Annotated in this window: 192 protein-coding genes and 1 pseudogene (2 of these 193 running past the window's edge); 110 read left to right on the top strand and 83 right to left on the bottom strand. The window is 42.7% G+C overall.

All coding sequences use genetic code 11. The features are described from left to right. Positions 1 to 611, bottom strand: partial view of a PDZ domain-containing protein gene (locus tag HOP08_04480; protein NOT74163.1) — the beginning only. 820 nt of this gene lie to the left of the window's left edge; 611 of the gene's 1,431 nt are visible here — the first part of the coding sequence; it begins with the start codon at positions 609 to 611; its stop codon lies beyond the left edge, outside the window. 100 nt (positions 612 to 711) lie between these two features. On the opposite strand from HOP08_04480, the gene HOP08_04475 reads away from it, so the two are divergent. Genes HOP08_04475 through rseP form a run of 3 tightly spaced genes read left to right on the top strand, consistent with a single transcriptional unit; the run spans position 712 to position 4,866 of the window. Continuing rightward, positions 712 to 2,208 carry a GH3 auxin-responsive promoter family protein gene (locus HOP08_04475; protein NOT74162.1) on the top strand — a complete coding sequence of 499 codons (1,497 nt, stop codon included), beginning with the start codon at positions 712 to 714 and terminating at the stop codon, positions 2,206 to 2,208. 32 nt (positions 2,209 to 2,240) lie between these two features. Further along, positions 2,241 to 3,404 (top strand): 1-deoxy-D-xylulose-5-phosphate reductoisomerase, encoded by a 1,164-nt coding sequence (locus tag HOP08_04470; protein ID NOT74161.1) that lies wholly within the window; start codon positions 2,241 to 2,243, stop codon positions 3,402 to 3,404. 31 nt (positions 3,405 to 3,435) lie between these two features. After that, positions 3,436 to 4,866 (top strand): RIP metalloprotease RseP, encoded by a 1,431-nt coding sequence (gene rseP / locus HOP08_04465; protein ID NOT74160.1) that lies wholly within the window; start codon positions 3,436 to 3,438, stop codon positions 4,864 to 4,866. A gap of 85 nt (positions 4,867 to 4,951) precedes the next feature. Here the strand turns inward: rseP and HOP08_04460 are convergent, their stop codons facing one another. Next, on the bottom strand, positions 4,952 to 6,925 hold the full coding sequence (locus tag HOP08_04460; protein ID NOT74159.1) for an OmpA family protein: 1,974 nt from the start codon (positions 6,923 to 6,925) through the stop codon (positions 4,952 to 4,954). A gap of 139 nt (positions 6,926 to 7,064) precedes the next feature. Here HOP08_04460 and lon point away from each other — a divergent pair, with 139 nt between their 5' ends. The 5 genes from lon to HOP08_04435 all read left to right on the top strand — a co-directional run bounded on the left by lon (position 7,065) and on the right by HOP08_04435 (position 14,067). Next, positions 7,065 to 9,524 (top strand): endopeptidase La, encoded by a 2,460-nt coding sequence (lon, locus tag HOP08_04455; protein NOT74158.1) that lies wholly within the window; start codon positions 7,065 to 7,067, stop codon positions 9,522 to 9,524. A 34-nt stretch (positions 9,525 to 9,558) separates the two neighbouring features. Beyond that, on the top strand, positions 9,559 to 10,956 hold the full coding sequence (hslU, locus tag HOP08_04450) for an ATP-dependent protease ATPase subunit HslU (protein ID NOT74157.1): 1,398 nt from the start codon (positions 9,559 to 9,561) through the stop codon (positions 10,954 to 10,956). Then, complete coding sequence (locus tag HOP08_04445) at positions 10,956 to 11,984, top strand: DUF4421 family protein (GenBank protein NOT74156.1); 1,029 nt, start codon at positions 10,956 to 10,958, stop codon at positions 11,982 to 11,984. Before hslU ends, HOP08_04445 begins: the two co-directional genes overlap by 1 nt. A 47-nt stretch (positions 11,985 to 12,031) precedes the next feature. Next, positions 12,032 to 12,952, top strand: coding sequence for a lysophospholipid acyltransferase family protein (locus tag HOP08_04440; protein NOT74155.1), 921 nt, complete (start codon positions 12,032 to 12,034; stop codon positions 12,950 to 12,952). A gap of 71 nt (positions 12,953 to 13,023) precedes the next feature. Beyond that, positions 13,024 to 14,067: an NAD(P)-dependent alcohol dehydrogenase gene (locus HOP08_04435; protein NOT74154.1), complete on the top strand. Its 1,044-nt coding sequence runs from the start codon at positions 13,024 to 13,026 to the stop codon at positions 14,065 to 14,067. Positions 14,068 to 14,491: 424 nt separating this feature from the next. On the opposite strand, the gene HOP08_04430 is transcribed toward HOP08_04435, so the two are convergent. Then, entirely contained in the window at positions 14,492 to 14,860 is a 369-nt protein-coding gene (locus HOP08_04430) for a DMT family protein (protein ID NOT74153.1), read from the bottom strand. A 12-nt stretch (positions 14,861 to 14,872) separates the two neighbouring features. Next, the gene (ettA, locus tag HOP08_04425) at positions 14,873 to 16,555 is read right to left on the bottom strand and encodes an energy-dependent translational throttle protein EttA (protein ID NOT74152.1); all 1,683 of its coding nucleotides are present in this window, start codon (positions 16,553 to 16,555) and stop codon (positions 14,873 to 14,875) included. A gap of 165 nt (positions 16,556 to 16,720) precedes the next feature. On the opposite strand from ettA, the gene HOP08_04420 reads away from it, so the two are divergent. Then, complete coding sequence (locus HOP08_04420) at positions 16,721 to 16,942, top strand: DUF2795 domain-containing protein (GenBank protein NOT74151.1); 222 nt, start codon at positions 16,721 to 16,723, stop codon at positions 16,940 to 16,942. 44 nt (positions 16,943 to 16,986) lie between these two features. On the opposite strand, the gene HOP08_04415 is transcribed toward HOP08_04420, so the two are convergent. Both HOP08_04415 and queA read right to left on the bottom strand, forming a co-directional pair. Beyond that, positions 16,987 to 17,664, bottom strand: a complete 678-nt coding sequence (locus HOP08_04415; protein NOT74150.1) for a 2-C-methyl-D-erythritol 4-phosphate cytidylyltransferase — start codon at positions 17,662 to 17,664, stop codon at positions 16,987 to 16,989. Positions 17,665 to 17,744: 80 nt separating this feature from the next. Further along, positions 17,745 to 18,791 (bottom strand): tRNA preQ1(34) S-adenosylmethionine ribosyltransferase-isomerase QueA, encoded by a 1,047-nt coding sequence (queA, locus tag HOP08_04410; protein ID NOT74149.1) that lies wholly within the window; start codon positions 18,789 to 18,791, stop codon positions 17,745 to 17,747. Between the two features lie 238 nt (positions 18,792 to 19,029). Between queA and HOP08_04405 the strand changes: the two genes are divergently transcribed. Further along, the gene (locus HOP08_04405; GenBank protein NOT74148.1) at positions 19,030 to 20,292 is read left to right on the top strand and encodes an ABC transporter permease; all 1,263 of its coding nucleotides are present in this window, start codon (positions 19,030 to 19,032) and stop codon (positions 20,290 to 20,292) included. Positions 20,293 to 20,493: 201 nt separating this feature from the next. Here HOP08_04405 and recA read toward each other — a convergent pair whose 3' ends face one another. Next, a complete protein-coding gene (recA, locus tag HOP08_04400; protein ID NOT74147.1) occupies positions 20,494 to 21,555 on the bottom strand; it encodes a recombinase RecA in 1,062 nt (353 codons plus the stop codon). A gap of 168 nt (positions 21,556 to 21,723) precedes the next feature. Between recA and HOP08_04395 the strand changes: the two genes are divergently transcribed. The 11 genes from HOP08_04395 to HOP08_04345 all read left to right on the top strand — a co-directional run bounded on the left by HOP08_04395 (position 21,724) and on the right by HOP08_04345 (position 31,687). After that, a complete protein-coding gene (locus HOP08_04395) occupies positions 21,724 to 22,842 on the top strand; it encodes a hypothetical protein (protein ID NOT74146.1) in 1,119 nt (372 codons plus the stop codon). After that, positions 22,839 to 23,867, top strand: coding sequence for an aminopeptidase (locus tag HOP08_04390; protein NOT74145.1), 1,029 nt, complete (start codon positions 22,839 to 22,841; stop codon positions 23,865 to 23,867). The genes HOP08_04395 and HOP08_04390 overlap by 4 nt, the downstream gene beginning before the upstream one ends. Before the next feature lie 135 nt (positions 23,868 to 24,002). Further along, positions 24,003 to 24,692, top strand: coding sequence for a response regulator transcription factor (locus tag HOP08_04385; GenBank protein NOT74144.1), 690 nt, complete (start codon positions 24,003 to 24,005; stop codon positions 24,690 to 24,692). A gap of 3 nt (positions 24,693 to 24,695) precedes the next feature. Continuing rightward, on the top strand, positions 24,696 to 25,745 hold the full coding sequence (locus tag HOP08_04380; GenBank protein NOT74143.1) for a two-component sensor histidine kinase: 1,050 nt from the start codon (positions 24,696 to 24,698) through the stop codon (positions 25,743 to 25,745). A gap of 39 nt (positions 25,746 to 25,784) precedes the next feature. Continuing rightward, complete coding sequence (locus HOP08_04375; GenBank protein NOT74142.1) at positions 25,785 to 26,522, top strand: hypothetical protein; 738 nt, start codon at positions 25,785 to 25,787, stop codon at positions 26,520 to 26,522. Between the two features lie 8 nt (positions 26,523 to 26,530). Continuing rightward, on the top strand, positions 26,531 to 27,250 hold the full coding sequence (locus HOP08_04370; GenBank protein NOT74141.1) for an RluA family pseudouridine synthase: 720 nt from the start codon (positions 26,531 to 26,533) through the stop codon (positions 27,248 to 27,250). A gap of 98 nt (positions 27,251 to 27,348) precedes the next feature. Then, positions 27,349 to 27,810 (top strand): 50S ribosomal protein L13, encoded by a 462-nt coding sequence (gene rplM, locus HOP08_04365; protein ID NOT74140.1) that lies wholly within the window; start codon positions 27,349 to 27,351, stop codon positions 27,808 to 27,810. A 22-nt stretch (positions 27,811 to 27,832) separates the two neighbouring features. Next, entirely contained in the window at positions 27,833 to 28,219 is a 387-nt protein-coding gene (gene rpsI / locus HOP08_04360) for a 30S ribosomal protein S9 (GenBank protein ID NOT74139.1), read from the top strand. 19 nt (positions 28,220 to 28,238) lie between these two features. Beyond that, on the top strand, positions 28,239 to 29,006 hold the full coding sequence (rpsB, locus tag HOP08_04355; GenBank protein ID NOT74138.1) for a 30S ribosomal protein S2: 768 nt from the start codon (positions 28,239 to 28,241) through the stop codon (positions 29,004 to 29,006). Between the two features lie 122 nt (positions 29,007 to 29,128). Continuing rightward, the gene (locus tag HOP08_04350) at positions 29,129 to 29,962 is read left to right on the top strand and encodes an elongation factor Ts (protein NOT74137.1); all 834 of its coding nucleotides are present in this window, start codon (positions 29,129 to 29,131) and stop codon (positions 29,960 to 29,962) included. A 318-nt stretch (positions 29,963 to 30,280) separates the two neighbouring features. Beyond that, positions 30,281 to 31,687, top strand: coding sequence for an MATE family efflux transporter (locus HOP08_04345; protein ID NOT74136.1), 1,407 nt, complete (start codon positions 30,281 to 30,283; stop codon positions 31,685 to 31,687). 61 nt (positions 31,688 to 31,748) lie between these two features. Here the strand turns inward: HOP08_04345 and HOP08_04340 are convergent, their stop codons facing one another. Continuing rightward, the gene (locus tag HOP08_04340; GenBank protein NOT74135.1) at positions 31,749 to 32,015 is read right to left on the bottom strand and encodes a hypothetical protein; all 267 of its coding nucleotides are present in this window, start codon (positions 32,013 to 32,015) and stop codon (positions 31,749 to 31,751) included. 53 nt (positions 32,016 to 32,068) lie between these two features. Here HOP08_04340 and HOP08_04335 point away from each other — a divergent pair, with 53 nt between their 5' ends. From HOP08_04335 to HOP08_04290, 10 genes are all read left to right on the top strand, one after another. Then, the gene (locus HOP08_04335) at positions 32,069 to 32,764 is read left to right on the top strand and encodes a hypothetical protein (GenBank protein NOT74134.1); all 696 of its coding nucleotides are present in this window, start codon (positions 32,069 to 32,071) and stop codon (positions 32,762 to 32,764) included. A gap of 240 nt (positions 32,765 to 33,004) precedes the next feature. Then, on the top strand, positions 33,005 to 33,691 hold the full coding sequence (locus HOP08_04330; protein NOT74133.1) for a (d)CMP kinase: 687 nt from the start codon (positions 33,005 to 33,007) through the stop codon (positions 33,689 to 33,691). A 180-nt stretch (positions 33,692 to 33,871) separates the two neighbouring features. Then, positions 33,872 to 35,236 carry a Na(+)-translocating NADH-quinone reductase subunit A gene (locus HOP08_04325; GenBank protein ID NOT74132.1) on the top strand — a complete coding sequence of 455 codons (1,365 nt, stop codon included), beginning with the start codon at positions 33,872 to 33,874 and terminating at the stop codon, positions 35,234 to 35,236. Between the two features lie 7 nt (positions 35,237 to 35,243). Next, positions 35,244 to 36,437 carry an NADH:ubiquinone reductase (Na(+)-transporting) subunit B gene (locus HOP08_04320; GenBank protein NOT74131.1) on the top strand — a complete coding sequence of 398 codons (1,194 nt, stop codon included), beginning with the start codon at positions 35,244 to 35,246 and terminating at the stop codon, positions 36,435 to 36,437. Continuing rightward, positions 36,424 to 37,149, top strand: a complete 726-nt coding sequence (gene nqrC / locus HOP08_04315; GenBank protein ID NOT74130.1) for an NADH:ubiquinone reductase (Na(+)-transporting) subunit C — start codon at positions 36,424 to 36,426, stop codon at positions 37,147 to 37,149. Before HOP08_04320 ends, nqrC begins: the two co-directional genes overlap by 14 nt. After that, on the top strand, positions 37,146 to 37,814 hold the full coding sequence (locus HOP08_04310; GenBank protein ID NOT74129.1) for an NADH:ubiquinone reductase (Na(+)-transporting) subunit D: 669 nt from the start codon (positions 37,146 to 37,148) through the stop codon (positions 37,812 to 37,814). Before nqrC ends, HOP08_04310 begins: the two co-directional genes overlap by 4 nt. 10 nt (positions 37,815 to 37,824) lie before the next feature. Further along, positions 37,825 to 38,439: an NADH:ubiquinone reductase (Na(+)-transporting) subunit E gene (nqrE, locus tag HOP08_04305; GenBank protein NOT74128.1), complete on the top strand. Its 615-nt coding sequence runs from the start codon at positions 37,825 to 37,827 to the stop codon at positions 38,437 to 38,439. A 68-nt stretch (positions 38,440 to 38,507) separates the two neighbouring features. Beyond that, positions 38,508 to 39,071, top strand: a complete 564-nt coding sequence (locus tag HOP08_04300) for a DUF502 domain-containing protein (protein NOT74127.1) — start codon at positions 38,508 to 38,510, stop codon at positions 39,069 to 39,071. Between the two features lie 113 nt (positions 39,072 to 39,184). Further along, positions 39,185 to 41,593 carry an FtsX-like permease family protein gene (locus HOP08_04295; GenBank protein NOT74126.1) on the top strand — a complete coding sequence of 803 codons (2,409 nt, stop codon included), beginning with the start codon at positions 39,185 to 39,187 and terminating at the stop codon, positions 41,591 to 41,593. A 61-nt stretch (positions 41,594 to 41,654) separates the two neighbouring features. Next, positions 41,655 to 42,029, top strand: a complete 375-nt coding sequence (locus tag HOP08_04290) for a fibronectin type III domain-containing protein (protein ID NOT74125.1) — start codon at positions 41,655 to 41,657, stop codon at positions 42,027 to 42,029. A 4-nt stretch (positions 42,030 to 42,033) separates the two neighbouring features. Here the strand turns inward: HOP08_04290 and HOP08_04285 are convergent, their stop codons facing one another. Further along, complete coding sequence (locus HOP08_04285; GenBank protein NOT74124.1) at positions 42,034 to 42,411, bottom strand: DUF4345 domain-containing protein; 378 nt, start codon at positions 42,409 to 42,411, stop codon at positions 42,034 to 42,036. 55 nt (positions 42,412 to 42,466) lie between these two features. On the opposite strand from HOP08_04285, the gene HOP08_04280 reads away from it, so the two are divergent. From HOP08_04280 to HOP08_04270, 3 genes are read left to right on the top strand one after another with little or no spacing between them, the layout of a single operon-like run. After that, complete coding sequence (locus HOP08_04280) at positions 42,467 to 43,522, top strand: helix-turn-helix domain-containing protein (protein NOT74123.1); 1,056 nt, start codon at positions 42,467 to 42,469, stop codon at positions 43,520 to 43,522. Next, complete coding sequence (locus tag HOP08_04275) at positions 43,519 to 44,367, top strand: hypothetical protein (protein NOT74122.1); 849 nt, start codon at positions 43,519 to 43,521, stop codon at positions 44,365 to 44,367. The genes HOP08_04280 and HOP08_04275 overlap by 4 nt, the downstream gene beginning before the upstream one ends. Then, positions 44,333 to 44,848 carry a DUF350 domain-containing protein gene (locus tag HOP08_04270; protein NOT74121.1) on the top strand — a complete coding sequence of 172 codons (516 nt, stop codon included), beginning with the start codon at positions 44,333 to 44,335 and terminating at the stop codon, positions 44,846 to 44,848. The genes HOP08_04275 and HOP08_04270 overlap by 35 nt, the downstream gene beginning before the upstream one ends. A 4-nt stretch (positions 44,849 to 44,852) precedes the next feature. Here HOP08_04270 and mnmA read toward each other — a convergent pair whose 3' ends face one another. Beyond that, entirely contained in the window at positions 44,853 to 46,073 is a 1,221-nt protein-coding gene (gene mnmA / locus HOP08_04265; GenBank protein NOT74120.1) for a tRNA 2-thiouridine(34) synthase MnmA, read from the bottom strand. After that, complete coding sequence (locus tag HOP08_04260) at positions 46,074 to 47,300, bottom strand: TlpA family protein disulfide reductase (GenBank protein ID NOT74119.1); 1,227 nt, start codon at positions 47,298 to 47,300, stop codon at positions 46,074 to 46,076. 119 nt (positions 47,301 to 47,419) lie between these two features. On the opposite strand from HOP08_04260, the gene HOP08_04255 reads away from it, so the two are divergent. From HOP08_04255 to HOP08_04240, 4 genes are all read left to right on the top strand, one after another. Next, positions 47,420 to 48,538, top strand: coding sequence for a CoA transferase (locus HOP08_04255; GenBank protein NOT74118.1), 1,119 nt, complete (start codon positions 47,420 to 47,422; stop codon positions 48,536 to 48,538). 179 nt (positions 48,539 to 48,717) lie between these two features. Then, the gene (locus HOP08_04250) at positions 48,718 to 49,086 is read left to right on the top strand and encodes a hypothetical protein (GenBank protein ID NOT74117.1); all 369 of its coding nucleotides are present in this window, start codon (positions 48,718 to 48,720) and stop codon (positions 49,084 to 49,086) included. A 129-nt stretch (positions 49,087 to 49,215) separates the two neighbouring features. Continuing rightward, a complete protein-coding gene (locus tag HOP08_04245; GenBank protein NOT74116.1) occupies positions 49,216 to 50,565 on the top strand; it encodes a paraquat-inducible protein A in 1,350 nt (449 codons plus the stop codon). 53 nt (positions 50,566 to 50,618) lie between these two features. After that, positions 50,619 to 51,179, top strand: coding sequence for a hypothetical protein (locus HOP08_04240; GenBank protein ID NOT74115.1), 561 nt, complete (start codon positions 50,619 to 50,621; stop codon positions 51,177 to 51,179). A gap of 47 nt (positions 51,180 to 51,226) precedes the next feature. Here the strand turns inward: HOP08_04240 and HOP08_04235 are convergent, their stop codons facing one another. From HOP08_04235 to HOP08_04220, 4 genes are all read right to left on the bottom strand, one after another. Beyond that, a complete protein-coding gene (locus HOP08_04235; protein ID NOT74114.1) occupies positions 51,227 to 52,624 on the bottom strand; it encodes an amidohydrolase family protein in 1,398 nt (465 codons plus the stop codon). Between the two features lie 108 nt (positions 52,625 to 52,732). Next, positions 52,733 to 54,145 (bottom strand): HAMP domain-containing histidine kinase, encoded by a 1,413-nt coding sequence (locus tag HOP08_04230; GenBank protein NOT74113.1) that lies wholly within the window; start codon positions 54,143 to 54,145, stop codon positions 52,733 to 52,735. Positions 54,146 to 54,399: 254 nt separating this feature from the next. Then, entirely contained in the window at positions 54,400 to 55,134 is a 735-nt protein-coding gene (locus HOP08_04225) for a hypothetical protein (protein ID NOT74112.1), read from the bottom strand. 47 nt (positions 55,135 to 55,181) lie between these two features. Next, positions 55,182 to 55,856, bottom strand: a complete 675-nt coding sequence (locus tag HOP08_04220) for a DUF1080 domain-containing protein (GenBank protein NOT74111.1) — start codon at positions 55,854 to 55,856, stop codon at positions 55,182 to 55,184. A 251-nt stretch (positions 55,857 to 56,107) separates the two neighbouring features. Between HOP08_04220 and HOP08_04215 the strand changes: the two genes are divergently transcribed. The 3 genes from HOP08_04215 to HOP08_04205 all read left to right on the top strand — a co-directional run bounded on the left by HOP08_04215 (position 56,108) and on the right by HOP08_04205 (position 60,171). Next, a complete protein-coding gene (locus HOP08_04215; protein NOT74110.1) occupies positions 56,108 to 57,016 on the top strand; it encodes a hypothetical protein in 909 nt (302 codons plus the stop codon). Positions 57,017 to 57,107: 91 nt separating this feature from the next. Beyond that, on the top strand, positions 57,108 to 58,013 hold the full coding sequence (locus tag HOP08_04210; protein NOT74109.1) for an MBL fold metallo-hydrolase: 906 nt from the start codon (positions 57,108 to 57,110) through the stop codon (positions 58,011 to 58,013). Positions 58,014 to 58,038: 25 nt separating this feature from the next. Then, the gene (locus HOP08_04205; GenBank protein ID NOT74108.1) at positions 58,039 to 60,171 is read left to right on the top strand and encodes a hypothetical protein; all 2,133 of its coding nucleotides are present in this window, start codon (positions 58,039 to 58,041) and stop codon (positions 60,169 to 60,171) included. Positions 60,172 to 60,536: 365 nt separating this feature from the next. On the opposite strand, the gene HOP08_04200 is transcribed toward HOP08_04205, so the two are convergent. The 3 genes from HOP08_04200 to HOP08_04190 all read right to left on the bottom strand — a co-directional run bounded on the left by HOP08_04200 (position 60,537) and on the right by HOP08_04190 (position 68,951). Continuing rightward, on the bottom strand, positions 60,537 to 61,781 hold the full coding sequence (locus tag HOP08_04200; GenBank protein NOT74107.1) for a response regulator: 1,245 nt from the start codon (positions 61,779 to 61,781) through the stop codon (positions 60,537 to 60,539). An 11-nt stretch (positions 61,782 to 61,792) separates the two neighbouring features. Beyond that, on the bottom strand, positions 61,793 to 68,215 hold the full coding sequence (locus tag HOP08_04195) for a HAMP domain-containing protein (GenBank protein NOT74106.1): 6,423 nt from the start codon (positions 68,213 to 68,215) through the stop codon (positions 61,793 to 61,795). 271 nt (positions 68,216 to 68,486) lie between these two features. Then, positions 68,487 to 68,951: a MaoC family dehydratase gene (locus HOP08_04190; protein ID NOT74105.1), complete on the bottom strand. Its 465-nt coding sequence runs from the start codon at positions 68,949 to 68,951 to the stop codon at positions 68,487 to 68,489. 216 nt (positions 68,952 to 69,167) lie between these two features. On the opposite strand from HOP08_04190, the gene HOP08_04185 reads away from it, so the two are divergent. Next, entirely contained in the window at positions 69,168 to 70,040 is an 873-nt protein-coding gene (locus tag HOP08_04185; protein NOT74104.1) for a sulfurtransferase, read from the top strand. 236 nt (positions 70,041 to 70,276) lie between these two features. Here the strand turns inward: HOP08_04185 and HOP08_04180 are convergent, their stop codons facing one another. Beyond that, on the bottom strand, positions 70,277 to 72,646 hold the full coding sequence (locus tag HOP08_04180; GenBank protein ID NOT74103.1) for an FtsX-like permease family protein: 2,370 nt from the start codon (positions 72,644 to 72,646) through the stop codon (positions 70,277 to 70,279). A gap of 389 nt (positions 72,647 to 73,035) precedes the next feature. Here HOP08_04180 and mraZ point away from each other — a divergent pair, with 389 nt between their 5' ends. The 15 genes from mraZ (at position 73,036) to HOP08_04105 (ending at position 90,219) form a co-directional block, all read left to right on the top strand. Further along, on the top strand, positions 73,036 to 73,479 hold the full coding sequence (mraZ, locus tag HOP08_04175; GenBank protein NOT74102.1) for a division/cell wall cluster transcriptional repressor MraZ: 444 nt from the start codon (positions 73,036 to 73,038) through the stop codon (positions 73,477 to 73,479). Between the two features lie 6 nt (positions 73,480 to 73,485). Continuing rightward, positions 73,486 to 74,394, top strand: coding sequence for a 16S rRNA (cytosine(1402)-N(4))-methyltransferase RsmH (gene rsmH, locus HOP08_04170; GenBank protein NOT74101.1), 909 nt, complete (start codon positions 73,486 to 73,488; stop codon positions 74,392 to 74,394). Between the two features lie 99 nt (positions 74,395 to 74,493). Then, positions 74,494 to 74,817, top strand: coding sequence for a hypothetical protein (locus HOP08_04165; protein NOT74100.1), 324 nt, complete (start codon positions 74,494 to 74,496; stop codon positions 74,815 to 74,817). After that, positions 74,807 to 76,897 carry a transpeptidase family protein gene (locus HOP08_04160; protein NOT74099.1) on the top strand — a complete coding sequence of 697 codons (2,091 nt, stop codon included), beginning with the start codon at positions 74,807 to 74,809 and terminating at the stop codon, positions 76,895 to 76,897. The genes HOP08_04165 and HOP08_04160 overlap by 11 nt, the downstream gene beginning before the upstream one ends. Next, the gene (locus HOP08_04155) at positions 76,897 to 78,360 is read left to right on the top strand and encodes a UDP-N-acetylmuramoyl-L-alanyl-D-glutamate--2,6-diaminopimelate ligase (protein NOT74098.1); all 1,464 of its coding nucleotides are present in this window, start codon (positions 76,897 to 76,899) and stop codon (positions 78,358 to 78,360) included. Before HOP08_04160 ends, HOP08_04155 begins: the two co-directional genes overlap by 1 nt. Next, the gene (locus HOP08_04150; GenBank protein ID NOT74097.1) at positions 78,360 to 79,577 is read left to right on the top strand and encodes a phospho-N-acetylmuramoyl-pentapeptide-transferase; all 1,218 of its coding nucleotides are present in this window, start codon (positions 78,360 to 78,362) and stop codon (positions 79,575 to 79,577) included. The genes HOP08_04155 and HOP08_04150 overlap by 1 nt, the downstream gene beginning before the upstream one ends. An 11-nt stretch (positions 79,578 to 79,588) precedes the next feature. Beyond that, positions 79,589 to 80,953: a UDP-N-acetylmuramoyl-L-alanine--D-glutamate ligase gene (gene murD / locus HOP08_04145; GenBank protein ID NOT74096.1), complete on the top strand. Its 1,365-nt coding sequence runs from the start codon at positions 79,589 to 79,591 to the stop codon at positions 80,951 to 80,953. 17 nt (positions 80,954 to 80,970) lie between these two features. Then, positions 80,971 to 82,149, top strand: coding sequence for an FtsW/RodA/SpoVE family cell cycle protein (locus HOP08_04140; protein NOT74095.1), 1,179 nt, complete (start codon positions 80,971 to 80,973; stop codon positions 82,147 to 82,149). Next, positions 82,146 to 83,255 (top strand): undecaprenyldiphospho-muramoylpentapeptide beta-N-acetylglucosaminyltransferase, encoded by a 1,110-nt coding sequence (gene murG / locus HOP08_04135; GenBank protein ID NOT74094.1) that lies wholly within the window; start codon positions 82,146 to 82,148, stop codon positions 83,253 to 83,255. The genes HOP08_04140 and murG overlap by 4 nt, the downstream gene beginning before the upstream one ends. Further along, positions 83,252 to 84,640, top strand: a complete 1,389-nt coding sequence (locus tag HOP08_04130; protein ID NOT74093.1) for a UDP-N-acetylmuramate--L-alanine ligase — start codon at positions 83,252 to 83,254, stop codon at positions 84,638 to 84,640. The genes murG and HOP08_04130 overlap by 4 nt, the downstream gene beginning before the upstream one ends. Beyond that, entirely contained in the window at positions 84,630 to 85,394 is a 765-nt protein-coding gene (locus tag HOP08_04125; GenBank protein ID NOT74092.1) for a cell division protein FtsQ, read from the top strand. The genes HOP08_04130 and HOP08_04125 overlap by 11 nt, the downstream gene beginning before the upstream one ends. Positions 85,395 to 85,463: 69 nt before the next feature. Next, positions 85,464 to 86,774, top strand: coding sequence for a cell division protein FtsA (gene ftsA, locus HOP08_04120; GenBank protein ID NOT74091.1), 1,311 nt, complete (start codon positions 85,464 to 85,466; stop codon positions 86,772 to 86,774). A 57-nt stretch (positions 86,775 to 86,831) separates the two neighbouring features. Further along, positions 86,832 to 88,529, top strand: coding sequence for a cell division protein FtsZ (gene ftsZ, locus HOP08_04115; protein NOT74090.1), 1,698 nt, complete (start codon positions 86,832 to 86,834; stop codon positions 88,527 to 88,529). 346 nt (positions 88,530 to 88,875) lie between these two features. Next, the gene (locus tag HOP08_04110; protein NOT74089.1) at positions 88,876 to 89,892 is read left to right on the top strand and encodes an alpha/beta hydrolase; all 1,017 of its coding nucleotides are present in this window, start codon (positions 88,876 to 88,878) and stop codon (positions 89,890 to 89,892) included. Further along, on the top strand, positions 89,893 to 90,219 hold the full coding sequence (locus tag HOP08_04105) for a hypothetical protein (protein NOT74088.1): 327 nt from the start codon (positions 89,893 to 89,895) through the stop codon (positions 90,217 to 90,219). A 7-nt stretch (positions 90,220 to 90,226) separates the two neighbouring features. Here the strand turns inward: HOP08_04105 and kdsB are convergent, their stop codons facing one another. Then, complete coding sequence (gene kdsB / locus HOP08_04100; GenBank protein NOT74087.1) at positions 90,227 to 90,988, bottom strand: 3-deoxy-manno-octulosonate cytidylyltransferase; 762 nt, start codon at positions 90,986 to 90,988, stop codon at positions 90,227 to 90,229. Positions 90,989 to 91,007: 19 nt separating this feature from the next. Next, a complete protein-coding gene (locus HOP08_04095) occupies positions 91,008 to 92,330 on the bottom strand; it encodes a nodulation protein NfeD (protein ID NOT74086.1) in 1,323 nt (440 codons plus the stop codon). Between the two features lie 94 nt (positions 92,331 to 92,424). Here HOP08_04095 and HOP08_04090 point away from each other — a divergent pair, with 94 nt between their 5' ends. The 3 genes from HOP08_04090 to HOP08_04080 are packed head-to-tail and all read left to right on the top strand — an operon-like array spanning position 92,425 to position 95,314. Further along, positions 92,425 to 93,405, top strand: coding sequence for a LysM peptidoglycan-binding domain-containing protein (locus tag HOP08_04090; protein NOT74085.1), 981 nt, complete (start codon positions 92,425 to 92,427; stop codon positions 93,403 to 93,405). Positions 93,406 to 93,410: 5 nt separating this feature from the next. Beyond that, the gene (locus HOP08_04085) at positions 93,411 to 94,517 is read left to right on the top strand and encodes an OmpA family protein (protein ID NOT74084.1); all 1,107 of its coding nucleotides are present in this window, start codon (positions 93,411 to 93,413) and stop codon (positions 94,515 to 94,517) included. 14 nt (positions 94,518 to 94,531) lie between these two features. Beyond that, positions 94,532 to 95,314: a TIGR02757 family protein gene (locus HOP08_04080; protein ID NOT74083.1), complete on the top strand. Its 783-nt coding sequence runs from the start codon at positions 94,532 to 94,534 to the stop codon at positions 95,312 to 95,314. Position 95,315: 1 nt separating this feature from the next. On the opposite strand, the gene HOP08_04075 is transcribed toward HOP08_04080, so the two are convergent. From HOP08_04075 to HOP08_04060, 4 genes are all read right to left on the bottom strand, one after another. Continuing rightward, positions 95,316 to 96,272, bottom strand: coding sequence for a threonylcarbamoyl-AMP synthase (locus tag HOP08_04075; protein NOT74082.1), 957 nt, complete (start codon positions 96,270 to 96,272; stop codon positions 95,316 to 95,318). 15 nt (positions 96,273 to 96,287) lie between these two features. Continuing rightward, entirely contained in the window at positions 96,288 to 96,824 is a 537-nt protein-coding gene (locus HOP08_04070; GenBank protein ID NOT74081.1) for an NUDIX hydrolase, read from the bottom strand. A gap of 17 nt (positions 96,825 to 96,841) precedes the next feature. After that, positions 96,842 to 97,189, bottom strand: coding sequence for a carboxypeptidase regulatory-like domain-containing protein (locus tag HOP08_04065; protein NOT74080.1), 348 nt, complete (start codon positions 97,187 to 97,189; stop codon positions 96,842 to 96,844). Between the two features lie 80 nt (positions 97,190 to 97,269). Then, on the bottom strand, positions 97,270 to 102,450 hold the full coding sequence (locus HOP08_04060) for a PKD domain-containing protein (protein ID NOT74079.1): 5,181 nt from the start codon (positions 102,448 to 102,450) through the stop codon (positions 97,270 to 97,272). 171 nt (positions 102,451 to 102,621) lie between these two features. Here HOP08_04060 and HOP08_04055 point away from each other — a divergent pair, with 171 nt between their 5' ends. After that, positions 102,622 to 103,695, top strand: a complete 1,074-nt coding sequence (locus tag HOP08_04055; protein NOT74078.1) for a type IX secretion system membrane protein PorP/SprF — start codon at positions 102,622 to 102,624, stop codon at positions 103,693 to 103,695. Positions 103,696 to 104,645: 950 nt separating this feature from the next. Here HOP08_04055 and HOP08_04050 read toward each other — a convergent pair. The 4 genes from HOP08_04050 to HOP08_04035 are packed head-to-tail and all read right to left on the bottom strand — an operon-like array spanning position 104,646 to position 107,410. Beyond that, the gene (locus HOP08_04050) at positions 104,646 to 105,626 is read right to left on the bottom strand and encodes a succinylglutamate desuccinylase (protein ID NOT74077.1); all 981 of its coding nucleotides are present in this window, start codon (positions 105,624 to 105,626) and stop codon (positions 104,646 to 104,648) included. After that, positions 105,623 to 106,060, bottom strand: coding sequence for a hypothetical protein (locus HOP08_04045; GenBank protein ID NOT74076.1), 438 nt, complete (start codon positions 106,058 to 106,060; stop codon positions 105,623 to 105,625). The genes HOP08_04050 and HOP08_04045 overlap by 4 nt, the downstream gene beginning before the upstream one ends. Then, on the bottom strand, positions 106,053 to 106,961 hold the full coding sequence (rimK, locus tag HOP08_04040; protein NOT74075.1) for a 30S ribosomal protein S6--L-glutamate ligase: 909 nt from the start codon (positions 106,959 to 106,961) through the stop codon (positions 106,053 to 106,055). Before rimK ends, HOP08_04045 begins: the two co-directional genes overlap by 8 nt. Continuing rightward, complete coding sequence (locus HOP08_04035) at positions 106,958 to 107,410, bottom strand: peptidase (GenBank protein ID NOT74074.1); 453 nt, start codon at positions 107,408 to 107,410, stop codon at positions 106,958 to 106,960. Before HOP08_04035 ends, rimK begins: the two co-directional genes overlap by 4 nt. Before the next feature lie 255 nt (positions 107,411 to 107,665). Here HOP08_04035 and HOP08_04030 point away from each other — a divergent pair, with 255 nt between their 5' ends. Continuing rightward, the gene (locus tag HOP08_04030) at positions 107,666 to 110,902 is read left to right on the top strand and encodes a SusC/RagA family TonB-linked outer membrane protein (protein ID NOT74073.1); all 3,237 of its coding nucleotides are present in this window, start codon (positions 107,666 to 107,668) and stop codon (positions 110,900 to 110,902) included. A 24-nt stretch (positions 110,903 to 110,926) separates the two neighbouring features. Beyond that, on the top strand, positions 110,927 to 112,657 hold the full coding sequence (locus HOP08_04025; GenBank protein NOT74072.1) for a RagB/SusD family nutrient uptake outer membrane protein: 1,731 nt from the start codon (positions 110,927 to 110,929) through the stop codon (positions 112,655 to 112,657). A 91-nt stretch (positions 112,658 to 112,748) separates the two neighbouring features. Here HOP08_04025 and HOP08_04020 read toward each other — a convergent pair whose 3' ends face one another. From HOP08_04020 to HOP08_04005, 4 genes are all read right to left on the bottom strand, one after another. Then, the gene (locus tag HOP08_04020; protein ID NOT74071.1) at positions 112,749 to 113,249 is read right to left on the bottom strand and encodes a DUF2911 domain-containing protein; all 501 of its coding nucleotides are present in this window, start codon (positions 113,247 to 113,249) and stop codon (positions 112,749 to 112,751) included. 153 nt (positions 113,250 to 113,402) lie between these two features. Continuing rightward, entirely contained in the window at positions 113,403 to 114,734 is a 1,332-nt protein-coding gene (gene ffh, locus HOP08_04015) for a signal recognition particle protein (protein ID NOT74070.1), read from the bottom strand. 120 nt (positions 114,735 to 114,854) lie between these two features. Further along, positions 114,855 to 115,976, bottom strand: a complete 1,122-nt coding sequence (locus HOP08_04010; protein NOT74069.1) for a glycerate kinase — start codon at positions 115,974 to 115,976, stop codon at positions 114,855 to 114,857. Positions 115,977 to 115,981: 5 nt separating this feature from the next. Next, complete coding sequence (locus HOP08_04005) at positions 115,982 to 117,169, bottom strand: molybdopterin molybdotransferase MoeA (GenBank protein ID NOT74068.1); 1,188 nt, start codon at positions 117,167 to 117,169, stop codon at positions 115,982 to 115,984. A 33-nt stretch (positions 117,170 to 117,202) separates the two neighbouring features. Here HOP08_04005 and moaC point away from each other — a divergent pair, with 33 nt between their 5' ends. After that, the gene (moaC, locus tag HOP08_04000; GenBank protein ID NOT74067.1) at positions 117,203 to 117,682 is read left to right on the top strand and encodes a cyclic pyranopterin monophosphate synthase MoaC; all 480 of its coding nucleotides are present in this window, start codon (positions 117,203 to 117,205) and stop codon (positions 117,680 to 117,682) included. Positions 117,683 to 118,093: 411 nt separating this feature from the next. On the opposite strand, the gene HOP08_03995 is transcribed toward moaC, so the two are convergent. Further along, positions 118,094 to 118,504, bottom strand: a complete 411-nt coding sequence (locus tag HOP08_03995; GenBank protein ID NOT74066.1) for a molybdenum cofactor biosynthesis protein MoaE — start codon at positions 118,502 to 118,504, stop codon at positions 118,094 to 118,096. Positions 118,505 to 118,595: 91 nt separating this feature from the next. Here HOP08_03995 and moeB point away from each other — a divergent pair, with 91 nt between their 5' ends. After that, complete coding sequence (gene moeB, locus HOP08_03990; GenBank protein ID NOT74065.1) at positions 118,596 to 119,732, top strand: molybdopterin-synthase adenylyltransferase MoeB; 1,137 nt, start codon at positions 118,596 to 118,598, stop codon at positions 119,730 to 119,732. A gap of 6 nt (positions 119,733 to 119,738) precedes the next feature. On the opposite strand, the gene HOP08_03985 is transcribed toward moeB, so the two are convergent. Continuing rightward, entirely contained in the window at positions 119,739 to 120,818 is a 1,080-nt protein-coding gene (locus HOP08_03985) for an exo-alpha-sialidase (protein NOT74064.1), read from the bottom strand. Between the two features lie 5 nt (positions 120,819 to 120,823). Continuing rightward, positions 120,824 to 121,096 (bottom strand): molybdenum cofactor biosynthesis protein MoaD, encoded by a 273-nt coding sequence (locus HOP08_03980; GenBank protein ID NOT74063.1) that lies wholly within the window; start codon positions 121,094 to 121,096, stop codon positions 120,824 to 120,826. A 62-nt stretch (positions 121,097 to 121,158) separates the two neighbouring features. Here HOP08_03980 and HOP08_03975 point away from each other — a divergent pair, with 62 nt between their 5' ends. Continuing rightward, entirely contained in the window at positions 121,159 to 122,178 is a 1,020-nt protein-coding gene (locus tag HOP08_03975; protein NOT74062.1) for an XdhC family protein, read from the top strand. A gap of 3 nt (positions 122,179 to 122,181) precedes the next feature. Here HOP08_03975 and HOP08_03970 read toward each other — a convergent pair. From HOP08_03970 to HOP08_03955, 4 genes and pseudogenes are all read right to left on the bottom strand, one after another. Next, positions 122,182 to 123,179, bottom strand: a pseudogene (locus HOP08_03970) (D-glycerate dehydrogenase). Positions 123,180 to 123,189: 10 nt separating this feature from the next. After that, on the bottom strand, positions 123,190 to 123,432 hold the full coding sequence (locus tag HOP08_03965) for a MoaD/ThiS family protein (protein NOT74061.1): 243 nt from the start codon (positions 123,430 to 123,432) through the stop codon (positions 123,190 to 123,192). Then, positions 123,429 to 123,863: an SUF system NifU family Fe-S cluster assembly protein gene (locus tag HOP08_03960; GenBank protein NOT74060.1), complete on the bottom strand. Its 435-nt coding sequence runs from the start codon at positions 123,861 to 123,863 to the stop codon at positions 123,429 to 123,431. The genes HOP08_03965 and HOP08_03960 overlap by 4 nt, the downstream gene beginning before the upstream one ends. Then, positions 123,860 to 125,065: a cysteine desulfurase gene (locus tag HOP08_03955; protein ID NOT74059.1), complete on the bottom strand. Its 1,206-nt coding sequence runs from the start codon at positions 125,063 to 125,065 to the stop codon at positions 123,860 to 123,862. The genes HOP08_03960 and HOP08_03955 overlap by 4 nt, the downstream gene beginning before the upstream one ends. A 128-nt stretch (positions 125,066 to 125,193) precedes the next feature. On the opposite strand from HOP08_03955, the gene moaA reads away from it, so the two are divergent. Genes moaA through HOP08_03930 form a run of 5 tightly spaced genes read left to right on the top strand, consistent with a single transcriptional unit; the run spans position 125,194 to position 128,426 of the window. Continuing rightward, positions 125,194 to 126,192 carry a GTP 3',8-cyclase MoaA gene (moaA, locus tag HOP08_03950; protein ID NOT74058.1) on the top strand — a complete coding sequence of 333 codons (999 nt, stop codon included), beginning with the start codon at positions 125,194 to 125,196 and terminating at the stop codon, positions 126,190 to 126,192. 9 nt (positions 126,193 to 126,201) lie between these two features. Next, positions 126,202 to 126,714, top strand: coding sequence for a molybdopterin-binding protein (locus HOP08_03945; protein ID NOT74057.1), 513 nt, complete (start codon positions 126,202 to 126,204; stop codon positions 126,712 to 126,714). Between the two features lie 7 nt (positions 126,715 to 126,721). After that, entirely contained in the window at positions 126,722 to 127,477 is a 756-nt protein-coding gene (locus tag HOP08_03940) for a sulfite exporter TauE/SafE family protein (protein ID NOT74056.1), read from the top strand. 15 nt (positions 127,478 to 127,492) lie between these two features. Then, positions 127,493 to 128,023, top strand: a complete 531-nt coding sequence (locus HOP08_03935; GenBank protein ID NOT74055.1) for a DsrE family protein — start codon at positions 127,493 to 127,495, stop codon at positions 128,021 to 128,023. Between the two features lie 10 nt (positions 128,024 to 128,033). Then, on the top strand, positions 128,034 to 128,426 hold the full coding sequence (locus HOP08_03930; GenBank protein ID NOT74054.1) for a VOC family protein: 393 nt from the start codon (positions 128,034 to 128,036) through the stop codon (positions 128,424 to 128,426). A 14-nt stretch (positions 128,427 to 128,440) separates the two neighbouring features. On the opposite strand, the gene HOP08_03925 is transcribed toward HOP08_03930, so the two are convergent. The 7 genes from HOP08_03925 to HOP08_03895 form a co-directional block, all read right to left on the bottom strand. Beyond that, the gene (locus tag HOP08_03925) at positions 128,441 to 129,220 is read right to left on the bottom strand and encodes a response regulator transcription factor (GenBank protein NOT74053.1); all 780 of its coding nucleotides are present in this window, start codon (positions 129,218 to 129,220) and stop codon (positions 128,441 to 128,443) included. An 8-nt stretch (positions 129,221 to 129,228) separates the two neighbouring features. Next, positions 129,229 to 130,275: a histidine kinase gene (locus HOP08_03920; protein ID NOT74052.1), complete on the bottom strand. Its 1,047-nt coding sequence runs from the start codon at positions 130,273 to 130,275 to the stop codon at positions 129,229 to 129,231. Beyond that, on the bottom strand, positions 130,272 to 131,279 hold the full coding sequence (locus HOP08_03915) for a histidine kinase (GenBank protein ID NOT74051.1): 1,008 nt from the start codon (positions 131,277 to 131,279) through the stop codon (positions 130,272 to 130,274). Before HOP08_03915 ends, HOP08_03920 begins: the two co-directional genes overlap by 4 nt. 97 nt (positions 131,280 to 131,376) lie before the next feature. After that, on the bottom strand, positions 131,377 to 132,801 hold the full coding sequence (locus HOP08_03910) for a hypothetical protein (GenBank protein ID NOT74050.1): 1,425 nt from the start codon (positions 132,799 to 132,801) through the stop codon (positions 131,377 to 131,379). Positions 132,802 to 132,972: 171 nt separating this feature from the next. Beyond that, the gene (locus HOP08_03905; GenBank protein NOT74049.1) at positions 132,973 to 133,350 is read right to left on the bottom strand and encodes a hypothetical protein; all 378 of its coding nucleotides are present in this window, start codon (positions 133,348 to 133,350) and stop codon (positions 132,973 to 132,975) included. A gap of 30 nt (positions 133,351 to 133,380) precedes the next feature. Further along, the gene (locus tag HOP08_03900) at positions 133,381 to 133,851 is read right to left on the bottom strand and encodes a hypothetical protein (protein NOT74048.1); all 471 of its coding nucleotides are present in this window, start codon (positions 133,849 to 133,851) and stop codon (positions 133,381 to 133,383) included. A gap of 185 nt (positions 133,852 to 134,036) precedes the next feature. Further along, on the bottom strand, positions 134,037 to 134,654 hold the full coding sequence (locus HOP08_03895; protein NOT74047.1) for a BON domain-containing protein: 618 nt from the start codon (positions 134,652 to 134,654) through the stop codon (positions 134,037 to 134,039). A gap of 241 nt (positions 134,655 to 134,895) precedes the next feature. On the opposite strand from HOP08_03895, the gene HOP08_03890 reads away from it, so the two are divergent. Genes HOP08_03890 through HOP08_03880 form a run of 3 tightly spaced genes read left to right on the top strand, consistent with a single transcriptional unit; the run spans position 134,896 to position 140,617 of the window. Continuing rightward, on the top strand, positions 134,896 to 138,138 hold the full coding sequence (locus tag HOP08_03890; GenBank protein ID NOT74046.1) for an efflux RND transporter permease subunit: 3,243 nt from the start codon (positions 134,896 to 134,898) through the stop codon (positions 138,136 to 138,138). Between the two features lie 12 nt (positions 138,139 to 138,150). After that, on the top strand, positions 138,151 to 139,260 hold the full coding sequence (locus HOP08_03885) for an efflux RND transporter periplasmic adaptor subunit (GenBank protein ID NOT74045.1): 1,110 nt from the start codon (positions 138,151 to 138,153) through the stop codon (positions 139,258 to 139,260). A 4-nt stretch (positions 139,261 to 139,264) separates the two neighbouring features. After that, complete coding sequence (locus HOP08_03880; GenBank protein NOT74044.1) at positions 139,265 to 140,617, top strand: TolC family protein; 1,353 nt, start codon at positions 139,265 to 139,267, stop codon at positions 140,615 to 140,617. On the opposite strand, the gene HOP08_03875 is transcribed toward HOP08_03880, so the two are convergent. After that, positions 140,618 to 141,889 (bottom strand): aminotransferase class V-fold PLP-dependent enzyme, encoded by a 1,272-nt coding sequence (locus HOP08_03875; protein NOT74043.1) that lies wholly within the window; start codon positions 141,887 to 141,889, stop codon positions 140,618 to 140,620. A gap of 5 nt (positions 141,890 to 141,894) precedes the next feature. Beyond that, positions 141,895 to 143,124: a cysteine desulfurase-like protein gene (locus tag HOP08_03870; GenBank protein ID NOT74042.1), complete on the bottom strand. Its 1,230-nt coding sequence runs from the start codon at positions 143,122 to 143,124 to the stop codon at positions 141,895 to 141,897. A gap of 137 nt (positions 143,125 to 143,261) precedes the next feature. On the opposite strand from HOP08_03870, the gene HOP08_03865 reads away from it, so the two are divergent. Genes HOP08_03865 through HOP08_03855 form a run of 3 tightly spaced genes read left to right on the top strand, consistent with a single transcriptional unit; the run spans position 143,262 to position 147,703 of the window. Next, a complete protein-coding gene (locus HOP08_03865; GenBank protein ID NOT74041.1) occupies positions 143,262 to 144,980 on the top strand; it encodes an amidohydrolase family protein in 1,719 nt (572 codons plus the stop codon). Positions 144,981 to 145,004: 24 nt separating this feature from the next. Continuing rightward, complete coding sequence (locus HOP08_03860) at positions 145,005 to 146,378, top strand: amidohydrolase family protein (GenBank protein NOT74040.1); 1,374 nt, start codon at positions 145,005 to 145,007, stop codon at positions 146,376 to 146,378. A gap of 11 nt (positions 146,379 to 146,389) precedes the next feature. Then, a complete protein-coding gene (locus HOP08_03855) occupies positions 146,390 to 147,703 on the top strand; it encodes an amidohydrolase family protein (protein ID NOT74039.1) in 1,314 nt (437 codons plus the stop codon). A 48-nt stretch (positions 147,704 to 147,751) separates the two neighbouring features. Here HOP08_03855 and HOP08_03850 read toward each other — a convergent pair whose 3' ends face one another. After that, entirely contained in the window at positions 147,752 to 148,546 is a 795-nt protein-coding gene (locus HOP08_03850; protein ID NOT74038.1) for an RNA methyltransferase, read from the bottom strand. A gap of 134 nt (positions 148,547 to 148,680) precedes the next feature. On the opposite strand from HOP08_03850, the gene HOP08_03845 reads away from it, so the two are divergent. Beyond that, the gene (locus HOP08_03845; protein NOT74037.1) at positions 148,681 to 149,577 is read left to right on the top strand and encodes a methyltransferase; all 897 of its coding nucleotides are present in this window, start codon (positions 148,681 to 148,683) and stop codon (positions 149,575 to 149,577) included. On the opposite strand, the gene HOP08_03840 is transcribed toward HOP08_03845, so the two are convergent. Further along, positions 149,574 to 150,284 (bottom strand): DUF2071 domain-containing protein, encoded by a 711-nt coding sequence (locus HOP08_03840; protein ID NOT74036.1) that lies wholly within the window; start codon positions 150,282 to 150,284, stop codon positions 149,574 to 149,576. The genes HOP08_03845 and HOP08_03840 overlap by 4 nt on opposite strands. Before the next feature lie 571 nt (positions 150,285 to 150,855). Between HOP08_03840 and HOP08_03835 the strand changes: the two genes are divergently transcribed. Both HOP08_03835 and HOP08_03830 read left to right on the top strand, forming a co-directional pair. Next, on the top strand, positions 150,856 to 151,740 hold the full coding sequence (locus tag HOP08_03835; GenBank protein NOT74035.1) for a serine hydrolase: 885 nt from the start codon (positions 150,856 to 150,858) through the stop codon (positions 151,738 to 151,740). Between the two features lie 11 nt (positions 151,741 to 151,751). Further along, positions 151,752 to 152,600, top strand: a complete 849-nt coding sequence (locus tag HOP08_03830) for a ThuA domain-containing protein (protein ID NOT74034.1) — start codon at positions 151,752 to 151,754, stop codon at positions 152,598 to 152,600. Between the two features lie 16 nt (positions 152,601 to 152,616). Here HOP08_03830 and HOP08_03825 read toward each other — a convergent pair whose 3' ends face one another. Then, a complete protein-coding gene (locus tag HOP08_03825) occupies positions 152,617 to 153,252 on the bottom strand; it encodes a fatty acid hydroxylase (protein NOT74033.1) in 636 nt (211 codons plus the stop codon). A 268-nt stretch (positions 153,253 to 153,520) separates the two neighbouring features. Here HOP08_03825 and typA point away from each other — a divergent pair, with 268 nt between their 5' ends. The 7 genes from typA to HOP08_03790 all read left to right on the top strand — a co-directional run bounded on the left by typA (position 153,521) and on the right by HOP08_03790 (position 165,539). Continuing rightward, positions 153,521 to 155,344, top strand: coding sequence for a translational GTPase TypA (gene typA / locus HOP08_03820; protein ID NOT74032.1), 1,824 nt, complete (start codon positions 153,521 to 153,523; stop codon positions 155,342 to 155,344). 23 nt (positions 155,345 to 155,367) lie between these two features. Continuing rightward, a complete protein-coding gene (locus tag HOP08_03815; GenBank protein ID NOT74031.1) occupies positions 155,368 to 156,219 on the top strand; it encodes a hypothetical protein in 852 nt (283 codons plus the stop codon). A 139-nt stretch (positions 156,220 to 156,358) separates the two neighbouring features. Further along, positions 156,359 to 157,258 carry an ABC transporter ATP-binding protein gene (locus HOP08_03810; GenBank protein NOT74030.1) on the top strand — a complete coding sequence of 300 codons (900 nt, stop codon included), beginning with the start codon at positions 156,359 to 156,361 and terminating at the stop codon, positions 157,256 to 157,258. Between the two features lie 10 nt (positions 157,259 to 157,268). After that, the gene (locus HOP08_03805) at positions 157,269 to 160,889 is read left to right on the top strand and encodes an aminopeptidase (GenBank protein NOT74029.1); all 3,621 of its coding nucleotides are present in this window, start codon (positions 157,269 to 157,271) and stop codon (positions 160,887 to 160,889) included. Between the two features lie 114 nt (positions 160,890 to 161,003). Continuing rightward, positions 161,004 to 162,530 (top strand): glutamine-hydrolyzing GMP synthase, encoded by a 1,527-nt coding sequence (guaA, locus tag HOP08_03800; protein NOT74028.1) that lies wholly within the window; start codon positions 161,004 to 161,006, stop codon positions 162,528 to 162,530. 34 nt (positions 162,531 to 162,564) lie between these two features. Next, a complete protein-coding gene (locus HOP08_03795; protein ID NOT74027.1) occupies positions 162,565 to 164,292 on the top strand; it encodes an amino acid ABC transporter substrate-binding protein in 1,728 nt (575 codons plus the stop codon). A 5-nt stretch (positions 164,293 to 164,297) separates the two neighbouring features. Next, positions 164,298 to 165,539, top strand: a complete 1,242-nt coding sequence (locus tag HOP08_03790) for an imidazolonepropionase (GenBank protein ID NOT74026.1) — start codon at positions 164,298 to 164,300, stop codon at positions 165,537 to 165,539. Positions 165,540 to 165,545: 6 nt separating this feature from the next. Here HOP08_03790 and HOP08_03785 read toward each other — a convergent pair whose 3' ends face one another. Genes HOP08_03785 through HOP08_03775 form a run of 3 tightly spaced genes read right to left on the bottom strand, consistent with a single transcriptional unit; the run spans position 165,546 to position 167,682 of the window. Further along, positions 165,546 to 166,667: a hypothetical protein gene (locus HOP08_03785; protein NOT74025.1), complete on the bottom strand. Its 1,122-nt coding sequence runs from the start codon at positions 166,665 to 166,667 to the stop codon at positions 165,546 to 165,548. Continuing rightward, positions 166,664 to 167,293 (bottom strand): ABC transporter ATP-binding protein, encoded by a 630-nt coding sequence (locus HOP08_03780; GenBank protein ID NOT74024.1) that lies wholly within the window; start codon positions 167,291 to 167,293, stop codon positions 166,664 to 166,666. The genes HOP08_03785 and HOP08_03780 overlap by 4 nt, the downstream gene beginning before the upstream one ends. Then, positions 167,293 to 167,682, bottom strand: a complete 390-nt coding sequence (locus HOP08_03775) for an OsmC family peroxiredoxin (protein NOT74023.1) — start codon at positions 167,680 to 167,682, stop codon at positions 167,293 to 167,295. The genes HOP08_03780 and HOP08_03775 overlap by 1 nt, the downstream gene beginning before the upstream one ends. A gap of 72 nt (positions 167,683 to 167,754) precedes the next feature. On the opposite strand from HOP08_03775, the gene HOP08_03770 reads away from it, so the two are divergent. From HOP08_03770 to HOP08_03755, 4 genes are all read left to right on the top strand, one after another. Beyond that, the gene (locus HOP08_03770) at positions 167,755 to 168,288 is read left to right on the top strand and encodes an adenine phosphoribosyltransferase (protein NOT74022.1); all 534 of its coding nucleotides are present in this window, start codon (positions 167,755 to 167,757) and stop codon (positions 168,286 to 168,288) included. 37 nt (positions 168,289 to 168,325) lie between these two features. Next, positions 168,326 to 168,913: a hypothetical protein gene (locus HOP08_03765; protein ID NOT74021.1), complete on the top strand. Its 588-nt coding sequence runs from the start codon at positions 168,326 to 168,328 to the stop codon at positions 168,911 to 168,913. A 181-nt stretch (positions 168,914 to 169,094) separates the two neighbouring features. Continuing rightward, positions 169,095 to 169,670 carry a hypothetical protein gene (locus HOP08_03760; GenBank protein ID NOT74020.1) on the top strand — a complete coding sequence of 192 codons (576 nt, stop codon included), beginning with the start codon at positions 169,095 to 169,097 and terminating at the stop codon, positions 169,668 to 169,670. Between the two features lie 330 nt (positions 169,671 to 170,000). Beyond that, entirely contained in the window at positions 170,001 to 170,564 is a 564-nt protein-coding gene (locus HOP08_03755; protein NOT74019.1) for a hypothetical protein, read from the top strand. A 112-nt stretch (positions 170,565 to 170,676) separates the two neighbouring features. On the opposite strand, the gene HOP08_03750 is transcribed toward HOP08_03755, so the two are convergent. Further along, positions 170,677 to 174,117 (bottom strand): methylmalonyl-CoA mutase family protein, encoded by a 3,441-nt coding sequence (locus HOP08_03750; protein ID NOT74018.1) that lies wholly within the window; start codon positions 174,115 to 174,117, stop codon positions 170,677 to 170,679. A gap of 139 nt (positions 174,118 to 174,256) precedes the next feature. Beyond that, the gene (locus tag HOP08_03745) at positions 174,257 to 174,691 is read right to left on the bottom strand and encodes an SET domain-containing protein (protein NOT74017.1); all 435 of its coding nucleotides are present in this window, start codon (positions 174,689 to 174,691) and stop codon (positions 174,257 to 174,259) included. 60 nt (positions 174,692 to 174,751) lie between these two features. Between HOP08_03745 and HOP08_03740 the strand changes: the two genes are divergently transcribed. The 7 genes from HOP08_03740 to hrpB all read left to right on the top strand — a co-directional run bounded on the left by HOP08_03740 (position 174,752) and on the right by hrpB (position 185,884). Beyond that, entirely contained in the window at positions 174,752 to 176,035 is a 1,284-nt protein-coding gene (locus tag HOP08_03740; GenBank protein NOT74016.1) for an aminotransferase class V-fold PLP-dependent enzyme, read from the top strand. A 68-nt stretch (positions 176,036 to 176,103) separates the two neighbouring features. Further along, positions 176,104 to 176,460, top strand: a complete 357-nt coding sequence (locus HOP08_03735) for a hypothetical protein (protein NOT74015.1) — start codon at positions 176,104 to 176,106, stop codon at positions 176,458 to 176,460. A 20-nt stretch (positions 176,461 to 176,480) separates the two neighbouring features. Then, positions 176,481 to 177,383, top strand: a complete 903-nt coding sequence (locus HOP08_03730; GenBank protein ID NOT74014.1) for an alpha/beta hydrolase — start codon at positions 176,481 to 176,483, stop codon at positions 177,381 to 177,383. Positions 177,384 to 177,385: 2 nt separating this feature from the next. Further along, positions 177,386 to 178,918: a phospholipase D family protein gene (locus HOP08_03725; protein NOT74013.1), complete on the top strand. Its 1,533-nt coding sequence runs from the start codon at positions 177,386 to 177,388 to the stop codon at positions 178,916 to 178,918. A gap of 115 nt (positions 178,919 to 179,033) precedes the next feature. Continuing rightward, entirely contained in the window at positions 179,034 to 180,773 is a 1,740-nt protein-coding gene (locus tag HOP08_03720; GenBank protein NOT74012.1) for an ABC transporter ATP-binding protein, read from the top strand. Positions 180,774 to 180,886: 113 nt separating this feature from the next. After that, positions 180,887 to 183,298, top strand: coding sequence for an FtsX-like permease family protein (locus HOP08_03715; protein NOT74011.1), 2,412 nt, complete (start codon positions 180,887 to 180,889; stop codon positions 183,296 to 183,298). A gap of 114 nt (positions 183,299 to 183,412) precedes the next feature. Further along, positions 183,413 to 185,884: an ATP-dependent helicase HrpB gene (gene hrpB / locus HOP08_03710; protein NOT74010.1), complete on the top strand. Its 2,472-nt coding sequence runs from the start codon at positions 183,413 to 183,415 to the stop codon at positions 185,882 to 185,884. Between the two features lie 9 nt (positions 185,885 to 185,893). Here hrpB and HOP08_03705 read toward each other — a convergent pair whose 3' ends face one another. The 4 genes from HOP08_03705 to HOP08_03690 all read right to left on the bottom strand — a co-directional run bounded on the left by HOP08_03705 (position 185,894) and on the right by HOP08_03690 (position 190,215). Beyond that, positions 185,894 to 186,556, bottom strand: a complete 663-nt coding sequence (locus tag HOP08_03705; GenBank protein ID NOT74009.1) for a DUF4918 family protein — start codon at positions 186,554 to 186,556, stop codon at positions 185,894 to 185,896. Beyond that, a complete protein-coding gene (locus HOP08_03700; GenBank protein ID NOT74008.1) occupies positions 186,553 to 188,472 on the bottom strand; it encodes an AAA family ATPase in 1,920 nt (639 codons plus the stop codon). Before HOP08_03700 ends, HOP08_03705 begins: the two co-directional genes overlap by 4 nt. Before the next feature lie 48 nt (positions 188,473 to 188,520). Beyond that, positions 188,521 to 189,780 carry a sigma-70 family RNA polymerase sigma factor gene (locus HOP08_03695; protein ID NOT74007.1) on the bottom strand — a complete coding sequence of 420 codons (1,260 nt, stop codon included), beginning with the start codon at positions 189,778 to 189,780 and terminating at the stop codon, positions 188,521 to 188,523. Between the two features lie 72 nt (positions 189,781 to 189,852). Beyond that, complete coding sequence (locus HOP08_03690; GenBank protein ID NOT74006.1) at positions 189,853 to 190,215, bottom strand: hypothetical protein; 363 nt, start codon at positions 190,213 to 190,215, stop codon at positions 189,853 to 189,855. A gap of 208 nt (positions 190,216 to 190,423) precedes the next feature. On the opposite strand from HOP08_03690, the gene HOP08_03685 reads away from it, so the two are divergent. From HOP08_03685 to HOP08_03675, 3 genes are all read left to right on the top strand, one after another. Next, positions 190,424 to 191,278: a universal stress protein gene (locus tag HOP08_03685; GenBank protein ID NOT74005.1), complete on the top strand. Its 855-nt coding sequence runs from the start codon at positions 190,424 to 190,426 to the stop codon at positions 191,276 to 191,278. 61 nt (positions 191,279 to 191,339) lie between these two features. Continuing rightward, positions 191,340 to 192,149 (top strand): J domain-containing protein, encoded by an 810-nt coding sequence (locus HOP08_03680; protein NOT74004.1) that lies wholly within the window; start codon positions 191,340 to 191,342, stop codon positions 192,147 to 192,149. Then, positions 192,146 to 192,493, top strand: coding sequence for a translation initiation factor (locus HOP08_03675; GenBank protein ID NOT74003.1), 348 nt, complete (start codon positions 192,146 to 192,148; stop codon positions 192,491 to 192,493). Before HOP08_03680 ends, HOP08_03675 begins: the two co-directional genes overlap by 4 nt. Before the next feature lie 27 nt (positions 192,494 to 192,520). Here the strand turns inward: HOP08_03675 and HOP08_03670 are convergent, their stop codons facing one another. The 3 genes from HOP08_03670 to HOP08_03660 all read right to left on the bottom strand — a co-directional run bounded on the left by HOP08_03670 (position 192,521) and on the right by HOP08_03660 (position 195,278). Next, the gene (locus HOP08_03670) at positions 192,521 to 192,982 is read right to left on the bottom strand and encodes a hypothetical protein (GenBank protein ID NOT74002.1); all 462 of its coding nucleotides are present in this window, start codon (positions 192,980 to 192,982) and stop codon (positions 192,521 to 192,523) included. Between the two features lie 181 nt (positions 192,983 to 193,163). After that, the gene (locus HOP08_03665; GenBank protein ID NOT74001.1) at positions 193,164 to 194,285 is read right to left on the bottom strand and encodes a DUF2911 domain-containing protein; all 1,122 of its coding nucleotides are present in this window, start codon (positions 194,283 to 194,285) and stop codon (positions 193,164 to 193,166) included. A 93-nt stretch (positions 194,286 to 194,378) separates the two neighbouring features. After that, positions 194,379 to 195,278, bottom strand: a complete 900-nt coding sequence (locus HOP08_03660; protein NOT74000.1) for a diacylglycerol kinase family lipid kinase — start codon at positions 195,276 to 195,278, stop codon at positions 194,379 to 194,381. 175 nt (positions 195,279 to 195,453) lie between these two features. Here HOP08_03660 and HOP08_03655 point away from each other — a divergent pair, with 175 nt between their 5' ends. Beyond that, a complete protein-coding gene (locus HOP08_03655; GenBank protein ID NOT73999.1) occupies positions 195,454 to 195,816 on the top strand; it encodes a hypothetical protein in 363 nt (120 codons plus the stop codon). Positions 195,817 to 195,841: 25 nt separating this feature from the next. Here the strand turns inward: HOP08_03655 and HOP08_03650 are convergent, their stop codons facing one another. The 5 genes from HOP08_03650 to HOP08_03630 form a co-directional block, all read right to left on the bottom strand. Beyond that, complete coding sequence (locus HOP08_03650; GenBank protein NOT73998.1) at positions 195,842 to 196,081, bottom strand: acyl carrier protein; 240 nt, start codon at positions 196,079 to 196,081, stop codon at positions 195,842 to 195,844. A gap of 50 nt (positions 196,082 to 196,131) precedes the next feature. Further along, positions 196,132 to 197,469, bottom strand: a complete 1,338-nt coding sequence (locus HOP08_03645; GenBank protein NOT73997.1) for a GHKL domain-containing protein — start codon at positions 197,467 to 197,469, stop codon at positions 196,132 to 196,134. 52 nt (positions 197,470 to 197,521) lie between these two features. Next, a complete protein-coding gene (locus HOP08_03640; protein ID NOT73996.1) occupies positions 197,522 to 198,865 on the bottom strand; it encodes a sigma-54-dependent Fis family transcriptional regulator in 1,344 nt (447 codons plus the stop codon). Between the two features lie 481 nt (positions 198,866 to 199,346). After that, positions 199,347 to 200,069 (bottom strand): hypothetical protein, encoded by a 723-nt coding sequence (locus HOP08_03635; GenBank protein ID NOT73995.1) that lies wholly within the window; start codon positions 200,067 to 200,069, stop codon positions 199,347 to 199,349. 336 nt (positions 200,070 to 200,405) lie between these two features. Further along, positions 200,406 to 201,074 carry a hypothetical protein gene (locus tag HOP08_03630; GenBank protein NOT73994.1) on the bottom strand — a complete coding sequence of 223 codons (669 nt, stop codon included), beginning with the start codon at positions 201,072 to 201,074 and terminating at the stop codon, positions 200,406 to 200,408. 329 nt (positions 201,075 to 201,403) lie between these two features. Here HOP08_03630 and HOP08_03625 point away from each other — a divergent pair, with 329 nt between their 5' ends. The 4 genes from HOP08_03625 (at position 201,404) to HOP08_03610 (ending at position 207,453) form a co-directional block, all read left to right on the top strand. Then, the gene (locus HOP08_03625) at positions 201,404 to 201,646 is read left to right on the top strand and encodes a hypothetical protein (GenBank protein NOT73993.1); all 243 of its coding nucleotides are present in this window, start codon (positions 201,404 to 201,406) and stop codon (positions 201,644 to 201,646) included. Positions 201,647 to 201,657: 11 nt separating this feature from the next. After that, entirely contained in the window at positions 201,658 to 206,025 is a 4,368-nt protein-coding gene (locus HOP08_03620) for an ATP-binding protein (GenBank protein NOT73992.1), read from the top strand. A gap of 174 nt (positions 206,026 to 206,199) precedes the next feature. After that, complete coding sequence (locus HOP08_03615; GenBank protein ID NOT73991.1) at positions 206,200 to 207,156, top strand: hypothetical protein; 957 nt, start codon at positions 206,200 to 206,202, stop codon at positions 207,154 to 207,156. A gap of 9 nt (positions 207,157 to 207,165) precedes the next feature. Then, entirely contained in the window at positions 207,166 to 207,453 is a 288-nt protein-coding gene (locus HOP08_03610) for a hypothetical protein (protein ID NOT73990.1), read from the top strand. Between the two features lie 424 nt (positions 207,454 to 207,877). Here HOP08_03610 and HOP08_03605 read toward each other — a convergent pair whose 3' ends face one another. Beyond that, positions 207,878 to 208,369 carry a VOC family protein gene (locus tag HOP08_03605; GenBank protein NOT73989.1) on the bottom strand — a complete coding sequence of 164 codons (492 nt, stop codon included), beginning with the start codon at positions 208,367 to 208,369 and terminating at the stop codon, positions 207,878 to 207,880. A 606-nt stretch (positions 208,370 to 208,975) separates the two neighbouring features. Between HOP08_03605 and HOP08_03600 the strand changes: the two genes are divergently transcribed. Further along, the gene (locus HOP08_03600; protein NOT73988.1) at positions 208,976 to 211,441 is read left to right on the top strand and encodes an FtsX-like permease family protein; all 2,466 of its coding nucleotides are present in this window, start codon (positions 208,976 to 208,978) and stop codon (positions 211,439 to 211,441) included. Between the two features lie 1,276 nt (positions 211,442 to 212,717). On the opposite strand, the gene HOP08_03595 is transcribed toward HOP08_03600, so the two are convergent. From HOP08_03595 to HOP08_03535, 13 genes are all read right to left on the bottom strand, one after another. Continuing rightward, positions 212,718 to 213,218, bottom strand: a complete 501-nt coding sequence (locus HOP08_03595) for a metallophosphoesterase family protein (GenBank protein ID NOT73987.1) — start codon at positions 213,216 to 213,218, stop codon at positions 212,718 to 212,720. Between the two features lie 112 nt (positions 213,219 to 213,330). Further along, on the bottom strand, positions 213,331 to 215,166 hold the full coding sequence (locus HOP08_03590; protein ID NOT73986.1) for an ankyrin repeat domain-containing protein: 1,836 nt from the start codon (positions 215,164 to 215,166) through the stop codon (positions 213,331 to 213,333). A 179-nt stretch (positions 215,167 to 215,345) separates the two neighbouring features. Further along, entirely contained in the window at positions 215,346 to 215,804 is a 459-nt protein-coding gene (locus tag HOP08_03585; protein ID NOT73985.1) for a hypothetical protein, read from the bottom strand. A gap of 102 nt (positions 215,805 to 215,906) precedes the next feature. After that, positions 215,907 to 217,325, bottom strand: coding sequence for a hypothetical protein (locus HOP08_03580; GenBank protein ID NOT73984.1), 1,419 nt, complete (start codon positions 217,323 to 217,325; stop codon positions 215,907 to 215,909). A 5-nt stretch (positions 217,326 to 217,330) separates the two neighbouring features. Continuing rightward, positions 217,331 to 218,461, bottom strand: coding sequence for a BamA/TamA family outer membrane protein (locus HOP08_03575; protein ID NOT73983.1), 1,131 nt, complete (start codon positions 218,459 to 218,461; stop codon positions 217,331 to 217,333). A gap of 78 nt (positions 218,462 to 218,539) precedes the next feature. Beyond that, positions 218,540 to 219,109 carry a universal stress protein gene (locus HOP08_03570; GenBank protein ID NOT73982.1) on the bottom strand — a complete coding sequence of 190 codons (570 nt, stop codon included), beginning with the start codon at positions 219,107 to 219,109 and terminating at the stop codon, positions 218,540 to 218,542. A gap of 39 nt (positions 219,110 to 219,148) precedes the next feature. Continuing rightward, positions 219,149 to 219,769, bottom strand: coding sequence for an RNA polymerase sigma factor (locus tag HOP08_03565; protein ID NOT73981.1), 621 nt, complete (start codon positions 219,767 to 219,769; stop codon positions 219,149 to 219,151). Positions 219,770 to 219,904: 135 nt separating this feature from the next. Beyond that, positions 219,905 to 220,561: a response regulator transcription factor gene (locus HOP08_03560; GenBank protein ID NOT73980.1), complete on the bottom strand. Its 657-nt coding sequence runs from the start codon at positions 220,559 to 220,561 to the stop codon at positions 219,905 to 219,907. Positions 220,562 to 220,567: 6 nt separating this feature from the next. Next, positions 220,568 to 223,705, bottom strand: coding sequence for an efflux RND transporter permease subunit (locus HOP08_03555; GenBank protein ID NOT73979.1), 3,138 nt, complete (start codon positions 223,703 to 223,705; stop codon positions 220,568 to 220,570). A 1-nt stretch (position 223,706) separates the two neighbouring features. Continuing rightward, positions 223,707 to 224,009, bottom strand: coding sequence for a DUF190 domain-containing protein (locus HOP08_03550; GenBank protein ID NOT73978.1), 303 nt, complete (start codon positions 224,007 to 224,009; stop codon positions 223,707 to 223,709). Positions 224,010 to 224,020: 11 nt separating this feature from the next. Then, a complete protein-coding gene (locus HOP08_03545; GenBank protein NOT73977.1) occupies positions 224,021 to 225,022 on the bottom strand; it encodes an HlyD family efflux transporter periplasmic adaptor subunit in 1,002 nt (333 codons plus the stop codon). 2 nt (positions 225,023 to 225,024) lie between these two features. Next, a complete protein-coding gene (locus tag HOP08_03540; GenBank protein NOT73976.1) occupies positions 225,025 to 226,314 on the bottom strand; it encodes a TolC family protein in 1,290 nt (429 codons plus the stop codon). A gap of 241 nt (positions 226,315 to 226,555) precedes the next feature. Then, the gene (locus HOP08_03535; GenBank protein NOT73975.1) at positions 226,556 to 227,062 is read right to left on the bottom strand and encodes a GNAT family N-acetyltransferase; all 507 of its coding nucleotides are present in this window, start codon (positions 227,060 to 227,062) and stop codon (positions 226,556 to 226,558) included. Positions 227,063 to 227,263: 201 nt separating this feature from the next. Between HOP08_03535 and HOP08_03530 the strand changes: the two genes are divergently transcribed. The 3 genes from HOP08_03530 to HOP08_03520 all read left to right on the top strand — a co-directional run. Then, complete coding sequence (locus tag HOP08_03530; GenBank protein NOT73974.1) at positions 227,264 to 228,709, top strand: circularly permuted type 2 ATP-grasp protein; 1,446 nt, start codon at positions 227,264 to 227,266, stop codon at positions 228,707 to 228,709. Positions 228,710 to 228,820: 111 nt separating this feature from the next. Further along, the gene (locus HOP08_03525; protein NOT73973.1) at positions 228,821 to 229,756 is read left to right on the top strand and encodes an alpha-E domain-containing protein; all 936 of its coding nucleotides are present in this window, start codon (positions 228,821 to 228,823) and stop codon (positions 229,754 to 229,756) included. Positions 229,757 to 229,807: 51 nt separating this feature from the next. Then, a protein-coding gene (locus tag HOP08_03520; protein ID NOT73972.1) for a transglutaminase family protein crosses the window boundary here: on the top strand, positions 229,808 to 230,686 show its 5' portion. Its footprint extends 72 nt past the window's final position; 879 of the gene's 951 nt are visible here — the first part of the coding sequence; the start codon lies at positions 229,808 to 229,810; its stop codon lies off the right edge, out of view.

Genomic DNA, 230,686 nt, shown 5'->3' with positions numbered 1-230,686 from the left:
TTAGCGCTTACAATTCCTGCTGTAACTGTTGAAGAAAGTGAGAAGGGATTTCCTACAGCAACAACCCATTCACCTACCGCAAGGGTTTTTGAATTGCCTAATGTTATCGCCGGCAGATTAGTCTCTTTTATTTTTAAAACTCCCAGATCAGTGGAGGGATCTGTTCCAATCAGTTCTGCATCATAAACTTTCTTGTTATAAATGACCTGGATCTTTTCCGCTGCTTCTACTACGTGATTGTTTGTTACGATGTACCCATCGGAAGTAAAGATTACTCCGGAGCCGCTGCTCACCTGAGTTTGCTGACCACCACCATTGAAGAGCATATCCCAGTAAGAATAAGAGGGACCGCTTTGAGAAATGCTATTAATATAAACGACACTTGGAATTGCCTTAGCTGCTGCTACACTGAAATCAACATTTTCAGCGGGCATGGCAGGAGAGGGAATTGACACCGCTGGACTGAAAGTATCAGAACTTTTGAAGTCAGCTGCCTGAAACTGAGGCTCAGATACCTTTTGAACATTCTGAGGTTGAAGCTTATAGAATACGAAAGCCCCGGAAAGCCCTGCCAAAAATCCTATCACGATGGTTCTGAGTGTGTTTGCCATAGTCTTAATAACTGTCAAAATTGATATACAAATATAAAACGATCACGATTTTATTAAGTTGGGATTGGTACACACCTTTGTACCCTTAATCTATTAAATAATGGGATTTCGGTCGGTATTAGCTAAGCCATTTGCAGCCTACATAGCAGGGAAGACCAAAGAGTGGTCCTCCAGACCCGACTTTTATCAGGAGCAAGTGCTTCAGGACCTGATTAATGGAGGCAGGGAGACGCTGTTTGGCAAGGATCATGGCTTCTCTGATATCAAATCACATGCTGATTTTAAAAAGCAGGTTCCGATTCGCGATTATGAAGCGCTCAGACCTTACCTGGAAAAAGTTCTGGAAGGAAAGTCTGACGTTCTTTGGAAAGGCAAACCTATTTATTTTGCAAAGACGTCCGGAACAACATCCGGAACGAAATACATCCCTATCACGAAGGAATCGATATCAAATCATATTGATGGCGCTCGCAATGCCTTGTTAAGTTATATTCATGAGACTGGTAAGGCATCTTTTGTTGATGGGAATCTGATTTTTCTTTCCGGAAGTCCTGAGTTGCATGAAACAGCGGGTATAAAGACAGGTAGGTTATCAGGCATCGCGAATCATCATGTGCCGGCCTATTTAAGAAGCAATCAGAAACCGAGTTATGCGACAAATATTATAGAAGACTGGGAGGAGAAGCTTGAGAGGATCATCGATGAGACTATTACTTCAGACATGACGCTGATCTCTGGTATACCACCGTGGGTACAAATGTATTTTGATCGCATTCAGGCTCGGACGGGAAAGAAGATCAAAGATGTTTTTCCTAATTTTTCAATGTTTGTTTATGGGGGCGTCAACTTTGGGCCGTATAAAGCGAAGTTGATCGAATCTATCGGAAAGGAAATTGATTCAATAGAATTATTTCCGGCATCAGAAGGCTTTATGGCATATCAGGATTCGCAGAAGCATGAAGGAATGTTGCTGTTGCTAAACTGCGGGATCTTCTACGAGTTTATTCCAACCGAAGAATATTTTTCAGAGAATCCAACACGGTTATCAATTGGGGAGGTGGAACTCGGAAAAAACTATGCGATCATTATAAATAACAATGCTGGTCTTTGGGGATATTCCATTGGAGACACTGTGAAATTTGTTTCTAAAGATCCTTATCGTGTGGTGGTGTCGGGTCGTATCAAGCATTTTATCTCCGCATTTGGCGAGCATGTGATTGGCGAGGAAGTGGAGAAGGCTATGAAGTTTGCCATGCAGAAATTTCCGGAAGTTGAATTAGTAGAGTTTACTGTTGCGCCACAGGTAACGCCTTCAGAAGGATTGCCACATCATGAGTGGCTGATAGAGTTTGCGAAGACTCCGAATAACATGAATGCTTTTGTTCAGGAGTTGGATAACAAACTGAGGGAGTTGAATGTTTATTATGACGACCTGATTCGGGGCAGTATTTTGAGTGTCTTAAAGATCAACTCATTGAAGAAAAATGCATTCATTGACTATATGAAATCACAGGGCAAGCTTGGCGGTCAGAATAAAGTGCCTAGATTGGCAAATGACAGGAAGATTGCGGATGAGTTAGGAAGAATGAAGGCCTGAAAGAATTACCCAACCTTAGAATCTGAATCTTGATCCCTGAACCAATAAAAAAGCGCATTGCCATCCTCGGCTCCACCGGCTCAATCGGTAAACAAACTCTTGAAGTAATTGAGTCGCATCCTGATTTTTTTGAGGTGGAGGTGTTGACGGCGCAGAATAATGCCGGACTTCTCATTGAACAAGCAAAGAAATTCAAGCCGAACGCTGTTGTCATCGTTAATGAAGATCATTACGAAACAGTGAAGCAGGCGCTGAAGAGCGAGGACATAAAAGTTTATGCTGGAGAAAGTGCTCTCTCATCTGTTGTTGAAATGAGTTCTATTGATGTTGTCCTTACCGCCCTGGTAGGATACTCGGGATTAAAGCCCACTATCAAAGCTATTGAAGCGGGAAAGACCCTTGCACTTGCAAATAAAGAAACACTTGTGGTTGCCGGAGAACTTGTTACCAGAATGGCCCGTGAAAAAGGTGTCAATATTCTTCCGGTTGATTCAGAACACTCTGCAATCTTTCAGTGTATCGTGGGAGAGTTTCATAATCGCATTGAAAAAATTATTCTCACAGCATCCGGTGGACCGTTTCGTGGAAAGAAAAAGAATGATCTATCAAAAGTCACACTGGCTCAGGCATTAAAGCATCCTAATTGGACGATGGGTTCCAAAGTGACAATTGATTCAGCTTCGCTGATGAACAAAGGTCTGGAGGTGATTGAAGCAAAATGGCTTTTTGGACTTAAGCCGGAACAGGTGGAGGTGGTGGTTCACCCTCAATCCATTGTACATTCTCTTGTGCAATTCGAAGACAGCTCTATCAAGGCACAACTCGGTTTGCCGGATATGCGTTTACCGATTCAGTTTGCTTTATCTTATCCTTTGAGGTTGAAATCTGATTTTCCAAGGTTCGATTTTGCGAATTATTCATCCCTTACCTTTGAAAAGCCTGATACAGAAACTTTTCGTAATCTTGCGCTCGCGTTTAAGGCCCTGGAACGTGGTGGAAACATGCCTTGCGTGCTGAATGCAGCAAATGAGGTGGCAGTGGCAGAATTTCTAAAAGAACGAATTGGATTTTTAGAAATGTCGGATTTAGTGGAACAATGTTTGATAAAATCAGATTATATCCCTGATCCGCGCCTGGAAGATTACATGGAAACGGATAAATTGACCAGGATCAGGGCGAATGAATTTATAAAGTAAAGTGCAACGTTTAAAAATCAATAGCTAAAGCATGGAGGGAATGATCATGACGGCCCAACTTCTGTTGAGCCTCTCAATATTAATTGTTGTTCACGAATGGGGGCATTTTATCACGGCCCGGACTTTTGGAATCAAAGTTGAAAAGTTTTATCTCTTCTTCGACTTTTTATTCCCCATGGCTAACGTCATGAACTTCTCACTCTTCAAGCTTAAGAAAGGTGATACTGAATATGGTATCGGGTGGTTCCCGCTTGGTGGTTATGTCAAGATTGCTGGGATGGTTGATGAGAGCATGGATAAAGAGGCCATGAAAGCCGCGCCTCAGGATTGGGAGTTCCGTGCAAAGAAACCATGGCAACGATTGATTGTCATGTTGGGTGGTATCATTGTCAATGTAATTGTTGGTGTCGCTATTTTTATCGGACTTACCTATGCCCTTGGTGACACTTATATCCCGAAGGATTACATCAACAACCACGGAGGGATTCAGGCTCTTGAATTAGGCGAACAGATTGGCTTAAAGACAGGTGATAAGATCGTTAAGATCAATGGCAAAGACTACAAGGATTTTCAGGACATCATTAAGCCTGATGTGTTATTAACAGAATCATCCTATTTCACAGTCGATCGTGATGGACAGGAAGTCAGAATTGATATTCCCGGAAACTTTATCGAAAACTTTAACAGCAAGGCTGCGGCAGCAACATTTATTGCACCCCGTATTCCAGCAGTCGTTGGAACGGTAGCGGCGGAGGTTGAAATTGAAGAGTTGGAGTTGAAAATGAAAGGTGACAAGATCGATACGATCAAGCACAAATTTATGGTTCCCAGTGTTGCCAAAAAGACTGGCTTGCAAGCGGGTGATCAATTTATTGAAGTTCAGGGTCAGCCTGTAGTCTACAAGGATCAGATTGATAAGTTTGTCAGAAGCGGAAAGCTTGATACTCTTTCATTTAAGATCAAGCGGGGAGAAGAGATACTCGCTTTCAGCGAGCCATTCAAGAATCAACCAATGATTGGGTTCTCGGCAAAAGTTCTTGATAAAAATGATCTTGCTTATATTAAATACAGCTTTGGAGAATCGATTGTATTGGGAACTCAACGTGCATTTGGTATCATCTTTACACAGTTAAAGGCATTTAAGAAGATCGGTACTGGAGAACTTTCATTTAGTAAATCACTTTCTGGTCCGATTGGAATGGCCCAGGCTTTTGGTTCTGAATGGGATTGGGAACGCTTCTGGAGAATGACGGGTATTCTTTCTATGGTTTTGGCATTTATGAATCTATTGCCAATTCCGGGATTAGACGGTGGATATGTTGTATTCCTTCTCTATGAAATGATCAGTGGCCGTGAGCCAAGTGAAAAAGTTTTTGAAACTGCCCTGAAGATCGGTATGGCAATGCTTCTGGTGCTCATGGTGTTTGTGTTCTATAACGACATTGCCAAATTCTTCCAATAATCTAAACGCTTATAAAACAGAAAGACCTTTTGCTCTACATCATTCAGAGCAAAAGGTCTTTTTCTTTTGGAACTTATCTTTCTTCTTAATTAAAGATCTCAAATTCAACCCTTCGATTCAGCTGCTTGTGATCGCTTGTGATTTCCTGCGTAATAGGTTTTGCACTTCCATACCCAATCGCTACAATTCTTACTCCATCGATTTTAAATTCATCGACCAGGTATTTTTTTATTGCATCGGCTCTTGCCTGCGAGAGTTTCAAGTTCGAATCTTCCTTCCCGTCTGAATCCGTATGGCCTGAAATGCTTAATCTCAATTTCGGATGATCGATCAGGAAATTGGCGATCTTATTGAGATCAGAATGCATCGCCTCAAGAATATTTGCTTTGCCATTTTCAAATTCCAATGACTCAAAAGCAATTTTGCTCTCAATTGGCTCCGCGACTTTATTAATTTCCATATCGCCATTCAGAAAAAATATTTCTTCAATCCTGAAGAATTCGTCCCCCTGAATGATCAGCAGATAATTTCTTTTATTGATAAGACTGAAATCAAAGGATCCATCTTCACGGAGAAATTTGGGGGAAACCTCAACATTATTATCCAGGTCAATGACAGACACAATTCCCTTCATGGGTTTGCCTTCATTGCTTTTTAAAGTTCCCTTCAATTGTGTGACGGCTTCCGGCTGTGCTTCCATGGGAACAGAAAACGAAAAAAGATCAAGGTTCTTTTTGTCTTCCTCTTCTGATCGTGCGTAGTAAAGATCTTTTGATTTTGAATCAATGGTGAAGTAATATTCACTACCGGCACCATTCACAAGTGGTCCAATGTTCTTAGGCTCGCTCCATACATTCTTATGACGCGTCGTTTTATAAATATCAAAGTCTCCGAAGTTGAGGGGATGTCCATTCGAACTGAAGTAAAGAACATTGAATGTGTGGTGAAAGAAAGGACTTACCTCACTGTTGACCGTATTAATGACCGGTCCGGCATTCTGTGCCTTGCCCCAGATTCCTTTTTTGTCTTTCACAGAAAAATAGATGTCCGAAAGTCCAAAGCTCCCAACGCGATTTGAGGCGAAGTAAAGTGTATCACCCTGATGTGTTAAGGAAGGATGGGAATCCCATCCGCTGCTGTTAATATCAGGCCCCATGTTTTTGATATTGGTCCAGACAGAATCATTCTTGACTTCCGCGCTGTATAAATCACAGTTGCCGGATGACTCAGGCGTATTGCAACGTGAGAATACCATGTACTTGCCATCATGACTCAGGCAGGCTGAACCCTCATTATAACTTGTGTTGATCAGTTTAAATTCTTTCGCCGGACCCCAATAGCCATCCATGCGTGTGCTGAAAAATAAATCCTCATCGTAACTCCTTTCTCCCTGCTGATGTTTGTTCCTTTTCGAAGTGAAAAGTATGAGGTTGTCAACATTGCCGATAGTAGGACCGTAGTCTTCTTTTTTTGAATTGAGATCATCACCCATGTTCACAAGAACAGAATGAGGAGGATGAAGTGTATCAATTTCTTTTCGGTAATCAACCAACTGATAGTAGTATTCAAGTGGCACATAATATTTTTTCTTATCACGTTCAAGAGAATCATACTCGCGATACACATCCTGAATATTAAGTCCCTGGCGATGGTGTTTCAAAATCAACTTATAAAGCAGAATGGATTCTCCAGGTTGACCGAATTGTTTTGAAAGTTTTGCCAGCTCCCAAAGCATGGCGGTATTTTCATGGAAGTTTTGCATTCCAAAATTCCTGACGTAGCTTTTTAAGTTGTCGTAGTATTTCTGAGTAGGTCCTTCTGCCTTCAGCTCCTGAAGCTTTTTAATTTTTGCCCCATCATAGTAGAAGGAAACCTTGTTTACGTTCTGAAATGCGAATATGTCAGACTGACTGAAAGAGGTAACGGAGTCGTTTAGTTGTATTGTGGCTCCCTGTTTGAATTTTTTCTTTTGCTTTTGTGCATGGGTATTCTGCGCAAAAACTGTTGAAAGAAGGGTAATTAGTATGAAAAAATGGGCTTTCACAGGTTGGAAAAAAATTGAATTCACCACCGTATTACCGAAAGTTGAAATAATTTTGACTGATAAACAACGCTTTGGCACTTGTATTGACCATATTGAGAGCAATTGATTTATAACGAACGGCACAGTTTTTCTGTGTCATATTGGCATTTATAACATGTTTAAATCCCTCGAAATTACCCCAAACGTGCAGGAAGACTCAGAAGAACTGGTGCAGTTGATTAATCCTGAACAGGAGTCTGACCTAAAGCCCGAAGACCTTCCAGAAGAACTGCCTATCCTCCCAATAAAAAACACCGTCCTTTTTCCCGGCGTTGTTATACCAATCACTGTCACGCGTCAGAAATCTATACGGCTAATCAAAAAAGCTTATCAGGGCAATCGTATTGTTGGAGTCATTGCTCAGAAAAATAAGCAGATGGAAGAGCCTGCTATTGAAGATATTTATCGCTTCGGAACGGTAGCAAGGATTATTAAGATGATTGTGTTGCCCGATGGCAATACAACTATCATTATTCAAGGTAAGAACCGTTTCTCTGTTAAAGAGTTTGTTCAGGAAGATCCTCATATCACAGCACACGTTGATCTGTTGATCGAGCCAAAATTAAATCTCGATAGCAAAGAGGTAAAGGCGCTTGTTCAATCATTGAAAGATGCAGCATCAAAAGTCCTTCGCCTCAACCCTGAGATTCCTCAGGAGGCTCAGGTAGCGCTAGATAATATACAGAGCACATCTTTTCTGATTCACTTTCTCTCCTCTAATCTCAATGTAGAGGTTACTGAAAAGCAAAAGATACTTGAGACTGCAAACATCATCGATCGTGGGACGCTGTTGCTGCAGTTTATGTTGAAAGAGATCCAGATGCTGGAGATCAAGAACGAGATTCATAAGAAAGTTCATACAGATATCGATCAGCAACAAAGAGATTATTTCCTTCGCCAGCAGATCAAAGTGCTTCAGGACGAATTGGGATATGATGGTCCTGATAAAGAAATTGAAAAGCTTCGTAAGCGCGGTGCAACTAAAAAATGGCCCAAGGCAGCACTGGATCATTTTACAAAAGAACTGGATAAGCTTACCAGAATGAATCCTCAGGCTGCGGAGTTTCCGGTGTCGATGAATTATGTTGAGCTCATGCTCGACCTGCCCTGGGACGAATACACCACGGATGATTTTGATTTGAAGCGTGCTTCAAAAATTCTGGACAAAGATCATTTTGGTCTTGAAAAAGTAAAGGGACGTATTCTTGAGTATCTCGCCGTATTGAAATTGAAGCAGGATATGAAGGGCCCGATACTTTGTCTGTACGGACCTCCCGGAGTTGGTAAAACATCTCTTGGAAAATCAATCGCCAAATCATTGCAACGAAATTACATACGCGTATCTCTTGGTGGAGTTCATGATGAAGCGGAAGTTCGGGGACATCGCAAGACTTACATCGGTGCTATGCCTGGAAAAATCATTCAAAACATTAAAAAGGCCAAGTCATCAAATCCTGTCTTTGTTCTGGACGAGATCGATAAAATACGTACCGACTTCAGAGGTGATCCATCGTCAGCATTACTGGAAGTCCTGGATCCGGAGCAAAACAATTCATTCAACGACAATTACCTGGAAGTAGAATACGATCTTTCAAAAGTCCTTTTTATTGCCACAGCAAATTCATTGGATACCATCCAGCCTGCTTTGCGCGATCGAATGGAGATCATTGAGATAACAGGATATACGGTAGAGGAGAAGCTTCAAATTGCAATAAAGCATCTTGTTCCAAAGCAATTGAAAGAACACGGACTGAAAACCACAGATGTTAAATTCAGTAAGGAAGCGTTGTTAAAAATAATTAGTCATTACACGAGAGAGTCTGGTGTACGAAATCTTGAAAGGAAGATAGGGTCTGTAGTTCGAAGCGTTGCCAAAGCGGTAGCGATGGAAGAGAAAGCTGAGAAAGAGATCAAGGAAACATATGTTGTGAAGATCCTTGGGCCGGAAGTTTTTGACGAAGAGTTGTATCAGGACAATGAAACTGCAGGTGTTGTAACCGGACTGGCCTGGACACAGGTAGGCGGGGATATTCTCTTTATTGAATCCAGCCTGAGTCGTGGAAAAGGACAGCTTACGCTATCGGGGCAGCTTGGAGATGTGATGAAGGAATCAGCGATCGCAGCACTTTCCTACCTGAAATCAAACGCTGAATCCCTGGATATTGATCACCGGGTATTTCAGCAATACGATCTTCATGTGCATGTTCCGGCAGGAGCGGTTCCTAAAGACGGACCGTCGGCAGGAATTACTATGCTCACATCACTTGCTTCAATATTTACCCAGCGGAAGGTGAAAGCCAAATTAGCGATGACGGGAGAGATAACATTGCGTGGAAAAGTGCTTCCGGTGGGAGGTATCAAGGAAAAGATCCTTGCTGCGAAGCGTAGTGGTATCAAGGATATTGTGATGAGTGCCAAGAACCGAAAGGACATTGAAGAGATTGAAAGCCATTATCTTAAAGGATTGACTTTTCATTATGTCAATACTGTGGAAGAGGTCCTGAAAATTGCTTTGCTTAAGGAAAAAGTTAAGCGTCCGATTATCTTTAATCTCTTTGAAGAACGTAAGAACTGATTTATTTCCCCTAGTTATATTTCAATTTTAGCAGATGATGAATTCCAGTGCGTTGACTCCCCGGCAAATTGTTGCTGAACTTGATAAGTATATTGTTGGACAGAACGATGCCAAGCGTAACGTAGCGATAGCATTGCGAAATAGATGGAGAAGAATGAATGTTGATTCTGACATTCAGGAGGATATAATTCCAAACAACATTCTGATGATTGGTGCCACGGGTGTTGGTAAAACTGAAATTGCAAGGCGTTTAGCAAAAATTGCGGATGCACCCTTTGTAAAAGTAGAAGCCTCGAAGTTTACAGAAGTCGGTTATGTTGGCCGTGACGTGGAGAGCATGGTGCGTGATCTTGTTGAGCAATCTGTCAATATGGTCAAGGCACGTAAGAAAGAAGAAGTTAAAGAGAAAGCGGCTCTTGTAGTCGAGGAGATTATCCTGGATGCGCTAATTCCAGCGATGAAGTCAAATACTCCGAAAGCCGGATTTTCTACTGGCTCAAACGATTCTGACGAAGTTCCTTCAAGTGATGTCGAGCTCAACGAACGAACCAGAAATCTTTTCAGGGATAAAATAAAGAATGGCGAGCTGGAGGATAGGAAAATTGATATTGACATTAAGCAAAGTGGAAATAGCAATGTTGGAATGATCGGTGCGGGAATGATGGACGAAGTGTCTATGATGAACCTGCAGGAGATGATTGGCGGAATGATGCCCAAGAAGGCAAAGAAGCGAAAGGTGACGGTGGCGGAAGCCAGAAGAATCTTATTAGAAGAAGAAGCCTCGCGCCTTATTGACATGGATGAAGTCAAGGAAGAAGCTCTTCGCAAAGCTGAGAACGCTGGAATTATTTTCATTGATGAGATTGATAAGATTGCTTCCGGAAATGGTAAAGGTGGTGGACCTGATGTAAGTCGCGAAGGTGTTCAGCGTGATCTTCTTCCGATTGTGGAAGGAAGCACCGTGAACACCAAATATGGAGTTATTAAGACAGACCACGTTTTGTTTATAGCTGCCGGAGCTTTTCATATTTCAAAACCGTCTGATCTTATACCCGAACTGCAGGGACGCTTTCCAATTCGTGTAGAACTCAATGCTCTTACAAAAGAGGATTTTGTAAGAATCCTCAAGGAACCCAAGAATGCTCTTACAAAACAATATATTGCTCTTCTTGAAGCGGAAGGTGTCGGCATCTCATTCACAGATGAAGCGATTGATGAAATTGCCCAGACAGCATTCTCAATAAATGCAGAGATTGAGAACATTGGAGCCAGGAGATTACAAACGGTGATGAGCAGAATATTGAATGATTTTCTGTTCAATATTCCTGATGATATAAAAGCCGGAACACAACTTTCCATCACTCAGGAGATGGTGAAAGACAAAATGAATGGATTGCTGAAGAATAAAAACCTCAGTGAATATATTCTGTAGTGAGAATTACTTCTTTACTTTTTTTACTCTTATTCATTTCAATCTCTTCCTACGGACAGAGAAATGACTCTCTTCGTAACATCTATGTTGAGCGATTCCCTGACCATTTTTTTATCTGGCCCGTTCTTAAGCAACGATCAACTTCTTTTGAAGTAGAACAAAAACATAATAGGAGCAATAACCTGATCTTTAAACCTAATAATTCTTATGGAGCAGGGTTCGGATTGTACTTATTTGAAATAGGAGCAGAAGTAACTTTCTCAGTTCCAATTCAGGAGTATAAGAATGAATTGTATGGAGAAACAAAAGCCACTGATTTTCAATTGAATCTATTAAGCAAGCATTGGGGTGCTGATGTTTTTTATCAAAGATATAGCGGCTTTTATGTCTCAGATCCCAACAGAAGCATACCCCGCAACACGCCATTTCCTCAACGTCCCGATATGGTAACCGACAATGTGGGAGTCAATGGTATCTATATGTTTAACAGGAATAAATTCTCTCTTAGGTCTGCTTATAATTTTGCGGAACGTCAAAAGAAGAGTGCTGGATCTTTTTTATTGACTGGGACCTTTAATTCCTTTCACCTGAAGGCGGATTCTGCAATTTATGGTAAGGATTATGAAGCTGAATTTGGTAGTGATGCTGCCGTCTCTGACTTCCAGTCACTCACTTTTAGTATCGCGCCAGGTTATACCTATACGGTAGTCATAAAGAAATTCTTTATCAATGCGTCTTTTTCTGTCGGGCCGGCGGTTCGCACACTGGACTACATTGTAAAAGATGAAAGACAGGTTTCCACAGGTGTGGATGGATTTACTGATTACAGAGGTTCTATTGGTTATAATGGTGATAGATTTTTCGGTGGAATAAGTTTTATTTCACAGAAACGGGGAGTGACTTTTGACGAAGCAAAGCTAACTTCGGTAAGCAGTACCTTTAAATTTCTGATCGGTTATCGCTTTCGCGAATTTGGAATTTTAAAAGCCCGTGCGGTGGATATAATTCCATTCGTCAAAAAGAAGTAGCGTCAGGATTTTTGTGAACAGCATGTATCTTTGTCTTTTTAGAATGTATGGCCGGTAGACCGTTAAGAAAAGAAATCAAGTACACCTCATTATACTGGTTTATCCGGTTTCTGATTTTCCTCTCCTGGATAATTCCACGAACCTCGTGGCTTGCGTTTTGTGGTTTCCTCGGCTGGTTGGGATATCTATTTTCTCCAAAGCCCAGAGCACTGACGTTCAAGCATCTTACCATGGCGTTTGGAAAAGAAAAATCTGTCGATGAGATCCGAAAGATGACAAGGCAAACATTTGTCATGATCGGCAAAAACGTAGGAGAGATTATCCGCGCATCCCGTGTTAAGAATTTACAGGATCTGGAAAAATTCATTAAAGTTCATAACGTAGAGCATGGTGAGAACGCACTAAAAAAAGGTAAGGGTGTTCTTTTTATCCCCATCCACCTTGGTGCTTTTGAACTAATGGTAACCTTTACTGCAATGAAAGGGTGGCAACCGATGGTGATAGGCACTCCATTAAAGGATGAACGCCTTAATTCACTAATGGTCAATTATCGTAATGCGCATGGCGCGATCCCTGTCGAAAGAGGAAAGGAAACGATCGGTTTGTTCAAAGGATTGAAACGGGGAGGTGTCACTGCTATTTTAATCGATCAGGATACTAAGGTTAAAAGCAGGTTTGTAGATTTTTTCGGGATGCCTGCATCAACTCCGATTGGAGGAACAATTCTGGCAATGAAAACCGGAGCAACAGTAGTGCCTGCATATATATATCTCGGTGAAGATAATTTTCAGCACATTCAATTCCTTCCGGAGATTCCTTGGGTAAGCTCAGGTGATGAGGAAACAGATCTGGTTGTCAATACTCAGAACTATACCCGATACATTGAAAAAGCCATCAGAGATCATCCTACCCAATGGGTTTGGATGCATGAACGATGGAAGACTCAGCCTGGAGAAGAAATAAGATAATTGTCTTTTGACCAGAACATCATTACCGGGATCAGTGTTATTTATTAATATTATTACTTAAATCAATCGATATGATTCCTGTCAGATCCTACGCCGCTGCGAATGCCACAACCCCACTATCACCATTTGGATTTGACCGACGTGAAGTAGGTCCTAAAGATGTTTTGATTGATATTCTGTATTGTGGCGTGTGTCATTCAGACATTCATCAGGTTAGAAATGAATGGGGCGACTCTATATTTCCCATGGTGCCTGGACACGAAATTGTAGGTCGCATCAGCAAAGTTGGAAAGGATGTGAAACAGTTCAGCGTTGGAGACCTTGCTGGTGTCGGATGCTTTGTTGACTCATGTCGTACATGTGAAAGTTGCCAACAAGGACTGGAACAATATTGTGACAGAGGTTCGATTGGAACCTATAACAGTTTTGAAAAAGACGGCAAGACACCAACGTACGGTGGATACTCTTCCCAGATTGTTGTGGATGAACAATACACATTGCATGTTTCACCGAATCTGGAACTGGATAGAGTAGGACCTTTACTTTGTGCAGGCATTACTACCTATTCACCCATCATGCACTGGAAGATCGGAAATGGTCATAAGGTTGGAGTTTTGGGATTGGGTGGTTTAGGTCACATGGCGGTTAAGTTTGCTGCATCTCTTGGATCAGAAGTTACGGTGTTAAGTACTTCTGCAAATAAAGAGGCAGATGCAAAAAAGCTTGGTGCCCATCATTTTGCGCACACCCAAAACAAAGCGACATTAAAGTCACTACGCAATCATTTTGATTTCATTATTGATACCGTGTCTGCTGAGCACGATCTGAACCTTTATCTGGGATTGGTTAAGAGTGGCGGCACGCATATCCTGGTTGGAGTTCCACCAAATCCGGCACCTGTTCACCATTTTTCATTGATTGCTAAAAGAAAAACTTTAGCAGGATCGATGATAGGAGGAATAAAAGAAACTCAGGAAATGCTGGATTTCTGCGCTGAGAGAAAGATCATGTCAGATGTAGAAGTAATTGCCATGAAGGATATTAATGGTGCCTACGAAAGAATGATCAAGAATGATGTGCGATACCGATTTGTCATTGATATGGCAACCTTATAATCCTGCCGACCCATATCGATTATTCCATTGCTTCTCATATTCTATCCGAAGCTCAACGGGAGTTACAGGCTCTATGCACCGATGTTACAAAGGTGAGACAAGCACAAGGCAAAGGGGAACATCCGTAGTGAATAGGTGGGAAATAGGTAAGATATCCGGGAGTTATAGGTAAAAAGTCCCGATAAGGTCTCGATAAGGTCTCGATAAGGTCTCGTTAAGGTCTCGTTAAGGGTAGGGAAACTCCAGACCCGGGAAGTGCCAAATCGTGGTTTTTTCAAGCTTTTGGCATCCCAGCTTAATACGTAAAAACTTTCAGGTTGATCAAAAAAGAATTCTGACAACAACAAAGTAACCCTGATAACAGGGATAATAAAGGTTTTATGAAGATAGGTACTGTTACGGCCAGTCCGGGTCTCAGTGAATATTATTTTTTAAACATGAAATACACTGCCAGGATCAGAAAAATAAATCCAATGGCATGATTCATTCGGAAGGTTTCATTTTTAAAAAACACAAGTGAGAATATTACAAACACAGTCAGCGTGATTACTTCCTGAATCACCTTCAATTGCACTAATGAAAAAGGACCTCCGTTTTCTTTGAAGCCGATCCTGTTAGCGGGAACCTGTAACGCATACTCAAATAATGCGATGCCCCAGCTGATCAGAATAATGCTGACTAGTCCAAGATTTTGACTCCAGGACATATCCTTGAATTTCAAATGCCCGTACCATGCGAAAGTCATGAATGCATTGGAAGCAACCAGAAGAAGAATGGTATAGAGTGGTTTCATTGATAGCCTATTCTACTTTACCAGTTTTTTATACTTGATCCTGTGAGGTTGATCATCGCCCAATCTCTTTTTCTTGTTCTCTTCATATTCGCTAAAGGTTCCTTCAAACCAGTAAACCTGTGAATCACCTTCAAAGGCAAGAATATGAGTACACACTCTGTCAAGAAACCAACGATCGTGAGAAATGATTACTGCGCATCCGCCGAAATTGTCAAGAGCCTCTTCCAACGAACGAAGGGTGTTAACATCAAGATCATTGGTTGGCTCATCCAGAAGTAAAAGATTGCCGCCTTGCTTTAGTGCAATAGCAAGATGAGCTCGATTTCGCATACCACCAGAGAGTTCTTTTACCTTTTTCTGTTGATCCGTTCCGCTGAAGTTGAACTTGCTGACATAAGCCCTGGAATTCATTTCTTTTCCTCCAATAAGCAACAGATCATTGCCTCCTGTGATTGCCTGAAATACAGTATCCTCTGGCTTCAGGTCATCATGCTCCTGATCCACGTATGCGATCTTTACAGTTTCTCCAACTGAGAATGTTCCTGCATCCGGTTTCTCAGAGCCCGTAATCATTTTGAAGAGTGTCGTCTTACCCGCACCATTGGGTCCAATGATGCCAACGATACCTGCCGGAGGAAGTGAGAACGTTAGGTTTTCATAAAGAAGCTTTTCGCCATACGCTTTTGCTACGCCCTCAGCTTCAATTACTTTATTCCCAAGTCTTGGTCCCGGTGGAATGTAGAGCTCAAGTTTCTCTTCTTTCTCACGACCTTCCTGTCCAATCAACTTTTCATAAGCACTTAAACGAGCTTTACCTTTTGCCTGTCTTCCTTTCGGATTCATGCGCACCCATTCCAACTCCCGCTCCAATGCTTTCTGTCTCTTTGATTCGGATTTCTCTTCCTGCTTCAGACGTTTCTGTTTCTGATCCAACCATGAAGAATAATTTCCCTTCCATGGAATTCCTTCACCACGATCAAGTTCAAGTATCCAACCAGCAACGTTATCCAGAAAGTAACGATCGTGGGTAACTGCGATAATAGTTCCTTTATATTGACGAAGATGTTCTTCAAGCCATTGAACGGATTCCGCATCCAGGTGATTTGTTGGCTCATCCAATAGAAGTACATCAGGCTCTTGCAAGAGCAAACGACAAAGTGCAATTCTTCTTTTCTCACCACCCGACAAGTGCTCAACTTTTGAATCCGGTGGAGGGCAACGAAGTGCATCCATCGCCCGCTCAAGCTTATGATCAAGTTCCCAGGCGCCAACGGCATCCAGCTTCTCCTGTAGAACACCTTGCTTCTCAATCAGCTTCTCCATTTTATCTGGATCTTCCAGAATGGCAGGGTCTCCAAACTTTTCATTAATGGCCTCAAATTCTTTCAGCAGATCAGCTGTTTCTTTTACTCCTTCTTCAACTATTTCACGAACAGTTTTTGTCTTGTCAAGCTGGGGTTCTTGCTCAAGAAGACCCACCGTAAAGCTTAAGTCGGATACTACTTCTCCCTGAAACTCTTTATCAATTCCCGCTATGATCCGAAGGAGGGAGGATTTTCCTGACCCATTCAATCCCAGCACGCCAATCTTGGCACCGTAAAAAAATGAGAGGTATATGTTCTTTAGTACTTGTTTACTGGGTGGGTAGATTTTATTCACACCCGTCATCGAAAAGATGATTTTTTCGTCTGCCATGAAAGTTTTGTTAGATGCGCAAATATGGTTCTTTTGGCCTGAAAACCATAGTTCACATTATCCTGATGGTGTCAAAAAGTAGCTGGTTTTTCGCTTTTGAAAGTATCGTGCACCCCCTATTGACAATGCTGTATTTAATTCTATTTTTGCGGAAATTTTAAATGTATGTACTGGACTTTGGAATTGGCTTCATACCTCGAGGATGCACCCTGGCCTGCCACCAAGGATGAATTAATTGACTTTTCCATCCGTTCAGGTGCTCCCCTGGAAGTGGTCGAAAATCTTCAGGAACTTGAAGACGACGGTCAGCCTTACGAAAGTATTGAGGAGATATGGCCGGATTATCCTACAAAAGAGGACTTCTTCTTTAATGAGGATGAGTATTAAACACGATTAAGATTATTTCAATCGATATAGAAGCTGGCCATCGGTCAGCTTTTCTTTTTTAAGAGAGCCTCGGCGATGACAAGATCTTCCGGGGTTGTGATTTTGATGTTTTCATAGCTTCCTTCAAAAAGAGATATAGCATGTCCCGAACGTTCGGCTACACTTGCATCGTCTGTCAGACTAGCATCCTCTTTAATTTGATACGCTTTTCGGATCAGATTGAGATCAAAGGTTTGAGGCGTCTGAACAACGCGGAAACGGGAGCGGTCCATGGCTTTTGTGCTGTCCATATCCGTCATGCGAATAGACTCTTTTAACCGAACCGCAGCCACAGCCGTTTGGTGGATCGCTGCGAGACGAAAGGAGGCACCAATGATATCTTCACTCACTAAAGGCCTCACTCCATCATGGATCGCTACAAGGCCATCACCATCAATCTTATCAAGTCCATTCTTAACGGACTGAAAACGGGTTTCTCCCCCTTCCGCGAGAATGATGAGGTTTTCAAAGGAATAAGCTGCTGCGATAGAATTCCAGATTTTGAAATCGTCTTCCGGCAACACAAGAATTACTGTAAGCGAAGAAGAGTAACGAAAGAATGCTTCCAGTGTATGAACCAATATTGGTTTGCCGTTCAATTCAATGAATTGTTTTGGCAAGCTGCTTTTGATCCTGGTGCCTTTGCCGCCAGCAACAATGAGAGCGTATTCTTTTTTCTGCAAAACAGTTTTTGTTATCAATTAAACGTTAGTCTTTAACCGCGAATTGAGTTACGATTTTAAGACTAACGTTTAACTTTTACTTAGATGATCAGCATTGCATCACCGTAGGTGAGGAATTTATACTTTTCCTTCTTCGCTACGCTGTATGCCTGCATTGTTAAATCATAGCCACCAAAAGCACAGGCCATCATCAATAAAGTAGATTCAGGCTGATGGAAGTTTGTAACTAATGCACTGCAGATCTTGAAATCGTATGGTGGGAAGATGAATTTATCTGTCCATCCTTCACGTTCTTTAAGTCTGTTGTTGGCAGAAACCGCAGTCTCAAGCGAGCGCATGGAGGTGGTACCGATAGCACAGATCTTGTTTTTATTATCCAAAGCATTGTTGACAACCTTTACCGCATCAGTTCCGACAATAAAGTTCTCAGAATCCATTTTATGCTTGGTAAGGTCTTCAACATCCACGGCGCGGAAAGTTCCAAGTCCAATGTGAAGAGTAACATACGTCATGTCAATGCCTTTCAACTGCATGCGTTTCATCAATTGCTTGGTGAAATGCAGACCAGCTGTTGGAGCGGATACAGCACCCTTCTTCTTGGCGTAAATAGTCTGGAAGCGTTCTTTATCAGCAGGTTCAATTTTTCTTTTGATGTATTTGGGAAGGGGAGTTTCTCCAAGTGTTTCAACAATCTTGTCAAACGCTTCAGAATCTCCGTCGAACAGGAATCGAATTGTTCTTCCCCGTGAAGTGGTGTTATCAATGACTTCTGCTACCAGGTCGCCATCTCCGAAGTACAATTTATTACCAACACGAATTTTGCGGGCAGGATCTACTAAAACATCCCACAGGTGCATTTCCGCATTCAATTCTCTCAAAAGGAAAACTTCAATTTTAGCACCTGTTTTTTCCTTGCGGCCATAAAGTCTGGCAGGAAAAACCATTGTATCATTTCCAACGAAAACATCGCCTTCATCAAAGTAGCCAACGATGTCTTTAAATAATTTATGTTCAATTTTTCCGGTTTCGCGGTGAACAACCATCATACGGGAGTCATCGCGATTTTCGGATGGGTGAAGGGCAATCAGATTATTCGGCAGGTCAAACTTAAATCCAGATAATTTCATTTCTTTTTATTTATTCTTTTGGGTGAAATAATTCAAAACTGTGTAGTGAGATGGCAATTGTCCGCTGATGAGAAAGGAGGAAAGAATGGATATACCAATAGGGACATTTCATAAGCTTACGGGCTTTGGCCTCTTATGCCGGATGAGGCCTGTTTAATAATAAGGCTGCAAAAATAAGGATTTGTTTTAATTGACCATTTTTTACAACCGAAATCAGTTTTTTCGCGTTTATTTGCCCATGCTCGTACTCCGCCTGATTGCTGAAAGTTTTGCTTTCGCCTGGAAAGCGTTGAAATCCAACGTTTTGCGTACAATTCTATCCCTGCTCGGTGTTACGGTCGGGATCTTTGCCATCATCGCCGTTTTCACTTTGGTGGACTCTCTTGAAAAAAATATCAAGTCCAGTTTTGACTTTTTGGGAACCGGTGTGATCTACGTTGGCAAATGGCCATTTACCCCGGAAGGCAATGGACCTTTTAAATGGTGGGAGTACTGGAGAAGGCCAACACCGTCTGTCAATGAGTATAAATTCCTAAATGCTAACCTCAGAAGTAAATCAGCAATTTCTATTTATTCAGCAAAGGGTAACGTGACTATCAAGAAAGGTAGTAACAGCATTGGTCAGATCGGGTTGAGAGGTGCGGGAGAAGGATATGATGAGATTTTCGAAGTCAATGTTGAGAATGGCCGCTATTTCACCGCAGATGAAGTGGAAGGTGGAAGAAATGTTGTTATTCTAGGTTATGAAGTTTCACTGGCCTTGTTTAATGATAAAGACCCGGTTGGTGCAGACATCCGGATTAAAGATTTGCGCTATAAAGTAATAGGTGTGGTTAAACGCGAAGGACAAAGTTTCCTTGGTACACCAAGCAGTGATTACACAGTTATAATTCCATATGTTTCCTTCCGGAAATTGTATCAGACAGGAACAGGAAACTGGAATGAACTTCAATCAACGATAGGCATAAAAGGTAATGAGTATGACCTTGGATTGGTTGAGCTTGAAAATGAATTAAAAGGTTTGTTAAGAGGACGACGCGGATTGCGCCCCTCTGAAAAAGATAATTTTGCCCTCAATCGCCCGGAAGCAATTGCGAATGCCATCAGTGGTTTGTTTGATGTGGTAGGGATTGCTGGTTGGATCATCGGCGGATTCTCAATTCTGGTAGGTGGTTTTGGTATTGCCAACATCATGTTTGTATCAGTGAAAGAACGAACGAGTATTATCGGACTGCAGAAATCCCTGGGTGCGAAAAATTATTTTATTCTGTTCCAGTTCTTGTTTGAAGCCGTATTCCTAAGCTTGATTGGAGGACTCGCTGGCATCCTGTTAGTCTTCCTGCTCACATTTATTCCTTTCGGTTCGCTGGAAGTTGCACTCAGTGCAAAGAATATAGTTCTTGGAATTGGAGTATCATCAGTTATTGGATTGATTTCGGGAATCGTTCCTGCGGCGGTTGCTGCCAGATTGGATCCGGTGATTGCAATTCGATCGAACTGATTATTAAAGAAATTGATGAAACCCGGATTGGCAACGATCCGGGTTTTTTTTGTGGAAAAGAGTCCCATTTAGCAACTCTTTCATCCTTTCATACTAACGAAGGAAGATGGCAGGCGAAACTTGTGAAATGTATAAGAGATAAAAAATAAACAGCCCGGCCTCATTATGAAGCCGGGCTGTTTATTTTTGAAGCACTAAATACTAAGCTTCCTTTTCTTCCAGCACTTTCGTGCCATCAACTGTGGAGAGCTTTTCCTTAATTCTCTTTTCAAGATCTTCCATGAGCTCAGGATTATCTTCAATCAACTGTTTCACAGCATCACGACCCTGGCCTAATTTATTTCCACTGTAAGAGAACCATGAACCAGATTTCTGAATCACATTCAATTCAACACCAATATCCACGATCTCCCCAGACTTGGAGATTCCCCGTCCATACATAATGTCAAATTCAACTACCTTGAATGGAGGTGCAACTTTGTTTTTCACGACCTTCACCTTAACGCGATTACCTGTGATGTCATCGCTGCTCTCTTTGATCTGACCAATGCGGCGAATATCCAAACGTACTGAAGCATAGAACTTCAATGCATTTCCACCCGTTGTAGTCTCAGGATTTCCAAACATGATACCGATCTTCTCACGCAACTGATTGATAAAAATACATGCACAACCTGTCTTTGCGATCGTGCCTGTGAGTTTCCTCAACGCTTGTGACATCAGGCGTGCCTGAAGACCCATTTTACTTTCTCCCATCTCGCCTTCTAACTCAGCTTTTGGTACAAGTGCTGCAACAGAGTCAATAACAATAATGTCAATAGCTCCTGAGCGAATCAAATGCTCTGCAATTTCAAGCGCCTGCTCTCCATTGTCCGGCTGAGAGATCAACAAATTTTCAGTATCGATGCCAAGCTTTTCAGCATATGATTTATCAAACGCATGCTCGGCATCAATAAAAGCAGCCAGACCGCCAGCCTTTTGAGCTTCCGCAATCATGTGCATGGTCAAGGTTGTTTTACCAGATGATTCCGGTCCGTAGATTTCTGTTACACGTCCACGGGGAATACCACCAATGCCCAATGCAATGTCAAGTCCCAGGGAGCCCGTAGAGATTGCCGGAACATCCATGACCTTCTGGTCGTCCAGCTTCATCACCGTACCTTTCCCATAGGTCTTTTCCAACTTATCAATAGTAAGTTGAAGGGCTTTTAGCTTTTCCTTGTTGTCTTTGTTGTCGCTCTTTTCGTTTTTGTTGTCGCTCATATATAGTTGTGTTATTGATTACGTGTTCTAAACTGGGTTTGAAATTAATACTTCAATACTAATAATTATAACTTTTTGCTAAAAATTTTAGTGATTCGGAAACCCTGACATATTTTAAAGTCCCTCATCCCTGACGATTTCCCCCTAACTAGCGTAATTTGCGCATTCATGAAATTCAGATGTTTCGTTCTCTCCGTATTTCTGGCTGTTGGGGCAATTTCGGCTTCTGGTCAACTCAATAACAAGGTTTTCGAAGACAGGATGCCTGTAAATGAAGCAGATTCAGGAAAATTTGCTGTCGGACTCAATACACTGGCTTTTTTTAAGAACAATGAATACACCCGGACGATCATTGATGGCTACACTCTTTTTGGATTTCAGTTTCAACCGTATGTCAGCTATCATCTCAATAAAAATGTAAGGATTGACGCAGGAGGCTATTTTCAAAAGGATTTCGGTAACAGCAAATTCTCCACAATTGCGCCGATCTTCTCCATTAAATGGAATAAAAATGAATACTCAGTCATTTTCGGAAACCTGGAAAGCAGTCTCAACCACAGGTTAATCGAACCATTATATGATTTTGAAAGAGTTCTGAACAACCGACTGGAGACGGGTGTACAATTTCAGATCAATCGTGAAGATCTTTTTGTTGACCTGTGGATTGATTGGCAATACATGCAATACTGGCGGGATACTCAGCAGGAACAATTGGTGGCAGGTCTCTCTGCTCAGAAAAAAATACTGAAAATCGGTAGTGGATCACTTAGCGTTCCGATCCAATTGATGACACGCCACCAGGGAGGGCAACTTGACATCGCTGGATTAGCGATTCAAACACTGGTGAATACGGCGGTTGGATTGAATTGGTCCCAACCTATAAATGGATTGGTCAGCCAAATCGGGTTGAATGGTTTTTATTTATATGATAAAGACTTAACAAATTCCCGGCAAGCGTATAAAGATGGAAGCGGCTATTATTTAAATGGAACACTATCTACAAAATTTGGACTGGAAGTTATGGCCAGTTATTGGAAGGCAGAGGAGTTCATTGCCTTTGATGGTGGGAAAATCTATCCAGCCGTTTCTTACTTTGATAACACACGTATTCAGCCGACACCTAATCTGATGATCTTCAGATTTCTCTATGATTATAAAGTTGCTGAAAATCTTTATCTGACCCTGCGATACGAACCTTACTTCGACCTATCGTATCATACCTTTCAGTATTCCTACGGCGTGTATGTGAATTATCGCGACAAATACTATTTCAAAAGGAAGAAATGATAAAGAAGATTCTTGGATTTTTTTTACTGATTCTTCTGATAGTATGTGCTATTTATTGGTCGTTGATATCCTATGGCATCGCACAGGGTTTAGGTCAGCTTAAAATCATACGTGAAGCCAGACCTGTTGAAGAGTTTATTCAGGACCCTGCTTATCCTGACTCTCTTAAATCAAAATTATTACTGATTCAGGAAGCAAGGCAATTTGCAATTGATTCTCTCGGACTGAACGACACGGATAATTACAAGACCATGTACGATCAGAAAGGGCAGGAGCTGATGTGGGTGGTGATCGCCTGCGAGCCTTTTAAGCTGAAAGAAAAACGCTGGGAATTTCCGATCGTCGGATCGGTACCATATAAAGGATTCTTCAATCGCGAGAGTGCTATAAAGGAAAAGGAATCATTGGAAAAAGATAATTGGGATGTAAGTGTCAGAAATCCTGGAGGATGGAGCACGTTGGGTTGGTTTACAGATCCGATCCTGAGCGGCATGCTGCGTCGCAGCGATGGGGATCTTGCTAGCCTGATCATCCATGAGATGGTCCACTCTACTATTTATGTGAAAGACAGTTCAGACTTCAATGAAAACCTCGCTTCATTTATTGGAGACCGTGGTGCGGAGCGTTTCCTTCAGGTAACAAGAGGTGATACATCGAAAGTATTTAAGGAATATTTTTTTGAGGATAGTGATTACAGAAAGTTTGCCGAATACATGCTTCTATCAACACAAAAGCTGGACAGTTTGTATAATACTTTTTCAGAAAGTGATTCCCTTGAATCCAAAAAGAAAAGGAAAGAAGAATTTATAAGACGCATTGTTAATTCAATGGATACACTGTCTTTTAGTGGAGGAAAACGAAAATCGAACAGATTTGCAAAGAGGCTTCCCAATAACACCTACTTTATGTCCTACAAAACGTATGAATCAAAGCATGATACGATGAAGGATGATTGGCAGCGTTTATTTGGCAACGATTTAAAGAAAATGATCAATCATTATAAGAAAGCATATCCCTTTCTTTAGTATCGTGCGCTATGGATGATGAATCCACAGACATCTGCTCATTATCCACAGATTAAGTAATTGTTAAACCCTTAACACAGGTTTTTTATTGGATTGAATCTGGCTAATTTTGAACTACTTAAAAATCAAAAAAACATGGGTAAAAAAGCCGCTTACAAAGTGCTGGTGGTAGACGATGAAGAACCCATACTCGAATTGCTTAAATACAATCTTGAAAAAGAAGGCTACGAAGTCAAAGCAGCCAACAACGGTCATCTTGCCGTAGAGATTGCAAAAAAATTCAAACCAGACCTGGTGTTGCTGGACATTATGATGCCACGCATGGATGGTGTCGAAGCTTGCCGGCAGTTGCGGGCAATGCCTGATCTGATCAATACATTCATAGTATTTCTGACCGCCCGTTCTGAAGAGTATTCTGAAGTGGCAGCGTTTGACGTGGGTGCTGATGACTACATAACGAAGCCTATCAAGCCACGCGCCTTAATGAGCAGGATCAGTGCGCTTTTCAGACGTGATTCGAAAGGCAAAACTCCTACTTCAATGATTACGATAGGAGACCTGATCATTGACCGTTCCAGCTATACCATTAAGGTAAAGGGCAAAGAAATTAATCTCCCTAAAAAAGAATTTGAACTGCTGTTTTTCCTGGCTCAGAATCCTAACAAAGTTTTCAGCCGCGACGATCTTTTGCAAAATATCTGGGGGTCAGATGTCTATGTGCTGGCCCGCACGGTAGATGTTCACATAAGAAAAGTGAGAGAAAAGATCGGAGATGACTACATTACAACCGTAAAGGGAGTCGGTTATAAATTCAATCTGATTTAATACATGGTTTATAGTGCCCGGACGATGGCGTTGCTTCTGGCGGTGTTCATCGCTTTGGTGACCGTGCTCTTCCTGTCCCTTGTAAAAAGTGTCAGTCAGGACGGCCTTATTGTTGCCGGCGTCATCAGCTTCTTCTGCTCTTATTTATTAATTTATGTTGTTCTGGAGTTTCTTGTGTTTCGCGAGATCAACAAGATCTATAAAATGCTGGGTAAGCTCAGGAAAAAAGAACTGGGTGGAATCAAACCTGAAAAATCAGGAGCCCTCAATCCGCTGACCAACATCAATGAGGAGATCAACTCCTTTGCATTGCTGAAGCAAAAGGAAATTGATGAATTGAAAAAGCTGGAAGCCTTTCGCAAGGAATTTATTGCAGACGTTTCACACGAATTAAAGACGCCCATTTTTGCTGCGCAAGGATTCATTCATACTTTACTGGATGGAGCCATGAATGACAAGGCAGTTCGCAACCGCTTTTTAAAGAAGGCTGCTAAAAGTCTGGATGGCCTGGATGTGCTGGTACAGGATCTGCTGACATTATCCCAGATCGAAACGGGTGATATCAAGATGAAATTCGAATCCTTCGATCTTCACAAACTCTGTGTTGAAGTGGTGGATCAATTTGAAGAGAAAAGCGAGAAAAAAGAAATTAAACTCAGGTTGCTGGATCATCCTCAAAAGCTGATCGTTCATGCTGACTGGCAACGGATCACTCAGGTTATGACCAATCTGGTGTCAAATGCGATTAATTATACATCCGAAGGTGGAGAAGTGATTGTTTCATTCGATGTCAGCAAGAAGTACATCACCACTTTTGTTACCGATACAGGAGAGGGGATCCCTTCACAACATTTCACCAGAATATTTGAGCGTTTCTATCGTGTGGATAAAAGTCGTAGTCGTGAGAAGGGAGGAACAGGACTTGGTCTCGCCATCGTCAAGCATATCTTAGAGGGCCATGGATCCCGTGCAGAAGTAGAGAGTGTCGTTGGTAAAGGTTCTACTTTTAGTTTTAAATTAAGTCGTTCGAAATCAGAAGAGGACAAGGATTAGTTTTTTTATTTATTTTTACTCTTTAATCAGTTTTAAAATATGAAAGTAGTAGCGGCGGTTTTACTTTTCTTTACTCTTCTGTCACATGAAATGATGGCGCAGGATTCTTTAAAGGTTAACCGGACTGTTAATTTCCTTGCTTTCAGTGGTGGAGGAAGTTTTGCGATGGGAAGCTATTCAGAATCGGTATCCATTAGAGAAGGCAGTGGTTTTGCAGGAAGCGGGTATAATTTCCAAATAGAATATGCTGGGTTCTGGAGTCAAAATGCAGGCCTTGGAACTGAGATAGGAATGTTTTCAAATAGTGTTAATAGATATGCTTTAGCATCAGAGATTGCAACGACTACACCACCTTCTCCGGGAACAAGAATTGTTCTTACAGAGTTACAGCCATGGAAAAGTCTTTATGTTTTTGCAGGTCCCTATGTAACGTTGCCGCTTAAAAATATTCACATTGATTTCAAAGCACTCGCTGGAATAATGGGCATTACAGCTCCTGCGTTTAATCATACCGTAGAAAATATTACTGCCCCTGCCAATCCGACTTTGATAAGAGATTATTCACCCATAAGAAATTTTGTATTTGGATATGGATTAGGCTCGAATATTCGACTAAAGCTGGACAAAGCAGCACAATTGAAGTTTGGTATTGAATTTATGCAGGCTACTTCAGATGCAGACTATTCCAAATCGTTAGGCTTTACAGGCAATCGCGGTACGCAGAATATTTCCAACTTAAATCTTTCATGGGGATTGGCATTTAATGTAGGGAAATAGAAATTCCCATGCCCAAACACTCTCCCTCTTTCTCAGACCTTATCCTTTTTCAAAACGAGGATTACATCTTAATCAATAAGCCACCATTTATTGCCACCCTGGAGGACCGGGTCGAACCGGTAAATATTCTGGCTCTGGCGAGAGAGGTAGAATCCGATCCGCAGGTTTGCCATAGATTGGATAAGGACACTTCAGGGGTACTTGCTATAGCCCGTAATCCGGAAGCCTATCGCCACCTTTCGATGCAATTTGAGCATAGGGAAGTGAGCAAAGTCTATCACGCTGTGGTGGATGGAATCCAGGATTTTGAGAATGTAATTGTGAATAAGTCGATTTTGAAGCAGAATGATGGTACTGTGAAATTATCGTCACAAGGAAAGGAGGCGGAAACGTCATTTTCGACCCTAAAAACCTTCTATAAGCATTCTCTGATTGAGTGCCATCCGGTGACCGGGAGAATGCATCAGATCCGGATCCATTTGTCGTCTCTGAAGGCTCCTATTACCGGGGATGAAATGTATGGGGGCAAACCGTTCCTGATCTCTGAGATTAAGAGAAATTATAGGGTGAAAAAGGATACCGAGGAGGTAACGCTGATAAAAAGAATGGCACTCCATGCCTTTTCGCTCGAATTTTCAGACCTGAAAGGGAACCGAATTTTGACGGAAGCCCCTTATCCTAAGGACTTTACAGCGATGCTGAAGCAACTTTCGGCAAACGTCCGCTAAAATCAGAGACCTGCTTGCATAATCTATCTATTGGGGCTACTTTTGTGTCCCTTTTTGAGGAGGGCTGTGATTTTTAAGGAGTTTAACCGTTAATTCAAGTGGATTCGATCAGTTTTAAAACAAAAAACCTAAACAAAGCCAGTGCTGAAAAGAACTGGGTTTTGGTGGATGCCGAAGGACAAGTTTTGGGTCGCGTTGCGAGCCAGATTGCTATGGTAATCCGTGGCAAGCATAAAGCCAGCTACACACCCCACGTAGATTGTGGAGATCATGTGATAGTAATCAATGCTGAGAAAGTGAAAATGACTGGCAAGAAGTGGACTGATCGTGTGATCTTCACTCACTCTGGTTATAACGGTGGTCAGAAAGAATCTACCCCTAACATGATCAAGGCAAAGCACCCTGAGAGATTGCTTGAGTATGCTGTACGAGGCATGTTGCCAAAGAACAGAATCGGAAGCGAGCTTTTCAGAAGCTTACATGTTTATGCAGGAGCATCACATCCTCATGAAGCTCAGCAGCCTAAGGCTATGAAGATTGAGAACAAGAATTATAAATAACAGAACACTATAGTTAACATTCATGGATATCATTAATACCATAGGTCGCAGAAAAACATCCATTGCAAGGGTTTATGTAAAGCCAGGCAAAGGAACAATCATCATTAACGACCGTGAGCTTGCAGCTTATTTCTCTTCAGAAATTTTGCAGATCACTGTAAAGCAGGCATTGACCCTTACCAAGCTGGAAGGCAACTACGATGTTACTGTGAATGTAGAAGGTGGTGGCAATAAAGGACAGGCAGAAGCTATCCGCTTAGGCATTGCGCGTGCTCTTGTTAACATTAACAACGAAAACCGCCCTGCACTAAGAAAAGAAGGTCTGCTTACCCGCGACTCACGTATGGTAGAGCGTAAGAAACCAGGTCGCAGAAAAGCAAGAAGGAAATTCCAATTCAGCAAACGTTAATCGATACGATAGCAGCAGTATGGCAGATAAAATAACAACCCAGGAAATGATGGAAGCAGGTGTTCACTTTGGACACCTTACCCGCAAGTGGAATCCGAGAATGGCAGAGTACATTTTCATGGAGAACAACGGTATTCACATCATTGATCTTAATAAGACATTGAAATGCCTGGAGGAAGCAACCTTCGCAATCAAGAACATCGTTCGTTCAGGTCGTAAGATCATGCTGGTAGCAACTAAAAAACAGGCTAAGGATATCATCGTTGAAGAAGCAACACGTCTTAACATGCCGTTCGTAACAGAGCGTTGGTTAGGTGGTATGTTGACCAACTTTGCTACTATCCGCAAGTCTTTGAAGAAGCTTGCTCAGATCGACAAGATGATGAAGGATGATACCTTCTCAAACCTTGCGAAACGCGAGCGTCTGATGATCTCCCGTGAAAAAGCTAAGCTTGAAAAATTGTTAGGAGGTATCACGGACCTTAACCGTCTTCCTGCAGCATTGTTTGTGATCGACGTAAAACGCGAACACATCGCAGTAGCAGAAGCTCAAAAGTTGAACATCCCGGTTTTTGCAATGGTGGATACCAACTCAGATCCTTCTGATATCGATTTCCCAATTCCTGCTAATGACGATGCTTTTAAATCTATCTCTATCATTACCAAATACATTGGTAAAGCAATAGAAGAGGCTTTACAAGAGCGCAAGAAAGACAAGGAAGAAGCAGGTTCTAAAAAGGACGAGGAAGAGAAGCGTAAAGTGGACGAACCGGTTCACGAAGCGTAACCGATAGATAGCAACGTAATTGATCGTCCTGCTTCCCTGATCGGTGGCAGGACGCTTCATTTAACCCCGTTTTTTAAAGCGAGGATTTCATATAGACTACTAATTTTAAACTAGAAAAGAACATGTCAGCAATCACAGCACAAGATGTAAACAAACTCCGCACTATGACCGGTGCCGGTATGATGGACTGCAAAAAGGCTTTGACCGAAGCCGATGGTGATTTTGAAAAAGCCATAGAAATTTTAAGAAAGAAAGGACAGAAAGTTTCTGCTTCCCGTTCTGACAAAGAAGCTAAAGAGGGATCTGTATTCATTAGGGTTTCTGACGATAAGAAAGAAGGTGTACTCATCGCTTTAAACTGCGAAACAGATTTCGTTGCAAAAACAGATGATTTCCAGAATCTTGGAAAGCTTATCATTGAAACAGCTTTTGCTAAAAAGCCTGCGACAAAAGAAGAATTGCTTGCTACAAGCGTGGGCGGACTTACGTTGAATGATAAGATCACTGAGCTTGTTGGTAAGATCGGTGAACGCCTTGATATCAGTTCGTATGTTCAGATGAAAGGTGAGGCCATTGTTCCATATATCCACGCTGGTAATAAGTTGGGTGTGTTGGTTTCATTGAAAGGTGTTAACGGTAAGGACGTTACGGATGCCGGTAAGGATGTTGGTATGCAAATCGCTGCCATGAACCCTTTGGCTGTGGATGATAAGAACATCGATAAATCAGTAATTGAAAAGGAACTTGAAATTGCGAAAGCGCAGATCCTTGCAGAAGGAAAACCTGAAAACATGGTTGAGAAGATCGCCGCTGGTAAGATGAACAAGTTCTTCAAGGACAATACATTGTTGCCTCAGATATTCGTTAAGGATAATTCAAAGACTGTTGCTCAGTATCTGGATAGTGTTACCAAAGGCCTGACAGTAGCTGAGTTCAAGAGAATAGCAATTGGCTAATTCATTTGAAGAGTCATTAGTAAATAAGAAAGGGGCAAAGGCCCCTTTTTTATTGGTGTATAGTGGGATGTCGCTTTTATTCCGCCATTGATTAGCTGAAGCTTATTATTTCGGTCTATTCTAAAAAGAAGATTGAGAGAATTGCAGACCCGATAACCTTTTCCAATCTTTCCCGTATATTTCGGTTCCAATCGGCAAATTTAAGCCTATGATTTTCGTATTCTGATTTGATTTCGCATCAAGTCTCTTTCAAATCGATAGCCATACACCTTCCGGTGTAAATGGTTTCATTCTATTTATTTACATTTAATTTTAACTATGAAAGTTTTTACGAAAACGGTTTCAATATTTAATCTATTTAAGGAAGCTATAAAAGGTTCTGAGCAAAGCTTTACAGATGGTAGTATCAATCGTGCCATTTTTATGCTCTCGATTCCGATGGTTCTTGAAATGGCCATGGAATCTCTCTTAGCAGTAGTCGACATATTCTTCATCAGTCGGTTGAACAATAACGACGCTGTAACTGCTGTTGGCCTTACAGAATCTGTGACAGGTATTATTTATTCTCTCGCAATGGGTCTCGGTATGGCGGCAACTGCTATGGTCGCTCGTCGCATTGGTGAGAAAGACTCACCCGGAGCGGCTATCGCTGCAGTGAATGCACTCTATATTGGTCTGGTTCTTTCTTTCATTATCAGTATTGTAGGAATTTTCTTTTATCAGGATATTCTTCGTTTAATGGGAGCCTCTGAACAAATCATTCAGGTTGGTTCTGGTTATACTCTATGGATGTTGGGTGGAAATGTTACTATTGTTGCCCTCTTTTTGATCAATGCAATTTTCCGGGGTGCGGGCAACGCTGCGATTGCCATGCATTCATTATGGATTGCGAATATTCTTAATATGATCCTGGATCCAATCCTAATCTTCGGTTGGGGACCTATTCCATCTATGGGAGTGGAGGGTGCAGCGATCGCTACTAATATCGGTCGTGCTGCAGGCGTCATGTATCAACTTTATTATCTCCGGGGTGATAAAGGCATCATCAAGATCAACAAGGAAAATATCAAAATTGATTATGGCATCATTGTCAAGTTGATCAAGATTGCTTCAGGTAATGTCGGACAGTTTTTGATATCAACAGCAAGTTGGCTTTTCCTGGCAAGGATCATTGTTACGTTTGGCAGTGCAGCCTTTGCGGGATATCAGATTGCTATTCGTGTAATCATTTTTACGATTCTTCCATCGTGGGGTATGGCCAATGCTGCAGCAACACTGGTTGGCCAAAATCTGGGAGCACAAAAACCTGAACGTGCAGAAGAGTCTGTATGGAAAGCAGGGGTAGCCAATATGGTATTTCTCGGGCTTATCTCAATTGTGTTTTATTTTGTTTCAGAACCCATTATGAGATTTTTTACATCTGATCCTGAGGCAATAAAGTATGGAACAGAATGCCTTCGTATTGTTGCTTTCGGTTATGTCTTCTTTGGATACGGAATGGTAGTCGTGCAGTCATTCAACGGCGCTGGAGATACCCGCACACCAACGATACTGAACCTGTTTACCTATTGGTTCTTTCAGGTGCCTCTGGCATACGTGATGGCAATCAAACTTGACTTTGGAGCATCAGGTGCCTTTTGGGCAATTGCAATTGCAGAATCTGTTCTTGCAGTTATTGCAATACTGATCTTCAGAAGAGGTAAATGGAAGAATGTGAAGATTTAAGTGATTCGGTGGTTCGTTGTTGTTTGGTGATGCAGATCAACCATAAAAACGAATCACCGGATTATGGTTTTTTCTTAAATGCCGCCTTCAGCGCTTTCTCCAGTTCTTCGCCAGCTTTTTTCAGGCTAACCTCAACTTCTTTCCAGCGCTCCTTATTGTTTGAGTCATTTCGGATTTTTTCTGCTGAGTCTTTCAATTCCTCAAACTTCTTTTTCAAATCAACTTCCATTCGGGAGCTGGCATCCTTAGCCTCGACAAAGAAATTGTCAAGTTTTTTACCAAAATCCTTAAAAAATCGCTCTGCTTTTCCTTCTTCGTTGGTTTCCATACTTATCGGATTATTTTTGATTCTCTAAATTACAGACTTAAAACAAGATCTCCATGGAAACAGATCAACCCGATCCACTAGAACATATCGTAAAGCTCCTGGAGAATAAATCCACCGCCAAGCAGATCACATATAAAAAACTCATCCAGTCATTTGAGCTTCTCGCAAAAGAATCAAAACGGGTAGCAGGGGAGCTTAAAAAGAAGACTAAACCCAGTACGGACAATGATGTTACTGTTGACTTCAAGCGAATTAATGAAAATGAATTTCAGGTTAAACTGGCAGGAGATCTTTTGATCTTTGTGCTACACACCAACATTGTGACGTTTGAAGACGATCATGATGTAATGAAAAACCCATACATAAAAGAGAATGAGATCAATCAGTATTTTGGTCAAATTATGGTCTATAACTTTATGTCTGATTCTATCAAGTTCAACCGGGTGAATGATCCTGGCTATTTATTGGCTCGTCTTCTGATCAATCACGATGGCCGGTATATTATTGAAGGCGAGGGAAAATTGGGAATTGTGTATGGTCAAATATCGGATGAGCCCATTACTGAGCAGGATCTGAATGTTATGGTTAAACTTTCACTGATGCTGGCGATTGAAAATGACCTGATGGCACCACCATACACTCAGGTGAAATTCATTACGCTTTATCAGAAGCTTGAAAAAACGCAGGAGCTTGGGGCGGGACAGAAGATTGGATTCAGAATGAGTTATCATGGAAAATTAACCGAATAAAGAAGCGATTCTTCCTGGAAAGAAATTCTGTAATCTATGTTCATAATAAAAAAAATAAAGTTCGTAGAAATAATTATTTTGGCCTTTATTATCCATAGATGATCTCTAAAAAAATAAGATTCATTTCATTTTTAATCATCATTCTCCTTGCTGTGAATGCGTGTGCATCTTCCAACCATGCTCATAAGAAATTAAAAAGAGGTAAGCCGATCCCTTGTCCGCTTAAAGACTGTTGAGAATATGAAGAAGATCATCATCGCCATTGATGGATATTCAGCATGTGGGAAGAGTACTACTGCCAAGGAGGTCGCCAAAATTCTAGGCTTCCGGTATATCGATTCGGGGGCTATGTATAGGGCAGTTACCCTTCATTTTCTTGATAAGCACGTCTCTCTCACAAATCTGAAAGAGGTCAACTTTGCTTTGAGTCAGATCAAGATAACATTTAATGTCAACAGCAAAGGCAAGACAGAGACCTTTCTAAATGGCCGGATCGTGGAGAGGGAGATCAGGGATATGAGAGTCTCTGAATTTGTAAGCCAGGTCAGCACCATTGCCGAAGTTCGTCATGCAATGGTCGACCAGCAAAGAAGAATGGGCAAAGAGCGCGCGATCGTAATGGATGGTCGTGATATCGGAACCGTCGTATTCCCAGATGCCGAGCTTAAATTATTTTTGACTGCAGATGTTCTGGTGAGAGCTTTCAGAAGGCAAAAAGAATTGCTGGACAGAGACGAGATGGTGGACATTGATTCGATTATAGAAAATCTCCTGAAGCGCGATGAGATCGACAGCACCCGCCAGGAAAGTCCGTTGAGAAAGGCCTCCGAAGCGATTGAGATGGACACTACCCACATTACTATTGATGAGGAGGTGGATGAAGTCGTCAGATTGGCTCTAAACAGGATGGTCCAAAAGAAAAAATAGCATCCGGCACCCACCTCATTTCGGGTATGTATTTCTCGTATTCTCCAGTGAATCTGTTCATGAATTTCTAAGAATACCGTTTAACCCAAAACCCTTAACAAAAGCCTAAAAAATCGTTGACGGGTAAGGATAATTGCTAATTTTGCCTCGGCCTAAAATATATCGTTGCCGTCAAAATTCATGGGCAAATTTATTCGTCTTAAGAAAGGATTTAATATCAATCTTGCGGGCAAAGCAGCCCCGAAAATTGCAGACTCCGAGCCTGCTGAAACCATCTCCCTCAAACCATCTGACTTTCATGGACTCTACATGCCAAAAGTCGTTGTTAAAGAAGGTGATATTGTCAAAGCCGGGTCTCCTGTTTTTCACGACAAAAAACTTGAATCCATTCAATTTACATCTCCGGTAAGCGGAGAGGTGGTTGAAATAAAGCGCGGTGAGAAACGCCTTTTGCTGGAAGTAAAAATTCTTGCTGATAAGAAAAGCGACTATGTGAACTTTAAAAAGTTCAGCATATCTGAAATAGGTAATCTTTCAGCTGAGAATATTAAAGCACAGATCCTTGAAGCAGGTGTCTGGCCAAATTTTGTTCAACGCCCTTTCGGAACGATCGCTGATCCAGCCGTAACTCCGAAAGCAATTCACATATCTGCATTTGATACACATCCACTAGCTCCGGATTACAGTATTCTATTCAAAGGTCAGGATCAGTTCTTCCAGGCAGGTGTTGACATTCTAAAAAAATTAACGTCCGGTGCTGTGAATCTCAATGTTCACACGACCAGTGATATTGCTACGGTATTCTCCCAGGTGAAGGGTGCTGAAGTGAATAAATTCTCAGGGCCACATCCTGCAAGTTGTGTGGGAGTTCAGATTCATCATATTGATCCTATCAGCAAAGGAGATATTGTGTGGACGATCAATCCTTTCGGAGTTATCCAGATTGGAAAGTTGTTTCTGAATGGAGTTTATGACGCATCGAAGATCGTAGCAGTAGTAGGTTCTGAAGTTAAGGCGCCTCAGTACTATAAAACAGTGACAAGCGCTTCTATTAAAAAACTGGTTGCCAATAACCTTTCTTCAGAAAATGTTCGCTTCATTTCAGGTAACCCTCTTACGGGAACCAGAATTGAAAGCGACGGACACATTGGTTTCCATGATCATCAGCTAACTGTTTTACCGGAAGGAAACCATCATGAGTTTATAGGATGGATTACACCGGGAGCTAATAAATTGAGCTTTCAGCGTGCGTGGGGATTGTTTTCGTTCCTCACTCCGTCAAAGGAATTCAAATTGGATACCAACACGCATGGCGAACCCCGTGCATTTGTTCAGACGGGTGTATTCGAAAGAGTTATGCCGATGGATATTCTGCCAACACATTTAATAAAGAGCATCCTGGCAGAAGATGTCGATGAAATGGAAGCATTGGGAATTTATGAAGTGATTGAAGAGGATTTTGCACTTTGTGAATTTGTAGATGTTTCCAAGCATAATATCCAGGATATACTTCGTGATGGACTTGAATTGATCAGAAAGAGTTAAGAGATATATGAATTTTTTGAGGAAACGTCTTGACTCGGTCAAGCATAATTTTGAAAAAGGAGGCAAGCTTGAGAAGTACTATTTCGCCTATGAGGCAATGGATACTTTTCTTTTCTCCCCCAATACAACAGCTGAAGTAAAAGGTGTTCAGGTCCGCGACGCAATCGATCTTAAAAGATTGATGATGACGGTGATCTTTGCAATGCTTCCTTGTTTGATCTTCGGAATGTGGAATGTGGGCCGTCAGCACTTTATTGCCATCGGTCAGACTGCTTCAGTAGGTGAAGAATTCTGGATAGGAATTATCAAAACCCTGCCCATTATAATTGTGTCATACGCAGTGGGACTTGGAGTTGAATTTATTTTCTCTACCATCCGTAAGCATCCTGTGAATGAAGGATACCTCGTCACCGGTATGTTGATACCATTGGTAATGCCTGCAGGAATTCCCCTCTGGCAGGTTGCCATTGCCACTATTTTCGCTGTGATCATTGGAAAAGAAGCTTTTGGGGGAACAGGAATGAATGTATTGAATGTTGCTCTTACGGCACGTGCTTTTTTATACTTTGCTTACCCCTCACAAATCTCTGGTGAAGTTTGGACATTCCTGGGTGATGGAGCTAAAACAGTTTCTGGATATTCAGGTGCGACTCCTTTAGCGCTCGCCGCTCAATCTACCGGAAATGTAGTGAACGACTTAAATAATTTTGGGGCCGGCTGGGCCGATGGAATTTATAGCTTCTGGAATATGTTCCTGGGTATAATGCCTGGGTGTATCGGTGAGACATCAACTTTAATGTGTCTGATCGGTGCAGCAATTCTAGTCATGACAGGAGTAGGAAGCTGGAAGATTATCTTTAGTGTGTTTGCAGGAGCTTTTGGAATGGGATTATTTCTTAATGCTGTTGGAACAAATCCATTCACACAAATGCCTGCACATTACCATCTTGTAATTGGTGGTCTTGCTTTTGGCGCGGTGTTTATGGCAACAGATCCTGTCACTGCAACGCAGACTGAAACTGGAAAATGGGTATATGGATTATTGATCGGGGTCTTCACTGTGTTGATCAGGGTTTTTAATCCTGCATATCCTGAAGGTATCATGCTGGCGATATTACTGATGAATGTTTTCGCTCCGCTGATTGATTATTTTGTAGTGGCCGCTAATAAAAAAAGGAGAATACAACGTGCGACAGTCTAACACTTATATCATTTTATATTCGGCTGCCATCACAGTGGTGTGCGGCGGATTACTGGCGTTTGCTGCGGTGAGCCTGAAGCCGCAGCAGGATGCAAATATTGCTATGGAACAGAAGAAGAATATTCTTGCTTCTGTAATCACCCTTAAGGAAGGAGATGATATCAATGAGATATATAATAAGCAGGTCAAGGCTTTTGTCATCGATGCACAAGGCAATGTGGTGGAGGGTATGACTCCTGAAAAAGTGATCGTTGCTGCAGAATATAAGAAAACTCCTAAGGAGAGATTGCTGCCAGTGTATGAGTTCCGTAATGATTCAGGAAAAGTAGAGTATGCAGTTATGCCGGTTTATGGCTACGGACTTTGGAATAACATCTGGGGATTCATTGCTGTAAAATCGGATTTTAATACCGTGCAGGGTGTGAAATTTCAACATGCTGGAGAGACGCCAGGTCTTGGAGCACGTATCGAGTCAGAAGAAATACAGGAAAGATTTAAGGGCAAATCCATCTTTGAGAATGGATCTTTAGTGTCTATCAATATTCAGAAAGGCGAAGGCAACGATTATTCTGGTAATCCTCATAAAGTGGATGGAATGTCTGGTGCCACGCTTACCGCGAAAGGCGTTAACAACATGCTAAAAGATTATCTGGCGTGTTATGAAAATTATTTGAAGAAGAATGTGGGGTCTACTAAACAAGCATCACTATGAGCACAGAAGCAGTAGCGGAAGTTATAAAAGAGAAGAAGGCCGAGCCTCTCTTTTCCAAGAAAAACAGAAAGCTGATCTCTAATCCACTGGATATTGATAACCCGGTAACGGTTCAGATCCTTGGTGTTTGTTCAGCACTCGCAGTCACTACTCAAATGAAGCCTGCATTTGTTATGTCTTTGGGTCTTACCATTGTAACGGCTTGCTCAAATGTTGCGATCTCTGCTTTGAGAAATACAATACCTTCACGGATTCGTATCATCGTGCAACTCGCAATTGTTTCACTGTGGGTAATCATGGTGGATCAGATATTGAAGGCATATGTCTATGATGTGTCAAAGCAATTATCAGTGTTTGTAGGATTGATCATTACAAACTGTATTGTAATGGGCCGCCTTGAAGCATACGCAATGGCTAACAAGCCCTGGCCATCCTTCCTTGATGGAATGGGCAATGGTCTTGGTTATGGAATGATCTTAATGGTACTGGCATTTGTTCGCGAGCTTTTTGGAGCGGGCTCACTTTTCGGATTTAAAGTATTTGCTTCTTTAGGAATACCGTATCAGGGAAACGGATTATTATTGTTGCCTGCCGGAGCTTGTATTCTTTTGGGAGTTATTATCTGGGTTCAGAGAACAATCAACGGTTATCGTGAATCCCATTAATTAATCAGCTATGGAAAACTTAATTAATATTGGTGTTCGTTCGATTTTTATCGACAACATGATTTTCGCCTACTTCCTTGGAATGTGTTCATTCCTGGCAATCTCAAAGAAGGTAAAGACTGCTTTTGGATTGGGGATCGCGGTGATATTCGTAATCGGAATTACGGTCCCGATCAACTGGCTTATTCAGAATTATGTTCTGACAGCTGGTTCCCTCAGCTGGTTAGGCGCTGGATTTGCTGATATCGATATCAGCTTTTTGCAGTTCATTGTATTCATTTCCGTTATTGCGGCAATCACCCAATTGACTGAAATGGCGGTTGAGAAATTTTCTCCTGCTTTGTATGGTACTCTTGGAATCTTTCTTCCACTGATCGCTGTTAATTGCTCAGTATTGGGAGCTGCACTTTTTATGGTGGGACGGCCTTATAATCTTGCGGAGGCAACAGTATTCGGTCTCGGATCCGGTATAGGATGGATGCTGGCGATCGTTGCGCTGGCGGGTGTGCGTGAAAAAATGAAATACTCCAATGTCCCGGCGCCATTAAGAGGTCTGGGAATAACATTCATCCTTGTTGGATTGATGTCCCTTGGATTTTTAAGCTTCCTCGGATTCTCACTTTAAACGAAATAAAACATCGTAAAAAGGCTTCCGGGGAAATTCGGAAGCCTTTTTAATTTTATAACAATCGAATGAAGAAGATATTTCAAAAAGTCGCACGCTATTTTTTTAATGGAACACTGTTTATCGTTCCACTTGTAGCAACTGTCTATTTTATCATCCAGGCTTTTCAATGGCTTGATACGCGACTGGATCTTCCTTATCCGGGAGTTGGATTCGCCATTATTCTGAGTGCCATTACCCTCTTTGGATACTTTACCACAAATTTTGCTTTTCAGACTTTCTCCAATTGGTTTGATCATATCATTAATCGTATTCCTCTTGTAAAGCTGATCTATTCTTCCGTTAAAGATCTGCTGGGAGCTTTTGTGGGAGATAAGAGAAAGTTTGATAAGCCCGTACTTGTTACGATCAATAAGGAAAATAACATTTATAGAATCGGGTTCATCACTCAGGCTGATCTTACAGAAATTGGCTTGGGGGAAATGGTGGCTGTTTATTTTCCTCATTCGTATGCTTTCTCCGGTGATCATTTCCTTGTGCTTCGTGAGAATGTTAAGCAACTTGATATTTCCGGCTCTGCTGCTATGAAATTCATTGTATCCGGTGGTATTTCAGGATTTAAAGAAATCTGATTTGCTTCATATGATCTGCTGTATAGCAGCATTTTATTGGCTTTCTATAATGGAATAGGGGTATTTTCGTGCTGAGTTGTCTGTATCATACGGTCACATAAACTTATTATACCATGTTAAAAAACTATCTGAGAATGGCGAGACGTAGCCTGCTCAAAAACAGAGTCTTCTCATTTATAAATATTTTCGGATTAGGTGTTGGTATAGCAGCCTTCCTGTTCATCATTCATTATGTAAGATTTGAAAAAAGCTATGAGGAGTATAATCCCAATGCTGATCGCGTCTTCCGTGTCACACTGGACATTTATAATGGAACGGAGTATGTAATGACTGATTGTGAAACTCATCCTGGTTTTGGCCCTCTGGTCAAAGAGAGAATTCCTGAGGTAGTTGATTTTGCAAGAATGTTTCACAATGATGGCCTTCAGGAGATAAGAGTCGGCGACGATAAATTTCTTGATGAGGGAATTTATTTTGCTGATCCTTCAGCTTTTGAAGTATTCGGTATTAAGACTCTGAAGGGTGATTCGAGGAATGCACTTGTTGAGCCATTTCAGGCAGTGCTTTCAACTTCCGTGGTTAAAAAGTATTTCGGCAACATAGACCCACTGGGAAAATCAATTGAGATTGATAGAAAATTGTATCAAATAACGGCGGTGATGGCGGACTGCCCCGCCAATACTCATTTGAAATTCGGAATACTCCTTTCTCATTCGACCATGTATAAGATCAATGAATGGTATCGTGATGATAATTGGGGTGGTAATAATGAGTTTACTTATTTTTTAATGGTTCCGGGGGCAAGTGTAAATGACTTTAACAAAAAGCTTCTAATAATAGCCGATGAGCTAAAGGAAAAAATTGATTATTCCCGATACACTGCGGAGCCCATCAAAGACATTCACCTCTATTCAAATAAGTCATTTGAGCCAGAGCCAAACGGCAGCATCAAAATAGTTTATTTCATGATTACTATTGCCCTGTTCATAGTAGTTATTGCATGGGTAAATTATGTTAATCTCTCTACGGCAAAGGCAATTGAAAGAGGAAAGGAAGTAGGGATCAGAAAAGTAATGGGATCCGTAAAGCATCAGCTTGTTTTCCAGTTCTTGTCAGAATCATTCATTGTAAATCTAATCGCTGGTATTCTTGCTTTGTTTTTGTTCTGGATTGCTTTGCCGATGTTCCGTGATATTACAGGCCAATCCCTTCCATTAAATTTTGTCAATGACATTAATTTCTGGCTCTTATTAACTGGATTGATCTTCTTTGGATCAGTGCTTGCCGGATTGTACCCTGCCTTTGTTCTGTCATCTTTTCAACCCGCAACAATCCTAAAAGGCAAATTCCAGTCGTCAGCAAGAGGACAGCAGCTTCGCAAAGCACTGGTAGTATTTCAATTTGGTGCTACGATTGTTCTAATGGTGTGTCTTATTGCTGTTTACGCGCAAATAAATTTTCTCAGAGACATCGACCTTGGAATGAACATAGATCAGACTCTTGCGATACGCGCCCCTCGTACCAATGCCGCCGATTCAGTCTATAAAGTCTCTTTTCAGAATTTTAAAACGGAGCTTCTTCAGAATTCATCCGTTAAAAAAGTAGGCAGGTCGGATGCTTTGCCAGGATTAAGTGTGCACGAACTTAGTACTACCACTTTCAGAAAATTTGGCGAAGAGAAGTCGAAGGGAAATTATGAGTATTATTATTTCAGTGCTGATGCTGATTTTATCCCTGCACTTGGAATGAGCCTGGTAGAGGGAAAGAATTTTGAAGATGGCCTTCCTAATACGGATCAGGTAATTATTAATGAGGAAGCGGCACGTCAACTCGGATACACATCAGCGGAAGAAGCAATTGGTGGAAGGATTACTTTCAGAACCCGCAATGTAGAATACTCAACAATCGTTGGGGTCCTGAAGAATTTTTATCAACGATCTCCAAAGGAAAAGCAGATGCCGATACTTCTCTACTACCGTGAAAGATCAGATTATTTTAGTATTCGACTAAATACTCAAAACGTTGAGGAAAGTATTGCTACCATAAAAGAGCTATGGACTAAAAACTACCCGGACGTTTTGTTCCATTACTTCTTTATAGATGAAGTTTATAATAGTCAATACCAAAGCGATGCTCAGTTTGGAAAAATTGTAGCTATTTTTTCTGCTCTTGCCATATTCATTGCCTGTCTTGGATTATTTGGACTATCATCCTATACAATAGTCCAGCGGGCAAAGGAAATTGGAATACGCAAGGTTCTCGGCGCATCTGTGCATCAGATTGTTCAGTTACTTTCAGCTGACTTCATGAAAGTCATTCTTGTCGCATCGATTGTTGCCATACCCATTGCCTATTTTATAATTCACGAATGGCTTATGACTTATTCTGTCAGGGTAACTCTGAATGTGTGGATGTTTGGAATTCCCATGATCGTAATATTGATGATAGCATTCCTTACAGTTAGTTTTCAGACAATTAAGACAGCTATTGCGAATCCTGTGAAGTCATTGAAGCAGGATTGATAGTGCTTTAATATTTGCAGGAAGGCGGGATTAAAAGAATCCGGATCACTATCTTTGAAGAATGAAGAAGTGGGGTATTCTTTTAATTTTCGTTGCTATTGCCTGCCAGGACAATGAAGCAGATGCACCGGAGTTGTTTCCGGACAACGCACAGCAAATAGGAGCGACCAGCGTGGTAATGGGTGCAGAGATAAAGGAGATCGGTCCGGTCCGTCCTGTCAACTTTGGTTTCCTTTGGGATACCCAATCAGACCTATCTGTCATCAACTCAAAGAATAAAATAGTGCTCGGGTCTACCAGTGAGGCAAGAAAATTCAGCATCAAACTCGATAACCTTACGCCGGCCACTACTTATTTTTATAGAGGATTCGCGGCAAACGCTGACTATTCAAAGATCTATTATAGCAGTATCGTCTCTTTTACTACACTTCCCTGATCTCCTAAGATCGGATTTTGACTAACAGGAAGAGGGCTATTGCTATTGAAGCACTTTCTGTTATCAGCCATATAACAACAAAGGAGTTGGGACTTCCATCCAGTAAAATTCCTGAGAGCCTTCCGATTACAAATCCCGAAGTATACAGAAGTACTAAAATCAAAGATGTCTGAACGTCTTTCAAAATTCCGTAGACACAAAATATTCCAAATGCAAGATGCATTCCCCCATAAACGGCTCTCATAGAGCTGAGGGCACTTGAATTATCCAGCACTATGCCTACCTGCGAAAGCACAGCCCTGGGATCAATAAGTGTTTCAATTCCTACCTTGACAAATGCGAGGGCCATCAGGCCAAGGAAAATCTGTGTAATTGTTTTCATAGTTGTCGTTTTATTTAATCAAACGTTAATTGGATTTCGTCAGAAGTGATAACTTGTGACAAAAGAGGGACATTTTGCGACAACCGGAATGTTCAATCATGCCATGTTCGCACACATGCCCATCATCAGAGATATTATTTATGGAGCAGTATCCAAAGGTGCTGATATGGAAAGTCTTTGCCGACTGGCAAAAGTTGATCCGGCAGACTTAAATCATTCAGATAAAAAACTTGATTTTGAATCAGCTTACAAAGTGTGGGAACTGGCGGTCAAGCTGACTAATGATAATCTACTTGGTTTGCATTTGGGTGAAACTACCAATCCTTCCATTCTTGGATTGATCGGCAATTTGATGCAAAGCAGCCCTTCGCTTAAAGATGCCTTTGAGAGCGTTGCCAAATTTGGAAGGGTGGCGACGAATATGTTTCGATACTCAATCTATAAAGAAGGCTCAAGCTATATTTTGCAATTTGACCCGGAAATAGTCTGGACCAGGCAATCACCTGGTAGCGCACAACAGGCGGTGGATCAGGCAATGGCTGGAACACTTCAGGTATTCTATCTTCTTTCGGGAAAAAAAGTATCTCCCATGCAGGTAAATTTTCACAGCAGGGAACGTTTTGCATTACCAGAGTATGAAAGAGTATTCAAATGTTCTCTGAACCTGAAAGCGGGGGTCAATCAATTGATTTTTGCGAATCATCAATTGGCATCAAAAGTCATAAGCTATGACCATTCACTCTACCGAATGTTTGATAAAATGCTGACAGGAATCTCTCGGGAGCGTATGTCAAAGGAAAAGTTTTCAAATCGCGTGAGGAGAATTATATTGACAGAATTTAACGGGCAGGTGCCACCTATTGAATTTCTGGCGATGAACCTTGGATTAACCACCCGCTCATTGCAAAGAAAATTGAAAGAGGAGAAAATAACTTTCAGGAAATTATCGATAATGATTAAAAAGGATATCGCACGACAACTATTAGCCAATCCTGATTTAAAGGTAGCTTACGTTGCGAGCATTCTTGGTTATTCGGAAGCGAGTGCCTTTAGAAGAGCATACAAAACATGGACTCATTCTTCACCGCGTAAAACAATGAAACTAAAGTGAAAAAGATATTCAGGGTGATGTGTATTTTGCTGATCGCCCTGGGTGTCATCATCAATTTTTTTGATTCTTCTGAGGAGAGCACTTCAACTATCAACTCAGTTCCGGTAGATGAATTTTCAATTGAAGACTTTGATACCAGCGACACGCTTGGATGGGAGGTAGCAACAACACATCATCGGGTATGGAAAGACGCAGATGCATCCAAACGCAGATTACAGTTTTCTTTTACACCTGCTATGTCTGATGAAGCATTTTATCATCGTGATACGATGCTGATTGATGAGGGTGAAAATGAAAAAATATTCTGGAGGAACTTTTATTTCGGATTGTATGATCACAACAAGGAATCCTTGAATCCTTTGAAGGATTCCATTATCTCGATGGGGGTAACGGACAATATTTCGGCCCCTGATCTTATCTATACTGCTGTTTCAATGATTCAGGACATTCCATATAATTATATTCTTTCTACTGACAGCTGCTTTACACACACAGATTATCCATGCGTCCCTCTTCAGCGTTATGGGATTTTATCTCCAGTGGAGTTTTTATATTCACTATCAGGCGATTGCGATACAAGAACTGTCACCTTATTTACTCTATTAAAGAACCTTGGATTTGATCCAATCATCGTGAACAGCTACCAGTATCGGCATTCCATGCTGGCTGTGGATGTTCCCACAGGTGGTGATTTCATTATGCATAAAGGCAGAAAGTTTTACTTTTGGGAGACCACCGCCACCGGATGGATGCCTGGAATGCTCCCTCCAGATATGCCAAATACTAATTACTGGACTATAATTTTAGATTATGAATTCGAAGCTGACCCTACTCGCAATTATTGAAATTCTTTCTGGTCTTAGCATGGGAGTAGCCATTATGGCTGTTACATATCTACTGCTAAAGTATTACGGCAAGAAGAAGTATGATATCAACCAGAATAATCAGGCATTTGGAATATTTACTGCATGTATTCTTTTTTCTGTTGGCTACATGGTGAGTGGTGTTATTCAACCATTACTTTCACTTTTCAGAATTCTATCAACGCGTGATAATAGTACTTTTCACCTTCTGATAACTTTCATGGGATACGGAGCTTTGTACATACTGATGGCCTATGTCACTGCTTTACTGGTGTGCTGGCTTGGAATGCTCATCTATGACTACATCACACCTATCGATGAGATAACAGAATTAAAGAATAATAATCTTGCAGTGGCACTGGTGGTAGGAAGTATCATCATTACACTCAGTCTTATGACGCATGATGGAGTAAGCCTTTTGATCGAATCCTTTATTCCTTACCCGGAAATGTATCCGAAATAGCTATTTAGTTAATAACCCCAGATCCAACCAGTTCGTCTTCATTATACCATGCGGCAAACTGTCCGGGTGTGATCCCGCGTTGAGGCCGATCAAAAATAATGTACAAACCTTCCTCTTTTTTGTGCAGAGTACAGAGTTCTAAAGGTTGACGATACCGAATTCTGGCCTTGTATTCCTTTGATTCATTTACCTTTAATGAAAGATCATTTCGAATCCAATGTTCATCATTGTTGGGAACAAAAAGTCCCTTTCGATAAAGACCCGGATGATCTTCTCCCATGCCGGTATAAATAACGTTTTTATCTGTATCAGTGCCGATCACAAATAAAGGTTTTTCAAATCCGCCGATATTTAGTCCACGTCTTTGTCCAATGGTGTAATAATGAGCTCCGTTATGCTCGCCAACAACTTCACCTAATTCAGGAGAAAATACATATGGCTTCGTCATTTCCACAAGATCATCGTAGTTAATCCCGTTTTTAAAAATTAAAGAATCTGTTGCGACCTCAATGACGTTTCCTTTTTTGGTTTCGAGTCTTTGCTGAAGAAAATCAGGCAAATGAACCTTCCCAACAAAGCATAAGCCTTGTGAATCTTTCTTCTCTGCTGTCGAGAGATTGGCTTTTCGGGCAATATCTCTCACCTCAGGCTTCAATAATTCGCCAACAGGAAAAAGTGCTTTTGAAAGTTGCTGCTGCGTCAACTGACATAGAAAATAGCTTTGATCTTTATTGGGATCTTTTCCTGCCAGAAGCTGATAATGAACCTGCCCATCTTTTTCCAGTGTTCCTTTTCTGCAATAATGCCCTGTTGCAACAAAATCAGCCCCCAGCTTTAGTGCAGCATTTAGAAATACATCGAATTTGATTTCACGATTGCAAAGGACATCAGGATTAGGTGTACGTCCACGCTGATATTCTGCGAACATATAATCGACAATGCGCTCTTTGTATTCTTTGCTGAGATCGATTGCCTGAAAAGGTATTCCAAGATGTTGTGCGACAATCATGGCATCATTGCTATCATCAAGCCATGGACATTCATTGCTGATTGTTACCGAATCATCATGCCAGTTCTTCATGAACATCCCTATCACTTCATATCCCTGCTCTTTCAGGAGATATGCTGCAACACTGGAATCCACTCCGCCGGAAAGGCCGACCACGACCCGCTTACGAGTGGTAAGATTCTTTGTGCCTGAAGATGATTGGTTATTAGAATTCATTTATTTCTTAGAAACCTGTTTCTCACTCAATAATTGATTGATCACTTCATTAAAGCGTTGTTTGAACTGGTCATAATATACTCCTGTGCCAGGTCCCTCAAATCCAGTCCTGATATGCTTTACTTTTCCATCCTTCCCAATAAAAATAGTAGTAGGGAAGGCCAACACTTTGTTAAGCATGGGTAATGTTTCAGAGGCTTTCACCTTATCATTGGTGCCGGCAATAACAAATTCATAGGGCACGTTAAGTTTATTCTTCATTTTCAGGACACGCTCACTGGCATAAGTAAAATCGTCCTTGCGTTCATATGCAAGACCCAGAATCTCTACCCCACGTTCTTTGTTGTCATTATACCATTGAGAAAGGAACTTGGTTTCGTCCATGCAATTAGGACACCATGTCCCAAAGATCTGAAGGATCAATACTTTGCCCTTGTATTTTTCCGGTGTGATGATATTCTTATTGAGATCCGGAAAGCTGAAGTCGATTTTTTCAAATCCTTCCTTCAGAAATGTCAAGCCTTCCGCATCTGGCATGACAGCATTATCATCTTTTACGGCAGTCCATGTCTCGTGAGAAGCTTTGCCCGACCAGTAATCTCCGGTTAGGGTATTGTTTTCATTTTTTGTAGCAATGAAAAGAAAAGAATGATTGCCATCGAAGGTGCTCAGAAAGAGAGTATCATTAACAACGCTTCCTTCCAGATAACGATAGTCTCCGGTCGTCGTCAGGAAAGTTCCTTCAACATGATTTCCCTTTTGATTAAAGACACCCACGGAAACAGACGTATCATTTTTACTGTCAATAAACTTAACGGCATATTTGCCTGCAAAGTCAGTGGTTGCCATATCGCTTGTTTTTTCAAACCTGTAATCATCTCCAAACGATGCATTGAAAGGCATTCTGAATGACCGATCATAATTTTTCAGATAAAACCCGTGGAGCGAATTTCCTTCTACTTTAGCATGTAGTTCTGCATCAAAAATATGCAGCACCATTTTAACCGAATCACCATCAATCTTCACCTCATCAAGCGTAAGCTTTTCACCGGCATTTCTGATATAAATCAGATATTTTCCATCAAGATTTTCTACCTCAAAGGTAAATGGCAACTTTTGTCCCTGCTGGTCCAGAACACCTCTCCAGATCCCTGTTTGGAGTACAACAGGCTTATCTGAACAAGAAAGGAGAATAACGCTGGCAAGAAAAAAGTACAGAATTCGCATAGTTTTCGGATTTTGAATCCAGAACGCAAAAATGCACCAAATGATTCTAATTTCGCTGGACAAACTATCTAATTCCTGGTTTTTGAAACCGCTCAGGAATACTTAATAAATCATTATCAATGTTTGAAAATCTTAAAGTGCTTGAACTAGCTTCTGTCCTGGCAGGTCCAAGTGTTGGACAATTTTTTGCCGAAATGGGAGCTGAAGTTATCAAGATTGAGAATCTGAAAACAGGCGGTGATGTTACGCGTTCCTGGAAAGGCTCAACAGAAAAAGAGGGTGATATTTCCGCTTATTTCTGTTGCTGTAACTGGGGAAAAAAATCAGTTGCTCTTGATCTTAACACCATTGAAGGAAAATCCATCGTTCATAGACTTGCGCTAAGATCTGACATTATCATTGCCAGCTATAAACCTGGAGATGCTGAGAAGCTTGGAGTGTCCTATGATCAGCTGTCATTGATCAACAGACAACTTATCTATGGACAGATCACAGGATATGGATCTCAAAGCGATCAGGTAGGATACGATGCTGTGATTCAGGCTGAATCAGGATTTATGGATCTTAATGGTGAAAAGGATGGACCTCCTGTAAAAATGCCAGTTGCATTAATTGATGTGCTTGCAGGTCATCAGTTAAAGGAGGCGCTATTGCTTGCGTTGATAAAAAAGGAAAGATCCGGAAAAGGAAGTTTTGTGGAAGTTTCACTGCTTCAGACAGCAGTTTCTTCTCTTGCCAATCAGGCAACAAATTGGTTGGTAGCAGATGTACTTCCAATACGCAAGGGTTCTGCTCATCCTAACATTGCTCCTTATGGAGAGGTATTCAAAACGAGTGATGATAAACTCTTATTGCTTGCAGTGGGCAATGACAAACAGTTTAAGAATCTCATGAAGATCCTTGGTAATCCATTGATCGCTGAGCTTTCCCTCTATTCCACAAATGAGGCTAGAGTTAGGAACAGAAAATCCCTGCGTGAGACACTCGTTCCCCTGATTCAACAGATCGAAAGTCAGAAGCTATTGACACAATTACATTTCGAGAAGGTTCCCGGTGGACTGATTCAGAATATTCAGCAACTTTTTGAAATGCCGGAAGCAAAAGAGATGATACTTGTTGCAGAAAGTTTAAAAGGGGTCAGGGTTTTCGCAGGTTCCGGACTTGAGGGCATGGCAGATCAGTTGTCTGCTCCACCTTCATTGGGACAGCATAATAATGAGATCATTGCATCATTATAGCATCGATATCTTCCTGTTTTTTTCTCATTCGATATGGTCGTCTTCCTGAGGAATTAATACGGGATTAATCAGCCTTATCTGCCGGATAATGTCCCTGAATTCTCATGAAATTTCCGCCAAAAAGTATTACATTGCCTCTCTTTTCGTTTAATAAAACACCAGATAACCTCTTTTCTACTATGCTTTTTGAATCAAACCCATATACTTCACTCTGGAATAAGTATCGTCCCATGATTCTGAAATTGATGGTAGATGCCGGGAAAGATCCTCAGCAATACAGGCTTTTTTCTCATGAATTCAAAGCCGTTGGCCTAAAGGAAAAGACTGGGTATTCATTTGTTCTGGAAGTTTCGAACGGAAAAGCAGTTAATAAAATCAAGGATTCTACCGTAGCGCGTGACCTTCTGGGAGTGCTTCAGCAATCTCAGAAAGCATCACAATTGATGAGCGAAGCAGTGTACGAACTGAAGATGGATAAACAGTTCATGTTTCATGTCACCAGAAAGGTAGAAGTTCCTGCTGCAGAGGTCCCTGCGACCCCTGAATAGTCTCTTTGAGGAAAATATTCTACACTCCGGATTTCCCTTTTTGTCGCTTGTCCTGAATAGGTTTAAATACTACCTACATTGGGGGGCATAATGATTGCATTAAGGCATTGAGCTTTAATTCACTTCCCCTTGAATATCTTCATCAAACGTTCTGTCCTTATCCTCCTCACAGGAGCACTTCTTGCTCTTGCAACATGGAGTGGACTGCAAGTAGCACTGATCTCAAATGATCGTGCTGATATTAAAAGGGACTATGGTACACTCAACAATATTTCTTACGGACTTCTTTCGGTAAATGCCTGGAGAGATCACCTTGTGCGTGTCGTTACTCACCGCATTGATGATTTTGAATTTACTCCTGAACAGGAAAAGGCGATGAGGGATGAAGTCTCCGCCGTGCTTCATGCAGTGCTTTATAAAGCTGATAGCATGGTTCAGAAAAAGCAAAAAACAGTCGGAGGTAAGCTGAAGAAATTCGCAGTAAACACGTTTGTCAATCAGGAAAAACTTCATGACCAGGTACCGCAGTTTTCAAGGACCATTGTCAATGAGTTGAAGAAACCAGCTAATAAGGAGAAGCTGAAGTTCCTTGTGAAGAGCAAGCTGGAGGAATTTGGATCAATCACTTATGATAGTGCCAATGATGTAATGCGAAGCAGAAACATCCTTGACAAGTATCAGATGTCAGACGTGCCTACATTCAATGTGTATACCAAGATTGTACTGGATGAATTACAACGCAAGACCTACTTTTTTACCTTTATCATACTTGGAGTAATGGTTGTGTTTCTGTTTCTCTGGTGGGCCCTACGTTCACAAAAAGAAATACAGACACCCTTATTTGTTGTGAGTATTTTATTGGCTCTCGTTGTGCTCTTCGTGGGGCTCACCTCACCAATGATAGAAATCGATGCGCGTATTCAGGAAATGAGCTTTCTTCTCATCGGTGAAAGAATTGTGTTCAATGATCAGGTTATTTTCTTTCAAAGCAAAAGCATTGTAGATGTCGTTACGATATTGATGGAGACTGGTAAATGGGATTCTGCTTTTGTGGGAATTCTGATTCTCGCTTTCAGTATCTTATTTCCTATTGCAAAATTGTTATCCACCAAGCTGTATCTGTTGGGAAACGAGAAATTAAGATCGAACAAGATTATAAATTTCTTTGCGTTCAAATCCGGTAAATGGAGTATGGCAGACGTCAATGTTGTTGCTATTTTCATGGCATACATTGGTTTCAAGGGCATCCTCGACAGTCAGATGGAAAGTCTCAACATGAAGGGAGATTCACTCGCTAGTATATCTACAAATCAAACTACCCTTCAGCCCGGATTTATTCTTTTTGTGGCCTTTGTATTATTCGGATTGATCCTTTCTACCATTTTGCAGAAGATCACAGAGCGTGAGGAAAAGACTACACTTGCCAATAGTACACCTGAGATTCCGCTAAAAGCGAAATTGGCTGGTGCAAAGAATTAGATTAAACCTTTTGGTTTAAAATGAGTCTAATGCAAAACTCAAAATAGATCCATATGAACAAGCTAAAAATAATAATGGCGTTGTTGATTCTTTTCGCAACGTCTTTCATCATTATCCCTGAAGTTCAGGCGCAGCGCAGGGGAAGGTATCATTCGGTAGTGGTAAGACGCGCACACGTTCGATATGCAGGAATGCCAAGATGGGGAACTGTTGTCAGGGTACGTCCTGCAGGTGCTGTAGTGTACGGCGGCAGGAGAAATCCTTACTACTATAACAATGGCATTTATTACGCTCAGCGAAGAGGTGGTTATGCTATCGTAAGACCCGCTCCCGGGTTGAGAATCAGAGTGCTTCCCGTGGGATATCGCACCATCATTGTTGGTCCCCGCAATTACTATTATTACTATGGCACGTATTACTCAAAAGTTGATAATGCAGAAGAGTATGATGTAGTAGATGCTCCTGAAGGTGCTATTGTTGATGCTCTACCGGAAGGCTATGAAGTAAAAATGGTTGGCGACACAGAGTATTACGTACTGGACAATGTTTATTACGCTGAAGTAGATGCTCCTGAATTTGAAGATGGTGTAGGCTACCAGGTAGTAAAGGTTTAATGGGGAATGAACGCATGAGCTGACGAACTCATGCGTTCATTATTTTTTCAATGTATTCCAACTCTGCCCTTCACATTTTCAAATATTCGTTTTGAGTTGAATCCAATTCCATCTTTAAAGACAAGCTCGATTTTACGGATATCACTTATGTCTTTGGTGGGGTCTCCATCAATCACAATTAGATCAGCCTCCTTTCCAACTTCAATCGACCCGATTTCTTTATCTTTCCCCAAAGCAATGGCTCCGTTGAGCGTTGAAATTTTTATGGCTTCCAGCGGAGTAAAGCCATCACTCACTAATAGCTCAATAGATCGCTGACTTCCAAAGCCAGCTAATACAGCGCCGTTGCCAGTAGGATCAGTTCCGACGGTCAGCAATCCTCCGGCATCCACAAACATTTTTTCCATCTTCATTGTATTTTTTAAAGCCTTTTCAAACTGAGGACTTCTTGGTCGCGCGCTGGTCTTTAAATATTCTTCCCGTGTATTCGATGCCATTGATTCTACAGCTTCAGGATAAGGAGGAAAGAGATCAAAAACGGCAAGCGTTGAATTGATGCTCACTTTTTTATCGACAAGAAACTTGATCAGACTTTTGACTTCCTCGCTATTGACATCCAGATCGGCAAGCCCGTTATTGGAAGGACATTGGTCTTTGATTTTATCTTTTGCAAAATCGGTGGAGGCCATGAATCCATGCTCAAGGTGATCAATACCCATTTCAGCTGCTTCACGATAGGTGACTGAGCATAGATGTCCAGTAACTTTCAATCCACGCTTATGCGCAGTTTCAATGGCAGCCTTTAATGTTGCCTGGTCAATCTTCATATAGGATTTGAATGAAGTCATGCCTGCATCAGCCCAGTAATTGACAAATTTTTGAGATTCTTCAGGAGTTTTCAAGATGAACATTTGGGAAGCAAAAGCACCCGTTCCTTCCAGGTAAGGAGCAGTGATCTCCATAGTAGGTGCAATGATCTGACCTTTATCAGATTGTTGTTTAAGACTGATATCTGAAAATGGCTCAAGACTCCCACCGGTCCGTATCGTCGTTGCACCAGCTGCAAGGTATAGCGGTGGAAAGGTCACTGGAAGCTGCTTGTAATGTGCATAATATGGCTTAATAGAAATTGCGGGATAATACATGTGCTCGTGAAGCATAACCCATCCCGGTAGAAGTGCCTTGCCTTTGAGATCAATGACCTTAGCGTCAACGGGAATCTTGATGGAGGGACCACCAATGGATACAATTTTTCCATTTTTTATGATAACGGTTTGACTCGCTTTAGGTGGATTACCCTTACCGTCAACCAGTAGTGCATTCGTAAATGCTATCAGAGGAGCATCGTAATCAATGAATGCTTTTACATCTTCCCTGAAAACTGGTTGAGCAATGATGCATTGTGAGAATGCAGAAGCGATGATGAGGAGCAGGATTTTTTTCATGATGCTGAAATTAAGGATTTCCTGCAGATTAGAATGATGATTGGCAGACTGAATTGTGCATAATATGCACAGATGGCAAATATGATTTACCTGCGGTAATGGAGACAGCTACGCGCTTTTATCTTTATGAACGGGTATCGTCACTGTAAACTTCGTCCCGATTCCTTTCTCAGACTCAACCTGAATGTTACCACCCAGCTTATTTACTGTCTCACGGGTAATATATAAGCCAAGCCCTGAGCCATTGTGATTATGATCGGTAACAAAGAACATGTCATAGATGCGTGAGATGTAATTTTTATCTATCCCGATGCCATTATCTTCTACGGATACCACATTCTTTTCATTTTGGGAAAATGTTTTAATAGTGATCAGTTTTTTCTCTTTGTTCGAGTCGCTGTACTTGATGGCATTTGAGATCATGTTGTTGAGGATGATTTCGAGCCTTAAGGGATCGCTATTGATAGTGTCCAGCATAATTTCCTTTTTAAACACAATTGTGTCGGCGCCAGGCATATGCTGATGCTGGGAGATCGTTTGCTTGATCAGGGAATCAAGGCTTGTGTTGACGCAGCTGATTTCTGTTTTTTTGTTTCGTGAGAAATCAATGATCTCTCTTATGAACAGATCCTGTTTATCAAGGGTAATCAACATAAGGCCCAGGTACTTGTGAATTTCCCTTAGATCAAGCTCGCGGGAACTAAGTGCGATGAGTCCTTTCATAGAAGAAATAGGAGCTCTGAGATCATGTGATGCACTGTAAAGAAATTTGTCCAGCTCATGATTGATATTTATCAGGTCAATATTCTTTTCACGAAGCTGTCGGATCATAATAAGAATATAGGCAGTGGTGGATCCGAGGATCAGCAAGGTTATGATAATATTTATGTAAAACAGATACTTATTGATCCTGCGGGCAGCACTTCCCAGACTGTCTGAAAAGGCCCGCTCCAGAAATGTAAGTTCGGTGGTATTGGTATTGATCTGTTTTACAAATTCATCTTTTTGTTGAGAAGTTAAGGAATTGGAAATCACCTGATGATGGATGTCTTTTCCTAACGCATCGACCTTTCCGATAATCTTGTCAGCGCGTATCCACAACTCAATAGCTTCCCTCATGAAGGCCACGTCCTTGAAATTCTTGAAAAGCCAGATCATTTCATCAAGGTCTACTTCCTTGTTGCGACCTTGTAAGAATCCTTTTTTTATAATCTCATCATCACCCTCTCTCATAAGTTCGTAAAGAGCAATGCTGTCTCCAATCGGTACCTTCAACTCTTTGAGAAATTCATTCCAGTAAAGTGAATCTGAAGTGTTGAGATACAGGATAAGATTTCTGGAAGCATCTTTTTGCCCTTTGGAATATTGAGACTCGCCATTTATGTATGCTCGCACCGCAGAGGTAATCCGGAGGCTGGCATAGTTTGCAAGTATCAACAAAGCAGTGGCAAAGACGACCATAAGCAGTAATCCAGCGACTTTCACATTGAGTACTGACAATATCCTTTTGTCTAGGCTCATGAACGGGTAAAATAAAACAGCGGGGGTGCTCTGAAAGTACAGAAATTATAACGGATATCAACGATGAAATGAGATTAAAGTATTTCTACTCAAAAATCTCATCAGGGAGTAGTGCCGATACCTCTAAAAAGGTGATGGAACAGTGAATTGTGAATAGAATGATTCTTGTTAATCAGGTTTCTAAAGAAAGCTTTATTGATTCATTCCTAAAGAATCCTTTAGAAGTTCTTTACTGTAAAGAATATATTATTCGTTTAAGTATTCAGCCATCTTTTAAACTTGCCCCACACACTCTTTGGCGCCGGAGGTTTTACAACATGCTTTATAACTTCCTTCTCCTCTGTCACTTTAACAGCTTTAGTAGGACGAACAACATTTACTTTTTTAAGGTAGTGAAGTGCTCTCTTTTCTTTTTCAAGTTCAAGGTTAGCTTTACGTTTCTCTTCTTCTTCACGCGCTTCTTTTTCCCTCTGCAAGACAATAGGATTTTTTGCCGGGCGCTGTGGCGGAGTGGACCGTTCTCTTCTTTGATAGGATGAGTTTTTGTTCTCTCTCCGCGGTTCGCGAACCGGTGCAGAATCTGTGCTGGGAGATGGTTCTTCTGTAGTAGCAGGAACTTCTTTCTTCTTTGGTTCAGGTAGTTCGATTTTTCCTAAAACCTTTAAGCCTGACAATTCAACTTTTGGTGCCTTGATAACTTCAATTTTTTCTTCTTTTAAAACTTCAGGCATAGAGATCGTACTAAGGGGTTGAATAACTTCAACCGGTTCAGGAGTGATCTCTTCTATCACCACAGATTCGACTTCAACAACTTCTTCTGCCTTTCCTGATAATCCCTGTGGATCAAATTTCTGAAGAATCATTGCGACATGTTCGTCTTCAATGCGCGTATTACCACCTGATTCAATTTGAATAGATTGCTTTGCGAGAAAATCTACGATTTCTATAGGCCTCAGGTCTAGTTTCCTGGCCAATTGTCCTAACCTCATAAAATATTAATACTGGTTATTAGAAAATAAATTTAATTCTGTATCACTTATTGAATCTCTATCAATTCAAATTTCCGAAACTCCACTTCTGAACCTTCCGCCTGAATTGCGATCTGTCCTTTTTCAGCGGTGCATCCGGAACCATCATTTACCAAATCTTTATTGACCCACACCTTAATCGTTCTTTCTACACATTCAATGATCATGGTATTCCATTCTCCAACAGAGTTTTCAGATCCATCGGTTAGATTTAAAATTCTTCTCAGCTTTCCTTCTGTCGCTCCCCACTCTTTTTTATCACCTCTTCTTTTATCCATGTCGGGAACGCTTATATCCTCACCAATGCACCAGAAATCCCCGGCATTCTCATGGGCCATTTGTGTCTCAATAGATTTTGGAAACATGCCATACAACATTCGTGGAGTAGATACATGCAAAAGTATTCCACAGTTACCCGGCTTGCTTGCGAAGCGATACTCGACCTCAAGACGATAATTCTGATAAGCTTGATCCGTGATCAGGTGACCTTCAGGTTTCCCCATGCTTACCAATAATCCTTCGCGCACAATGAAGGGACTCTTCATAGTTGAATCCTCGTCCATCTTCGGAACGTCGGTATGCCACCCTTCCAGGTCCTTGCCATTAAACAGATTAATAACAGTAGGTTTCTGACAGCCTATTATGAAAGACGCTATGAATAGAGAAAAAATCAGTTTTTTCATTTAAGTGAGTTATCAGTAATTACAAATATAACTACCTAATCATCGTGTTTTACCACGGTAAAAAATTTCTACCAAACCTCCTTTTGATGTAGAATTTCCACCACAAAAAGAGCTTTTTCCCTATGCAGTTCAAAAGCCTCTTCTGCTGCTCATCAGGATTTTTTGTTTTTCCATCCCCGATATCGACCGTAGCAGACAACACAGCATGGAAAATGCTATAGGTAAGGGAGACACCTTTAAAAAAGAAACTTATGAAAAGACTATTTATAAAGCCAACTGCACTCGCATCGATCGCACTGGCAACGGCCCTTATCTGGGCGTGTAATGATAATAAGGATCAGCTATCGCCAGCACAAAAGCAAGCTAATGCAGAATCTACAGCAGAGGATAATAGCCAGATCATTTATGCTACACAGGAAATGATGGACGTTACTTCGGGTGCCTTTGCAGAAAAGGGAATCACAGAAGGAAGAGCGATCACAGGTGGAAGAGAGATGACCTGGGGATGTAATCCTTCCATTTCAGGCAACTTCAACATTAATACTTCTATCGCGGACAGTGTTATTTATACAGGATCTATCACAGTGGATTATGGAACAGGTGAAAATTGTGATGCGCTTCAACGCAGAACAGGAAAGATCACAGATAATTTCGTTTATGCGATCAGCTTAAAGAACAATTCTTTATTTACAATCAGGGAAGATATTTCTTTTGTTGGATTCAAAAAGGATTCCGTTCAGTTTGATGGAAATGTAATTCTTGCAGCTGCGACGAAATCACCGACTACAGTTGAAGCCAAAGGAGCTAAGCTTTCTTATGCTGATGGTACTTCCGCTCAATGGAATGGAGTCCTATCCTTTGAATACGAAAGAGTCAAGAATACCCGTAACTGGGGTGGAGGCATGATCACTGTGACTGGTTCATTAAGTGGAAAAAGTCGCAGCAATACAAATTTCTCAGCATTGATCAGTAGTGGCATCGTATTCAAAAATACCTGCTCAGGAAGACATCAATATATCCCTGTGAGTGGTGTGATCGATATCAATTCTGATGGAATCGATTCAAAGGTTGACTATGGTGCGGGAATTTGTGATAAGATGTTTACCATCACAACTGGCGGAACAACCACAATCCATTATTGGGATAAGGCAGCATTATAAAAAATCAGCTTGGTGTTTAATACTAAAAGACCTGGTCAGAAATGTCCGGGTCTTTTTGTTTTTACAGGAAAAGGCATCAAATTGTATTACGATGGCTTCCAAAATATTTTCCGTAATTGTTGCTCTAACGCTCATTCTTTCTTTTGCAGGATTTGATTCAGCAAAGGAGCCGCATGCTTTACTGGAAAATCAGCGATGGATACCGGGTTCTTCCAATTGCAAGGAGCAATCCGACCCTTTGATCCAGGTTGTTCAGTATAATTCAAATACATGGATACTCAGACAAAACAAGTGCATTCATTACGAAGCACCTTTCATGTATTTGTTTCTTGGAAAAGAAAAAGCCCTCCTTGTAGATACCGGTGCCAGCGAAAAGGAAATGCTGTTTCCTCTATACGATGTAGTTTCCAATATTATTCAAGGAGCGCAGAAGAAAAAGAAGAAGTTAAAATTGATCATAGCGCATACACATAGCCATAGCGACCATCATGCTGGTGACATTCAATTTAAAGGAAAGCCTGATGTTGATGTGGCTGGACTAACAGTTGAAGAGATTAAAAAATTCTTTAGTATCACACATTGGCCGGACGGTAATGCTAAACTGGACCTTGGAGAAAGATTGATTGATATTATTCCTATCCCGGGGCATCATGAGTCATCCATTGCATTGTATGATCAGGCATCAAAGCTATTGCTGACAGGGGATACTTTTTACCCGGGAAGATTGTACGTCGATGACTGGTTGGCTTTCAAAAAAAGCATCTCCATACTCAATAGTTTTGCGGCGAGTCATGAAGTATCATATATCACTGGAAATCATATTGAAATGTCGTTAAGATCAGGCGTGGATTATCCAACAGGTTCAACTTTTCACCCGGAAGAACAGAGATTACCACTTACAGTAGAAGAGCTTCGTGAACTTCATGAAGCGTTAAGCAAATCAGGAGATACTCCTGAAAGAATGGTCTTTGCAAAATTTATCGTTACTCCTAAATGATGAACACCTTTCATCACAATGACCTGTGCTAAGAAGTACCGATTACATTAAAGAAGTTAAGAAATTTACTACCAGTCAGTATTGGAACACAGGAGTTCGCATTACGGCAGGGGTGATGCTTCCCACATTATTACTTGAGCATTTTGGCTTACTGGCAATGGGGATGCCGTTTCTTTGGGGTGCTCTTTTCGCCAGCATTACTGATGCGCCTGGTCCAATTCATCACCGGCGTAACGGTCTCCTGGCAGCGGTTGGTTTTAATACTCTGACCGTTCTGATAACAGGAAGCGTCCGCGATTATCAAATCGCATTGGTTCTTGTCATCATTGTCTTCAGTTTTTTATATTCCATGTTTGGAATTTTTGGAAATCGCGCCAGCGCAATCGGAACATTGGCGACCGTGATCATGGTATTGAATCTCGTTCCTCATGGATCGGATAATAATATTTTTCTCGACACAGTTCTGATTTTGTCAGGTGGACTTTGGTATACAGCTTTTAGCTTATTGCTTTATAGAATTCGTCCTTACCGTCTTGCGGAACAGGCGGTAGGAGAAAATCTTATTGCGATTGCCGATTACTTGCGCGCGCGTGCATCTCTTTATCGAGAAGGGGAGAACATTGAAAATGGTTTCACCCATGTGATGAATGCACAGGGAACAGTTCTTAAATGCCAGGATCAGGCAAGGGAAATACTTTTTAAAACGAGGCAATACGTAGCAGACGCAAGTCCCAGAAGCCGGAGTACGATGATGATCTTCATTGATTCCATCGATTTGCTTGAACGTGTGATGAGCTCTTATCAGGACTATCAGCAGTTGCATGATGCGCTTGGTGATACGGGCTTGATGAACAAATTTTATCATGCCATCTACCGTGTGGCAAAGGAAGTAGAGCGTATCGGACTCATTGTTCAGTCCGGCGCTGCTGTCAGAGACGATGTTGATTTGAATATTTTGCTGCACGAGCTTTCAGAAGCTATTAAGGAACAGAAAGTTCTTGCCAAAGAGCATGAATCGATAAGAAATCTCCATGCTTTGGATAAGACCCTGTCGAGTTTGCGGCACATAACGATCCTTTTACAGAGACTGGTATTGTACACAAGATTGGAGATAAAGCTTCCGACTTCTTATTCTGCTATAGTGGAAGCAAATAGGATGGCAATGGGGCAGCCAATCGAATGGGAGGTAGTTCGTGAAAACCTCACAATTAAGTCCAATACATTTCGACATGCGCTCAGATTATCATTTGGATTATTGCTGGGATATGTCATTTCAGTTTCTCTTTCACTGACGCAGGTTTATTGGGTGTTGCTTACGATCGTTACCATACTAAAGCCAGTTTATTCAGTATCGCGACAACGGAATTTTCAACGTCTCGGAGGAACTTTATTAGGGGCATTGCTGGCGGCAGTTGCTATTTATTTTGTAACGGATCGGGCGGCACTGCTCGTAATGATGATCTTCAGCATGATCATGAGCTATAGTTTTTTGAGAATAAATTATTTCGGATTTGTTCTTTTTTTAACGATTTACATCATTATTACTTTCCATTTTTTGAACCCTTCTGAATTCACTACGTTGATTGAAAAGAGATTGATCGATACACTGATCGGTTCTGTCATAGCAGCTTTTTGTGCAAGATTTATTTTACCGGTCTGGGGAAGAGAAGAGATCGAAACTTCCTTGCGTGAGATGCTGACAGCACATCGGATATATTTTGATGCAGCCCTGCAGGCACTTGCCGACAAAACCAAATTTACAAAATCATATAAGCTCGCTAGAAAGAATGAAGTTGTGGCTCTGACTAACCTGTCAGATAATTTTCAGAGAATATTGAGCGAGCCCAAGCGGATTCGTCAGGCGGAACAACTTCACCAATTTGTGATAGCGAGTCACATTCTTGCGGGACACATCGCGGCTCTACCGGAAGAAAAGATAACCAATGAATTTCTGCTCACATCCGATGCTGCAAAACTTGTGGCGTCCATACGCGAAGAATTTCAGCAAACTGAACATAACTTTGATCATGCAGAAGCTGCTGCTGAAAAGGTCCTTCTCGAAAATCAGGATGTACCCCATCAACTGTCAGTGATATATTCCCTTGCTCAGGAGATGAGATTGGTGGTGGGGAAGATCGACCCATTTAAGGTGAACTAGGTCGTTTTGCGACAATTTTTGAATGCTCATAGCAGGTTTTTCAGACATATTTTCAATCGTTTTTATAGACTTCTCGGATGGAAAAGCCTGATTCACAATCCTTACGCAGATTCAGGCCAACCGTTCCCCTTAAATCGAGGGGGGTGACCGTGGGGTGACTGTGGGGTGACCGTGGGTCGACCGTGCTTTTGAGTGATTTTCTTTGAATTGATGCTGGAAACGGTGGTGCACGCTCAAAAAAGTGTGCAACTGAGCAAATTATTAGGTTTTCCCAATGTTGTTTACTCTTTCATAAACCGCTTCATCTAAAGCAATGGTAAATCCAGAGCCAAAAGATTAAACGGAAATAAAGGACAAAGAATTCCCTAAAATTTCTCCTGCAATAACGGAAGTGAAATGATAAAAGTTGATCCTTCATTGGGCTTACTTCGGGCAGAGATAAAACCATTGTGAAGTTCAATGATCTTTTTGCACAAAGCAAGTCCGACTCCCGTACCTTCGAATTCGCCGTGCTGGTGAAGTCTCTTAAACATACCGAATATATCTTCAGCATATTTCTGATCAAAGCCTATTCCATTGTCCTCTACAAAGATCCGACAATATTTATTAACAAGATTTTTGCTGTCCCGGTCACTGATGGCAAGGCTCATTTCGGATCTTATCTTGATAACAGGGTCGATATTTTTCTGGCGATACTTTAAAGAGTTGGTGATCAGGTTCTGGAATAGAGGACGCATAAGCCTCGGACTGACGTATAAAGAGGGGATATGATCAATTGAAATAATTGCTCTTTTCTCTTTCACCTCATCCTCCATATCTGTTAGAAGGTCTTTGAGCATGTCATTGATATTGCTGTTGACAAACTCTGTTTTTTCTGCAGACACTTTTGAGAATGCCAGGATGTCGACGATCAATGTACGCATTCGGTCTGCAGCAGAGTTGATCCTCGTGATAAGTTTTGCATCATCTTTCAGTACATCCTGATATTTTTCATGGAGCATATCACTGAACATTCGGATCTTGCGCAAAGGTTCCTGAAGATCATGGGATGCCATGAAGGCAAATCTCTCAAGATCCTTGTTGGCACTTTCGAGATGAGCGATGTTCTCCAGTAATTTTTTGTTCAGGAGATGGACTCTTTCTTCTGAAGCTTTTCTCTCATGAATCTCCATTTCGAGATTCCTGTTGATCGCGCTTAGCTTTTGTTCCTGTTCGAAAAGCAACCTGTTCTTTCTGTAAAGATCTATCAGGATGCTCACCTTTGCTCTTAATATATCGGGATTGATGGGTTTAAAGATATAATCAATCGCGCCCGACTGATAACCTTTGAACATATTCTCATCACCATAATTATTTGCAGTGATGAAAATGATTGGAATGTGTTTTAGTTTTTCCCGTTCATAGATCAAAGCAGCGGTCTCGAAACCATTCAGGTTAGGCATTTTGACATCCATCAGGATCATAGCGAAGTCAAACTCCGTAAGAAGGATCTTGAGGGCCTGCCTGCCTGAATTAGCCTTAACAAACTGGTATCCTACAGGCTCCAGAATTGTTTCGATAGAAAGAAGATTGTCCTCGCGATCGTCTACTAATAGAATTTTAGGTTTCATTCGTAGTGTTTTTATTTACAAAACCATAGACGCATTAACGAAAGCAATTGATCGATTTTAACAGGCTTTGTAATATAATCCGATGCTCCGGCTTCAATACATTTCTGACGGTCACCCTTCATCGCTTTGGCAGTAACTGCAATGATCGGAAGTGAACTGTTCTTATGTTCCCTCCGGATTTTCTGAGTAGTCTCATATCCATCCATTTCAGGCATCATGATATCCATCAGCACCATTTCAATTTTGGGATTTTCATTCAGGATGTTAATAGCTTCCTTACCGCTTTCTGCTGTAATTACCTTGATGTTGAATCGTTCAAAAACTGTTGTCAGGGCAAAGAGATTTCGCACATCGTCATCTACTACCAGGATATTTTTTCCGGTAAGAATGTCTTCTTTATTACGTACGTTCTCGATGATGCGCTGCTTTTCTGGCGCAAGGGTTTTGTGATTGATGTGGAGATGTGACATTGTCTCCGCTAACAGGTTCTCAATTGAATTTACCCCCTTCAGGATAATTGAGCTGGAATTGAGATTAATGTTATTCAATTCAATCTTGGAAAAGTCTTTAGCGGAATAGACAATTACCGGAGTGAGCTTTTGTTTGATTCGCCCGACTTCCCGAATGAGGTCGTCACCATTCATGTCAGGAAGCGAATAATCCAGGATGATACAATCGTATTCATTTTCCTGGATTTGCTGAAGTGCCTCTTTTCCGGTAGAGGCCGATGTGATCTGAAGATGATCATCCTTATGGATCTTGATAATCTGTGAGGAATCAATTTCGTTATCTTCAACGATAAGGATATTCTTTATTTCTTTCTTATCGTAAGAAATAATATCATCAAACAGTGAGTTGAGAATATCGTTATCAAGCGGCTTCAACAGGAAGTTTCTGGCTCCACGTTTTATCGCCAGCATCCTGTTTTCTTCTCCTGAAATGACGTGAATTGGAATATGACGATATGTAAGATCATTCCTGAGAAGATCAATTACTTTCCAACCGCTGGTGTCTGGCAGCTTTACATCAAGTGTAATTGCAATCGGGGAGAAGCGATTGATAAAATCAAAGACTTCCAGATAGTTGGTCGCTATCACAGCCTTCATTCCTTTTTCATGCGCTTTTTCAACAACGATCTTTCCAAAACGCAAGTCATCCTCAACTACCAGCACAACTTTGTCTTTAGGAAGAATGTGACTTCTGTCATCGCCAGTCTCATTAATCATCTCACTGACGACATCCATATTGCGGGCCTCAATACCTTCATTTGTGATCCGAAGATTTTTCAACACGCTGGTCTCTTCCGAATCCATCTGAAGTTGCTGAATTACTTTTATACTTTGTGAAACTTCGCGAGGAGCAACATTTGCAACGCTATTAATAGGGAGATATAAAGTAAAGGTACTTCCGTGCCCGGCCTGACTATCCAGTTCAATCGTTCCTCCAAGAAGCTCTGCCAATCCACGACTGATCGATAATCCAAGCCCTGTGCCACCATACTTCCGGCTGGTAGAACCTTCTGCCTGCTGAAAGGCTTCAAAGATGATTAGCTGTTTTTCCTGAGGAATACCAATGCCCGTATCACTGATGGAGAATGAAACAACTTTCGAAGCATTATCAAGACTGGCATTGTTTGGTTTCCAGTTTTTATGAGCCTCAGCAATCTTTAAAGAAACTTCTCCCTTTTCTGTAAACTTAAATGCGTTGGATAGTAAATTCTTCAGGATCTGATTCAGACGTTGGATGTCTGTCTCCATGGACGCTGGCAGCGTGAAGTCAGTTTCGATTTTGAACTTAAGATTTCTTGCTTCCGATATTGGTCTGAAGGTAGTCTCAACAAATGATGCAATCTCTGCCACTCTCACAGTGGAGATGTTAGCGGAAATAAATCCTGATTCAATTTTAGAAAGATCGAGGATGTCATTGATCAGCTGGATAAGGTCATCACCACATGAGTGTATGGTCTTGGCATAACGAATCTGGCGATCATTCAGATTTCCTTCCGCATTCTCATAAAGCTGTTGTGCAAGAATGAGCAAGCTGTTGAGTGGTGTTCTTAACTCATGAGACATGTTTGCAAGGAATTCAGACTTGTATTTGGATGTAAGTGTCAACTGCTCTGCCTTTTCCTCCAGTGATTTTCTTGCTTCTTCAACTTCTTTGTTCTTTGCTTCCACTTCATCTTTCTGTTTCACCAGCAGTAATGCTTTGTCCTGAAGCTCATCGTTCGTTCTTCTTAATTCTTCCTGTTGTGTTTTAAGCTCACCGGCCAGTGACTGTGATTGTTCCAGCAGCTCTTCTGTTCTTGTGTTGGTCTCAATGGTATTCAACACGATACCAATACTTTCTGTCAGCTGGCTCAGGAAGTCTAAGTGGGTGTCGCTGAAAGAATCCAGGGACGCTAATTCAATAACGGCCTTTACGCTGTTTTCGAATAGAACCGGAAGGATAATAAGATTGGACGGTTTCGCTTTACCTAATCCTGAATTGATCTTCACGTATCCCTGTGGAACGTTCGTCAATAAAATTCTTTCCTTTTCAAATGCGCATTGTCCAACAAGACCTTCACCAATTGAGAACTCCTTTGGAATATTCTTGTCTTCTTTATAAGCATAAGCTGCAAATAATTTCAGCTTAACATTCTGGGTTACGTCATCTTGCTGTAAAATATAGAATGCTCCATAGTGCGCGGTAACGACTTGTGCCAATTCAGAAAGAATACGCTTCGTTACCGTATTCAAATCTTTTTGCCCCTGAAGCATCTGAGTAAACTTGGCAAGATTTGATTTCAACCAATCCTGATCCTGATTTCTCAACGTCGTCTCACGAAGGTTTGTGATCATCTGATTGATCGTATCTTTCAATGCTTCCAACTCACCTTTTGCATCCACGCGAATCGTTCGGGTCAAGTCACCCTTCGTCACCGCAGAGGCCACTTCAGAGATTGAACGCACCTGAGTGGTAAGATTAGCCGCAAGCTGATTTACGTTTTCCGTTAAGTCTTTCCATGTTCCTGAAGCTCCCGGTACACTTGCCTGTCCTCCCAGTCGTCCTTCAACACCCACTTCACGTGCCACTGTTGTCACCTGTTCTGCAAACACAGCCAGGGTATCAATCATTTCATTGATTGTATCCGTTAATTGCGCCAATTCCCCCAACGCATTGATGGATAGTTTTTGTTTAAGATTTCCTTTCGCTACGGATGTTACAACTTTTGCGATACCACGTACCTGACCCGTAAGGTTGGACGCCATCTGATTCACAGAGTCAGTCAAATCTTTCCATGTACCAGCAACACCACGTACTTCGGCCTGACCGCCGAGCTTTCCTTCTGTACCCACTTCCCGTGCCACACGTGTAACTTCGAATGCAAAAGAGTTAAGCTGTTCCACCATCGTATTGATAGTATTTTTCAACTCCAGCATTTCTCCGCGCACATCCACCGTAATTTTCTTCGACAAGTCACCATTCGCTACAGCGGTTGTTACACCCGCAATATTCCGCACCTGGTCGGTAAGGTTACCCGCCATCTGATTTACAGAGTCGGTCAAATCCTTCCATGTTCCTGCAACACCCGGTACGAATGCCTGACCGCCTAACTTTCCGTCAGTACCAACCTCTCGTGCCACACGCGTTACTTCTGAGGCAAAACCACGAAGCTGATCCACCATGGTGTTGAGTGTATCTTTCAACTGGAGAATTTCTCCGCGCACGTCCACCGTAATTTTCTTTGACAAGTCACCATTCGCAACAGCGATCGCAACGTTGGCAATGTTACGGATCTGTGCAGTAAGATTACCAGCCATCTGATTCACGGAATCGGTAAGACCTTTCCACACACCACCCACACCTTTTACCGTTGCCTGACCTCCAAGCTTTCCTTCCGATCCCACTTCACTGGCAACACGCGTTACTTCAGATGCGAAAGAGTTGAGCTGATCCACCATAGTATTAATAGTGTCTTTCAGCTCAAGCATTTCACCCTTCACATCCACCGTGATCTTCTTTGACAAGTCACCTTTCGCCACGGCTGTTGTTACCTCGGCAATATTCCGTACCTGATTGGTAAGATTATCGGCCATTTTATTTACCGAGTCCGTTAAGTCTTTCCATGTTCCACCAACTCCGGGTACATCAGCCTGTCCGCCCAGCTTTCCTTCTGATCCCACTTCACGTGCCACCCTCGTTACTTCCGAACCAAATCCATTAAGCTGATCCACCATCGTGTTGATCGTATTCTTCAACTCAAGCATTTCTCCGCGAACGTCAACGGCAATTTTCTTCGATAAGTCACCCTTCGCCACTGCCGTTGTTACCTCGGCAATATTTCTTACCTGGTTGGTAAGGTTGGATGCCATCTGATTTACTGAGTCTGTTAAATCTTTCCATGTTCCACCAACTCCAGGCACGTTTGCCTGCCCACCCAACTGCCCTTCCGAACCAACTTCCCGTGCCACACGCGTTACCTCAGAGGAGAATGAATTGAGCTGATCCACCATAGTATTGATGGTATTCTTCAACTCCAGCAATTCTCCTTTTGCATCCACCGTGATCTTTTTGGATAAGTCACCCTTTGCCACCGCTGTTGTTACACCAGCAACATTTCGAACCTGAGCTGTAAGGTTACCGGCCATCTGATTTACGGAGTCGGTAAGATCTTTCCATACCCCACCCACACCCTTCACTGTTGCCTGACCTCCAAGCTTTCCTTCTGTACCCACTTCAAGCGCCACACGGGTTACTTCCGATCCGAAAGAGTTAAGCTGATCCACCATCGTGTTGATCGTATTTTTCAACTCCAGCATTTCTCCGCGAACGTCCACAGTAATCTTTTTGGACAAGTCACCATTCGCCACCGCAGTGGTTACCCCCGCTATGTTTCGTACCTGTCCTGTAAGGTTGGATGCCATCTGATTCACGGAATCGGTAAGGTCTTTCCAGATACCGCCCACACCTTTCACTGTTGCCTGACCACCGAGCTTTCCTTCTGTACCTACTTCAAGTGCCACACGGGTTACTTCCGATCCGAAAGAGTTAAGCTGATCCACCATCGTGTTGATTGTATTCTTCAACTCGAGCATTTCACCTTTAACATCCACGGTAATTTTCTTTGACAAATCGCCATTCGCAACAGCCGTTGTTACACCAGCAATATTTCGTACCTGGTTAGTGAGGTTACCCGCCATTTGATTTACAGAGTCTGTTAAATCTTTCCATGTACCACCTACACCTGGCACATCCGCCTGACCTCCAAGCTGTCCTTCCGATCCCACTTCACGGGCTACGCGCGTTACTTCCGATGAAAAAGAGTTGAGCTGATCCACCATTGTATTGATCGTATTCTTCAACTCCAGCAATTCTCCTTTGGCGTCCACCGTAATTTTCTTTGATAAATCACCCTTCGCCACCGCTGTTGTTACACCGGCGACATTTCTCACCTGTGCAGTAAGATTACCGGCCATCTGATTCACAGAGTCTGTAAGATCCTTCCATACCCCACCGACACCTTTCACAGTTGCCTGACCACCGAGCTTTCCTTCAGTACCTACCTCAAGTGCCACACGGGTTACTTCCGACCCAAACGAGTTGAGCTGATCCACCATTGTGTTAATCGTGTTCTTCAATTCAAGCATCTCGCCTTTAACATCCACAGTAATTTTCTTGGAGAGATTGCCTCGTGCAATAGCGGTTGTTACTTCAGCAATGTTTCGTACCTGGTTGGTAAGGTTACCGGCCATGTGGTTTACAGAATCTGTAAGATCTTTCCACACACCACCTACACCTTTTACTTTTGCCTGTCCTCCGAGTTTTCCTTCCGATCCTACTTCACGGGCAACACGTGTTACTTCCATGGAAAACAGGTTCAGCTGCTTCACCATGTAGTTCACCTCTTTTGCAATTCTTAAAAATTCCCCTTCCAGCTTATGATCTCCGATCTCTTCAGGCATTTCCTGAGAAAGATTTCCTTTTGCAACGGAGCTGATAACGTGAGCGATTTCAATTGTTGGGTGAACAAGATCTGATATCAGTACATTGAGCGAATTGACACCTTCGCTCCATGATCCTTTTGTGCTCGGAAGCTCGATACGCTGGGTAAGCTTTCCTTGTTTACCAATTGTATTTCCGGCTTTAGTAAATTCCAGCATCATCTTTTCATTCAATGAAATGATTTCATTGAGCGTATCGAAGACTTTACCGCTAACACCGGTGGCATCCATCGGCATTCTGACAGTAAAGTTTCCATTCTTTACTTCTGTGAGAACTCTTAATAGCTCCGTGGCGTCAAACTCTTCCGGCGAAGTATCCCGAAGACTATTGACAGCAAATACATTACTGTTGGAAATCTGTTTTTTGATTTTCTTTTCGATGACCTGTACAGGTAAAATTTTAAGATCTGTTTTCGATTTTCCTTTTGCCGGACTTTTAGTTTTCATAGGATGGATTTTCTTAATCACACAGAAATTTTGTTAAACTTAAAGTAATAATAACGGTCCAATTCTATGGGAATGGATCGTCTTGGGAAGTTGGAATTTTTATTCGATTCAATAAAGAATCCGGAAAGATTCTTGGTATGAAATTTTAATTTTTTGAAGATCCCGCCATACACAAAAAGTGTGCCGCCGGCTGTTGCTCTGGAGACGGACTGGATTAACGGGAATTTTAGCCAGTGATGATTAGCACTGACGTTGAATAGAAAAGATTGCTCTAATTGAAGTGATACAGAAATACCAGTAATCCCTTGAACGCAGCTTTTGGATTATCCTTGATTTCCAGCGTAACATCCACTTCAAATTTTGTGATGCCTTTAAGGTTGGCGATAGAATGTAACTTGGCACGAAGGCGAACCTCACTGTTGACCATTACAGGTTGATTGAACTTTAACTTTTCAATTCCATAATTGATCATCATTTTGATATTATGAAACTCCGTTATCTGATTCCACAGATGAGGAATGAGGGAGAGTGTCAGATATCCATGAGCGATTGTTGTCTTGAAGTCAGTTTCAACAGCAGCCCTTTTTGGATCTACATGTATCCATTGATGATCGAGAGTGGCGTCTGCAAATAAATTGATTTGCTCCTGTGTAATCTTAATGTATTCGGAAACTCCAAGTTCTTTGCCAGTGTGCTGTTCAAATTCAGCATGGCTTTTAATGACAAGCTTATTCATTCAGGAAATACGGGTGGTTATGCCTATCCAAGATAGGAAATATATTGCTTAAAGCTCCAGCGTGCCTAATGCCCATTTCTACCACTCATCCCTGCGTGGAGAGATGCTCCTCCCATTTTAGGGGATATTTGGTTAGAAGTGTTAATGTTCTGTAAATATCACAACCTGAGGCAATCTTTTCCGAATAAGTCATTATCCTTAAACAAAAACACTTCTATGAAAGCAATGCTTACACTCCTTTGCCTGATGGCGGCAGCAACGATGAGTTATGCCCAGGATCAACCAATTCTTGTAACACCGCAATGGCTTAAAGATCATCAGAAAGATGCTGACCTTGTTTTAGTGCAAGTGTCCTTTCTGAAATACGATTATGACTTTGAACATATTGAAGGCGCAAGATATTTATGGCCTGCCTGGTTGGCTCCTGATTCTCCTTATGGAAGTTTTAATGCACCGGATCCTGAAAAAGCATCTCAGGTTTTAGGTGACCTCGGAGTATCAAATAATTCACATGTAGTTCTATATTTTACCCGTAATGATGTAAGCGTCACTTCAAGAATGTTTCTCACACTCGAAAACCTTGGGCTGCGCGGCAAAGTATCTTTGCTGAATGGAGGATTGGAAGCGTGGAAGAGGGAAGGGTTTACGTTGACCAAAGAACAACCTATTGTAAAGAAGGGAAAATTTAAAGTTCAGAAAGGAAACATTCTGGTTGACAAGGATTATGTCTTAAAAGATCTTAATACAGGCTCAGGAATTATTGTTGACGCAAGAATGAAACGTTTTTATGATGGTGAACCAACTGGTAATCCCCGTGATGGTCATATTACTGGTGCACTGAATATTCCATATTCCGAAATGGTCGATGCAACGAATGTATTTAAGCCGTCAGATCAATTACAATCCTATTTTACACCGGTCTCTACCGATAAAAGCAAAGAGATGGTAGCATATTGCTTTATCGGACAAACCGCCAGCGTCGTTTATCTTGCGGGCCGTATTCTTGGTTATGATATGAAAGTCTATGATGGTTCCATGCAGGAATGGAGCAGGATTGAAACATTGCCGATGGAGACCACAAAAAAGTAGGCAAAGCTTAAAAATTTTCATGCATCATTAAACCTTTTGACAGATCAGTACTCTAAATGATCGTAAACAATACGATTATGAGAACGACTAGAATCACATCAGAGCTGAGTGTTCCGATGGTGAAAGCAATCTTTATCCTGATTTGTCTATCGATGTTTGTGAAGATGATGATAAATTAGTTTGAGGATTTGAAAGGTGTTCCGGAATCGAAACACTGATTCAAATCCTCAAATTACTTATTCGCTTCTCAGGGATTTCACTGGATTAGCCTGAGCTGCTCTGAATGCCTGTGTCGATACAATGATCAGTGCAAAGACCAGAGATATTAATCCGGTCAATGGAAATACCCACCACGCGATCTGAATTCTGTAGGTATATCTTTCAAGGAAAGTATTTAGCAGCCACCAGGCAAGTGGTGCCGAAAGAGCAAAAGCTATCAAGACAAGTTTTGAAAAATCTTTGGATATCAATGCCACCAGTCCCGAAACAGAGGCGCCCATTACTTTTCTAATACCAATTTCTTTGTTACGCTGCTCAGCTGTGAAGGCGGCAAGTCCGAACAGACCAAGACCTGTAATGATAATTGCAAGCGTAGCGAACAGACTCGCCAGGGAACTGATCATACTGATGGATGTGAATTTTTTCTGAAACTCCAAATCAGCAAATGAGTAGATGAACGGATATTCAGAATTATATTTCTTAAATACGTCTTCAACTTTTGCTACCGAACCTGCAAGATTATTTGTTTTTTCAAGCTTTATGGTCACCGCGTTGATCCATCCAGGCTGCAGGATCATAAACATGGGGTTGACAGGTTTGGAAGGATCTCCCATCAAAACATTATCCACCACACCAATAAGTTGTCTTTTCTTGCCCCAGAGATCAAGCATGGTTCCGAGAGGCTCTTTCAGGTCCATCAGGTCAAGGCCCGCTTTATTAATAATAATGGCCATTGAGTCACTCTTGAAATCCTCAGAGAAATCACGCCCCATAATTAGTTTGATTCCCATTGTCTTCACATAGTCATATTCACAGGCAATGGTTGTAAAAATTACTTTACGGTCTTCCGCTTTGCCAGGCCATCCTAAAAAGTTATTTGAAAAGATTTCAGTGATCGGACTGTTGGAACGTGTTACGGCATTGACTCCACCGGAACTCAGTAATTCATCTTTGATTACTTTGTAATTCTTTGCGATCCCATCATTATAATCAACCGTTATAAGATTTTCCTGGCTATATCCAATATCTCTGGCTTTTACATGTTGAATTTGCTGGTAGATGATGATGGTTCCGATAATCAATAAAATAGAGAATCCGAATTGCAGGGTGACAAGAATTTTCCGCGGCAGACTGGCGCTTTTTCCTACCTGTATTTTGCCTTTCAAAACTTTTACTGGTTGGAATGATGAAAGATAGAATGCCGGGTAGCTTCCTGAAATAATTCCTGTAAAAAATACAAGTGAAAGTGTGAAGAGCCAGAACTGTGCTGATGTGTAATCAATAAACAGTTTTTTCTGAACGAGATCATTATAAAAAGGAAGCGCCAGTTCTGTTAACAGCACGGAGATGCCAAATGCAACTATCGCGATGAATAGAGATTCACCCATAAACTGAAGAATGATCTCAATTCGTTTGGATCCCACACTTTTTCTGATCCCCACTTCACGGGCTCTGCGTTCTGACCGGGCGGTCGCGAGATTCATGAAATTGATACATGCAATTACCAAAACAAAGATTGCGATGACGGTAAACATTTGCACGTATTCAATCTGGCCTCCATTGATTTTCCCTTCTTCAAATTTTGAGTGAAGTCTCCACTTCGTAAGGGGATGAAGAAATAATTCCCTTCTGAAATCGGGTGAACCATGCTTGACAATCACTTCTTTTATAGATGCATTGACAGCTTTTTCGTTGGATGGGTCGTTCAGCTCCATAAAAATCTGGAAGGAATTATTGTCCCAGTCAGTTGTATTGCGCTTTACCCAATCCCTTTGTTCATTCAGTTTCCACGGCAGCAGGCAGTCAAACTGAAAAGTTGAATTCTTGGGGACGTCTTTAAAAATGCCCACTACTTTCTGTTGTGATTCATTGTCTACCAGGATGATCTGATTAAGTGGATCTTCATCTCCAAATAATATTTTCGCAAGTGATTCTGAAATCACAATGTTGCCGGGTTCCGTCAGGACTTTGTCCGCACTTCCTTTGATCATTGGAAATTCAAACATTGTGAGAAACTCCTCACTTGCGTAGAATCCTCGTTTTGTGATCCTTTTATCAAGCTCTTTGATAGTGAGAAGGTGATCGGCTCCCCAGTCGGTGACTGCTGTATTTTTTATGTTGCTGTCAACAGATTTCAAGGCCTCGTATGTTGGGAGTGGCAAAGAAGTCCACGAGTTTATCTTGCCATCGAAGGCAGCATTGATCCAGACCTGGTAAAGCCTGTTCGACTTGGGATGGAATTTATCATATGCCAGCTCGTCAAAAACCCAGAGGAGGATGAGCAAACTGCAAGTAATTCCAATAGAGAGACCTGAAATGTTGATGAATGAATAGGTTTTATTCTTCATCAGGTTGCGCAGCGTGACAAGGATGTAATTTTTAAGCATAATGAGGAATGGATAATAAGAGCAATACTGCCTAATTCAGGAAAGGTTTCAGCTTCCCTGAGTGATTTCCGGACGTTTTTGATTTTGACACTATATAATAATAGAGTGGATAAGGAGAGAAATGGTTGCTTTTGGAAGTCATCCGCAACTCCCACTTGAGCCCATTTTTATCTATTTCCTCCTGTTTGTGGTCTAATTCATTCTAAAAAGCCGTGTTTTTCTAAGCAATCCCAATGACGTTGGCCTGTTATGACCTTTGTTTTTGGTGCCGAAACGGCATTTTTATTTGGAATCTTAAATATTTAGAGGAATTTGTGGGCCAAAGTGGTGTAAAGTGGTAGGAAATTACATAAGTTTGCTTAGGAGAAAAAGGCAACCACTACACGTCTATGACTTTCTTCACTAGCGAATACGAGAGTAAACTTGATGCCAAGGGCAGATTAGTTCTGCCTGCGCGGATCAAATCCCAGCTTCCCGAAGGGGAAAGCCAGGAATTGGTCATCCGCAGGGGCTTCGAGCCATGCCTCATCGTGTATCCGATGGTGGAGTTTAAAAAGGTCTTCTCAAAAATTTCAGGTCTCAATGAGTTCAACGAAGAGTACCGCAAACTTCAGCGGAACTTTTTGTCAGGGGTAGTAACAGTTGAGCTGGACAGCAATGGCCGGTTTCTGATACCCAAGAACATGCTAACCTACGCGCAGGTTGAAAAAGATGCGATGTTGGTGGGCACGGGGAACAAGGTTGAAATCTGGAATCCTACAATCTATGAGAAGCACTTGATCCAGGACCCAGGTGAGTTGTCAAAGCTGGCAGAGAAATATTTGAATGAGTAATTGACTATGGCCTCTTCGTATCACAGGCCCGTCATGCTCACTGAATGTATCGATGCACTGCAAATCAATCCGGAAGGCATCTATGTAGATGTCACATTCGGTGGTGGTGGGCATAGCTTAAAGATTCTTGAGCAACTAAAAGGTGGTCGGTTAATAGCATTCGACCAGGATGACGATGCCAGGAAGCAATCTGAAAATATTCAGAGTCGTTCTTTCACATTTTGTCAGGCAAACTTCAAATACCTGAAACAGTATCTGAAGTTGAATGAAGTGACCCAGGTAGATGGAATATTAGCTGACCTAGGAATTTCTTCTCACCAGATTGATTCTCCCGAAAGAGGATTCTCAACCCGGTTTGATGGACCCATGGATATGAGGATGGATAAAAAATCCACACTCACGGCAGCAAAACTTCTTAATGAATACCCGGTAGAGCAGCTTCATAAGATCCTGGGAATGTATGGTGAAGTAAAAAACGCCAAAACATTAGCCCAGGCTATCGAACAGCAGCGAAGCATGAAAAAATTTGCAACGAATGCAGATCTCATACAGTTGCTGAAGTCGATGGCCCCGAGAGGTAAAGAATTCAAATACTACGCGCAGGTTTTTCAGGCTTTGCGAATAGAGGTGAATCAGGAAATGGAAGCATTGGACAGTTTTTTAAAACAATGCGGTGATGTGATTCACAAAGGCGGCAGAATGGTAGTGATGAGCTATCACTCTTTGGAAGACAGGATGGTGAAGAATTATATCAACACCGGAAAAGTGTACGGGGAGCTTGAGAAAGATTTTTATGGAAACCCGATTAAACCTTTTCAGGCGATAACACGAAAGCCGATAGAGGCATCGGAAGAAGAAGTAGCAGAGAATAACAGAGCGCGGAGCGCAAAATTGAGAATAGCGGAAAAAATATAACGGATTGCACGGATGGAAAACAAATTCAGAATAGGAGGACCCGAACGCACAAATGAAGCGCGTGTCAAGCCTGTTGCTCCGGGCACTCCAGGTACAGGGATTTTTTCAGGTATTGAACGTCGATTGAAGCTTGAAACTTATTTTGAAGAAGGCTTCCCCGTTCAGTACCTGCCCAAAATTATGTTCGTCATGGTGATTGGATTACTCTATATCGGTAATACACATTATGCTGAAAAGACTGTAAGAAGAATTGATGCGGCACAATCGGAAGTAGAAGATCTGAGAGCGGACTACACAACGTTGAAGTCTGACCTCATGTTTGCCAGCAAACAAAGTGAAGTAGCAAGAAAAGTAAAGGTGATTGGCTTAAGAGAAAGCCTTAATCCTCCAACAAAAGTAGAAGTAGAAGAAGGTGAATATTAAGAAATCCATATTAATCCGTGTTCGCATTGCCTTCCTGGCGGTGGTCGTCTTTGCTATCTCTGTAGCAGCGAAAGTGGGGCATATTCAATTCGTTGAGGGAGAAAAGTGGACTAAGATCGGCAACGAAATTTCCTTTGATTATAAGAAGATCAAGGCAACGCGTGGAAATATCTATTCCGATAACGGAAGCTTATTGGCTACTTCATTGCCTTTCTATAAGGTGGCGATGGACCCAACCCTTGTTAAGGATGATATCTTTAAAAGAGACATCGATTCATTATGCTATTTCCTATCACGCTACTACAAGGATCGTTCGGAAACAGATTATAAGAGAATGTTCCGTGATGCTCGCGAGACTGGAAAGCGATATGTGGTTGTTAATCGCAAGCAGATCAACTATCAGGCGAAAAAGGAAATGACTTCCTGGCCAATCTTCCGTGAAGGACGATTGAGAGGAGGAGTACTCTTTGAAAAAATGGATGTGCGCTACAGGCCATTCACTAACCTGAGTCGTCGAACCATAGGTTTTGTCAATGAAAATGGAAAAGGTGCAGGTCTTGAATACAGCTTCGAGGATGCGCTTGGTGGTCAGGATGGGGAAGCTTTATTTCAGAAGATCGCAGGAGACACATGGAAACCTGTATTTGATGCCGATAATATTAAGGCGATTGATGGGTTGGATATTCAAACTACAATAGATATCAATCTGCAGGATGTTGCCGAAACCTCTTTGTATAAAGCTATGCTTTCGCACAATGCAGATCAGGGTACCGTAGTAGTAATGGAAGTAAAGACCGGACATATAAAAGCAATATCAAATCTCAGCGCTAACGGTCAGGGTGGCTATCAGGAGGAATTCAATCACGCGGTAGGTGGCTCACTTGAGCCAGGATCAACATTCAAGCTGGTAACCATGATGGCTTTGCTGGAAGATACCAACATCGATCTTACTGATACAATCAATACCGGTAGTGGAGAGTATAAATTCTATAAGAATATTGTTCGCGACCATAAGGAAGGTGGTTATGGAAGAATAACGATCAAAACGGCTTTTGAAAAATCCTCCAACATTGCAATGGCAAAGTTGCTGGACAAACACTTTGGAACCAAGCCGGCGAAATTCATAGAGTATGTGGATGAGCTGAAACTTTCCAAGCCGCTCGGATTGCAAATTTCTGGAGAAGCTTATCCAAAGATCACCCGGCCAAAGGATAAGAACTGGAGTGGCATAACACTTCCATGGATGGCCTATGGTTATGGTTTTGAAGTTTCTCCTCTGCATACTCTGACATTATACAATGCCGTTGCTAATGATGGAAAAATGATCAAACCTATTTTCGTCACATCTATCAGCCAGGCAGATGAAGTAAAGAAGGAATTTGAAACAGAAACACTCAATTCAAAAATATGCTCCAATAAGACCTTGAATCAGCTTCGCCTTTTGCTGGAAGGTGTTGTGGATCATGGAACTGCAACAAATCTTAAGAACTCATATTATCGCATTGCCGGCAAAACAGGTACTGCGCAGATTTTAAAAGATGGTCACTACGAAAAGAAATACATCACTTCATTTGTTGGATACTTTCCTGCTCACGATCCCAAGTACTCAGCTATCGTGCTGATCAAGAATCCAAAAGGAATTTTTCAGTATGGAAATGATGTAGCGGGTCCCGTCTTCAAAGAGATCGCTGACAATATCTATTCACGCGATCTGCAGTTGCACCTTGCCATGGAAAAGAAAGTGACCTTGCCGGAAGGCGTATTCCCTACAATACGTGCAGGCAAGCAGGATGAACTTACTATGCTTTGCAATGAACTCGGTGTTTCAAATCATTCCAATACGGACGAAGAATGGATCAAAGCTGTGAAGACAGGCAGTTCAGTAGCATGGAAGAAAAACACTGTAATAAAAGACCATGTGCCGGATGTGCAGGGAATGACATTGCGTGATGCAATTTATTTATTGGAAAAGACTGGCCTTCGTGTGGTACATGAAGGAAAAGGCAGAGTGTCAGAGCAATCTCTTTCACCCGGCATGAAGATTTCAAAAGGATCAAGAATTTATATACGGTTGAGCTAATGGCCGAGCTGAGAGACATATTATATAACGTTCGCATCACCTCGACAATAGGTGATATGAATATTGACATAAAGGGCGTTGCCTTTGACTCAAGAAAAGTCAAGGCTGGTTATGTATTTGTAGCCAGCAAAGGAACCCAATCAGATGGTCATAGCTTTATTGAGAAGGCAATTTCTGACGGAGCTATCGCGATTGTCTGTGAAGTTTTACCGGAAAGCATTTTTGAAAGCGTGAGTTATGTTACTGTAAAAAACAGTGCGCAATCTCTTGGAATCATTTGCAGTAACTTCTATGGCAATCCCTCCAAAAAATTAAAACTGGTAGGTGTTACTGGTACAAATGGCAAGACAACGGTAGCAACTCTCTTATATAAACTGTTCGGGTCACTCGGATATAGATGTGGATTGTTGTCAACCGTTGAGAATCGTCTTATTGACAAAGTTGTTGTTGCGACGCATACTACACCTGATCCAATTCAGATCAATGAGCTTTTGGTTGAAATGCTTGCTGCTGGCTGTACCCATTGCTTTATGGAAGTAAGTTCTCACGCCGTTGATCAGGGAAGAGTTCAGGGGCTTTACTTCACAGGTGCGTTGTTTACCAATATTACTCATGATCACCTGGATTATCACCGGACTTTTGAAAGTTACATCCGCGCCAAAAAAGGCTTGTTTGATGGATTGACTTCTGATGCGTTTGCACTCGTGAACATCGACGACAAACGTGGTATGGTCATGCTTCAGAATTGCAAAGCCCGAAAGAACACCTACAGTTTGCAAAAGCTGGCGGACTTCAAGGGAAAAATTATTACCAATTCTATTGAAGGCCTGGAGCTCGAGATCGATAACCGCAATGTTTGGTTCAAATTGATTGGGGATTTTAATGCTTATAATCTTTTAGCGGTTTATGGTGCGGCTGTCCTGCTGGAAAAAGATCCTGAGGAAGTACTCCTGAAGCTTTCATCAATGACCGGAGCGGTGGGTCGATTTGAACTTGTACAACCTGGATCAAAATTCACGGCAATCGTTGATTATGCTCATACACCGGATGCATTGAAGAATGTCTTGGAAACAATATCACACTTCCGCTCCGGTCAGGAGCAAGTGATTGCGATTGTGGGATGTGGAGGGAATCGTGATAAGACCAAGCGTCCGTTGATGGCAGCAATTGCTTGCAAATATTCAGACAAAGTAATTTTTACTTCGGATAATCCACGCGATGAAGATCCCATGGAGATCATTCGTGAAATGCAAAAAGGAGTTGGGCCGACGGAAGCAAAGAAGACGCTGGTGATGGTGGATCGTGAAGAAGCCATCAAAACAGCATGCATGCTTGCGAAAGAAAAGGATATCATTTTGATCGCCGGCAAGGGTCATGAAACTTATCAGGAAATAAAAGGAGTTAAGAATCCATTTGATGACAGGGAAGTTGTTAGCAGGATGTTAAAAATGTTTGCCAACTGATGCTGTACTATTTATTTGACTATATCGACAAGCATTTTAATCTACCGGGGGCGGGAGTGTTTCAATACATCTCATTCCGTGCTGGTGCTGCTGCGGTATTGTCGTTATTGATCACCATCACCTTTGGTAAAAAACTGATTGATTTTTTAAGAAAGAAGCAGGTTGGTGAAAGCATCCGTGATCTGGGACTGGAAGGTCAGATCCAAAAGAAAGGAACTCCAACCATGGGTGGTATTATTATCATTGCGGCCATTCTTATTCCTACTCTTTTATTGGCAAAGTTGGATAACGTTTACATCGTCCTATTAATTACAGCAACGATTGGACTGGGATTGATAGGGTTTCTCGATGACTACATAAAAGTATTTAAGAAAAACAAGGAAGGCCTTGCGGGAAGATTTAAGATCGTAGGTCAGGTGATCATCGGATTGATCGTGGGATTGACGCTTTATTTTAATGACAGCGTTGTGATTCGCGAGAAGCCAGTAGCTCCGGCTTCCGGCATCATTCTGTCCTCTGATGGTGATTTCAAGTCCAAGGAAGTAAAGTCCACTAAAACCACAGTTCCATTTTTAAAGAACAATGAATTTGATTACCACAGCATTACACCATGGCTGGATCAGAATTACACATGGATCATGTATGTCTTAGTGGTGGTTGTGATTATTACCGCAGTTTCCAACGGAGCAAATATGACGGATGGAATCGACGGACTTGCCGCAGGTACTTCCGCTATCATAGGCCTAACACTGGCAATTTTTGCCTACCTGTCAGGCCGCGTTGACTTTAGTTCCTATTTGAACATCATGTACATTCCAAACCTTGGAGAGCTGGTGATTTTTTGCACCGCCTTTGTTGGCGCGTGTCTCGGCTTTCTCTGGTATAATGCTTATCCCGCACAGGTATTCATGGGAGACACCGGCAGTCTTACATTAGGAGGAATTATTGCGGTTGTAGCGCTGGCGGTTCGCAAAGAACTTATGATTCCAATCCTTTGCGGAATTTTTTTGGTAGAAAATCTTTCCGTGATCTTACAAGTATCTTATTTCAGATACACGAAGAAGAAATACGGCGAAGGCAGAAGGATCTTCCTGATGTCTCCAATCCACCATCATTATCAGAAGAAGAATATTCACGAATCCAAGATTGTAACACGATTCTGGATCGTAGGAATATTGCTGGCGATTTTCTGTTTGGCAACATTGAAACTTAGATGATCTAAAAGTATATGGCAGAAAGAGTAGTCATACTGGGAGGAGGCGAAAGTGGCACGGGTGCAGCGTTGTTGGCGAAAGCCAAGGGCTTCGACGTGTTCGTCTCTGATCAGGGCCAGTTAAAAGATAAATACCGGAACGAACTCGTTCAGGCAGGAATTGAATTTGAAGAAGGAAAGCACAGTGAAGAGAAAATTCTGAATGCCAATCTGGTAATTAAAAGCCCTGGCATTCCTGAAAAAACTGAAATTGTTAAGAAAGTGAAATCAAAGAAGATAGCCATCATCGATGAGCTTGAATTTGCATTTCGCTATCTCAAGGGAAAAGTGATAGCGATCACTGGAACCAATGGCAAGACCACTACGACGCTGATGATCTATCATCTCCTGAAGAATGCAGATAAGAAAGTTGCATTGGCTGGAAATGTAGGAGAGAGCCTTGCTCGCAAAATAGCGACAGAAGAGTTTGACTGGTATGTAGTAGAAGTAAGCAGCTACCAGCTTGACGGCATTCAAACATTCAGACCACACATTGGTATTCTTCTAAATATCACGCCGGATCACCTCGATCGCTACGACAAGAAGATGATCAATTATGTCAACAGCAAGTTCAGACTTGTCAAGAATATGACATCAAAAGATTACTTCGTGTATTTCGTTGATGATACGGTTGCCGGAGTAGAAGCGAAACAACGCTCCACCGAAGCATACAGGGTTGAAATATCACTGGATCACGAGGCAATTACTTCTGCTCATTACGACGGTAAGAAAATGATCTTTCAGTTTGGGAAGAAATCATTCAAGATTGCTCAGGCAGATACCACTTTGAAAGGAACTCATAACCTTGTCAACACGATGGCAGCAGTTTGTGCAGCCCACCTGGCAAAGGTTCCTGATACCAAGATCCGTGAAGGATTGAAGACATTCAAGAACGCACCTCACAGACTTGAAACTGTTGCAACCATCAACGGAGTAGAATTTGTCAATGATTCAAAGGCTACCAACGTCGATTCAGTGATCTACGCTTTAGGAAGCTATCAGCAGCCTCTGGTTTGGATCGCTGGTGGAATCGACAAGGGTAATGATTACAATATCATCAAGGCAGAAGTTGAAAAGAAAGTAAAGACCCTTATCTGTCTTGGTAAGGATAACGAGAAATTGAAAAAATTCTTTGGTAAGGTGGTTCCAAAAATACTGGAAACACAGAGCGTAAGTGAATTGGTACACCTAGCATTGCAATCAGCAGAAAAAGGTGATGTGGTGTTGCTCTCTCCGGCGTGCGCGAGCTTCGATTTGTTTAACAACTACGAAGATCGCGGCGATCAGTTCAGAGCTGAAGTATTGAAGTTGAAGGCGGAAGTTGAAAAAGTAAAAGCATAGTCTTAAAGTACGAGGCGATGAAGAAAATTAAAGAGTGGTCTGACAAAAATCTGCAAGGTGATCCGGTGATATGGGCTGCCGTGCTGGCATTGTCGATGGTAAGTATTCTGGTAGTGTATAGCTCTATTGGAACACTTGCATATAAGCGATCTGCAAGTCCTGAAATGTTGCTGATCAAGCATACGTTCACCGTGTTTCTAGGTCTTGCAGCCATCTGGATAGCCCATAAGATTGATTATAGATATTATTCGAAAATCTCACGCCTTGCACTTTGGATAAGCGTTCCATTGCTGCTTTACACATTCAAGTTTGGAACCGTGATCAACGACTCACCACGATGGATCACCCTTCCTCTTGTTGGATCGTTTCAGCCGTCAGATTTTGCAAGTCTTGCCCTCATCATCAATCTTGCCAGCATGCTTTCAAAAAAGCAGCAGAACATCGATGATATCAAGGAAGCACTGATACCTATGTTGATATGGTGTGGTGTGATTTGCGGACTGATTGCTTTAACAAACGTTTCAACCGCTGTCCTTCTTTTTGCAACCTGTATGCTGGTCATGTTCATCGGCCGGGTCTCTGTCAAGTATCTGGCGATGCTTGTACTGGTCGGAATATTAGCTGGATCCGCGGCCTTAATGCTCGGGGTCCGTGCTCAAACTGCCAAGAACAGAATTATAAATTTTGTAGAAGGTAAAGAACTTCCTTTCCAGGCAAAGCATGGACGTATCGCAGTAGCGACGGGTGGTGTGTTTGGTAAAGGTCCAGGTAACAGTGATCAAAGAAATATCCTTCCTCATCCATATTCAGATTTTGTTTACGCCATCGTAATTGAAGAATACGGTATGGTTGGAGGTGTAGTCGTATTATGTCTCTACCTCATACTTCTTCATCGTGGAATGAAAGCCGCATATAACTCGGAGCGCGCTTTCGGCGGATTACTTTCGGCGGGACTCAGCTTCGATCTGGTGTGTCAGGCCATGGTAAACATGGGTGTTGTAGTAGGACTCGGGCCGATTACTGGTCAGCCGTTGCCATTGGTCAGTATGGGAGGAACAGCAATGGTTTTCACAGGACTTTCTGTTGGAATTATTTTAAGTGTAAGTCGTGGTGAACAGGAAGAGAACTGGGGACAAGATGCTGTAAGTGTTGAAGGTAAAGAAGGCAAAGACAGTAAAGTAGCAAAAGCAGCGTGATCAATAAGCAACCATATCGGGTGATCATTAGTGGCGGCGGCACCGGAGGACATGTGTATCCTGCGATCGCCATTGCTAATACATTTCGTGAGCATCATCCCGATGCGGAAATTCTTTTTGTTGGTGCTGAAGGTAAAATGGAAATGGTACGTGTTCCGGAAGCCGGTTATAAGATCATCGGATTATGGATCAGCGGTATTAAAAGGAGTCTTTCATTTTCGAATCTTCTCTTTCCTTTCAAGCTCATCTTTAGCTACTGGAAAGCAAGAAGTATCGTGAGAGAATTCAAACCTGACGTTGCCATTGGAACTGGTGGTTATGCAAGTGGGCCTATGATGATGGCAGCAACACATTTCAAAGTACCCACGGTTCTTCAGGAGCAGAATTCCCATGCAGGACTTACCAATAAGAAACTTGCAGACAAGGCGAAAAGAATTTGCGTAGCTTATCCAGGCATGGAGAAATACTTTCCAGGATCCAAGGTTCAGATGACCGGTAATCCTGTGAGAAAAGATATTATCAATCTTGAGAGCAAGAGAGATCAGGCATTGAATCATTTTGGATTTAATTCCAATGCAAGAACACTTCTCATACTCGGTGGAAGCGGCGGAGCCAGAACTATAAATGAGAGCATTCTTGCAGGCCTTGATCAATTGATCGCTTCCAATGTTCAGGTGATCTGGCAAACTGGCAAAGTTTATTACGAGACGATGAAGGCTCAGGTAGGGGATAAGGATTTAAGAAGTATAAGGATCTATGATTTCTTAAAAGAGATGGATCTCGCTTATGCTGCTGCGAATGTAGTAGTGTCCAGAGCTGGTGCTTTGTCTATATCAGAATTGTGTCTTGCGAAGAAGCCATCGGTATTGGTGCCGTCTCCTAATGTGGCAGATGATCATCAGACAAAAAATGCAATGGCACTTGTGAATGAAAATGCAGCCATCCTCATCACAGATATCAAGGCAAAGGCAGAGTTAGTGCAGAGTGCCATCAAACTTTTACATGATCAGAAATCCTGTGAGGAGTTAAGTGAAAATATTGCGCGACTGGGTAAACCTCAGGCCGCTGAAGAAATAGTTACGGAAATCGAAAAATTGTTAGTGTGAAGTTTAGCGACTACGATAGTATTTATTTTCTGGGAATCGGTGGGATTGGTATGAGCGCTTTGGCTCGCTGGTTCCGTCGCAAGGGACTTCGTGTTGCCGGTTATGATCGCACTCCTACACCATTAACTCATGAGTTGATGGAGGAAGGAATGGAACTTCATTTTGAAGACAAGGTAGAATTCATTCCAGGATATCTGTCTAAGGAAAAGACCCTTGTAATTTTTACTCCGGCAATTCCCAAAGATCATGTTGAGCATCAGTATCTCAAGGATCAGGGCTTTACTATTCTGAAAAGATCTGAAGTGCTGGGTTTGATATCCAAAGATTATAAAACGATCGCAGTGGCGGGTACACATGGTAAGACTACTACTTCTTCCATGGTGGCACACATCCTGAAAGAAGCCGGTAAGGACATGGTAGCGTTCCTGGGTGGAATTACTGCCAATTATGATTCTAACCTAATCATGCACGGTGAAGTAAATAAGAATACTATCGTCGTTGCGGAAGCGGATGAATTTGATCGTTCATTCCTGCGCTTGTTCCCTGATGTAGCAGTAGTGACCTCAGCAGATCCTGATCATCTTGATATCTATGGAGATCATGCAAGCATGCTTATCTCTTTCGGTGATTTTATCAAGCAGATCAATGAGAACGGTACACTGGTAATTCATCAATCCATTGAATCTTTATCGAAGTCGAATTCAAAAATTTCAAAGAAGACATATAGCATTGATCAGGGAGATTTTTTTGCCAGCAATCTCACCACCACAGGTGGCTTTTTTACTTTCGATCTTCATGGTAAAGACATGAAGATTGAAAAAATTCAGCTCGGTATCCCTGGTTTTCATAACGTAGAAAATGCAATCGCTGCAAGCATTGCTGTAAAGCAGGTCGGTGTAAGTGATCAGGTGATCAAGGGCGCCCTTGCATCTTTCAAAGGTGTGAAACGTCGCTTTGAGTATGTTTTCAGAAGCAAGAAGTGTGTATTCATAGATGACTATGCTCACCATCCAACAGAGATCGAAGCATTTCTGAAATCACTGAAAGCACTCTATCCTGAAAAGAAGATTACCGTGATCTTCCAGCCTCATTTATATACACGCACCAGGGATTTCGCTGATGGATTTGCAAAAAGCCTCAGCCTTGCAGACACACTATTGATGATGGACATCTATCCGGCGCGCGAGCTTCCTATCCCGGGAGTAACATCGGATATGATTTTTAAGGATGTTACCAGTGGAGTAAAGATTCGCACAAGCAAGAAAGATCTGCTGGCAAAGCTTGAGTCATTGGACTGTGAAGTAATTGCAACGGTAGGAGCTGGAGATATTGACACTTTCGTGAAACCTATTAGAGAGATGCTGACAAAGAAATATGAAGCTTAACCTTAACATACGGAAAGAGATCAGGATCGCGGCAGCGCTTATTGCTTTGTCGTTTCTTATAGCTTTCAGCGAGCGTAAGCAAGGCGGAGCTTTGTGTAAGGACATTGTTGTGGAGATAGAAAATATCAACGACAACCATTTTCTTGATGAGGCAGATATTCTTCGCCTGGTGGAAGCCAGTGGACAGACTTTAAAAGGAACGAGCATAAGCAGAATTGATCTCAAGGCAATTGAGAAAAAACTGAAATATGACAAGCACGTAAAGGAGGCAGAACTTTATGGAGATCTCAAAGGAAATCTGATCGTCAATGTGGAATTAAGAAGGCCGATCGCCCGCATTGTTCAGGAAGATGCACCTGATGCATACATATCTGAAGAAGGTATTGTGATGAGTATTTCAGAGAAGTTTACTTCAAGGGTGGTAATTATCAGCGGCAGGTTCGTAAAGCAGCTCCTTGAAAAAGGCGACCTCATGAAATTTGAAGAAGGAAAGAAGCTGATGGAAATGCTTGATTTCATTCGTGAAGATAAATTCTGGAATGCGCAGATAGCACAGATGGACATTAACAGCAAGGAAGATATCACCATCTATCCACAGATAACAGGTCAGCTGGTTGAATTTGGATCACCTGATAACTATGAATTCAAATTCAAAAAGCTGATGGTATTCTATAAGGAGATTCTTCCTCAAAAGGGATGGACAAAATACGAAAGAGTGAATTTAAAGTATGAAGGACAGGTTATCGCAGAATAAGAACAAGTAGATTTTTTAATAAGCAATATATTTTTTAAACAGACAACACAACCACTAATACAAAGAACCATGGAAAACGAAAAAATAGTAGTCGGATTAGACATTGGGACTACGAAAATTTGCGTGATCGTAGGCCGTAAGAATGAGTACGGAAAGCTCGAAGTTCTCGGCATGGGCAAAGCCGAATCAGAAGGTGTCATCAAAGGCATCGTGACTAACATTGATAAAACTGTTTTTGCCATTGAGAAGGCGGTGAAAGAAGCCAGTGACATGTCCGGTATTGATATCGGTGTTGTCAACGTTGGCATTGCTGGACAGCACATCCGCAGTACCATTCATCATGGCAGCATCACCCGTACTTCCAACGACGATGAGATCAGCATCGAAGACGTCAGTCGCCTGACAGAAGATATGTATCGCATTGTAATTCCTCCTGGCAGCGAGATCATACACGTTATGCCTCAGGATTATACTGTCGACTATGAAGAAGGAATAAAGGATCCGGTGGGTATGAGCGGTGTAAAGCTGGAGGCCGACTTCCATATTATCACTGCACAAACCAGTGCGATTAATAATATCAATAAATGTGTGCGCAGAGCTGGTCTTGAAATTGAAGACTTGATCCTGGAGCCTTTGGCATCTAGCCTCGCCGTGCTGAGTGATGAAGAAAAAGAAGCAGGTGTTTGCCTCATCGACATCGGTGGTGGAACTACAGATGTTGCTATTTTCTATGACAACATCATCCGTCATACATCTGTCATTCCTTTTGGAGGAAATATTCTTACCAATGATATCCAGACTGGTTTGTCAGTGATGGCAAAACAGGCGGAGCAGCTGAAGACAAAGTTCGGCAAGGCTATCGCGGAAGAAGCAAGTCCAAATGAAATCGTTTCAATTCCTGGAATCCGTAATCGTGCGGCGAAAGAAATTTCTGTAAAGAATCTTTCTAACATCATTCAGGCAAGAATGGAAGAGATCGTAGAGATGGTTCATACTGAGATCATCAGCTGCGGATTTGAAAATAGATTGGCTGGCGGAATTGTAATCACGGGTGGAGGTTCTCAGTTGAATAGCCTGAAACACCTGGTGGAGTACATGACCGGAATGGATACGCGTGTGGGTTATCCCAACGAGCATCTCGGCAAGAGCAAGCTGGAAGCTGTAAAGAGTCCAATGTATGCTACTGCTGTAGGACTTGTATTGTCTGGTTTCCGTTCGCTGGATGAACGTGATGAGCGTTACCGCGAAGCGAAAGAAAACAAGACAGTTGTCAAGGTGAAGAAAGAGAAAGTGAAGCCTGCTTCAGATTTCTTTACCAGCATCCTGAATAAGACAAAGGGATTATTGATTGATGACCTTGATGGAAAAAACGAATACTGATCGCTGATCAAAATGAACAGCATCAAAAAAATAACAACCACTAAATAATAAATTGTCATGTTTCAAACCGGAGCAACCTACAAATTTGATTTGCCGAGGCACCACAAGTCGATCATCAAAGTGATCGGTGTTGGAGGTGGCGGCAGCAACGCGGTCAACCACATGTACCGGCTCGGCATCAAGGATGTTGAGTTTATCGTGTGTAATACCGACTTACAGGCACTGAATACCAGTCCTGTTCCAACAAAATTACAAATCGGAACCAGCCTCACAGAAGGTCTTGGATGCGGTGCGAACCCTGAAGTGGGTCGTGCTGCTGCGATGGAAAGCAAAGAGCAGATCCGTGAGATCCTCACAGGAACCAAAATGGTGTTCATCACCGCTGGTATGGGTGGAGGAACAGGCACAGGTGCTGCTCCGGTCATCGCTAAAATTGCGAAAGAGATGGATATCCTCACCGTTGGTATTGTTACCATGCCATTCGGTTTTGAAGGAAGAAAAAAAATAGCTCAGGCTCAGGCAGGTCTCGATGCAATGCGTACCAGCTGTGATACAGTCCTCGCCATCCTTAATGATCAATTGCGCCAGATGTTTGGAAATCTTTCCATCAGCCAGGCGTTTGGTGAAGCCGATGGTGTGTTGACAACAGCTGCCAAAGGCATTGCTGAAATCATCACCCTGGCAGGATATGTTAACGTTGACTTCCAGGATGTACGCACAGTCATGCTGAATGCAGGTGCCGCCGTTATGGGATCATCAGAAACAAGCGGTGAGAATCGCGCCCTTCGCGCAGCAGAGCAAGCCCTTGCTTCTCCTTTGCTGGATAACAAGGATATCATGGGGGCGAAGAGAATTTTGCTTTCCATCATTTCCGGCGAAGAAGCTGAATTGCAAATGGATGAACTGAGCCAGATCACTGAATATATTCAGGATCAATCAGGTCAGGAATGCGAAGTGATCTTTGGTCATGGAGTTGATCCTGACCTCGGAGATCGCATACGCGTAACGGTAATTGCTACCGGGTTTGCCGGTGAGGGAAAAGCGTTAGTGAAGAAAGTAGCAGAGAAGAAAGTTCTTGATCTTGAGAAGAGCAACTCTATTGCAGCCGAGTTCGCTGACAACTCTGTGAATGAGCGCTATGACGAGATGGAACTGAAGATCGCCGACGAAATGATCTTTACCGAACCCATCAAGGAAGAGTCATATTTCGATTTTGATGAGCCGGTTGTTAACAAGGAACCAGAAATTCCGGTAACGAAAAAGAAAGACGAAAAGCCAGCGTATAAAAAATCCGAAGAGAAGCCTTCCAAAAAGGAAGACACTCCACTGGAAGAACGCAGCTATACATTAAGCCTGTTCGACAATGAAGAGGTAAATGCAAGCAAATTCGATGATGGAGATGATGAGGAAGATGATATCAGCAAATTCCGTGGTGATGACGATGAGTTTGAAATCGGTAAAGAGGTTTCAGCAGATCAGGTTATCAATGAAGATGGTATGATGGATGTGCGCAAAACAAAGCAGCGTCTTGAACAACAAGCGAAAGAACGCCGCGAAAAGCTGAAGGCAGCAAAGAAGCCTGAGATGAGTAAAGATGAGTTCAATGAGAAATGGACATCACCTGCATATCTGAGAAGAGGCGTGAAGATGGAAAATGTACCTCACTCTTCTGAGCGCTTTATTTCAAAGTATAATCTGAACGACGACAATAATTTGTTGGGTAACAACAAGTTCTTGCATGACAACGTCGATTAAATAGTTATCCGTTGCGGGTTGAAATGTCAATCCGCAACAAAGAAATAGTATTCCGGAGTGACTGGTTATTTACTCCATTCGTAGTGGTTGTTGGTTGTAAATATTTTTTTGCCGACTCCGGGGTACTTTCTTTTTGATCAGGTTTAAATTAACGGGAACAATATTTTTTTACCGTCCTGATCGAATGTTTTTTTAAACTTGAAAAGCCGGACACTATGGTCCGGCTTTTTTATGTCTGAGAAATCCAGATATGAATAAACCCTAAACAGAATTTCTATAAAGGGAAGCATTGTTCATGCTTTAAACTTTCATCTATTACTGTTATCTTTAATAAAACTCACTCTCAATGTCCCGTAAACTAGTCTTTATCACTTTCCCCATCCTGTTGATCATTGGTGTGTATTTCATGGGACCTGAGCCTGATCAGCCAGCATATGATCCTGCTATGCCTCCCATTCCAAATGACATCGCGCAGCTGGTTCCGTATGTTGCCATGCAGGAGTTTGAGCATAAGATCAAGCCGGATAACGAGGCGAGAATTGTATGGGCAGATTCTTCCATGAAGCAGACTGAATTCAGCGTCGTGTACTTGCACGGTTTTTCTGCAAGTCAGGCAGAAGGAGACCCTATTCACAAACAGTTTGCAAAGACCTTTGGCTGCAACTTGTATCTGGCACGAATGGCTGATCATGGTATTGATACTACCGAACAGCTTTTATATTTCACTCCCGACCGCTGGTGGAAAAGCAGTAAGGAAGCTCTTGCAATCGGAAAGATGCTGGGGGATAAGGTAATTGTTATGGGAACATCAACAGGTGCAACGATGGGGTTGATCCTGGCAGCAGAGTATCCACAGGATGTTTTCGCATTGATCAATATGTCTCCCAATATTGCAATCAATGATCCGGCAGCTTTTATTTCAAATAATCCATGGGGCTTGCAATTGGCACGAATGGTGAAGAAGGGAAACTATAATGTACCCGGTGTCAAACCAGGTGTTGATGTCGCTTTGAATAATCAATATTGGAATGACAAGTACAGACTTGAAGCCGTTTGTCAGCTTGAGGAATTGCTTGAAACCAAAATGACGAAATCAACTTTTGAGAAGATCAAACAGCCTGTCTTAAACTTATACTATTACAAAAATGAACAGGAGCAGGATCAGACGGTGAAAGTCAGTGCCATTCTGGAAATGCATAGTCAATTGAGTACCCCTGAATCGGATAAGGTTGCTGTGCCGGTTCCAAATGCAGGAGCACATGTTTTGGGATCGTACATTGTTTCAGGCGACCTTGAAACCGTAGCCAGCGAGGCTAAGAAATTTGCAATAGAAAAATTGAAAATGAAACCTGTTGGACAATAGATGAGCAAGTCGAAATATGTATTGTTGTTTGGATTGATTTTCCTGGGCTGCTCTTCAGAGAATGAGAAGATAATATTTATCGAGATCAATCCGAAGACGGTTATCATCGACAAGGTCCAGGTGGATCACGATGCATTTGAAAGTGCTATCAGTAAGATTGTAGATCAGAAATTAGCTGATGGCTTTAAGCGAAACGAACTGATCATAGACTTAAGCGTCCATGAAGAAGTAAAAAGAAGTCTGGCGGATGACATTGAGGGCAAGCTCAAGAATCTTAATTTCGAAAAGATCCACTACACGCTGATTCATAAGGTCCACCCTTATTAAAAGCCTGCTATTTCAGAGAGACGTTTCTTTTTTTCATCAGCGCAATTGCCTTTTCGAGATCTTCAGGTGTATCAATGCACAATCCTTCTTCTGCATCCGTCTCTACAGTTTTAATCCGGAAGCCATTTTCAATCCATCGGAGTTGCTCCAGTGATTCGGCTTTTTCCAAAGCTGATACCGATAATTGTGTTATCTGCTTAAGAATATCATGACGGTAAGCATACAATCCAACATGACGATAGAACTGGGCATGATCCAGCCAATCCTTGTGTTCTAACTTTTGCACAAAAGGAATAGGCGACCTACTGAAATACATAGCCTCCTTCTTGTTGTTTAAAACAACTTTCGCCTCGTTGGGAGACAGTAGTTGCTCAAGAGTTATGATCTTTTGAATAAGCGTTGCTAACTCCGTTGAGCTGTCCAATGAACCGCACAGCAAATCAATTTGTCTTGGATCTACAAATGGCTCGTCACCCTGAACATTTACAACAAAATCAAACTGAGCTGGGTTGAGCTTCATTGCTTCAAAGCAACGATCGGTTCCGGAAGGATGCTGGTCGGATGTCATCACGACATTGCCTCCAAACCCTATTACATGGTCATAGATTTTCGGATGATCCGTTGCTACAACGACCTCACTCAACAGCTTAGATTTTTTACACTGAAGATAAACCCGATGTACCATTGATTTCCCCAACAGATCGGCCAACGGCTTTCCTGGAAAACGAGAAGAAGCAAATCGGGCAGGAATTACACCAAGTATTTTCATAAATGAGGATGGGCTCAGCTTAAATTTTTTTAACTCTTAAAGTAGAACTTTCGATTCCTGTTACTTCTATCGCGTCGCCCTTTTCAATATACTCTCCACGACTATTGGCATCATACAATTTCTCTTCTATCATCACTTTTCCGCTGGAGCGAAGGACCGTAAAAGCAACCCCCGTTTTTCCAATCATCGGTTCTTCAATAAAATTTGCGGTATAGCCTTCCTGTGTTTGAATGGATGCCATACGCTGAAAGGCCTTCGTTTTTGTAAGAGAAGCACCACCGAAGAACAAGGCTATCATCCCGCCAAAAATTCCTCCCAGCGTGACAAACATGGCTACTACAATATCCCCAAGCGGAACATAATCAAAATTGAAGAACTCATTATTGAGCATGATCAGTACCAGTGAAACCACCGTGAGACCAATTCCCAGAATTCCGGCAACGCCAAACCCTGGTATGACAAATATTTCAAGGACGATCAATGTAAGTCCGGCAAAAAGAGCGAGGATCTCCCAGTACTCTGCCAATCCATTTAAGTAGTATGGAACAAGATATAATGTCAATGCAATGATAGCGGCAAATAAAGGGAATCCGATTCCGGGTGATTGCATTTCAAAATAGATTCCGCCAATGATGATGAGGATCAGTAATCCGCTAATGAAAGGATTCAATGCGAATGAGATGATCTTTTCAGTGGCTCCCAGTTCATAGCGTTCGATGGTATAATTTTTTACTTTGTTCTTAGCGAGGATTTCTTCTATGGACTGAACCTTGCCTTCACAATAGCCATGTTCAATTGCTTCCAAAGTTGTGAACGTAATAACTTTACCTGCCTGCTTTACACTGTCGATTACAATCTTCTCATCAACCATTCCTTCTGCGATGCGTGGATCCCGGCCGTTCTCTTCAGCCGTCGCTCTCATGATGGATCGCATGTATGATTGATACTTGTCGGGTGCTGCCCCACCATCAGAACCGTTAACAACCGTGGCGGCACCAATGCTCGCACCCGGAGACATGTATATGCTGTCACATGCAATGGAAATCAATGCTCCTGCAGAAGCAGCATCAGAGTTAACATATACCCAGATTGGTTTTTTAAAATCCATGATAAGATCAACGATCTCTTTGGCATCAGTTAAAGCGCCTCCATACGTATCCATGTCGATAATAACATAGTCCGCTTTGATTTTCTCAGCATTTTCCAGCGATAGTTTTACATATCGAAGCATACGGGGATCAATCTCAGCCTTGATGTCCATAACCATCACTTTAGTCTTTTCCTGAGCTTGAAGGCAGGAAAAAGAGCAGATCAGCAGGATTAATGTTAGGAAAACCTTCATAGACGGAATTTTTGTAAAAATACTAAGTAATTCGACGTATTTAGGTTGCACTATGCACGATTGAAGTGGTAATTTTCGTTGGAATTAAAATCATATGTTTCAGATCATCCTATTTACCCTGGCGACCTCATTTTCTGCTGATGCAGATTCACTTCGCACAGAAATGATTAATGGAAAGCCTTTTGTAATTCACCAGGTAGGAGAGAAAGAGACGCTTTATAGTATTTCACGACGTTATGGCTCAACGATTCTTGCAGTGCTTGAGCATAATCCAACGGCGGATGCAGGACTGGAGGTCGGACAGATTTTAAAAGTTCCTTACACCCCTAAAACAAAATCGCATCCCACCGTACAAACAGCCGACGGACTCATTCATAAGGTCGCTGCCAAAGAGACTCTTTTTTCAATCGCGCGATTGTATAACGTATCGGTTGATGATATCAAACTATGGAATAACCTTCAGGAAAATTCTTTAGCGTTGGGCCAGGACATTATCATTAAAAGAAAGCCCGCTATTGAAGTTGTTAAGGAAGTAGCTCCCGTTCTTCCTTCCGGTGCCAGGACCCATACCGTGCTTGCCAAAGAAACTTTGTTCTCAATTTCACGCGCTTATGGAATGACCGTTCAGCAATTAAAAGACTGGAATGGAATTCAGGACAATGAATTGAAAGTAGGACAGGTGCTTTCAGTCACAGCGCCCACTACCACTACCTCAACGGTTGTCACAAATACTAACCCAGTGGTCACTACCACTACCGTTGTTCCTAAAACGACTTCACCTGTTACGGTATCTGAAAGTTTAGTCGGCACAGATGAGATCAGGGAAATCGGAATGGCCGACCTTATTACAGGATCGGAAGGAAATCGTAAGTACCTGGCACAGCATCCAACCGTAAAACCCGGAACGATATTAAAGATCAGGAATGTGCTTACGAATCAGGAGGTCTTTGTGAGAGTGACAGGACCTATACCTGCTCCTGATGGTACCACGATCATTCGGATTTCCAAATCTGCACACGACAGGCTCGGTGCCCTTGATCCACGATTCAAGGCAGAGATCACTTATTACAAATAGACTTAATGAAAGTCGGCTTAGTATTCATAGTCGCGATTGTTTGCTGTGGATTCTCCTCTGCTCAGAATCTTGTCATGAATCCAAGCTTCGAGGATTATTATCGATGCCCTAATAATTTCAGTACCGTCAGTAAGGAATTTGTTTTACCTGGATGGAGATCTGCTACTTCTGGTACCCCTGATTATTATCATCAATGCAGTTGGGGAGATTGTGATGTGCCTTTCAACTGGGCCGGTGAATCCAATGCTCATGGCGGCTTTGCATATACGGGCATCTACGTTTGGAGCCGCCCCACAAATAAACCCAGAAGCTATCGCGAATATCTTCAGGGCGAATTAAAAGAGCCATTGAAAAAAGACAAACGCTACCGTCTTGAATTTTTCTTTAAGCTCGCTTCCTATTCTGTATATAGTGTTGACCGCATTGGAATGCTGCTAACAGAAGAGCCAGTCGAGGATAAGGGGGATCAGGTCATCGCACAAAAACCAACACTTTCTGTCATCAAGAATGAACCTTTTACCAAGATGGGATGGGAGAGTGCTTCCATGGAATACACGGCAAAAGGTGGTGAACGTTATCTTCTTATTGGTAATTTTTTCGATAACCTCACCACTCAGTTCACCGCCCTGGAAACACGAAAAGGGAAAAGTCCGATGCTTTCAGGAAGTGCTTATGTTTATGTCGACGATGTTTCTGTTGTTCCCCTCGACCCGGAGCCTGAAGTCATCACAACACCTATTGTTTGGATCGATGGGCAGGAAGTAAAACCGGAAGAAAGCTATATCCTGAAGAACATTCACTTTGAATTTGATAAATATGTTCTGCTGCCCGTTTCATTTCCTGAACTTGACAAACTCGTAAAGATCATGGAGGCTAAACCTGATTGGAAAGCTGAGCTGAATGGTCATACAGATGATATTGGGAGTGAAGATTATAATCTCTTTCTTTCTAAAAACCGCGCACAAAGCGTTGTTGACTATTTAAAATCCAAGGGGATCCTTTCCGATCGTTTGGTTGTTCATGGATATGGAAAGCAGCGACCCCTCGTAGAGTCAAAGGATGACTCTGCGCGAATGCTCAACAGAAGAGTAGAAGTCCGCTTCTTAAAATAATTATCGTCCATTACGTGCCGAAGTCATCTCATAAGCTTGCCGACTTAAAAACATTCCTCGATGAAAAGGCAGATCAATATAATCGGCCAGGCTTCATTGAGAATGATCCAATCTCCATTCCCCACAGGTTTTCTAAAAAGCAGGATATAGAAATTGCAGGTTTGTTTGCAGCAGTGCTGGCATGGGGTCAGCGCAAGACCATCATCAAAAGTTGTAATAATCTTCTGGAAAAAATGGATCAGTCACCTCATGAGTTTATCATGAATTATCGGGATAGGGATCTTAGATCATTTGAAGACTTTAAGCATCGTACGTTCAATGGAACGGACCTTCTTTATTTTTTTACGTTCCTGAAGAAGTATTATTCTAAAAATGATTCGCTTGAATCATTGTTTAAGGTGGAAGCATTGGATGTTACCATGGAGAACGGACTTATCAATTTCCATCGCGCGTTCTTTGACCTTCCTGAATTCCCTCATCGCACGAAAAAACATATTGCCACACCGGAACGGAAATCGGCCTGTAAGCGGATCAATATGTATCTGCGATGGATGGTGCGCGACGATAAAAAGGGCGTAGACTTTGGGATATGGAAATCACTTTCAGCGTCACAGCTAATCTGCCCCATTGATCTCCATGTAGAACGTGTGGCGAGGAAATTGAAATTGATCAGGCGTAAGCAAATGGATTGGCAAACTGCCGTTGAGCTGACTCAGGAATTGAAGAAGTTCGATCCCACCGACCCCGTCAAGTACGACTTTGCTTTGTTTGGACTGGGAATAGAAGAGAAGTTCTGAATTATTGCGGAGTAGCGGCCGCTCTTCTCAACCGGTCATTGATAGCTTTTCCAAGACCTTCTTCCGGAACTTCCTCTGCAATCACCAGATCAACATTCATTGAGTCAAATTTTCTCAGCATCGAAAAAAGATTTCGCGCTGCTTCTTCCAGATTACCATTTTCAGAAAGATTCAAATGATAGTCGTTTTGGATATTCCCTTTTCCAAATGAAAGAACTCCAGCCTTTTTGCCGGCATTTTCTTTCATGAGTGATTCAATATTTCCCAACAGGAATTTTTTCCCCGGAGCGTAATGACTTGTCAGCTGACCGGGTGCCTGAGGTTGCGATGTGGAATGCATGATTCTCTTTACAGGTCCTGTTATTTTCTCAATGGCTTCCTGGCTGATTCCTCCCAAACGATAAAGCACAGGCTGATCGTTTTCCCATCCAATGATGGTAGACTCAATACCGACTTTGCAATTACCGCCATCCAGAATGTACGGTATCTTTTCACCAAGCTGATCCTGTACGTGTTGCGCGCTGGTCGGACTTACATATCCGAATGGGTTTGCACTGGGAGCAGCTACAGGGAAAGTCAGTTGCTGTAACAATGATAATGTTAACGGATGATCAGGGCATCTTACTCCGACGCGATCGAGTCCTGATGTGACGAGATCAGGAATGATACTTTTTTTAGGTAACAGGATTGTTAACGGTCCTGGCCAAAACTCCTTAGCAAGTTTGATAGCATGGGGATAAATCTCGGAGACATAATCAGAAACCTTTTCAAAAGAAGAAACATGGACGATCAGCGGATCAAAATGCGGACGTTGCTTGGCGGAGAAAATTTTTGTCACCGCCTCTGCATCCAAAGCATTGGCTGCGAGGCCATAGACAGTCTCAGTAGGAATAGCAACCAGACTTCCTTCCTTCAGGAGGGTAGCTGCGTATTGAATATCCTTCCCGATAATGGCCATCTCTGAATTTTCAAATCATGAATTGCTCACCTTATCCCTCATTCTCAGGACGGACGATTCATTCGTGTAGTTTTCAAGTTCTGAAAGCTTCACCCATTTTACATCATGCGACTCTTCGCTGACAATGATCTTTTCATCCATTGAACCCGTTACCAGGTAGCGGATATCATAGTGATCATGCGCTCCGAAATCTTTCCGTTGAGGAATGGGATGAATATCAATATCAAAGATCCTGGGAGAGCTGAGCGTAAGGTGAATCAGTCCTGTTTCTTCATTGGCTTCCCGCATGGCAACACGGGCGACATCCGTATCGCCATCTGCATGACCTCCCGGTTGAAGCCAGCGATTGAGCTTGGCATGATGAACCAATAAAGTTTGTGTATGATCTTCTGAAATGATAAAGGCAGAACCGGTGATATGTCCTGGCAGATGCGTTCTTTCAAATGCATGCGGATGCTCCAGCAGTATTAAAAATCTCTTCTTGAAATCCTCCTCTTTTGCATCTGCTCCGGAATAACTTTTAATATCCTCGATAACTTTATCCCGGCCCATTACTTTGATCTAAGATTTTACTGAATAACGATTGTCGCCTTGTTGAATTTCTTTTCTTCAAGCTTGCCAGTCTGCTCGCCGCCACCTGCATTGTCCTTATCTCCTTTGCGGGCTAAAACATAATAGGCAATTCCTTTCAGGTTCTTGAAGCGTATGACTCCTTTAGCATCGGTTGTTCCTGTCTCGGCAGCATTCTTTTCAGCAGTATAGTCCTCCTGATTCTCGAAAATAGAAACGGTAGCGCCCTCTACTGCATTTCCAAGTTCATCACGGATGGTAAGCGTGAGAGAGGTCTTAATGATCTGAGCCTGTGCCGCCAGGGCAGCAAACAGAATAATCAGGATAATGGATGTATGCTTTTTCATAATCGAAATTTAATTAAATTATTTGTTCTGTGACTTCTTTTAACAAATCACGAGCCAACACTCCAAAAAAGGAATTGAATCTATCTCAGGACGGCAACACCACCGCGTTTCTCCTGAACTCCACGTTCCGGATGAAAGGCGCTTACGTACCGGATGATGTAGGCATAAGATCCTCCCGGAACAGGCTGATTGAGAAGTCCATTATAGCCACCGTTCCATCGGAAGTAGCGATCACTGGAAGTGTAAACAAGTTCACCCCAACGATTATAAAGGAACACCTGGAAGTCAGTGTCCTTGATAAAGAATGAGAACACATAGAATTCTTTATTCTCTGATAATGTAGAGCTTGGACGGAAAGCATTCGGAGCATCAATCTTTGGAAGACATTCATTCAAGACTTCAGTCTGATCAGAGGCAACACAATTGTTGAGACTCGTAATATCAACCTTGTACGTTCCCTGACTCGTAACATTCAGAATTTGCGACGTGTAGTTAAGTGTCAAATCGTTCTTGAACCAATTGTAGCTTTTGAATACTCCCGGATCCAGATCCACCTGATTGGTTAATGGATCTCTATTTTCAGGATCATTACAGATGATCAGACGATTAGGGAGATTTCCAATGGGCAATGGTGCTCTTCCAACAGTAAGTGGTTCTGAAAAGGCACTGCAGGTACCTCTGGTGACTTCAACTTTGTATGTTCCAACAGCTGTCAATGTGATGCTGGCTGAAACCTCGCCAACAATCACCACATTATTTCTGTACCATTTGTAAGTTACCCCAGCAGGTGCACCGCTTGAAACGAGCGTGAATGGTTGATTGTCATCGCAAACCACTGCAGGATTGATGATCACAGCAATGGTGCCATTGATCTGTACAACCTTTGGTGCTGACATGAACGTACAGCCTGTTGCTCCACTGACCACCTCAACCTGATACGAGGCTCCGTTCTCACCAAGTCCAAGCGTGATCACCCGTCCGACGAGGCCAGGTTGTAGTACACCAGCTTTATACCAATGATAAGTGTAATTCCCATTTGGTATTGCCGTAACTGTAATGCTATTCCTGCAAGGATCACTTTGAGTGAAATCAGGAGTAGGATTGTCAAGGGTAACAACAATGCTTTGAAGGTTAGGACATCCTCCGATAGTAGCGTTCACCTGATACGTACCGGATGCATTGATATTGATGGTAGCTCCGTTGGCAGGTCCCACGATTCCCGGGCCTGTCCATGAGAATGCTGAAGCTCCTGGAGTTGGCACCGCCGTAAGTGTTGGAGGTGTTGTACACAAACCTGGTGTGATAGAAACACTTGATGTCACTGGTGGAATGACAAGATCAAAAGTAAAGATACAGCCGGTGCCATTGGCATCGCGAACTTCAACCACCCAATCTCCTGATGGTAATGATGCGGTATTCACAGCGGTGAATGGTCCAACTTGTGGACGTGTTGGAGAACGATAAGTATAAACCAGCGGCAGTACCGGTGCTCCTGATGCAATGTTCACTGTTACAGAGGAAGGATCACAAGGCGATGCAACTGCCGAAGCTGTCCATGTAGCATCGGATAATCCGATTGTCTGTGTTGCACTACATCCCGACACCTGATCCTGAACGGTGGCAGAATAAGTTCCTGCCTTTACTATAAATACGTATGGTGATTGTGCTACCGTCTGATCAAAATCATTTTGTCTTGGAATGGGAGCAAAAGGACCAGGCCCCGCAATGAAATATGAGTAAAGCCCGGCAGGTGGTGTCAGCAGTGTAAGTGTTACGCTTCCATCAGCCCCGCATGATAAAGGATTCGACCCTGTGAAATTAAATGGAGGTGTTGGGTTGACAGTGATGGTTACTTCATCGGTTATCGAACACCCATTCAATGGATCACTTACTGTTACTCTGTATAAAAATACTCCGGGTGCAGATGTGTCAACGATTTGAGTTTGACCGCTTGGTTGTGGTGCACCATTGATAGTCCATGCAAAGTTTAATCCTGCATTGCCTGCATCAAGCGGAGGGACAAGTGAATCCTGACAGACCGTTATCGGTGGCCCGAGTTCCACACCCGTTATCGGTAAAACGACAAAGGTTTGTCCTTCAGAAGTACAGCCGTGAGTATCTGTCAATGTCACTCCGACAATAGATTGTCTTGTTACGACAAGCGTTTGATTTGTAGTTCCATCCGTCCAGAAATAAGTGAGCCCTGCAATGTTACCCGTGTTGGCATCCAGAACAACAGGCGATGGACAAAGCGCGGCTGCAAGAGGAATAGTTGGCGGAGCAGGTGGTGTGAAAATGGTGGTCGGTCGCACCAGCAATGTATCATACCCGCATCGGTTCGTTATCTGTAATGTGACGTTATAAGTTTTTGCAGTCGCATAGGTATGTTCAACGGCAGCCTGATCACTGGTTCCGCCATCATCAAATACCCAGGCATACATGTCAATAGCATCTGTTCCGTTACCGGTAAATTGGGTAGGAGAACCTAAACAGAAACCAACAGCCTCAATACTTGGACCGCCAAACGCACTGGATATCTGTTGAATGAAATTTGGCAATCCAAGATTGCTCATCTTTCCTGCTAAAGAAAAGCCCGACGTAATGTCAATGGTTGATACCGCTGTGGTGTCTTCTCTTGCGGTAATGGTTCCCAGGAAAGGACTGTTATTAATAGCGATATAGATTTGTCCATCCGGTGCGATCTGAATTGCTCCAAGCTCTTGTGTTGCCGGTAATTTTTGTCTGAAATACGGAACGCCGATTGAGTCAATGAAATATTCAAAGAAATCGAATGGAGTAGGAGCACCTTTAACAGTGGCGAAGATCTTATTTCCACCAGGAGAGAACTCAATACCGTACACTTGTCCGGTGGATTGCTTCAGATCAATTTTTCTGTAGTTGACAACCTTGCCGGTGCTGTCTACAAAATCGAATAGCTCTATCAGGTTTGCTGTTCCTGTTGATAATGCCACCGCCAGCTTTGGTGCTGGTCCGAATTTCATGTAACCCATTCCACTGTTCGGACTGCTAAAACTATGATCGGATCCTATCGCTGTTAATACCGGATCACCAATTCCATTGGCGCTGATCCGATACGATCTGAATGTGTTATTGCCATACTCATGGATCACCAGCCACCGGCCATCGGATGCGATGCGTTCTGTGCTCTTGCTGAAAAGTGTTTGATTCTTTATAACAATAGCTCCCAATCCTGAATTCTTCTTGAGATCAAACAATGAATATTTTACCGTGTTGGCAGAGGTACCGTTGACAGCTTCATTGGTGAAGATGTAAAATAGTGTCTCGTCGCCTTCTACCGGAATAATGATTGATGATTGAGAAGCCTGCGGATCTCCTCCTATGCCCGAGTCGATCAGAGCATCATTCTTGTCAAAGACATCGTTACCATCCGTATAGAAAATAGTTTTACCATTGCGATCGCAAATAATCGCGCAGCCTTCCGGTGCATTCATGGCACTGTTGGTTAAAGGAACGGGGGGCATTTCATTAAAATCAATTCCCGCATTCGCTCCAAAGTACCAGATGTTGGCACGCTGATCCATTACATCATACTCTTTGACATTTACACCGGCATAGGTGGAGCATCCTGATGCATCGGACACGATCACATAATAATATCCTGCTGAGTCTGGTGTGAGGATAGGTCCTGTATCACCATTGGACCAGACATAAGAAGTTGGAGTACCTCCTGTTGCTGAAACTTTAACACTGAAGGTTGGTTGTTCCGGACATGATGTTTTTATTTTTGGATTCCGTGGTGAGGTAACTTTTGGAAAAGGCAGCTGACAGCCACACGCTGTTGTATCCTGAACGAGTGTTAATTGAATAGGGAATGCTGTGATCGTCACAGGCTTTGTGGTTGCAAGTGAATCTCCCTGATAGTATGCCGTTAATGTCGCGCTGAATGCTTGTGCAGCCGTGTAACGGTGAACAGGACTCCAGTCATTTGAGATAGCGGTCATGTCACCGAAATCCCAATGAAGACTATCGGCTGCCGGCTGTATAATCGGAAAGAAGTTTGTGTTATTGTTCTGGCAGGTCCCGATAAAATTAAAATCAACAACGAGATTCACTTTCAATCGCGGGGCGAAAGAAGAGAACTGAGTTCCGGCAAAGTTGGTTGCTGAAAGCTGAGATGTCAGATATCTTACTTCGGTGGCGATCGTATCCGGCTTTGATATATTACCTAATAAGAATGGTCCGCCAGATGTTGCCTGGTATAAGTGATAGATGGAACTGTCAGGTGCAATCTGTACACCATAGCTTCTGAATACCGGCGTCGGCAAAACTGTTGTTAGTGTTGTGCCTGGGTTAAGAAAATCAAATTGAAGAAGATCGGCCTGAACTCCTGTTTCGCCGAAGCGGGAGATATAAATAAAATCACCTGTGGCAGACCACTCAATATCATAGATCGATTGATTCGTGGTAGTGGGTACGCCTGAATTCAGGATCGTGCGATCGAATGTAAATGAACCTGTAGCAGGATCGAAGTTGATGATGATAGCATCGGTGTTTGTATCCTGTGGGGAAACAGCGATCTTCTTTTTTCCGGCATGATAGGAAAGATTGGCGGCTGTGATTGACACGGCAGAGACACCTGTTACAGTGGTGGTGTTAAATACTCCGGTATAACTCGCTGCATTGATCAGCGTTCTTGAAAAACTTCCGGAGTTAACCGGTTGAGTGATGAGCCAGAAATCAGTACCGTTGGTATGAGGTATAATGGTCATACCTTCTGATCTTCCTGTTAAGCCGATGAGTGCATTCTTTGATTCCAGATCACCACTGGCAGGAGCGGGGAAAAATGAATTTCCAAAAAGGCCCATGTCTACAACGCTGACGCTGATAGAACCTCCGGCCGTGAAGTTGGCTGTGTTGGTGAAGATGAAATATTTCTTTTCGTTTCCGGGACCGGGAACCGGACAAATTGCTACGGGTTGATTGGCAGCGGTATTTCCTAAGAGCCCGAATCCGGCAGGCATCTGACCGTTGTTAAAATCATACACAAATTGCCCATCGGTATAGAAGAGCATGTTTGCGTTGGCTGGGTCTGATGCTGTGGCACTGCCGCCTGCACCAAAGGGTAGTGATTTTGTTGTGAGACCGGGTATTGCGCTTGTTCTGTTGAAACGGATTGCCTGATTTGAGCTTCCGAAATACCAATTGTATCGCTCAAGGTTCTGAGAGAAGCCAGTCAGCGTTACAAAACTGAATGAAAGGAAAAAAAATAGAGTTCGCATTCTTGAGGTATACATCTTTCTCTCCATCACACAACCTGCTGATTCATATAATGATTTGCAATTTTAAAACGATCAAACTCCACTAAAGTATATAATTTGACTGAATTTGTCGTTAATTAATCGACGGAGACATATTTTCATAAGACAGTCAAATAGATTTACTTTGCTCAGATGAGGCGATTGATTTACCCCAAGCTGGTGTACCGGACCCTTCCCACTCTATTATTATGCGGATGGATGCTCTTTGCCTCACATTCGGTAACTGCCCAGGATCCTCAGTTTTCACAATTTTATGCAGCACCGCTTTATCTGAATCCTGCTTTCGCCGGATCAACACAGCAAGGTCGCGTCGGATTAAATTACCGCAATCAGTGGCCGGCCATTGATGCAAACTTTACAACGGTTTCTGCTTATGCAGACTTTTATATAGAAGATAAGAACAGTGGGGTAGGTGCAATACTCACCCGGGATAACGTAGGAATTGTCGGACTGCAGTCCATCAGCTTTGCTGCGCAATATGCTTATCAGCTCCAGATCACAAAAGATCTTTCCTTCCGTCCGGGTGTTCAGATCGGCGTTGTCAGCAGGTCTATCAACTTCGGCAATCTCAGCTTCGGCGACCAGTTTGATCCCAATACAGGGGAGATCGTCAAGGGAACAGCGGAGGCATTGAATACAGGTCAAAGTAAATTCTTCCCCGACCTTTCATTCGGTGGTTTGCTTTTTTCAAAGAATGCATGGCTTGGATTTGCTACACATCATATTACTGAACCCAATCAATCTATCCTGGGAGCAAAAGATAATCTTGATATGAAGCTGTCCATTCATGGAGGTTATAAATTTTACTTCAGACCCGGTTCCATGGGCACGGGAGTTTTTGCGAAATCACAGGAGAGAAGTATTGCGCCCGTTGTCCAGTATCGTCAGCAGGGAAAATTCAGTCAGGCGGATATTGGAATGTATTATACTGCGGAACCACTCGTGATCGGAACATGGTACAGAGGTATTCCTTTTAATCAGGTTAATGGATTTGCAAACAACGAATCGATCGTCTTGCTGGTGGGACTGGTATTGAAGGGTGAGAAAGATGTTTTGAATATTGGCTATAGCTATGACTATACTATTTCAAAGCTTGGCCCCGGAAGTGGCGGCGCTCATGAGTTCAGCATTGTTTATTCATGGCCGACCCGCAATCCACGCAAGCCACCAAAAGATAAGCTGATCATTCCCTGCCCGACTTTTTGAGGTGGGTGACACTAGGAGCTTTGCTTCAGAATGAAATGCAGGATCACCCTATAGGCGGATTCATTGATAAGAAATAAATACACTTTTGCTTCCGTAAATAAGGTCTGAAGGACCGAGATTTATTAGCCAGGGTTTCGGATGCAAAAGTGCATTAAGCCCTGAAGGGGCGAGATTGTTAGTTGCGTATTACCACATATTGGAATCGACGCTTATGATAGTGAGTGTTTCTTTGTGAATTATAAACCATAATCTCGCCTCTTCAGGGTTTAAGCTTATCTCCACATTCTTATACGGCCCGTGTCCCTGTAGCACCAAAGCGGGCGCTCATCAGGCCGCGCCATATAGCCTTTTAGTGCTATATGTTCCGTTTTAGCTCTGGATTAAGATTGAGCTATACCAGACTCAACCCCAAAAACCTCCTAATCACCCCAAAATCGCCACTTTTAACACTCACCTCCAGATTTACACTCCATTTTCTTCGTTTTTAGCCCAATTTGAGGGTTTTTAGGAGTGTTTCAGCTACGTTCCTCGGACTTTCCTCGTATTTTCAGCTACCATTGCATGTTTTCTCTGATGTTTCTCGGATCGAACACGGATAATTCTCGGATAAAAACGCTCCTTTCTCTGATGTTTCTCTGATTCGTCTCTGATGTTTCCCCTATAAAAACGCTGCTTTCTCTGATAAACCTCTGATTCGCCTCTGATCAATCCCCTATAAAACACTGTTTTTCCCCATCTCTTCCCCGATTCTTCTCTGATTCACCTCTGATTGCTCTCTGATGTTTCTCTGATTCATGTCGGATTCATCTCCTTCGACTCTCTGATTCCTCTCTGATCCGGGCCTGATTCTTCCCGGTTCTTATTCGGAGTCTACTCAGAGTCTACCCAGTCTCTATTCAGAGTCTACCCAGTCTCAATGCGGATGATTGTCTTATTAATAGAGTTGTAAACTAATCTTCTCCTGATCCATCAATCTTGCACAGGTCATCCATGCCTACATGAAGCAGTGCATCTCCTGCATTGGCTACAGGATTGTTTTGCAAGCCGACAACATAACCACTCACTTGTGATTTTATTTCTTCACGGAACTCACCGAAAGGATCTGTGATCGATCCTACCATTTGATTTTTATTAATGAAATCTCCTGCATTGACATGCGGATGAAAGATGCCTGCTGTTCTTGCTCTTATCCAGGAAGAGTTCCAGATCAGTTTGCTCTCAACTTTGGGTGGAGGAGCAAGGTCGATCATGTTAAGATGTTTCATCAGACGAAGGGTTCCATTGATTCCTTCATCAATGGCCTGGTGATCCATGCGTAAGGATTCACCACCTTCAAACACAATGATGTTCTTTCCTTTTTTTGCTGCCTGCTGCCGCAATGAATGTGGCCTGAAGGGTGAATCTATTGTGAAGGGAGCATGAAAGGCATTGGCCAGTTCAACATTCTTTGGTTCCTGCATCATGCAACGAACCTGTGGATAATTGGTGCGCATGGCTCCGCCCGTATGAAAATCAACACCATAGTCGATAACCGGAATGATCTCATGCGTTAAATGGTATGCCACCCTGGAAGCCAGCGAACCTGACTTGCTGCCGGGAAAGGAGCGGTTCACGTCTTTTCCGTCCGGCACTTCGCGTGAATAATTCAGAAAGCCATACACATTAATAATAGGCATGCAGACGGTGGTGCCGCGAAGAACTTTATGGTGGCCCGAATCAATGATTCTCCGGACGATTTCCATTCCATTGATCTCATCTCCATGCATCCCTGCTGTCAGGGCAAGTACGGGTCCTTCTTCCAATGCGCGATAGACATAGATCGGTGTGTTGATCTGAGTTCGCGAGGGAAGCCGCGCGATATTGATATTGATTTCCTTAAACTCACCGGGCTGTATCGTATTACCGGCAATGACAACCTCTTTCTTGCTCATCCTTTAACCATGAATAAAAACATTACAAATGCCACAACAAAACAAAGAGTGGAAAAGAGCAATCCCCGGAAGGGAGTTCTGAACCAGTATTTTTTTGCGAGGAATAAATAAAAAAACAGTGTAAGAAGATTGATCAGCTGAAACAAAATGGATAGATAAACCTGCGAGTATGAAGTGATCAGCAGCAGATTGATCGTTCCAAAGAAAATTGCACCAAGACTATGACTTGCATTGAACCCGATCCACATCTTCCATATCGATGTCTGACGCGTGAGCATCGGAGGAGTCATCTTCATTTCGCTGAGCACACTTGAGTTTCTTGGTTCGAACCTGGACGAAAAAAAAGTCATCAGCATGTGAACACATCCCAGGCCGATAATCATCAGTGAACCTGCAGCGACCAGCAGCCGGGGAATCAGCAGCAGGTCACGCATTGATCTTATCCTTCTGGATTTTATTGGAGCCCGCGTGCGCCTCCAGATACTGAATGATCTTTCCTCCGATATCCACTTTGGTAGCGCCTTCAATTCCCTCGAGGCCGGGAGAGGAGTTCACCTCTATAATAAGGGGTCCCCGTTTGGAAGGAAGCATGTCTACGCCCGCCACGCCTAAACCCATCTTTTTGGCGGCAATGACCGCTGCATGTTTTTCCTGGCGATCCAGCTTTACTACCGTCGCATGGCCTCCACGGTGCAGATTTGAGCGAAATTCGCCATCTCTGGCCTGCCTGCGCATGGCGCCAATAACCTCTCCGTTGACTACAAAAGCCCTTATATCGGCTCCTTTAGCCTCTTTTATGAATTCCTGAACGATAATCCGGGCCTTTACACCATGAAATGCCTCAATTACGGATTGTGCTGCTTTCTTGTTCTCTGCCAGCACGACTCCCAATCCCTGGGTTCCCTCCAGAAGCTTGATCACTACGGGCGCGCCTCCCACTGCCTCGATTACTCCTTCTGTGTCTTTTGAATAATCCATGAAGATGGTTTTCGGCAGACCGAGACCGGCACGCGAAAGGATCTGCATGCTTCTGAGCTTGTCGCGTGAACGAATCAATGCCTGGGATTCCACGGCAGTGAAGACCTTCATCATTTCGAACTGGCGGACAACGGCGGCGCCATAAAAAGTTACGGAGGCACCGATCCTTGGGATGATGGCATCGAAGTAATCAAGCTTTCGTCCGTTGTACCAGACCATTGGATTTTTCTTTTCGATCAGCAGCATGCATTTCATGTGATCGATGATCTCTACTTTATGACCACGTGCTTCTCCGGCTTCTTTTAAACGCCTGGTGGAATAGAGCTTTGGGTCTCTTGAAAGGATTGCAATGTTCATAATTCTTCTTTCTGTGATGGCCCCTGAGAAATTGCCTGTTTATAATTGAAAGATAAATCTTTTTTCGTCACGTCGATGATAAAGCGATGGCGGAGGATCTTGCGGCCGAGGAGTACGGGGAATTTTAAATTTCCACGGTTGCTGAGGGAGAATTCTGCGCGGATAACGGAGTCAAAGATCTTAACTTTTGTTTTAATGACGTATCGTAGTTCGGCTTCACCGAATGAATTTTTTATTTCACGCTGATCAAATTTTTTAAAGACGAATTTCATGCCGGTGAATTCAGGATGTTCTTCATCGAGCAGAACAAATTCCAGTTTACCGTCGACCACTTCGGCACGTAAGCAGTGAAGACTTGAGGTATAAGCTCCGGTATCAATTTTTGCCTGTATGTCTTCCAGCTTAAGACCGGGTAAATCGACCCTGTCTGCGCGCCCGAGGGTATTCATTTTGAGAATCTGTTAAATCTTAAATATTGACTGCAAATCTGATGGTTTCAGTCTTATAATCCACTTTAAAACCGTTTTTTTCTGCATCGTTTGCGGTGAAAAGGTGAACTTAAGTAAGAATATATTTTCCTGCAAAAAAGGCCTATTTCAGTGTTTTCAGATAAAAAGGGTGACGAGTGGCGGGAATATTAAGGCATTATTACTTATCTTATCGGGGTATTATTTAACCAAACCCAATTAACTAAACCAAACTCTATGAAGAAGATTGTACTAATGTACTTCTTGTTCGTGCTTGCGACCACCGCCTGGGCGCAAGACCGAATTGTCACAGGTAAGGTTTCCTCTTCGGAAGATGGAAGCACTTTACCTGGTGTGAATGTGGTTCTAAAAGGAACTACGAATGGAACTGTTACGGATTCAGATGGTAACTATAAGCTATCTGTACCATCGGCAGGAGGCAGTCTAGTATTCTCTTTCATTGGTCTTGCAACTCAGGAAGTTGTGATCGGCGAAAGGAATGTTATTGACATCGGCCTTTCTATGGATGTTAAGCAGTTATCTGAGATCGTTGTTACCGGTACAGGTGTTGCGACGGACAGAAGAAAGCTTGCGATTGCGGTTGAGTCAGTAACAGCTGACAAGCTTCCATCAACACCGAATGCGTCTATTGACCAGGCGTTGGTTGGAAAGATTGCAGGTGCCCAGATCAATTCCGTTTCAGGAAGTCCAGGTGCTGCAGTAAGTATTCAGTTGAGAGGTATTAATACTCTTTCCGGTGGTTCCAGCCCTCTTATTATGATGGACGGAATCCAGGTAGGTTCTACGAATTTAAGTCAACTGGATCTTAGCAACGTTGAGCGTATTGAAGTTGTACAGGGCGCTGCCGCTGCAACCATTTACGGAGCTCAGGGAGCTAACGGTGTTATCCAGATCTTTACGAAGAAAGGAAAAGCCGGCTCTATGAAAATTGATTTTTCAGCTCGTGTCAGCTCAGATGAATTGTTGAACAATGGAGATCTTCATCAGCCAATCCATCACTCTTTCCAGACAAATGCTTCTGGTAATATTGTTGATAATCTTGGTGCGGAACTTGTACAAATTCAGGCAGGTATCTGGCCAAAAGTTACATGGGAAAATGGTCCTACAGCAAAGAATGACAAGAACTATCAGAATAATACAAAGTATTACGATCACGTAAAGCAATTATTCAGTTCTGCGAAAACAACCAACTTTAATCTTTCACTTTCAGGTGGAAAAGAAAAGTCGGATTACGCTATCACCATTTCAAAGCTTCAGCAGGAATCTATTGTTCAGGGTCAATTGGATCGTTTGAACTTTTCTACCAACGTAGGATTTGAAGTTGCCAAGAACTTAACGATCCGTTCAGTGAATCAGGTCGTTTATTCTGACAACACAACGAATCCATTCTCCAGCGGTGGTGCTTTCATTTCTGCCGGTATGTACACATGGCCATTTGCTGACTTTAGCCAAAAGGATGCCGACGGTAATACAGTTTATAAATTCGGAGGAGCAGGAACGAACAGTTCTAATCCGCTATATGCAAAGCAATTCCAGACGTTCTCAAACAAGACTTTGGATGTAATTCAGAATATCAACGTGCACTATGCAATCAACAAGATATTTGAATTGGATTACAAGGCTGGAGTTAACTATCAGGAAAGTGGTTTCTCAAGAAACACACAAAACCAGACTCAGACCAGCAGCTACCTGTTCAACTCTTCTTATTATACTACCACACCGGTTGGTCAGTTTGCGAAAGCTCACACTACTCAATATAACCTGAATTCATTGATCTCAGGAACTGCTAAGGTGGACTTTGAAAGAGATTTGAAGGTGAATTTCCCGATCGTATCAACAACATTGGTTTCATTTGACTGGCGTAAATCACAGTTCAACAGAAACTATGAGATCTACACAGGTCTACCTGTTTATTTGCCATATGATCAGGTTTTGGGTAGCCAGGCTTCTTCAAACTTTGCAACTGAATATGAAGACAAGTATATCACATTCGGTTATTTGGTGAATCAGCACTTTGACTACAAAGACGTTGCCGGTATTTCCGGAGGTTTCCGTACAGATTACGCATCTACTTTTGGTGGAGCTGATTCAAAGCCATTCACGTTCCCACGTGGAGATGCTTATGTAAATCTTGCCAAGATGGGCTTCTGGAATTCACTTTCAGCAACCCTTCCTGAGTTTAAGTTGAGAGCAGCATACGGAGAAGCTGGTATTCAGCCGGTAGCTTATACAAATGACCTGGCAACTACAGGTGCATTGGTAGGACCGATGCCGAATCACTTTAAACGTAACACATTGCTTGATGTTGGTAACGCAGGTGGTACATACTTCGGTGTGGCTTCCATCGCTGGAAATCCTAACATGCAGGTGGAAAGAACAAAAGAGTTTGAATACGGTCTTGATCTTGGATTCGCACCTGTAAAGAGCGGCCCATGGTTGAACTTTGTTAACGCTAACCTTAGCATCTGGACCCGTAGCAGTATCGGTGTGGTATGGCCAAGATCCGTAGCAGCTTCTACAGGAGCAAGCGCGATCTGGGATAACCACGTTGGCTTGAAATCAGATGGTGTTCAGCTTTCTTTGACAGCGGACATCTACACTGGAGCTAACTTCAACTGGGATTTAACTACCAACTTTGGTCACACATGGACAGTAGTAGAAAGCACTTCTGATGGTAAGGAAATACCTCTTACTTACGGAAGCGCTGCAACCTATACTTTGAGACCTGGTCAGGCAGTTGGAACGGTTTATGGATACAAGGCGCTTACTGATATCAATCAGAAAGATGCTGCTGGTAACTTCTATTTAACAGGAACTACTACAGCACCGACCGCTGCCAACTATACACTGGTAGACGGAAGAGTTGTTGAAATTGCTACCAAGGCTGTTAAGTTCACCGGTGACAAATACTCACTAGGTAACACAACACCTCAGTTCAACATGACTTTCGTGAACTCATTTACATTCAAGGATTACCTTTCATTCTCTTTCCAGATTGACTGGGTAGCAGGAGCAAAGGTTTATAACCAAACCAAAGAGTGGATGTATTCTGAAGGTCTTCACAAGGATTACGACAAGCCTGTTACTATCGCTGGTGAAACCGGTGCATTTACAGCTTATTATAAGAGCTTCTATGATGCTGCAGAAAGTAATGGAACTAAGGATTACTTCCTTGAAGATGCTTCTTATGCTCGTTTGAGAAACTTGTCAATCGGATTTGACTTTGCGAGATTCTTCAAGATGCAAAAGATCCAAAAGCTACAGTTAGTTCTTTCAGGACGTAACCTGGCTACGATCACCAACTACTCTGGATTCGATCCTGAAGCTAATCAGAACACAGCTTCTGGTGGATCACAGTCTGCAACCCCTCAGAATGCAATTCAGAGAGGTTTGGACTTCTGGTCTTTCCCTAACTTCAGATCTTATCAGGTTGGTTTGAATCTATCTTTCTAATCATAAATGATAAATAGAACAATTATGAAAAATAAATTAAAATACTTTGCTTACGTGACGCTGATGATGACGGCATTATCATGCGCAGATGAGTTGGACAAAGTCACGCCAAAGATTGCACCAGGATTTAGTGCATTAAGTGGCGAGCTTGGTATATCATACTTTGCAAAAGGTGCGGTATACATCAATGGATTTGGTGGAACCTATACTACTATTGATGATGGACTTGGAACAGGATTCCATATCCTCGTTTATGGTATGCACGAATCAATGGGTGATGCCATTTTTGCTCCCTGGGGAAATAACAACTTCAAATTCCTTGACAATCCTACGGATTTCAAGTTTGATGATGGACACGTTTCCACCATGCCAATCGGTACTACTCAGCCTTTCGAAACAAAGCTGAGAAACAACCGCTCTTTTGGCGCTACCAATAATATGCTGGTAGAGTGGACATACATGTATGCTCTTAACAATGGAATGAACATCATCCTTGAAAATGTCGATAAGACAGTTTTCGGCGGAGATGCTGCTACCAAGAAAGCGGCGTTGAAAGCCTGGGCTCACTACTGGAAGGGCTATGCGTATTCACGCATCGGTTCTATGTATGTGTCAGGTCTGGTGATTGACAAGTCTTTCACAACAGCAGGTGATTTCGTGCCAAGTGCAGCAATTATCGCTGAAGCGAAAAACCAGTTTGATCAGGCAATCGCTTCCATTGGTGGAATTACAAGCGCGGCAGACTACGCTGCATTGTTTGCGAACATTATGCCAGACTATGTGTTGGAAAAAGGTCTTCCTACTACAGCAGCATGGATCCATAATTGCAATACAATGAAGGCACGCAATATTCTCGCAAATCATAAGATCTCTGCACTTACTCCAGGACCACTTCCTGCGATGACTCCAGCAGATTGGACTGAAGTGAGGACATTGACAGCTCCTGGCAGCGGTATCGCAGCGTCAGATGGTGTGTATGTTATCAAGACAACAGACAACCCAGCTAACTCGATCATCGATCCGTTCTTTGGAGCAGTAGGACCTTATGCTACTACCAATGATCCAACTTACTTTATCAGTGAAAAGCTGCTTCAGGATTACCGTGCAGGTGATCGTCGTGTAGCTCAGAACTTCGACTTATTACCTTCACCACAGATCAATATCCGTGGACGTGGTTATAACTTCGGTTCACGCTGGTTCCTGACAGATGCTGGTACTGGTGCTTTCCCTGCAACCTACACATACTCTCACATTGAAGAGTCTGGTGTGGATTCACACTACATGACTGCTTCATGGGAAGAAAATCAGTTGATGCAGGCTGAAGCGATCGTGCAATCTGGTGGTGTTGTTGCAACTGCAACCGCACTTGTGGATGCTGTTCGTACCGCTCAGGGCGCTGGATTGGCTGCCATCGTTCCAACCACAGCAGCAGCAGCATTGGAAGAAATCAGAAGCGAACGCCGTGCAGCTCTGTTGTTCAGAGGTGTAGCGTTCTATGATGCCCGCAGACAAGGTATTATCACTGATAAGTCTTCCGGTGGTGGTCGTGGTCCTGGTGGTGCATTGAATGTTCCAGGATGGGATCATGAAACGAATCAGGTTACACCTGGTGCTGTTGTATTGCATGAGACCACTTTTGTTAACAGAAATGCATTCATTAACTACAACTATCTGCACTATTGGGATGTTCCTCAGAACGAGCTTGAGTATAATGCTCCTAAAGCTGGTTCATCAGTAGTAGTGAGTCCTAACTAGATTTATAATAAGGAAAGAGATCAACTCTTTCTCATAAAAAAAAACCACTCTGGATTTCCAGAGTGGTTTTTTTTGTTTCCTATAAAGGATATTATTTCTTCACGCTGAATGCTACCTGGTTGTTCTCAAATTTCAGAACTACCTGATTTTTTTCAACGGTGAAATTCAGAGTCTCAACAAAAGCAGATGGTTTTGCTGGCTTCACATTAACACGAATCACATCTTCTTCCTGCTTGTACGTATAAGCTCCCCACTTGATTCCTGTATTAAGGATCACTACCCATTCTGTTTCTCCAGGAATTGTGAACAGACCATACTTGCCTGCCGCTACTTCCTTGCCTTCAACTTTAACCGGTGCGCTGAATTCGATGGTAGTCGTCTCGTTTGCACCTGTGCGCCAGACTTTTCCGTAAGGATCAAGTCCACCGACAATCTTCCTTCCACGGGCTGAAGGAGCGCTGTAAGTGATCTTTACATTCACACCGTCAATAACTCCTTCTGCAACTGCAGCAGGGCTTGGCTTTGCTTTATCCTGAGCGAACGCACCGGTTGCTACAAAAGCCAACATGATCATTGCAATAAACTGTTTCATTTGTTTTTGGTTTGAATTGAACATTAATTAATCGGAACACAAAAAATACCCCATCTGGTAGCAGACGGGGTACTTAAGGAATTTTATTCTGTAAACTTATATGGTAACGCTGCCCCCGCAAATTTTGTTTCGGCCAACGGTCGTTTTAATTGATTACTTGCCGAATGGATTTAAAGCTGAAAGGGCTCTTTTTCCACCTCCCATTTTATTCATGGTCTTCATCATCTTGCGCATCTCTTCAAACTGCTTCAATAGCTGATTTACTTGTTGTACCGAAGTACCACTTCCTTTTGCAATACGGTTTTTGCGACTGCTATTGATCAATTCCGGATTCTCTCTCTCTTTAGTAGTCATTGATCTGATAACAGCTTCAATAGGCTTAAATGAGTTATCATCAATGTCAACATTTTTCAAGGCCTTACCCATTCCTGGAACCATTCCCAGAAGGTCTTTCATGTTCCCCATTTTCTTGATCTGCTCAAGCTGAATGAGAAAGTCGTTGAAGTCAAACTGGTTCTTTCTGATTTTCTTCTGAAGGCGTGCCGCCTCCTCTTCATTGAAGGTCTCCTGCGCCTTTTCCACAAGACTGACAACATCGCCCATCCCCAGAATTCGGCCGGCCATACGGTCAGGATAGAAGCGATCCAGAGCCTCCATCTTTTCACCGGAGCTGACAAACTTGATTGGTTTTTCAACCACCCGACGGATAGAAAGCGCCGCACCACCACGGGTATCACCATCCAGCTTGGTAAGAACCACCCCGTCAAAGTTCAGGCGCTCATTAAAGGTGCGGGCAGTATTGACTGCATCCTGACCCGTCATGGAATCCACAACAAATAGGGTTTCTGAAGGATTTAATGCCTCTTTCAGTTTTGCTATTTCATCCATCATCGCCTCATCTACCGCCAGACGACCGGCAGTATCGACGATAACGATGCGATGGTTATTTTTCTTTGCATGCTCAATGGCAGCTTTTGCAATCTTTACAGCGTCCTTATTGTCAGGTTCTGAATAAACCTCAACACCAATTTGTTGACCAAGAACTTTCAACTGTTCGATCGCCGCAGGACGATAGATGTCACACGCCGTCAGCATTACCTGGCGACCCTGGCGCTTGAGGTAGCTTGCCAGCTTTCCACTGAAAGTTGTTTTACCGGAACCCTGAAGACCGGCTATTAATATGACTGCGGGGTTTCCGTCGATCTTTATGTCTTCACTTTCACCACCCATGAGGCGGGTGAGCTCATCATTGGTAATTTTAGTAAGGAGCTGTCCCGGAGAAATGGCGGTGAGCACGTTTTGCCCCAATGCCTTTTCCTTGATCTCGTCTGTAACTTCTTTGGCTACTTTATAATTAACATCGGCATCGATGAGAGCCTTCCTGATCTCTTTAACCGTATTGGCTACGTTGATCTCGGTGATCCTTCCCTGACCTTTCAGGTTCTGAAATGCCTTTTCTAATTTGAGACTTAAGCTATCAAACATGATGATGAATATTTTCTAAAATGGTTCGAATTCGTCTTCCTGACTGCGTTTTTATAAATGCAGGGCTACAAATTTACAGGGAGGAGAGAGGCTCTCCAAATCGTGATATTCAATGGAAATTCAGACCAGGAATTCCCTGAGCAGATGAGCCCTGTCTTTTAAAACGGAGAAGGCATTACTCATTGCATTTTCATCGTCACTCGCCTGATTGGAAAGAGTGATCACTTTTTCAATTCCAAGTTTGGATAATTCGGTAAGAGAAAGATCATTCTTTCCCGCAAAGGCAACGCAAGGCTTGTCATAAAACTGTGCTATGCCGGCAACACCCTGAACAACTTTACCCGAAAGAGTCTGGTGATCGATTTTCCCTTCACCGGTAATAACAAGATCCGCTTCTGCGATGGCATCTTCAAGCTTTGTAAACGTTGAGATGAAGTGGAAGCCCCGCGACAAGCGTGCGTTCAGAAATAATTTTGCCCCTGAGCCTAATCCGCCGGCGGCTCCTGCTCCGGAAAAATCTGCTTCCTTGCTGAATGTTCTTTCAGCGATCTTCTGAAAATTCAGAAGTCCTTCATCGAGGATCCTTAATGAGGATTCATTACCGCCTTTTTGTTTGCCAAAAATATAAGCGGCACCATTAGGCCCATGAAGGTAATTATCAACGTCACATAAAACAGTGAATCGTGTTTTAGAAAGAAGCGGATGGGTATTCTCTTTTATAATGGAAGATATTCTAATGAGATTTTCACCAGTTGGTTTTAAAGCGATACCATTTTCATCAAGGAAGGAAAATCCAAGAGCTTCTGCCATTCCGATGCCCGCATCGTTGGTGGCACTGCCTCCAATACCCAGAACAATCTCCTCAACACCTCTTTCCATTGCATGCTTTATAAGCTGACCTGTTCCAAAAGTTGTCGTCAGCATTGGATTTCTCTCTTCTGGTTTTAATAAGAGGAGGCCTGATATTTTTGCCATTTCAATGAAGGCGGTTCTTCCATCGGCAGATATTCCATATTCTGTTTCGGTTACACGAAAGAGGGGATCCAGGGCTTTTATTTTTACGATTGTTCCGTGACTTAATTCTGTCAGCAGGTCGCTGGTGCCTTCACCACCGTCTGCTAAAGGAATAGAAATGATTGTAAGGGATGGATCAATTTCCAGTAATGATTCTTTGATCGCAGCGCAAACTTGTTTGGAGGTAAGCGATCCTTTGAATTTGTCAGGGGCAACTACGATTGTCACGGTTATCAGCGATAAGGGATGAAGGGAAATGCCTCACCCGCTTTGAAAGAGTTTTTATCTGCCGGCAATTCAATAAATCCATCGGCATCTTTCAGGTTGGCAAAATCTCCTGAACCTCCGCCTTCAAAAGGAGTCGCCATCAGTCTGCCGCCTTCATTATTAATTTTAACCTGAAGGAAATAAGTAAGATCCAGGTTGAATGAGAAATCGCCTGCAAGAATTGCAGAGGAAGAAGGTATCGTGATTCCCATGCTCTTTGCCAGCCATGGAAGAAAGTAGCGATAGAAGCAAAGAAAAGTAGAGACAGGATTTCCTGGAAAAGCAAAGACGGCGTGCTTCTTAGTAACGCCAAACCAGAAAGGCTTGCCGGGTTTTTGACTTACTTCATGAAAGACTTTTTTAACCCCCAATGATTCAAGAGCTGCGGGGATGAGATCAAATTTTCCTTTGGACACGCCACCGCTGAGAATGATTACCTGATGACTGGCCATAATCTTTGTCAGCTCTGTCACCAGTGCATTTCGCTCATCCTGAAGATGAAAGAGTGCGGGATGACATCCCATGGTATGAAGCGCCGTGCGGATGGCATAACTATTGGATCTTCTGATCTGGTGAGGCTGAGGCGAATCATGAATATCGACTAATTCATTTCCGGTTGAAACGATAGCGGTGGGAGGAAACGCAAGAACCTCTGCATCACTTTTTCCTACAGATGCAAGCAGGGCGATCTCAGCGGGAGAGAGAACATGACCGGGAGCAAGAATGGTATCGCCGCGTTTTGCATCACTGCTCCGGAGATGAATACTTTGTCCTTTCGAAATAGATTCTACTTTAACTTTTGCCAGCTTATTGAAAATGGCCACATCTTCATACCGGATAACGGTATCACATCCGATGGGCAGCATGGCACCCGTCATCACTTCAATACAATTGTGAACATCTTTTAATGTGGTGCGGGGTTGGCCGGCAGCCTGCAGATTTTCTACTTTGAATTCCCGCCAGCCTTCTTCAAAAGATTGATACTGTATGGCAATCCCATCCATGGCGACCCGGTCAAAGGGAGGAAAATCGCGATCAGCCTTGATCGCCTCGGCAAGAATTCTTCCTTCCAGCATCTCAATTTTGATCCGCTCTTTTTCGGCTTTGAAAAGATGTTGTCCGATGAGGGAAGTGGCTTCTGAAACGCTGACCATGAAATGGTTATTTTTGATTCAAGATAATAGAAAATGAAGAAGCCCACGTTAACTCACGTAGATCGTTCAGGAAATCCTAAAATGGTGGATGTCTCTGAAAAGCAAATTACCCGGAGAACAGCCAGTGCACAGGCTACTGTTTTTCTTGGCAAAGCGGTGCTGGCGGAGGTGAAAAACAATGAGCTGATCACTAAAAAGGGCCCTGTATTTCAGACAGCAATTATAGCTGGCGTTATGGGAGCAAAGAAAACTTCTTCAATTATTCCCTTCTGTCACCCGCTTGGATTGGAAGATTGCCAGATAAAATTTGAAGTGAAGGGAAAGAAGGTAGTGATCGATTCTTTTGCCACAGTGTCAGGTAAGACAGGTGTTGAAATGGAGGCATTGACGGCGGCAACGATTGCTGCGCTTACGGTGTATGATATGTGTAAAGCGCTTAGTCACGACATTGTCATTGAGGAAATAAAGCTGATGGAGAAGACGGGCGGCAAGAAAGACTTTAAGCGGAAGTAAATTTTCCATCAAATTGTTCAAGGAGTGACCTGATCTTACATTCAATATTATACCCCGTCCTGAAGGGCGCTTTCCCGGAAAGCTGCACATTACCAGAATGTTGGGAGCTTCTGGTTTAATCTGGAATTAAGACACTTTGCCTTCTGATATTTCAACTCTTCTGAAATCTGGAATAAAATCTTACAGCATCTCCGACTGCAATATTAATCATGAACTTTTTTCGTGCGAAGGCGTTAGCTTGTATGAAAATCAGTTGGCTATGAAATTGTTATTCAAATTTTCTATCGTGGAGGTGAATCCGATCTATCGGGATCTTCTCATCGTTGTGTTGGCGGGACTTCTTGTCGCCATGGCAATTGTAACGATGGGATTCATGATCGCTACACAGGTCTGAAGATTGAGTTGTCAGGATTATTTCCTGACGTCTACCCATTCTTCACCATCTTCAAAGACTTCCTTTTTGAAAATAGGAACGGTCTTCTTCAACTCGTCGATTACAAACTGACAGGCTTCAAAAGATTCTTTCCGGTGTTTTGTGGAAACCGCGACCACAACGGCCACTTCTCCGGGTTTCAGGGCACCAATTCTGTGACTGACGGCCCATCCCAAAAGCTCCCATTTTCTTGAAGTTGCTTCCAGTATTTTGCGGGTTTCGGCAATAGCCATTGGTTCATAGGCCTCGTATTCCAGCCGCACCACCTTTTTGTTTTTAGCCTGATCGCGAATGGTGCCGATGAAAACATTGATGGCGCCGGCTCCCTGCTGGGAGGCTGTTTCGATCACTTTCTGAACGTCGATTGGCTTTTCAGTAATTTCAATCATGTCTTTCTAAAAAGATGAGTGATTACAAAGTAAACAACTCTAATTTCATTTCTGTCATTAACTTTAACGAAGGGAAATCACTTTTTAATAAATGTTCTCACAGGAAGAATTAAAGCGTTACAGCCGGCAGATGTTATTGCCTGACCTTGGGCAAACGGGTCAGCAACGAATCAAGGAGGGAAGTGTGCTGGTGATCGGTGCCGGTGGACTTGGCTCACCTGCATTATATTACCTGACGGCGGCAGGAGTGGGGAGATTGGGAATTGTTGATTTTGACCTGGTAGATGAAAGTAATCTGCATCGTCAGATATTGTTCACCACAAAAGATATCGGAAAGAAAAAGACTGAACAGGCTGGAGTTCGTCTCAGGGAACTAAATCCTAATGTTAAGATCGAGTTGCACGATGGATTGTTGAATTCAGACAACGCCATGAAAATTATTTCATCTTATGATGTGATCATTGATGGCTCTGATAATTTACCGACCCGCTATCTCGTGAATGATGCATGTGTATTGCTGAAGAAGACACTGATCTATGGAGCGATTTTTCAGTTTGAAGGCCAGGTCAGTGTTTTTAATCATCTGAACGCCGATGGAAAGCGTGGACCCAATTACCGGGACCTCTTTCCGGAACCACCGCCTCCTGAAATGGTTCCATCCTGTAGTGTGGGTGGTGTGCTGGGAGTCCTGCCGGGTATCATTGGTTCCATGCAGGCGAATGAAGCGTTAAAAGTTCTTACGGGTATTGGCACTACGCTGAGCGGAAGATTGATGATCTACGATGCTCTTGATTTCACTACACGATTCCTGAATTTAAAGAGCAATGTGGATAATCCGGTTTCAGGAATTAATCCAACCATTACCAAGCTGATTGATTATGAAGCTTTTTGTAAAGCATCCGCTTCCACAGTTGAAGCAAAGGAAATATCTCCGCTAGAAGTAAGGGAGTTGCTGCGGGGAGACGGCATCCAGTTGATCGATGTAAGAGAATCTTTTGAATTCGACATCGTGAACATAGGAGGAGTTAATATCCCGATCGATTCTCTTCTTGACCAGAAAGAGCTCTTGAAAAAAGACAGGATGATCATTGTGTATTGTAAAAGCGGTCAGCGTGGAGCAATAGCGGCCCGAAAGCTAAGAGAAAATGGTTTTGAGAATGCTGTCAATATGAAAGGCGGACTGATCGCGTGGAAGGCAGAAGTTAACAAAGACCTTACGCTGTACTAGTTTACTTCAATTGAAAGTAACGCAATTGATCATGGCGAGATGATGCGAAATATTTTTCCATGAATCACCTTTGTCTTCTGATATATAAAGATTGCCATTGTTTGTGCCGAATGAAAGAGTGTCTTCTTTTTTCGCAAAGGAGTGGCGAAGCACGAGATCGAAAGCACTTTCTTCCGGCAACCCATTGGTAAGGGTGATCCAGTTCTTTCCTCCGTCAGAAGTTTTACAAACTACAAGTCTGAGGTCAACAGGAATTCGTTGTTCATCGCTATGAGCAGGTATTACCCATGCAGTCAATGGATCATGATCATCGACGATCAGAGCGAAACCATATTTCGGAAAGCCATCGGGATCACTTACATCTTCCCATTGTTTGCCTCCATTGATGCTTCTGAAAATGCCGCAATGATTTTGCTGCCACATTACTTCAGGATGGTCTTTGCATAGTAGTATTTTATGAGGATCGTGACCTGCTTCAGCTTTTGGATCAGGAAGATAGGCTGCGATTAATCCTGAATTTCTTGTGCTCCAGGTTTTTCCCAGGTCGGCACTTTCGAAAACTCCCGCACAACTCACTCCAACATAAAGATGATTGCTATCGATTGGGTCCAGAACGATAGAGTGAATAAAAGGATAGTCTTTACCGGCACCGAACCATTGCGATGGATCCCGGCGACTAGGATGATTCCAGAGACTTTCAACCAATTCAAAACTTTTGCCGTTGTTGGTGCTATGGAATAATCCACCGGGTTCAGTACCCAACCATAAACTGTTTGGCTTATCGTCTCCGCCATGTTGTATGACCCATATTTTTTTAAGGGAGGCAGGTTTTTCAGGTTGATAAAGTGCGTTGTTATAATTAGGTACAGGAATTTCTTCCCAGTGCTTTCCTTCATCTTGTGATCGATGAAGTTTTTCTCCCCAATGACGATGTGAGATTCCGGTCCACCAGGTGTTGCTTCGTTCGTCGATATAGATGAATGAGATAGGAAGACCTTCAAAGTGAATGGAAGATATTTTCCATCCGTTGATGTTCTCAAAAACGACCAGGCCCTTTGATGTGCCGGCTAGAAGTTTTGTCTGCATAGTAATCAGCCTCCTGACAGGGCCTGGAAGATAACCAACTCATCCTGATCGTTTATTGGGTCATTCAAAGTAAGACGATCCTGAATCAATTCACCCTTTACAAAAATGTTTACATGTTTTCTCAGTGCTCCGTTTTCCTCGACCAGGTAACTGAGAATTCCGGGATGGCTTTTATTGATATTCTGTAACGCTTCATTCACGGTTGATCCCTGAATCTGCATTTCGCCAAGGGTAGGGAAGAAACGCTTTAAGGCTGATGTGAATTTTACTTTTGGCATGACGATTTCAAAAGTAAAGATTTATTTTCTTTTGAAGGATCAGGTCGTAATTTCATGATTCTATGAAAGAACTGTTTCCTCAGATCAATGAATGGGCTCAGGCAAAGAAACCTTTTGCTATCGCCAGAGTTGTGCAGACGTGGGGCTCTTCACCACGTCCTGTCGGGTCTGCCATGATCATTTCATGGAATGCGGAGATCTCTGGTTCCGTCAGCGGGGGATGTGTGGAGGGGAGTGTGATAAAAGAATCATTGAAGCTGACGCAGGGAGGAACTCTGTTATCATATGGAGTATCGGATGATGAAGCGTGGCAGGCGGGGCTTGCATGCGGTGGTAAGATCCAGGTTTATCTTCAATCCTATCCCGAAAGTGAATCAACTGAGTACAAGGTGTGGCAGGAATTGGGAACGTTGCTTTCCAAAAATGAGATCTGTCTGCTGATCACTTCGCTATCGGGCGAGAATGGAAATGTATTGATGAATTCCAAAGGAGAGATTTCAGATTCTGAAATGCCGGAGGAAGTTGTTTCGAAAGCAAGGGTAGCACTTGAAAAGCGCAGGAACGAGTTGGTTGAAGTGAGTGGGAAACAATATTTTATTCAGGTTTTTCCAAAGAGGAACCGGATGTTGATCATTGGTGCTGCACACATCACGGTAGATCTGTTGCAGTTGGCGAAGGCATATGATTTTGAAACGATTGTTATTGATCCACGGGGAGTATTTGCCGACAAGACACAGTTTGTGGTGGCACCTGATCAGTTGATTGTAAAATATCCTTCAGAGATTCTCCCGGATCTTTTACTGGATCATTACGATTATGCTGTTGTATTATCGCATGATCCCAAGATCGATGACGATGCACTAAACATCTTACTCAATTCAAAAGTAGCCTACATCGGAGCCTTGGGCAGCAAGAAGACCCACGAGAAGAGAGTAGCGCGATTGAAAGAGGCTGGATTTTCTGACGATAAGATCGGGAGGATTGAATCACCGATCGGTGTGGATATCAACGCTCAGGGAGCAAAGGAGATTGCGTTGAGTATTATGGGGGCAGTTATTAAAACCAAAAATCTCTCAGCGTGATCCTTAATTTCTTTTGAAATCAGGATTTACATTATTCGTCAGTTCGCCTTTCTTATAGAAATCAATAATATTCTGTGCGGCCATTCTGGCCATTTCATTGCGGGCTTCAACCGTTGCAGAGCCGATGTGCGGCAATACTGAAACGTTTTCCATCGAAAGAAGCGGGTTGTCTTTATGCATGGGTTCCGGATTTGTTACGTCCAGTCCTGCACCCCAGATGATATTTTTTTGAAGAGCCTCAATAAGATCTTTTTCATTGTGAAGTCCGCCGCGTGAAGTATTGATGAAAATGGAGGAAGGTTTCATCTTTTTAAAGACAGAGAGATTGAACATTCCTTTTGTCTCTTCGCTCAGTACACTGTGAACGGATACAACATCACTTTGGCTCAACAGCTCATCAAAGGTGACCATTTTTGCCCCGAGGACTTGTTCTGCTTTGGGATTTGGTTTGCGGTTGTGGTAGAGGATGTTCATGTTATAAGCACCTTTACATCTTTTTGCCATCTCCATTCCGATGCGCCCCATACCAAATACTCCCAGTGTTTTGTTCTTCAACTCAATTCCAAGATTTCCTTTAGGGCGGAAATAGCTCCACTCACCTTTTGAGATCATCTTGTGCATGTAGAACATTTTTCTGGATGCGGTGATCATGAGTCCGAAAGCAACGTCGGCAGTTGCATCACTCATAGCATTGGGTGTATTGCAAACGGCTATGCCAAGCCGGCTCGCCTCCGGAATATTAATGTTGTCGTAGCCAACGGCAAATTGAGAAATGATATCAAGCTGACGGCAGGCATTCAGAAAAACAGAATCGATAGTATCGGTGCCGCCGCAGATAAGTGCGGTGACTTTGCTGGCTCTTTGAATTAGCCCGGTTGCTTCATTGGTCTTTCTTCCGGCCATGCATCCACTTCAAAGCCAGCCTCTTTTAAAAGCCTGGAGGCAGTTTCAGGAAAATCCCTGGAGAGTAAAATTTTTATCTGATCATTCGTCTTTTGCATGACTACAATGTTAACCGCCGCTTACAGGAGGGATAATTACAACTTCATCATTTTCATTGAGCTGATAGGAGTCCTCCTGATAATTCTCTCCAACGGCAAATGAAAGTGATTTGAGTTTTGAAAACTCCGGATACTGATGGAGAATTCTTTGCTTGAGCGATAGGATGCTTGCGCCGTCTGGAATTTCCACCTCCGATTTCTTTGAGTGAAGAATGTCTTTAGCGATTCCGAAAGCGATAAGGGTAATTTTCATTTCTCGGGAACAGAATTGCTTAAATATTTTTCCATCTCTTTCCATGCAAGTGTTGCACAATCCATCCTTTCCGGAAAATCATGTACACCTGAGAATGCGAGAAGCTCATCCGGCAAAACTACCTCATTGGCAAGTGATTCTTTGTTAACAAAGCGAAGAAATTGTTTACAAAGTTCGAGGGCCTCATTATTTTTCTTTCCTTCCAGCAATTTCACCATGATGGAGGAGGAAGCTTTTGAAATGGCACAGCCAAAGCCATGAAAATGAATAGAGGTAAGTTGGTTTGAGATGTAAAAATCAAAACGATCCCCGCAAATTGGGTTATAAGCTTTTAACTGAATAGGTGAATTGCTTATCTTCTCAAAATGAAAAGGAGCAGAGGCGTGCTCTTTGATGATTTCAGAATATAATCTCTTAAGATCACTGCTCACGACCAGAATTTTTTTAATTCTAACAATGCATCGCAGATTCTGTTCACATCTTCTTTTGTATTATAAATGGAAAATGAGACGCGCACCGTCGGGCCAATCCCCAGCATTTCGTGCAGAGGCTGAGCACAATGATGGCCTGCGCGAACGGATATGTTAAGGTTTCCCAGAAAGCCTGCAACATCATGCGGGTGAATATTTTTAACCTGAAAGGAAACAATGCTTCCCCTGTTCCCGGGATTTCCAACTATAGAAATGAAATCCATGGCCTCAAGCCTTTGGGTGAAAAGAGAGATGAGGTTCCGGGTATGATTCAAAGTTTCGTCAGCATTCAGAGATTGGATGAAGTCAATGGCTGCACCAAATCCTAATACACCTGCGATGTGCGGGGTGCCCGATTCAAGATTGTAGGGATAACTCATGAATTGAGTATCCTCTAACTCTACATTCTTTATACTGCCGCCTCCAAAATTTAATGGATCGATCTGATCGTGATATTTATCTTTTACAAACAGCACTCCTGTGCCAAGAGGCCCAAACATTTTGTGTGCAGAAAAGGCAAGGAAGTCAACATCCAACGACTTTACATCAATAGGATAATGTCCTGCGCTTTGAGCAGCATCGATCAGTACGGGAATATTCTTTTTGTGAGCTTTCTGAATGATCTCCTCAATTGGATTGATGGTTCCCAGCACATTGGAAATATGTGTTAGGGCAAGAAGCTTTGTGTGAGATGTAATTAATTCATCCAGCTTTTCAATATCAATATCTCCGCCACTGGTGACGTGAATGATTCTAAGCTTTGCTCCGGTGGATTTGCACAGTTGTTGCCATGGAATAAAATTAGCATGGTGTTCCATGACGGAGAGGAGAATTTCGTCGCCCGACTTTAGTCTTTTAAGAAATCCATGTGAAATAATATTGATCGATTCAGTTGTGCCCTTTGTGAAAGCGATGTCGGCTGGTTTTGCTCCAATGAAGTCGCTGACTTTTGAACGGGCTTCGTCAAAATGACGGGTAGCATGAGTTGACAAGTGATAAAGTCCACGATGAACGTTTGCATTGTCTTTTTCATAGAAATCATTCATGGCCTGAATGACAGACTGCGGCTTTTGAGACGTAGCAGCATTGTCCAGGTAAACCAGATCAGGATGGTGAGTGAAAATGGGGAAAGCGGACTTTATTGATTGGATTGATGAGGCCATGCCAAAACTTGTTTAAAGATACTTGTTTTATTTTTTCACATTAATTCCCTTCAAGGAAGGAATCTGCCGCGCAACCAATTCTTTTTAGATGATCTATTAAGCTTATTTTTGCTGATCTTCGTAATCGAATGCCAGTACAGCAACTTTTTGATAATCATGGAAGACCCGTCAACTATCTAAGATTGGCGGTGACGGATCGTTGCAATCTCAGGTGCTTTTATTGCATGCCGGAAGAGGGGATTCACTACTTGCCGAAAAAAGAATTGTTAAGCTTTGAGGAAATAGAAAGGCTGGTAAGTCTCATGGCATCGATGGGAATTACGAAAGTAAGATTGACGGGTGGAGAGCCATTCGTCAGAACGGACCTTATGGAATTGATCAGGAGAATAGTAAAGATGAAAGGCATTGAGGATGTTCATCTCACTACGAATGGTATTCTCACAGGTCAGTATATTCCTGAATTGAAAGCATTGGGAATTGCATCGGTGAACCTCAGCATGGATACCCTCGATCGCAACCGCTACAAGATCATTACGCGACGGGATGAGTTTGGGAAAACCCGGGCCACGCTGGATTCATTGCTGGAACATAGGATCCCTGTCAAGATTAACACGGTGGTAATGGAAGGAAAGAATATTGAAGATATCCTTCCGCTTATCGAATTGACGAAGGATAAGGATGTGTCTGTAAGGTTTATTGAAGAAATGCCCTTCAATGGTGAAGGGAGTCATTACTCAACGCTGGCATGGACGTATAAAAAGATTCTGGATCATATCAGAAATGAGTTTCCCAATCTTGAGAAGATAGAAGATCCTAAGAATGCAACGGCAATTCATTATCGCATTCCTGGATTCAAAGGTAACATTGGAGTGATAGCAGCTTTTAGCAGAACCTTTTGTGGAACATGCAATCGGATCAGAGTCACCGCACAGGGAGTTTTGAAAACATGTCTGTATGATGATGGTGTTTTAAATATCAAAGACCTTATGCGGTCAGGACTAACAGATGAGGAGTTGAAGGAATATTTGCTCAAAGCTTTTTCAAGTCGTCCGAAAGATGGTTTTGAAGCTGAGCAGAATAGAAAAGGGCATTTGGTATCTGAATCAATGTCAACAATCGGTGGATAAATAAAAGCTATGAGATCAATAATATTTTGCGTTTGTGTTTTGGTATTGAGCATAAATGCATTGGCACAAAAACAGGATGTGCCAAGTGCCTCATTTACTATTTCAGGAGCTGTCAAGTCGCCAGTCACAATTCAAATTACTGATTTAACAAAGTGGAAGTCGATACCTATTGGTGATGTTGTGATTACCAATCATCTCGGTGAGAAGAAAAGTGAAGTAAAGGGTTTGAAGGGAATCTTGCTGAAAGACGTTCTTGGGTCTGTGGAGATCACTTCTGACAGTCCGAAGTTATTGAGTGAATATTATTTCATCTGTAAAGCCAATGACGGATATACGGTGGTTTACTCATGGAATGAAATCTTCAATACCGTTGTGGGTGACTCCGTTTATATTGTTACTGAGAAAGACGGCAAATCTGTTAAAGATATGGATGGTGCTATATTGATGATTTCTCCCAAAGATTTTAAAACGGGAAGAAGGCATGTAAAGGCACTGATCTCTATCGAGGTCAAAAGAGCTTGATCGGACAATGGAGTTTTACTTTCTTGTTGCAGCATTTTTCCTTATAGCATTAATCTATTCTTCCGTTGGTTTTGGTGGAGGATCAAGTTATCTCGCGTTGCTCGCGCTTCCATTCTTTGCCATCGCGTTTCCGGTCATTCGCTCAACAGCGTTGTTCTGTAATATCGTTGTAGTGACAGGGGGACTGATCATTTTCTATAATGAGGGAAAACTTTCCTTTAAAGATGCATGGCCTTATCTATCGGCAAGTATTCCAATGGCATATCTGGGAGGTTTCTGGAAAATTGAAGAGCATACTTTCTTTATTTTACTGGGCGTCACACTTGTCATTGTTCCATTTCTTTTGTGGTTTCAATCTGAAAAAAAACAAACACAGGAAGGGAGTGCAGTTAAAGAATCTACTACTCTGAAGGTTATTCTGGGGGGATGCATCGGTCTGTTGTCCGGACTTGTTGGAATAGGAGGGGGCATTTTTCTTTCGCCAGTACTGCACATGTTGAGATGGTCAGAGCCCAGGAGAATTTCTGCATTGGCGAGTTTATTCATCATGGTGAATTCAATTGGAGGTCTTGCAGGACAATTCAACAGGGGTGTTCCTGAATTGAGCTGGCAATTTCTTGTTCCATTACTGCTCGCGGTGCTGGTGGGTGGACAGATTGGATCGCGCTTAGGCGTCAGGAAATTTGATCCGGTCTATATCAGGAGAATTACAGCGGTATTGATTCTGGTGGCAGGAATAAATATTTTAAAGGATCATTTATAATAAAACTCAGTATTCATGAAAAAAATTCTTTTCATAGCAATCAGCCTGATGTCTGCATCGGGATATTCCCAGTCGCGCGTTAATCCGGTTATTAAAAGTACGGGAGGGGTTTTTGAAATTCCCTATGCTGTTGAGAAGCCTGATCCGAAAATGGTTTACAACATTGTTATTGAAGTGGAGCGCCCCAGTGAAAAGCCGGATACAATTAACTGGGCATTGAACAATGTAGCGAGAATGCTGAACCTGCATGCCATTGGGGGAGTTCCTTCAAAGAACATGAATGTTGTGATTGCGATTCATGGAGGAGCAACGTATACCGCAATGGACAATGCTTCTTATCTTTCAAAGTATAAAGTGGACAATCCCAATCTCAAACTGTATAAAGAGCTGGAAGCTGCAGGAGTGAAGATATTTGTTTGCGGGCAATCACTCATTGGGAGGGAAGTAGACCGTAATAAACTGGTGCCGGAAGTGAAGGTGGCTACCTCCATGCTCACGACTCTCACCACTTACCAGATGAAAGGGTATGCATTACTGAAATTTTGAAGGCCAAAGTATGAAGTTAAGATTACATGAGATAGAATACGGTTCAGGCGACGTTGCTGAGAGCAAATCCTTTTATAGCAATGTGCTGGGTCTTGAAACTTCAGTAGACCAGCCGGCATTGAAAGTTTACCGAACGAATGTCAATGCCATGGACTTGAATTTTTCTGAGCATATTCCAAAGGGAGTGATCTCCATCAGTTTTCTCACCAATGATTTGGACATTGCTACCAAAGAACTGACGAGAAAGAAGGCAACTTTTACAGGACCAGAAAAATCACATCTGGGAATGATGTCGATTACTCTTCATGATCCAAATGGAATTGTTGTTAAGATCAACACTCCAACTTCTGCTTCACCGCAATGGCTTAAGGATCTTGCCAGCGGCCTGGAAGAGAATTCTTAATCCTGATCTGATTTTCAATTTGAATTATTCCCGTCGAACCACTCCTTAAACTCATTCACCTTTTCCCGACTCACGATAATCTCCTTATCCCATACAGGTTGTGTGGCAATTTTCAGTCGACTGTTGGAATAGACCACCACGTCCTGAATGAAATGAATGTTTAAAATGTATGTGCGGTTAACTCTATAGAAGGACGATGGCGTCAGGACTTCTTCAAGGGATTCCAGGGTGAAGTCAATGATAAACTTGCGCAGTTGTTGGGTAACAAGATAAACGTCCCGGCCGTCGGCGAAAAAGAGAATAACCTGATCCGTTGTGATTGAGCGAATGTGATCTCCAACCTTCACCATGAACCGGTTCTTGTAGCTTTTCGCGGAACTCTCAATTGCGAGGGATTTGATCTTTTCAAGCTTTGAATCATTCATGACCAACTGATCTCTGAGATTTTCAAGCTTTTGCAGACTGGCGCTGAGATCGGTAAAGGTTACTGGCTTTAACAGGTAATCGATACTGTTTACTTTGAAAGCGTCAAGTGCGTATTCATTATAGGCAGTAATAAAGATCACAGGCTTTTGTACCGTCACCTTTTGGAAAATTTCGAAGCTTAACCCATCCTTCAGTTGAATGTCCATGAAGATGAGATCGATCGAAGTCTGATTTTCGGTGAGCCAGCTGACGGCTGAAGTGACTGAGTCGCAGGTCCCTTTTACTTTTATTTCCGAACTGTACTTTTGAAGATAACGCTCCAGCTTCTCCACCGCCGGGGTTTCATCTTCAACAATCAGGACGTTCAGAGCGAGACTCATGCAGGTTCGGTTACGGTATGATCTACAGTGATCAGCGGAAATTTAATATAATTTTCGCGACCTGCTTTTATTTGAATGAATGGCCGGTCACTATAAACTGAATACGAGCGTTGTAAACGTTGAAAGGCCTGAAGGCTCTCAGGATGCAATTGTAATTTATCATTCAGATCGTGATGGAGCACAAAGTAATCATCATCCTCCTGTTCGAGAGAAAGTACCAAAGGAGAGTCTGCAGAGATTAAAGTATTCCGCAAGATCGAATCAATGGTTGTGATCAGCGCGCCGGGCATCAGGTAAATATTCTCTGCATTCCGGACACTGTTGCTCCATTTAATGTGATGATGATGTTTTTGGTTGGCCAACCGAAGAAGATTGTTGATAGCCAGAATTTCTTCAGAAAGTGCTACAAACTCTTTTTGACGATTGATCAACTGATAGCGGTATAATGCTGCCAGGCTATCAATCAGTTCTTCAGAAGCATCTGCATTTTTATGAAGACAAAGGATCAATTCTTCCAGGCTATCATAAAGAAGATCAGGATTGATCTCCTGGCGGAAGGATGTAAACTCTGATTCCAGGCTTTCGCGCAGCTTATGCTCTTGCTCGATCCGTTGGGTATTTTCCTGATGCAAATACTGATTGCCAATATAGAGTGCATTATAAAGCAAGGCTGTCAGTCCATAGATGACTCCGAAGAGAAGCAACTCTCTTGGGCTGATGTCGAAGCCAATTCCGAATTTATAATATTGAGTAATGGCAATCAGCACCATGGCAACGCTGACAACTGTCGTGATCAGGATTTCCAGAGCAAACTTATTTTTGACTGGCAACGAGATTTTTTGCAATAGTACAATGGTCAGTCGCATTGATTCAAATGCGATGAGGCTTAACACAATGCTGACATAAACCTCCTGATTGATAAACAAAGTTCCGAGCTGCTCAACATTATTATTGACTAAAAGAATGATGAGATACACCAGAATACCGAACACTGGCGGAGCAAAAATCCTGAAGAAGGGATTATGAATGAATATTCTTTTCATAACGCCAGATTCTTTTTTAAGACCGGTAGCTGAACCAGGAACTTTTCGTCATCGCGTACAATTACTTTTTCATGAGTAAAGAAACTGTAGCGTTTGTGAATATTTTCCAACCCAACACGGAAGCTGGTAACAGGTTTAAGGCTGCTGGTCTTCGTGTTGTAAATAATGAGGCTGGTGTTGTCAACTGCACTGATATAAACGAGCAGGGGTTGGTCTTTGCTGATGGAATTATGTTTCACTGCATTCTCTACCAGTAACTGAAGTGTCATGGGGGGAATCATTGAATCCAGAATATTCTGGGGGACATTGATCTCAAGCTGCAGATGGTATTCGTAACGGACCTGAAGCAGAAAGTAGTAGGACTTGACAAACTCCAGCTCTTCTCTCAGTGGCACAAGCTTTTGTGTCTGATGATTTAAAACATACCGGAAAGTATCTGCCATCCTTCTGATGAATTCTTCCGCCACCCGGGTGTCTTTATAGAGTAAGGATGAGACTGTATTAAGACAATTGAAAAGGTAATGCGGGCTGATCTGACTTTTTAATGATTCAAACTGCAGTTCAAGCTGCCACCGCTCGGAGCGGAGTTGCTCTGCCTGCGTTACTGCATAGTGGCGATAAGAATAAAACAGGCCATAGAATATCTCATAAATAAAGATTGAAATGATAAAGAGCATCGTGAGCTTGATAGGTGCCTCACCATTGATCTCGAAGATGTGTTTCCCGATAAATGCAAAGAACAAAATGATCAGAAGGATATTGGCGCCAAGCCCACTGATGAATCTCAATAGAAAATTACTTTTCCAGTGAATGATCTTGTCGAGCAGCCGGTCGATTTGAAAGATTACGAACCCCAGCGCATTGGTAATGAGGATGGCCACCATGTACTTCTCACTTTGTAAACGGAATGTCGGGATGGCCCCTGTTTCACTGTAGTGAATGAATGTAAAGAAAACAAGTCCGATGGTTGTGCACCCGATCAGCAGCAGCAAATATTTGCGCATGGATTGTTTTCTTGAAAGGGATGCCGTGAACATAAGGACTTGAAACTACAGAATTTTAGCCTGAAGGAAAATCAGATGAGCAAATGTAAATAGGTGATTATTCGATCGCTCGCAGGGCTCTTCCGTAGTAAGTCTCAGAATCAATCTTTTTGGCGATGGCGCGATAAGCATCTTTCAATGCAGCGTCATTCATAAGCTTGATCTTTGGAGCAGCACGTGTCAGCACTTCTGTGATGTAATGATCTGAATCAATATTCCCGGCGGATTGCAGAATGGCCTGCATGTTCTGCCTGGAAAGATTTGGACGCTCCAGCGCGTTTTGCAAAAATGAAGCAGTGTAATGATCGCTGTCATTTCCCCCGATCGTAGTGAGGAGCTTTTGAAAAACTTCATCCGACATAGTTTGTCTCTTGATGACTTCGTTGGCAACCACAGTGATATAGTGATCAGAATCAATAGTTCCTGCGACACTTATAAGATTGATTTGAGCTTCACTGTTAAGATTATTGCGAAGTAGGTTGGTTAAAACCTCAGTCTTGTAATGATCAGATTCGATGTCTTTTACTGATTCCAATACTTTAACATAAGAAACTGAAGAAAGCCCTTGCTTGTTCAGTGCCTTGTTAAGAACAACGCTGCGATAATGATCTGAGTTGATAGAACGGGTAGTATTGATCATTTCGGAAATAGTAGCTTCAGTAAGATTGTTTTGTCTTAAAAGATTGGAGATGACTTCAGTTTTGTAGTGGTCAGACTCCATGGTGGAGGTAGCCTGCATGATGATCTTTATACTTTCTGGTGAAGCTGGTCCGCTGCGCAATGCTTCCTTGATCACTTCGGTTCTGTAATGATCAGAATCCATTTTTTGAGTTGCGGCAAACACAGCGTCGGTTGCTTCTTTGTTCAGAAGAAACTTGTTCATGTTTCCTTTCAGGAATTCAGTGAGGTAATGATCGGATTCAACAGATTCTGCAACTTTGGAAATGATGTTTGAATAATCTTTTTCAGGAAGATTTAATGCCATCAATGCGTTTGCATAATGCGCCTTTACGTGATCACTTTCCAATCTTCCAATTTCTTCGAGTACGGATTTAGATCCACCCTGGCGATAGAAGCGGCTTACGCGACTTTCTGCCCCAATGGTAGTGCTTCTAAGAAGTTCAGGAAGTATCTCAGACAACCACTTGCGTCCTTCTGGTTCAAATGGAACAGAAGTGCGTCCTTCATAGTACTCGCGCTTCAGACTGTTTGCTTGTGGAGTTATAATGATTGAGCGTCTGCTTCCGAAAACAGTCTTGGTGATTTCCAGATATCCGTCTGGTGACATGCTTTTGATATCCTTGTCATCATCGGACATTTCAATTTTGCCCCTGATTTCGACATTGAAATTGCTGACCCCGTTGGAGTGGCTGATCTTGATTTTTGAAGTCGACTTATTATTGGTGTAAACCTCAGTTTGGGACTGGGCCATGGCGGAGGCGGCAACAAAAAAGGCGATGAAGAAGGCGATGAGCGTTTTCATGGGATTCATTTTAGTCTATAGACGAGACAAAGGTGGTCCAGGGATACAGTCAAATCAACAAGAATGACGTGAGTTGTGGATTTAGTGTACTGAGTGTCGCCGATTTAAGGCAATTTGGGAATTAACAGGTTTCTGAGCCGATTTTAGGTCAGGGATGGGATTTTAATGGACTTAGATTTTCTTCTCTTCAATCTCAGTAATGATCTTCTCTTTTTTAATGTCGATCCGGATCATATTATAGAGACTCATATAAACATTGGCGATCCAGACAAGTGCAAAGCCGGCAATAACATATCCCCGCCAGCCATCCATCAGTAAATGAAATTCAGTTAAGACGAGCATGATGATGGTGATGTAGTGACTGAAGCAATATTCGCAGGTAAACAGGTAGAAGAATTTTCTCGCAAGGATGTTCTTACTTTCCTTGCTTCTTTTAACACAGTATTGATGGGGTTCGGAAAATATCTCTTCGTGGGTAACCGTCCATGCAATGCATGCAATGGGTATCGGTAAAATGAATAGCCAGATGATTTGTGATGTCAGGTCCATCATAAAATGCAATGGATCAATCCGGAATGTTTAAGCGAAAGCAGCCTGCCACTGATGAGCACCGTTTTCACGGAATGCCTTCAGTGTATAATGTGCTTTTTCAAGTTCATTTGTTTGACTTGTGATATCCTGAAGCGTTGCCACAGGAAGGAAAGACAGAGCTGTAGCGGTTCTATAGGTCTTCAAAGCATTGGATTCCATCACTTCACATTCTCTCAATTCAAAAGCCTTGCTTCCAAGTGAAACAACCTTCATAAAGTGTGAATATGCCTGAGACATCAGACTTCCTTTCTTAGGTGTATGAGGTGTTGCGCCATACGCTACTCTCCATTTGTTAAGGGTAGCAGTAAAGGTTTGAGCCTGTATAGCATATTGCATAAAGAACAATTTTGATTCAACATCCTTCGATTTTTCCGCAAGGTGCTTGTAGCGGTTAACGCGCTGATCATTGATGTCTGCCATTTTATCAAGGGCGAATAGGACTTGGGAAATCTGTTCCATATGCGAGGGATTTTGAGTTCGGTATATAAGGCTTCATAATCATGCCGGATAGGATGATTCGATTTTCCTCAGATTCTGGCCCTATGATTTTTTCGCTGTGGATTTTTCTCCTCAACCCGAAATTGATTCCACAAAAAAGCCATCCTGCTATGACGCAGGATGGCTTCTCAATCTCAACATTCGTATTAATGATGGGATCTTATCAGAGATTTATAGTGATGCTCTGATTCATTTTTATCGGATTGATTAAAGCTACTATCTACCCGAAGACGATTCTCAAGATGAATGACACCTGAAACCTGTTCGGCAAGATCTTCTGCCCTTCGTTTTTCTGATCTTTCAGCAACTGTCCCGGTTAATGTTACTTCCCCGGCTTTAACTGACACTTCAATATTGGAAGCGTCAACAAAATTGTCGTACGTAAGGCGATCATGGATATCTTCCTGAATTCGTTCGTCGGTACGCTTATATCCTTTAGGACCTTTTCCACGATGCAATCCTTCATTGGATTCCGGCCAGCGGGAGGTATTGTGATGTTCCTGTCTTCCGGAATTTTCCCAGATATATGCTTCATTATTAGTACGTCCCCAGGTTGGTTTCTCATCCTGATCAACGTCATACCGTGTACGCCTCTTGTCAGATGATTCATTATAAATACTATCCTGTTCGTTCCTGTCGTAATTTGAGTTCACGCGATCGAATTCACGTTGTGAGGTGTTCTGGGTAAAACTTCCATTTCCCCATTCACCATAATCATGTCTGCTACGGTTTCTTATGCCGAGCGATGGATAATTCGTTCTCATATGATTGTAATATTTGATTCAGTAGAGCAGGCAACAAAAAGTATTCCTGAAGAAATTAAGATAGTTTAAGGTTCTTGAATGTGTAATTATATACTCGGAAACCAGTCAGCAACCGTTTTCAATAACCGCTTATAAAATTAGAAGGAGAAGGGCTTGTTCTGGCGTTCTTTTACCATTTCATTTGTCCCTTCTGTCACCCTACAGGTGAGGATATTTTGCAAACCAGCATAGTCTAGCAAATATGTGGATCGTACGACTGGCTTTACGCAGACCCTATACTATCGGCGTATTGGCCTTTTTTATTCTCATCATGGGAGTGCTTTCCATCCGCAGGATGCTGGTCGATATCTTCCCGGTTATTGACATTCCTGTAGTTGCTATGGTGTGGTCTTACCCTGGACTTTCTGCCGACGAAGTTGAGAAGCGCGTCACACTCATCAGTGAAAGAGGAATATCAACAACTGTCAATAGAGTGGAGCGAATTGAATCACAATCCTATCCGGGCATAGCCTATCTTAAAGTTTATTTTCAACAGGGAACAGACATCGGTGCTGCCATTGCCCAGATGACTGCAGTGTCAAATACTTCCGTTCGAAACATGCCTCCAGGAATGCAGCCACCTGGAATTTTGCAGTTCAATGCTTCCAATCTCCCGGTAGCGCAGCTTACTCTCAGCAGTAAAACACTGACAGAAGATCGCATGTATGATTACGGTCTGAATTTTATCCGACTAAGACTTTTTACAATTCCGGGATTATCAACACCATGGCCGTATGGCGGTAAAACCCGTATGATCATAGTAGATGTTGATCCTGTTGCGTTGGGAGCAAAAGGTCTATCTCCATCAGACGTGCTCGCTGCTATTCAGGCTTCCAATGTGATTATCCCCGCTGGAACAGCACGAATCGGAGGTACGGAATATAATGTTGCTCTTAATTCAAGTGCTGAGACGATTGAACAATTTGGAGATATTCCTGTAAAGATTGTCAACGGAATTCCTGTCAGGCTTGGGGATGTTGCAAAAGTATCCGACAGCTTTGCGGATCAGACGAATATTGTAAGGGTAAATCGTAACCGGGCAACTTATCTCACGATCTTAAAGAAATCAAACGCTTCTACTCTTGCCGTGGTGGAAGCGGCGCGAGACATCATTCCCTCTATTAAAGAGGTTGCTCCGGAAGGACTGGACATGCAGGTTGACTTTGATCAATCTGTCTTTGTAAAAAATTCTATTGAGAGCGTTTTACACGAAGGAGTAGCAGCCTCTGTTCTTGTGTCACTTATGATATTGTTTTTCCTTGGAAGCTGGAGAAGTGTGATCATTGTTTGTACTTCGATACCACTGGCAATCCTCGTTTCCATCATAGGATTAAACCTTACTGGAAACTCAATTAACATCATGACCTTGGGAGGCCTTTCCCTTGCCATTGGTATGCTGGTGGACGATGCCACGGTTACGGTTGAAAATATTCACAGGAACAGACTATTGGGTAAACCTTTAACAGTAGCAATCCTCGATGGAGCACGCGAGATTTCTGTTCCGGCATTGATGGCTACTCTGGCTATTTGCATTGTATTCTTCCCAGTTATTCTGCTCACAGGTCCATCGCGATTCCTGTTTACACCTATGGCCTTGTCCGTTGTGCTGGCAATGCTTGCTTCCTATGTGTTGTCACGCACATTGGTGGTAACGCTTTCACGGATGTTCATGGAACACGAGCATCTTCATCATGATACATTGGCACCTGGTCATACAAAGCCGAAATTTTCACAGCGCTTTAATGCATGGAGAGATAAAGGATTCGATCGGTTCAGGGAAAGTTATGGAAGACTGCTCCACAGCATGTTGATCAACAAAAGATTTACGCTGACCGTCGCGATTCTTATCCTGGTATTTTCATCTGGTTTGTTATTTGTCGTGGGTACGGATTTCTTTCCATCAACCGATACGGGTTTGATGAAGCTCCATTTCAGGGCACCTTCAGGAACAAGGATTGAAGAAACCGAAAAACTTGTTGATCAGGCAGAAGACCGCATTCAACAGATCATTCCTGCTGACGAACTTCAGGCGATCAATGACATGATCGGCCAGCCGTCTTCTGTTAATACGGCTTTTGTGAGCACAGATAATTCAAGCGGAATGGACGCTGACATTCTTATCTCTTTAAAAGAAGGCCACAAGCCAACGCGCGAGTACATGCAGAAAATCCGTGATGACTTTAGTGTCAACTTCCCTGGATGCGTTGTTTATTTTCAGTCAGCGGATATTGTCACTCAGGTTCTGAATTTCGGATTATCATCACCAATTAATATTCAGGTACAGTTTCCTAACTATGTTGTCGCATATCAGTACGCGCGAAAGCTTCGTGATGAAGTGATGAAGATTCCCGGCACGCAGGACGTTAATATCCGGCAGGTATTGGATTATCCTACTCTGAAGTTGAATGTGGATCGTGTGCGTGCGGCTCAATTAGGTCTTACCCAAAGGGATGTTGCCAATGACATGCTGATATCACTGTCCTCAAGTTCACTGGTTTCTCCATCATTTTTTATCAACCCCTCCAATAATGTCAATTATCCTGTGGCAGTAAAGGTACCGATGGCTAAGCTGAATTCAGTAGAAAGATTGATGGCATCGCCCATTAATTCAGCCAACACACCTATTACCAGAAACAGTCCGCGTGGCTTATTGGATGTCCCCATGTCGCAGACACAATCATTGGGGAATATCTCGACGTTGTCAACAGAGAGCAGGTTTAATATTATCAGTCATTACACGGTGGCAAGAGTAATTGATATCAATTGCAACGTTGATGGACGTGATCTCGGTTCGGTCTCATCTGAAATTCAGGCGAAGATCGATGAGCTAAAAGATCTCCCTGCCGGAATGAAAATATCCGTTCGGGGACAAAGCCAGGAAATGAATAACTCGTTCCGCACGCTGGGACTGGGAATGGTGCTTGCCATTGCATTGGTCTATCTGCTGATGGTTGTTCTTTTTCAATCGTGGCTGGATCCATTCATCATAATGATTGCGGTTCCGGGTGCATTTGTTGGTATTTTGTGGATGCTGGCAATAACAGGAACGACGATCAATGTAGTATCGCTGATGGGTTCCATTGTTGCTATTGGAATAGCTGTTTCCAATTCGATCCTGTTGGTAAGTTTTGCAAACGAGATACGATTGAATTCAAGTATATCAGCATTCGATGCAGCATTGGAAGCAGGTAAAACAAGATTGCGTCCTGTGCTCATGACAGCCATTGCGATGGTGTTGGGGATGATTCCGATGGCAATTGGATCAGGAACGGGTGGTGAGCAAAATGCGCCGTTAGGTCGCGCAGTAATAGGAGGGTTGCTTGTGGCTACAGTCGTTACACTTTTTGTGGTTCCTGTTGTGTATTCGATTTTGCGTACGCAGGAGCCTCCGATACATACATTGGATTTAAAATTTGACGAAGAGTCTAAGGGAGCGGAGCAGTAAAAGTATTTTGTTATGGAACAATCAACGGAAACATCTTCACGAAAAATTATTATTGGCGGATTGGCGCTATTGATCCTGATTGCTGCAGGAGTGGTTCTTTTATTCTTCAAGCAAAGGATGGGTATTGCCGCGGAGCGTGAAGTTCGGGAGGCAAAAGTTCTGGCAGGTCCTACTGTAAAAGTTACAAAGGCAGCCCTGTCCAAAGGTGGCAGAGAGTTTACGCTGCTTGGTGAAGTAAGGCCTTTTCAATCTGTGACTTTATATGCCCGTACCAGCGGATACATGGATAGGATAAATGTTGATAAAGGTGATGTTGTCACCAAAGGTCAGGTGATTGCTACGATCATTGCGCCGGAAATTGATCAGGAGTATAATTCAATTGCTGCGGATGTTGAGAACAAAAAGAAGATACTAAGTCGCGATCAGTCGCTGCTGGAGAAAAATTTCATATCCTCTCAGGAAAAGGAACAATCCGAAACTGCATTGAGAATGTCAGAGGCGAGGTTAAGATCAATTACTGAGCAAAAGGAATACAGAACCCTTCGTGCTCCGTTTTCCGGAACCGTCACTGCCCGTTATGCTGATGCTGGTGCATTGCTGCAGAACGCTACCAATGCGTCATCAGGTGCTTTGCCGGTAGTAATGATATCTCAGTTGGATAAAGTAAGGATTTATGTCTATGTCGAGCAGAAAGACGCATCCTATATTAAAGTGGGCTATCCGGTGGAGGTGGTTCTTTTTGAAAATGCAACAGAGAAAATATCCGCCACGGTAACGCGCATCTCCGGTGAGCTTGACTCCAAAACCAAAATGATGCTGACAGAAATCGATCTTGATAATAAGGACAGTAAAGTCATTCCTGGAAGCTTTGTTCAGATAAGAATTCAATCACCCGGTGCACCGAAACTTCAGATGCCCCGTGAAGCTTTGATCATAAAGGATGGAAAATATTTTGTGGCAACACTCAACGCTGATAATGCTATTCATTTTCAATCTGTTAAAATAGGGGAGAACACGGGCGACAAAATTACCGTGCTGGAAGGTGTTACAGACAAAGAAACCATTGCTTTGAACATTGGCGACAGTCTTGAAGAAGGGCAAAAAGTTATCATTAAACCGTGATGTGATGACTGTGCGATCTTTCTTTTTTGTTTTTCTTCTTGTATCCATCCATGCTACTGCTCAGGATAGTTTGCGTACGCTGACATTTGAAGAGTCCATTCAAATTGCGTTGACAAACTCCACGGCAGTTTTGAAAGGAATGAACGCTGTTGAACAAACGGGAGCTCAGGTATTAGCCGCACATGGCCAGTTTTTACCCGATGCGGTTTTGGGAGGAACTTATTCTTATACAGGTGGGAATAATTTATTGACAGTCACTGCTCCAACTCTGGTAAATTCACAACGGACCAATATCAATTATCAGATTGTTAGCAGTATCAATATTTATAATGGGTATGCCAACCGCTCAGCGTTGAAAGCTGCTTTGCTTACCAAGGAGATAGCAGAGTTGTCACTGACAAGGGCACAGCAACAGATCAGGCTGGACATTACTCAGGCATATTTGCAGGTGGTGCTGGATAAAGAGATTGTCGCTTTCGCGGAACAGAACTTTCAAACTTCGCAGAAGCGGGAGAATCAACTGACGGAATTGGTGAATGTCGGAAGAAGACCTAAGTCTGATCTCTATCAGCAGCAATCCCAGACAAGCCTCGACCAGCAGTTTCTTACCAACTCCATTAACAAGCTGAACATCGACAGGATACTTTTGCTTCAACGACTCAGATTGGATCCCTCTAAGACCTATGAATTTTCCGGAATGATCATCGATGAAAGTCCATTGAACGATGCCTTTACCAATGAACAAACATTGATAAGACTTGCTCAGGAGCAACGGGTGGATCTGAAATCTTCCCAGCGCAATCAGGAGGCAGCAATATGGAATATCCGGAGAAGCAAGAGCGGATATCTTCCAAGGGTTTCAATGAGTGCAGGAGCATATGGTGTGGCGGCAAATTTTTCAAAGCTTTATATCGGAAACGTAAATAGTTTACCAGCTGACCAACGTTCATTTGGAACGCAATTAGGGGATCAGCTTTATGGCATCATGGCACTGAATGTCGGGTGGAATATTTTTGACAAGTACACTACGAAATCAAATGTTGCTTATGCAAGAGTGAATGCAAACAACGCCCGAATTGACTATGAGAATGTTAATCTTCAAATCGTTTCAGAGATACGTCAAGCTCTTGGAAACTACCGGACGGCGCTTCAGCAAACAGAAACCTCTGAGAAAGGACTTATTGCTGCCACGCAGGCTTTTGAAACATTGAACGGCCGGTACTCAGTGGGAGCCGCTAACTTTATCGAACTGTCAAATGCTCAGAATAATTTACTCTTGGCGAAACAGAATCGTGCACAGGCTGCTATCAGCTTATTCCTGCAAAAGAAAGTGATCGATTTCTATCTCGGGAATTGATTAAGCAGCCAGCTCGGTAATTGCTTTTACAAACTCGTCCAATTCCTTTGTCGTGGTGTAAACATTCGGTGTGATCCGGCATCCGTGTACGTTACCCGTTACTCCATCTCCAATAGAAACGGTATAGATCTTATATTTATTTAACAGGGTCTCTGCCAGCATGGAGGGTTTCATTCCTTTTATTCCAACGTTGGCGATCGCACAAGAGCGGGAGGGGTCTTCCGGAGTGTTGAGAACTACGTTGGGAAGGCTCCTGACTTTTGAAGTCCAGTAGTTCTGCAAGTAACGAAGTCGAGCTTCTTTTCTTTCTGCACCTATTTTCTGATAATAGTCAATAGCATTTGCAATAGCCAGATCGGTGTGAACAGGATGAGTTCCAATATGATTTAATCTTGATATGTCATCTTCTTTTCTTTCGCCTTCCGCCAGGAGCGGCCATATCTTTTCAATGTTCTCTTTCTTCACATAGAGAATTCCTGCACCTAGCGGAACGCTCAGCCACTTATGCAAACTCGCAGCATAGTAGTCGCAACCCAGATCCGGAATGGAAAACTTAATATGAGCAAATGCATGAGCTCCATCGACCATAACCTGAACGCCCTTACTGTGTGCCATGTCACAGATCTTCCTAACGGGTAGTATGTGTCCGGTGATGTTGATCATGTGAGCGATCATCATGAGTTTTGTCTTTGGCGTAATGGCTTTTGAATAGAGATCAACAATCTCTTCATCAGATTTAGGGTGATTGGGGACTGAAACTATTTTGTTAACGACTCCATGTTTCTTTTCCATCAATCTGAACATGTCCTGCATTGCTCCGTAATCCTGGATGGCAAAAACAGCTTCATCTCCTGCTTTCCATTTAAATCCACCGATGACCATATCCAAGGACTCGGTTGTGTTGCGCGTGATGATCAACTCATCTGTTGAACAACCAGCAACAGCGGCGAGCTTTGCAGCCATCTTCTTTTTGTTCTCATGCTGTACGGTGCGCATGTAATACGCTCCCTGAAAATTGATTTCACGGATATGCTGAATAAAATTTTCCAGGGTCTCCTGCGGAAGGATGCAGTAGTATCCATTCTCAAGATTGATGTAGTCGGTTTTGAGCTTGTACCCACCGCGGATCGCGAGCCAGAAATCTTCATCCTCAGCGACCTCTTCCGATGGAAGATGAATAACACTTCGGATTAATTTCTCCAATGCATCAAAAGATGTAATGCCGCCTAATCCCATCATGCTGGCACTTTTAAGAAATGCTCTTTTGTCCATAATTTTTAGTCTTTTATCTTCTTGACTGCTTCAATTACAAAATCAATCTCCTCTTTGGTATTGTAAACAGATATTCCCATTCGGGTAACTCCACCGGCCTCTGCAAGTCCCAGTACTTCCATTGCACGGATGGCGTAGAAATGCCCATCCCATGCACAAATGTTTTTCGCTGCAATCTGATTGCAGACAAACTCAGGCGTTTTTCCTTTCAATGTAAATGAAACTGTAGGAGTTCTTGAATCGGATGAAAAATCCTGACCAATCATTGTCACACCCTTTATCTTTTTCAAACCGGAATAAAGACGACTTGCCAGGGCATGCTCATGCTGTGCAATTAGTGAATAAGCATTCACAATTTTTTCGCGTTGTGAACTTCCTTTGCCAAGACTTGCAATAAAATCGACTGCAGCAGATACTCCTGCGAGAGCAGCATGATTTAATGTTCCTGTTTCAATACTGTACGGTGCCATTTGTTCTGTGGTTCTTAATCTTTCTGTTGGCAGCCTGTCAAGATTTCCCGGGCGACTATAAAGTATCCCGACATGAGGACCATAGAATTTATATGCAGAGCAAATCAAAAAATCACAACCAATCGTCTGAACATCAATCGGGAAGTGGGGTGCATAGTGAACAGCATCCAGCATCAGCCATGCATTATAACGATAGGTGAGTTCGCGGGCAAGCTTAAAATTATTAACAGTGCCAATACAATTGGAAGACATGCCCATGCAAACCAACCTTGTATTCTCATTCATTTTTGAAGAGAAGTCTTCGTAGTCCAGTGTACCATTTGAAAGAAGTTTGATCTCACGAACATTGATTCCTGAATCTCTTAGCGTAAGCCAGGGTCCACGATTGGCTTCGTGATCGAGTTGAGTTATTAAAACTTCATCACCAGGGTGGAGGAACTTTGACATAGCCCGGGCAAGTGCAAAATTCAATGTCGTCATATTCTGTCCAAGAGAAATTGTTTGCTTCCCTTCAGCATTCAGCAATGTTGCCATAGACTCACGGGCATTGCTGACGACAGTGTCTGTTTCACGAGTGGTGATAAATGCCCCATGCGTATTGGCATTGGAATTTTCATAATAGTGGACCATGCTATCAATTACACTTCCCGGAACCTGCGTACCGGCAGGACCGTCTATATAAATCAGAGGCTTGCCGTTATGCTTACGCTCCAGCGATGGGAATTTTTTGCGGATGACCTTGGAATCAAGAGGTGTGTTGGGCATAGGATGTCATTTGGTAGAAAAATAAAGAAATTTGGTGGCATTAACATCGGTAATTCACCACTCCTGTAAGCGGTTTGCGGGTCTGTGAGATTTCTTTTTACATTACCTTTTATTACCTAAAACCAAACCTAATTAGCATGAACTTGCGCTTTCGATGGATTGCCATCACGGTAGTCCTTTTATTGCCCTCCTGGCTTATCGCTCAGGACGAAAAAGATTTAAAGCCTGTTATCAGGACATACGCGATCACAAATGTTTCGATCATTCAGGGTCCCGGTCGTAAGATCGATAATGGAACCATTGTAGTGAAAGACGGTTTGATCGTTGGCGTTGGAAAAGGAATTTCAATTCCAGCAGAAGCAATCGTGATCAAAGCTGATTCTATGTTTGCCTATGCAGGCTTCATTGATGGACTTTCACGTGCAGGTGTCATCAAACCCAAGGAGGAAACCCGCGACAAAGTAAAGGATCCAGGTAATCCATCTCCTGAGCGGGCAGGAATAACACCGCAAGCTGATGTCCGCAATTCCCTAAACGCTTCTGATAAATCACTGGAAGAATTAAGGAACCTTGGATTTACAACGGCACAGGTTGTTCCTTATGGAAACTTCTTACCCGGGCAGGCTTCGATCGTCCTGACAGGTGCCGCTTCGGCAGATGCCATGGTGTTATTGAGTAAATCAGCTTTATACTCTGAACTTACTGGCGCGAATGGTGTCTACCCTGCAACGATACTGGGTGTGATGGCCAAATGGCGTGATCTGTATCGTCAGGCATCTTTGTCGAAATCATATGAATCAATGTATGCTTCAAACCGTGCGGGTCTTGAGCGCCCGGCGATGGACAGAACACTGGAAGCCTTTTACCCTGTGATCGATCAGAGATTACCGGTTCTTTTCAGGACTGAAAAATTCCTTGATGCTAATCGGGTATTGTCTTTAAAGAATGAATTGAATTTCTCAGTAGTAGTAGCAGACCTGAAAGATGGTTGGCCACTGATTACTAAACTGAAAGCTAACAATACAAAGGTGTTCCTGTCCCTTGACCTTCCTGAAGAAGTGAAGAAGGATGAGAAGAAAGACGAAAAGAAGGATGATAAAAAAGACGTCAAGAAAGAAGAAAAGAAGGAGCCTGAAAAACCAAAGACACCAGCTCAGCTTGAGAAGGATGGTCTTGACAAAAGAAGGGTAGAAGCAATCGCAAATTATTCTGCACAAGCCTCTAACTTCCAGAAGGCTGGCATTCCATTCGGATTTTCAACGATGTCTGCAAAAGCAAAGGATATTCCTGCCAACTTAAGAAGAATGATTGCGGCGGGTTTAACAGAAGATGCTGCACTTGCTGCGCTTACAACAACACCTGCTCAATTGCTTGGTCTTTCCGACAGAATGGGTACCATTGATAATGGCAAGATGGCCAACATGGTTATTACTGATAAATCTTATTTCAATGAAAAGGCAAAGGTTCGTTACGTATTTGTTGACGGAGCAATGTATAAGATGGAAGTGAAAGAAGTGAAGAAATCGGAAGGAACTGCGAAAGCGGAAATTGAAGGTACCTGGTCAACGGTTACTCAAAGTCCTCAGGGCAATTCTGATAACAAAGTTGTTTTCAAAAAAGAAGGATCAGGATATACAGGCACTATTTCTGGTGGAAGAATGCCTGCTCCGGTTGACTTAAAGGATATAACCCTGGATGGAACGACACTGACATTTAATTACACGCTGACCTTTGGGGCAAATGCTATCAAGGTGGAAGTGGAAGTTAGTATTGATGGTGATTCATTGAAAGGAACTTCTTCCGTGGGAAGCTTCGGAAGCTTTCCAACAGAAGGCACAAAGGATCCTAAAAACTGATTCGCAGATTTAAAAATCATGAACATGAAAAAAATATTTTTATCGATACTCGCAAGCTGTTTTCTTTTCGGTGCTTTCGCACAGATAGAAAGAGGAAACTTGCTGATCAAGAATGGTACCGTACTCACTATTACCAAAGGCAATCTGGAAAACACGGATGTGCTGGTAAAAGATGGTAAGATCAGCCAGATCTCAAAGAACATTGCTGCACCGGCTGGTGTGAAAGTAATTGATGCAACAGGTTTATATGTGATGCCTGGAATCATTGATGCTCACTCTCATATTGGACTGGATGCCATCAATGAAGGAACAAATGCCATTACACCAGAAGTGTTTACGGCAGATGCTATCAATCCTTTTCAAATGTCAATCTATCGTGCACTTGCGGGTGGATGTACTACATCCCATGCATTGCATGGTTCAGCCAACTCTATCGGTGGACAGTCACAAACAATCAAGCATCGCTACGGAACTTTTGATCCGGATGTGATGAAGTTCGATGGAGCTCCACGCACGATCAAATTTGCGTTGGGAGAAAATCCAACCGGCCACGGTCGTCGTGATGGAGTACAGCCACAATCAAGAATGGGAGTGGAGTTTGTAATTCGTCAGGCGTTTTCGGAAGCAAAGCAATACATGGAGAAATGGGATACATACAATAAGAACAAGGCGGTGAAGGGTTTCCGTGGAAATCCCCCTGCTTATAGCCTTCGCTACGAAACCCTCGCAGACATTCTGAAAGGAAAGATCATCGTTCATTGCCACAGCTATCGCGCTGATGAAATTCAAATGGTGTTGAAAGTGTTTAAAGATTTCGGAATCAAGAAGCTTGTATTCCAGCATACGAATGAAGGCTTCAAAGTTGCTCCTGAAATTGCAGCCGCCGGAGCAATGGCATCTGTATTCTCCGACTGGTGGCAGTATAAGCTTGAGGTTTACTATGCTACTTCTTACAATGCAGCTATCCTGGTAAAGAACGGTGTGGTTACTTCTATCAATTCAGATTCTCCTGATCTCATCCGTCATTTGTATCATGAGGCTGGTAAGACCCAGAAGTATGGTAACCTTACAGATGAGGAGGCCTTGAATCTGATTACAATCAATCCTGCTAAACAGTTAGGTATTGAAAACAGAGTAGGTTCTCTGGAGGTAGGTAAAGATGGAGACCTGGCGATTTTCAAGAATCATCCTCTTTCTGTTTATGGTGTTCCACAATATTCGATTGTTGATGGTATCGTTCGATTTGATCGTGCTAATGATAAAGCCGATATGCGATTGATGCCAGATCCTAAGGAAGCAATTGATGTTACTTTTTATACGAATGGTCATGATCATGACAACTGCATGCAAGGAATGGAATCCCTGCTGGGTCTTGATCAAAGTGCTAACAAAAATTAATTCAGATCAAGATGAAGAAAATTCAATCAATATCCGGAATCGTTATCGCGGCAATTTGCTTTATCGTTCTACACGTTGAAGCACAATCCCCGAAAGCAAAGAACGGCACCTTCGCGTTGACAAATGCAACGATCGAAACGGTAACAAAAGGAACAATCACTAACGGAACCGTCGTTATCAGCAATGGTAAGATAACGGCCGTTGGAACAAGCGTCACTGTGCCACAGGGTGCAGAAGTGATCGATTGCAAGGGACAGACTATCTATCCCGGCATGATCGATGGTGGAACCCGCATCGGTCTTCTCGAAATTGGTCAGATCCCCCAGGCTTCTGATCAGCAGGAGGAAGGTGATGTGATCCCACAGATGAAAGCTCTGACAGCGATCAACCCAAATGCTACTGCTATCCCTATTACTCGCATCAGTGGTGTAACAACTGTACTGACTTCTCCAGAAGGTGGTTTGCTTCCTGGAACTGCAGCACTGGTGAATTTATTCGGTTATACACCGGATCAGATGTATGCTGGCTTTGAAGGTGTAATCGTTTCATTCCCGAATACAGGTCGCAGAGGTTTCTTTGACCGGAGAACAGATGATGAGATTAAAAAAGGTTCTGAGAAAGCATTGAAGCTTTTAAATGACGTTTGGGAAAAAGCATGGCAGTATCATAAGTTGGACTCAACTACTAAGGGAAAAGGTGTTGCTTATTATCCTGAGATGCAGGCGATGCTTGGTGTGGTAAGAGGAAAGATGCCTTTGCTGATAGAAGTCAATGCACAAAAGGATATTCAGGCTGCATTGAAATGGATCAAAGAGAAGAAAATAAAGAACGTGATTCTTACGGGAGTGACAGAAGGATGGCGTGAGGCAGAAAATATTGCCAAAGCAAACATTCCTGTTCTCACCGGTCCTGTGATTGGAATTCCGACCCGTGACTATGATCGCTATGATGCTGTCTATGCTAATCCAGGTCTGATGAAGAAAGCGGGAGTAAAGGTTGCGATCCGTTCTCAGGAAGATGGAAACGGAAACTATCGCAACCTTCCATATCACGCAGGCTTTGCAGTAGCGTATGGAATGAACAAGGAAGATGCTCTTAAGGCAATTACGATTGTTCCTGCTGAGATATTTGGTGTAAGTGATAAGCTTGGTTCAATTGAAGTTGGCAAGAACGCAACCCTGTTCATTTGCAATGGTGACATCTTTGAAACTAAAACACTGGTGAGCAATGTGTTCATCGACGGATACATGATGCCGATGCAAAGCCGTCAGACATTATTGTATGATGAATTTTTGAAGCGCGAGCCTGGAGTGAATAAGAACTGATCGATTTAAGATTTGAAATCAGAGCAGCCTGAAAGGGTTGCTCTTTTTTTATGCCTTACGCTGACGTACTGCCTCAAACACCACCACTGCTGTGGCTGTGGATACATTCATTGAATCGATCTTACCCTGCATTGGGATTATAATATTGGTTCCTGAATTCTTTACCCATTCATCAGATAATCCCGTTGCTTCGGTTCCCATGACAATGGCAGAAGGGATTTTAAAATCAACCTCGCTGTATGGCTTTGAAGCTTTGAGATAGGTGCAATAGATCGCAATGTTATTCTTCTTTAAGAAGGCAATCGTTTCTGCTGAACTTGCAGAGGCAACTTGCTTCGTGAAAATGCAACCCAGACTGGAACGCACAACATTGGGATTATAGAAATCAGTTTGTGGATCACAAATGATAACAGCATCCACACCAGCGGCATCACTGGTCCGCAAGATAGCGCCGAGGTTGCCTGGCTTCTCTACAGACTCCAGTACCAGTACTAATGGATTTTTGCTGAGTGAAATTTCTTCAAGGCGATGTGCCTTCATTTCCGCGACAGCGATCACTCCACCGGAATTTTCACGCACGGCGATTTTATCAAAGACCTCCTGGGTCACCGGAACCAGAAATTTGTCATCGAGCCCGAGAGCATGCAAATCCCTTTCCGGGAAAATATCAACACAATAAAACAGGTTGCCAATCTTATAACCGGCCTTGAGGGCCATGCCAATTTCTTTTTTTCCTTCAATGATAAAGAGTTGCTGTTTCCTTCTTTCCCGGGGTTTTTCCAATGCAAGAAGGCTCTTGACTTTTGGATTTTGCGTGCTGGTGATGACCGTTCCGGGTTTCATGGCTGCAAAGGTGCAAATGTTCTGGTGAAGAGCCAACCGATTGACTCATCTCATCGTGATGTAATTATCCGAAGCGAGGGTTATTATTTCGCAAAGGGGGCACATTCATTACCTTTACTCTATTAATAATAAAGATGAAGCTCCTCTATCCCTCTTCCTGGCAAGAGTATGAACTCCTGGACTCCGGTGATTATGAAAAACTTGAGCGTTTTGGAAAGTACATTCTGATACGTCCTGAGCCGCAAGCCATCTGGCAGAGATCGATGCCTGATCAGGAATGGAAACGAATTGCACATGCCCATTTTTCCCGTGAGCAGAGTGATAAGTTTCGCTTCACGGATGAGGTAAAAGGTGGCTGGAAGAAACTTAAGGAGATACCTGAGAGCTGGCAGATCAATTACAGCTATAATAATCTGAATCTTACACTTCGACTTGCGTTAACGGGCTTTGGGCACGTTGGAATATTTCCTGAGCAGGGGCAGAACTGGAATTTTATCTACGATACCATTCAACGATGGAATGCTCCGAAATCAAAAGTCTTGAATTTGTTTGCATACACGGGTGCTGCTTCTGTTGTGGCGCGTTCTGCTGGAGCAGATGTTACGCATGTGGATGCATCACGCCCGGGTTTGAATTGGGCAAATCAGAATATGCAAAACAATAATCTTGAGAATATCCGTTGGGTATATGAAGATGCGTTCAAGTTTGCAAAGCGTGAAGCCAAGCGAGGAAACAAGTACAATGGAATCATTATGGATCCGCCGCCGTATGGTCGGGGACCAGAAGGTGAGAAGTGGACTTTACAGGAACAACTGAATGAGTTGGTAAAGCTCAGTAAGGAATTGCTGGTAGAGAAGCAGTCCTTCTTTATTCTTTCCATGTATGCTGTAGGACTTTCTGCAACGGTGGGCCGTAACGTTGTGCTCAGTCATTTCACACCCACGGAAGAAGAGTTTGGTGAGTTTTATCTCAACTCAAAGCAGGGAAAGAATCTTCCAATGGGAACGTTTGTGCGTTTCAGAAATTTCTAAAGTTCGACTCCACGTTTTACTTCGATCTCGGATCCCTCTGCAAGGAACACAGAAGATGGCTTTTGCTGATTGAGAAATCCGAAATCCGGTCCATAAATTTTCCCGAAGTCTACATCAATGGAATAGCTTTTTGTTTTGTACACCTGCCAGCGTGGATGCTCAACGCCATACTCCAATGTTCTATTCCCGATTTTCTTTGCGTATCCCCAATAGTGTTCGGTAATAAACTCCTCTTCACTTCCTTCAGCGATATCGTATGGTTCCTTGCTGGTGATTACAGTCAGTGAATTCCAGTGCTGTTTTTTCCAACGATAGGTTGTCTGCAGAGAATTGCCATCGATCTCATGAATGTGATCCATCGGCATGCATTCATAATTCTCACCGTAGATCGTATTGGCAACCCAGGTAATGGCGCTCCGTGGAACGATCTCTTTCATAAAGACAACACCGCGCTTCCAATTTCCATTCTCATTGAATCTTACATAGAATCTTAAATTGACTTCTTCAAAATTGGTATGGAAGGGAACCTTGATGCCAAGCACACTTGTCTCTTCAAACATAAATCCAACAAGACTTACGTAGCATTTGTTTTCCCACAGATCAATTTCTGTTTTATAAGGAAGATAGGGTTCAAGAATTTTGGCATCAATTTCATAATTCGCCATGGCAAGTTTTCGCCACTCAGCTTTTAGAAAAGTTCTTATCATTCTTTTGAAATTATAAGGGTAGCTATATATTCAGATTGATCGATCGCTGTTGACCCGGGATATGGATCAAGAGACACGAGTATTATTCTATAGTGGTTGATGACAGAATCTCTTTGGTTTGGATTTAGATGGAGATCGAGAGGTGATGGGGTATTCGAAATAAAAACGAGTTCTACCGCAGCATCACCTCCCCAGATGCAAAATGCATTGATGGGACAGCGGGAATCGTCTTTAACCTTATTCATGGAAAGAGATATTCTCTCGTTAAAGTTTGAAACAGTTTCTCCGACTTTGAGGGTGAATTGCTGATTGAGTATTATTGATTTATGATCAGACTGGCACCCAATGAAAGTTAAGGATAATATTAATAGTAAAATTATACTCTCGGATTTCATTATACTTTTAAACGGATTCATAGGACATTTAGTATGGTAATTGTTAAACACCTGTGAATCATCCAATCAAATTTAACGGGATAATTCTATCATTAGACACAGAAATTTCCCATTTGGTTGGATTGGTAATTGATTTGATTATTCATTTTTAGTTGAAAAGACTATTTTAGAGATATATGAGATACGTATTCCTGATCCTGCTTCTCTCTATCGTTTTCAGCTGTCAGTCCAAAAAAGAACAGTTGAAAGAGCAAATTGTTACCACCCTTCAAAGTGTTGAGGGCAATTTTGCCGTTGCTTTTAAGGATCTCAGCACGGGAGAGGAGATTCTTTTAAATGAAAGGGAATCATTTCATCCTGCCAGCACTATGAAGACTCCGGTGATGATCGAGGTTTTCAGGCAGGCATCAGAAGGAAAGTTCTCTATGAAGGATTCAATTCTTGTGAAGAATGAATTCAAAAGCATTGCTGACAGTAGCACCTATACACTAACTGCAAAAGATGATAGTGAACCTGAACTTTATAGAATGATTGGAAGAAAGGCAACCATTCAGGATGTTGTGTACAGGATGATCACGAGCAGTAGTAACTTGGCAACGAATATCCTGATCGAAAAAATAGACGCCAGGAAGGTAACACAGACAATGCGCGATCTCGGAGCAAAAGATATCCAGGTACTTCGCGGAGTGGAGGATAATGCTGCTTTTAAAAAAGGTCTCAATAATTCTACCACTGCCTATGACCTCATGGTCATCTTTGAAAAAATTGCGGAGGGCAAGGCGGTGAATGAAAAGGCAAGCAAAGAGATGATTGATATTTTATTGGACCAAAAGTGGAATGATCTTATTCCTCTGAAACTTCCCAAAGGAACAAAGGTGGCTCACAAGACGGGCTGGATTACTGGTGTTCATCACGACTCAGGTATTGTATACCTGCCGAATGGCAAAAGCTATGTGCTTATATTATTGTCGAAGAATCTGAAGGATGAGGAAAAGGGAAAGGCTGGGCTGGCAAGAATTTCTGAAATGATCTATGAGTACGAAGACCTGACACGAAAGTAATTTTAAATACTATGAGTAATCGCAGAGAATTTCTTTCAACATCTTTAGCACTAGGAACTGTTGCTGCTGTTTTGCCATTAACAACCCTTGCTCACAATGATTCTTTTAATTCCTTGCCCCTTCCATCATTAAAGGGAAGAAATATTCTCTTCACATACGGCGGCTGGGATGGACATGAACCTGAGAAATTCGCAAACTATTTTATTTCATGGTTGAAGGATGAAGGTGCTGAGGTTCAGGTATTCACCACACTTGATCCATATTCCGATCAAATACTGATGGATAGAATTGATCTGGTAATACAGATTTTTACGATGTCTAAAATCAGTAAAGAGCAGGAGGCCGGATTGTTACGCGCTATAGGAAGAAACGGTACAGCCATGGCAGGCTGGCACGGAGGTATGGGAGATTCATTCCGGGATAATCCCGACTATCAGTTTATGGTGGGAGGACAGTGGGTCGCACACCCGGGAGGAGTTATAGATTATGATGTTAAGATTGTCAATCACTCAGATGATGTGACGAAGGGACTTAAGGATTTTAAAATGAAGAGTGAGCAATATTATATGCACATCGATCCTAATGTTAAGGTATTGGCCACTACGAAATTCACAGGAGCTGTTAAGAATGATGAGAACAGCGCGTGGCAACCTGACTATTCATTTATTAATGGAACGGTCATGCCCGTCGCCTGGAAAAAGATGTATGGAAAAGGAAGGGTATTTTACAATTCTCTTGGTCACAACCTCGATCATGTTACCAGTGTATCTGATGCAATGGAAATGATGAAGAGAGGAATTAAATGGGCAAGTGCCAGTAAATACGAATCGACGGAAAAGTTAGTTAACCCGGCCTACTAAGAAAATTGTTACAGCATTAGTTCTCTGCTTCTTCTCTTCTCTTTCTGAAATCCGAGAATAGCATTAAATCCCACAACTTGGTTGTCACTCCATATCCTCTGGAAGGATCCTGATAATGGTGAGTCATGTGGTGCTGCTTCATCTTTTTCCAAAGTCCGCTTTTGAAGTTGGCGTGATGAAGTGCATAATGAGAGATGTCATAGCAGAGGTATCCCACAATGAAGGCGGCAAAGAAGCTGTAGAGATATTCAACAGGGATCAGCCATGCAAAGAGAAAGTAAAAACCAGTGGCTAATGGAATGCTCACGGATGGTGGTAGTACTAAACGGTTTGCGTCATTTGGATAATCATGGTGAACACCGTGAAATATAAAATGAAGTCTTAATCCCCACTTTGAATCTGGCACAAAATGGAAAACGAATCGATGAAGTATATATTCAGTGCCAGACCATATTAAAAGTCCTGCGGTGATACTGATGATATAAGACAGAAGTGTTGGTTGAACGGTTGTTGATTTCCAGCCAAAATATGTCACAACCGGAACGAATACCCAGAGCGGCACTGACCAATGCACTTTTGACAGCGCTTCCATCCAGTCCGCTTTGAACATACGGGTTGATTCTGTGGAGTTGGAGACAAACGTCGTTTTCATTGAATTTTAGAGGATTCGAACTGCAAAGTTACGGAATGATTTGTTGATTTGAGAGATCAATGATTTGAAAATTAGATGATATCAGGAAGGGCTGGATTTGGGAATGAGTCTTACTTCTCTTTCAATAATTGCTTCATTCTTTCAGTTTATAAGAAGGGAATTCTCTCTTATTATCGCAGTCTTAATTTTTCAAATCCAATTCCCATTTCACCCCCATTTTTCGTATCTTTGCGGCTCATTTCAATAAATCAGGGGATTTAAGCATTTTATGGAGGTTAGTAAGATCAGAAACATCGCAATTATCGCACACGTCGATCACGGCAAGACCACTTTGGTGGATAAACTTTTGCACGCGGGACATTTATTCAAAGACCACGAAAAGCCAGGTGAGCTTATCATGGATAGCAATCCACTTGAGCGTGAGCGTGGAATTACCATCCTTGCCAAGAACGTGGCTGTGCGTTACAACGAATATAAGATCAATATCATTGATACTCCTGGTCACAGTGACTTTGGTGGTGAAGTTGAACGCGTGTTGAACATGGCCGATGGATGTCTTCTATTAGTAGATGCATTCGAAGGTGCTATGCCACAAACACGTTTCGTTTTGCAAAAAGCATTGCAGATGGGTCTTAAGCCTATCGTGGTTGTTAATAAAGTTGACAAAAAGAACTGTACGCCCGATGAGGTGCATGAGCAGGTTTTCGACCTGATGTATTCTCTTGATGCGACTGAAGAGCAGCTTGACTTCCCAACATTCTACGGTTCTGCAAAGAACGGTTGGATGAGCACGGACTGGAAACAACCTACAACTGATATTACTCCTTTGCTGGATGGTATCATTAAATATATTCCTGCGCCTAAGACCGAACAAGGTCCGACGCAGATGTTGATCACCTCACTTGAGTATTCTTCTTACATCGGTCGTGTAGCGATCGGTCGTGTTCACCGTGGTTCAGTTAAGCCAGGTCAGAACATTGTATTAATGAAACGTGATGGTGGGCCTATCCTGAAGAGCAAGATCAAGGAGCTTTATGTTTTCGAAGGTTTCGATAAGCAAAAGGCTGATGAAGTTGGGGCAGGAGAGATCTGCGCCCTGGTAGGTCTTGAAGGTTTTGAGATCGGAGATACTGTTTCTGATCCATTGGTTCAGGAAGCGATGGAATCTATCGCAATCGATGAGCCAACCATGAGTATGCTTTTTACCATTAATAACTCACCATTCTATGGTAAGGAAGGTAAATATGTAACGTCCCGTCACATTAAGGATCGTTTAAATCTTGAGCTTGAAAAAAATCTTGCACTTCGTACTATGGATACCGGTTCTGCTGATAGCACGCTTGTATTCGGAAGAGGAGTACTTCACTTGTCAGTATTGATTGAAACTATGCGTCGTGAAGGATACGAATTGCAGATCGGTCAGCCGCAGGTGATTTTCAAAACCATCGATGGCGTTCGTTGTGAGCCGATGGAAGAATTGACAATTGACTTGCCGGAATCTGATGCGGGTAAAGCAATTGAAACTGTTTCTATGCGTAAAGGTGAAATGACTAACATGGAACCAAAGGCAGATCGTATGATCTTGAAATTCGCAATGCCATCACGCGGTATCATAGGATTGAGAAATTATTTATTGAACGTAACAGCTGGTGAAGCAGTAGTAACTCACCGCTTTAAAGAATACGCCCCTTACCGTGGTGAGATCCCTGGCCGTATTAACGGTTCATTGATCAGCATGGAGCAGGGTGAAGCAATTCCTTACAGCTTGCACAATCTTCAGGATCGTGGAAAGTTCTTTATTGATCCTTCTGATCCGATCTATGAAGGTCAGGTAATCGGTGAGCACAGCCGTGGTGGTGATCTTGTAATAAATGTTACCAAGACTAAAAAACTAACGAACATGCGGGCTTCTGGTTCAGATGAAAAGATGAGCATCAGACCTCCTGTTAGACACTCATTGGAAGAAGCATTGGAGTATATCCAGTCAGATGAATATGTTGAAGTAACGCCTAAATCAATCCGTATCCGCAAAATTTTCCTTGACGAAAATGAGCGTAAACGTGACAGAAGCAAGGCAGTAGCTACTAACTAAGAAGTTTTATATTTGTTCCTTCTATGGAACATAAAGGGCTTGTTATATTTTTTCTTACCTGGGTACTTTCGGGTTTTGCTGTAACAGCATTCTCGCAAGTACCCAAGTGGAAACAAGCAGAAATTCAGGGTGACACCCTTTATAAAAGACAGGAATTCAAAGATGCGATCCGTTCCTACACCAGGGCGATCGAGCTCAATCAAACAAAAGATAAGGATAGCTACAGAACCGTTTACAAACGGGCAATCTGTTACTACAGTATTGGGGATTATAAGAACGCTTTAAAAGATGTTGAAACGTTCGAGCCTCAGTTTCCGAATGTGCCACAGGCAAAAATCTTAAAATCATTCCTCTATCGCGAGTTGGGAGACGATGAGAAACAACTTGAAAGCCTGGAAGCCGCCATGGAACTTCAGCCTCCGGATGCTGAACTTTTAAAATGGCGTGGCCTTCTTTATCTGCAGAAAGATAATTATGTAAAGACCAAAGCCGATATGCTATTGGCGAGACAACTTCAGGATGATTCTGAAATTGAAACGTATCTTGGTATGAGCTATTACAATCTCGATCAGCACGATAGTGCCTTTGTTAGTTTTAATAAGGCCATTGAACTGGATGCAACGTATGCACCCTCTTACCTATATGCTTCCTCGATGGCATTGGAAGAAGGAAACTTTAAGCTGGCCCTTGAATACGCAAGTCTTAACCTTCGCCTTGATTCTCAAAGTAAGGAAGCCCTTTTTTATAAAGGCATTGCTCTCGTGGAACTCGACAAAAAAGATGAGGGCTGCAGATGCCTGAACCGTGCATTCTATCTGGGGATGGATGAAGCTTCCGGCTACCTTACGGAATACTGCTTCGAAGTCGACAATTAATTTCTCCTTCTGATTTTCTTGCCAGTGTATCTGGGAATTGATTAAATCTTCAATTCTACTGGATGTATTCATTCTCAAATCATCTCATATCAGATTATTTTTACTATAATCGCTTTGCTAATCCCTTACCCACACCAACATGCAGCTTGTTATAGAAAATTTAACCAAGACCTATTCCAATGGAGTTCAGGCATTGAAAAATGTAAGTCTCACGATTAATCAGGGGATGTTCGGCCTTCTGGGTCCCAATGGTGCAGGAAAATCTTCCCTGATGCGTACAATCGCCACTCTTCAGGAAGCTGATAGCGGCTCCATCATGTTAGGTGATATTAATGTACTTACCCAGAAGGAAGCTGTTAGAAAGACGCTTGGCTACCTTCCCCAGGAATTTGGAGTATATCCAAAAGTAGATGCTTTGACCTTGCTGGATCATCTAGCGGTATTGAAAGGAATTGCCGATAAGAAGGAAAGAAAATCTGTTGTGGAGGCGTTGCTGCATAAAACGAATCTATGGGCAGCGCGGGAAAAAAATCTTGGAGGTTATTCCGGTGGGATGAAACAACGTTTTGGAATTGCCCAGGCATTGCTGGCAAGCCCAAAGCTGATCATTGTTGATGAACCAACAGCAGGCCTTGATCCTGCTGAAAGAAATCGCTTTTTGAATCTTCTTTCCGAGCTGGGAGAAAATACAATCGTCATTCTCTCCACTCATATTGTCGAGGATGTAAAAGAGCTGTGCACCGATATGGCCATTATTAATAAAGGTGAGGTGCTTTATAAAGGAAGTCCAATGGATGCTATTGCTGAAGTTCAGGGAAAAGTATGGAGCAAGCGTATTGCCAAGATTGAGCTGGAAGGATATCGCAAGAATTACAAGATCATTTCTGAAAGACTGATATCGGGGATGCCTGAGATCAATGTTCTAAGCGACAGTCAGCCGGAAGGATTCAAAGCGGTGCCTGCGGATCTTGAAGATGTTTACTTTACGAACATCTTTAAATCCAATGTGGCAAGTTCTGAGGAAGTTAAAGCTATCTAATATCAATCCCATGCTTAAAGAAATTTTTCGTTTTGAGTTGAGCTATCGTAAGGCTCGCGCTGCAAACTATATCTACTTTGGGATCATCTTTTTGCTGTGCTTTTTTTCAATAGCAAGTCCTTTAGTTAGCATTGGCGGGGCTGTTGGTCAGATCAAACCAAATGCTCCTTTCGTGATAGCTCAGATGACAGCAATCATGTCGTTTGCAGTAACGATGATTACATCCGCAATTATGGGTGTGGCCATTGTTCGTGATTTTGATCATAATACAGAAGCCATCCTTTTCAGTACACCGATGAAGAAGATCGATTATCTTCTCGGGAGATTTGGCGGATCATTTATCGTTCTTATTCTTGTCTACTCTGCTATCTGGCTTGGGTTCATGTCAGGTTTTGCAGTTGGCAAGTATGTGCCATGGGAAGTAGACTGGAAAACAAAAGAACTTCTTCCATTTAATGCATGGTCATATCTACAGCCATTTCTTTTTTACACCTGCAGTAATCTCTTTATTACGGGAAGTCTCTTCTTTATGAGCGGAGCATTGGGAAGAAAGTCAATTGTGATCTATACACAGGGTATCATTCTGCTCATATTATACAGTATGGCGGGAAGTCTGTTAAGCGATCTTGATTCCAAGGAGACAGCGGCATTATTGGATCCTTTTGCATCGGAAACATTTGATTTTGTAACACGCTATTGGACCCCAGCAGAGAAGAATACAATGCTCGTTCCTTTTGAAGGAGTGATGCTATATAATCGATTGATATGGATGGGCGTAGGTGTCCTTGCTCTGATTGGGACTTATTACGGCTTCTCTTTTAATGTAGTACGAAACTCAATCTTCAAGACGAAAGCTGTTGTAAGAAAAGCAGCAAAGGTTGTGAAGCCTGAATTAGTGATCATTCCCGTAGTTCGACAGGTCGTGAATACAGGCTCTCACATCAAGCAGTTGATCCGTCTCTCTTTCTTTTACTTCAAAATGGTGATCAAGGAAGTTCCCTTTCTTGCAATTCTAATTTGTGGAATGCTGCTTCTTTTTGTGAACGCCATGAACATGGGTCAGCTTTATGGTACGAATTCTTACCCTACCACGTATTCCGTTCTTAATCTGATAAACGGCTTTACACTTTTCTTTTTGATCATTTCTATTTTCTATTCAGGAGAGTTGATATGGAAGGAGCGATCCGTCAATTTTAATCTCATTCTTGACACCATGCCAATGCCAAGCTTCATAAGCTTGCTTTCAAAATTCTTTGGCCTCATGATCATCTATCTTATCATGTTGTTACTGCTGATCGTTTGTGGAGTCATAATTCAGATCTCATACGGTTACTACAAATTTGAATTGCCGCTTTATTTTGGGACACTCTACAGCAGCACATTGATCTTCCTGGCGTTGTATACCATGCTGGCATTCTTTATTCAGGTCCTGGTAAACAATAAATTTTTAGGCTTTGCTCTGTGCATTGTCTTTTTCATCGTTCGGGGAACATTGGATCAGCTTGGACTTGAGCATAGCTTATGGCAGTTTGCCAGTGGAGGCCTTGGTACATTTTCCGATATGAATGTCTATGGACATTATGTTACTCCATTCTCGTGGTTTAAAATTTACTGGTTTGCTTTGGCGATCATTTTATTCTCTGTGGCGGTAGTCTTTTCCGTTCGGGGATCAGAAGCAGCAATGAAGATGCGCTGGAAGACCGGAAAACTGCGCCTCAACAGATCCATGTTAATATTTGTATTTGCTATGGTAGCAGTATTTCTATTCTCAGGTTTTTATATTTACTACAATACGACAGTTGTCAACAAGTTCGTGAAGTCCGACGATCGGGAAGATCGGCAGCAGCAATACGAAGAGAAACTAAAGAAATATGAGTTTCTCCCACAGCCGAGGATCGTTGAATCCAACCTAAAAGTAGATATCTATCCGTACGACCGTGATTTCACAACGGAAGGATTTTATTATCTCAAGAACAAGACCCAGCAACCAATAAAAGACATTCATATCCAGCAAAGCGCGGATGATCAGATCCATACTGATTATTTGAAATTTGACAGGGAAGCAACGGTAACAGAGACTGAAGGAGACTTCAGATACTTTATTTATGAATTGGCTCAACCTCTTGCTCCCGGAGATAGCCTGAAGATGAGCTTTAAACTGACCTTTGATACGAAAGGATTTCAGGAAGGTGGTAGTAACACTAACATTGTATTCAACGGCACATTCTTCAATAACCTTTACTTTCCAACTTTAGGATACAATGAGAATTTCGAAATAGGAGATGACAATGAGCGTAAAAAGAGAAAGATGAAAGAAAAAGAGCGCATGCTGGAGCGAAATGATCCACGCGGAATTGCTCAAAGTCTATTCGGGGATGATGCAGATCATATCCGTTTTGAAATCGTGATCGGAACAGCGGAAGATCAGATTGCCATTGCTCCTGGCTATCTTCAGAAGGAATGGATAGAAAATGATAGGCATTACTATTCCTATAAAATGGATGCGCCAATGGCGGATTTTTATTCCGTTGTTTCTGCCAAGTACGCAGTAAAGAAAGATGCTTGGAACAATGTCAACCTGGAGATATACTATCATCCCGGACATGAATATAATCTGGATAAGATGATGAAGGGAATGAAGGATGCTCTTAGCTATTACTCTAAAAGCTTTGGTCCATATCAGTATCGTCAGGTGCGGATCATGGAATTCCCAAGATATGCAGGCTTCGCTCAGTCATTTGCCAACACCATTCCATTTTCAGAGGGAATAGGATTTATTGCCAGGATCAAAGATGTCGACAAGGATATCGACTATGTATATTATGTCACGGCTCATGAAGTAGCGCATCAGTGGTGGGGACATCAGGCGATGGAAGCGGGTGTAAAGGGTAATGCAATGCTTTCAGAAAGCATGTCGCAGTATTCTGCTTTGATGGTGATGAAACATGAGTTCACTCCGGAGATACTTGAACGTTATCTCAAGTATGAGCTTGACCGGTATTTGAGCGGAAGAGCGTTTGAAAGGAAGAAAGAGCAGCCACTGGAGTTTGTAGAAGGACAAGGCTACATCCACTATAACAAAGCATCATTAGTGTTTTTTGCCTTGCAAGATTACATCGGAGAAGACAGCGTTAACTCTGCTTTCCGTAAATATCTGACAACATGGAAATTCAAAGATGCTCCTTATCCGACCTCTGCTGACCTTTTAAAAGAGATTAAGAAAGTAACGCCGGACAGTCTGCAGTATATCATTCATGATATGTTTGAGACGATCACGTTGTTTGAAAACAAAACCACGGAAGCCTCTTTCGAAGAGAAAAGTAAGGATGAATTCGAAGTGACATTAAAAGTTTCTTCCGAGAAGTTGCGAGCTGACAGTACAGGTATGGAAACCAACATTCCAATCAATGACTGGATCGACATTGGCGTCTATGGTAAAGATGAGAAGGGTAAGGACAAGCTGATCTATCTCAAAAAACACAAGATCAGTCAAAAGGAAAATACCTATAGTATTATTGTTAAGGAAAAACCAGGCAGGGCAGGTATCGATCCTATGCACAAATTGATCGACCGGCACTCAGACGACAACACTAAGCTATTGGTGAAAAAGAATAAGGCGGTGTCAAAATAATGATAAAAAGAGGGTAAGGAATTGCAACATCCAAGCTTGATGAGTGAAGTCCTTACTCTCTAAATAACTTCTTCCAAAGTTTCTCAAAACGCTCCCGACGCCCTATTTTTGCGCATGGCAGAGCAAATTCTAATCCTCGATTTCGGTTCTCAGTACACCCAGCTGATCGCCAGACGTGTACGCGAACTGAACGTCTATTGCGAAATCCATCCCTTCAACAAGATTCCTGAAATTACACCTGATATTAAAGGTATTATTCTGTCCGGAAGCCCGTGCTCGGTACGGGACGCAGGATCACCTGATATAGACTTATCCCTGTTTAAGAACATTCCGGTTTTGGGAGTCTGCTATGGTGCTCAGCTGATTGCACAAAAGACTGGTGGGAAAGTGCTTCCATCTCAGATACGGGAATATGGACGCGCGAAACTTTCAATGGTAAATCATCATGATGAATTGCTGAAAGAGATTTCCCTCGACTCACAAGTATGGATGTCTCACGCCGATACGATTGAATCTATTGGACCGGACTTCGAAATTATTGCCAGCACTTCATCCGTTAAAGTTGCTGCCTTTAGAAAAAAAGGAGAAAAGATATTTTGTATTCAATTCCATCCGGAGGTAACACATACTACTGAGGGAAAAAATCTTTTAAGAAATTTTGTGGTTCATATCTGTGGCTGTGCCCAGGAATGGACTCCGGATCAGTTTGTGGAAACCACAGTAGAAGCTTTGAAGAAAAAGCTTGGCAACGATAAGGTTGTCATGGCGCTTTCGGGAGGTGTTGACTCTACCGTTGCTGCAATGCTTGTACATCGTGCGATTGGGAAAAACCTTTACTGCATTTTCGTTGACAACGGACTGCTTCGCAAGAATGAATTTGAACAGGTTCTCACGTCCTACAAGGGGATGGGGCTTAACATCAAAGGTGTTGATGCAAGGGATAAGTTCTATGAAGGACTAAAAGGCCTTTCAGAACCTGAAGCGAAGAGAAAGGCTATCGGAAAGACCTTCATCGATGTGTTTGATGAAGAGTCTCATCTTATCGCTGATGTAAAGTGGCTAGGTCAGGGCACAATCTATCCTGACGTTATTGAATCTGTTTCCGTAAAGGGACCCTCAGTTACGATCAAGTCTCATCACAATGTTGGAGGGCTGCCTGCGAAGATGAAGCTGAAAGTTGTGGAACCTCTGAATACCTTATTTAAAGATGAGGTAAGGCTTGTAGGAAAGACTCTTGATATTGATCCAAAGATTCTCGGAAGGCACCCTTTTCCAGGACCTGGCCTCGGTATTCGCATTCTGGGAGATATTACTCCAGAAAAGGTACGGATATTGCAGGATGTCGATTACATTTTCATTCAGGGCTTGAGAAATCATAACTTGTACGATAAAGTCTGGCAGGCAGGTGCCATGTTATTGCCGGTGCAGTCAGTGGGAGTGATGGGAGATGAGCGTACATATGAAAAGGTAGTGGCCCTCAGGGCGGTCGTAAGTGTGGATGGAATGACCGCAGACTGGTCGCATCTTCCTTATGAGTTTTTAAGTGAGATGTCGTCTGAGATTATTAATAAAGTAAAGGGAGTCAACAGGGTCGTGTATGATATTAGTTCAAAACCACCCGCTACGATTGAATGGGAATAAATAATTTGAGTTCATGCTTTATCAGTTTGTAAGGATGCGGTCTATAATCTTGGTGATTACGTTGGTAGTTTGTGCTTTTCAAAACCTGAATGCACAGGATTACAAGCGTATGTATAAGAATGCCAAAGAGTTTTACACTGAAGGCAGATACAATCTCGCCATGGAGGCATTTAAGCCGCTGATGATCTATGATAAGAACAATCCTTATCCTGAGTACGCCTCTTTCTACTTTGCGCAATCAGCATTGAAGCAGAATTATACAGCTGTTGCAAAAGACATGCTGTTATCGATTCGAAAACTTTATCCCAATTGGGATCAGATGAATGAAGTGAATTACTGGCTTGCCAAGATTTATTTTGATCAACATGAATATTTTCAAGGGATGCTCGTGTTGAAAAGTGTCAGACAGGAAGACTATATTGAAACGCAGGCGATTTCTTCTTTCCGACGCTTTTACCTTTCTCAGATCACAGATCCTGAGGTATTAAGGATGATGTGGGAAGAGTATCCCGAAGATATTGAAGTTGGTAAATCTTTAGCCAGAGCAATCAGCAGGCAGCAAGTTCTTTTGCAGGATCGTGTTTTGATGGATTCAGTGATCGCAAAATTCAACCTCCCACGTGAGAATTATATTTCAGCTGGCGCCCCTCCAGCTGTTTTTAAGGATCATTACAACGTATCAGTGTTGTTTCCTTTTCTGACGTCCACTCTGGATCCTTCTCCGGGAAAGAAGCAAAATCAAGTGATGCTGGATCTTTATGAAGGCATGCGCATGGCGAATGACACATTGTACAAGCAAGGAGTCAATATCAAACTGTTGGCGTATGATACTGATAGAAACCCTGCTGTGATCGCAAAGCTTCTTGAAACTCCTGAGCTAAAGAACACAGATCTTATCGTCGGGCCACTCTTCCGGGAGACTGCTCCGGCAGTTCTTGAGTTTTCTCAGAAAAATCAGATATCCATGATCAATCCAGCACAGAGCTATTCTGACTTCATCGGACAGAATCCCTTTGCACTATTATACCTTCCTTCCCTTGAAACGATAGGAGCCAAGTCGGCTGAGCTGTTGGCAGCAAAAGTGAAGAACAAGAAATGCATGATATTCTATGGCGATAAACCAAAAGACTCTGTTATGGCGATAAGCTTCTCCAAGCGCGCAAAAGAACTTGGAATGAAGATTACTCTCGAAGAAGAGTTTAAGAAAGAGACGGCTTTGAAAATTATCAACATTCTTGCTACACCAACAGAGTTTGATGAATTCCACAATCCAAAGCAATTCAAACTTAACCGCGACAGCCTTGGAAGTATTTTTGTGGCATCTGATGATCCTCTCATCTATACCAAAGTGATCAGCAGTGTGGAGACCCGTGGCGATTCTGTTGTAATTATCGGTTCAGAAAACTGGCTGGATAATAATTCGGTTGATCTTACCAAATACGAAAGACTTCATGTGCTGTTTGCAGCACCAACTTTTACATCGCTAACACAGCCTTCTTTTATTAACTTCCGTAAGAAATATGTAAAGACCCATGGAGCATTTTCCCAGGAGTATATTAATTACACCAAGCTTGGTTATGATTTTATGATCTTCGCGGGACAAGCTTTGAAGAAATATGGTTCTTACTTTCAGGACGGCCTTACTAAAGATGGTCTGTTCCCCGGGTACTTGTCAAAAGGTTATCTTCTTTCTCCTAACAGGGACAATCAGACTTTTCCATTCATCTATTTCCGTCAGGGGGAGCTTACGGCTCTGGAATAGTTGATATGAAGTCCGACCTGCTCATTATTAATATCAAAGGTCTTGTTCAGGTGCGTGAGTCCACGCCTCATTTTATTGCTGGTGCAGCAATGTCGGAACTTCCAATAATAGAAAATGCATTCCTCTCCATCAGGGATGAAAAGATACAAGCCTTTGGAAGGATGGAAGACCTTTCTGAAAAGAATGCAACACAGGTAATTGATGCAAAGGGAGGACACGTTTTCCCTGGTTTCGTTGACAGTCATACACATTTGGTTTTTGCTGCCTCACGTGAGGATGAATTTGTATTGAAGATCAAAGGAGCAACATATGCTGAGATCGCAGCCAGTGGGGGAGGTATTTTAAACTCTGCCAAGAAGATTCAATCCATTTCTGAAGACGAGCTTTATGAAAGATCTGTTCAGAGAGCCCATGAGATCATACAAAGTGGTACCGCAGCTGTAGAGATCAAGAGTGGTTATGGGCTTACTGTGAAAGACGAGCTTAAAATGCTTCGGGTAGCCAAAAGAATTGGAAAAGAGACTTTGCTGACGGTCAAGACTACATTCCTTGGTGCGCATGCCGTTCCAAAGGAAATGGAAAAGACAGATTACGTAAGGCTGGTGATGGAAGAGATGATCCCGGCAGTGGCTGAAGAAAAACTTGCCGACTACATCGATGTGTTTTGTGAGCAGGGATTTTTTTCACAGGAGGAGACCGAAATGATTGTTGAGCGCGGAAAGAAATTCGGAATGAAGCCACGCATTCATGCCAATCAGCTGAACCGATCGGGGGGAGTGCAGGCTGGCGTAAATACAGGTGCCATCAGCGTTGATCATCTTGAGAATATTGGTTGGGAAGAGATTGAGGCTTTGAAAGATTCTTCCACAATGCCAACGGCCTTGCCTGGCGCTGCATTCTTTCTGAATTTACCATTTCCACCAGCGCGACAGATTATCAGTGCAGGTCTACCCCTGGCAGTTGCATCAGACTATAATCCGGGAAGTGCGCCATCCGGGAATATGTCGTTGATGCTTTCCTTTGCTTGTATCAAAATGAAAATGACTCCGGAGGAAGCCGTCAATGCTGTTACAATTAACACTGCATATGCAATGGAGGTTCTCGGAACACATGGCAGTATTACCAAGGGAAAGATGGCAAGCGTATTTATTACTAAGCCGATGGGATCGCTGGCATTTCTGCCATATAGTTTTGGCGCAGATATGATTTCTAAAGTGATCCTCAGGGGGAAATTGGTTCGTGAATAGTCACGATTAATCAAGGTCCTGATTTTCCCGGATAATAAACTCAAACTCGTAGAATGCCCTTTCATATCTGTAAGCCGCCATCAAAATCAGGGCAATGGATATGAACCAGACAGGAACACTGAAGAGAATAATTACAAACAAAATCATGAATCCAAGAAATGCTTTTCCGGAGAAAGCTTCAAACCCATTGATCTTTGATAAAAGTACGCGGTAGCCTAGAATGAAGAGAGCAAGACAAAATACTATTAATTCGGGTAACAAATGGATTGGTAATTGTTCCGGAAAGTTGCGAGTGAGCACCGTTATCTCTGGAAGGCAAAGAATCCCCAGTGAAATAATGAAATAGATCATTCTTAGGGAAAGAGACAGCGGCAAATGTCTCATGAGTGTGAACAAATGATTTTCAAAAAGAACGAACTGGAAGACAAATGCAAGGCTTGCTCCGAAAGCAATAAGGCAACCCATTGCCAATAGCCGGTAGTCATACGTGTCGTACCGATACAACTGACAAATGGCGAACAGCATTAAGCATCCAAAGATTTTTGTAACAAGGACCATTCCTGTCTTGTGACGCACAAGCCATTCGATAAAAAACTGAATGAAGGATTTTGAGAATTTTCTGTCGAACCATCTCTTTAATAAAGAAACCTTTGCTTCACTTTGAACATAACCCAACTGACGATAGAGAAGAATGGTGAGCGTTCCGGTGATAGTGATCAAAGCGATGACAACCGAGACTGCTGAAAGTACCTGACCATTCTTAATGGCGATTAAAACCAGAAACAATCCATATGTAATTGCTGGCACGAATTGCGCATAGGCAACGGACAGAGTGCACAGGATTTGTATTGATGTCGGCAACAAGGAAATTTCATGAACGAAGCGCATTGATTTCTCCGAACACTCCTGATGGTTGAAACTATTAATCTTGTAGGCGTACGCTATCCAGAATCCGGCAGGGATTAAAGTCCACACCGGAGCACTGATAAAGAAAGTAGCGAGAGCAATATGTTCGTTGGCTCTCATAAATCCAGCGACAAGTCCGATCGTCAGTAGAAAGAACATAGCATTTGCTACGTAAAATTCTTTGGTGAGACATCTATGAAGAACGTCGATCAGAACCTTCACAGCCTTACAATTGATTTGTTTTGAATCCTAAAAACATTTTCTACTGAGAATTCAGCGCTGTCCATGGATTGATGGGAAGACATCAGGAATATCATAGACGGATCTTTGAGTTTTTCGTTGACCATATTCATGAGTATGATGCGCGATGCTTCATCCAATGTTACGAGAGGTTCATCAAGTATGATAAGTTTGGGCTGACCGAAGAATGCAATTGTTAAGGAGAGTTTTTTGAGCATTCCGCTTGAAAAGGTCCCGCATGGCTTTGTGAAATACTGATCAATACCAAGCATGCGACAGTAGCCATCCTGTTCTTCGATGGATGTATTTTTTGTTTTCCCGACAAACCGAACAATATCTTTTGCTGTAAGGAACTCCGGGAAGTACGGCTCCGCTTCGCTGTAGTTTACAAGCTTGCGAAATGAGATCGGTTCTTTCTTTATGCTCACGTCATCCAGAGATAGCTCTCCTTCGAAAGGAACAATGCCGGCTATGGATTTGAACAATGTCGTTTTGCCGGCACCATTTTCTCCTTTTAGCCAACTGATGCCTGGCGAAATTGTGAGTTCATCGATTGTCAGGACAAGTTGATCCTGATAGCGTTTTGAAAATTGTTTGATCTGAAGCATCAATTTGGCCGGATAACCTGAACTGAATACGTAATCTCGGCGGAAAGAGACGATGCGACAGAACAATATTTTTCAAGTGCAAGACCTGCAGCTTTCTCAACTTCTTCCTCTGTCGCATCTTCAGAAGTTATTATATAATGACAGTTGATCTTTGTAAATGCCCGCGGAGTCTCTTCCCTTCGCTGTCCTTCTGTTTCAATCGTACAATCCAGTATTGACTTTTTTCTTTTCTTGAGAACCACTACCACATCAACGGCCCCGCAGGCAGCGAGTGCGGAGAGCAATAATTCGACAGGGGATTGGTGTTTTTTGTCCTCCCTCTTTCTCATGTCGATGAGTACCTTGTTGTTGTTATCATTGGAAGCCTCGTAGACTTCATCAGCGATCATTCGTGTTATTATCTTCATCTTCGGGTTGTAATATTAGTCGCGCTATCGCTGTAAATTTACTATTTTGCCACTATGAGTACAGAAGAAAAGATCAAGTCATTATTACGAGATGTTCCGGACTTTCCAATGCCTGGGATTATCTTTAAGGACATCACGCCATTGCTGGCAGATGCCAAAGTGCGGCAGGAGACTATCGAAGCCTTAATTGAACAGGCTCGTGCATTAAAGCCAGATGTGATCGCAGGAGTGGAGGCAAGGGGTTTTATTTTTGGAATGCTGATCGCTCAGGGACTTCACATTCCTTTTGTTCCGATTCGTAAAAAGGGAAAACTCCCGTACAAAAAAGTAGAACAGAGCTATGCTCTTGAGTATGGTACTGCAGAAATTGAAATGCATGAAGACGCTTTTCCGAAAGGATCACGCGTTGTTATCCATGATGATCTTCTGGCAACAGGAGGAACTGCTGCCGCGGCAGGAGATCTGGTAAAGAAGATTGGTGGAGTGGTAGCCGGGTATTCGTTTTTGATCAATTTGTCTTTTTTACCGGGAGAAAAGAAGCTTTCAGAACAGTTTGACGTTGAGCCGCATTATTTAGTACGGTTTTAATCGGATAACTTTAACATACATTCGTTGTTATTCAAGCATGTCTGTACCCATCAGGATACCAATGTTTCCCCTTACTATTTTTCCCCTTCCGGGGGAAATGGTTCCGCTGCACATTTTTGAGCCAAGGTATCGACAACTATTGAAGGATGCTGAGGAGAGGGACATCTCCTTTGGAATCTATTTCAATCATACTCTTAATACCACTAAGCTTGGTTCGCTCGTAAAGCTTGAAAGTGTTATCAAACGATATGATAGTGGTGAATCTGACATTATTGTGAAATGTCAGGACCTGTTCCAAATGGATACACTATTTAGAACTTTTAAAGATAAACTCTATCCAGGTGGTGATGTGAATTTCTGGGAAGTTGATCTTCAGGATCCTGCCGGGACAAAAATTCAAAAAGAGTTTGAGGAATTCATGCGTTTGTTGAAGATCAATAAGCTTCCATCGCCATGTTCCATTTATCACATAGCAAATGAACTTAGTCTTGATCTTGAAGATAAGCTGAAATTTGTAACCTCAGAAGAAGATAAAAGAGAGGTTTTCCTCACCTCACGCCTCAGATTCCAAAAGCATCTTCTAACACAAGCGGAGAAGGCTAAGGACGTATTTCATCTGAATTAGTTTCTGTTTTAATCAAATATTTTCAAAATACTTTAATGGCAGAAATGTCATTAAAATACTTTCGATGTTTAAATCATTTAAAGTATGATTTTGGTTGCATTTAGGAATAATTAACAATCACGCTGCAACATTTAAAACATGCCCCTCGTCTGATAACCAAAAACAATTAAACACCCCTGTTATGAAAAAAGTTAGTTTGTTGATGTTGGGCATTTTGGTTAGCTCACTCACATTTGCAGCAAGAAGGAACGATACACCCAAGACAACTTCCGGAATCGCAGTTATTCGCAACTCAGAATCATCTTATAAATTATTCTACCGTTCAGAAGAAGCATCTGATGTGAAGGTGGAGATTATTAACTCAGATGACAAAGTCGTTTTTTCTGAAGTGATCAAAATGTCAAATGGATTTATTCGTCCCTATAACTTTGCCAATCTGGCGGAAGGCACATACACGATCAAGCTTGACAATGGCTCAAATTGGTTGACGGAAACAGTTGAGTATAGAACGGGTAAAATTCAAAAGCTTGCTCACGTTGTTTCTTTAAAGGATGGCAAATTCCTTTTCACACTGGCGGGTCAGGGAGCTGAAAAGTTTGATTTAAGCATCTTTAATGATAAAGGTGAAAAGATCTACTCTGAGCCAACGGCAGTTTCTGGTGATGTGGCAAGATTGTTTGATCTGAAAGACATCCAGGGACCAGTATCTTTTGAAGTAATGGATAGAAAAGGTGTTGCAGCCACTATCGTGAAGTAACATTATAATAATATAGAGTATCATTTTTTGAGAGTCGCTCTGACGAAAGTCAGGGCGACTTCTTTTTTATCAGTACCTCAGCCTTTATTATCATTAAAGGCATAAAAGTATACTTGGACCGCAATCGATTACTGTGTCAGAATTTTTGTGTTTCAATAAATCAGAGTCGTAAGCGCATTTTTATCTCCATTTGCTTACTAGACTAATGAATCACAAGCCGCAAACGATTTTTCAAATTAAAAATCAAGTTTTCTTACAGCAAACGATCATGCGTCATACCCACCCGTACATTTACATCATAGTTCAACAAGAAAAAAAATAACTAACATTATGAAAGCAAAATTATTCCTCGCAGCCATGATTGTACTGGTAAGTACAGCGGCATTCTCTGGACCTGGTCCACGCATTGCAGTGATTGGTCAGAAGACCAACGGTACCTTCAAGGTAATCTATGAAGGTGAAACAGTAGGAAAAGTAAAGATGACAATCTTCAATCAGGAAGCTGAAGTTGTTTTTGCTGAAACTACCAAGAATGTAAACGGTTTTATTCGTAGCGTTAACTTTGCTGGTATGGAGCAAGGAACTTATACGATTGAGATTGCTGACCAAAAGGGAACAGAAGCTCAAACCGTTGTGTATTCTAAAGCTACAAAAGTTAAGAATGTACAGGTTTCTAAAATGGCTAACTGCCCTAAGTATCTTCTGACAGTTGCTAACAGCGGTCAGGAAGAAATCAGCGTTCGTATCTATGATGGTGCAAATAACCTTGTACACACAGACTACAGAACGATTGATGGAAACTTCGGAATGGTTTACAACCTGAAGAACATCACTGGCGTGCCTACTTTTGAAATTGCAGATAACACTGGCAACATTCGCACGATCCGTTACTAATCCGGCAATAGTTGTTAAATCAACTAAAGCAAGAAATTAAATTAGTCAAGCTATGAAATGAAAGAGCCTTCTATAATGGAAGGCTCTTTTCGTTTATTACAATGATTTCGATTTACATATTTCTCCGGTATTGACCACCTACTTCGAATAGTGCTTTTGTAATTTGTCCTAACGAACAAACCTTGCAAGCTTCCATCAGCGCTTCGAAAATATTCTTGTTCATAACCGCTGCATCTTGTAATGCATTTTGATGGCCTTCTACATGGTCATTATGAAAAGCATGCAAAGCACGGAGCATCTTGATCTGATACTCCTTTTCTTCAGAAGTTGCCCTGATCACTTCCTGAGGAACGATCGTTGGAGAGCCTTTTGAGCTCAAAAATGTATTGACACCGATGATTGGAAATTCACCAGTGTGCTTGAGAGTTTCATAATAGAGACTTTCTTCCTGAATCTTCCCGCGCTGGTACATTGTTTCCATTGCACCCAATACACCACCTCTTTCTGTGATGCGATCAAATTCAGCCAGAACAGCTTCCTCTACAAGATCTGTCAGCTCTTCAATAATAAAAGATCCCTGTATCGGGTTTTCATTTTTTGACAGCCCCAGTTCCTTATTAATAATAAGCTGGATGGCCATTGCCCTTCTCACTGATTCTTCCGTGGGAGTGGTGATAGCCTCATCATAAGCGTTGGTGTGGAGAGAGTTGCAATTATCATAAATCGCATACAATGCCTGTAGTGTGGTGCGGATATCGTTAAAGTCAACCTCCTGCGCGTGAAGGGAACGCCCTGAAGTTTGAATGTGATATTTCAACATCTGACTTCTAGCATTCGCTCCATATTTGTTTTTCATCGCCTTAGCCCACAGTTTTCTTGCTACCCTTCCGATAACAGAATACTCCGGATCAATGCCGTTGCTGAAGAAAAAAGAGAGATTAGGTGCAAACTCATTGATGTCCATGCCGCGGCTCAGATAATACTCCACGTATGTGAAGCCATTGGCAAGTGTAAATGCCAACTGGGAAATAGGATTCGCACCAGCTTCGGCAATGTGATATCCAGAGATCGATACAGAGTAGAAATTCCTGATGTTCTGATCAATGAAATATTGCTGAACATCGCCCATCAGTCGCAAAGCAAATTCAGTTGAGAAAATGCAGGTATTCTGAGCCTGATCTTCTTTGAGGATGTCCGCCTGAACCGTTCCCCTCACTTGTAAAAGAGTATCGGTTTTGATTTTCTGGTAAACATCTTTTGGCAAAACCTCATCTCCAGTGACGCCCAGTAAAAGAAGTCCCAGGCCATCATTGCCTTTTGGAAGCGGTCCCTGATAATGGGGTCTTTCAGCTTTTTTATCTTTATAGATCTTTTCAATCTTGTCCGTTACTTCTTTCTCCATTCCATTCTTGCGAATGTATATCTCACATTGCTGATCAATGGCAGTATTCATAAAATATCCCAGCAGCATAGGTGCGGGACCATTGATCGTCATTGATACGGATGTTCTGGGATCGGCCAGATTAAATCCGCTGTAAAGTTTTTTAGCATCATCAAGGCAGCAGATGCTCACACCTGAGTTTCCGATCTTTCCATAGATGTCAGGACGGTAGTCAGGATCATTTCCGTAAAGAGTAACAGAATCAAATGCAGTGGAGAGTCGCTTTGCCGGTGTCGACAAGCTTACATAATGAAATCTGCGGTTGGTACGTTCCGGCCCGCCTTCTCCTGCAAACATCCGCGTTGGATCTTCACCTTCACGTTTGAATGGATAAATGCCTGCGGTAAACGGAAATTCACCAGGAACATTTTCCTGCAATACCCATCTCAAAAGATCTCCCCATGCTTCATATTTAGGAAGAGAGACCTTTGGAATCTGAAGATGAGAGAGGGATTCAGAATGTGTCTGAATTCCAATTTCCTTATCTCTGACCTTGAATTTGAAGAGTGGTTCTTTGTATTGCTGAACTTTCTTGGGCCATTCTTCAAGAAGCTTCCAGTTTTTTGGATCAAGGTTGAGTTTCAATTTTTCAACTTCTGCCTCAAGCTGGCTGATCAATGACGTATAAGTATCTTTCTTTGGCTCATGGTTGGAAGCTTTCAAGTGCTCCATTGTCTTGTGGAGTGCAAAGAGCTTTTGAGCAATGTTGCTTTGCTCAAGGCTCCGGGTATCATAGGCCCTGTTGTTCTCCGAAATTTCACTGAGATACCGGGTGCGGTTTGGAGGGATCACAAAGATCTTCTCTGACATCTGTTTTGTGATCTTGAAAGTCGATTTCAGATTGCCTCCAGTCTTTTCCTGAATCTTGTCAATGATCTGTTTGTAAAGCTGATTGGTTCCGGGATCATTGAACTGTGAAGCGATCGTACCGAACACCGGCATCTCATCCACTTTTGAGTTCCAGAGATTGTGATTGCGTTGAAATTGTTTCTTCACATCGCGCAAGGCATCCAGTGCTCCACGCTTGTCGAACTTGTTGAGTGCGATCACATCGGCAAAATCAAGCATGTCGATCTTTTCAAGCTGTGTTGCGGCACCATACTCAGGTGTCATAACGTAAAGTGACACATTGCTATGATCAATGATCTCTGTATCGCTTTGACCAATTCCTGAGGTTTCAAGAATGATCAGATCATAATTCGCTGCTTTCAATACCTGAATAGCTTCCTTTACATAGACTGACAAAGCCAGATTGGATTGACGTGTTGCCAGTGAACGCATGAATACTCTTGGGTTGTTGATTGCATTCATGCGAATGCGATCTCCCAATAGTGCGCCGCCAGTTTTTCGTTTTGATGGATCGACAGAAATAAGTCCGATCGTTTTATCCTTGAAGTCGAATAAAAATCTTCTTACGATCTCATCTACCATCGATGATTTTCCAGAACCACCGGTGCCCGTAATTCCAAGCACAGGAACCTTAGCCTTTTCAGCCTGACTATGAATGTATTTAAATGCTTCTGTATGCTGATCGAAATAATTTTCTGCTGCTGTAATCAGTCGCGCAATGGCTACGGGATTCTTTGATGAGAGTTGTTCCACTTCATTCTCAAGCTTGTCACCCAGCGCATAATCACTCTGCATGACAAGATCATTGATCATGCCTTGTAGTCCAAGGGACCGTCCATCATCAGGGGAGTAGATGCGCGTGATGCCATAATCCATTAACTCCTTGATCTCTGACGGCAGGATCACTCCGCCGCCACCAGCAAATATTTTGATGTGACCAGCTCCCTTTTCCTGAAGCAGATCATACATGTATTTAAAATATTCATTGTGCCCACCCTGATAGCTGGTCATGGCAATTGCCTGAGCATCTTCCTGAATGGCAGTATTCACAACTTCTTCAACACTGCGGTCGTGACCCAGGTGAATCACTTCACAACCTGTAGCCTGGATGATGCGGCGCATGATGTTTATTGCAGCATCATGTCCATCGAAGAGACTTGCAGCTGTTACAATCCTGACTTTGTTCTTGGGTACGTATGGTTTAGGGGCCTCATGGCCGGCCAGATTTTTCTTCTCGGTTTTATCGGATTTGATCGCTTCCATTTTGGCTTTCTAGAAAAGCAAAATTACCGAAAGGGAAGGGAAGAAGCTAACGATTGGTAGGGTGAGAAATGATGCGGCGGAGACTAATTAATGAGAATATTTGATAAGAAGGGATGCTTTAATTATGGGGGAATCAGCCTCATCGTTTTCTCGGTCTTTTCAATCCCAGAGTTTTAATCTTCTTCACCAGATCCCAATACTCTTTTCCATAAGCTACGAAAACCTCGCCGCCTTTAGTAATGTCTCGTGTTGCTTCAATAAAGCAACGGTCTCCATAGATATTGTAAACTGAATTATTGCGCAGTCCCTTGATACGACTGGCACCCGCTGCGTCGTTGGCATAACGCCCGAGCGCTCCGGTAGAAGGTTCGCCATTGATAGCCATGGTGCGATTGAGTCGGAGCAGGTATCCATTGAAGCCATCTTCATGCTTGACTTCACGCCACAGCTGATGCCTGCCTTTATATTCTATGATGCGATCACCTTTTTTGATTTCCACTTTCGTGAATAGCCCCTTGCCGGAATCGGGAAGCTGTGATTTTCTAACGAAAAGATGTTTTCGGGAAATGTTCATGCCGGAAAATTAAAGTATCTTCAAGTCTCATCAGAATTTAATTTTAACGATCTGTCAGTTATGAAACTATCACGAAGAAGTATTTTGAAAAGTCTTGGCCTGAGCACGCTTGCGCTGACTTCCATGGAGGTATTGGGGAAGCAGACTTTTGAAACGGATAATTCTCTCCCGTTAGCCGACGACCCGGAATACTGGAAGAAGATCCGTGATCAGTTTACGCTATCCAAAGACAAAGTTTTCTTCAACACAGGTACCGTAGGGGCTATGCCAAAGGTAGTGGTCGATAAAATGGTAGAGCATGTGAAATACCTTGCAGAAAATGTTGCTGACTGGGCTTATAAAGATGACAATAAGGAAGAGTTTATCAGTGGCTACAATAATCTCCTGGGCATCCGCACACGGGTTGCAAAACTTTTTAATGCTACCGTTCCTGAGATTGCAATGACGGACAATGTTACGCATGGCATGAGCTACATCGCGAATGGAATTACGCTTAAACCAGGAGACGAAGTATTGACCACCGATCAGGAACATTCCGGCGGAAAAGGCGGTTGGCTCATCAAAGAGAAGCGCTACGGTGTGGTATTCAAAACCGTTGCCATACCAAAGCCTGCACACAGTGCAACAGAATTGTATGACATTATTGTAAAAGCGTTCACACCTAAGACAAAGGTTCTGATGTTGTCGCACATGATCTCAGGAAGTGGTGCCATACTTCCTGTTAAAGAAATTTGTGCTGAAGCAAAGAAGAGAGGCATACTGACGGTGCTGGATGGAGCTCAGACCATTGGTCAGATCAAAATAGATGTAAAAGATATTGATTGTGATGTTTATCTGGGATGTTTTCATAAGTGGATGGGAGCTCCGGCAGGAACGGGCTTCATGTATGTAAGAGCTGACAAAATGAAAGACGTCTGGACGACGGTTGCCAGCACACGTTGGGATAACCATGATGATGAAGGTTTCAGATTTACACAAAGAGGTACCGGAAACTTTCCTGTATTGAAAGGACTGGAAGCAGCACTTGACTTTCACAATGAGATCGGTCCGGATAAAGTCTATGCAAGAATAAAGTTCCTGGGCGAACGATTGAGAACTGGCTTGCGTCAGAATAGTAAAGTGAAGATCTATTCACCGACAGATGAATCCCTCTGCGCCGGAATTACTGTTTACAATATTGATGGACTGACAGGAGCACAGCTTCAGGACGCCTATTGGGAAAAAGGCAAGATGCGTCCCCGCGCACAGGGAGATGTGTTTGGTGTAAGACATTGCACCAACATTTTTAACAGTGAGGCGGAGATCGACCGTGCGATACAGATTGTGAAAGAACTTTCTGCTTAATAACGTCAGCTTTTGTGAAGCCGGTTATTACTCAAGATCCTCCCGTTAAGGCCAAACCATTTGTTGACATGGAGGTACTCGCCTCCATCCATCCCGAATTATTGGAAGATGCCTATATGTATGTTCATTGCCATTTCGATAATCCTGGCGATGACATGCTCATCAGAATCTGGAGAACTACTTTCCTGATTGACAGGTCATCTTCTTCAAGGGCAGAAATGGTTCATGCTGAAAACATCACCTATGCGCCACAATGGACGGTGATTCCTGATGGTCAGTCTTTCAATTTTTTACTGATCTTTTCGCGACTTCCGAAATCATGCACACTCTTTGATCTGAAAGAGGAGATTCCGCAGCCAGGAGGTTTTCATATCCGAAACATTGAAAGAAATGATACGGATGTTTACCATGTGGCATTGAAATGACAATATCCAAGGCTTCATTTATGAAATTGATTATTATTTTCGGCCTGTCATTATTGATGCTCGGTTGTGTCAATTCTAAAAATGATAATAGTGTTTCAGGGGAAAGTAAAAGCCAGGAGATAATGAATTCAGTAAAAAGTGGATATGCACAAGTCAATGGTATCAGCATGTATTATGAGATCTATGGCGAGGGTGAGATTCCACTGGTATTGATTCATGGTGGAGGCTCTACTATTGGAACCACCTTCGGAAACATACTTCCTCTTCTGGCAAAGAACCATAGAATTATTGCAATGGAACTTCAGGCTCATGGTCATTCAGGTGATCGCGAAGGCCCTGAAACTTTTGAACAGGATGCTGATGATGTATTTGCACTTCTTCAGCATCTGAAAGTCGGCAAGGCAGATCTTTTTGGATTCAGCAATGGTGGCAATACCGCCATGCAGGTTGCGATCCGTCATCCGGAAGTAGTGAATAAACTGATCATTGCCTCAGCTTTTTACAAAAGAGAAGGAATGATGCCCGGCTTCTTCGACTTTATGAAGACAGCATCGCTTGAGAATATGCCTGAGCAACTAAAGACAGCATATCTTGAAGTTGCTCCTGATAAAGATCATCTTCAGGTCATGCATGATAAGGACCGCGACCGCATGATAAATTTTAAGGATTGGAAGGATGATGATCTGAAATCCATAACCATGCCCACTCTTATTCTGAGTGCAGATAAGGATGTCATGAGCCCTGAACATGCGACTGTAATGCATCGGTTGATCACTAATTCTCAGCTCGTGATATTACCGGGTGTCCATGGAGCTTATATTGGTGAATCGATAACGGCGAAGAAGGGAAGTAAAATTCCTGAACTTACAATTGGTGTAATAGAAGAATTTCTTGCTGAGGAATGGTTGCAAAAAAAGATTTAATTATGAAACTCAAACTCCTTTTGATTCTTTCATTAATAACTGCTTCCTGTTCTAAGGAAAAGAAAAAGGACATTCTTGAAAATAAAGGCGAGTTCTGCTCCAGTATCCACCGCAATGATTCTATTTCTCTTTCAAAATTACTGGAGCCGTTTGCTGACAAAATGGAAGACAGCACAGGTGTGTTTGTCCTGGAGGACGGTGGAGGATCAATGGTAGCGCGTGCATGGCTAAGTGAGTATGCAGAAAAATCGATCGACATCCAGTATTTTATTTTCTCCCCTGATAATGTAGGACTGATCGCCTGTGATTACCTCGTTCGTGCCGCCGACCGTGGTGTCAAGGTGCGGATCATTGTCGATGATATCATGGTGGACGCAGGAGTGCATGAAATACTCACACTGGATTCACATGACAATATTGAGATCAAGGTGTATAATCCCGGAACAAACCTCGGAAAGAACATTATCAGCAAGATCAAAAAGTTTGCAACAGACTTCAGAGGTGCAAATCAGCGCATGCACAATAAGACATTCACGGTCGATGAGAAAATTGTGATCACTGGCGGCCGCAACATTGCAGACGAATATTTTGATTACGATCATGAATACAATTTCCGTGACCGCGATGTGTTGCTGTTGGGAAAGATCGCTGATAACGTTCAAAGCTCTTTTGATGAATTCTGGAATCATCCTCTCAGCGTTCCCGTTGCATGGCTTGTTGATGAAGAGAAAAGTGATAGCGTTGTTGCAAATAAATTTGAACGACTCCATCAATATGCCTGCAACCCTGAAAACTTCTGGCCGCAGGTTCGTGAAAGAATTAAGAATCTTCCATTAACGTTTGAGAAAATACAAAAGTCGGGATCGTTTGTCTGGCTTGACAGCATTGAATATGTTTCCGATGCGCCGGGTAAGAATGATGGCTCAGATGGAATCGGTGGTGGTGGCGCAAGTACCGAAGCGCTGGTAAAACTTATTCAGGAAGCAAAATCTACACTCGACATTCAGTCACCGTATCTCATCACAACAGAGAAAAGCCGCAATCTTTTCAGCGAGGCTGTGAAGCGTGGTGTGAAAGTGAGGATCCTTACCAATAGCCTTTCCTCAACAGACAACATTGAAGCCTTTAGCGGTTATCGCCGTGATCGTGAGGAACTACTGAAGACAGGCGTAAGAATATTTGAATTCAAGCCCGATGCAGCAGAGCGGTTTAAAGTTATGACCGGTGCCCTGCAGATGAAGATGAATTTCACCCCGATCTTCGGACTTCATGCCAAGTCAATCGTCATTGATGGGAAGATCACAGTCATCGGCACATTCAATCTTGATCCCAGAAGCGCCAACCTCAATACTGAATGTGTAACGATCATTCACTCCAGAAAAATTACAGAAGGTGTATTGAAAGGAATGGATGAGGAATTTAAGCCTGCCAATTCCTGGGAAACCACGCTTACTTATAATCCGGATTCAAAAGCCGGCACTGCAAAGAATATCGGAACAATGAGCAGGAGGGTAATACCAAAAGGCATCCTTTGAGGATATTGTGGTGTGTGACGTTAAACGGAAGTCATAGAAATATGTGAATGCAATAAACGGAAGCCCGCAACGTCATTATCTTTGGCTTCTGATATAAAACCGCCTTCCTACCCGAATGAGTAAACCGCCGAAAGTATCTCTCCTGCAAGTATTTAAAACAATTATCTGGCCCAGAAGGGGGATTCTCCTCGTCGGCTTGCTCCTCATTATTGTCAGTCGCCTTGCCGGACTTGTGCTCCCTGGTGCCACGAAATATCTCATGGATGATGTCATTGCGAATAGTGATATGAGAATGCTGAAGCTGGTGATCATTGCCGTTGCCTCTTCTGTATTGATTCAGGCGGTCACCTCTTATATATTGACTCAGATATTAAGTGTGGAGGCTCAACGTCTTATTTCTCAATTGAGATCAAGAGTTCAGCAGCAGGTGTTGCGCCTTCCCATCAGTTTTTTTGATAACAATAAATCAGGTGCTCTCGTCAGCAGGATCATGAACGACGTTGAAGGTGTCCGCAATCTTGTAGGCACGGGGCTGGTTCAATTGGTGGGCGGTGTCCTCACTTCCGTCCTTTGCCTCATTTTGTTAATTGACATCAGTCCGATGATGACCTTGCTGGTTCTTGTTCCTGTTGGGATTTTTGGATTGATATCTTTGAAGGCTTTCGCCAAGATCAGACCTATCTTCCGTGAGCGGGGAAAGATCAATGCCGATGTAACAGGCAGACTTACCGAAACCTTAAATGGTGTCAGAGTGATCAAAGGCTTTAATGCGGAGCAACAGGAGATCAAAAGTTTTGAACTTGGTGTAGAACGCCTCTTCCTGAATATAAAAGCAAGTCTTACCTCGACCAGTCTGATCACAAGTTCAGCAACATTCCTTTTGGGATTGGCATCCGCGGGTATCATGGGAGTCGGTGGTTATCTGATGATCGAAAAGTCAATGACTGTGGGTGAGTTTGTTTCATTTACTGTCTACCTCGGATTTATGATTGCGCCGATTGTTCAGATGAGCAACATAGGAAGTCAGCTAACGGAAGCCTTTGCGGGATTGGATCGTACAGAAGAGTTGATGAACATGACCCCGGAAGATGATGGCACAGCAAGAACTATCAGGATGAATTCATTCAAGGGTGATATAGAATTCAGGGATGTTTCTTTTGCTTATGAAGAGGGCAAGGAAGTAGTAAGGAACATTACCTTCAACGCACCTTCAGGATCAGTAACGGCTTTGGTTGGAACCTCCGGATCAGGCAAGACAACGATCGCTGGACTAGCTGCATCTTTTTTAAATCCTCAAAGCGGAAAGATCACAATTGATGGAACAGACCTTTCGAAAGTATCATTGGATAGTTACCGCAGTCAGTTAGGAGTTGTCTTACAGGACGACTTCCTTTTTGAGGGAACAATCAAAGAGAATATTTTATTTCCAAGACCCAATGCAACGAATGATCAGGTACAGGCTGCTGTAAAGGCAGCTCACGTTCATGAGTTTACAGATCGTTTCGAAAAAGGAATTGATACGTTGATTGGTGAGCGTGGTGTAAAACTTTCCGGAGGTCAGCGACAGCGGATTGCTATTGCCCGTGCGATTCTTGCAAACCCGAGAATTTTGATCCTGGATGAGGCGACTTCCAATCTTGATACAGAAAGTGAATCATTGATTCAGGAAAGTCTTCGTGTGTTGATGGAAGGAAGAACAACGTTTGTCATTGCCCACAGGCTCAGTACGATTCGTCAGGCTGATCAGATATTGGTAGTGGAGGGTGGCAACATTGCAGAACGCGGAAAGCATGAAGAACTGATCGCGAAGAAGGGAAGGTATTTTGAATTATACACCTATCAGGCGAGGATATAGCATGTTGAGTTGAATGTTCTTTTCAGTGCCGTGTATTATGCCTAAATTAATACCCTGAATCGGGTGCTTAAAACTATTTTAAGTTTTGTTCAGTCCCCAACAAACCTCACTGCATGCTGCTTACCCACATCAAATTTGCTATACGGGTCTTTTTAAAGGATAAGTTCTTCTCAACGTTGAATGTCCTTGGTCTTGCATTGGGAATTGCTGTCAGCATCATACTCCTCCTCATTCTTCAAAATGATCTTAACTACGATAAGCATCATGCAAACTATAAAAGAATTTACAGGCTCGGCGGACATCTTACCGCAACAGGAATCGATAGAAGTATCGGACGGTCTGCCCGTGAGCTAGGTCAGATATTAAAGCAGGAGCTTCCGGAAGTTCTGGAAGTAGTTCGTGCCAACAACTGGGATCACACCCTGATCAAATACAAACCGGTTGGCGGAGAAGAGAAAGCATTTTATGAAGAGGATATTGTTCGTACCGATTCAACTTACTTTGATGTCTTCACGCATGAGTTCATACAGGGTGATCCCAAAACTTCGCTGACCCAACGCAATACGTTGGTGCTTACTCAATCACAGGCAAAGAAGTATTTTGGCGATGGTGAGGCATTAGGCAAGATACTCCAGGTGGAGGATGCTTTGTACACAGTTACCGGTGTGATAAAGGATGTTCCTCCCAATACACATCTCAAGTTTAATATTCTTCTGTCGCGACTGATAGACCGGGAATGGTTCACACAAGGCGGACAATTGAGTTCGGAAGCTTTCTGGAATCCGGATGTTTACACTTATCTGCTGGTGCCTGAAGATTATAATACCGCAGATTTTCACGCCAAGTTCAAATTCATATTTGACAAGTATTACAAATCGTTTGGCGACCAGGTGAATGGCAAGTATGAGCCCATCCTTGAACGGTTGGATGATATCCATTTTCGCTCTGCGCTGGAAGAGGATGAGCCTCATGGCAATCTTTCCTACCTCTATGCATTTACGGCGATCGGAGTTTTTATCATCCTGCTGGCATGTATCAATTACATGAATCTTTCCACTGCTAAATCGGTACAGCGCTCAACAGAGATTGCCATGAAGAAGGCGCTCGGCTCCGGCAAATCTTCACTTGTTCTTTCCTTCCTTACCGAATCAATATTTCTTTCTTTTGTCTCTCTATTGATCGCAGTAGGGTTTGTGTTTTTTGTGCTGGAGGCTACCTCTTTTAACTCTCTTATTGGTAAGAATCTTTCTCCCGATTTCATTCGTAATAAAACGCTGTTGTTCGGTTCACTGGGCATCGCATTAGGAATCGGAATTATCTCAGGATTGTATCCTGCATTCTATCTGCCACAGATACCAACGATCAGTGCTTTAAAAGGGACCTTCAAGAACCGGACTTCTTCCAGGGTGCTGCGTAAGTTCCTGATCACCGCTCAGTTCTCAATTTCCATTTTTGTAGTGGTATGTACCTTATTCATGCAGGATCAGATCAGCTACATCAGGAATAAAGACCTTGGATTTGATAAAGAGAATATTGTACTGCTAGCCATTCAAGACACGGTTGTTCAGCAACAGCTCAACGGCATCAAGAATGAGTTTTTGCAGAACCCTCATATTCTTTCTGCAACGACATCTTACAATGTAATGGGTATGGAGATGGGTGGCTCCGCCATGTGGGTCGAAGGAGATAACGGCATGCAACAGCAGGGATTCAACCTTATGTTTGTCGGGGATGATTATTTTAAAACCTTAGGAATAACCATGGCCAGCGGTCGTGAATTCCTTCCCGGGCCAAAGATCGATACCGATAATGTATTCATCGCCAATGAAGCCGCTGCCAAGCTCATGGGATGGAAGGATCCCATTGGAAAAAGAGTAAAATGGTTTCATGGAAAAGAAGACGGACACATTGTTGGGATCGTGAAGAACTTTAATTTCAAATCGCTGCACAACGCGGTGGAGCCAATGCTCATTGTGAAATCAAGAGAAGAAGGTGGATGGCTTCATCTTAAAGTGAAGGGCGATCTGCCAGGCACGCTGAGTTTCATTCAGGATAAATGGACTAAGATCGATCCGAATCATCCGTATGAGTATTTCTTGCTGGATGAGAGATTCAACGATCAGTATAAAGCAGATGAAACTCAATTCAAGCTTCTGTCAGGATTGTCATACGTGTGTATTTTTATCTCACTGTTAGGTCTGTTGGGATTATCAGCCTTCACAGCAAGCCAACGAACCAAAGAGATCGGAATCCGAAAAGTACATGGTGCCAGTACGCCTTCCATTATCTACTTGTTATACAAAGAGGTAATGATCCTCGTGATCATCGCTTCCATTGTGGTGATACCAGTATCCTATTATATCATTTCACAGTGGATGAGCAATTTCGCTTACCAGGCGACTTTGAACTACTTCATCTTCCTGCTGGTTGGAATGCTGGCACTGATGTTCTCATTTTTCACGGTTGCCTTCCATTCACTCCGCACTGCCCGCACCAACCCAGTCCAGTCCTTAAAGTATGAGTGATGAATTGATATTAATCTGAAAAAAGTTCGTTCCTTAAATTGGATCTCCTTATTATTTAGAAGAAATTCTATTTTTGTACGCGCTGCATTTTAACTCTTCATCTTAATCTACAAAGTGTTCCCTGTTCTCTCCATCCTTCCTCAGCTCAGGAATACACTCCAGTCCAGCAAAATTGTCATTCTTCAGGCTCCGCCCGGTGCAGGAAAGTCGACCATTCTTCCCTTGGAACTTTTAGATGAACCGTGGCTTGCTGGGAAGAAGATCATGATGCTGGAACCGCGAAGACTGGCAGCGAGATCAGTCGCTCAGCGAATGTCAGATCTCAAAGAGACAAAAATAGGAGGGACCATTGGCTATCGTGTCAGGTTTGATACTAACATAAGCAAGGAGACAAAAATTGAAGTGATCACGGAAGGGATACTCACCCGCATGATCCAGTCAGATAATAGTCTTGAAGAAGTGGGACTTCTCATCTTTGATGAATTTCATGAGCGTAGCCTTCAGTCAGATCTTGCGCTTGCGTTGAGTCTTCAGATGCAGAATGTCTTGCGGGATGATCTGAGAATACTGATCATGTCCGCTACACTTGATGGTGCACAACTTTCAGGCTTACTGGGACATGCTCCTGTAATCACTTCCACAGGAAAACAATTTCCGGTAAAGATCAATTACCTCAACATTGATTCTGATAATCATATTTCAGTGAAGATGTTGCAGGCAATCCGCAAAGCACTTCGTGAAGAGAAGGGAGATATCCTGGCATTCCTGCCCGGCGCGGGAGAGATCAGAAGAACACAGCAATTGCTGGAAGAGGAGAGCGTTGGTGCCATCATCTATCCATTGTTTGGCGATCTTCCGTTCAAACAACAGCAGGAAGCTATACTTCCCGCAACCAACGGACAGCGTAAAATTGTTCTTGCAACTTCTATTGCAGAAACATCCCTCACCATTGAAGGCATCGGAGTGGTGATTGATAGTGGTGTATCACGTGTGTCACGTTTCGATCCGCGCAGTGGACTCACAAGACTTGAAACCGTACGGGTTACCAATGATGCTGCAGATCAGCGAACCGGCAGAGCAGGAAGATTAGGTCCCGGAGTTTGTTACCGACTATGGACGGAAGCGATTCAAAGAAACTTGCTTCCGCACCGCAAGCCGGAAATTCTGGAAGCGGATCTTGCTTCTTTGTTATTGGAATTATCTCAGTGGGGAGTAAAAGATGTGAAGGAGTTGACCTGGATAACACCACCGCCCCCGGGTTCTGTCAATCAGGCAAAAGAACTTTTGATCCAACTGGATGCATTGGATGAGAATGGAATTACCTCAAGAGGCAAAGAGATGCTGCAGTTGCCAACGCATCCACGCATCTCTCACATGTTGCTGAAGGCGATCTCAAAAAAAGAAAAAAGTATAGCGTGTGATATTGCTGCCTTGCTGGAAGAGCGTGATCCTTTGGCCAAGGAAGCTGGTGCAGACATTTCATTGCGCATCGAGACATTGAGAAAATGGCGAAGCGGTGAAAGGGGAAATGCTGATAAGAATATTCTGGAGCGGATTGAAAAACTCGCCACCAACTGGAGAAAGATGTTGAGTGTCGCTGTTGACACCACAGCACCGGGTGGATATGAAGTTGGAAGATTGGTAGTAGCTGCGTATCCCGAACGTCTTGCGCGACAGCAATCAAAGCAAAGTAATTACTATACACTGGCAAACGGACGTGTTGCCAAATTACCCGATCACGATCCTTTGGTCCACGAGTCGTGGCTATGTGCTACCCAACTGGATGCAGGACAAAAAGAAGGAAAGATCTTTCTTGCCGCTGCCGTCAGTGAGGAAGACCTCATGGTCATGGCTACGGAAAGTGAAGTAATACGGTGGGATGATGAACGAGGCATGATCGCATCCGCGCTTGAAAAGAAAGTGGGCACGCTTCTCCTGCAAAGCAAACCTGTTTCGAAATTTAACGAGGAGAAGAAGAACGTTGTACTGCTCTCTGTCATTCGTGAAAAGGGATTGAAGATGCTGGGCTGGAATGAAGAATGCAATACTCTATGTGCAAGAATTCAAAGTCTGAAGATCTGGCGACCGGATGATGCATGGCCCGATACAAGTGAACATCATCTCCTGAATACTCTTGAAACCTGGCTTGAGCCATACCTCGTTTCAATTTACAAGCAATCAGAACTTCAGAAGCTGGACCTTATCACGATAATTAATGGACTCATTCCCTGGAACCTTCAAAGCCGACTGGAAGTTCTGGTGCCTTCACGAATGCCGGTTCCCAGTGGATCATTGATTCCTCTTCAATATTTTCCTGATGGAAGATCCCCTGTCATGGAGGTGAGGCTGCAAGAAATGTTTGGTCAGCTGGAAACTCCTGTTGTGAATGAGGGTCGTATTAAAATCTTACTGCACTTGCTTTCTCCCGGATACAAGCCTGTCCAGGTGACGCAGGATCTTAAAAGCTTCTGGCAGACTACCTATCACGACGTTCGCAAAGAACTGCGCATGAGATATCCAAAACATTCCTGGCCGGAAGATGCATTTACGGCTGTTGCGATACGCGGCGCGAAAAAACGAATTTGATGTATCAGATTATTGAAGCAGCTGGAGATATTTGTCGATGTAAGCAGATACTGACTTTCGTTTGTACTGCATAATAAACCGTGGATGTGACAACGGTACAACCTCGCCAAACCATTTGTTCTCCTCATTCAGCTTCTTAAGGAATTTCAGATTCTCGCCTTCGCCAATGCAGAAACATTTATCACGACGGATACCCATGTCCAGGATCTTTGAAATGGATTCAATCGCAAATGGCTTGATTGCTTTCTCAAGCAAAGCATCATCATAATAATTAATGTTCTTGCTGTCTTTCGTAAATCCCAGTGGTGAGACTGCTGAAATGAAATACTTGCCGTAAAACTTCTCCGGCCCACCGAACTTGTCAATCATCGCGAAAATAAAATCTGATGACAGTTCCGGTTTCTTTAACAATGTATTCTCAATGCCGCAGATCTTTTCAAGCTTGATGGGATCTGTAAATGAGATTCCTGTAAGTCCCGAACCGAACCTTCCCGGATTGATTCCCAGCATTAATGTTCTGGGCTTGTCATCATTGTAATACTTGCTGTAGAATCTATTGCAAATGTCCATTGCGTAAGGGTCGAGATATGGATTCAGCACCTCAATTCCTTTCGGAACTTTCCCTTTGATCTTCAGTTGCCTATAAAACTCAAGGATCTTATCTCTCATCATTTCAACTCAAATGCACTCTTGTAAAACTCACCCTTCTGCACATAGTCGATCAGCTCCACATAAAACGGATGCGAACCCAGCGTAGCACTGTCGCCGATCATGATCAGTTTCCTTTTCGCTCTTGTCATCGCCACATTCGTCCTGCGAATGTCGGCCAGAAATCCGACCTCGCCTTCATTGTTGCTTCTCACAAAGCTGATGACAATCACATCGCGTTCTTGTCCCTGAAAGGCATCCACCGTGTTGATGGTGATTAGTTTATTCAATGGTTCGAGTGTTGAAGAGCTCTCAGCAAGCTTATGCAGCAGATCAACCTGTGCACGATATGGTGTGATGATCCCAAGGGTAATGTTCTGTTCAATCCATTGTTCAAGACCGATTTCCTCTACCAGTCTCTCTGTCTGCTGGATCAGCAACCTTGCTTCTTCCGTGTTGAAACGACTAAGTGTCTCGGGATCCTGTTCTTCATTGTATCCGCACCCGGCAGTGTCAATGAATTCTACCGGCTGTTGATGATTCAGCAGTTGGCCCTTTACCGAATCGTGTGCGATCAGTTCATCCTTATAAAAATAGCGCGATGAAAATTCCATGATGTGCTGATGCATTCTGTATTGCACCTTCAGCATTGTGGAGCGATCAGGATGCCTGGATATTCCTTTTTGAAAGAGCGTTGTTGACAATCCTCTTTTGGCAGCATCAAGCGACTTGATCGTAGGAGGGAGCTGACAATGATCTCCAGCGAAAATTATACGTTGTGATCTCAGTATCGGTATCCAGCATGCCGGCTCCAGCGACTGGGCAGCTTCATCAATAAAGGCCGTTTTAAATTTCCTTCCTTTTAAGATCGGATGTGAAGAGCCTACCAATGTACTGCAGATAACCTCAGCATTGTTGAGCAGATCGTTGATGATGTAAAACTCCAGCATGTCAGCATCTGATTTCAGCATGCGCGATTCCTCTTTCAATCGCCGCCTCTCTTCTCTTTCGTGGTGGCCAAAGTTCTTCTTGAATTTGAAAGCCATCCCACGTACATGTTCAAGCTTTTTTCTCAATGCTCTCAGCTCAGGATAGTTTGCATGAGCGGCAATGCGGGCATCCATCGTCTTGCTGAGCGTTTGCTCTGTCACTCTTGCCGGATGACCAATGCGAACAACATTCAATCCCAATCCACTCAGCTTCTCCACCAGCAGATCAATCGCTGCATTGCTGGGTGTGCACACCAGCACTTGTCCTTCCGTTTTTGTTGTGTGCTGAATAGCCTGCGATAATGTTGTAGTCTTGCCCGTTCCCGGAGGACCATGAATAAACGCCACATCCGGCGTAGCAGAAATGATCTTCAATGCATCGTTCTGACTTTCATTCAGTATGCTGCTTCCAATATTTGGCAGATCACTTTTATTCAGAGCTTTGGAATCTGCATCACCTAAAAGTATCTCCCGTAATTCCGCCACACGATTTCCATCCGCCTTCATGACCGCCTTCATGGCGTACTCCATTTCTTTATAGGTCATCTCATCGAACATCACATCGACGCCCAGCATTCCATTGTCAATCCAGTCCGGTAGCTCGTCTCCATTGATGGTCAGTACAAGTGTGTTGTCGCTGACATAATTAACGACTCCATTCATGTGTTCTTTCTCAGGCTTTCCCGATGCATTGCAAAAAAGACTCACCAGCTTTCCACTCTGAAAGCTATGAGGTTGATCAAGATGATTGGTGCGTTCCAGCTCCACAAAGATCCGCTCGCCGGTTCCGATGTAATCTCTTTTCAACTTTACAGGATACCAGGTGACGCCTTCTTTTGTGCGTTGTGTGAGTGATCTCAAAAGAACTTTCTGACGATACTGCTCCAGATCGGCCTGTCGTTCGATTTGAATAAGTTCAAGGGTAACCTGCAGTTGCTGGAGTGAGTTCATAAAGTCAGCAAAAGTAACGACCTCAGGCCCGCCAACAGGATAATTGCCTTAAAATAGTTTGTTGATTTTGGATTGGAGCAATTGCTTCTCCGAAGGTGAGTGTGTCAGCTTAATGGCCTGCTCAAGGTAAGACTTCGCTTCTGCATGATTGCCCAGCTGTGCATTCCATTCGCCCATCACAGCAGGGTACAGATAGTAATTCTTCAACAGATCTTTATCAGGAAGTTTCTGCAATTCTTTCAAAGCCTTTCCCGGTCCATGCACTTCCGCATAAATAACAAGACGGTTCAATGCGATCAAAGGATCGGGACGCATTTCAAACAGCCAGTTATATTGAGTAAGGATCTTATCCCAGGCAGTCTCCTGATAGGATGGAGCAATGCAATGTTCATGAGCAATGGCTGCTTCAAAATGGTAGGCAGATACCTGATCACCGGAAGATGCATTCTGAAGATAGAATATTCCCTGCCGTATCATTTCCTGGTCCCACTTTTTCCTGTCCTGGTCTTTCAGCTGAACCAGTTGTCCTGTCTCATCCACTCTTCCATACAGTCTTGACGATTGAAAGCAGAACAATGCCAGCATCGCCAGACTTTCAGGCTGTCGTGTAAGGGGATGATCCACCAGCATTTTTCCAAGTCGCAAAGATTCTTCCACAAGATCTTCCCGGATCAGTGAATCGTGATACGATGAATTATAACCTTCATTGAAAATGAGATAGATGGCCGTCAGCACATTATTAAGTCGTTCTTTTAACTCAGAAGGTTTAGGCAGTGCAAAGGCAACTTTCTCTGTCCTGAACTGCTGGCGTGCACGATAAAGCCTTTTGGTAATTGTTTCTTCCGATGTGAGAAATGCTTTGGCGATCTCTGCAACACTGAACCCGCCAAGTGTTTTCAGGATCAATGCCACCTGACCTTCTTCTGCCACCATTGGATGGCAGCACACAAACATCATACGAAGCTGCTCATCTTCAATTTCATTTTCATGAACAAGTTGTGTCAGCGTTGCGCCGGCAGAGTATTCTGATTTGAGAAGGGGAGAGACTTCTGCCGCAAATTCTTTGTGATGTCGCTCGCGACGAATGACATCCATCGCTTTGTTCCTCGCTGCCGTGAAAAGCCATGCAGAAGGATTATCAGGAGTTCCGTGAAACTTCCAGTGTTCAAGCGCCTTGAGAAGAGTATCCTGAACTACATCTTCTGCAAGTTCAAGATTGTGAGGACCGAAGATCTTCGTGAGGATGGAAACGAGCTTTCCTGATTCATGTCGGAAAAGATGATCGAGAAGTATTTTAGGTTCGCTCACTTTTCATGGGTTTGTAAAACAATAATAAATAAGCAGCAATCGGGTCACTGCTTACCATTATTGCTGAATTAGTTATGGATGCTCTACCGGCATGATCTCTCTCACTTCCACTGATCCGGTTGGATCGGTAAGTGTAGGGCAGCCTTTTGAAAGTGCTGTTGCTTCCTGAAGGTCGTTTGCCTTGATCAGCAAATATCCGCCAACGATATCCTTACCTTCAATGAATGGGCCGTCTGTTACTTTGTTGGTAATGGCTTTTACCACTTTACCTTGCGGGAATAATGGCTGTCCGCCTACAAGCTTGCCTTTTTGTGCAAGATCACCCATCCAGGTATTCCACTTCTGCATTTCTGCTTCCATTTCTTTTGGACTCATCTTGGCAAATGCTTCATCGTTTTGCAATGAATTGCGGAACAGGTACATGAATTCTTTCATAATGATGTTTTTTTAAAGTTGTTAATTTTTTGAACTACAACCCAATGACGATCGACATTTAATGATCCGGACACACACGGGGAAAATATTCTGATATCTACTTAAAAAGATTGCTTTTTGACGTCAGGAAGACCAAAATAACTTTTTCTATAGGCCCGCTTTTACCTCAAAATCCTCTAATTTTACCTATCACCTAACTTTCTACTCCATGAAAAAGATTCTTGTTCCTACAGACTTTTCCAAAACAGCAGCGATGGCAACCGACGTCGCATTTGATATTGCAAAAAAATCCGGCGCCAAGATCGTTTTACTTCACGTGATCGAAGAGGCAACCGGCGGGTCTTTTAATGTTGAAGGCCAGGTTTCCACCAAAGACATGAACTTCAACGATAAGCTGTTCAACTTTAAACTGATTCAAAAAGCAAAAGCCCAGCTTGAAAAAGTTGTAAAGGATCCTAAATACTCTGCCGTAGAAGTAGAAGGTGAACTTCGCGTTGGTAATCCTTATCATGGAATGAGGACCATTATCAGTGAGCATAAAGTCGACCTGATTGTGATGGGAACTGCAGGCCGTTCCGGTGCATCGGAAATGCTGATCGGATCAAATACCGAAAAAGTGATCCGCAATTCAAAAAGCCCTGTGCTGACAGTGCAAAAGAAACCGTCCAGCAATGATTACAAGAACATCGTCTACGCAACCGCCATGTCCAAGGATGAAGAAGTATTCTCACGCATGGTAAAAAGGACACAGGCAATTTATAATTCAACCGTTCACCTTGTGAGGATCAATACACCCGGAGATTTTCAGCGCGACCATATTGTGAAAGCATACATGGACAAGTTCGCCAAGAAGCTTGGCCTGAAAAACTATACCTTGAATATCTACAATGATCTGACTGCTGAAGAAGGCATCATTCGCTTTGCCGATCAGATCGATGCAGACCTGATAGCGATGGCTACCCATGGCCGTTCAGGATTTGCTCACGTGATCGCCGGCAGCGTTGCCGAAGATGTTGCAAGTCATTCAACTCGTCCGGTGCTGACGTTTGTCGTAAAACACTAATTCTATTTTTTATTAGCTGTGCCAACGCTAGTCGTTGGCACAGCTATTTAACTCCGGCCCGTTGAAGAACTATTATCAAATACTTCGAATCAGTCGCACTGCCAATGATGCGGAGATCAAGCGTGCGTTCAGGAGACTGGCCATTGTTTTCCACCCGGATAAAAACCCATCTCCTCAATCATCTTCACTCTTCCAGGAGATCAATGAAGCCCATGAAGTATTGTCGGATCCCGAAAAACGTTTCCGCTATGATCAACTGCTGAACTCAGCACATATCATATCCACACCACCGCCGCCTCAAAGATATCATCGTGATCCGGCGTATCGCAAGAAACAACAGGCAGGGTATCGCCCGAAACCCTATCAGCCTTCAGAACGATTGCTGATGATGGCACATCTGCTTCGCTATCTCCGCCTGATATCATTGATTGGTATTGGATGGTGTGGTGCACTGGTCATCGACTATATGCTTCCGTTCCGCATCAGCGAAGAGAAAGTTCTCTCAGAAGCGGAGGCAATCGGTCTACGTGAAAGTCATCACACACCGTATGTGGTGGTCACCAACAAGAATCATCAGTTTCCTGTTTCTGCGGAAGGATCGAAACACTTTGATGCAGGTTCAACAGCCACCGTGATCAGCTCCCGCATTCTCAACCTGATGGTAAAGGTCGAATCGCAAGACAAGCTCTTTACCATCACAAGTCTGGGATCTGTATATCAGAATTTCATGTTCATGCCTGTCATCCTGCTGGCGCTTTCCATTGCAGGGTTAAAACTGAAGACCGGACTGGAATTCCGGTTCAGTGTTCAGGTGGCAATTTGTACCTTGATGTTTTTTAATCTTATCTTTTTAATTGTCTCCATATTATGAGCAAGAACGATTGGAAGAAGAGGGAAGGAGTGGTGTTTTCAACCGACTCAAACTTCGCATTTCAGAATGCATCCAAAGAAGAAGCGGAGACATTGCCGCCACAGCAGCAGAATCTGAAATTGTTCCTTGATAAGAACGGAAGGGCAGGCAAACAGGTGACGGTTGTTTCCGGTTTCATTGGCACCGCTGCCGATCTCGAAACCCTTGCGAAACTGTTAAAGACAAAATGCGGTGTGGGTGGATCTTCCAAAGATGGAGAGATACTCATTCAGGGTGACGTGCGTGATAAATTATTGACGATCCTCACGCAGGAAAAATACCGTGCTAAGAAAGCAGGAGGGTAGTAAGTTTGATACTAAGTTTATATTCGATTACCTGACTCCCCATTCCCAAAGTCCAAATCCTATCTTCTTGTCTGCCGGGTGGCCCGACTGTTTTAAGCATAGCATGACCTGACCGCGGTGATGTGATTCATGAGAGATGAGATAACCGAGGAATGCCATCGGATGTGGCTTGAACCCTTTTACCTTTCCTTCTTTAACGGCAGACTCAAGTAAGGATGCTATCGCCTTTGAAGATTGGGTCAGTGATTTCTTCAACTGACCTTTTGTAATGCCTTTCTCTTTATCAATTTTTTCAAGTCCCTTCAGTAACTCAGGCTTGGCCGCCGTAAGCCACATAAGTCGCACGTTATGAATGTGTGCAAACTGCTCACCAACGGTTCTTCCCTTGGAAGAGGAGATGTCGGAAAGATGTGCCTCGGCGATTGAGTCAAGCAGGTAGAGGTTGATCCTCTGATGGATCTCCCACGTCTCTAAGAATTCTTTTTCCATTATTCAAATTAGTGAATTCTTAATCTCCTGCGTTGATCCAAACCGAAAATTTTCCGGATGGTTTTAGCCAATCTTGGTGGATCAGGGTTCGATTCCCTGCAGCTGACATCAAAAAAAATGATCCATGACTTTCATCACGGATCATTCTCTGACTTATTATTCAGCAATCGCTGAAGATCATTTATCCTTTCAACTTTTGAATCTCAGCCTGGTACATTGGCAGATTCGCAGCCTGATTTGCCGGTAGATTCTTTATAGCAATCTCCCAATACTTGATGGCATTCTTCTTGTCGCCCAAAGCCGTATAGCCTCTTGCAAGTCCTACGTTAGGTGTGAACTTCTCTTCAGGATGCACCTTCGCATTATACTGGAATACTTCCATTGCCTTTTCCTTCTGCCCTGCATTCAACAATCCGCGGCCATACTGATGGATCGCCTGAACCGGAGTGCCTGGTATCTTGATCGCCTTGTCCATCGCAGCATCAGCTTCAGCATTCTTGCCCATCGCACGCAACACAGTTGACTTAGCGTTCAATCCGTTAAAATCTTCCTGACCTCCGAGGTTAGGATCCATTCCGCTATCAGCCCACTTCAATGCCTCTTCAAGATTGATCTTGTTCTGTGCGGCAAACTGTGCTGCAGCGGTGTAGTTGCGGGAGTCAAAACCTAAATTCGAACGAAGCTGGTTTCTCATCTGCGATACATAGATTTCATTTACGTTGGCAACTCCAATCTTGAACGGAACCTTCTTGTTCTCCCATTGTAAAAATGCAGTCGCGCCGTTTGACTTGCGATCCTCAAATCCATAAGTAAGGTATTCAGTGTAAGCACCATCTACCGGTGTAACATTCACACGCAATGCATCTTCACTCTTATTGTAGAAGTAGCTTCCCCAGCTGGAAGTATTATTGGAGAAGATCCAGGTTGACTGTCCTTCTTTAGCGTAGCCAAGAAATAAACCGTAGCTGCCGGCTTTCAGGTCTTTGCCTTCGATCTTTACATCATGAGAGAATGTGATGACAGTGTTCTCATTGGCCCCCGCTCTCCACGGTGCTTCTTTCGCAGTGCCAAAACCCTGATCAATATAGCCTACGTGAATAAGCTCACCCCAGATGTGACCTTTGCGATCATCACCATTCGGCGCGTGTACATCAGGACTGCTGTAAACAATACTGACTTCAACAGGTCCAATCCACTGGATAACTTTTGCTTTCTGATTGTCGCCATTTGGGGGAGACACTAATTGAGCCATGGCATACGCCGTGACAAGCATCATTGTAAAGAGTGCGGAGATTTTCTTCATATAGTTTATGGGTTTGAAATGGTTATAACTAGGTCTTTAACGGGAAGTACCGGATAAAGTGCCTGCCATCGTTTGCGGTATTTTTAGGACTTGCTAAGGCTTCAGCCCGGGCTTGTCGGGAACGATCATCTTCAGCGACCCTGGCGATATGGAGATGTTAAAATTCTCTACCGGCTCCATCGCCTCTCCATCAATATGATACGGCATCGGTTCATCAAACTCTATTGTAAGATTCTTCCCTTGCAATCGCTCCACAAAAGCAGAACGGTTGATCTTTCCCATGAACATCTTTTGTGCAAAGCCAAGGGCTTGTGTGATGGGAACTTTCTTAATGAAGCATACGTCGATCAGTTCATCACATACCGAAGCGAAGGGAGATACCTTTGCATTGTTGCCGAACTGCGATGAGTTGGCCAGTGCAAGGATGAATGATCTTCTTTTTAATAGTTTACCATCCAGTGAGAGTTGTATCGGAAACTCTTTGAATCGCAGAAATTCTTTTACCACCAGTTTACCATAACCGATGAGGCCGCGCTTACCGTTCTTTCCGAACTTCCCTGCAACATGTCCGTCGAATCCAATGCCAGAAACATTCACCGACAGGCGATCATTCACCAATAGTGTGTCCATGTTGATGATGGAATATTTTTCAAGCAGCTCCAGTGCACCGCTGGTCTTGAGAGGTATGTGAAGATGACGGGCGAGTCCGTTGCCGGAACCTTTTGGAAGAATGCCCATAGCAGTGGAGGTATGAACAAGACCCTGCGCCACTTCGTTGACCGTTCCGTCGCCGCCCATTGCAAACACCCGTGGTATTCCTTCTGACACTGCCCACTTCGCGAGCTCGGTTGCATGACCCTTATGTTGTGTGTATTCGATCGTCACCTCCAGGTTGAGGAGTGAGCACATGTCAATGATCTTACCTTCAAGAGAATCCTGAAAGCCCGTGCCCGAGTACTTGTTGATGATGAAGAGAACCTTGTTTTCTGTCATGGGTGGACAAAGATAGGAGAGTTTTTCCTTTCGGATTATTGCCTGGGGTTGGTGTTTTCACCAACCCATCACGAGTGTCTGAGGTTGTCTTGCCTAAGGTTGGTGTTGTCCACCAACCTCTTTATATAAACGATGCTTCACCAAATCACAACTAAACATTAACTTTCCATCGTAAATGGAATTCAAACACCGCAAGATCAAATTCAAAGCATGGGACACCGAATCCCACCTGCTCATGCGACTCAATGCCATTGAATGTACCAAAGGCGAACTTCATAAAAAAGACCACATCCTCTTACAATTCACCGGCATCCTAGACAAGAACGGTGATGAGATCTATGAGATGGACGTACTGCTCGTCTCCGATCAGAAATATATTGTCTTCTGGAATGTCGAACAGGGTGGATGGTTCTACTATCCTCTAAAGAATCCCAACGACGTCCAACTCTTTCTTGCACCCATCGCCGAAAAGATGACGCGACTCGGAAGTCAGTTCGAGCTCAACGAACCGTATGTGTCCCCGAAAAAGAAACGGTAAGATTTAAAATGTAAGATTTAACGGGCTATGCTTTCAGCTTGCTGCTGATGTAGCTCACTGCCTGACCGATCGTCTGCATTTTCTCTGCATCGTCGTCAGGGATCTTGATATCGAAGGTCTGCTCAAACTCCATTACCAGCTCTGCGTAATCCAAAGAGTCAATGCCAAGGTCTTTTACAAAGCTTGCATCAGGAGTGATTTCAGATTCAGGAATTCCGAGCTTGTCGGTGAGGATCGAGGTAACTTTCTTCTGGATGTCTTGCATGGAGTTCAAAGGTATAAAGACCGGATTAAAGATCAAACATGAAAGATTCTTTAGAATCGCAGCAAAAACTCCGTCCCTTCCCCAACCGTGCTCTTCGCCGTGATCCTTCCTTCATGCACTCTCATGATCTGTCGTGACAAACTCAGTCCAATGCCTGAGCCCGTCTTCTTCGTCGAGAAGAATGGTATGAAGATCTTCTCCAGTGCTTCCGGATCAATGCCCGGACCATTATCCGTAATGCTGATGATCGGTCTTCCCTTGTCGCTCGTGTAGGCCGACAACTCGATCTTCTTGTCAGTCTGTTCTTCAAATGCCTGGATGGCATTCTTGATAAGATTGATCAGCACTTGCTCGATCATGTATTTATCCGCCAGCGCCGTAAGCTGCGGTGGATCAGTCTTCACCGTGATCGTAATGCCTCGGTCGCTCAGCTCTTTCTTGTGAAGCATCGCCATCTCTTCCAGCAATGGATTAATGGCAATTTCTGAAAGTCGTGGCTGCGGCACCTGCGTCAGGTTGCGGAACTCTTTTACAAACTTGATCAACCCCGCACTGCGTCTGCTGATCGTCTGCAGAGAAAGATGCATGTCTTCCAGCTCGTCTCTCTTTATTTCGAAACTGTCTTTCTGTAGTTGCTGCTGTAATTCTTCTTCCACTGTTCCTGCCAAAGAAGAAATCGGCGTTACCGAATTCATGATCTCATGCGTCAATACGCGCACGAGATTCTGCCATGCTTCCATTTCCTTTTCTTCCAGCTCACTCTGGATATTGCTCATGGAGATCAGCTTGATCTCTTCACCACGCAGCGTCAGCTCAATCGCGAACACCGAAAGCTGTACCGTATCATCACCGATCTTCAGACGGATCAGCTCACGACCACCCGTCTTAAGTTTCTGGAATGACTCTACCAGTGTCGGACTGGCATAGTTGAGCTCTGTGATATTCTGTATCTGATTCACACGCAGCAATCTTCTCGCCGCACTGTTGATGATCTGTACCGCACCGTCTTTCTTGAATGTCAGCAAGCCGATACCCACATGCTGAACGATGTTGCGGAAGAACTGGTAATCGGAATCCCGTTCACGGCGCGCCATCTTCGCCGAACTATACGCTTCATTCATGCGTGAGCAATGATGCTTCACATTCACATCTTCCGATGCCGACTTGAAAGATTGTGTTGGTTCGTCGAATGAGATCGATGACAGATCCGGCAGGGGAGCGTTTGAATTCGGTGTAGTAGTCTCATGCTCCTGGGTGACATGACCGAAGCGCATCAGCTGGAAGGCAACGCCGGCACCCACACATAATATTAGTATGAATGACGATCCTTTCGCAACAAGCCAGCCAAAGAAGAACAGCGTCACTGTAAAAATGATCAGCCGTGTCATCAGCGGGGAACGCCAATTGATTTCCATAAGTAATCAGTAAGTCACCAAACGATCAAAGTCCGTACTTCTCCATTCTACGGTAAAGCGACGCGCGGGTTAACCCCAACTCATCGGCAGCCTTCGAAATATTTCCATTGTGAAGCTGCAATGCTTTTACCACCGCTGCCTTTTCCACTTCATCCAGCTTGAGGGTGTCTGCATTGGCAGAAGAGTCCGACTTGCGACTGAAAAGAAAGTCAGTCTCTTGTAGCGTCGCAGAGTCCGCCATGATCACAGCGCGCTCAATAGAATGCTGAAGCTCGCGAACATTTCCCGGCCAGGCATATTTCTTAAGCTTGGTCACTGCATCCGACGCAATCGTCAATACTTCCTTTCTGTATTTCTTTGAATAGTGATCCAGGAAGTGATTGGCCAGCATAACAATATCATCGACACGATCCGCGAGAGGAGGGATGTGCACTTCAACAGTATTAATTCTGTATAAAAGATCCTGTCTGAATTTCCCCTCTTTCACCATCTGCTCAATCGGCATGTTGGTGGCACAGATCAACCGGATATCCACGTCTACCGAATTGTTGGATCCGACACGTGTTACTTTCCGCGACTGCAAAGCACTCAATAATTTACTCTGGAGATTCAGGCTAAGGTTTCCGATCTCATCCAGGAACAATGTACCATCGTTGGCAAGCTCAAATCTTCCGGGACGATCTTCACGGGCATCGGTGAAGGCACCTTTCTTATGACCGAAGAGTTCACTTTCAAAAAGAGTTTCAGTGATGGCACCCATGTCGACCGCGACAAAAGAGTTGTCACTTCTCAATGACTTCTGGTGAATGGCGCGTGCGATGAGTTCTTTTCCGGTACCGTTCTCTCCGAGGATGAGAACGTTGGCGTCGGTCTTGGCAACACGGTCGATGAGCGTGTACACCTCCTGCATGGCATCGCTGTTTCCAATGATGTCACGGAACGGCTGACTGATCTGCTCTTCCAGCATCTGCTTGGCTTTGCGGAGCTTGTCAACCTCGTTGTATGATTTCTTTAACTTGATGGCGGTAGAGATCGTGGCGATGAGTTTTTCATTCTGCCATGGCTTTAAGATGAAATCGGTGGCGCCATCTTTCAGGGCACGCACGGCCATCTCCACATCACCGAAGGCAGTGATCATGATGACGACGGCCTGAGGATCTTTCTCTTTTATTTTTCCGAGCCATTCGAAACCTTCTTTACCGCTGGTAGTATCCTTGCTGAAGTTCATGTCAAGCAGGATGACATCGTACGTATCGTTGTTTAATAAGAAAGGGATCTTGTTGGGATTCTTCTCGATGATGATCTGGTAGTTGTATTTCTTAAGCAGCATTTTGGCGGCGAGGAGAACATCCTCATCGTCATCGATCATCAGTATTTTGCCTTCGTTCACGGTTCAGTATTAGGTTTAGGGAAACGTATAGAGAGAAAATTGTGCCAGTGCACCCAGTGTCCGGAAATGCGGTTTCCATGCCGAAAACTGATCTTTGGCGTACAAAGATGTACGAAAATGAACATAAGACAAAATGGGAGTGGGATGGAGATTCAATTGCCTTACGTCGGTGTTTTTCACCGACCTTCTTGACGAATCCATGTAGCGCTAAGGCTGCATGGTAAGAAAAAACTTAGACGGGAACAGGAGCGCAGCCCTGTAGCCGTAGTGCTACAGGGCCACGGATTTCACTGATCAAAAGGATCCATCCGGCAGACAATCCGCATTCCTTTCTAAAGCAAAAGCTTTTTTATTCCTTATCCGTGAATCCGTGATGCCATATAGCCTTAGTGCTATATGGTGACCTTGTAGCCGAAGTGCTACCATGGGCGTAACCCTGTAGCCTTAGTCCTACAGGGGGTTAATCAATTTTCAAATCATATCCATTAGCATTCTGCAACTTCACATGCCATGTTCTGGCAGGCCCACCTTCGTCAACAGTAAGTGTGAAGTATGCATTGTTGAGCTGAAAATCTTTTACCTCATACTTAAGAGGAGATTCTGCACTATAGCTCTCTGAATTATCATCATACGTAATAGAAACTTTTGCGCCAGGAAGCGCCGTCATGATCACGCGTGGATAGGTCATTCCGTTTGCCTGAACCTTCTTCACTGCGATCGTACGGCCATCGTTGATAACGATCATCCCGTCAACGAACTTCGCTGATAGCTGATCTGGTGTCGAAGCTGCTGAAGTAGTCACAGGTGATTGTGTTGATGTGCCTGCAGGATCCGCCGGAGGATCCATTGAACAGCCTTTCATTTTAAGAGCGTTGCCCTTCTTGTCTTTTACAATGGAGTAAAGACAATATTTCCCCTGACGAAGACCTTTCTTTGTTAGTTCCGGTGACCCGTCTTCAAACACCATACGGAAAGACACTGGTACTTCCTTAAAATTCTCAACCACCACCCTCGACATGGGACTTGCATTCATCTGTCCACCGTTGAGATACAGTGTAAATTTGTCTCCGTTCTCTGAATAGACCACCACGGTGCCGGGTCCTGGATCTTCGACCTGTGCTTTAAGCGTCATCGCTGAAATGGCAACCGCAAAACAAAAGAGGAATAGCTTTTTGTAGATCATATAATTTTGAGTTGATACTGAATTGGAATTAATACAACGAATTTATCAAAATGTATACCATTTTGGGAAATGGGGATTGATTTGTCTTAGGGCGGTGTTTTCACCGACCTCATGAACAAAAAAACTTAAACGAATACAGGGTCACGGATTCACGGATAGGAATACAGCTTTGTTTGAGAAATGAATGCAGATTGACACGGATTTATCAGCTACGCTGATGAGTGCACCCAGGTCGGTGATAAGACCGACCTGAGACAAATGGTAAGTGACGCTGTTATGAAACTATAGTCCACGATCAAGGAAGAGATTTTTATGGAGGTGAAGAAGAACAGTTGTTTACAGTTGGGTAACTAGGGAAGAACCAAAAATTCCAATCAAAAGAAGAGCAAATGTCCCCACCAACATCGCCAAAATGCCTATTACTTTAAGTGTCCTACGTCGAAACTTGGAGAGTTTCTTTACCTTAAAGGGAGTTCTTTTTAAGTAAAAAGGCTCAAACATCTGATCTTTTAGGTATTGACTTCTTATGGCAGCCAGAGAAAGCATTAATAGCATAATGCTGAATAAAAGAAGGTCGAGGAAGGGCTTATAATACAATGAATTGAACTTAGTGTAAACTATGATTCCATAGGTTAACGATATCTTTATTAAGAATTCGTTTACAGAATTATGCTTTCTTATGAAATCCGTGTAAAAGGTCATTCTTCCGAGAGCGTTCTCTGATTCTACTTTTAAGGCCACTTCGTCAATTACCATACGATCATTTAACTTTTGCTTATCAGCTTCAGTTTGTTTGACTGAAAGCCAACGTCCACTATAAGCCAAGCCATTGGTTAATATCCACATTGAAATCTTTATACCAAAATAGGTGATGGAGAAAAAGATAATACCAATTATTAGGTCATAGTTCTTTAATACAGATAGTACTAGATCAAAATTTAAAGTTGTCGCAATAATATTGTATCCAAAATACTCTGCAATAAATATTGCTAGTTGGATATTCATTAGAATGTTTAATACTCGAATAACAATCCAAATTGATTTCTTTCTGGATTCGTCGTCTAGGTGTAAAGCATGGTGAATAAAGTCCACGTACTTTTTAGCGTCATGTTCCATAGAAGCTTTCTTGGGTGTAGGAGGAGCAACAAATATAACTTTAGTGCTATTCTTTTGAATTGAGAAAGCAAAGAAAATTGAGGAATTTCAGTACATTGTTCGACTAACAGTCTGCAGACTACTTAGATCATAAGTTACAAAGTAATCTAGCTTTAAAATATTTGTTAATTTGTAAGAGCTGGTGGACGCCAACATTTGCTACAAATCGGTTTGTTGAAATGTTAACCATTCAAGGTAAAGCTATTCATTTAAGGTGTTTATATATGGAATTTACATTCAGAGCGTTTAAGAAAGACGAATTTCATTCTGTGGTTTTGGAACTTAGGGATAGATATGACATTCAATCTGGCAGTGTAGTAACTTATAATAGGGAAGCTGATGAAATCACAGCTTTAATTGATGATCCTGTCATCGGTAAATTATTCAAAGAGGAAATTGCAGAATTAAATTCAATTAAGTAATTGTCCATAATATGGCAAGGGAAATGATTGATTGGGCGAGACTAGAACCCTATAGGTCATCTAAGAGTAAGAGTTTTGAGCAATTAGTTTATCAAATTGTTTCAAGATCTGAAGAATCAGCTAACCTTTGGCCAATTGATGATTCCGGCGGTGGTGATGGTGTGGAGTTTTTCCTAATAAAACCTGATAAAAAGGAAACTGGATGGCAAGTAAAGTTTTATGATGATAATGGTCGATTAACCCCGTCTAGGAAGAGTAAGATAATTGACTCTCTGAAAAAGGCTCTTTCGGTTCACCCGAACATGACCACTTGGATATTGTGTACAATTGCTGACTTAACTCCAACTGAAAGAAATTGGTTTGAAAACGTTTTAAAAGGAAAAATTCCCGGCAATAGGACTGTTAAACTGATTCATTGGGGTCAAACTGAAATTTTTTCTTTTCTTAACAAACCCGGTTTTGAAGGTATAAAAAGTCACTTTTTCAATTCTCTTGAATTAGATCACCATTGGTTCAATACATCATTTGAGAAATTCTTCCATCCAATAGCTCTTAAATTTGATCAAGACCTCCATACTGTCGATTCCGAGTTAGAATTTTATTACACCGCTCCATTGTTGGTGAACAATATTTTTAATGGAAGACTAAAGAGTTATCTGAGAAATTTAAATGAAAATCTTGAAAAACTTGAGGATAATTTACTACAACTTGAAAATATTAATGATGACGGAATCGCGTGGATGGCGGTCAAAGATATTTTTGTAAAAAAAGGAAGGGAACTTGTTGCTGCCAGTAAAGAGGCAAAAGGAATTCTAGACCTATTTCTTCTAAAAGTTAATCCAAATGGCCTTCAATATGTAACAGTTGTAAAATATCAGCAATACAGTGCTCTATTAGAAGACTTAATTTCTCAATTAAACAAAATTGGATTTTCCCAAAAAATTCAATTTCAGAAGGGATATGAATTACAACATCAAGACGATAACCGTTTAGACCGGGTTATTAGACTTGTTAATTCTCCTTCCTATCATGGAGCAAAAATTGTTGAGGAAATAAAATATTTCTTTGAGCATAGTAAAATAGGAGAGTCAAAACGTCTTCATATACTTGGTGGAGCAGGTCTTGGTAAAACTCATTTGTCAATTGCCTTAGCTAAGGAACAGCTTGATAAGGGACAACCGGCAATTTTTATCCCAGCCAGCAAATTTAACGACTCGAGTTCAATCGAACGCCAAATTCTGGATTTACTTGATATTCGTAGTAACTATTCCTTCAAAGAATTTTTGGATGAGTTGCAAATTAAGGCAGTCATTCATAATTGCAGAATTCCCCTAATCTTTGATGGTCTTAATGAGTCTCTTGGTGTCGACGGTAAATTTAATCGGAGGTGGAAGGACGATCTAGATGGAATTGAGGCACAGATTACAGCTTATCCCAACCTAGTGCTGTTCACTACAAGTAGGACAAGCTATAGGAAAGCAATTTGGGAACGAAACTGGCAGATAAATGAAGAAGGCTTTCATGAAGTGTATGGATTTAATGATCAAGCTGACATTCAAGAAATGGTTGGCAAATACTTTTCGAAGTATAAAATTGTCAGTGAAATTACCTATCTGTCTTTGCAACAATTCAGGAAACCGTTACTGTTAAAAATATTTTGCGAAACTAAGAATCATCGTAAACAGGATGTTGTGCATGTAACACTTGGATTGGATTCCATATACGATATTTTCGAGGCTTATATTTCTACCTGTGATGTAAGAATTTTTGAAAAATTAAAGGAACAGTATGGGCCAATTAATACCATCAAAAAAGTTGCTTCTAAATCGATCCTAGGGATTGGCAAAGCTTTTTGGGAGAGTGACATTCGTGGAATCACATTTGAAAATTTTAAATTGATTGTGGATGCAAAAATTGATGAAGATTTTTGGAAATCGAAATCAAAGGCTTTATTAGATGAGGAGTTATTGCTGTTGAGAGACTGGGCTGACGATCATGAATATGTCGGATTTACTTACGACTTGATGGCAGGTTATGTCATTGCAAGTTATTTGATTTATCACTATTCGGATGATATAAATACACTAATTACAAGTAAGGAATTTCATCAAAAAGTTTTAAAGGGACCAGCGAATCAAGGAGACCCCTATCATGAGGACATTCTTGAGTGTCTGTCGGCACTTCTTCCGAAGAAAAAGGGAGTATTCTTCCATGATATTGTTCCGAAGGAAAAAGAATATAATAAATTATTCAATTCATCTGTGATTACGATGCTGTCGTTGTCACCATCTGTCATTGACGCTAATCAAAGAGATCTAATCAAATCTATTTTCAAAAAGAGAAAACAGAGGGGTTTATTGTTGAGGCATAGTCAGGAGACCTTACTTGTGCCTGGCCATCCGTTAAATATGGAATTGTGGTCGGAACTCCTGAGGGAATGTTCAATGCGTGAGCGTGATTTACTGTGGTCTGAATCTCTCCGTCACAGGGATCTTGGATTTTATGAAGCTCTTTTTAAGTCTTTTGAGATTACCTGTCTTAGTTCAATCGAACTTGATGAATTGTCAAAATTAAAATGCCAAACTATTGCGAAATTTTTAATGTGGTGTTTTACAAGTACAAAAGAGTCTATTAACAGCGGCGCTGCGAAAAGTCTTTATTGGTACGGTAGAAGGTTTCCGTATGAGCTTGTTGAATTATTCAAATCATCGATTTCGATAAATGATCCGATGATTTTTGAGCGTTTGGGTAGTGTGATGTATGGTGTCATTCTTGCAAAAGTTAATGTAATGCACGATGAGTTTTCAAATGGGCTATTTGAAGACCTTTGTAGGTTTATTTATACCAATCTTTACTCCGAACTTGCCAAGTATTCTACTACAAACATTTTGATTAATGATTTTGCATTAAATATTCTATCTCTGGGAATTTCTGCAAACCCTACGATGCTGAGTGATGAAGAGAAGGCACGAATTAAGCTTCCTATTAAAGAAGTTGGAATTAAGAAATGGGGTGAGTCAAAAGACAGAAATAAACACGAGTACCGCGAAGGGAATTCTTTAATCGATTATTTTTCTGAAAAGAACAAAATGCGGGAGTTTGGATTTGGTGATGAATATCGGCCAACTATAAAGTACAAGAAAGCGCTCTCTAATATTCGCTGGAGAGCGTATCAATTAGGATACGACTTTAAGTCATTTGAAAGTATCGATACTGAAATTGCACAATTTCGTGGATATAGTAACAACTCAAGTAAATCTGTGCTGAAATATGGAGAGAAATATACTCTTATTGCGTTTTATGAGTTGCGAGGTTTTTTTCTTAGTCCAAAGACTTTGAGTGAGCTTCGGTATGAATCTCGAATAGATCCTACTTATCCAGATTTTAAACCAGATATTCCGATAATAACGGATGATTTTCTGGAAGATAAGTCACTGGATATGAAAACTTGGTTAGGTCATCACGCATTACCAGGAATCCAAAAATTTTTTAAAGTGGAGAGCTTGAAAGGAAATCAGGGACCTTGGATTTTAATTTATGGGAGCCATGACCAGTATGACAAACCTAGCAACAAAGAAATTTACACTCACGTGCAGACGTTTTTCATTCATAATAAAGACCTTCCTTTTGTAAAGAGCCACCTTAATTCCATTAAATTCATTACTGATATAACGCCAACAAACAGAACAGTATTCCATGGGGAAGTCCCTAGATCTCCAATTTTTGAATCAAATAATTTTGAAGCGCACCCCATTGAATTGAGAACCTATAAAGGAAATGTGACGCAAATGGTCAGTAAACTATTTCGTGCCGAGGTTAAATTGTCCACATACTCTGAATCAAAATTTTGGAAGATGATAAAGGAAAAGTATAGTAACTCGGTGATCTTGCACGAGAGTGGTTACATATTTTTTACTTCAGGAAAAAATGATGTAGACCCTGTAAAATTTGAAATGCAAAAGGCTGGCTTAACACAGCGGAAAATTCCGGAGGTTTTGGAAAGGGATATTAAGGAAGAAATTAACCTAGAAATATTTTCTCCCCAGGTTCACATAAATGATTCCATGGCAATTGCTAAAGAAATTTCCGAAGAATTGGATTTGATTAATCAGCCACAAAGTGCGAATCTTTTGGAAAGACCTTCGAAAAAAGTGGCCTCTATTTTTCAATTCTCGGGTGAAGAAACCTACATAAATAATGAGAAAGTGCATTTTATAAGAAAAGATTTACTAGATCGTTACTTGAAAGCCCATGATTTAACAATGATTTGGAATGTATTGGGAGAACGTCAATATCGAGTTCCCTATCCAACTCAAAGAACTAAATTAGATGTCGAGCCTTGGGCAAAGTTTGCTCAAAGTATTATTTATGTCCTTTAGAATTTAATAGAAAGAGTAGATCAGAATTGTACACGGTGTTGTGTCGAATTTCCAGTGAGTTTTTTAACGCTGTAGCGAGTAACCGTATCTGTTAATTTGTCCATTTGTGACTTCCCACTGCCCGTCAACCGTGGTACCGGAATGTGTAATATTTGACTATTTTTATGCTACTCCATGGAAGAATTCCTTCAACCGCTTAGAGAAACTGCTATTTATTTCAAGCTAACGTCAAAAGTAAAGTTTGGCGGTGCTGTGGATGCCCAAGATTTAATAAGGGTTTTAAAATCTTTCAATGAGTCTTACAACGCCTTTATTGATATTGAGTATGATAAAATCAATAGGCAAAACGATAAGGCGAAGTTAAAAACCATTAAGTCGAGTCTCCTTGAAGACAATGCTTTGCTGATTGTTGATTTAAAGTTTGAGAGCTGTGGGATGGCAATCAGTCCTAACATTGTCACACAGTACAATTCCATCCCTCAAATTAAAGATCTAAAATCCTGGAAGTTAGAAGCATTCGATGATTACAAGGCCATTGTGTCTACTGACTTTAATGATAGACAATTTCTGACATCAATGTCAAAGAGATTTGATCCAATTCAGCGTCAAAGAATATTTAAGCCAATCGTTGAAGGTATCGCTAACAACGACAAGGCTAACGTCAAATTAGGATCAAGCTTTAAAAAAATTGATCATAAAATTTCAAAGCCAGAGGGAATTAATTACGCAATTTTAATTCCTGATCCAGTTTCGTCTGCTGAAATTAAGCAGGAAATAAGGACTTCATTGGCAATGGTAGAGATTAAGGGGGGAAGAGCTACCCCCAAAGTTTTAGAATTGTTTGAAGAGATTACCAATCCGGTATACTCGTTCACGACTATTTCCTTTGAAAGCAGAAAATATAAATTTAAGTATCCACTCTACTGTGAATTGATTCATGAGGAGGGATTATATTCTCTGGAAAACAAGCAATTTGGGATTTACGCCTTTGGTAAAAATGTGGATGAAGCAAGATTCAAATTTTCGGAAGAGTTTGATCATATCTATAGCCGGTATATAAACTTGCCTGACAGCAAACTGAGTGCAGATGTGATAGAAATAAAAAAGGCACTTAAGCTAATTGTAATTTAACAATCCTGTATGTCTCCTCTTGATGGTAAAGAAACACTCAAAAATCTCTGCGGCAAAGGATTTAAGGAAGCGCCTAATAAGAGTAAAGATCATAAGTGGATTGAGTTTTGGCACGATGGAAAACTTACGCGGTGCCGTACTAAGTTTAGTCATAACAACCAAGAGATAAATGATTATTTGATCCGTGAAATGTCACGGCAAATAAATCTTAATAAAAAGGAATTTGTTGCATTCGCGAAATGTACCCTATCACAACCTCAGTACGTTGCAATTCTTAAAGAAAAAAGTTTGGTGTGAATGGGGCAATTCAGAAGGTCTCTCATTTTTTTTAACTGACACCAACATTATTTAAACATTTGAAGTATGGCGTTGTTCGTCTATTTAGAATGGATTGATGAAGCTATCTGAACATTATTGTACAGCCTTAAATACTTTTGGAAATAAGTAGTTAGTGATCTGTATTTCGTTGTTAGTTCACTTTTACCGTGATAATTTCGAAAGCGCCTTTTATTTGTTTATACAAAAAATCTCTATACTTGTATTACCCACGTTACAACGAACCTTTGTAACCTCTTGACCCTCAGAGCAACGTTCATTTATGTTCATAAGTGATCTAATATTCCAACATTAACCTAAACAAAAACCGCAAAGTCCACCTCGTGTCCTTGCGGTTCTATTTTATAAGTTGTCTTACGTCACTCTTGCATAATTCTAATTTATACTAATGCTCCATCGGCTCAGCCTTCTTCATCTGGTCCTCGGCTTCTTTACTTCTCTTCCTTAGTTCTTCATCGCTCACATCTTCAACGTGAGTCGCTATCCACCACGTGAGACCGCTCGGATCTTTCACTGCTCCGGCACGGTCGCCATAGAATTCGTTGCGGACGTCGCGCACGGATTCACCCTTCGCGGCAATGGCTTTCTTGTACACTCTATCAACATCATCAACATATAAGAAGAGCATCGCCCGTTGTTCCGGCATTGAGTCCATCGCATCGGCGATCATGATGTTGGAATCACCAATGCGCATCGAGCAATGCATGACCTGGTTGTCGTCCGTCATCAGCTTGAAATCTTCCGTACCATCAAATGCCTTCTTTATAAATTCAATCACCTTGGGTGCATCGTTGATCACGAGAAATGGGGTAACGGTATGAAATCCTTTTGGAATCGCACTGACCGCTTTGGAGCTGCTGCTATTTTCGTTTTTCATAACTATTGGTTTTTGGTTGAAATATTAATTCCATGAAAAAACGGGCAACAAAACCGTGCCCCCGGCGCTGGGAGAGGAGAGGATGGGGGAGAGGAAGGAGGTGGGGAAAAAAGGGAGGAAAATAATGGACGATTTAAAGCCAATTGGAAAATCGGAAGAGAGAAAAAAGGAACACGGATTCACGGATAAGTAATAATGCACTCTTGCTTGAGAAAGGAATGCAGATTAACACGGATTATCAGCTACGCTGATGGGTGCAAGCCCACGGTTTTAACCGTGGACAATGGCGATTGGATATTTCACCTCAACCATTTTAATGGTTTATAATTTGTACAATGAAACCATTGAAATGGTTGCGTGCGTTGACATCAATTTATAACCCACAGTTAAAACCGTGGGCTATCCAAATAATCCGTGTTCCTGCATTTTGGTCTGCATTGGTGTATCACCATGTAGCCTTAGTGTTACATGGCTACATGGTCGCCTCCGCACACCCCACCTCACTTCCGAACATCCACCCCCTCCAAAACCTCCCTTTCCACCCCCAATTCTCCCTTTCTCTACTGGTACGCACTTTGCAAACCTCCCCTCCAAAACCCGTCCCCCATGATCAAGAACTACCTCGTCCTCTTCATCCGCAACCTCGAACGACAACGTCTCTTCTCTTTCATCAACCTCCTGGGACTCACCGTCAGCATCGCCAGCACTATGCTGATCTATCTATACATCCGTCATGAATTTTCATACGACGGGTTTCATAAAGATGTCGATCGTATCTATCGCGTCAACCAGACGTTCATCTGGGGCGATGGTGATAATCATCAGTTCTCTTCCACCGGTCCCGGCGTCGCCATGGCGCTCAAAGAAGAACTTCCCGAAATGGAACTGCTCACCAGCATTCACACTCCCGGCAACTTTGTTGTATCCTATACCGACGCTGCCAATGAGGTGATAGCATTCGAGGAAGAAAGAGTTCTTGCCGCCGATACCAACTTCTTCAAGATGTTCAGCTTCCCTTTGATACAAGGGGATGCCAACTCAGCATTACGTCAGACCAACACGCTCGTGATGACGGAGTCTACTGCTAAAAAATATTTCAATGATGAGAACCCCATCGGCAAGCTGGTGCGTCTCGGTAAAGCCGACAACCAGAAGACCTACGAAGTCACCGGTGTCGTAAAAGATACTCCCGAAAATTCTTACATCGAATTTGATATTCTTTTGTCCATGGAAGGTTTCGGTCTCGAGAAACGTCACTGGAGCTGGATATGGACGCAGCTTGAAACGTATATTAAAGTTGCTCCCGGAACCAACATCGAAAACACCAAAGCAAAGCTTGCCCTCATTCCGCGCAAGCATGCCGAGACGTCCATTCGTGCTGCTATGAATATGTCGTACGACGAGTATGTGAAGTCGGGAAAGAAATGGGAGCTGTTCCTGCAACCCATGACCAGCATTCACCTTCCGGAAGAAATTGTTTACAATAGATTGAATGATTCAGGCAACATCAAAATACTGTACTCTCTGATGGGAGCGGTAGCATTCATTGTATTGTTGTCGTGCGTCAACTTTATGAATTTGTCTACGGCACAGTTTACGAGACGAATCAAAGAGGCAAGCATCCGCAAGATCATGGGACTCGGTCGTGCACAGCTGAGCTTCAACTATCTCCTGGAAGCGTTGATATTCTGTGGGATCGCATTATTTATTTCACTGGGCATTGCGCAGCTGCTGCTTCCTGGCTTCAATGCCATCGTGGGAAAATCCCTGCAGATGAATCTGTTCAGCGATCCTGTATTGATGATCGCACTGATCTCTTTGATTCTCTTCATGGCGCTGATCTCGGGAAGTTACCCGGCGATATTCCTCAGCGCTTTCAATCCTGTGGAAGCAATGAAAGGAAAGATGAAGACCGGTGGTGGTAAAGCATTCCGCAACGGACTGGTGATCTTTCAGTTCAGCGTTTCAATTGTATTGATATTATGTACGTCGGTGGTATTCCAGCAGCTGAAGTTTGTTTCTGAAACAGATCTTGGTTTCAACAAGGAGAATCTGATGGTGATCGAGCATGTTGAGAATGTCGGCGATGGTGAAGCCTTTGCGAAAGCGGCTCTCAATATCCCCGGTGTTGTCAGCAGTTCCTGGTGCACGTCGGTGCCGCCAACGATCTTTGGTGGTGACAGCTTTACAGCAGAAGGGACCAATCAGAAGACTCTTCCCTTGAACTTCACCACCGGCGACGAGAACTATATTCCAACGCTGGGTATAAAGATGAAAGTGGGCCGCAACTTTCAGGCAGACATTCCGGGAGATGTGAAGAGATTGATCCTGAATGAAACTGCGGTGAGAGAGATCGGATGGAATGTGGATGAATCCGTTATCGGAAAGAGAATTACCAAGCCGGGTGAGAATGATGTGTATGAGATCGCGGGAGTGGTGGAAGACTTTCACTACTGGTCGCTGGAGAGCCCGATAGAACCGATGGCGATCTTTCATATAAAGAGTCCGGTGCTCGGTGCGGGTAATACAAAGTATGTAACACTCCGCATCGGAGCGCAAAGTGCAGAGGAGTGGGAGAGTACGATGGCAGCGGCAGAGAAACTCTGGAAGACCCATGCGAATGGATTGCCATTCCAGTATTCATTCATTGATCAGAAGTTCGCGGATTCATTCAGAACACAACAGCAATTTGCGAAGACATTAACGGTGATGGCGACGCTGGCGATATTGATTGCAGCGCTGGGATTGCTGGGCATGATCATCTATACGCTGGAGCAGAAGACGAAGGAGATCGGTATCAGAAAAGTTTCGGGAGCATCGGTGTGGAACATATTGACATTGATCTCACGCGGATACACGCATCTGATCGTAATAGCATTTATCATTGGCGCGCCTCTATCATATTGGATGATGACGCAGTGGTTGCAGGATTTTGCATACCGGGTTCCGATCTCGCTGTGGATCTTTGCCTGGACGGGAGTGGGAACGCTGATGGTGGCGATTGTGATTACGAGCTATCATTCGGTGAAGGCGGCGTTGACCAATCCTGTGACGGTGTTGAGGGATGAATAGGTGTCTTGTCTTTGGTTGGTGTTTTCACCAACCATCTTGTCTTAGATGTGTTCACCAACCTAAACGATAAAGAAATAGGATCACCATATAGCACTAAGGCGATGATCTAATCTCTAACTGCATTGTGTATTTGTAGACCTGAAGGGCCGAGATTTATTAGCGGCATGCGAAGCGTGCCGTATAATATGCGGAGATAAGGTTAAGCCCTGAAGGGGCGAGATTATGGTTGATAATTTTCATCCGCACATTGATTGTCTTTGGTTGGTGTTTTCACCAACTATGGAAGAGAAAGAAATACAGTGCTACCATAATAGCACGGTCGGTGACAAGAAATTCTTTGTAAAGAATGTTGCGTACCTACGGCACGCCGGTGCAAATTCCGGTTATGTTGACTACAAAGATTTGGGCCCCTCTGGGGCTTAACTAACTGCAATGATTGATGTCAAAGGTCATTGCTGCAGGACAATTATTAATAACGGTACAACATGTTGGTAGGTACTGGTCCCAGCGGGACCAAATCTTTGTAGAAATCGTATGATTTTGTTGGGCCAGCGTGCCGTAGGTACGCAACAATATTGGTTCTTGTCTTTGGTTGATGTTTTCACCAACCATCTTGATGATAAAAAAATAAAGGATTACCATAACCTTGGTTTTATACTGTGATCCTTTAATCCCTTTCCGAACCAAAGCGGATACCCATTGAACACACAAATAGGCCAGAATAAGACACTCATTGGGACATCATCCGATACTAAACCGGTATTAGCCTAAGAAATGGGTAGTGAGAACCTAGCCTGAACCTAGGCAGAACCTAGCTTGAACCTAGGCAGAACCTAGGCAGAACCTAGGTAGAACCTAGCTTGAACCTAGGTAGAACCTAGCTCGAACCTAGGTAAAACCTAGAGTCGAGGGTCATTTTGCCGCTTATAGGCCTGAATTAGCGCTTCTGGCCAACCGCAGAATAACCACTCCAGGCTCCGGCGTATAAGATCAAAGCATATACAGAATGACAACAAAAGATACGCTCAACCTGTGCTGAATGTTCCGGATTGAATTATTTTTTTTATGAGACTACAGCCCACGGTTTTAGTATTGCCTTAGGTTGGTGTTGTCACCATATAAACGAAACCATGATCAGCTGAAGTTAATAGTAAGGTCGGTGACAACACCGACCTGAGACAAAGTGTCGGATATCTCACCTCAACCATTTTAATGGGTTCGAATTAATTCTGTCTTAAGTTGGTGTTGTCACCAACCACACTATATTTATTCTCTTTCAACCTTGCCCGCGCAGCCCAAGCTCAATCACTTCCATCCTCGAAACCTTACCAGTCGTAATCTCCATCCTGATCAACGTCTTCATCCTGTGAAACCCATGATTGCCTGCCGCACCCGGATTGATATACAACATATTATAACGATCATCTTTCTTAACACGCAGAATGTGTGAATGCCCGCAAATGAAAATATCCGGTGTCTTTTCTTTAAGAATCTTCTTTACACGTGGATTGTAGTTAGGCGGAGCTCCACCAATGTGAGTCATCCAGATCTTCGTGCCTTCACACTCGAACCAAAGATCTTCCGGAAAACGGATCTGCAGATTTTTGTCATCAATGTTACCATAGACAGCCCGGACTGGCTTAAAGTTCTCCAGTGCATCAATCACAGCAGGATCACCGATATCCCCCGCATGCCAGATCTCATCACACTCTTTAAAATACTCAAAGACTTTGGGGTCGAGGTAGGAGTGAGTATCAGAGAGGAGCCCTATTTTCATTTATATGCGAACGACAATTAAAGTCATCGAAATATAGGCAGGCCACACCTCAATAAAAAAGTCCAATGGTAACGTTACCATTGGACCGGGGGTTAGGGGTAATGACGTTCAGTTATTCTGTATCCTTCTCTTTTCCATTCACATACCGGCACATCTTCTCAACATGCGACTTCATGACATTGGCCATTCCATCATATTGCCCAAAGACACCTTTTGATTCTTTGAAAAGAACAGGTGTGCCATAGTAGGTTCTTGTTCCGCAATAGAACTGTCCAAGGTTTTTGGCTTCAGCATCTGTTTCTTCCGACTTGCCTGGATTAGGTCCCAGCATCATCGTTACAACGGAATTGACTCCATAGTCTTCCTTGTCGATCTTGATCTTTCGTGTGCATACATACACAACGATAACCGCATCTACACCCAGACCTTTTGCAAGATCATAGCCCAGGCTTGAAGACATTTTTCTGTTGGCACTGAATACACCGCCCTGGAAGTTGGCAAGCATCGATTCATCTTCACCTTCATTCGCAATAAAGAATGAGCGATAACCTTTTCCGCTGGGAGAAACCTTTAGCGTTGAAGCATCCGCAACAGCCACCTGGAAGATTCCGCCTACAGCACCACGCTTGATGGATGTCTTCTCCTTTTTAGCGCTCTCCTGATCAAAGCCATAATAGAACTCAGCTTTCTCATCTGTGTCCAGGAATTCATCCGGAGTCAGAAGGTCAATTCCATTTTCTTTAAAGGTTCCCTTCAATGCATCAATGCTTTTGCTATAGAAACCGTTCACCTGTGCCTGACCGATCTCATTGGGTGTTCTCCAGACAGAAACGCTGGTGGTGGTCATGGTGGAGGTAGAAGAAGTTTTGGTCTTGCCTTTTCCTGGATCATACAGATAGTAGCTGATGAGTGCCACTCTTTTTGGTTTGGTCTTCAGCAGATCCATATTGGCACTGTAACCGCCACCGCCCGAGTTTCTGCCTTCTCTTGGAAAGTCATAGCGTGTCTTTACTTTATCAACGGTAGAAGTTTCCTTGGTGAACTCAGTGTCTTCCAGTGTCATTCCAAGCTTCTTTACATTGGCTCCATGATTGACGAGCGCCATCACCACGTCTTCCTTAGGAGTTGGCTGTAGTATGGCATCTTTTAGTGGTGTTCTTCCATTGTTGTCTACGAACTCGATGTCTGCACCTTTATTTATGAGGAGCGTGAGGATATCATCCATGTCTCCGTATTTGGAAACATCCAGATTTTTATACCAGTCAGGAATTCCCATGCCTGCTTTCTCGAAGTAAGGAATGTTGGTTTGGATGTTAGCAGCACGTTGTGAGTTCGGGATCCACGTTGACTCCAGTTCGTGAACGATGTTTCCGCCGGTAAGATTGTTTTTGAAATCTGTCTTTGCTCCTGCATTCAGCAGCAGCTCAATACATTCACGGCAATTGGTGTTGCCTACCGCCCATTGCAATGCAGAATAGCTGGTAGTATTTCCTGCAGGCATTTTAGCGATCATGTCTTCATAGGCTTTCACCATTCCTTTGTTCGCTTTCTTTCCTTTTGCCTTTTCATCTTCCAGTAATTTCCGGATGGCAGCGGAGGCATCTACTTTAACCACTAATGGTTTGTTGGGATCAGCACCGGCTTTCAGTGCCATCTTCATAACATCAACTGAATAATAGCGTGATGCACTCACCAGCACAGGAGCACTGCCTCCATTGGGATCTGCTCCCTTGGAAAGAAGATACTCGGCGATCTCGGGTGAGAAGTAGGCAACTCCCAGCGGAGTATTGCCATTGGGATCAACATACTTTACGTTGGCTCCACTTTCTACAAGTGATTTTACTTTAGCGAAATCTCCTTTGAGACTTGCTGTGATCAACTCGTCATTCTGTGCTTGCAACTGCCAGGAGCTTATGGCACAAAGCAGAATTAAAACAAATTTCTTCATGGGAGTAAGGGTGTTTGATGATGATCAAATGTACCCGCCTCTCCAAAGGCAGAACATACCCTTGAAATTGTATAATTCTCATACCCTGCAGAGGGTACGAGCTCATACCGTAAGTGAGCAACTCAGAGTCAGAAAGACTATAAAATGACTAAAAAATGAGTTATTACCGGTGGAGAATTCTAATCCGTGCTGATCTCGTCAGAGGTAATGGAGATCATGTATCCACTATCATTGAAGACCAGCTCAAGCGACTCTTCAGCCGTGCCGATGTGTGTGCCATAGACTATTCTTCCGTCGACCGACTTTATTTTTACGGCATCTTCAATCGCATACGATGCATAGTTCTCTCTTAGTTGCTTTCTCGCAAGTGTTGGAAGCATGTCTTTGCTGATCTTGAGGATCTCAGCGACGGACCTTCCCTGAAGATCATAAACTGCTACAATGTAATGTCTTCCTGAACGAAACCTCACCTGATATCCATCCGTGTCTTTAGTCCAGTTTGTTTGCTTTGCTTTAGGATACTGAAGGTTAAAATTTACTCTTGCTTCTTCGGGAACATGAGAAGAATTGAAGAGTTGCGCGTTTACTGAGAATGTTATGAGGATGCTCAAAATCGTTGTACACAGTGCGGTTTTCATATGCTTTCTCCTTTATGTTTAGAGATTACATAACGGAAATAGTCACTGTAACGTGCCGATAAGATGCGGCACCTCAGCCTTTAGTAGATCAAAAGGAAGATTTCAGAGACTATTCGGCAGCCGGATGATGAAAGTAGTGCCTTTCCCCATTTCACTCTTTACCTCAATAGAGCCCTTGAGAAAGTCTACCAGGTCTTTTACAATGGATAAGCCAAGGCCAGAAGAGCTTTCACCGTCGGTGGGTCGTGCGCTGAGCTTTTGAAACTTCTGGAACAATTTATCCCTGTCTTCCAACCTGATGCCGGGACCCTGATCGCTGATGTCGATTCGCAGTCTGGCATCTTCATCCATCAACGAAACCAGCACTTCCTTTCCTTTCGGTGAAAACTTGATTGCGTTGGAGATAAGATTATCCAGAATTCTGACAGCAATGTCATGATCCGTGATGATGATGTCTTTTGCTACTTTATTGACGAACGTCAGATGGATATTTTTTCTTGAGGCCCAGGAGCGGAAATGATCTTCAAGCTGCCCGATGATTTTACTGACCGGCACCTCCTGAATAATAACCGTTGTCGTTCCATGTTCAATGCGGCTCAGGTCAAGAAGATCGGAGATCAGTCGCAACATATCCTGGCAGGTTGCCTCCATCAGCTGAATGTATTCGAGATGTTTTCCGGATAAAGATGTCTTTTCCAGCTTCATCAATTCAAGAAGTCCGGAAATTCCGGCGAGCGGCGCCTTGAGATCATGCGTTGTGATGCCAAGGAAATGATTCTTTTCATCGTTTAATCTGAGAAGATCCTTATTAGCCTCTTCCAATCGTCGTGTGCGATCCTTGACTTTGAATTCCAATTGCTGATTGAACTGCTGTAGTTCCACCAGCAAACGTTTATTGTCATTCTCTTTGTTGGCAATGGTGATCAGAGCCGCAAAGGAGATGATGCCAATCAATGTGAAGCTTGAAAACCGTATGACATCATTCAGAAAATACTGACTCTCCAATGCTTCGCTTCGTTCTTTCAGAAGTTCCTGTTCGTGCTGAATGAAGTTGGTGGTCCAGAAATGAATGCTGTCCATTTTTGCTTTGGCGATCTTCATTCCATTAAAATGAGAAGCGCTGTCCTGTCCGTATGTCTTTAAGATGATAAGGCTCTCTTCAAGATCTGCCATTTTCTCATCCACTAATGGGATGAGTCTTTTTTGCAGGATCTCAAGCTGTCGCTGATTGTTCTTTACCAGGAGGGTTAGGGTATCCATGTCATAATGGATATCAAGCAATGCTTCTTCATAAGGTTGAAGAAAAGATTTATCGGCCGTGATCAGATATCCACGGTGACCAATTTCAACGTCTTTCAAAAGGGAAAGTAAACGTGTGGAGGCCTGGATTACCTTATAGTTGTGGATCACCAGGGCAATGGCTTCCTTTTTTTGCTGCACATTCAGATAGGTAATGAAGGCACTCACCATTGTAAGAATGATGGAAAGAATAAGCAGGGATCTTACGCCAATAGCTTTCACAATATCTAGAAGGATTCGCCGATGTTAATATAGGTTCCCTGAGACTGTTGACCAAACCCTGCATCCACACGCAGGTTTAGTTTTTCCTTAGGACGCAAAGCATATCTCAATCCGATGCCAAAGGATGGCTTTACATTTTCAATTCGTAATGCATCTGTCAATGAGCTGCCAACACGACCCACGCCTGCGAAAGTTGTAAATCCCCAACGCCCTTTGACAGGAACTCTGTATTCCGCCTGAAAGGCAACCATACTGCGATCCGTAAATCGTCCTTCATAATATCCTCTCATGTATGAACTTGAGCCCATGCTGGCGAGATCACGGATAGGAGTATTTCCAATGGTAGAGATAATATTTAATTGAAAAGCCAGCACACGATCCTTTTTGAATCCAAAGTACGTCCGCATGTCAAGGTTGTGAATGGTAAAATTAAAATCACTTCCGATCTTTTCATTATAATCTCCCAGATAATACTGGGCATAGAATCCTTTTGAAGGACTGAATGCATTGTCGCGACTGTCCCACGTAACCAGTATTCCGGCACCGGAAATTTTACCACCCTTTCTTCCTGTTATATTCTCCAGATCGAAAAGACTCGTGCCGTCGGCATTGTATTCAAAATCATAGACGTTCTGAAATTCATAACTCACGCCCAGGTAAAAATCCGAAAAGACTTTTCTAAGGATTTGCGGATAGAGATCGAACTGACTGATGCTGTAGTTCTCCTGATTCTCCAGCGGTGTTTCATTTCCTAGTCCCCAGAACCTGTCTGGAAAATGACTGAATGATGCTATAAAGTGGAGGATGTATTTTTCGTTGGGTGAATAGATCGTGCCGTCGCTGGCAATGATAAGCTGACGGCGTAATGTATAAAAGGAAACGTTTTTGATGTTCGATGTGCGGGTGGTGGAGTCGTTCCAAAGATTAAAGAAGTAAGTACCGGCGATGCCTGCGCCCCAGGAATATTCCGGTGACTTCACCAGTACAGGAAACAGAACAAGGCGTTTTTGTTTTTTGTGCTCAACAGGAATAATGGGTTCATCAATTTTTGTATCCGCTTTAGGATCGGCTTGCGACCAGGCGGAGAAAGAGCATAATCCGAGACAGCAAATGATAAGAAACCTACCTGTAAACATCACAAACCCAAGGTTGATAGTCGAAAGTTACCCTTTTACATACGTAAGGTAAAATCCCGGCATAGGAGTCTGGTGGAATCACTTTTTCTGAAAGAACCTTCGGAGGTAATTAAATACCGAAAGGTCATTCCCGAGGGTGTTAAAGAAGTTTTCGGGCAACTTGTAAAGTTCGGCCCGGCGTAGCACATCATAGAAATGATCGGTTCCCGGCGGGTGCGATTTTTCAGAGGAAGGTTCTTTGTGCTCCGGCAGAATGATGAGCCCTTTGGATTGTTTTTCAATCTCTGTGATTTCTCTGAAATGAGTTGAAAGAAAGAAAGGATCAATGATAACGATGTCTACAGATTTCTTCCTGAGATGCGAGATCAGTTCATCTTTCAGATTTCCTTTTACGATGTTGGGTTCAAGTGCAGCAACATTTGATTTTATTCCTGAGTGTTGATAATGTTCAAGAAAGTATCCCTGTGCTTCAAGAAGAGAGTGATATATAGAATCAGGTGTGGTGGTGATGCCGGGAGCAACTTCTGTAGTAGTAAACAACTGAAGCCTGGCTTTCATGCGAAGCGCAAGCTCCATGGCCCAGGCATATCCTTCGAAGTAAGGAGTATTGATATTGAAAGGATAAAGCAGTGTCTTCTTGAAAACCATTCCAGCTTTTGAGTGGCATTTTAAATCAAGGTCACGTTATTATGCTGTAAATAATTCGATTTGTTCCAATACCTGCTCGAGGCCGTAGGTGAGGGCAAGTGCGTATAACGAATTGAGCTTTTCCCGTGTCCTCTTCAATCTCATTTTCACTGCGCTGGCAGAAAGATTCATTTGAGACTGGAGGTTTTCAATAGACTCTCCTTCAAGGTATTTTAAATTCAAAAGATTTCTTTCTTTCTCTGGTAATGCCTTGATGAGTGAATACATGATCAACTCCTGTTCGGCTCTTTCGCTTGTCTCTTCTGAAACCGGTGAAGCGTCAGTGCTGTCTTCATCACCTATAAAATTATCTTCAAGTCTGTGGAACTGGAACCGGCCATTCTTTTTAAGAGCCGCAAGACAATGACGGTGTGTGATCGTGTAAAGCCATGTTGAGAAAGATGATTCACCTTTGAAAGAGTGAATGTTGTCGAAAGCTTTCATCAATGCTTCCTGAGCAAGGTCAAAAGCTTCTTCCTGTTTTTTGGTAAATGAAAAGCACTTGTTGAATACTTTTTTGTAGTAACGATTATACAACTCACCAAGAGCTTTGCGGTCATCCTGACGGATTGCATTAACCAATTCTTCGTCGCTGGTAGTGGAAATAATTGTGATTGACATGGCAAAAGGGTTTTAGGTCGACAGGTCAAAAGTAGATCTGAGGACTCCGCTCAACCGAGAGGGAAAAACCTATTTTGTGAAAATCAGTGATTGTCTCAGGTACCTGCGAGAATTGCCTATTACCTGCTGTATTAGTTAAATAATGCCTTTTTCAATGGCGTATTTAACCAATCCCACAGTGTTCTTTACCTGCAGCTTCTCAAGAAGATTTCGACGGTGGGTGTCTACGGTGCGTATGCTGATGAAAAGCTTTTCAGCAATCTCACCATTGGAGAACTCCTGGGCGATGAGTCTCAGCACTTCAATCTCACGATCGGAGAGTGGCGTTGGACCGATTGGCTTCTTTTGTCCTGCGGCACCCTTTTGTTGTGTGATTGCCTGAAGCAATGTGGAAGAAACTTTCTGACTGAAATAGCTGTCCCCTTTTGCTACTGTGTGGATCGCCGTCAATAGCTCTTCACGGCCTGCATTCTTTAAGAGATATCCGCTGGCACCTGCTTCCAGCATTTTGATGATATAATCCGGTTCTTCATGCATGGTAAGTCCCAGCACATGGATCATAGGATAAAGTTCTTTGATCTTGCGTGTTACGGTGATGCCGTCGGTTTCTCCCAGGTCAATGTCCATCAGGATAACTTCAGCAGGAGTGGTAACGAGAATGTTCAATACCTCTTCAGCACTTTCAGCCTCACCGATTACTTTGATGTCTGCCTCGCGCTCCAGAATTCCGCTAAGGCCAACACGAATGATTTTATGATCGTCAGCAATGATAACTGTAATAGGTGATTCCATAGATTCTTAATGGTGATACTCAGGGTTCTTTTTTCTATTTGATTTTTCCATCAGGTAATAAAGCGGAGGAAGTAATACCGGTGCAAACGCCAGCGTACTGGTGAGTCCGCCGATGATCACCGTTGCCAATGGTCGCTGAACATCAGATCCGATACCCGATGAAATTGCCGCAGGGATTAAACCAACAATCGCAACGATCAGAATCGAAACAATAGCCCGAAGCTGTTCAGAAGAGGCAAGAGCAACCATTTGCTTAAGATCCGTGCCTTCAGCTTCTTCCATTCTCTTGATGGCAGAAACGAGAAGCACTCCCGCCATAACGGAAATTCCAAAGATCGATACAAAGCCAACACCTGCTGATACATTAAAATGATAACCGCGGACCAGCAATGCTGCAATACCGCCGCCCAGCGCAAACAATATGCAGGACATTGCAACAAACGTATGCCGGAAGTTCTTAAACAATGAAAAAAGCAAAATGAATACCATGATGATCGTAAGAGGTATCGTTATAGAAAGTTGTTTTCCTGCGCGCTCGAGGTTTTCATACTGCCCGCCATATACAACGCTGTAACCCTTAGGAATAGTAAGTGTCTCGCTAATCTTTTTACCAACCTCTGTGACAAACCCTCCCTGATCACGTCCCCGGATATTGGTGCGGACAGTAGCCATCCGCTTGCCGTTGAGACGATAGATGTTGGTTTGACCTTCAGAGAATTCTACACTTGCCAACAGGCTCATCGGAATGAGGGCTCCCTGGGCGGAAGGAACCTGGAGATTTTTAATTGACTCAATGGTATTTCTGCTTTCCGCGAGGTAGCGAACAACAATATCATATCGCTTTGCGCCGTCATATAAAACAGAGATCGTTTTGCCGCCAATCGCGGATTCAACCAACGCCTGAATGTCATTTACACTGATGCCATAACGTGCTGCATTTTCACGGTTGATAGTGATCGCCAGCTGAGCTTGTCTTCCCTCTTGTTCAATGTTTACGGCAACGGCTCCTTGCATTCCCTGAACAATGCTTGAGATCGTATCAGCTTTACTTCGCATCAATTCAAGGTCATCACCAATAACAGAAATGGCAAGATCGGCGGCACTTCCCGTTACGATCTCCATCACCTGATCTATGATCGGCTGACCTGTTGAAAAGAATGCTCCCGGAAATTGCTCTTGCAAATCATTCTGAATGCGTGATACAAGTTCCTTCTTCTGAATGGTGTCATTCCACAGATTATAATCCCGTAACCCAACGAGTATTTCTGTACGGTTGGTTGGAAACGGATCCGTACCGTCATCATTACGTCCCGTTTGGGTAATGACGTAATCAATCGGTGGATACCTGGCGATGATCTTGCGAATGCCGGGAGCGATCTTTGCATTCTCCTGTATGCTGACGCCTGCCGGCAGGAAGCATCGAAGGAAGATAGATCCTTCGTCAAGTTCAGGAAGGAATTCTGTTCCAAGGCTGGTGCCTGTTGCAATCAATCCAAAGACGATGGAAAAGCCCACGATGGTGATCATCTTTGGAACCTCCAGTATCTTTACAATGGTGTTCTTGTATTTCTTTTCCAGAAAATCCAGGACTGGATTCTTATGCTGTGGAATGGGCTTGTCGAGATTCTCCAATCCTTTTTTATAAGCAAACGAGATAAGTACTGGTATGAGCGTGAGTGCACAGATCATGGATCCGATCACGGCAAATGCAAGTGTCAATGCCATCGGGGAGAAGAGCTTTCCTTCCACACGTGTCATCAACAGGATTGGCATGTAAGCAAGAATGATGATGGTTACAGAGAAGAATATTTCGCGGCCTACTTCCTGAGCTGACAGCAATGTGATCTTAAGAATACCCTGCTCTTTATCACCGGGAGTAGCACTTCTGTACTTTCGTATCAGGTGCTCTGCCATGATGCAGGCACCATCCACAATAATTCCAAAGTCAATTGCACCTAATGAAAGTAAGTTTGCGGGAATTCCCGTAAGGCGCATAAGAATAAAAGCAAAGAGCAAAGCAAAAGGTATTGTCAGCGCAACCACCAACGCAGAGCGCACACTTCCTAAAAAGAAGATAAGGATGATCACAACGATCGACACTCCTTCGAAAAGGGTCTTACCCACCGTCTCCAGAGAGTGATTGATCAAAAAACTCCGATCATAAAGCGTTCTGATCTTTACACCTTCCGGTAATTCATCACGTTCAAGGGCGGCGATCTGTTCTTTTACTTTTTTAAGAACCTCGCTCGGATTTTCTCCTCTTCTTAGAAGAATGATTCCTTCCGTTCCGCTATTGCTTTCGATCTGTTCGCTCTTGAAGGTATATCCAAGAATTCCGGATGGCGGCGGTGGAGCGATTTCAATCGATGCTACGTCACGGATGAAGACAGGAACTCCGTTATAGGAACTAAGTGCGATGGTTTCAATGTCCTGAATAGATTTTAATGCACCAAGTCCACGGACTGCAAATCCCTGGCCGCCGCGCTCCATTACATTGCCACCAGTGTTCAGATTGTTTTTCTCAACAGAGGAAATGACATCATTGACAGTAAGATTGTATCTCCTTAATTTTTCAGGAGAGATGAGGATCTGAAATTGTTTTAACGGACCACCGAACGTCGTGATATCAGCAATGCCTGGAACCTGAAGAAGAAATGGTCGGATGACCCAATCCTGTAAGTCACGAAGTTGGGTAGGACTGAATGTAGCGGGCGCTTCAACAACATAGCGGAGAATTTCACCCACAGCAGTGGTGAGAGGTGCGAGCTCCGGACTTACCCCATCGGGCAACTCTGCACTTGCCAGTCGCTCGTTTACCTGCTGACGTGCGAAGTAATCATTAACGCCATCTTCAAAAGTTAATTGAACCACGGAAAGACCAAAGATGGTTCTGCTTCTTCGGTCTAATACTTTGGGAACATTATTAAGTGCCCGCTCGATAGGGATCGTAACCTGTTGCTCTACTTCCTCGGCGGCCCGTCCATTATATTTCGCAATGACGATTACATTCGTATCTGCGATATCGGGATAGGCTTCAATCTTTAATTGTGTAAAGCACCAGTATCCAATCCCCGATGTGACGATTGCCAAAGCAATGACAATCCATCGGTTGGTAAGGGAAAATATCAGGAGGCCGCGTATCATCTTATTTCCAGATCTCTACGTGGGTAAGAACAATAAATCCACTCTTAACTTTTTTTCTGTAGGCAGTAAGCACTTTCCTGACTTTGTCATCTTCATCGATGAACGTTACCACCATTGGAGGTTCATCAAAGGAGAAAAGTCTTCCAGGGCGATTGATCTTTTGATTCTCGCCAAATCCAAGCTCACCACGAAAAGCAGTAGCGCCAATGATGTCATTCTCTGCCAGGAACTCCATAATGTAATCGGTCATGGGCTTGTCGTCCTTGAACTTGTCTCTGTCGAAAAAAATCTGAGCCTGTATCATACGCTTATGGTTTAATATCCGAATGCAAGACCTTTTAATTGCATGGTGCCTTTTACAACTACTTCTTCGTGCTCAGCGATACCATCAAATACGATCATGCGGAGTCCAGCCTGCTGACCTGTTGTCACCTTTCTTCTTTCGAATGTCCGTGATGAAGTTTTAACAAAGACGTAGTTCTTTCCCTGAACCGTTACGATTGCTTCTAATGGAACCGTTAGAAAATTTCCCTCTTTTAATCCGAAACGAGTATTGCCAAACATTCCTGCTTTCAATCGCCGGTCAGGATTGGTAATGCCGATGCGAAGTTTAAGCATGCGGGTAACGTTGTCAACAACATCGCCGATGTCATCGATCTTGCCATTGAATACTTCATTTGGATAGGAAGAGAATGTCACCTTGCAGCTTTCGCCAGGCTTTACCTTACTGATCTGATTGTCGGCGATCTCCGAGATTACCCAAACGGTGTTGGGCTTTGCCTTGCGAAGATCTTCGGTGCTGAAGCCGCTGAGCTTTAAAATGGATTCTTCTTCAATCAGCGAAGATTTTTCATTGATAAGATTGGTCTTCTCGAGTGAAAGTGCTGTTTGTGCTTCAAGGACATCACGACCGGTAGCGGCACCATGTTTCTGAAGATCCAGGACACGCTCCAGTTCGATGGACCGTTGCTTGATCATTACCTCTTCAATCTGCTTTATGTTTGCAAGATGTTGTAACAGCTGAGTGTAGTCGGTAGTGAGTTCGGGATTGTCAAAAAGGATAAGGTTAAGCGATGGGTTTTCTGAAGATGTCATGACGGTAGCAACAACTCTCGCCGGAACTGAAAAATCAGTCTGAAGGTCAGAGGTCGTAATTCCTTGCGAGGTGAAATAGGAGGCAATGGTATCATCTGAAAAAGTGATGACATCGTCGACTACCTTAGGTTTGGTAAAGTTAAGATGACGTTCCTGATGATTTTCCTTGCTACAGGAAAGCAACACCGATACGAATAAGATCAGAAGAACGGTCTGGCGCATGATCATAATTGATTAATAAGTCCGGTTACGTACAACAGCTGGATATAACTCTGGAAGTAGGAGAGACGGGCGTTCAGAAATAATTGCCGGGTATCAAACCAGCTTCTTTGAGCGTCGAGAAAGTCAATGATGGTAGTTCCTCCCTTCAGATAAGAATAACGCACATTATCAAGCACCTGATCAGACTGTGTCATCATGGTCTCATATTTTTTGAGATTCTCTTTCTCAATCTGGTACGACTGATACGCTGCCTGAACTTCTGTGCTAAGGCGAAGCTGTGCACTGCGAATTCCTTCCTGTGCCTGCAGCTGCATGAATTTGGATTTCTGGATCTCACCCTGGTTCCTGTCGAACAGCGGAACTTTTATCGTTCCAAAGAAGCCAACATAAGGGACAGTGTTCTGTGGATTCCAGATTACACCAAGCTCAGGTTGCGGCATGACCAGCGACTTCTGATATTTGATATTGGTCTCAGCAATGTTGGCCGCGAGGATGGCTTGCTGAACATCACTGCGTTCTCTCATGGCCTGGTTCAACAGTGTATCGACTGTTCCGGTGATGAGGGTTGTCTCAATGTTGGCATCAACGTCGACGTCCACACTGTCTTTTACACCCATTAAGAATTTAAGACGCTGGATTTCATTCTTGAATTCTTTCTGTGCATTCAGGATCTGAAGCGTGTACTGATCCTGTAATAACTGAGTGCGGATAAGGTCGGTCTGGGTGATCACCTGATTGCGGAGACGAGCCCTGTTGATCTTTACAAGGCTATCAATGTTGGTGAAGGCCTGATCTAAAAGTTCGAGACGCGATTTTATTACCCAGGCATTGAGCCATTGATTGGCGACGTCGGATGAAAAATTTCTAAGCGTTTCGGAATAACCCTTTTCATAAAGCGAAACGTTTTGCGTAGCAATGTCAATTCTGTTTCTTCTTTGAGATGGAAGAACAAATGGTTTTGTCACCTGCCACCACACCTGGCGATTGGTAGCACTTCCTGCATCTGTTCCAGGGGCATAGTATTTACTGTTTGCTAATAATAAGGTTTGATTATTAATAGCAGGATTTGTAAAGAGCTTTGCTGTGGTAAGACTGCCTTGAGCAATGTTAATATTATAGCCTTCACCTTTTAATAATGGGCTGTTGGTTCTGGCAGTGATCACTGCTGTTTGTAATGTGTAGGAGGACTGTGCATAGAGTCCGGCTGAACTCGCCGTCAGGAGCACTATAGCGCCAGCTAGAAATTTCTTTACATGCCATGGAAATAATGACATTTCAGAGTGGGAATTCATAGGGTTGAGGACAATGACGACGAAAGATAGGGTAAATATGTGCATTTGGATGCGAAATAGACCCTTTATGCAAATAATAAATAGTGAAGGATTTTGTGTGACCTGGAGGTAATCTTCTGTCTAAACTGCAGCTGTAACAAGCTATTTGCCTTATAAGCCAGCAGGGCTTAGGGTGTTTAGGTAGGTTGAAACCGATCCAGGGGTGGGTCGGTTTTTTTATGCCCGCTATTTCAATATTTGTTTAATCATTGATCTTTAAATCATAACGTTGTTCCACCACATCCTTTCCAAAATTATCAAATGAAGCTTTCTCTTCTGTCAGCGTGAAGCCGCTTGATTTATAGAGATAAGCTGAGGCCTTTAATTCGCCGGTGGTTAAGAGATACGAGGATCTGTAGTTACATTCTTTGAGGAATTTCATGAACAGCTCCATCAGCTTTTTTCCAAGTCCGATTCCGCGATAAGCGGGCTCAATAATAAAGTAACGAAGCTGCGCTGCTTCGCCACGATTCATAAGGATCAGGCACCCGATCATTGTTTTCTCATGCTTGCAGATCCATACACGATTGTTGTGGGGTTGATAGTTATTATAGAATTCCAGGAGGCTGGAGGCGACATATGATTCAAAGCCGGGTCCATAACCATATTCCTTACCATAGATTTTTCCATGGAGGTGGATGATATAGCCAAGGTCTCCTGGCTCAAGGGTGTTGCTGATATGAATTTCGTCGAGGGAAACTGGCTTCATGATCCTGATTCTGATTTAAGGTTACTGGTCAATTCACATTTTAGAGCTAAATCATCAATTCATAATTTTGGGAATTTTATTGGGAGTTTTCGAATAATAAGCAACGAATCTTTGGTAAACAGCACTCGTTTGCATAAAATATTTCCCTGAGAAAATCGCAAATGTCTCTTCAGGATAGTACTTTACTGCATATTACTATTCATGGAAGCAGCCGACCTCTTTAAAAAGTACCCTCACAACCCTCTGGTGTGGGATGAGATGCATGCTCCGGACCGTGTAAGGCCTCAGTATCAGAAAGTTTTTGATTTTCTGCTGGACATTTCCGCAGAAGAGCTCAATAAAAAAGAAGAACTGGCGAAGCGACTATTCATGAGCCAGGGTATCACATTTACCGTCTACTCAAGCGGTGAAGGAATTGAGAAGATATTTCCTTTTGATATCATTCCAAGGATTATCATGGCATCGGAGTGGCAGCTCATTGAAAAGGGTATCACGCAACGGCTTCGTGCTTTGAATCTGTTCCTGAAAGATGTGTACCACCAGCAGTTTATATTAAAAGATGGCATTGTTCCCATCGACCTGGTGTATTCCTGTCCGCATTTTTTGCGCGAGATGCAGGGAGTTAATGTTCCCTATGATATCTATGTGCAGATCGCTGGCATTGATCTCATTCGTGATGGTGATGGAACCTTTTATGTTCTTGAAGACAATCTCAGAACTCCCTCCGGTGTTTCATACATGATTGAGAACCGTGAGATCACCAAACGAATATTTCCGGATCTCATTCCTCAGAATCGAGTACTTCCTGTCACCGACTATCCTAATATCCTTTATAAGAATCTGGTTTCATTTTCTCCCCGAAAAACAACTGCACCCAATGTAGTGTTGCTCACGCCCGGGATTTTCAACTCTGCATATTTTGAACACACCACTCTTGCGCGCCTGATGGGTATCGAATTGGTGGAGGGCCGCGATCTTGTGGTGGAAAATCACAGAGTTTACATGAAGACCACCAGCGGACTTCAGCAGGTAGATGTTATTTACAGAAGAGTGGATGATGAGTTTCTCGATCCGTTAGTATTTAATCCTGAAAGCGCACTTGGAGTATCCGGGCTTTTATCTGCTTATCGCAAAGGGAATGTAGCCATCATCAATGCTATCGGAAACGGTGTAGCGGATGATAAGGCGATCTATGTCTATGTGCCTGACATGATCCGCTATTATCTCAATGAAGAGCCGATTCTTAAAAATGTTCCCACACTTCATCTTTCCAAACCCGATGAACAAAAGCATGTTCTGGAGAATATCAACAAGATGGTGATCAAGAAAACCAACGAATCCGGTGGCTATGGAATGCTGATGGGTCATGTTGCTTCTGAAAAAGAGATAGAAGACTATAAAAAAGAGATATTGAAAGACCCCCGTCAGTTTATTGCTCAGCCCGTCATCAGCTTGTCGTCCGCACCATGTTATATTGATGGAAAGATGCAGCCCCGAAGAATTGATCTGCGTCCATTTGCATTGTGTGGGCCGAATGGAATTGAAATTGTTCCGGGAGGTCTCACGCGTGTTGCTTTGCGCGAAGGTTCACTGGTGGTGAATTCATCTCAGGGCGGGGGCAGTAAAGATACCTGGGTGCTTGCTTAATAAATCAAATAATCAAAAGACTCATTACAAACGAGTATAGAAACCCTTCAATCAAATGATGCCTTCTCTCCGGATTATTAGTTCTTCAATCTTAATTTTTCGTTCTCTAGCATGCTGAGCCGCGTAGCAGATTCTCTCTATTGGATGTCGCGGTACATGGAGCGTGCTGATGGTATTCTTCGTATGCTCAAAGTCAATCATCATTCCTCTCAGGAGGATCGTGAGGAGTTTAGCTGGCATCCTGTATTAAAAATATTCAGTAATCTGGATGATGAAGAGATCTCCAAAATGGAGCACAGCGGCAGAAAAGTACTGCAATACATGGTGGTGGATAAGGATAATCCAAACTCAGTACTGAACATGATCACCAAGGCGCGTGAAAATGCGAGATCCGTTCAGGATAATATCACCAAAGAATTATGGCAGTCTCTGAACGAATTTTATCATGTCATCCGGGATGAGAAGCTGGAACACGCATTGCTGGTGGAGGATCCGATGACAGTGCTGGATTCACTGGTAAGACAGTGTATGTTGTATTATGGAGTTACCGATAATACCATGTTCAGGGGGGAGGGACTTAGTTTTATGAACATTGGAAAATTCCTTGAACGCGCCATTCAGTCAACGGATATTCTGGATGTGAGATTCAGTGATGTATCATATGATCTTGAAAAGTCGACCGATACAACCTACTGGAAATATTTGTTGTTGTCAGTTTCCGGTTATGCCCTGTACCTGAAAAGATACCGTTCGGGTTTCGAAGCCCGAAATGTTGTCGATCAGGTGTTGTTCAATGTGGATTTTCCCAGATCAGTACTGTATTCTTTAAATCAGCTTCACCGCCATTTTGGAAGATTGAAAGATGAGCAAAACATGGAGGGATATGCACGGGTTGATTTTATTATCGGAAGGGTCAGAAGCAAGATCCAGTATTCCAACGTTCAGAGCATTTCAAAAATGGGCCTTCATAATTATCTGCGGGAAATCAACCAGGACTTTTATGAAATTGGAATTGCAATGAATCAATCATACTTTGCCAACAGTTAATTGGCCAGCAGTAACAACTTAATATATACATAGCTAGTAATCAGAGCGATAATGTCAAAGTTCAAGATCAGGCACATTACCAGATATTCGTATGAAGGCTATGTTCGCGATAGCGCAAATCAGATCATGCTATATCCGTTGGAGGATGATTTTCAGGAAATTCTGCAACATGTTATCGTCGTGTCTGCAAATCCTATGATCCATATTCACGTGGATTACTATGGCAATAAGGTAGGAACCTTTACCAATGCCCAGGCGCATAATGAATTAGTGATTGACTCCCAGCTTGTCGTCATTACAAAAAACAGATTCATGCCGGAAGAGACTGAACCTGCCGAAAAGCAATGGAACGATCTTCGGAATCTGGCTCTCAATCTTGAATACATTGACTTTCTCAGGCAGGAACGATTTCATTCATTTGAGGAACTTGGAAAGATCATCTCAGCAGAGCGTTCTAAAAATCTTACACCACTGGAGTCAGCGAAAAATTTCTGCCAGTATGTATTTGATACATTCCTATACAGAAAGGGAATTACCACTGTAGAGACAACGGTAGATGAGATCTGGGAAATAAAATCAGGTGTATGTCAGGATTTTGCTCATATCCTTTTGGTGATGCTTAGGCTGATCTCCATACCCTCACGTTACGTGAGTGGATATATTTGTCCTAACAAAAGCGGAATGAGAGGGGAAGGAGCGACGCATGCCTGGGTGGAAGCTTACATTCCATTCTATGGATGGATAGGACTGGATCCAACCAACAATTGCGTGGTGAATGAAACTCACGTTCGCTTAGCAGTTGGTAAAAATTTCTCTGATTGTTCACCTGTGAAAGGCACATATCGCGGTTCATCAAATCATACGCTGGAGGTGGCGGTTTCCGTTTCTTATGAAGACGGGCTTGTAAGCAACCAGGAAAATGAAATTGTC

The organism is Cyclobacteriaceae bacterium, from assembly GCA_013141055.1.
Lineage (GTDB): Bacteria > Bacteroidota > Bacteroidia > Cytophagales > Cyclobacteriaceae > ELB16-189.
The sequence above is the reverse complement of the archived record's forward strand: the minus strand, read 5'-3'. Positions and strand labels throughout refer to the sequence as shown.

Bases quoted from the DNA above. Each gene is read 5' to 3' on its own strand.
- HOP08_04065 (NOT74080.1), bottom strand. From the start codon at position 97,189: ATGAAAAAGCATACATCCATTATCCTGATTATTCTGTTTGCTGCCCTG.
- HOP08_03705 (NOT74009.1), bottom strand. From the start codon at position 186,556: ATGATGAGAGATAAGATCCTTGAGTTTTATAGGCAACTGAAGATCAAA.
- HOP08_03555 (NOT73979.1), bottom strand. From the start codon at position 223,705: ATGATACGCGGCCTCCTGATATTTTCCCTTACCAACCGATGGATTGTC.
- rpsI (NOT74139.1), top strand. From the start codon at position 27,833: ATGGATATCATTAATACCATAGGTCGCAGAAAAACATCCATTGCAAGG.
- HOP08_04210 (NOT74109.1), top strand. From the start codon at position 57,108: ATGGCTTCCAAAATATTTTCCGTAATTGTTGCTCTAACGCTCATTCTT.
- HOP08_03665 (NOT74001.1), bottom strand. From the start codon at position 194,285: ATGAAGAAAATCTCCGCACTCTTTACAATGATGCTTGTCACGGCGTAT.
- HOP08_03765 (NOT74021.1), top strand. From the start codon at position 168,326: ATGTCTGTACCCATCAGGATACCAATGTTTCCCCTTACTATTTTTCCC.
- HOP08_03610 (NOT73990.1), top strand. From the start codon at position 207,166: ATGTCTCCTCTTGATGGTAAAGAAACACTCAAAAATCTCTGCGGCAAA.
- HOP08_03760 (NOT74020.1), top strand. From the start codon at position 169,095: ATGAAAAAAGTTAGTTTGTTGATGTTGGGCATTTTGGTTAGCTCACTC.
- HOP08_04255 (NOT74118.1), top strand. From the start codon at position 47,420: ATGTTTGAAAATCTTAAAGTGCTTGAACTAGCTTCTGTCCTGGCAGGT.
- HOP08_03945 (NOT74057.1), top strand. From the start codon at position 126,202: ATGAGATCAATAATATTTTGCGTTTGTGTTTTGGTATTGAGCATAAAT.
- HOP08_03560 (NOT73980.1), bottom strand. From the start codon at position 220,561: ATGGAATCACCTATTACAGTTATCATTGCTGACGATCATAAAATCATT.
- HOP08_04325 (NOT74132.1), top strand. From the start codon at position 33,872: ATGGGCAAATTTATTCGTCTTAAGAAAGGATTTAATATCAATCTTGCG.
- moaC (NOT74067.1), top strand. From the start codon at position 117,203: ATGAAGAAGCCCACGTTAACTCACGTAGATCGTTCAGGAAATCCTAAA.
- HOP08_03980 (NOT74063.1), bottom strand. From the start codon at position 121,096: ATGCCAAAAGTAAAATTCACATCAGCCTTAAAGCGTTTCTTCCCTACC.
- HOP08_03645 (NOT73997.1), bottom strand. From the start codon at position 197,469: ATGACACGGCTGATCATTTTTACAGTGACGCTGTTCTTCTTTGGCTGG.
- HOP08_03795 (NOT74027.1), top strand. From the start codon at position 162,565: ATGCGGTCTATAATCTTGGTGATTACGTTGGTAGTTTGTGCTTTTCAA.
- rseP (NOT74160.1), top strand. From the start codon at position 3,436: ATGGAGGGAATGATCATGACGGCCCAACTTCTGTTGAGCCTCTCAATA.
- HOP08_03775 (NOT74023.1), bottom strand. From the start codon at position 167,682: ATGATCGCTGATGAAGTCTACGAGGCTTCCAATGATAACAACAACAAG.
- HOP08_04405 (NOT74148.1), top strand. From the start codon at position 19,030: ATGCTCGTACTCCGCCTGATTGCTGAAAGTTTTGCTTTCGCCTGGAAA.
- HOP08_03995 (NOT74066.1), bottom strand. From the start codon at position 118,504: ATGATTGAAATTACTGAAAAGCCAATCGACGTTCAGAAAGTGATCGAA.
- HOP08_03885 (NOT74045.1), top strand. From the start codon at position 138,151: ATGGAACAATCAACGGAAACATCTTCACGAAAAATTATTATTGGCGGA.
- HOP08_04180 (NOT74103.1), bottom strand. From the start codon at position 72,646: ATGCTTAAAAATTACATCCTTGTCACGCTGCGCAACCTGATGAAGAAT.
- HOP08_04395 (NOT74146.1), top strand. From the start codon at position 21,724: ATGAAATTCAGATGTTTCGTTCTCTCCGTATTTCTGGCTGTTGGGGCA.
- typA (NOT74032.1), top strand. From the start codon at position 153,521: ATGGAGGTTAGTAAGATCAGAAACATCGCAATTATCGCACACGTCGAT.
- HOP08_03770 (NOT74022.1), top strand. From the start codon at position 167,755: ATGAGTACAGAAGAAAAGATCAAGTCATTATTACGAGATGTTCCGGAC.
- HOP08_03535 (NOT73975.1), bottom strand. From the start codon at position 227,062: ATGAAGCCAGTTTCCCTCGACGAAATTCATATCAGCAACACCCTTGAG.
- HOP08_03650 (NOT73998.1), bottom strand. From the start codon at position 196,081: ATGCAAGACATCCAGAAGAAAGTTACCTCGATCCTCACCGACAAGCTC.
- HOP08_04370 (NOT74141.1), top strand. From the start codon at position 26,531: ATGCCCAAACACTCTCCCTCTTTCTCAGACCTTATCCTTTTTCAAAAC.
- HOP08_04195 (NOT74106.1), bottom strand. From the start codon at position 68,215: ATGAAAACTAAAAGTCCGGCAAAAGGAAAATCGAAAACAGATCTTAAA.
- HOP08_03850 (NOT74038.1), bottom strand. From the start codon at position 148,546: ATGAAACCCGGAACGGTCATCACCAGCACGCAAAATCCAAAAGTCAAG.
- HOP08_03900 (NOT74048.1), bottom strand. From the start codon at position 133,851: ATGGAACAGATTTCCCAAGTCCTATTCGCCCTTGATAAAATGGCAGAC.
- HOP08_04295 (NOT74126.1), top strand. From the start codon at position 39,185: ATGTTAAAAAACTATCTGAGAATGGCGAGACGTAGCCTGCTCAAAAAC.
- HOP08_04285 (NOT74124.1), bottom strand. From the start codon at position 42,411: ATGAAAACAATTACACAGATTTTCCTTGGCCTGATGGCCCTCGCATTT.
- HOP08_03730 (NOT74014.1), top strand. From the start codon at position 176,481: ATGAAATTGATTATTATTTTCGGCCTGTCATTATTGATGCTCGGTTGT.
- HOP08_03840 (NOT74036.1), bottom strand. From the start codon at position 150,284: ATGATAAGAACTTTTCTAAAAGCTGAGTGGCGAAAACTTGCCATGGCG.
- HOP08_03545 (NOT73977.1), bottom strand. From the start codon at position 225,022: ATGCGCCAGACCGTTCTTCTGATCTTATTCGTATCGGTGTTGCTTTCC.
- HOP08_04005 (NOT74068.1), bottom strand. From the start codon at position 117,169: ATGGTCAGCGTTTCAGAAGCCACTTCCCTCATCGGACAACATCTTTTC.
- HOP08_04075 (NOT74082.1), bottom strand. From the start codon at position 96,272: ATGGCCATTATCGGGAAGGATATTCAATACGCAGCTACCCTCCTGAAG.
- HOP08_04050 (NOT74077.1), bottom strand. From the start codon at position 105,626: ATGAGCAAGAAAGAGGTTGTCATTGCCGGTAATACGATACAGCCCGGT.
- HOP08_04240 (NOT74115.1), top strand. From the start codon at position 50,619: ATGAACAAGCTAAAAATAATAATGGCGTTGTTGATTCTTTTCGCAACG.
- HOP08_03830 (NOT74034.1), top strand. From the start codon at position 151,752: ATGAGTAATCGCAGAGAATTTCTTTCAACATCTTTAGCACTAGGAACT.
- kdsB (NOT74087.1), bottom strand. From the start codon at position 90,988: ATGAAAATACTTGGTGTAATTCCTGCCCGATTTGCTTCTTCTCGTTTT.
- HOP08_04090 (NOT74085.1), top strand. From the start codon at position 92,425: ATGTTTCAGATCATCCTATTTACCCTGGCGACCTCATTTTCTGCTGAT.
- hslU (NOT74157.1), top strand. From the start codon at position 9,559: ATGATGAATTCCAGTGCGTTGACTCCCCGGCAAATTGTTGCTGAACTT.
- HOP08_03640 (NOT73996.1), bottom strand. From the start codon at position 198,865: ATGATCGATGACGATGAGGATGTTCTCCTCGCCGCCAAAATGCTGCTT.
- HOP08_03985 (NOT74064.1), bottom strand. From the start codon at position 120,818: ATGCAGACAAAACTTCTAGCCGGCACATCAAAGGGCCTGGTCGTTTTT.
- HOP08_03620 (NOT73992.1), top strand. From the start codon at position 201,658: ATGGCAAGGGAAATGATTGATTGGGCGAGACTAGAACCCTATAGGTCA.
- HOP08_03910 (NOT74050.1), bottom strand. From the start codon at position 132,801: ATGAAAACGCTCATCGCCTTCTTCATCGCCTTTTTTGTTGCCGCCTCC.
- HOP08_03625 (NOT73993.1), top strand. From the start codon at position 201,404: ATGTTAACCATTCAAGGTAAAGCTATTCATTTAAGGTGTTTATATATG.
- ftsZ (NOT74090.1), top strand. From the start codon at position 86,832: ATGTTTCAAACCGGAGCAACCTACAAATTTGATTTGCCGAGGCACCAC.
- HOP08_04390 (NOT74145.1), top strand. From the start codon at position 22,839: ATGATAAAGAAGATTCTTGGATTTTTTTTACTGATTCTTCTGATAGTA.
- HOP08_03975 (NOT74062.1), top strand. From the start codon at position 121,159: ATGAAAGAACTGTTTCCTCAGATCAATGAATGGGCTCAGGCAAAGAAA.
- HOP08_03905 (NOT74049.1), bottom strand. From the start codon at position 133,350: ATGGACCTGACATCACAAATCATCTGGCTATTCATTTTACCGATACCC.
- HOP08_03600 (NOT73988.1), top strand. From the start codon at position 208,976: ATGATCAAGAACTACCTCGTCCTCTTCATCCGCAACCTCGAACGACAA.
- HOP08_04375 (NOT74142.1), top strand. From the start codon at position 25,785: ATGAAAGTAGTAGCGGCGGTTTTACTTTTCTTTACTCTTCTGTCACAT.
- HOP08_03585 (NOT73985.1), bottom strand. From the start codon at position 215,804: ATGAAAACCGCACTGTGTACAACGATTTTGAGCATCCTCATAACATTC.
- HOP08_04290 (NOT74125.1), top strand. From the start codon at position 41,655: ATGAAGAAGTGGGGTATTCTTTTAATTTTCGTTGCTATTGCCTGCCAG.
- HOP08_04420 (NOT74151.1), top strand. From the start codon at position 16,721: ATGTACTGGACTTTGGAATTGGCTTCATACCTCGAGGATGCACCCTGG.
- HOP08_03745 (NOT74017.1), bottom strand. From the start codon at position 174,691: ATGAACATTTCCCGAAAACATCTTTTCGTTAGAAAATCACAGCTTCCC.
- lon (NOT74158.1), top strand. From the start codon at position 7,065: ATGTTTAAATCCCTCGAAATTACCCCAAACGTGCAGGAAGACTCAGAA.
- HOP08_04300 (NOT74127.1), top strand. From the start codon at position 38,508: ATGAAGAAGATATTTCAAAAAGTCGCACGCTATTTTTTTAATGGAACA.
- HOP08_03870 (NOT74042.1), bottom strand. From the start codon at position 143,124: ATGCCCAACACACCTCTTGATTCCAAGGTCATCCGCAAAAAATTCCCA.
- HOP08_03590 (NOT73986.1), bottom strand. From the start codon at position 215,166: ATGAAGAAATTTGTTTTAATTCTGCTTTGTGCCATAAGCTCCTGGCAG.
- HOP08_04150 (NOT74097.1), top strand. From the start codon at position 78,360: ATGCTGTACTATTTATTTGACTATATCGACAAGCATTTTAATCTACCG.
- HOP08_03815 (NOT74031.1), top strand. From the start codon at position 155,368: ATGGAACATAAAGGGCTTGTTATATTTTTTCTTACCTGGGTACTTTCG.
- HOP08_03755 (NOT74019.1), top strand. From the start codon at position 170,001: ATGAAAGCAAAATTATTCCTCGCAGCCATGATTGTACTGGTAAGTACA.
- HOP08_03780 (NOT74024.1), bottom strand. From the start codon at position 167,293: ATGCTTCAGATCAAACAATTTTCAAAACGCTATCAGGATCAACTTGTC.
- HOP08_03955 (NOT74059.1), bottom strand. From the start codon at position 125,065: ATGGCCTCATCAATCCAATCAATAAAGTCCGCTTTCCCCATTTTCACT.
- ettA (NOT74152.1), bottom strand. From the start codon at position 16,555: ATGGCAGACGAAAAAATCATCTTTTCGATGACGGGTGTGAATAAAATC.
- HOP08_04330 (NOT74133.1), top strand. From the start codon at position 33,005: ATGAAGAAGATCATCATCGCCATTGATGGATATTCAGCATGTGGGAAG.
- HOP08_03690 (NOT74006.1), bottom strand. From the start codon at position 190,215: ATGAAAGAATTCATGTACCTGTTCCGCAATTCATTGCAAAACGATGAA.
- HOP08_03835 (NOT74035.1), top strand. From the start codon at position 150,856: ATGAGATACGTATTCCTGATCCTGCTTCTCTCTATCGTTTTCAGCTGT.
- HOP08_04335 (NOT74134.1), top strand. From the start codon at position 32,069: ATGGAAACAGATCAACCCGATCCACTAGAACATATCGTAAAGCTCCTG.
- HOP08_03735 (NOT74015.1), top strand. From the start codon at position 176,104: ATGGAGGTACTCGCCTCCATCCATCCCGAATTATTGGAAGATGCCTAT.
- HOP08_03920 (NOT74052.1), bottom strand. From the start codon at position 130,275: ATGAAAAGAATATTCATTCATAATCCCTTCTTCAGGATTTTTGCTCCG.
- HOP08_03675 (NOT74003.1), top strand. From the start codon at position 192,146: ATGAGCAAGAACGATTGGAAGAAGAGGGAAGGAGTGGTGTTTTCAACC.
- HOP08_03790 (NOT74026.1), top strand. From the start codon at position 164,298: ATGAAGTCCGACCTGCTCATTATTAATATCAAAGGTCTTGTTCAGGTG.
- HOP08_03550 (NOT73978.1), bottom strand. From the start codon at position 224,009: ATGATACAGGCTCAGATTTTTTTCGACAGAGACAAGTTCAAGGACGAC.
- HOP08_03595 (NOT73987.1), bottom strand. From the start codon at position 213,218: ATGAAAATAGGGCTCCTCTCTGATACTCACTCCTACCTCGACCCCAAA.
- ftsA (NOT74091.1), top strand. From the start codon at position 85,464: ATGGAAAACGAAAAAATAGTAGTCGGATTAGACATTGGGACTACGAAA.
- HOP08_04025 (NOT74072.1), top strand. From the start codon at position 110,927: ATGAAAAATAAATTAAAATACTTTGCTTACGTGACGCTGATGATGACG.
- HOP08_04035 (NOT74074.1), bottom strand. From the start codon at position 107,410: ATGAATACCCTCGGGCGCGCAGACAGGGTCGATTTACCCGGTCTTAAG.
- HOP08_04350 (NOT74137.1), top strand. From the start codon at position 29,129: ATGTCAGCAATCACAGCACAAGATGTAAACAAACTCCGCACTATGACC.
- HOP08_03570 (NOT73982.1), bottom strand. From the start codon at position 219,109: ATGGTTTTCAAGAAGACACTGCTTTATCCTTTCAATATCAATACTCCT.
- HOP08_04045 (NOT74076.1), bottom strand. From the start codon at position 106,060: ATGCGTGACCTGCTGCTGATTCCCCGGCTGCTGGTCGCTGCAGGTTCA.
- recA (NOT74147.1), bottom strand. From the start codon at position 21,555: ATGAGCGACAACAAAAACGAAAAGAGCGACAACAAAGACAACAAGGAA.
- mraZ (NOT74102.1), top strand. From the start codon at position 73,036: ATGACTTTCTTCACTAGCGAATACGAGAGTAAACTTGATGCCAAGGGC.
- HOP08_03740 (NOT74016.1), top strand. From the start codon at position 174,752: ATGAAACTATCACGAAGAAGTATTTTGAAAAGTCTTGGCCTGAGCACG.
- HOP08_03605 (NOT73989.1), bottom strand. From the start codon at position 208,369: ATGAAAAACGAAAATAGCAGCAGCTCCAAAGCGGTCAGTGCGATTCCA.
- HOP08_03895 (NOT74047.1), bottom strand. From the start codon at position 134,654: ATGAGAACGAATTATCCATCGCTCGGCATAAGAAACCGTAGCAGACAT.
- moaA (NOT74058.1), top strand. From the start codon at position 125,194: ATGCCAGTACAGCAACTTTTTGATAATCATGGAAGACCCGTCAACTAT.
- HOP08_03855 (NOT74039.1), top strand. From the start codon at position 146,390: ATGAAGAAAATTCAATCAATATCCGGAATCGTTATCGCGGCAATTTGC.
- HOP08_03845 (NOT74037.1), top strand. From the start codon at position 148,681: ATGAAGCTCCTCTATCCCTCTTCCTGGCAAGAGTATGAACTCCTGGAC.
- queA (NOT74149.1), bottom strand. From the start codon at position 18,791: ATGAAATTATCTGGATTTAAGTTTGACCTGCCGAATAATCTGATTGCC.
- HOP08_04215 (NOT74110.1), top strand. From the start codon at position 56,108: ATGAAAAGACTATTTATAAAGCCAACTGCACTCGCATCGATCGCACTG.
- HOP08_04085 (NOT74084.1), top strand. From the start codon at position 93,411: ATGAAAGTCGGCTTAGTATTCATAGTCGCGATTGTTTGCTGTGGATTC.
- HOP08_03825 (NOT74033.1), bottom strand. From the start codon at position 153,252: ATGAAAACGACGTTTGTCTCCAACTCCACAGAATCAACCCGTATGTTC.
- HOP08_03670 (NOT74002.1), bottom strand. From the start codon at position 192,982: ATGGAAAAAGAATTCTTAGAGACGTGGGAGATCCATCAGAGGATCAAC.
- HOP08_03530 (NOT73974.1), top strand. From the start codon at position 227,264: ATGGAAGCAGCCGACCTCTTTAAAAAGTACCCTCACAACCCTCTGGTG.
- HOP08_04385 (NOT74144.1), top strand. From the start codon at position 24,003: ATGGGTAAAAAAGCCGCTTACAAAGTGCTGGTGGTAGACGATGAAGAA.
- HOP08_03750 (NOT74018.1), bottom strand. From the start codon at position 174,117: ATGGAAGCGATCAAATCCGATAAAACCGAGAAGAAAAATCTGGCCGGC.
- HOP08_03615 (NOT73991.1), top strand. From the start codon at position 206,200: ATGGAAGAATTCCTTCAACCGCTTAGAGAAACTGCTATTTATTTCAAG.
- HOP08_04105 (NOT74088.1), top strand. From the start codon at position 89,893: ATGAGCAAGTCGAAATATGTATTGTTGTTTGGATTGATTTTCCTGGGC.
- HOP08_03565 (NOT73981.1), bottom strand. From the start codon at position 219,769: ATGTCAATCACAATTATTTCCACTACCAGCGACGAAGAATTGGTTAAT.
- HOP08_04345 (NOT74136.1), top strand. From the start codon at position 30,281: ATGAAAGTTTTTACGAAAACGGTTTCAATATTTAATCTATTTAAGGAA.
- HOP08_03525 (NOT73973.1), top strand. From the start codon at position 228,821: ATGCTGAGCCGCGTAGCAGATTCTCTCTATTGGATGTCGCGGTACATG.
- HOP08_04110 (NOT74089.1), top strand. From the start codon at position 88,876: ATGTCCCGTAAACTAGTCTTTATCACTTTCCCCATCCTGTTGATCATT.
- HOP08_03810 (NOT74030.1), top strand. From the start codon at position 156,359: ATGCAGCTTGTTATAGAAAATTTAACCAAGACCTATTCCAATGGAGTT.
- guaA (NOT74028.1), top strand. From the start codon at position 161,004: ATGGCAGAGCAAATTCTAATCCTCGATTTCGGTTCTCAGTACACCCAG.
- HOP08_03720 (NOT74012.1), top strand. From the start codon at position 179,034: ATGAGTAAACCGCCGAAAGTATCTCTCCTGCAAGTATTTAAAACAATT.
- HOP08_04430 (NOT74153.1), bottom strand. From the start codon at position 14,860: ATGAAACCACTCTATACCATTCTTCTTCTGGTTGCTTCCAATGCATTC.
- HOP08_03655 (NOT73999.1), top strand. From the start codon at position 195,454: ATGGAATTCAAACACCGCAAGATCAAATTCAAAGCATGGGACACCGAA.
- HOP08_04235 (NOT74114.1), bottom strand. From the start codon at position 52,624: ATGAAAAAAATCCTGCTCCTCATCATCGCTTCTGCATTCTCACAATGC.
- mnmA (NOT74120.1), bottom strand. From the start codon at position 46,073: ATGAATTCTAATAACCAATCATCTTCAGGCACAAAGAATCTTACCACT.
- HOP08_03860 (NOT74040.1), top strand. From the start codon at position 145,005: ATGAAAAAAATATTTTTATCGATACTCGCAAGCTGTTTTCTTTTCGGT.
- HOP08_03935 (NOT74055.1), top strand. From the start codon at position 127,493: ATGAAAAAAATTCTTTTCATAGCAATCAGCCTGATGTCTGCATCGGGA.
- HOP08_04200 (NOT74107.1), bottom strand. From the start codon at position 61,781: ATGAAACCTAAAATTCTATTAGTAGACGATCGCGAGGACAATCTTCTT.
- HOP08_04230 (NOT74113.1), bottom strand. From the start codon at position 54,145: ATGAGCCTAGACAAAAGGATATTGTCAGTACTCAATGTGAAAGTCGCT.
- HOP08_03875 (NOT74043.1), bottom strand. From the start codon at position 141,889: ATGGACAAAAGAGCATTTCTTAAAAGTGCCAGCATGATGGGATTAGGC.
- moeB (NOT74065.1), top strand. From the start codon at position 118,596: ATGTTCTCACAGGAAGAATTAAAGCGTTACAGCCGGCAGATGTTATTG.
- HOP08_04270 (NOT74121.1), top strand. From the start codon at position 44,333: ATGAATTCGAAGCTGACCCTACTCGCAATTATTGAAATTCTTTCTGGT.
- HOP08_04155 (NOT74098.1), top strand. From the start codon at position 76,897: ATGGCCGAGCTGAGAGACATATTATATAACGTTCGCATCACCTCGACA.
- HOP08_03725 (NOT74013.1), top strand. From the start codon at position 177,386: ATGAAACTCAAACTCCTTTTGATTCTTTCATTAATAACTGCTTCCTGT.
- HOP08_04380 (NOT74143.1), top strand. From the start codon at position 24,696: ATGGTTTATAGTGCCCGGACGATGGCGTTGCTTCTGGCGGTGTTCATC.
- rpsB (NOT74138.1), top strand. From the start codon at position 28,239: ATGGCAGATAAAATAACAACCCAGGAAATGATGGAAGCAGGTGTTCAC.
- HOP08_04250 (NOT74117.1), top strand. From the start codon at position 48,718: ATGCTTTTTGAATCAAACCCATATACTTCACTCTGGAATAAGTATCGT.
- HOP08_03660 (NOT74000.1), bottom strand. From the start codon at position 195,278: ATGACAGAAAACAAGGTTCTCTTCATCATCAACAAGTACTCGGGCACG.
- HOP08_04095 (NOT74086.1), bottom strand. From the start codon at position 92,330: ATGAAGGTTTTCCTAACATTAATCCTGCTGATCTGCTCTTTTTCCTGC.
- HOP08_03930 (NOT74054.1), top strand. From the start codon at position 128,034: ATGAAGTTAAGATTACATGAGATAGAATACGGTTCAGGCGACGTTGCT.
- HOP08_04435 (NOT74154.1), top strand. From the start codon at position 13,024: ATGATTCCTGTCAGATCCTACGCCGCTGCGAATGCCACAACCCCACTA.
- HOP08_04055 (NOT74078.1), top strand. From the start codon at position 102,622: ATGAGGCGATTGATTTACCCCAAGCTGGTGTACCGGACCCTTCCCACT.
- HOP08_04260 (NOT74119.1), bottom strand. From the start codon at position 47,300: ATGCGAATTCTGTACTTTTTTCTTGCCAGCGTTATTCTCCTTTCTTGT.
- HOP08_03940 (NOT74056.1), top strand. From the start codon at position 126,722: ATGGAGTTTTACTTTCTTGTTGCAGCATTTTTCCTTATAGCATTAATC.
- HOP08_03700 (NOT74008.1), bottom strand. From the start codon at position 188,472: ATGAACTCACTCCAGCAACTGCAGGTTACCCTTGAACTTATTCAAATC.
- HOP08_04440 (NOT74155.1), top strand. From the start codon at position 12,032: ATGGCCGGTAGACCGTTAAGAAAAGAAATCAAGTACACCTCATTATAC.
- murD (NOT74096.1), top strand. From the start codon at position 79,589: ATGGCAGAAAGAGTAGTCATACTGGGAGGAGGCGAAAGTGGCACGGGT.
- HOP08_03880 (NOT74044.1), top strand. From the start codon at position 139,265: ATGACTGTGCGATCTTTCTTTTTTGTTTTTCTTCTTGTATCCATCCAT.
- HOP08_03890 (NOT74046.1), top strand. From the start codon at position 134,896: ATGTGGATCGTACGACTGGCTTTACGCAGACCCTATACTATCGGCGTA.
- rsmH (NOT74101.1), top strand. From the start codon at position 73,486: ATGGCCTCTTCGTATCACAGGCCCGTCATGCTCACTGAATGTATCGAT.
- HOP08_04030 (NOT74073.1), top strand. From the start codon at position 107,666: ATGAAGAAGATTGTACTAATGTACTTCTTGTTCGTGCTTGCGACCACC.
- HOP08_04190 (NOT74105.1), bottom strand. From the start codon at position 68,951: ATGAATAAGCTTGTCATTAAAAGCCATGCTGAATTTGAACAGCACACT.
- HOP08_04320 (NOT74131.1), top strand. From the start codon at position 35,244: ATGAATTTTTTGAGGAAACGTCTTGACTCGGTCAAGCATAATTTTGAA.
- HOP08_04220 (NOT74111.1), bottom strand. From the start codon at position 55,856: ATGAAAAAACTGATTTTTTCTCTATTCATAGCGTCTTTCATAATAGGC.
- HOP08_03915 (NOT74051.1), bottom strand. From the start codon at position 131,279: ATGCGCAAATATTTGCTGCTGCTGATCGGGTGCACAACCATCGGACTT.
- HOP08_04310 (NOT74129.1), top strand. From the start codon at position 37,146: ATGAGCACAGAAGCAGTAGCGGAAGTTATAAAAGAGAAGAAGGCCGAG.
- HOP08_04140 (NOT74095.1), top strand. From the start codon at position 80,971: ATGAAGAAAATTAAAGAGTGGTCTGACAAAAATCTGCAAGGTGATCCG.
- HOP08_03540 (NOT73976.1), bottom strand. From the start codon at position 226,314: ATGAATTCCCACTCTGAAATGTCATTATTTCCATGGCATGTAAAGAAA.
- HOP08_04060 (NOT74079.1), bottom strand. From the start codon at position 102,450: ATGCGAACTCTATTTTTTTTCCTTTCATTCAGTTTTGTAACGCTGACT.
- HOP08_04070 (NOT74081.1), bottom strand. From the start codon at position 96,824: ATGGGCCGGGATAAAGTTATCGAGGATATTAAAAGTTATTCCGGAGCA.
- nqrE (NOT74128.1), top strand. From the start codon at position 37,825: ATGGAAAACTTAATTAATATTGGTGTTCGTTCGATTTTTATCGACAAC.
- HOP08_04475 (NOT74162.1), top strand. From the start codon at position 712: ATGGGATTTCGGTCGGTATTAGCTAAGCCATTTGCAGCCTACATAGCA.
- HOP08_03630 (NOT73994.1), bottom strand. From the start codon at position 201,074: ATGAATATCCAACTAGCAATATTTATTGCAGAGTATTTTGGATACAAT.
- HOP08_03715 (NOT74011.1), top strand. From the start codon at position 180,887: ATGCTGCTTACCCACATCAAATTTGCTATACGGGTCTTTTTAAAGGAT.
- HOP08_03805 (NOT74029.1), top strand. From the start codon at position 157,269: ATGCTTAAAGAAATTTTTCGTTTTGAGTTGAGCTATCGTAAGGCTCGC.
- HOP08_04340 (NOT74135.1), bottom strand. From the start codon at position 32,015: ATGGAAACCAACGAAGAAGGAAAAGCAGAGCGATTTTTTAAGGATTTT.
- HOP08_03865 (NOT74041.1), top strand. From the start codon at position 143,262: ATGAACTTGCGCTTTCGATGGATTGCCATCACGGTAGTCCTTTTATTG.
- HOP08_04125 (NOT74092.1), top strand. From the start codon at position 84,630: ATGAAGCTTAACCTTAACATACGGAAAGAGATCAGGATCGCGGCAGCG.
- HOP08_03685 (NOT74005.1), top strand. From the start codon at position 190,424: ATGAAAAAGATTCTTGTTCCTACAGACTTTTCCAAAACAGCAGCGATG.
- HOP08_04185 (NOT74104.1), top strand. From the start codon at position 69,168: ATGAAAGCAATGCTTACACTCCTTTGCCTGATGGCGGCAGCAACGATG.
- HOP08_04225 (NOT74112.1), bottom strand. From the start codon at position 55,134: ATGAGGTTAGGACAATTGGCCAGGAAACTAGACCTGAGGCCTATAGAA.
- HOP08_04020 (NOT74071.1), bottom strand. From the start codon at position 113,249: ATGAAACAGTTTATTGCAATGATCATGTTGGCTTTTGTAGCAACCGGT.
- ffh (NOT74070.1), bottom strand. From the start codon at position 114,734: ATGTTTGATAGCTTAAGTCTCAAATTAGAAAAGGCATTTCAGAACCTG.
- HOP08_03635 (NOT73995.1), bottom strand. From the start codon at position 200,069: ATGATCTACAAAAAGCTATTCCTCTTTTGTTTTGCGGTTGCCATTTCA.
- HOP08_03575 (NOT73983.1), bottom strand. From the start codon at position 218,461: ATGTTTACAGGTAGGTTTCTTATCATTTGCTGTCTCGGATTATGCTCT.
- HOP08_03965 (NOT74061.1), bottom strand. From the start codon at position 123,432: ATGAAAATTACCCTTATCGCTTTCGGAATCGCTAAAGACATTCTTCAC.
- rimK (NOT74075.1), bottom strand. From the start codon at position 106,961: ATGAACATTGCAATCCTTTCAAGAGACCCAAAGCTCTATTCCACCAGG.